This window comes from Sorangiineae bacterium MSr12523 (genome assembly GCA_037157775.1).
GTDB classification, from domain to species: Bacteria; Myxococcota_A; Polyangia; order Polyangiales; family Polyangiaceae; genus Pendulispora; species Pendulispora brunnea.
Genome location: CP089982.1, coordinates 4,670,000 through 4,900,685 on the forward strand (window position 1 = coordinate 4,670,000; position 230,686 = coordinate 4,900,685).

A 230,686-nucleotide genomic window follows, 5' to 3' on the forward strand; every position below is an offset into this window, starting at 1 on the left:
GGGCGCTCTTAGTCTATCCGCCGGGCCTTGACTTTATCGCGGGTTTTCTCGGTTGTCTCTACGCGGGCGTCGTCGCGGTGCCTTGCTATCCGCCGGATCCCGCGCGCCTAGAACGATCACTCGCTCGCTTGCGTGCGATTGCGTCCGATAGTCAATCAAAGTTTCTGCTAGCAACGACCGAGATAGTGGCGATGCGGGAAGTGATCGCACCACAAATGCCGGATCTCGTAAATATGGAATGGATCGGCACGAATGACGCAGTCACCCAGGCTCCAACTCCGGATTGGACGCCGCCGCAGGTGAGCCCTGATAGTCTCGCGTTTCTCCAGTATACCTCAGGCTCTACCGGCGTGCCGAAGGGCGTAATGATCACTCATCGGAACGTGGTCGAAAACGAGGAGCTAATCGCGCGCGCATTTGGGCTCGATGAGTCGTCAAGTGTCGTCGGGTGGCTACCTATGTTCCATGATATGGGCTTGATTGGCAATGTTCTTCAACCGCTATTTCGTGGTGTGACATGTACGCTCATGTCCCCGGTGGCTTTCTTACAGCGCCCATTGCGGTGGCTTGAAGCGATTTCCCACTTTCGAGCAACTACGAGCGGCGCGCCGAACTTCGCATACGACCTAGCTGTTCGAAAATCCACGGAGGACGAACGCGCTAGACTGGACCTGCGATCGTGGACGACGGCCTTCAACGGAGCCGAGCCAGTGCGATGGGACACGCTTAAACGTTTCTCAAATGCCTTTGCGGTATCCGGATTTCGTCGTGAGGCGCTGTACCCGTGCTATGGCTTGGCGGAAGCGACACTGTTCGTAAGCGGCGGACGGAAGGGGCTTCCTCCGGTAGTTCGAGAGATTAGCTCAGTCGCACTGCGGGAAGGTCGAATCGATGCGCCGGTGCAGGAAGGTCCAAAGAACGTTCTGGTGTCGGTGGGACAGACGGGCTTCGAGGAACTGTGCATTGTGGATCCAGAGACCAGCGACGTGGTGCCACCAGGTGTTGTGGGGGAGATTTGGCTGAAGGGGCCGAGTGTCGCGCCGGGCTATTGGAATCGTGCCGAGGATACGTCGGTGACGTTCCAAGCGACGCTGCAGGGGCGAGAGGGCACATACCTCCGCACGGGAGACCTGGGGTTTGTTGCAGGGGGAGAATTGTTTGTGACTGGTCGTCTCAAAGACGTCATCATTATTCGTGGGCGTAATCATTACCCGCAGGACATCGAAGCAACTGTAGAGATGGCACACGCTTCGGTGCGGCCTGGTTGCTCCGCAGCATTCTCGATCGAGAGGGAAGGGCGGGAAGCCGTAGTTGTTGTTGCTGAGGTAGATGGGAGCGGCGGAACTACGTCTGAAGACGTTTGCAGCACGATTCGGCGAAAAGTTGTCGAGGAACACGAGGTACAGGTTGACGTCATCTTAATTGCTGCGAGGACGATCCCGAAGACGTCGAGCGGGAAAATACAGCGGTCCGCGTGCCGGGAGTCGTTCTTAGAGAACCGCTTCGACGTCATTCACCAAGCGACCGATCGCAGCGCCAGGGCCTACCCTGTTGCGCAGCGAAAGGCGAAGGTGACCTTGGGCGCGGCCAGCGGTGTACGACGATTCAATAAGGTCCGCGTGGCGCGTGCGCTGCAGGCCATTGACGCCGAAAGGGTTCGCGAAACGTGGATGGATTGGCTGGCAGCGGCGCTGAGAAGGGTAGGTTGTGACCCCGCGCCCGCTCCGCCTCTCGACGAGCAAGCTTCGATAGTCTCACTGGGGCTGGACTCGCTAGGGCTTGTAGACCTCCAGGTGGAGATTGGGCAGGCCCTTGGTGGGGAAGAGTTGCCGTCCGCATTTATTTGGCAGCACCCGAAGGTCAAGGACATCGTCGACTTTCTAGTTGCGCGCTCTGCTGGCGCACGTCCCTTGAGGCAAGTGATGGCGAGTGGCGAGAGCACTCCATTTCCGGGGCAAGCTTCGTCCGCGCTCTCTTGTGGAGAACAGGCACTCTGGTTTCTTCACCAGCTCGCGCCAGATGGGGCCGCGTACAATATTCATTTCGGTATTAGGATTACCGGCGCGCTTGACCATAATGCGATGTTTCAAAGTATACAGGATGTGGTCGCGCGACACCCTGCTTTGCAGACCATCTATCGCGAGGTCGAAGGCGGCACAACATGCGCCGTCCTGGATGCGACGACGGTCCCGGTCACGCATATTGATCTAACAGGTGCTCATGTTTCCGAGCGAGCAGCCGAGCTTCGCAAGGTATCGCTTCGTATTGGTCGCGAGCCGTTCGATCTCTCTCGGGGACCGCTAATTCGGTGCGCACTTGTAGTGCTTGCACCGGAGGAGCATGTGCTCCTCGTGACGCAGCACCACATTACAACCGATGGATGGTCGGCGGGAATTCTGGTGCGAGACCTCGTCGCTCTGTATAGATCGCGCAGGACGGGGGAGCCCGCGCGGTTGACTCCGCTCGCGCTGACATATCGTGACCACGCTCGCTTGGAAGCGAATCGCAGCTATTCGCGTGAGAGCGCGTATTGGCTGGCGCGTCTAAAGGACTTGCCACGACTGTCTCTGCCGTATTATCGGAGACGTGCTTCGCACACGACGGATGCGGGAGCCAGCGTTGTATCGGTTATCCCGCGCGATGTGACGGAAGAATTGAAGAGGTTTGCGGCATCGGCGGGATGCACACTGTTTACTGCCTTGTTTGCTGTATACGGGATTTTGCTTCATAGATACAGCGGTCAAATTGATTTTGGTGTTGGAACGATTGTGTCAGGTCGAGACCGTCCCGCATTTCGGGATGTTATTGGCTATTTTGTGAATCAGGTTGTGATTCGTTTTCAAGTCGAATCGGCTTGGACATATCGAGAAGTGTTGGGCTGCGTTCGTGACTCCATTAGTGAGGCTTTTACGTACGGAGACATTCCCTTCGACAAGGTAGCCGTCGCGGCCGGCGCGAGCGGAGATGTACGATCTTTTGTTCAGGCAAATTTTGTCTTAGAGAATCTGCGGCCGGTCGAACTGAGTGTTCCTGGTATGGAATGGCAGCCGTTGCTCGATGCGCAGAATGGGAGTTTGCCCGGCACCACCCGTTGGGACTTATGCCTTGTTATCACGGAAACGGCGCACGGTCTTGCCGTAACTCTTGAGTATGATCTCTCGCTAATTAATGGCGCGGTTGCGCAGGCGATGCTGGACGGATTCACGCAACTCGTTCGCACGGCTGTGCTGAAACCAAACGTGTCGGTCGGAGAATTACCGATGCTGGACGTGGGTAGGAGGGATTTGCTGCTCAAGCGTCCGACGTATGTGGATTGTAGTACTGACGATACGATTCATCGTCGCTTCGAGGAGCGTGCGCGGCGTACTCCCGATGCGATCGCAGTGGTATTTGACGGCCATACATTGAGCTATCGCGAACTCGATGAGCGGGCAAATCGGATGGCGCATCGACTACGGTTCGTAGGCGTGGGACCGGAAGTGCGGGTGGCGCTGTGCATGAATCGCTCGTTTGAAATGATCGTGTCGCTGCTAGCAGTGCTGAAGGCTGGTGGGGCATACGTACCGATCGAGCCGTCATATCCGCGAGAGCGGATTGCCTTTGTAATGGCGGACAGTGGTGCACGCGTATTGATTACAGAGCGTGCCTCAATAAACGAAATTCCGAGTGACAGTGCGGTTACACGCATATGCATCGACGCGCCCGATGAGGCCGCACGTATTGCCGGGGAAAGCACGGTGCCGCCGCAGATGGCAGTGCGAGCGGAAAACCTCGCCTATGTGATCTACACGTCGGGCTCTACCGGGATGCCGAAGGGGGTTCTCCAAACGCATTTGAACGTGTTGCGCTTGTTTGACGCCACGCAAGCCTGGTTCCAGTTCGGCGAACGTGATGTGTGGACGATGTTTCATTCATATGCGTTCGATATGTCAGTCTGGGAGATCTGGGGGGCGCTCATTGGCGGTGGGGAGCTCGTTGTCGTTCCGCAGGCCGTTTGCCGTTCACCCGACGCATTCCTCGCGCTGTTAGTCGAAAGGCGCGTAACGGTATTGACTCAGACGCCATCGGCTTTCCGGCAGTTGGTTGAGTGCGATGATGCTGCGGGGGCATATCTGGGCCATCGGTTGCGTTTTGTCGTCCTGGGCGGGGAGGCGCTAGAGCTCGCAAGTCTGAAGCCGTGGATGAGAAAGTATGGCGATTCGGCTCCGGTGATCGTCAACATGTACGGAATCACCGAGACGACGGTGCACACGACATACCGCGTGATCGAGCGTGAGGAAGTCGAGTCGAGCTCGGTGAGTGTTGTCGGGTGCGCAATTCCCGATATGAGCGTGTATGTCCTAGATCAGCGTGGGGAACCATCGCCGCTTGGTGTGTGCGGCGAAATCTATGTGGGGGCCGCCGGTCTTGCCCGGGGCTACCTGGGGCGGCCGGCGTTGACGGCCGAGCGTTTTGTGCCAGATCCGTTCTCCCGAGAGCCTGGGCAGCGTCTCTATCGTGCGGGGGACTTGGCTCGATGGCAGGGAAAGGATGACATCGAGTACGTCGGGCGAATCGATCAGCAGGTCAAGATTCGCGGGTTCCGGATAGAGTTGGGCGAGGTCGAATCGTGTATCATGGGGCACCCGGCGGTCAAACGCTGCGTCACCGTCGTTCGCGAGGACGTGCCCGGAGACAAGCGACTTGTTGCGTACGTGCTTGTGCGAAGTAGGGCGGTAGTGAATGACGAGGACTTGCACGCTTACGTACGGCAATTCTTGCCGCCGTATGCTGTTCCATCGGCGTTCGTAGTGGTGGACTCGCTGCCATTGACGCAGAATGGCAAGCTAGACAGGCGCGCGCTGCCAATCCCGGAAATGATTGGCCGGAAGGGCGCGGCATATGAGGCCCCCGCGACGGCGATTGAGAAAGCGCTTGTCACTCAGTGGCAAGAACTGCTCGGGTGCGATGAGATAGGCCGACAGGACGACTTCTTTGCTCTCGGGGGCCATTCTCTTCTGGCAACACGAGCGGTGTCGCGTGCACGCGTTCTGTTTGGCGTCCCATTGGCCGTGAAGACGTTGTTTGAGCGACGAACTATCGCAAGCTTCGGCAAGGAAGTTGAAGGGGCTCAGCGGTCTCGCTTAAGGCGGTTCGACGGAGGAAAGATTGAGCGGGCATCGCGGGAACGGCCATTGCCCGCCTCGGTCGCGCAACGAGGGCTGTGGTTCTTGCACCAACTTGACCCGAGCAGCTCGGCATACAATGTCGGCGCGGCGTTGCAGTTACGCGGAGCGCTAGACGAGAACGCTTTGCGAGGTGCATTTAATGAAGTCGTTCGACGACACGAGGCGCTTCGCACGTCGTTTCGGCTCGAGTCCGGCGTACCGGTGCAAGTAATTCATACGCCGTCGGTGTTTCGTCTTGCGCTCGAAGATGTATCGGCTCTTGAGCCGGAGGCGCGGGCGCTCGCCGTGCTGCGGCGCAGGGAACAGGAGGCGATGCGGGCGTTCGACCTCGGTCGTGGCCCGCTGCTTCGCGCCACGCTGGTGCGGATCTCGGAGCGGGAACACACGCTGTTGGCAGCAATGCATCACATCGTGGCCGACGGATTGGCCGTTGGCGTTTTCTTGCACGAGCTCAGCGTTCTCTATGGCGCTTTTCGGCGCGGGCAACCGTCGCCACTCAGCGAGCTTGCGATTCAATATGCAGACTTCTCGCAATGGGAGCAGACACGTTCGAACGGCAACCAGGTCGAGGAGCATCTTGCATACTGGGTGCACCGCCTGCATGGGGCGGAGCCGGTCGCAATGCCAACCGACCAGGCGCAAGGCGACGAGAGAGTGCGCCGCGGAGGACACGTTGACTTCGAGCTAACGGAGGAGCGTACGCGTGATCTGAAAAGATTGAGTGGTAGATATGGTGTTACGCTCTTTACCAGCTTGTTTGCGGCATTTTCTGTGTTGATTCATCGCTACAGCAGTCAAGACGATATATGCGTTGCGGTGCCGCTAGCGAGTCGGGATCACGAACAGTTGGAGCCGTTGATTGGCTATTTCATTAACACCGTGGTTTTGCGTACCGATTTGTCAGATAGACCGACATTTAGCGAATTGCTCGCTCGGACTTGGCGGTCGACTCTCGACGCGTATGCTCATCAAGATGCGGCCTTCGAGAAGGTGGTGGCGAGGCTACCGACGTCTAGGGATGGCGATGCCAATGCGTTGCTGCGAGTGTCGTTCTCTTTCGAAGCGTCGGCCCGTCGCGAGCTGAAGCTCGATGGTCTCAATGTAGACGTCTTTCCATTCGCTGTTCAGGACGCGAAATCGGATCTGGGCGTTGAGTTATCGGAAGGTGATTCGCGGCTCCGCGGAACCATTCGCTTCAAGAGCGAACTGTTCACGCGAGCCCGAATTGAGCGTATCTGGCAACATTACGACGCGCTACTTGACGCCATGGTCCGGGATCCCGATCGGCGCATCGACGAGATCCCGATCGTTACCGAAGCAGAGCGCCTACACCTTTTGAGGGAGAACCAGAAAGCGTATGTCGAGGACAAGTACGAGAGCGTGATCGACCGCTTTAGGTCGTGCGTGGCTCTTTGGCCAGACTCCCCGGCGCTCGCATTCCGTCAAAGCAGCATCAGCTACAGTGAGCTGGATCGAAGGTCGAATCGATTAGCGAACCATCTTCGTGCCCGCGGTGCCACTATCGAGACGCGGGTGGGGGTGTTCCTGGAACGCTCGCTCGAGGCCGTTGTCGCGATGCTTGCAGCTTTTAAATGCGGCGCCACGTACGTGCCGCTTGATACGGGTACCCCGGAAGCACGGATTTCGATGATCGTCGAAGATGCGCGTATAAGTATCGTCGTCACAAATGCACGCAGCGCGGACGAGTGGCCTACGACGGGAATTGTATTTGTCTGCGTTGATAGTGACCGTGAAATGGTTGCGCGCTGCTCCGACGTGGCGCCAAACGTGACAGTCCATTCAGATAATATTGCGTACAATATTTATACATCGGGGTCGACTGGGCGCCCAAAAGGTGTCGCCGTTACCCATGGTGCACTAGGCAATCTGCATCGGGCGCAGGCCGAGGAGTTTGGGGTTCTCTGCACGGATCGCGTCTCACAAGCCGCATCGTTGGGCTTCGACGCGCACGTGTTCGAAGCCACCCTTGCGCTCTGCCATGGCGCTTGCTTGGTCGTCGTGTCGCAAGAATCCGTCCTTTCGCCAGCGAAGTTGGCAGCAGTTCTCGAAGCGAACAAGGTGACGATTTCAACGCTTACGCCGACGGTACTGTCGACGCTTGATCCAACGCGTCGGTACCCCACAACAATTATTGCGGCGGGTGAAGCTCTAAGTGCTGTGCTCGTACAACGCTGGTCGACGGGTGAGCGGCGCATATTCAACGCGTACGGCCCGACAGAAGCAAGCATTTGGGCCACGCTAAAGCACTGCCCGCAGGGTGATGTCTTCCGAGGGGCTATTGGGCACCCGATTCGAAATACGCAAGTTTATGTAACGAACGGTCACGACCTTACTCCTGTGGGAGTGTCTGGGGAGCTGTATATCGGGGGACCGGGTGTGGCGCGCGGCTACGTCGGGAATCCTGCGCGGACGGCCGAATGCTTCGTCCCCGACCCGTTTGCCGCGGAACCCGGGGCGCGGATGTATCGAACCGGCGACGTAGCGCGATGGTCGGATCTCGGATACCGCGGTCGTAGTGAACTAGTGTTCGTGGGGCGGAAAGACCAAGAGCAAGTCAAGCTCCGCGGAGTTCGCATTGAGCTTGGTGACATCGAAACGACGCTCATGACACACCCGTTCGTGTGCCAGGCTGCGGTTACGATCTGCAACGGTCCTGTCGGCGATCGACTCGTGGCTTTCGTGGTCATTAGGGAGGACGAGAAGCTGGAAAGCCTCGAGAGTTTGTATGCCCATTCGCGTCAGTGGTTGCCCGCGCCTATGGTGCCGTCGGAGATCGTGCCTATTAATGAACTGCCGCTAACTTTGAGCGGCAAGGTCGACCGAAAGGCTCTGTCGCTAAATGCCCGTCAACGGCAAGTCGTCCCGAACTCCTTCATCGCGGCACGGACACAGGTACAGGAGCGGGTCGGCAGTATTTGGTCGGAACTACTCAAGGTGGAACGGGTCGGTCTCGGGGATAGCTTTTTTGCATTGGGTGGTCACTCCCTGCTCGCCACGCAGGTGATCTCACGGATCCGCGAGGAATTTGGGATTGAGCTCGAGCTTCGGTCGCTATTTGAATCATCAACACTGGAAGACTTTGCTGCCCGTGTACAGCGGGGAACGCTGGTTGAAAACGACCGCGAAGGATTTAGGTCAACGCCGCCCATCGGACGTGCTCCGCGGAGCGGACCTCTTCCATTGTCGTACGAACAGCAGCGTCTTTGGTTCGTGCACCAGCTTGAGCCAAATAGTACGGCGTACAACGTTATCGGCGCGTTACGTCTTACGGGCACGCTTAGTGTCGATGCACTACGCCGCGCGTTCGAACACGTAGTGCAAAGGCACGAGGTGCTACGTACAACATTTGTAGGAGAGGAAGGTAATGCGCTACAAATTATAGGCAACGTGGTGGACTGGACGTTGCCGGTCGAGGATATCGCGCACCTCAAGGAAGGCGAGCTCGTTGAAGCAATTAATCGGCGAACGGGCGAGGAACGCGCACATGTATTTGATTTGACCAGCGGCCCACTGCTCCGAACGACGCTGCTCCGTACTGGGAGTGACGAACACGTGTTGCTTGTCACGATGCACCACATTGTCGCGGACGAGTGGTCTATGAGAATTCTAACGGACGAAATCGCCTCGATTTACGGGGCGATCCTCAGAGGAGAAGTTTACTCGTCTGCTGAGCTAAGTATTCAATATGCGGACTATGCAGCCTGGCAACGCACTCATCTCGACGAGTATCGTCTTGAGGAGCATATCGAGTATTGGAAGCAGCGACTGGATGGCGTGACGTCGTTGGAATTGCCAACCGACCGGCCTCGACCAGCGGTGCAGACATATCGCGGCGGACAATTGGACTTCGCGTTGGGTGCCGAGCAGACTCGACGTCTGAAGCGCTTGGGCGAAGAGAACGGCGCCACGCTGTTTATGACCGTACTGGCCGCCTTTCAGGTACTTCTGTCACGGTATTCGGGACAGGATGACATTTGCGTCGGGACTCCGATCGCGAATAGGCAGCGACCAGAGCTCGAGCGCCTCATTGGATTCTTTGTGAATACGCTTGTTATGCGCGTCGACCTTTCCGACGAGCCGACGTTCATGGATCTCCTTGCACGCACGCGTGAGGCGTCGCTGGACGCCTACTCTCATCAGGACGCGCCGTTTGAGAAGGTAGTCGATGCAATAGGGGGACGACGCGATCGAAGCCGGAATCCGGTGTTCCAGGTTTCCATGTCGTTTCAGAATACAGGCGGGCGTGAATTCCGCTTGGAGGGTTTGGAGATGCGGCTCCTGCCTCTCGACGCAGGAGTGGTAAAGTCGGATGTCGGGGTGGAACTATTCGAACAGCAGGAACAGCTGCTCGGGGTGATTCGCTACAACCTGGATCTCTTCGACGCCACGCGTATGGAGCGCATGCGACAGCATTTCTTGACGCTCATCGACGCAGTTTGTCGAGCACCAGAGACCCGGGTTCATGATTTGAATTTTATGACTGAAAGCGAACGTGGAGAGTTATTGGGCTTGGGGTGTTCGGCGTACGTGCCTGATGTCTATGAAGGAGTGGTCGAGCGATTCGAGTACCATGTTGCAACCGCTCCAGACTCGCCTGCAGTCGCGTTTGAGGGCGAGTCGCTTACGTACGGTGAGTTGAATCGCCGCGCGAATCAGCTAGCCCACCATCTCCGCGCATTGGGAGTTGGTCCCGAGGTGCGAGTCGGAGTGTGCACGCGTCGGTCCAGTGAAACGGTAGTCGGAATGCTCGGTGTGCTTAAGAGCGAGGGCGTCTATGTTCCGCTGGATCCAAAGCTCCCGACAGAACGTTTGTCGTTCATTCGGGAGGACGCCGGGGTGATGGTCATCGTCACGGAGGAAAAACTTGCCGAGGAACTCGCGATTCTTGGTGTCGTGTATGTTTGCGTTGACGTTGAGCGCGACGCAATCGCGCATCGCCCAGACACACCACTCGTGCGCTCAACGTCTCCGGACCACCTTGCATATATCATTTATACATCGGGCTCCACGGGGCGTCCCAAAGGGGTCGGGGTTCCGCATCGGGGTTTGAGCAATCTGCACAGGGCGCAGGCGTCGCAATTTGGAGTCGCGGCGAATGATCGAGTGGCGCAGGTTGCGTCGGTCGGCTTCGATGCAGCGATCGCTGATGTCATACTCGCGATCGCACATGGTGCGTGCTTGGTCATGGTGCCGGAGCGGGCTGTCGATTCGCCTGATGAGCTCGCGCAGACCTTGGAGGGGCAGCGGGTGTCGATCGCCACCCTGACGCCAACGATGTTGTCTATGCTGGACCCCTCGCAGCTTCCGCTACGCAAGGTGCTCGCGGCTGGCGAAGCGCTAACCTCGCCGCTGGTCGAGCGGTGGGCAAGAGAGCGAGAGCTCTTCAACCTTTACGGTCCGACCGAAGCGACCATATGGGCAACTGCAAAGTATTGCGCGCCGGGCGCCGCGTTTTACGGTTCAATCGGCGCACCAATTCGGAATATACGCGTATATGTCATCGATCGCCGCGGCGGGCTGAGCCCCCGTGGTGTCCCCGGGGAGCTGTACCTGAGCGGAGTAGGTGTTGCTCGGGGCTACGTGGGGCGGCCTGCGTTGAGTGCAGAGCGGTTTGTCCCTGACCCTTTTGCGGGGGAATTCGGTACACGCATGTATCGCACGGGCGACGTTGCACGATGGAATGCGGCTGGGGAGCTCGAATTTCTCGGCCGCACCGACGAGCAGGTCAAGTTGCGAGGTGTCCGAATCGAGCTTGGCGAGATTGAGAAAAAGCTGCTGGAGCAACCATATGTACGGCAAGCGGCCGTGGTGCTTCGCGACGATGCTTCCGGACGGCGACTCTCTGCGTTTTTGGTGGCAGACACTGTCGGAGAGGACGGCGTGGATGTGGCAAAGGCCTCCAGCTCGTACCTGCGAGGTGCGTTGCCCAGCCAAATGATTCCATCGGAGATTTTAATCCTGGAGGAGCTGCCGGTCACCCCAAACGGCAAAGTAGACAAGAACGCGTTGACGTCGCTCATAGCGTCTGGCGGTTCCGACAACGTTTATATGGCACCGCGCAGTCTGGAGGAGCAGGTGCTTGCTGCACTATGGTCCGACCTATTGGGCGTCGCGAGGGTCGGCATTCACGATGACTTCTTTGGTTTAGGAGGGCACTCGTTGCTTGCGACGCGGATGGTCTCGCAAGTTAGAACGCGTCTGGGAGTGGATGTCGAGCTCCAATGCCTATTCGAGTACCCTAGCTTGTGCGACTTTGCGCAACGAGTCGAATTGGCACGTAGCAGGGAAGGCGACAGCGATAGATCGCGCGATATACGCCCGTCTTCGCGAGACGGCGATCTCCCGCTATCGTACGCGCAACGGCGACTCTGGTTTTTGCAGGAGTTCGAGCCGGAAGGGGTTGTGTACAACATCGGGGAAGCGCTTTGTATACGGGGACATCTTGACGTGGACGTGCTGCGGCGAACGTTTGGTGAGATTGTTAGACGCCACGAGGCGCTGCGCACGACATTTGAGATGTCCGGCGAGGAACCGAGCCAAATCATTCACCCCGCCGCACCGTGGACGTTGCCGGTGCACGACATTTCCGACCTGACGTCGGAGGCCCGGGAGTTGTTGGTGCTTCGCCGGGCTGAGGAGGACACGGCGCGCCCCTTCAACTTATCGAAAGGGCCATTGCTACGAACGACGCTGCTTCGCGTTGGCGATACCGAACACATTCTGCTTATGACGATGCATCACATCGTAGCCGACGGCTGGTCCATGGGGGTACTCACGCGGGAGGTCGGTGCGATCTACGGAGCATTTGTGAACGGTTGCCCGTCTCCAGTGGAGGAGTTGAAGATCCAGTATGCGGACTTTGCCGTGTGGCAGCGCCGATATATGACGGGCGCGCGCCTCGCGGGAGGCTTGGCCTACTGGCGGAAGCGGTTGGAAGGTCTACGGGCATTGGAGCTGCCAACAGATAGACCGCGCCCAGCCGTGCCATCGCATCGAGGATCGCATGTGAAATTTGCAATCATGGATGAGCAGGCGCGTGCACTCAAGAAGTTAAGCGACGAGCATGGAGTAACACTCTTCATGACGTTGATGGCAGCATTTCAGGTACTGCTTCATCGTTTTAGTGGGCAGAACGACGTTTGCGTTGGCACCCCGATTGCGCATCGGGAGCGCGTGGAGACTGAGCCATTAATCGGAATCTTCGTGAACACGCTGGTTATGCGCGGAGACTTCTCGGATGACCCGCCATTCAACGTACTGCTACGACGTACGCGGGAGGACGCCCTGGGGGCATATAGCCACCAGGACGTGCCCTTTGAGAAGGTCGTGGATGCGATTGGTGGTGATCGCGAATTGTCCCGTGGTCAACTGTTCCAGGTCATGCTGAACTTGCAGAACATCTCGATGGGCGATTTGCGGTTGGGCGACGCGCTGCTGAGTAGAATGGAGATACAGCGTCGCGTTGCCAATTTCGATATATCGTTAGATCTGGTCGAAAGCGACGGGCAGCTGGTCGGTTCTTGGGAATATGCGACGGATTTGTTTGACCACGAGACAGCGGAGCGAATGGTAGAAAGTTTTCGAAACGTACTAGCGGCGTGCGTCGAGAGACCGAATCAACGTGTAAGTGAGCTTGGAATGTCCAGTATCATCGAACGGGCGGAGTCTGCCGCTAGGAATGCGGCTACGCGAGACGATTGGGAGTTCATGAACGTAGCGGAGATCTTTGACGGTCGAGTCAAGCAAAGTCCCGATGCGATAGCGGTGGTCGACCGTGGACGGACCGTGACATACGCGGAGCTGGATGCAAAATCCAAGCAATTGGGGCGTCGGCTAAAGGCGATGGGGGCACGCGTAGAATCTAGAATCGGGGTCTATTTGGACCGCTCGATTGAGGCTATTGTTGCCATTGTGGCCATCGTCAGGACGGGGGCCGCGTATGTGCCCCTGGATACGGGGCTTCCGCGTGCTCGCCTCGAACGAATGATCCAGGCGAGCGATATCGACGCAATCGTGACCGAGGCCGCATACCACGCGAGTGTCGGTGAGTTGGGCAGAGCCTTTGCGCTCGCGGATGATGGTGCGTCGGGGGACGAGTTCGATACGGAAGACCCTGTGGTATCGGGCGCGAACCTAGTTTGTATTATGTTCACCTCTGGCTCGACGGGAGTCCCGAAGGGGGTGGGGATTTCCCATCGCTCCTTGGCGCACTATGTGCGGTATGCGCGACAAACCTTCGAATTGAAGCCGAGTGATCGAGTCTTACAGTTTGCTTCGTTGTCTTTCGATGCAAGTAACGAGGAGGTGTGGCCGACACTTTGTTCAGGAGCCACCCTGGTATTGGTTGCGGAGGATAACCGTCTTTCACCCGCCGGGTTGATGGCGCAATGCCAAGCGGATCGGGTCTCCGTGGTGAGCCTTCCGACGGCGTTTTGGCACTCGTGGGTGAATGAGCTGGATAGTGCTAAAATTGCGGATTCGTTGAGGCTAGTAGTGATTGGTGGCGAGGCCGCGCGACGGCCGCATGCGACTCGTTGGGCCCGTCACGTGGGAACGACGGTTCGCCTGTTGAATACGTATGGGCCGACAGAGACCACGATTGCGTGCGTGGCAGCGGAGGTGAGTGGAGCATCGGTTGGGGAGGTTCCAATTGGGCGCCCCATCCCCAACACACAAGCATGGGTGCTCGATCGATACGCTGAATTGACACCTACCGGTTTGCCCGGCGAGCTGTTCATAGGCGGCGAGGGATTGGCGCGCGGGTATGTGAACGACCCAGCGAAGACGGCAGAGCGCTTCGTTCCTGATCCATTTGGAGGAGAGCCGGGCAGCCGCCTGTATCGAACCGGAGACTGGGTTAAGAGTCGAGCCGATGGTGTTCTGGAATACGTGGGCCGAGCCGACGAGCAGGTCAAGATACGAGGTTATCGAGTCGAGCTCGGAGAAGTTGAAGCGTGCTTGCTCTCGAATGAAGAGATCGCTCAATGTGTCGTATCCGTGCAAGAGAGAGAAGGGCATAAGCAGATAGTTGCGTATGTGGTGGCTCGCGAAAGTGTGAGTCTAGACGTCGACGATGTTCGACTCTATTTGAGAGAGCGGTTGCCGGAGTATATGATTCCGGCCGCATATGTGGTGTTGGGCGAGTTGCCATTGACCCGAAATGGGAAGCTCGACAAGAGAGCATTGCCGGCGCCTGAGTTCATAGCGGCGGACGAACGATACGTTGCTCCCCGAAGTGATGCTGAGGTTGCACTGGCGCGCCTTTGGGCTGAGATTCTGCAGACAGCGCGAGTGAGCGCGGATGCGCACTTTTTCGAGCTAGGTGGGGACTCGATACTAGCGATTCAGATGGTAGCGCGCGCAAAGCAAGCAGGGTGGAAGGTGACGGCGAAGCAGCTATTTCGCTATCCGGTATTACAGGAGCTAGCTGGGGTCGTGGAGCGTCTGAGTGGTGCTAGCGAATCAAGCGGCAGCCACGACGAGGAACGTCCCAAGGGCTCCGTTACGCTGAGTCCGATACAGCAAGAGTTCCTTACGAAGAACGAAGTCGCTATTCATCACTATAATAACGCGTTCTTGCTGGTGACCAGAGAGGCGCTTGATACCGAAAAGTTGCGCGCAGCCCTGAAGGGGGTCGTCGAGCACCATGACCTGCTGCGTGCGCGCTTCAAGCGCATCGGTCGGTCGTGGACGCAGTTATATGGGGAAGTTGACGAGGGACGACTCGTAACGAGTTTGGATCTGAGCGGGGTAGAGGACGAGAAGCTAGAGGAAGCCATCGAGGCAGAGGCGAGCAAGCTGCAGGCGAGCTTCAAGTTGGAAGAAGGGGGGTTGTTCCGTGCGGCGTGGCTGGAGTTGGGGAGGGGGAGAGGTGGAAGGCTGTTACTATGGGCCCACCACCTTGTGATCGATGGGGTCTCGTGGCGGATAGTGTTGGGCGATCTCGAGCGAGCTTACAGTCAGGCGATGAAGGGAGAGGTGATTGCTCTCGGTGCGCGGAGCACGTCGTTCCAGCGGTGGGGAGAGAAGTTGCTCGCGTACGCGAGGAGCGAAGAGACGCTGGCGGAGTTGGAGTATTGGAGTCGGGAGAGCGAAGAAGAGGTCCAGTCGTTACCTCGAGATGGGGAGGGAGCCAACACGGTAGGGAGCAGTGACACGGTAAGGGTGGCGCTGACGGAGGAGGAGACAGAAGCACTGTTGCATTGGGTGCCGATGGCATATCGGACGCAGATCAATGACATATTGCTGACGGCATTGGGACGAGCGTTGGTGGAGTGGACGGGAGGGAGCGCGTCGCGGATAGCGGTGGAGGGCCATGGGAGGGAGGAGCTATTCGAGGACGCGGATGTATCGCGGACGGTAGGGTGGTTTACGAGCGTGTACCCCGTGGTGCTGCGCGTGAGCACGGAGATGGGGGTGGGGCAAACGCTGAAAAGCGTGAAAGAGCAACTGCGAGGGGTACCGCACAAGGGAATAGGGTACGGAGTATTGAAGTATCTCGGCCCGAGTGAGGCTGGGAGATCGCTGGAGGGGGTAGCGGAGCCGGAGGTGAGCTTCAACTACTTGGGACAATTCGACCAAGTATTGGAGGCATCGAGCCTATTCGGAGCGGCCAAAGAATCGAGTGGAGCGACGCAGGATGCCAATGCGAAACGCCAATACTTATTGGATGTGAGCGGGCATGTTGTGTTGGGTCGATTGCACCTCGAGTGCACGTATGGGAAGGGAGTACACGAGCGGGCGACGATCGAACGATGGCTGGATCGTGTGAAGGAGTACCTGCAAGAGATTATCGGGCATTGCCGCACGCCTGGGTCAGGAGGGTGGACGCCATCGGACGTGGCACTGGCGAGCATAAGTCAAGAGAGCCTGGACGCGCTGGTGGGGAACGGAGCCGGAGTTCAGGACGTGTATCGGCTATCTCCGATGCAGCAAGGGCTGTTGTTTCATACGCTGCGGGAAGGAGAGAGTGGGACGTACATGGTGCAGCTGCGCTACCGGGTGCGAGGGAAATTCGACACGGAAGCGTTCAAGCGGTCGTGGGGGCGAGTGATCGAGCAGCATGAGATCTTGCGGACATCGTTTCACTGGGAGGGACTCGAAGAGCCAGTTCAGAAAGTGTCTGGCGAGGCGAGTGTAAGGATAGAGGAGGAAGACCTAAGAGGTCTAACGGAGCAGGCGCAAGAAGAGAGGCGAGAGAAGTACGCGGAGTGGGCGAGGCGGACGCCGTTTGATTTGGAGAAGCCGCCATTGATGCGAGGGTGGGTGGGACGCCTTGCGGGGGATGTTTACGAAGTCATATGGACCGAACACCATATCCTGACAGACGGGTGGAGCCAGTCGTTGCTCTTGAAGGACGTATTCACGTGTTACGAGGCGTACCGTCGTGGCGCGGAAGTGCAACTGCCGAGGGCGACGCCGTATCGAGAGTACATCCGGTGGCTGGCGGAGCAATCGACAGCGGAAGGGGAGTCCTACTGGAAGAAGGAGCTGGACGGCTTCAGTGCTCCGACGTGCTTGCCATTCGTTGAATCGAGCAGTGACTCGAGAGACGGGGCTCGCACGTCGAAGGTGCGCATGCAGCTGTCTGAGAGCAGGACGTCTGAGTTGCAGGCATTCGCGCGACGACATGGATTGACGCTTAGCACCCTGGTCCACGGGGCTTGGGCGATACTGTTGTCGCGATACAGTGGTGAGGGCGATGTCGTCTTTGGATCGGTAGTGTCGGGCCGCCCCGCTGAGATCTCAGGCGTTGAGACGATGGTGGGATTGTTCATCAATACGCTGCCGACCCGGGTCCATATTTCGAAGGATACAGTTCTGGTGCGTTGGTTGACGCAACTTCAACGAAAGCAGGTGGAGCAGCGACAGCACGAACACATGTCCCTCGTGCAAGTTCAAGCGCTAAGTGATGTTCGGCGAGGAGAGAAGCTCTTCGATACGATTGTGGTCTTCGAAAACTACCCGGTGCAACACGCACTGAACGCGTTGGAGCAAGAACTGGCCGTACTCGAGGCGCACACGGAGGAAGGTACTGAGTTCACAATAGCGGCGACCGCGCTCCCCGGGCCACGCTTGGAGCTGCACCTTCGATTTGACACGAGCAAAGTCGAAGCTTTGGTGGCCGAGGAACTCCTGGCGCATTGGCGACACGTGCTTGAGCAGATGCCGAAGAATCCTGACGCTCCGATCGGAAGGCTCCTTGTCCTTGACGCCCAAGAGAGGGAGAGACTGCTGGACCAGTGGGTCGGTACCCAGACAGACCATCCGCACCACAGTACTATTCATGACGCATTTTCAGCGCAGGTAGCGCGCTCGCCGGATGCAATGGCCGTAATCGATAGCCATGAAGCGTTAACTTACGCCGAGTTCGATGGTCGAGCCAATCAGTTAGCTCACCACCTACGAGCCTTAGGCGTAGGCCCGGAAATGAAGGTTGGTATTTGTATGGATCGCTCCGTGGGGTTTCTCGTCGGTATGATGGGAATTCTCAAAGCTGGTGGCGCATACGTACCGCTCGATCCGCATCAGCCGTACGAGCGTCTCCTGCTTATGATGGAAGACGCTGAGCTTTGCGCGCTTCTCACAAAGAAGGCGCTGTTCGACGAGTTGCCCTCGCTGCCCGTGATTGCGGTGTCAATTGACGGCGAAGCAGAGGCAATCTCGCGCCGCCCGAAACTGGTGCCGAGGGTGGCGATATCGGCGGACAACCTCGCCTACGTGATGCACACGTCGGGCTCGACGGGCCGTCCAAAGGGAGTGGCGATCACACACGAGAATCTCATTCAATATTCCGTGGGCGCGATGAGGCGCTACCAACTTGAACCAGGATGGCGCTTTGCCCTCGTTTCTACTGTCGCCGCGGATCTTGGCCACACATCAATATTTCCCGCGCTCTGCGGTGGCGGCACGGTCCATGTGATTGACGAAGAGCATGCGGTGTCGGGGCCTTCGCTTGCGAATTATTTTCGTCAAAGTCAGATTGACTGCCTCAAAATTGCTCCTTCTCACATGGAGGCGCTGTTGTTGTCTCCTGAGCCGGATATCGTTCCGCGAAGGTGTTTGGTTCTCGGTGGCGAGACGATCAATTGGACACTCGTGGAGGAGGTGCGACGGCGGCAGCCCGAGTGCGTGATCGTGAATGAATACGGGCCCACCGAAACCACGGTTGGCGTGATGGCTGCTACTCTGGACATATCGGCCCGACAGTCCGGGCCGCCCTCGCTTGGGGAGCCGCTTCCAAACGCGCGGATCTATGTGCTGGACGAGGAGTTCGACCCCGTCCCGGTAGGCGTGCGAGGGGAGATCTATATTGGCGGTAGCGGTGTTGCGCGCGGCTACTTCGGCAAAGCTGCGGTAGCAGCAGGAAGTTTCCTCCCTGACCCATTCAATCCACGACCGGGCGCCCGGATGTACAAATCGGGTGATCTCGCGCGCCAGCGCGGGAACGGCGCGCTGGAGTTTGTTGGACGCGTTGATCAGCAGGTGAAGATTCGCGGTTATCGTATTGAGGTGGGAGAAGTCGAAACGTGCCTTCAAAGTCACCCCGAGGTCGAGCGCGTATTGGTCGTTCTACGTGAGGACGAAGGGAACTCTAAACTTGTCGCCTATGTGGTCGCAAGCGGAGGCGACCGCCTCGACGCGGCCGCGCTACGAATGTATGCGCGGGGAAGGTTACCCGAATATATGGTGCCGGCGGCATTCGTGCAGATGGACGCGTTGCCGCTGACGCGTAACGGGAAGGTCGACAAGAGAGCGCTCCCGAGACCGGGCGTGGAGGAGAGGTCAGAGTATACAGCACCTCGCTCCTGGATTGAAGAGACCATCGCCGAGCAGTGGCGAGAGTTGCTTGGAGTTCGTCAGGTTGATGCGGAGGATAATTTTTTCGAACTCGGAGGACACTCGCTTTTGGCAATAAAAGCACTGGCGCGCGCGCGCAGTGCTTTTGGAACAGAGATGTCGCTGCGGGTATTTTTTGACTCACCGACAGTGCGATTGCTGGCGAAGCGTATGGAAGAAGGGTTGGGGCGCACCCACACGAGAACTACGGCGCGGTTGGTGCGCGTTACACGGGATATGACGCTGCCGTTGTCGTACGCGCAACAGAGGCTATGGTTCTTAGACCAGTTGGAGCCGGATGGTACGGCGTACAATTTGCCTAGTGCGCTGCGAATTCGTGGTGCGCTAGACGTCGAGTCGTTGCGCCGGACATTCGGCGAGGTGGTTCGCCGGCACGAGATTCTACGCACGACGTTTCACGAAAGGCGAGGCGAGGCGGTGCAGGTGATTCAACCTGCGACGGAATGGTCGTTGCCAATCATCGATCTGTCTAACCTGGAGGGGGAGCGCCAAGAACGCGAAGTGAGTAGCTGCGCAGAGGAAGAGGCTTCGCTGCCGTTCGATCTTTCGACGGGGCCTCTATTGCGCACGACGTTGATTCGGATGGATGAGCGGCATCATGTGTTGTTGGTGACGATGCACCATATCGTATCAGACGGATGGTCGATGAGCGTGCTGGTGCGGGAGATCGGCGCAATTTACGGCGCGCTGGCGAGTGGGCACGAATCACCATTGGCTGAGCTGAAAATTCAGTATGCGGACTTTGCCGTGTGGCAGCGGCAGAATCTGGATGACGCGCATCTCGAGGACGATATTTCGTATTGGAAGGAGAACTTAAGAGGTGCCAGCACTCTGGAGCTTCCGACAGATCGGCCGCGCCCGGCGGACCGGTCGTATCGAGGCGCTCGGGTGGGATTCGCTTTAACGGAACACCAGACGACGGCGTTGAAGCGATTGAGCGAAGCGAGCGACGCCACACTGTTCATGATATTGACAGCGGCATTTCATGTCCTGCTGCACACCTACAGTGGACAGGATGATATTTGTATAGGTACACCGATAGCCAATCGTGACCGACGTGAGGTTGAGCCGCTAGTCGGGCTATTCGTAAATACATTGGTGATGCGTGGCGATCTTTCGGGCAATCCTACCTTTAGGGATCTGCTGGGTCGAACGCGAGAAATGGCTCTCGATGCGTATGCGCATCAGGGCGCGCCGTTCGAGCGAGTAGTGGACGCCTTAGGCGTAGAGAGGGATTTGTCGCGGAGCCCATTGTTTCAGGTCATGCTGGCGCTGCAGAACGATTTCGTCGTTGCCCTCGAGTTGCCCGGCCTAACCATGGATCCGGTGGAAACTAATGCACCAAGAATCATGTTCGATCTGATGCTCTCGATGTCCGAGCAAGACGGCGGACTAGTCGGAAGTATGGAATATAGTGAGGATTTGTTCGATGCCGAAACTGCTGAGCAGATGGCGCGACACTATGTGAATTTGCTTGAGAGTATTCTTGCCAATCCAGACGCTCGAATCGAATCGTTGAAGGGCTTGTCGCAACGGGAGAAAGAACGTCTGGTTTTTGAATTCAATGAGACAAACGTGGGATTCTCGCGAGAGGCGACGATCCACGGACTTTTTGAGGAGCAGGTCGGACGAACTCCGACGAGGCCCGCAATCGTCGTCGGGAGTATGTCGATGACATACTCAGAGCTTGACCGACGAGCAAACCGCCTCGCGCATCATTTGCGCTCGCGCGGGGTACGGCAGGAGTCGTGCGTTGGGTTGCTGCTGGAGAGATCGGCGGACCTGTTAGTGGCGGTCCTGGGCATTCTCAAGGCTGGCGGCGCATACGTGCCGCTCGATCCGGGTTTGCCGCGGGGTCGTCTAGAGAAATTGATTGATAGGAGTGGCCTCAGCCTTGTGGTGTCGCAGTCGACCTTGCGCTCGCGCCTGGTGGGGCTCGATGTCGAAGTCGTGTGCGCCGACGACGAGTCGATGGATCACATCGCGGAGGTGCCGCAGAACGGAGCGTCGGGAGGCAACGCTGCCTATGTTATTTATACGTCCGGCTCGACGGGCGAGCCAAAGGGAGTGGTGATCGAACATCGCTCCGTGATCAATCTATGGCAGGCTATCTCGAAGCTGGATGCGGCAACTGCAAATACGACGCACGTGAGTCTTAACGCCCCGCTGACGTTCGATGTGTCCGTATATCAATGGGTACAACTTCTGAGCGGACGCACGGTGGTGATTGTTCCTGAGACAGCCCGGCGCGATCCGGAAGAGATGCTGGAGTGGTTTTGCTCGCAGCGTGTAGACATGGTGGACGTGACACCATCTCAACTACGCGTGTGGCTTGAGACCGGGATGAAAGACAATATGCCGGCCCTCATGCTGGTAGCAGGGGAAGCCATTAATGAAGAGCTTTGGAGGGAGCTCGCCGCTATTCGAGGGACGAGGTTTATCAACGGATATGGACCGACGGAGTGCACGGTATATTCAACAGCATGCACGGTGGATAGAGATGTAGTAAGTGCGATCGGGCGACCGCTATCGAACGTTCAAGCTTACGTGCTGAGCGATGAGCTCGAAGTGGTTCCTGTTGGAGTGGTTGGAGAGCTGTATATCGGTGGGGAGGGCGTGGCGCGAGGATACTTGAGAGATCCAGGTCGCACGGCAGAGCGATTTGTGCCGAATCCGTATGGAAGCCCTGGATCGCGGCTCTACCGGAGTGGGGACCTTGTGCGGCACGCCCGCGACTGGCGACTTCGCTATGTGGGCCGGAGCGACGAGCAAGTGAAAATCCGAGGCTATCGCGTGGAGCTCGGAGAAGTCGAGACGTGCATTAAAGGTCACTCCGACGTAGGTCTATGCGTTGTAACGGTCCGAGAGAACGAAGGGCAGCATAAACAACTGGTCGCGTATGTAGTGCCCCGCGAAGGAAGGCCCCTGGATGCTGGAGCCCTTCGTGCGCACGTAAGAGATCGTTTGCCGGAATACATGGTGCCTGCGGCATTCGTGCAGTTGGATGCGCTCCCACTCACGCGCAATGGGAAGGTGGACAAGAGAGCACTGCCGAAAGTGGCGACGGGCGAGGATGTTGCGCATTATGTGCCGCCGCGAACCGAAGTAGAGATCGTCCTTGGACAGATTTGGTGCGATTTGTTGCGGCTTGATAAAGTGAGTGTAGATGCGAATTTCTTTGAATCCGGAGGTGATTCGATTTTGGCGATCCAGATGGTCGCGCGCGCAAGACAGGTCGGATGGAAGGTCACCCCAAGACTGCTCTTTCGGTATCCAACACTAGCGCAGCTTGCCGCTGTTGCTGAGCACATTGGAGAAGCAAAGTCTGGCGCTGACGGTGAAGAAAGTAAGGTGAGCGGGATCGCTCTCCTGACGCCGATTCAGCGCGCGCTCCTCGCAGCGGAGTATCCGGCCGTGCACCATTACAATCAGTCTGTACTCCTAGCGGTCACCGGAGGGCTGGATGCCACCAGCTTGCAAGTAGCCGTCAAAGCGGTCGTGGAACAGCACGATGCCTTGCGATTGCGTTTCGAGCAAGTGGGTCGGTCGTGGACGCAGTTATATGGGGAAGTTGACGAGGGACGACTCGTAACGAGTTTGGATCTGAGCGGGGTAGAGGACGAGAAGCTAGAGGAAGCCATCGAGGCAGAGGCGAGCAAGCTGCAGGCGAGCTTCAAGTTGGAAGAAGGGGGGTTGTTCCGTGCGGCGTGGCTGGAGTTGGGGAGGGGGAGAGGTGGAAGGCTGTTACTATGGGCCCACCACCTTGTGATCGATGGGGTCTCGTGGCGGATAGTGTTGGGCGATCTCGAGCGAGCTTACAGTCAGGCGATGAAGGGAGAGGTGATTGCTCTCGGTGCGCGGAGCACGTCGTTCCAGCGGTGGGGAGAGAAGTTGCTCGCGTACGCGAGGAGCGAAGAGACGCTGGCGGAGTTGGAGTATTGGAGTCGGGAGAGCGAAGAAGAGGTCCAGTCGTTACCTCGAGATGGGGAGGGAGCCAACACGGTAGGGAGCAGTGACACGGTAAGGGTGGCGCTGACGGAGGAGGAGACAGAAGCACTGTTGCATCGGGTGCCGATGGCATATCGGACGCAGATCAATGACATATTGCTGACGGCATTGGGACGAGCGTTGGTGGAGTGGACGGGAGGGAGCGCGTCGCGGATAGCGGTGGAGGGCCATGGGAGGGAGGAGCTATTCGAGGACGCGGATGTATCGCGGACGGTAGGGTGGTTTACGAGCGTGTACCCCGTGGTGCTGCGCGTGAGCACGGAGATGGGGGTGGGGCAAACGCTGAAAAGCGTGAAAGAGCAACTGCGAGGGGTACCGCACAAGGGAATAGGGTACGGAGTATTGAAGTATCTCGGCCCGAGTGAGGCTGGGAGATCGCTGGAGGGGGTAGCGGAGCCGGAGGTGAGCTTCAACTACTTGGGACAATTCGACCAAGTATTGGAGGCATCGAGCCTATTCGGAGCGGCCAAAGAATCGAGTGGAGCGACGCAGGATGCCAATGCGAAACGCCAATACTTATTGGATGTGAGCGGGCATGTTGTGTTGGGTCGATTGCACCTCGAGTGCACGTATGGGAAGGGAGTACACGAGCGGGCGACGATCGAACGATGGCTGGATCGTGTGAAGGAGTACCTGCAAGAGATTATCGGGCATTGCCGCACGCCTGGGTCAGGAGGGTGGACGCCATCGGACGTGGCACTGGCGAGCATAAGTCAAGAGAGCCTGGACGCGCTGGTGGGGAACGGAGCCGGAGTTCAGGACGTGTATCGGCTATCTCCGATGCAGCAAGGGCTGTTGTTTCATACGCTGCGGGAAGGAGAGAGTGGGACGTACATGGTGCAGCTGCGCTACCGGGTGCGAGGGAAATTCGACACGGAAGCGTTCAATCGGTCGTGGGGGCAAGTGATCGAGCAGCACGAGATCTTGCGGACATCGTTTCACTGGGAGGGACTCGAAGAGCCAGTTCAGAAAGTGTCTGGCGAGGCGAGTGTAAGGATAGAGGAGGAAGACCTAAGAGGTCTAACGGAGCAGGCGCAAGAGGAGAGGCGAGAGAAGTACGCGGAGTGGGCGAGGCGGACGCCGTTTGATTTGGAGAAGCCGCCATTGATGCGAGGGTGGGTGGGACGCCTTGCGGGGGATGTTTACGAAGTCATATGGACGGGGCACCATATCCTGACAGACGGGTGGAGTCTGTCATTGCTCTTGAAGGACGTATTCACATGCTACGAGGCGTACCGTCGTGGCGCGGAAGTGCAACTGCCGAGGGCGACGCCGTATCGAGAGTACATCCGGTGGCTGGCGGAGCAATCGACAGCGGAAGGGGAGTCCTACTGGAAGAAGGAGCTGGACGGCTTCAGCGCGCCCACACCAGTGCCGCTGTCCGGGCTGACCCGTGGTGGTGCCACGGGTGAGCGACTCTTATTGCGATCACAATTGTCCGAGGAGGTGACGATTGGATTACAGGCATTCGCGAGAGCGTATGGCGTGACGCTCAGTACGCTAGTGCATGGAGCGTGGGCGCTGCTGCTGTCCCGATATAGCGGCGACCGCGATGTCCTTTTCGGATCTGTAGTCTCGGGACGTCCGGCCGAGGTCTCTGGCATCGAGTCAATGGTGGGCCTGTTTATTAATACCCTACCAACGCGCGTGTTGATTCCCCATGACGCTAGGTTGGTCGATTGGCTGCAACAGCTCCAACGAGTACAAGTAGAGCAAAGACAGTATGAGTTCATGTCGCTGTTGCAATTGCACGGGCTCAGCGAGATACGTCGCGGTCAAAAGCTGTTCGATACGATCGTAGTGTTCGAGAACTATCCCGTGCAACACGTGATGAGCACGTTAGGTAGCGAGCTCCAAATGCTCGACGCGCACACTGAAGAGCAAACTGAATTTTCAGTGACTGCGACTGCACTCCCCGGCCGATCGATGGAACTGCAGATCCGCTACGACTCAAGCAAGCAGGATGCGACGGCCGCGGAGCAGTTGTTGTTCCACTGGCAACGTTTGCTCGAGCAAATGCCCCAGCGTACCGATGCACTCGTTGGACAACTGACGTTGCTGGACGAGGAAGCGGGTAGCGGAGCGTTTGCCGACGACAACCAGGTGCGTAGGAGATGCGATGTAGTGGAAGGCGTCCACCGACGCGTAACGGATCAGGCACGGCGACAGCCGGAGGCCCGCGCGGTGGTGTTTAAAGGAAAATGGATGAGTTATGCTGATCTGGAGAAGCGCGCCAATCAGCTCGCCAATCGGCTGCGCAGGTCTGGTATTGGTCCAGAGTCACTGGTGGCGTTGTGTGTCGACCGCTCGATGGAGATGATCGTTGCATTTCTCGCAATATTGAAGGCGGGCGGAGCGTGCGTACCCATTGAGTCGTCGCACTCGTCTGACCGTATAGCGTTGCTCCTAGCGGAGTGCGGCGCGAAGTTCATCATCGCTGACCGCGCATCGGTCGCTTCGCTACCAGCGGAAAGTGCTTCGGAAATCCGATTATGCGTGGACGATCCGGACGAGGCTGAACGTATACGGCACGAGAGCGCAGAAGAGCCACTTGTGAATTTGGGACCGGAGCATCTGGCATACGTGATGTATGCATCGGAGCCTACGGATTGCCCAAAGCCGTTAATGATAACGCATGGGAATCTCTCGTATCTTTTAGATGTCATGCGTGAACGATTCGAACTGGAAGGGCAAGACGTATTTGCTGTGCTGCACTCATGCGGCTCGGACTTGCTGCTATGGGAGATATGGGGGGCTTTGCTGTCTGGGGGCACGTTGGCTATCGTGCCTGACGATGTGAAAGGCAATTTGGATGCGCTTCTTGAATTTGTGCGTAGTAATGGCATTACGATCCTTGCTCAGACGTCGACCGAGTTTCGGCGGCTTGCGATAGCAAATGAGAAGTCACGTATTCATGAGGAGCATTCTCTTAGGCTGCTGCTCTTCGTGGAAGAAACGCCTGACATTCAGAGCGTGCGCGCATGGCGGGATATGTATGGCGACGGGTCTCTGCAGGTGGTGTATACGTATGGCACAACGGAGGCGATTGCCCATGATGCGTATCGCCCAATTGAGCGAAGAGAATTGCATCGGGATCTGCATGGCCGAATCGGCCGCCCGGCAGACGACGGGACGATATGTATTCTGGACGAATCGGGGGACCTAACACCCATAGGTGTTCCCGGAGAGGTCTACCTGAGGGGAGAAGGTTTGGCTCGGGGCTATCTAGGACGACCGAGCCTGACCGCGAAACGTTTCGTCCCGGACCCACATTCCGGAGGGAGTGGACAACGATTGCGTCGTTCGGGAGACCTAGCCAGACGACTGCTGGACGGGCGCATCGAGCATTTGGGGCGTGTCGAGCAGCAGGTGCGGATACGAGGATATCGAGTCTATCTGGTGGAAATAGAGTCGGCGCTTCGCAGTCATGAGCAGGTGGCAGATGTCGTCGTCTTGGCGCGAACGGATTCGGGAACAAAGGATCCGCTACTCGCCGCGTACGTCGTGCTACGAGGAGGCAAGCTGGAGCCTTCGCTACTGCGTGCACATGTAAGAGAAAAGTTGCCGGAGTACATGGTGCCAGCCGCGTTCCTGCAAATGGATGCGTTCCCGCGGACGCGCTACGAGACAGTGGACATCAGAGCACTGCCGAAGCCGCCTCCTGACGAGAAGCCGGGGTACATTGCACCTCGCACACAGCTAGAAGAGGTACTGGCTCGTATCTGGAGTGAACTTCTGCACGTTGCTCGCGTGAGCGTTCAATCCGACTTCTTTGAGTTGGGCGGAGATTCAATTCTGGCAATCCAGATGGTCACGCGCGTAAAGCGTGCGGGGTGGAAGGTGACGCCGAAGCAGCTGTTTCAACACACGACATTGGAGCGCCTCGCGAATGCGATAGAGCACGCCGGTGGCAACGCGGACGTTAGCCGTGACGACGATCGAGTGAAAGGTGAAGCGATCTTGACCCCCATCCAGCAGGACTTTCTCAAACGGACGCGCGTTGCAACTCACCACTATAACCAGGCCACGCTGTTGGTTGTGACGGGAGGACTGGATGTCACGAGCTTGCGAGTGGCCGTCAAAGCGGTCGTGGAACAGCATGATGCTCTGCGGTCGCGTTTCGAGCGAGTAGGACGGCTATGGACGCAGTTATATGGGGAAGTTGACGAGGGACGACTCGTAACGAGTTTGGATCTGAGCGGGGTAGAGGACGAGAAGCTGGAGGAAGCCATCGAGGCAGAGGCGAGCAAGCTGCAGGCGAGCTTCAAGTTGGAAGAAGGGGGGTTGTTCCGTGCGGCGTGGCTGGAGTTGGGGAGGGGGAGAGGTGGAAGGCTGTTACTGTGGGCACACCACCTTGTGATCGATGGGGTCTCGTGGCGGATCGTGCTGGAGGACCTCGAACGAGCTTACAGTCAGGCGATGAAGGGAGAGGTGATTGCTCTCGGTGCGCGGAGCACGTCGTTCCAGCGGTGGGGAGAGAAGTTGCTCGCGTACGCGAGGAGTAAGGAGACGCTGGCGGAGTTGGAGTATTGGAGTCGGGAGAGCGAAGAAGAGGTCCAGTCGCTACCTCGAGATGGGGAGGGAGCCAACACGGTAGGGAGCAGTGACACGGTAAGGGTGGCGCTGACGGAGGAGGAGACAGAAGCACTGTTGCATCGGGTGCCGATGGCATATCGGACGCAGATCAATGACGTATTGCTGACGGCATTGGGACGAGCGTTGGTGGAGTGGACGGGAGGGAGCGCGTCGCGGATAGCGGTGGAGGGCCATGGGAGGGAGGAGCTATTCGAGGACGCGGATGTATCGCGGACGGTAGGGTGGTTTACGAGCGTGTACCCCGTGGTGCTGCGCGTGAGCACGGAGATGGGGGTGGGGCAAACGCTGAAAAGCGTGAAAGAGCAACTGCGAGGGGTACCGCACAAGGGAATAGGGTACGGAGTATTGAAGTATCTCGGCCCGAGTGAGGCTGGGAGATCGCTGGAGGGGGTAGCGGAGCCGGAGGTGAGCTTCAACTACTTGGGACAATTCGACCAAGTATTGGAGGCATCGAGCCTATTCGGAGCGGCCAAAGAATCGAGTGGAGCGACGCAGGATGCCAATGCGAAACGCCAATACTTATTGGATGTGAGCGGGCATGTTGTGTTGGGTCGATTGCACCTCGAGTGCACGTATGGGAAGGGAGTACACGAGCGGGCGACGATCGAACGATGGCTGGATCGTGTGAAGGAGTACCTGCAAGAGATTATCGGGCATTGCCGCACGCCTGGGTCAGGAGGGTGGACGCCATCGGACGTGGCACTGGCGAGCATAAGTCAAGAGAGCCTGGACGCGCTGGTGGGGAACGGAGCCGGAGTTCAGGACGTGTATCGGCTATCTCCGATGCAGCAAGGGCTGTTGTTTCATACGCTGCGGGAAGGAGAGAGTGGGACGTACATGGTGCAGCTGCGCTACCGGGTGCGAGGGAAATTCGACACGGAAGCGTTCAATCGGTCGTGGGGGCAAGTGATCGAGCAGCACGAGATCTTGCGGACATCGTTTCACTGGGAGGGACTCGAAGAGCCAGTTCAGAAAGTGTCTGGCGAGGCGAGTGTAAGGATAGAGGAGGAAGACCTAAGAGGTCTAACGGAGCAGGCGCAAGAGGAGAGGCGAGAGAAGTACGCGGAGTGGGCGAGGCGGACGCCGTTTGATTTGGAGAAGCCGCCATTGATGCGAGGGTGGGTGGGACGCCTTGCGGGGGATGTTTACGAAGTCATATGGACGGGGCACCATATCCTGACAGACGGGTGGAGTCTGTCATCGGTGTTGGAGGATGTGTTCACATGCTACGAGGCGTATCGTCGTGGCGCGGAAGTGCAGCTGCGGAGGGCGACGCCGTATCGAGAGTACATCCGGTGGCTGGCGGAACAGTCGACAGCGGAGGGAGAGTTGTATTGGAAGAGGGAGCTGGAGGGCTTTGGTGTGCCCACGCCGATCCCCCTCCTCGAACCGAGCAGTGATTCCGGGCACAAGGACCGCACGTCGAAGGTGCGGATGCACTTGTCCGAGAGTATGACGTCTGAATTGCAGGTATTCGCGCGACGACACGGATTGACGCTTAGTACCCTCGTTCACGGTGCCTGGGCGATACTATTGTCGCAATACAGTGGCGAGAGCGACGTCGCCTTTGGGTCGGTCGTGTCGGGCCGCCCTGCCGAAATTCCCGGAATCGAGACAATGGTGGGGGTCCTTATCAATACGTTGCCGACCCGCGTTCAGGTCCCCGCGGACGCAAAACTGGTCAGCTGGCTTCAGGAATTGCAGCGAAGGCACGTCGAACGACGGCAGTATGAATACGTTTCTTTGGCGAAGTTGCAGCAGGTTTGGAGCGACTCTCGTCGCGGTGTGAAGCTGTTTGATACGATCGTTGTTGTTGAGAACTATCCCGTTGACCAGAGCGTGTCGGCGCTTAGTCGCGAACTTGAAGTTATTGATGTTGAGGTGGAGCAGGGAACGGAGTTCGCCATCGCGGCGATGGCGCTCCCCGGCCGTGAGCTCGAACTGACACTTCGTTTTCGACGACACGTAGATAGGTCAACTGCGGAGAGGCTCCTTGCGTATTGGTGTCAGGTGCTCGAGCAAATGCCGAAGTCGCCCGACGCGCCGCTCGACGACGTTCACGTTCCTGAGGACGCCGAACCAAGCGGCTTTCGTACAGAGAGCAATGATGCGACCGAAAGCTATTCAGTAGAGGAGACAATTCACGGGGTATTTGAGAAGCAGGCGAGGCGTACTCCAGACGCTCCCGCTGTGGTGTATGAGTCGACAATACTGACGTTTTCCGAGCTCGACACGTTGTCGAGTCGACTGGCAAAAAGGCTACGGGCGGAAGGCGTGGGGGTGGAGTCGCGTGTTGGCTTATTGCTGGAGCGATCGGTTGACTTGCTGGTCGGCGTGCTCGGGATCCTTAAGTCGGGGGCGGCCTACGTGCCGCTGGACACGGGCCTGCCGCGCGCGCGACTCGAACAGTTGGTTCATGGTAGCGGGTTAGGGGTGGTCGTCACCCAGTCGAGGTTCCGGTCGCTGTTGGAGGGCATTGGTGTGAGGGGGGCATGCATCGACGATCCCGTGTCGACGGAGCAAACTGATGAACGACGCGAGGTTAATGTATCCTGCAACAACGCCGCATATGTAATCTACACATCCGGATCGACGGGCGCACCCAAAGGAGTGGTTGTCGAACACCGTTCGGTGCTCAATCTTTGGCGCGCGCTTGCGAAGGTATATGATGTGGAGGGGAAGGCCGCCTTACGAGTGGGCCTGAACGCGCCATTGACATTCGATGCCTCAGTGAAGCAATGGATTCAGCTTTTAGGCGGGCATGCCGTACTCGTAATTCCTGAGGCTGTGCGCCGCGACGCTGCGCGGACAGTGGCTTGGATAGGTGCTCAGCGCCTAGACGTCTTGGATGTGACGCCGTCCCAACTTCGTATGTTACTTGAGGCCGGACTGGAACAAACAGCGACTCCCCGCGTACTGGTGGGTGGTGAAGCCATAGACGAAGCTCTATGGGAACAGTTGGGGGCGTGCAAACAAACGCAGTTTGTCAATGTGTACGGTCCGACAGAATGCACCGTGGATGCAACTGCATGCGTTGTAGAAGCTGGTGCCGCGAGCACGATCGGCAGGCCCTTATCGAACGTAATGGTGTACGTGCTAAATGGGCGGCTTCGACCCGTGCCGCTAGGTGCCATTGGAGAGCTATGCATTGCGGGCGAAGGGGTAGCGCGAGGATATTTGAATGATCCTGCTCGTACGGCAGATCGGTTTATCCCGAACCCTTACGGAGCACCAGGGTCGCGTATGTATCGCAGCGGCGATTTGGTGCGTTATGTCCTAGGCGGGCGCTTGGGTTATCTCGGGCGAGCCGACGAGCAGGTAAAAGTACGTGGCTACCGCATCGAACTCGAGGAAATCGAGTCCGTGCTGCGTGAGCGGCCTGAGGTCGTAACTTGTGCCGTACTCGCACGGGAGACTCACTTGGGCGACAAGCAGCTTGTCGCCTACATCGCTACTGCGCCAGGTGCTCCGCTCGATGCGGACACCCTGCGCGAACATGTCGGGCACAAACTGCCAGAGTACATGGTCCCCGTTGCATTTGTGCACATGGAGACTTTCCCGCTGACGCGCAATGGGAAGATAGACAAAAAGGCGTTGCCCAGGCCCAAGGTTGTGGAGAAGCTTGCGTACATACCACCTCGGTCCTGGATTGAGGAGATAGTCGCCAGCCAATGGCAAGAGTTGCTGGGGGTCGCTAGAGTTGGCGTCGATGATGACTTTTTTGAACTCGGAGGGCATTCTCTCTTGGTGATGCGGGCACTGTCGAGAGTGCGAAGTGCCCTTGGCATTGAGCTTGATTGGCGGGTGTTCTTTGACGCACCGACGGTAGCGGCATTGTCGACGCACATCGAAGAAGCATTGCGCGCTGTGCGGGCTGAATTGTCTGTAGGGCCCGTGCGCGTAGCACGAGACAGAGCGTTGCCGCTTTCGTACGCTCAGCAGCGTTTGTGGTTTCTAGACCAGTTGGAGCCGAATAGTACAGCTTACAATATTCCCGGCGCGTTAAGAATCCGAGGAAAGCTGGACGCCGATGCGTTACGACGAACATTTGGCGAGGTGGTTCGCCGCCATGAAATCTTGCGGACGACATTCGCTATGCGGGACGGCGAGGCGGTGCAGGAGATTCGACCGGCACCGACATGGGTACTGCCGATAATCGACTTGTCGAGCTTGGACGACGCCGCGCGGGAGAGAGCGACAAGAAGACAGGCGGAGGCCGAAGGCGCGGAACCCTTCGATCTTTCCAATGGGCCTCTGCTGCGCACAACATTGCTTCGGATGGCTGAGCAAGACCACGTGTTGCTCGTGACGATGCATCACATCGTCTCCGACGGGTGGTCAACAGGAGTACTGTTGCGAGAGATAGGAGCCATTTATGACGCATTCGTGAATGGTCGCGAAGCACCGCTCGAGGAATTAAGGATCCAGTATGCAGACTTCGCCGTATGGCAACGTGGCTATATGATCGGTGAGAAGTTGGACACGCATCTATCGTATTGGAAGGAGCAGTTGCTGGGCACTGCAGCGTTGGAACTACCCACGGACCGACCTCGGCCAGCCGAGCCGTCACACGTTGGCCGGCAGGTCGAGTTCGTGGTGACGGAGGACCAAGCTCAGCGGCTAAGACAATTGAGCGAGGAACATGGCGCCACATTGTTTATGACTTTGTTGGCGGCGTTTCAGGTGTTGCTATTTCGTTACAGCGGTCAAGATGATGTCTGCGTCGGAACACCGATAGCAAATCGAGACCGCGTGGAAGCCGAGTCGCTCATCGGATTCTTTGTGAATACGCTAGTGATGCGGGGGGACTTGTCCGGTAATCCGAGCTTTCTCGAGCACTTGGAGCGAACGCGAAAGGTGGCGTTAGAAGCTTATGCGCATCAAGAGGCGCCGTTTGAAAAAGTCGTTGACGCGTTGGGCGCCGAAAGGGACTTGTCGCAGAGCCCACTGTTCCAAGTGATGCTTGTGCTTCAGAATGCAACGACGAGAACTTTGGAGCTGCCAGGTCTAAGTATGGAGCCGGTGGAAACGGCGACAGCAAGGGTGAAGTTTGATTTGACGATGTCGTTGACGCAAGATGGTGAGCGGCTTGTCGGTAGCTTGGAATACAGTCAGGATCTGTTCGATCACGAAACCATCGAGGTGATGGTACAAAGTTTCGTTAATTTGCTGAATGCAATTGTGTCCGAGCCGGAGAAGGGAATTGCTTCTCTTGATTGGACGGTGTCCCGGGATGAGCGATACAGGCTTACTGCGCGGTGCAACGAGTCTGAAAGCACAATTCACGGCTTGTTTGAAGCACAAGTGCGGCGTACTCCCGAGCAGCCCGCGGTAATATGTGATTCAACGACGATGACCTTTGCGCAGCTCGATGCATTGTCGAGCCAGTTGGCGCAGCGACTGTACGCTAGCGGGGTCGCTGCTGAATCGTGCGTTGGGCTTTTCCTGGTGCGATCCGTAGAGCTTTTGGTCGGGTTGTTGGGCATTCTAAAGGCCGGGGGGGCGTATGTGCCGCTGGATCCAGAATTGCCGCGCGCACGTCTCCAGCAGCTGGTACGTGAGAGTGGCTTGCGCACAGTCGTGGCACATTCGAGCTTGCGTGCTCGGTTGGAGGGGCTGGATGTCGAAGTGATATGCCTCGACACTCCTTGGGAAGGGGGGCCAGTTGCTGTTCGGGCACCGAACGGCGTGGGGGGAGCCAATTCCGCATATGTAGTCTACACCTCAGGATCGACTGGGGTACCTAAGGGCGTCGTGGTGGAGCACCGCTCTGTGATTAACTTGTGGCGAGCCCTATCGTCTCTGTTGGGTAGTGACAGTACGGCCCGTTTGCGGGTGAGTCTTAACGCGCCGTTGACGTTCGACGCTTCCGTCCAGCAATGGGTCCAGCTCTTGAGTGGGCACACAGTGGTGGTGGTTCCAGAGACCTCGCGACTGGACGCAGGACAAATGGTTGAATGGATTCAGAGGAATCGTGTCGACGTCGTCGATGTGACACCGTCGCAGTTGCGCGTATGGCTCGAAGCAGGGATGAGCGACGTAGCTCCCAAATGTGTGCTGGTGGGGGGGGAGGCTATCGACGAGGTGCTTTGGAAGCGACTTTCGACTCTGACGCGCACACAGTTCATTAACGTGTACGGTCCCACGGAGTGCACCGTCGATGCGACGGCGTGCGTCGTCGAACCTGGTGGCGCGAGCGCTATTGGACGAGCTCTTTCGAATGTACAACTGTACGTACTCGATAACGAGCAGCGGCCGGTCCCGCCGGGAGCAACCGGGGAGCTCTATATTGATGGAGAGGGAGTAGCTCGGGGGTACTTGAACGACCCTCGGCGTACCGCCGAGCGCTTCCTACCAAATCCTCATGGGAAACCCGGATCGAGAATGTATCGGACTGGGGATCTCGTACGTCATGCGCATGATGGTCGCCTGCGATACATCGGTCGGACGGACGAGCAGGTCAAGATCCGAGGGTATCGCATCGAGCTCGGAGAGGTGGAGGCCTGCATTAAGTCGCATCCCGACGTCACGCAGTGCGTGGCGATGGTACGAGAGGATAAGGGTACACATCGAAGATTAATCGCATATGTCGTGCAGCGCGAAGGTGCGAATCTGCAAGGCAAAGCGTTGGGTGCGCACGTACGAGAACGACTGCCCGAGTACATGGTGCCGGCCGCGTTTGCGATGCTGGCTGCGTTGCCGCTGACCCGCAATGGTAAGATCAACAAAAAGGCCTTACCGAAGCCAGAGGTGGAGGAGCAGGTCGAGGAGTACGTAGCGCCGCGTAGTGAAGTTGAAGTTGCCCTAGCGCGCATTTGGGGTGAGCTGTTGCACATGGAGCAAGTGAGCGCGGCAGCGCACTTTTTCCAGTCGGGTGGAGATTCAATCCTGGCCATCCAGATGGTGACACGGGCCAAGGCCGCAGGATGGAAGATAACGCCGAAGCAGTTGTTTCGATACCCGACATTGGCGCACCTTGCGCGGGTTGCCGAGCGACTCGCGACTGGGACCCCTGTCCAGGCGACGGAGGGCGACGTGAACGGGCCCGTCGTCCTGACGCCGATTCAGCGAGAGTTCTTTGAGAATAACGCGACAGCGCCTCAGCACTACAATCAGGCTGTGTTGTTGGCCAGCAGGGAGCCGCTCGATATCGGCAAGCTGCGTGCTGCGATGGAAGCCGTCGTGGAACACCATCACGCTTTGCGGCTGCGCTTTGAGCAGACGGACGAGGGCTGGACGCAAACCTACGGAACTGTTGACCGCGATGAACTCGTTACGTGCTTGGATCTGACAGATACGGACGACGCGGAGCTTGGTGCCAAGATTGATGAGCGAGCGAGCGGGCTGCAGGCGAGCTTCAAATTGGAGCAGGGACGGTTGTTCCGTGCCACATGGATGGAATTGGGGCGGGGACGCGGTGAACGACTTCTATTGTGGGCGCACCACCTGGTGATTGATGGAGTTTCGTGGCGCCTCGTATTGGAGGATCTGGAGCGGGCGTATCTACAGGCTATCAACGGCGAAGTCATCGAGCTTGGACCCCGAGCTACGTCATTCCAGCGCTGGGGGAAGAAGCTGCTCGAGTATGCGAAGAGCGACGAAGCGCTTGCGGAGGTTGAGTACTGGAACACTGCGAATCAGCACGAGGGTGAAGGGGGGACGCGTCTGCTGCCTCGAGACGGCGAGGGAGCCAATACGGTAGCGGGCGGCGACACCGTGACGGCACTATTGACGAGAGAGGAAACGGAAGCGCTCTTGAAGCGAGTGCCGGAGGCGTATCGAACACAGATCAATGATGTGCTGTTGACCGCGTTAGGTAGGGCGCTGGTCGAATGGACCGGGGCGAGTGCAGCACGAATTGCACTGGAAGGTCATGGACGCGAGGAGCTATTCGAGGACGTGGACGTTACTCGGACGGTGGGATGGTTCACCAGCGTCTATCCGGTAGTGCTACGGGTAGATGCGCAGATGGGCCTCGGCGATACACTGAAGAGTGTTAAGGAACAACTGAGAGCAGTGCCGCGTCGTGGGATTGGGTACGGAATACTGAAGTATCTAGGATCGCGCGAGGTGGGTCAGCTACTCGAACGCTCGCCGAAGCCCGAGGTGATCTTCAATTACCTAGGTCAGTTCGACCAAGTGCTCGAGGTGTCGCGCATATTCCGAGCAGCGGAAGAGTCTAGCGGGGCTGCTCGAAAGCTGGAGTCCACGCGAGAGTATCTGCTGGATGTGAGCGGGTACATATTGGATGGGCGACTGCATCTAGGCTGCGCGTACGGAACCGAAGTGCATCAGCGCGCCACCATCGAACGATTGATGGGCCGCGTGGCTATGCACTTGCGAGAGCTTATCGCTCACTGCACGTCGTCGGAGTCGGGGGGGTGGACCCCATCAGATGTGGTGCTCGCGAAGATCGGCCAGCAGAACTTGGACAAGTTAGTAGGTAACGGGAAAGGTGTCCAAGATGTGTATCGGCTGTCCCCAACCCAGCAGGGGATCTTATTTCACACGCTGCGCGACACGGAGAGTGGCGTCTACAAGGTACATATGCGGTATCGCATCCACGGTCCCTTCGACGCGCCAGCGTTCAAACGAGCGTGGCAGCGGGCTGTGGCACGGCATGAGATCCTGCGAACGTCTTTCCACTGGGAGGGGCTTGAGGAGCCGGTACAGAGGGTCGAGAAGCATGCGACGATGCAGATCGACGAGGAAGACTTGCGAGGTCATTCCGAGTCCGAGAAACAAGATAAGGTGGAGGAGTATGTAGAGTGGGCACGACGAACACCGTTCGACTTAGATACGGCGCCACTTATGCGAGGGTGGATAGCCCGCTTTGGGGACGATCTTCATGAAATTGTATGGACTAAGCACCATATTTTGTCGGACGGATGGAGCCTATCGCTGCTGCTAAAGGATGTATTCGCGTTCTATGACGCGGGCCTTCGTGGGGAGGAGGTGCAGTTGCCCGAAGTCGTGCCATATCGTGAGTATATTGGCTGGCTGGCTGAGCAATCGGTGGCCGATGGGGAAGCGTATTGGCGAAAGGAACTGGCAGGTTTTGCCGTCCCAACACCATTGCCGTTGACTGGACTAAAGCCCAGCCAGGCGAATGTTGAATGGAAGGTGGTTCGCTCGCATTTGTCTGAGCAAGTGACGTTGCAATTGCAAGCCTTCGCGAGAAGCAACGGGTTGACGCTTAGTACGTTGGTGCACGGAGCGTGGGCACTGCTGTTGTCTCAATATAGTGCCGAGCGGGACGTGGTTTTTGGTACAGTGGTATCGGGACGCCCCGCCGAGATCGCTGGCGTAGAGTCAATGGTTGGCTTGTTCATCAATACATTGCCGACGCGGGTCGCGGTCACGAATGACGACCAACTCGTGAGGTGGTTGGAACAACTGCAGCGAAAGCAGGTGGAGCATCGCCAGTACGAGTATATGCCGTTGGTGCAATTGCAGGCTCTAAGCGAGATTCGGCGCGGCGAGAAACTATTCGATACGATTGTCGTCTTCGAGAATTACCCGGTTCAGCGTTCACTTGACAGTTTGCAACGCGAAATCCAGGTGCTCGACGCGCACTCTGAGGAAGGTACGGAATTCGCAATTGCGGCGATCGCTTTACCTGGACAAACCCTGGACTTGCACCTCCGCTTCGACGCGAACAAGCTCGACGCGGAGTTGGCCGAGCAACTCTTAGCGCATTGGCGACGCCTGCTCGAACAAATGCTGGAGCATCCTGATGGTACTCTCGGGCGATTGAAGGGCATTGACGATCGGGAGCGAAGGCGTCTACTGGAGCAATGGAGCGGCGCTGAAACTCAGTATCCACGCGACGCGAGCATTCATGGCCTATTCGAGGCGCAGGCTGCACGTACGCCAAATGCGCTGGCTGTCATCGATGACCGAACGACGCTGACATACGCCCAGCTGGATCACCGAGCCAATAAATTGGCTCGCCACCTGCGAGCGCTGGGCGTCGGCCCTGAAGTAAGAGTGGGATTGTGCGTGGAACGTTCGGCAGACCTCGTGCTATCGGCGCTAGCAATCCTCAAAGCTGGAGGAGCGTACGTGCCGCTTGATGCCAGGTATCCGCAGGAGCGGCTGACGTTCATGCTTGAGGACGTTGGGGTGACCGTGTTGCTCACACAGGAAGCTCTAGCAAATGAGCTTCCAATGCTTTCCGCCGTGCGCGTAGTCAACATAGATGCCGATTCGGCGGCAATCAGGCAGCAGTCGGAGACCGCTCCACGCGTTGCCGTTCGTGCTGAGAACGCGGCGTACGTGCTTTACACGTCCGGTTCGACTGGACTCCCGAAGGGGGTCTGCGTACCACACCGGGCCGTAGTGCGTCTGTCGTGCGGACGAAGCTACGTCGACTTGAACGACCAGGATGCAGTGCTGCACTACGCACCGATCTCGTTTGATGCCTCCACATTTGAACTGTGGAGTACCTTACTCAATGGCGCGCGTTTGGTAGTGGCCCCTCCAGCACATCTATCGATGGAGGCGTTAGGTAAGTTGCTGCGAGAGCGTCACGTGACAACGCTGTGGCTAACGGCCTCACTGTTTCATCAAATAGTTGACGAACGGCTCGAGGATTTGTCGGGGATCAAAACCCTCTTGGCAGGAGGTGAAAGCCTATCGCCCATACATGTGGGTAGAGTAAAGAAAATGCTGCCCGGGCTGCGTTTGATCAACGGTTATGGTCCGACCGAAAACACGACGTTCACTTGCTGCGGCGAGGTCGACGCTGACGATGCCGCCAGGGCGATCGCACCGATTGGGCGGCCCATCGACGATACTCGCGTGTATCTGCTGGACTCGGAGCTTTCACCGGTGCCCGTAGGAGGGCTAGGCGAAGTGTACACCGGGGGGGACGGCCTGGCCCGCGGATACGAGGCACGTGCCGGCATCACAGCCGAGCGATTTGTGCCAAATCCATTCTCCGTTGGAGAACGTCTTTACCGAACCGGTGACCTTGCTCGATGGCTTCTGGATGGGCGACTAGAGTTCATGGGGCGCATTGATACTCAAGTGAAAGTTCGTGGGCACCGAATCGAACTTGGTGAGGTGGAGGCTGCCCTCTCGTCTCACGTATCCGTACGGTCATGCGTGGCCAGCGTGCGAGAGGACAGGGCAGGCGACAAGCGCCTCGTAGCCTATGTCGTTGCAGGGCCCGAAATGGATGTCGATGTCCTGTACGCGTACATACGATCGAAGCTTCCGAACTATATGATCCCATCAACGATCGTCCCCTTGGACGCTCTGCCTTTGACGAGCAACGGGAAGGTTGACAAGAGGGCGCTACCAAAACCAGTAGAAAGGAGTGCGCAAACCGATTACGTTGCAGTCCGGTCGGAGGTCGAACGAGTTCTCGGGGAGCATTGGATCGAACTACTGGGGGTGGGGCGAGTCAGTGCCGGCGACAACTTCTTCGAGCTCGGCGGGCATTCACTCTTGGCGATGCGAGCCGTCTCCCGAATTCGAAGCGCATTTGCGGTGGAGCTGCCGCTGAGCGTATTCTTTGAAGCGTCGACTCTGCGTGATCTGGCGGCCCGGGTAGACGAAATGCTGGCATGTCAGTCGAACGTGCCGATATCCAATATTGTTCGTATTGCGCGCGATGGTGGCTTGCCCCTGTCATATGCTCAGCAGCGTCTCTGGTTTCTGGACCAACTCGAGCCTAACGGAGTAGCGTACAACATTCTGCAAGTTCTCAGAATACGTGGCGCTCTAGATGTGGATGCGCTAGCTCGGACATTCTCCGAGATCGTCCGCCGCCACGAAGTGCTGCGTACCGCGTTCGTGCAGCGCGATGGCGAGCCAGTCCAGATAATTCACCCGGCCATGCCATGGTCATTGCAGATAGAGGATTTGTCGGGATTGCGGCCCGACGATAGAGAGTTCGCTTTAAGGCGTCGGGCGCAGGAGGAGAGGTCGCAACCGTTCGATCTTTCGACGGGACCCTTGCTGCGCACGACTCTGCTCCGGATGGAAGACGAGTATGTTTTGCTGCTGACAATGCACCATATAGTGTCGGATGCATGGTCGTTCGGCGTGCTAGTGCGAGAAGTCGGCGTGATCTATGGCGCTCTGGTCGCTGGGCAAGAATCACCGCTGGCGGAGTTGCAAGTACAGTATGCGGACTTCGCAGCTTGGCAACGAAAGCGTCTGGACGGCGGAAGACTCGAGAAAGAGCTATTGTACTGGAAGGAGCGGTTGAGCGGGGCAAGCCCATTGGAATTGCCGGCGGACCGACCACGTCCAACGAAGCCAACCTACCGCGGGGGCCGAGTTGACTTTGAGCTTAGCGAGGAGCTTACGCAAGATCTGAGACGTATCAGCGAGGAGCAGGACGCAACGCTGTTCATGACGCTGATGGCGGCGTTCCAGGTTTTCCTGCACCGATACAGCGGGCAAGACGACATCTGCGTCGGAACGCCGATCGCAAATCGAGAGCAGGTCGATGTCGAACCGCTAATAGGTTTTTTCGTAAATACACTCGTGATGCGAGAGAATCTTTCGGACGACCCGACGTTCGTCGCGCATCTGAAGCGCACGCGGGCCGCCGCGCTCGCGGCATACACCCATCAGGATGTGCCTTTCGAAAGGATCGTCGACGCTGTCGGAAGCGGGAGAGAACTATCCCGAAGTCCTCTTTTTCAGGTGATGTTGGTTCTCCAGAACGCACCAATGGAGGCTTTCAACTTGCCGGGCCTTAGCGTGTCACCGGTAGAGACGAGCGCGGCAAGTACACAGTTCGATCTCACGATTTCTTTCGTGGAGCATGGGGCGCGGCTCACTGGCGCTTTGCAGTATAGCCAGGACCTTTTCGAGACGGCGACAGCAGAGCGAATCGTTCGACAATTTACAGAGCTGCTTGCTTCAATCGTCGCGATGCCGATGAGTCGCATAAGATCACTGCGATGGCTCGCTCCGAAGGAGCGCAAGGAGCTGTTGACGGATTTTAATCACGTGTGCCGAGAGTACGGCCCGGTGGAATGCATACATCATCGCGTGGAAGTACAAGCCCAACGCAGGCCGGAGGCACTTGCCGTGGTGTGCGAAGGAAGCTCCCTGAGCTACAGAGAGCTGGACGAGCGCGCGAATCGCCTTGCGAACCGATTGTGCAAACTCGGTGCCCGTGAGGAGTCGCGAATCGCGCTATGCATGGAACGATCGCTGGACATGATCGTCGCATTGCTCGCTGTATTGAAATCCGGCGGGGCATACGTACCCATAGAGCCGTCCAATCCGCGTGAGCGCATCGCACTGATGTTGGAAGACTGCGGAGCGGAGATTATCATCACGGATCAGGCGTCGCTCGGCGCGATCCCAGAAGGCGGAGCTGTGCAGCACTACGTCTGCATCGACAATTCGCAGGAGGCGAAGCGCATAAGTCAAGAGAGTGGCAATCCGCCGGCTGTAAATGTGAGCGCTGACCATCTGGCGTACGTCATCTACACATCTGGTTCGACTGGCAAGCCAAAGGGGGTGTTGATCCCGCATCGAAATGCGTCTCGTCTATTCGACGCGACGCAGAGGTGGTTCACGTTCGGAGAGCGGGACGTGTGGTCGATGTTCCACTCGTATGCATTCGACTTGACCGTATGGGAGATATGGGGAGCTCTAATGTACGGGGGGACACTGGTCGTCGTGCCTTACGAGGTCAGTCGCACGCCCGACGCAATGTTGCGACTAGTATGCGAGTCGAAGGTGACAATCCTGACGCAGACACCGTCAGCATTCCGACTGCTGGTGGCCGCGGATGGATCTTTGGGACGGCGGGTGGACTACGCGTTGAGGCTGGTGGTTTTCGGAGGCGAGGTCCTCGAGTTTCAAGCGTTGAAAGCGTGGGTCGACAAGTACGGCGACGACGAGCCCCAGCTGGTGAACATGTACGGAATAACCGAAACGACGGTTCATACGACATATAGGCGGATTCGCTGCGGGGATGTTCAAGGAGCCACACGGAGCATGATCGGTGAACCAATACCCGATATGGCCGTGTACATTCTCGATGGCGAGGGGGAGCCCACTCCAATTGGCGTGCCTGGAGAGATCTTCGTAGGCGCTGAGGGATTGGCGCGCGGATACCTAGGGCGGCCCGGCTTGACGGCGGAACGATTTGTTCCTGACCCATATGGTGCTGAGAGCGGTCGGCGGTTGTATCGTTCAGGTGACCTGGCCAGACGAGTCGCCAATGGGGACGTGGAGTCTTTGGGGCGGATGGATCAACAGGTGAAGGTGCGCGGATTTCGGATCGAGCTCGGCGAGATCGAGTCCGTGTTGTTGCGCCATCCTAAGGTGACGGAGGTGATTGTAGTTGCACGACTGCAGGAAGGTGAGGGCGATAGGCGGCTGGTAGCCTACGTCGTCGGGCGGAGTGGAGAAGATCTCGACCTGACAGCCCTGCGGGCACATGCTCGTGCAACATTACCCGAGTATATGATACCAACCTTCTTCGTGACGATGGACGCGCTGCCGCTAACGCGGAACGGCAAGATCGACAAAAGGGCTTTGCCAAAGCCGGCGCTCGACAAGAAGAATTATGTGGCTCCGCAAACCGCCGTGGAGCAGGTGTTGGCGGCGCAATGGCGGGAGTTGCTGCATCGCGAGCGAGTTGGGAGCGGAGACGACTTCTTTGCACTCGGAGGGCACTCGCTTCTGGCGACGCAGGCGATCTCGCGCGTTCAGTCGGCGTTTGGCGTAAAATTACCCTTGCGGACGTTGTTCGAGTCGCCGACGCTGTCTGGCTTTGCGACGTGCATCGAAAGTGCGCAACACCAGTTACAGGAAATCGAGGACAGGTTTCCGATTGAGCCGGTTGCGCGAAACGCGCCGCTACCGTTGTCCTTTGCGCAGCAGCGATTATGGTTCCTAGATCAATTCGAGTCAAACGGTGCGGCGTATAACGTGTTCGGAGCATTGCGAATACGCGGTGCACTAGATGGGGATGCGCTACAACGCACCTTTGCTGAGGTGGTTCGTCGGCATGAATCGCTGCGTACAACATTCGTTGCACGGGCTGGCGAGGCCCATCAGGTCATTCATACTGCGACGGATCCATGGCCACTACCAGTCGACGACTTGTCGAGTCTCAATGAGGAGGTTCGAGCTCGCGCCGTAGTGGGGCGCGCGGAGGCGGAAGCGGCGCGTTCATTCGACCTGTCGAAGGGACCTTTATTTCGCACGACCTTGCTTCGCCTCGGCGCGGAAGAGCACGTTCTTCTTCTCACGATGCATCACATCGTGTCGGATGGCTGGTCGCTGGGCATTATCGGCAGAGAAATCGCTGCAATCTATCAAGCCTTCGCGAAAGGTGCGGCGTCTCCGTTGGAAGAACTGAGAATTCAATATGCGGACTTCAGCGCGTGGCAGAGACAGCGGATGACAGGGGGCAAACTGCTCGAGGGGCTCTCATATTGGAGAAAGCATCTGAACCGCGTAAGCTCGCTGGAGCTGCCGACGGATCGCCCACGACCGGCGACGCGATCCTATCGCGGAGGCCAGGTGGCCTTTACTCTTACGGCACAGCAGACGCTCGGTTTGAAGAGACTGAGTGAGGTGCATGGCGTTACATTGTTCATGACGTTTATGGCGGCCTTTCAAGTCTTGCTTTATCGCTATAGCGGACAAGATGATATTTGTGTGGGGACGCCCATTGCAAATCGCGAACGGGCGGAGTTGGAACCGTTGGTGGGCTTCTTCGTGAACACGCTGGCAATCCGTGGTGACCTGTCCGCAAATCCCACCTTCGTGGATCTGTTGAAGCGTACCCGCAAAGTGGCCCTCGATGCGTATGCACACCAGGATGTCCCATTCGAAAAGATCGTGGACACTCTGGGGGTCGTGAGGGACACATCTAGGAACCCGATCTTCCAAGTGCTATTGGTACTTCAGAACACTCCGCGGGCAGCGGTCGAGTTCCCTGAACTGAGCATTGAACCGCTCGAAACGGACGTGACGAGCGCAAATTTCGACCTCACCCTGGCAATGGCTGAACGAGGGGAAGAGGTCGCCGGAAGATTGCAGTACAGTGAGGAGCTCTTCGAGCGCTCGACGATAGAGCGTATGGTAAAACGTTTCCAGCAACTGCTGAGCTCTATCGTCAGTAATCCACAGCATCGAATCGGGATGCTTCCTTGGCTGGCGGATGAAGATCGAACGCAGATTCTCTTCGAGCAACAAAATAGCGCGTTAATGGAATACCCGCAGGATTCCACCCTTCATGAGCTATTTGAAGCGCAAGTGCGTCGTAGTCCGGAGGTGACTGCAGTTGTAGCCAGCGATCGTACGATGTCATATCGCGAACTCGATTGCCGGGCAAATGAGCTGGCTTGTCGTCTGCAGGCCGCCGGCATAGGAGCCGAAGCAAAGGTTGGCCTTTGTCTGGCAGGGGCGGCCGATGCGATCGTTGGAATACTTGGAATTCTTAAGGCCGGCGGAGTATACGTGCCATTCGCCCACCAGCAACCTCGCGAGCGACTGGCGTCCATGGTGGAGGACGCTGGCATCGTCGCGGTGGTAACGCAGCGCTCGCTATTCGACACGTCGTCTTCTTTTCCACGGACGGTGCTTTTCGTTGACGTTGGGGAGGAGGAAACGGCCTTAGGCACTTGCGTTGCTCCGGAAATCAAGGTGTCGGCAGATAACCTTGCATACGTCACGTACATATCTGAGTCGACAGGAAGGCCGAAGGGGGTGGCCGTCACTCATCGAAATATTATTCAGTATGTATTTGGCGCGTCGGAGCGCTATAAGGTCGAAGCCGGGTGGCAGTTCGCGATCGTGTCAACGTGGGCCGCGGACTTGGGGCACACTTCGATCTTTCCCGCGCTCTGCCTTGGAGGAACGGTGCATGTCATTGCGGACGAGGTGGCGAGCGCCGCGGGCAATCTTGCGAGCTATTTCGGGAAGGTTGGGGTCGACTGCCTTAGGATAGCTCCGTCCTACATGGCGTCACTATTGGCCTCAGGTGGCTCTGGAGTTATTCCGCGAAGGTGCTTGATCCTAGGCGCTGAGGCGCTCGATCGGACACTCGTGCACGAGGTACGGCGCCGGTCGCCCCAGTGCGTCGTCGTTAGCGAGTACGGACCAACGGAAACTACCGTCGGTGTTATGGCCTCTGGTCTGGAAGATTGGAAGGGGGCCTCTTCTGCGCCGCCTCTGGGGGAGCCGCTTCGGAATGCACGCTTCTATGTACTGGACCGAGAGCTCGAACCCGTTCCTGTCGGAGTGTGCGGCGAAATTTATATAGGCGGCGACGGTGTCGCGCGCGGGTACGTTCAAGAGCCGGGTGGGTCGGCCGGGCAGTTTTTGCCGGATCCCTTTGAGTCGCGACTGGGCGCTCGCATGTATAGGACGGGAGATCGCGCGCGGCGGCTTTTCAACGACGAAGTCGTCCTTCTTGGACGTGTCAATCAGCAGGTTAAGATTGGTGGCCACCGAATTGATCTGGCCGACATTGAGCTGTGCCTCCAGGATCATCCAGACGTCGAACGTGCACTGGTCCTCCTGCGCGCGAGTGGAGAAGGGGCTCACCTGGTGGCGTACGTTGTAGGCCGCGCGGGAGTGCAACTTGATCCAGAGGCGCTGCGGTCTTGTATACAAGAGAGACTACCCGCCTATATGGTTCCCTCCTTCATCATGCCGCTAGAAGCATTGCCATTGACTCGCAATGGGAATGTTGACAGAGGAGCCCTACCAGCAGCGCCGAAGGAAGACGGTCAAAAAGCAACTTACGTTGCTCCACGAAGTGACGTTGAAGCGGTGCTATCGCGAGTTTGGGGAGACCTACTGCACATCGACCGCGTCAGCGTCAACGCGCATTTTTTTGAACTAGGTGGGGACTCCATCCTTGCCATTCAAATGACAGCGCGCGTGAAGCAGGCGGGGTGGAAAATTATGCCCAATCAGTTGTTTCAGCGACCAATTCTTGCGGACCTTGCAAGTGTGGCGGAGTTGATCGAGCTGGGTGCCAACGAAGCGGCTAGTCGTGAAAAGGAGCAAGCCCGCGCGGTGGGGCAGGAAAGCGCGCCACGTACCAATCATCTAACACCTATTCAGCGGCAATTCTTCGAATTTACGAATGTAGCGACGCATCACTACAATCAATCGATCCTTGTGTCGCTACCCGATACGGTACATTTTTCGCACTTGCGAGAGGCTGCCTTCGCGGTTGTCGCGCATCATGATGCATTGCGATTGCAGTTCCGTCGTGTGGGGGGCGAGTGGCTTCAGAGGATCGGGAGTATCGACGAGAGTCTCGTGGTAACCCAAGTCGATCTGAGTCAAATAGCGGATGGGGATCTCTCGTCCGCGCTGGAAGAGCATGCGAGCCGGCTCCAGTCGGCGTTCGACCTTGAGCAAGGCCAACTTTTTCGTCTTGCGTGGATTGATCTCGGAGCAGGACGAGGTGCTAGGGTCCTGCTATGGGCACATCATCTCGTTGTCGACGGAGTGTCCTGGCGTATCATAGTTGAGGACCTGGAGCGCGCGTACTTCAAGAGCTTTGCCGGTAAGCCGCTGACGCTAGGGGCTAAGACGACGCCGTTTCTAACATGGGCGGCCAAGCTGAAATCGTATGCGGCGAGCGATGCGGCCGCTCGGGAATTGAACTTTTGGCGAGCAAGGCCATGGCGGGATGTTTGCCAAGTGCCCCGCGATGCCGTGGGCGAGAACACTTCGCGTGAAACGGCACATTTCGAAGTGGCTCTCGACGAGGGCGAAACTAGGGCGATCTTGCAGCTTGTGCCCCGGGTCTACGGGACACAGATTGATGATGTCCTCATCACGGCGCTAAGCCAAGCGCTGATTGCTTGGACCGGTGCCGGTGCAGCGCTGATCGCGATGGAGGGGCATGGCCGCGAACACCTGTTTGACGATGTGGACCTATCTCGGACCGTTGGGTGGTTTACGAGTGTCTACCCGGTAGTCGTCAGTGTTGGCGCGCAGGACGAACCGGTTCGGGCCATCGAACGCGTCAAGGAGCAGTTACGCGAAATTCCGCACAGAGGTGTTGGTTTCGGCATTCTGAGGTACTTGGCGTCGCCCGATGTGGTGTCGCTCCTTGGCGAGCTACCTGAACCGGAGGTCAGCCTCAATTACCTTGGCCAACTCGACCAAGTCTTCGACTCCTCGGCTCTCGTCCGGCCGGCGTCCGAGTCCTCCGGTCGCTCGGAAGATCCTGGCAGGCCCAGGCCGTACGCCATCGATGTTGTTGGGAGAGTTCTCGACGCCAGGATGACCTTCAGTTTCGTCTATGCGAGCACCGTACATTACCCTACGACGATCGAGCGGTTCGCTTGGGACTTCTTGCGAAGATTGCGTGAGGTCGTGGCTCTCGCGAAGGTGCGGCAAGAGCGAAATCATTACCCGCAGCGAACGCCTAGCCACGGTACGGTCCTTGAAGCTTCTGTTTCGGCAGTGAGCGCGCCGCTCGTCAAACTTGCTAGTGGTGGTAGCGAAGCCCCTTTGTTCCTTGTTCACGGCATCGGAGGCTCCGCACTAGCTTTCCAAAGACTCGCCGCCCACATCAAAGGGCGTTCTGTCTATGCCTTTCAGGCGGATGGCGTTGTCCGTGGCGAGCCTTGCGATGATCTTGAGGAGATGGCCAGCCGCTATGTTGCCGCTTTGCGATCAGTCGCTCCGTATGGCCCGTACCAGCTCGGCGGCTGGTCTATGGGAGGAGTCATTGCGTACGAAATGGCCTGCCAACTGGCGCGGGTCGGTGAAGCGGTTTCACCGCTTGTGATTATCGATGTCGCCGCGCAGTATAGTGAGCAATGGCGGACCGTAAACATCGATATCGACGCGTTGGTGCGCTTCGCTGCTATTGCCGGAGTTAAGCTTTCCTTCGAAGAGCTCCTTTCTTTTAGCGCTTCCGAACGCGTCGACCTCGTTGCAAGGCGTCTTGATGCCAGTCCGGAGTACGTTGCTCGTGTGGTGGCTCTCTACAGCGCGCACGAGAGGGCACTGCGGAAATACCGGCCAAAGAGACACCTCGAGAGCCCGATAACTCTCATTCGGTCTTCGGAAACTGCCGAAGGCGAGTCCGCCGTTCTCGACCCTACCCTGGGGTGGGGGGCGACGGGCAGGGGCGCGATTGACGTTATGACAATTCCCGGAGATCATTTTAGTCTCGTACGCGAACCCCATGTTGCCCTTTTGGCAGCGGCATTGCAGAGCGTCGTCTCGTGAGCGTTGGCGTACTGCACTCGGAGGAGCCCCGGGATCCTGGTCTACTACGAACGTTTATAATCATCGCGATTGGCCAGCTCATCTCGATTGTGGGCTCGAGTATTACTGGGTTCTGTCTTGGCCTATGGTTCTATCAGCACACGGGCTCCGTGACTCAGTATGCTGCGGTTAGGACGGCAACGCTTTTGCCGAGCGTTCTCGCGTTGCCGCTCGCGGGCATCTTCGTTGATCGCTACGATCGACAGAAACTGCTAATCGCTACCGAATTGTGTGCTGGAGTATGCTCGCTAATACTCGCGGCTCTATTTGTCGGACGCGTATTTACTGTGTGGACAGTGCTCCCGACGCTTGCCCTCGCATCAGTATGCGGGACATTTCAGTCAACCGCGCTCTCAGCAATACTCGTTGTACTAGTCGCACCGCAGCAACGGACACGTGCGAATGCCTTGCTCCAGTTGGGGCTTGCCGTGAGCGAAATCGTTGCGCCATTGGCAGCATCAGCGTTGAGCTCGATGGTTACGCTTGCGTCGATTCTCGCGTTCGATGTTGCGTCATTCGCCTGCGCCGCAGTTGTGATTGTGTTTGTAAGAATTCCAAAGTCACCGCGCAGTGGCAGCCGGCACCTGACGGCTGCGTTCATGTGGCACGAATTTGGTCGTGCCTGTAACCTCATTCGGCGGGCACCTGGTCTGATTGGCCTACTGGGCTTGGGCGCGGTCGTAAACTTAAATATAGGATTTGTGACGACACTCGTCGTGCCACTAATTATGTCCGTGTCGGACGAAATGGCGCTCGGACGAACTTCGTCGGCGGCGGCGGTCGGTTTTCTTGTGGGAAGTGTTACGATGACTCTCTGGGGCGGCCCTAAACGAGCGATCTGGGGGATTCTTGCAGCTACAGCGCTTCAAGGGGGCTTCATGTTTTGCGCGTCACTGTATGTATCTTCGACAACCATTGCCGCGGCTGCTTTTGGTATCTATTTTACCATCCCGTTCGTGAGCGCCGGTAGTCAGGCTATCTGGCAGCAACGGATACCGATAGAAGCTCAAGGTCGCATCTTTTCCATTCGCTCGACAGCAGCAGTTGTCATACTCGCATTGGCGTCAGTGATTGCGGGGCCGCTGGCGGACCGCGTGTTTGAACCGTCAATGAGAGCAGGAAGCGGAACGCTCGCCAGCGTGTTCGGGCCATACATCGGAATAGGGCCTGGGCGTGGCATTGCCTTGATGGTAGCGTTGCTCGCCATTTTTACGGTGTTCATAGCGGTTGTTGCTTGGATCAGTCCAAGCGTGCGACAAGTCGGAAACGAATGTTCTGTGCGTGACGCTTGAGTGGACGTTGTCATCCGTTTGGGTGACATGACCTTGCAGGTGATTGTGATAAAGAGATAATAGGAGGTTTTTATGGACCAGGAAGAAGATAAAACCATCTATCATGCGGTTATGAATCATGAAGAGCAATACTCTATTTGGCCGGCCCATAAGCCGATGCCCGCCGGTTGGCGGGAGGCCGGGAAGACCGGCCTGAAAAGCGAATGTCTGGCGTTTATCGAGGAAGTTTGGACTGATATGCGACCGCTCAGCCTGCGACGAAAGATGGAGCAAGACGCTAAGGTCAGCCAGGTTGAGGGATGACTCAACACCGAGCAGTCCAGCGTGCATCGCGGGTGGCATCGGAGCAAGTATGCGACGGCCGATGTGTGGACGGCAGCGGGATCGTAGTTGGTTTGGACATTAGGCTGACGGTGGTTCGAAGCGATATGGCATGTGCGGGACGGCATAAAGGTAGGCTGGAGAAGGCGTGCCCCGTGCGAGATGTCACGTATTGTGGTCGCAAGGGCGTAGTAGGGGTGTGTGTCGCTTTGTAGCCATCCCGAAACGGGTGTTTGGGCGAGCATAGAAGTTCGGCGCATGGTGCGGCCGCACCATGCGCATGATATAAGTTGGAAGCGAGGCCGGTGGCGCGATAAAACCGGCCAGGGCTAACGGTCTGTTCGAGCGTGCGCGTCCGGAAGCGGACGTCTGGGCGGGCATAGAAATCGGACGCATCGTGCAACCGCGCGATACGCATATGCGTTGCACGCGTATCCTTCCTGCGATGCACGTCGTGACCGAGTCGAAGGGTGGCCTTTCATGTAGCGTAGACACTGGAGATAGGTCGCTGTTGGTCTTGTATTTTGTGTCTATTTGTGATCACATTTTGACGGACTTGCGTAGCTGACTGACGAATGGTGCTTTTTTGCGGAATCGATGTAATCACCGAACGGCGGATCGCCATGTCGGGTAGATGCTAAGGTCGAGTAGATCGCCTTTGAGTGTTGCGAAGAAGCGCCCGGCAACGGCGTTGTCCAAGCCAGTTCCCTTGGCGGCTCATGTTCGCGATCACGCGGTTTGCGACGATGGCGTCGCGGTAGTCGTCGCTCGCGTAGGTGCTTCCACGGGTAACCGACTAGGCTACGTGTATTAAACGCTCCGGTGCACATCCAATGCCGTGCAGATCGCATATGGTGCCTTTCTTCGCGTGCATGAACGTCAATTTCATGTCGACGTCTTCGTAAGGAGGGAGGAAGGGCGGTTCTCTAGAATGTCGCGCCATCTCGAGGTGTTCTCCTTTCCGCCGAAGCTCTGTGAGCTCGTTGCTCTGCCGTGCGCGGTTCTCTTTCGCGCTCTGTATCCGGCATCGGACTTCGCGGGTTTGAACCGAGGCGTGCAGGGCCGTTTTCCGTCAGGTCCAGATCCGCGGGCCTGCCGCTCGTGAGATCTCCTACGTGACACGGGCGGACCGCCGTGACCGAAATTGCGTTGTAAGCACTCTTCGCTTTCTCTCCGGCATCGTCAGTCCTCGCGTATCGTGGTGCCCACAAGAGCGGGCGAGGTTTAGCTCTTTTTTGGACGCACAACGAAAGTCATGTTTTGGCCGAACGTGCTGGTATGACTGCGATCCAGAGGAAGTGGGAGGCGAGGGTGGCCGCTTGGAAAGCGAGCGGCCAAACGTATGACGAGTTCGCCGAAGGACGCGGATTTGCGGGGGCGTCCCTTCGGCGATGGGTCTTGCAACTTGAGAAGGAGGACCGAGAGGCCAAAACAGAGGAGTTGGCACCCATCGCGCGGCAAGAATCGCCGATGGCCCCGGTGCGAAGGGAGATGTCCCGCGAGTACATAAGGCATTTCATGGAAGTACCTCCGGGCCGCACGCATGGGACGGAGGCACGCCGCGCGCGCGCGATTGAGCTGCACAAGCAGGGAGTGAACGGTGCGCAAATCGGGCGTGAGCTTGGTGTAACGCGCGAGGCCGTGCGCCAATGGATAGCTGCGTACCGCGAGAGCGGGCTAGCTGGCCTGATAGCGAAGCCGCGCCTCGGTGCGCAGCCGAAACTGTCGCACGCACGGCTCGCGGCGTTGGGCGCACTTCTCGCCGAGAGCGCCACCGCTCACGGTTTCGACTCTGATGGCTGGACGGCAACACGCGTGGCCGCGCTCATCTTGCGGTACTTCGGCGTGCGGTATCACCCGGACCATGTCGGACGATTGCTACGCCGTCATATTCTTGACTGGCAGACCCGACGAGGCGCCAGCCGAGACTCGGATGGGCGTACGCGGCGTCCCCGCACGGCACCTCGAGTATTCCTCCTTTGGGGCATGCGTCCCCACGGAGGCGCGCGTCGCTCGCTCGCGCTATGAGCCGGTACGCCCTGCGCGAGCCCCGTTCTTTTCTGATCCCGTCCTGAGGGCGCGCTCGCTGGCGTTGTTCTCCATGCGCAGCCGACCATCGTCGAGAAATCGCCCGAGAGCCTCCCGATGACGGAGGGCATAACCCAAGGCTGTGCGCAGCAGCCCGCGCTGATCTTTGACGACTGCATATTTCATGCAGCGCGTACTCTAGGTCGCCGGTTGCCGCCGGTCACGACGCGCTTCGCAGGACGGGTATCCCTTCTGCGAACCGCGTCGTGACGATGGCGACTTCGATCCGCAGACTCCACGTGCAATGCGGAAGCGAGCAAAGAGGCCTGAATGGGAAAAGCGAATCGCGGGCTGGAAGGCGAGCGAGGAGGACGCTGCCGATTATGCGAAGAAGCACGGCTGGAATCCGCGAACGTTGGTCTGGTGGGACAGGCGGATCACGGCGGAAAGCAAGGCTGCTGAAGCCGCGAAGGGCTTCGTCGAGATAATTCCGTCGGAGGAGACCTTCGCGGCCAAAATGCCCGTTGAAAAGGTGGTCGCGATGCTGAGCAGCTCTACACCGTATCGGGACGTCGAGGTGATCCTCCGTTCGGGGCGCGTTCTTCGCGTCCAGACGGGAGGTAGCGCTGCCGCACTTCGCGACCTACTCGGCGTGCTGGAGGAAAGTTGATGTTCTCCGCGCACGTCCGCATTTTCGTGAGTGTCGAGCGGGTGGACCTGCGCGTCAGTTTCGACCGGCTCGCAGGAATTGTGCGAGAGCGTTTCGGCGAGGATCCGCGTGGCGGATCCCTCTTCGTTTTCCTCAACAAGGGAACGAATCGATGCAAAGTTTTATTCTACGACCGCAGCGGATACGCAATCCTTTATAAACGTTTGGACTCGGGGGTATTCGTCCCACCACCCCGTAACGAGGGTGCATCTCGTGTTGAGATGAGCCCCGAAGCGTTTGCTCGATTCCTCGAAGGTCTCGCCGTCGAGAATAAAAAGAAGAGCAATATCCACTGATATTATATTCGCTCGATCCGACATCGTGCTATACATGCATCGTCGATGCATCGAGCTGCGACGCTCATCGCACCCCAGGATAGAGGCTTCGCTGCCAGCCTTGTCATCGCGCTGGCCCAGGGCGCCTCCTCGGACACGATCGCCACCATCGTTGCCGAGAATCGTGACCTTCGCGACAAGAACGCGAAGCTCCTGATCGAAAATGAATCTCAGCGTACGCGTATTGCCTCGCTCCAAGAGCAGGTTGCGCCTCTATCCACTCTGCTCTTCGGAGTAAAGCGTGAGCGTCTGCCCGCAAGTGCGCTGCAGCTGCTCCTCGATGCCATCGTACTTTCGGCCGATGGGGCAACCTCGCCTCCCACCGAACCGCCCGCCGCCCATTCGCAGGACGCGACCGCGAGCCCGATGGCCCCTGACACGGAGCCAGCACCCGAGCGCACTGATTGGGAGCCAGGCGGCGCTCAGGCCCCATCGGAAGTGGCTTCCGTCCCACCACCGCCGCCCAGCGGCGTCCGCAAGCACCGCACGCCGCATGGCCGTAGGTTGCTTCCCGAGCACCTGCCCATCGAAACGGTCAAGCTCCCGCCCGACGAAATTCCCGAGGGAACACGCTGCATCGGACAAGAGGTTTCGTATCGTCTTGCCTATCGCAAGGCAGGGTATATACGCCTTCGTGTGGTCCGAGAGAAATTCGCCGAAGACAACGACGACGCCTCCACGATGGTGCACATCGCATCTGTGCCCGACGAGATGATCCCACGCGGGTTGCCCGACCCCGCCATGCTCGCTCACGCGATCCACTCGAAATGGGCGGACCACATTCCGTACACGCGCCTGTCGAAGATGATCGCCCGGCACGGTTTGGAGGCCTCTGTTTCCACTCTGAGTGCGTGGGAAAAACTCGCCGAGCCAACGGCGCGGATTGTCGTCGATGCAGCCTGGGAGCAGGCCATCACGAAGTGCCAGGTGATGGGCATCGACGCCACGGGAGTGCGCGTTATGGACACTCCGCACGATCGAAGAGCTCATGTTTGGGTGCTGCTTGCCGATCGTGCGCAAGTCTTTTTCCGCTATTCGGCTCTTCACACCAGCGATATGCCAAAAAGTTGGCTCGAAGGTTTTCAAGGCTTCGCGGTGGCGGACGCTTCGAGCGTCTACGATGACCTCTTTCGCACGCCATTCGGTCCGACGGAGGCAGGATGTTTTGCCCATGCAAGGCGCAAGTATTTCTTCGCCATGCCGACCGATATGCGCGCGCGGCCCTTTCTCGAACTCGCGGACGCGCTCTTCGCGATTGAGCGGGACGCCGCTCGTCTTTCTCCTCAAGGTCGCCTTGCTGCCCGAAAAGAGCGATCCGTCCCCGTCATCGAGCACTTTGCCCGCGAACGCGATCGGCTCCTCGCCGATTCCACCGTGGATCCGCGTGGCCCATTGTCGCGCGCCCTTCGGTATAGCCTCAATCATTGGGCCGCTCTGACACGATTCTTGAGCAACGGAAGAATTCCGCTCTCCAACAATGATGTCGAGCGCGAAATCCGTCATGTCGCGATTGGCAGGAGAAACTGGATGCACCTCGGCTCGGACGACGCCGCCGAAGTGGCCTGCACATGGCTGTCGCTCATCGCCTCCGCGCGTCATGCCGGACTCGATTCCGAGCAATACTTGCGTGACCTCTGTCGTGTTGGGATCGCACCGGATACTGTTTGATGTACAAGCGCCTGGAACGTGGCGTTTTTCGGTTTCCGAGCGCGATTCGTCCGGGCGATCCGAGCATCGAGATCGATGCTGCGGAGTTCACGAAGATCCTTGCAGGACTCGATCTCCCAGCGGCTAAGGGCACCATCGGAACCCGTCACCGGGCACGCGCGTCGGAAATTTCGCCGCCGGTACCGTAACCCCGCTTTCCATCGGAGTGGCGATGGATTAAGACATTGGCTCGTGAACGAGCGTACGCGCCTCGATGAGCTCGAATCGAAGCTCGCCGATTTCAGTGCGGCGCTCGATCGGGAGCGCGAAAAGCTCGCGGACTTCAGCGCGGCGCTCGGTCGCGAACGCGCGGAGCGGGAGCGCGCCGCTCGCGAACGTGACGAGTACAAGAAGCTCTGTGAGCTCGTGATGCTCGAGCTCGAGCGCGTCAAACGACACCTCAGGGCGCAGAACAAGCCCGAGCGGGTCGACGCGACCCAGGTGCAACTTGCCTTTGCAGAAGTGGCGAAACTGATTGTGCCACCCGAGCTCGCGCACGCCATCGCCGATGAGGAGAACGGTAAGCAGCCCCTGGAACACCCGGGGCGCGATTTGAAGTCCAATGCGCGACATGGGCGCAAAAGGCCCCCCGAGCACTTGCCCTTCGAGCGCATCGAATGGGAGCCGTCCGACGATTTGCGTCGATGCCCGTGCTGCGGGAAGGCAAAGGTCAAGATTGGTGAGGAGACGAGCGAACATTACGACTGGCGCCCGGCGTCGCTGGTGCGCGTGCAGACTGCACGAATCAAATATGCTCCCGACTGCGCGTGCGAAGGCGGTCAGATCGTGATAGGGTCGCCTACGGCGACCGCGACACCGATCAAGAAGGGGCTTGCTGGCCCCGGTCTTCTCGCGCACGTGGTGGTCAGCAAATATGCGGATCACATGCCGTTGAATCGACTCGAAGAAGGTTTCGAGCGACAGGGCGTGCACATTGCACGCTCGACGATGTGTGATTGGATCGAACAAGCCGCTGATCTGCTCCGGCCCATCACGGACGCGATGGCCAAAGCGGCCCTCGGTGCGCACCGAATCCATACCGACGACACTGGAATTCCCGTGCAAGCCAAAGGCTCTACGCACAAGGGTCATGTCTGGGTATACGTGGCCGACGACGAATTCGTCGTCTTCCGCTACACGTCGCGCCGGAAGAGCGACGGGCCTCGCGAATTCCTCAAAGGATATACGGGGTATATCCAGGCGGATGCCGCCAATCTCTACGATCGCCTCTTCGGGGATGATACCGAAGGGGCGGCAGCAAAGGAAGTGGGATGCTGGGCGCACTCCCGGCGTCGCTTCTTCGAAGCGCAAGCCACCCGATCGAGATCGGGCTCTGATCGGATTGGGCTTCATCAAAAAGCTGTACGAGGCCGACCGCGCGGCCATGAAACTGGCGCCAAGTCGGCGGACCGCTGAGCGCGCGCGGCTCTGCATGCCGGTACTCGAAGCTTTCAAGGTGTGGCTCGATGCCGAAGCCCTTGTCGTGCTTCCGAAGGCGCCTATCGCCGACGCCATCGGCTACGCCCGCAACCAATGGTCTGCGCTCAGGCGCTTCGTCGAGGACGCGCGACTTCGACTCGACAACAACGTCGCCGAGAGACAACTCCGCCGGGTCGCGGTCGGCCGCAAGAACTGGCTCTTTGCCGGCAGTGAGGACGGAGCCGAGCGGGGATGCGTGCTGTACTCCTTGCTCGCCACCTGCAAGCTGCACGGCGTCAACCCCTTCAATTACTTGCGCGACGTGCTCGTCCGCATCGACTCGCACGCCGCCCACGACGTCCTCGCGCTCAGTCCCAAAACCTGGAAAGAGAAGCTGCAGAACCTCAACGCTCCGTGAAGCGCGCCCACGCCTGTCAGACGACTGGGGTCTCGCTCGAACTCCTGCCACGCACGTGATCCTGCCGCCATTCGCCTCGCTCCGCGAGGACGCGGATTACCGAACGGCTACGGCGTTTCTATGGGGACTGGCTGAGCGGAGGCGGGATGGTGATCTTTCCCAAGGGCGCCTCGAGCTCTTTGGGCAGGAGTCGAGCGCGGGTCGCGAGCCAGTTCATGGGAGCCAGTTCGATCACGCGGTTTCTGGGCCAGTTGGGCAGGACTCGGGACAGGTCGCGCTAGGTACTCCTCGGAGTCGAGGCCGGCGTGACGAGCTCGCCTTCCAGCCCGCGATCCGCTTTTCCCATTCTGGTTTCTTTGCTCGCTTCCGCATGCACACGGAGTTTGCGGATAGTCTGCTATGGAGTCACGACATGGTCTGCTGCATGGATACGCTTCTTTCGAGTAAGACGCGAGCCAGTAGCTTCCACCGATGGCCAACATTGCCCCTTCACTCCCCCCTTTTTGGATACCTTACTCCCTCCGAGAGACTGATGGGAACATCTGGCCCGGCTCGCCTCAGCTCGAATTGTTCTTCTCGGGCTCCTGCTTCTTGATCCGGAGCTCTTTTTCCAGACCGGATATCACCTCGACGAGCAGTCCATCGGAGAGCCCGAGCTTCACCGTGCGCCGCTCGAAATGATTCGGCTCGATCTCGACTTCGACAAAGGTCTGCCCCTGCTCGAAACGCACAGCGCCTTCGTTGATGGCGAGCACTTGCTCGTGGCGCTCAAGAATGATTTCGGCATTGGCACTGTAGTTTGCACGCAACACGATACTCGCCTTGTTCGTTACTGAAGTACGGATCGCGAACTCCATGGTCCCGTCCTTTTCTTTACCTTTGGGCGAGATGTATTCGACGTTGCCACTGAGGGTCTCGTTTCCCACCGCGCCGACCGAGATCGTGACCGGCATACCCACTTCGACTTTGCCGACCTCCGACTCATCGACGTGACCCTCGAAAATGAGATCCTTCATGTCGGCGACTACGGCGATAGTCGTCCCCTCGTTGAAGGTATTGGCCTCGATCACACTGCTTCCTTCCTTGACGGGGATGTCGAGCACCGTACCCGAAACCGTGGAAGTTACCAGATTGCCGACCTTTCCGGCGCTGCGCGTAGCACCCGCCTCGACGAGCTGTAAGTTGTTGCGAGCGGCTGCGACCTCCTGTGCTTTCAAGTCGAGCGTGAGCTTTCGCTGGCTGAGATCCCGGTCGGAAGCGACGCTCTGTTCCGCGAGCGCCCGGAATCGTTCGAACTCGCGGGCGGCGTTCGCGAGATTGAGCTCGGCTTCCGCTACGCGCGATTCCGCAGCGTTTAGATTCACCATGTTGGGGATGACGAGAATCTTGGCGACGAGCGCGCGTGCGTCGACCTCGCGCCCCGGCTCGACGTAGAGTTTTTTGACGATTCCGGATATTCGGGGTTTGAGCACGACCTCACGGCGCGGCACGATGGCTCCAGGTGCGACGACCGTCTTAACAATGGTTGTGATCTGCGGTTTGACGATCTGGTATGGTGAAGGTTTCGGCTGCGACTTTCGATAGAGGAAGGCGAGCGTTCCGCCGAAGGCGACGAACACGCCAAGTACCAAGGTAAGCGGGATGATTCTGCGCATCATTCGGCCCTCAATGCTTCGATTGGGTGAATACGGGCGGCATAGCTTGCGGGGATCAGGGCGGCAAGCAATCCGCTGAGCAACAGGATGGCCGCTGCTCCAAGCACGACTTCGAGATCGACCTCAGGGGCGGAGAGAGGGGCTTGCGGCATTTTGGACGTTACCCGGCTCGCCATTTCCAACAGCCCGACCCCAAAGACGACTCCGGCATAGCCGGCGAGCAACGTCACTACCAAGGATTCGGCGATGACCATGTTCAGGATCGAAGAGGGCGTCGCCCCGAGGGCTTTGCGAATTCCGAGCTCCTGCATGCGCTCTTTGACGGTAATGAGCAAAATATTACCAACACCGAGAGCGCCCGCCAAAAGCGTCGCGATACTGACGAACCAGACGAAAAGGCGGATGCCCGAGAAGAGGCCTGTGATGCGCCGATATTCCGCAGCCAAGTTGAACGAGCGAATGCCCTGCGGGTCGTCCGGATGCACGTGATGGCGCTTACGCAAACGCGTCACGCTCTCTTTTTGCACGTCGGCCGGCGAGGCATCGGGCGCTAGTGCGACAGCAACCCACGTCACCATGCGGTGTTGGTTGAAGGCGCGCTGCGCCGTCGACAAGGGTACAAAGATCGAATTGTCCGTGCGGTCGGCGCGCTGGCCCGTCCGCAAGCTGCGCACCTCGCCCACGATTCGGAAGAAGACCCCGCGAAAGGAGAGATACCGACCGACCGGGCTCTCCTCCCCGTAGAGTATGTGCGCAACCTTTTGTCCGATGACAGCGACCTTGCGTTCGTCCGTTTGATCCCAGGTATCGAGATGGCGGCCATAGAGCAGCTCGAGGGGCTCGAGGAGCGGGTAGTCCGGGGTCGTGCCTCCGACCATAGCATGGGCAGTCTTCGCACCGGCGGTGACGTTTTGCCCGTCGCCCCAGTTTCCGAGATTCAATCGCGGAGCCACGAGCTGCACCCCATGGATGCTTCGCACCGCATCAATATCCTCATTGAACAATTTGATCTGCCGCCCCGGGCCCTGCCCCTCGTACGCGAGCAGCGTCTTGTCCGCATTGATGAAGATGATGTAGTGCGCGAGCCCCATGAAATCTCGATTTACGCCGTTCTGCAGGCCGGTGCCGAAGCCGAGCAAAAGCGTAAGCATCAGCGTTCCCCAGAATACGCCCCACGCGGTTAAGAACACGCGCAACTTGTTGCGACGCAAGGTCGACCACACCTCTTCCCAGGTGTCTAGGTCCAAAAGGCGTGCGCTGCGATTCCTGGGCATCGCTCTACTCGTTCCGGAGTGCGGTGATAGGACGCATTTGCACGGCGCGCCGCGCCGGAAAGAGCCCAGCGAGTGTGCCGGCAGCCACGATGAGCACAGTGGCGCCGAATGCTACCTCAAAGCTCACCGCAGGGTCGCGCAGCCCCTCGATATGAGGAAGAAATTCGTTTGCTAATCCTAGCACGCCAATCCCGGCGGCGAGGCCCAGATAACCAGCGAGGGCGGTGATGGTCAAGCTTTCGCCCACGATCATGCGCACGATGGCTGACGGGGACGCCCCGACCGCTCTGCGAATTCCGATTTCCTGCGTACGCTCCTTCACTGAAATCAGCATGATGTTCGATACGCCGACGATACCGGCGAGGAGCGTACCAATTCCCACCATCCAGATGAATACACGGAGCCAAACGAATATGCGCGTTACCTTGGAGTAGTGCTCGATGTTGTTGAAAGAGCGCACCGCCCGCGCGTCCTCCTTGGCGAAGTGGTGGTGCCCGGCAAGGAGCTCCTGGGTCGTTGTGAGCAGTGCTTGGACCGCCTGCGCGTCAGAGTAGGAGACGGTTATCCCCAGAGTGCCCAGCTCGGACGACGTGCCGTTCAGCAGTTGGACGGTGCTGAGCGGCACGAGAATGGCGCGCTGATCGTCCTCGTTTCCGTAAGCGTCTTCGTACACGCCGACCACGCGGAAGTTAGAACCGCGGATCCAAATATGCTCCCCGACAGGCGGCTGTTTGCCGAATAAAATGTCGAGTACCGGAGCACCGATCACCGCCACTTTGCGACGCTCGATCAAGTCTCTGTCGTTGAGCTGGCGCCCTTCGCGCACGTGTATGTTCTCCAAAAAGCGTACGTCGGGCACGGCGCCACGCACGCGGAAGCTCGAGTGCCTGGCTCCATGGCGAATCGTGAAGTTACCCGACAACTCCAGCTCGGCGTCGACGAATTCGACCCCAGGACGCAGTGCGAGGAGTGCAAGGTAGTCTGCATTGTCAAGTTTGATTCTTCGACCAGGTTTCTGTCCGGCAAAGGGCAGTGCCGTGATACCCGATTGGATCCATATGCTATTCGCCGCGTCACCCCGGAATCCATCGGTCGATCCATTTTCGAGGCCGCGGCCCGCGCCGAGCAAAACGATGAGCATGAACACGCCCCAGCCGACGCTGAAGGCCGTAAGTAAGGTACGGAGCTTGTGACGGGTCAAAGTCGACCAAATCTCTGCGAGGGCATCGGAGTCGAACATGTCACGTAGCCGCGATGCGGCCGTCCTTCACATGGATAGTGCGATCCGTGAGATCGGCCACATCACGTTCGTGCGTCACCAGGATGATGGTCAACCCCTCTTCGTTGATGCTGCGCAAGAGTGTCATGAGCTCGTCGGAGGTCCGGCTGTCCAAAGCGCCGGTCGGCTCGTCGGCGAGGAGAAGCTGCGGTCTGGTGATGAGGGCTCGGGCAACAGCGACGCGCTGCCTTTCACCGCCAGAAAGCTGGGAAGGATGGTGGCCGGCGCGGGCGGCGAGACCGACGCGCGTGAGATAATCGGCGGCGATCTTGTTGCGCGTTTTGCGCGGTACGCCTTGGTAATAAAGCGGTAGGGCGACATTTTCGAGCGCAGTCTTGAAACTGAGAAGATGAAACGATTGGAAGACAAAACCAATGAGACGACTTCGATATCGGGCGGCCTCGCTCTCGGACAGATTTCGAATGAGCTCCTCACCAAAGTAGTACGCGCCAGACTCGTAGCCATCCAGGATACCGAGGATGTTGAGTAAGGTGCTCTTACCCGAGCCGGACGGCCCCATGATGCTCAGAAACTCCCCCTTTTCGACGCGAAGGCTCACGTCGCGAAGGATGTGCACCTCCTCTTCCCCGCTCCGATAGTGCTTATTGATTCTCTCAAGCCGAATCAATGTCCGCTCAATGTGACACGACCGCGTGGCAGAATCAGACGAGAGAATGGATCCGCCACCGCTTGAGTCGCATATTCCTATGTCAGCGTCCACTCGGCATCCCCCTCACCGGAAATGCTACCCATGGGATCGTATTCGCCACAGCGCGTAGAAACGATGAGGACGCGCGCGCGGAGTCCGTGCTTGGGCGGTTCATGCTGTCATAGGTTCTTGTCGACCAGTTCCCACGTGCGGTTCTCAGAATTTTGAGAGCCGTTTTCCGAATCTCGTGTCCATACCGAACTCGGCTGAATTCCACCCAGGGCGGTCTCCTGCTTCGCACGATATTTAAGGCAACTATTACGGATCTTGGCCGAGGGAGAAAGCATCGTCGTGTGAGACGGGGCACGACGACCAGATCGCCGGCTGTACTGCGCCTCCGCCACTGCCGGCCCGGAGATTGAAAGCCAGTTGCCTCAAAAAAAGGCATCAAACACGCCACACACACCATCGCGCGTTTGACGTGTTTACGAAAGCGGGAAAAGTTCATACTCTCCATCACGATTTGGACGCGACACGGCAACGGCTCTCATTCAGCAGCATCGACGCAATATGATACAACGCACGCCAGATATTTATCCAATCAATACACTACCTTGAATACGCGAAGTCACTGGCGTGGGTTCAGGCAGACGCGGACCGAAGAAACACTCACCCCAAATAACTCTGTGCTCCGCGAAATCGACAAAGAAGGTGTGTTCTGGTTATACGCCCGAGATCACTTCTCCGGAAACCACTGCAAAGTCGATTATCGTCTTTCTCCTCCACATGGAGCATGTCTCGCAGTCTCCGCTAAGGACGCAAAAGGTAAACTGTACCCTCGCGCCGCGCCGTCAGGCCACCCGCGTCGGATGCGCACTGGCCTCGCCGTCGCGCGCTTCGGTGGCCTCAATTCGCCGGCACCACATCGGATTATAGATTGTGTCCACGTATGCCGCACCGCGGTCACATGCGATAAATGCGACGACGGGCGGCGTCCCCGCGCCGCGTAGCCGTGGCAGATGCCGCAGTATGGCAGCATACACGCTGCCGGTCGAGCCGCCCACGAAGAGCCCGTGGCGCTCGAGGAGTTCGCGACACGCCGTGACGGTCGACGCCTCACTGATGTGCATCACTTCGTCAATCCGTGCGCTCTCCACAAGCGGTGGGCGAATGCTCGACCCGATTCCCGGTATGTGCCGAGCGGCGGGCGCGCCACCGAAGATGACCGAGCCGACAACGTCCACCGCCACTACGCGCACGTCAGGAAAGTGTTCCTTAAGCCGTTGCGAAACCCCGGCGATTGTTCCACCCGAGCTCACCCCAAGGAACACATAATCCAGCCGGGGCAATTGCTCGCAAAAGCCGGCCGCCGTCAGCGTGTAGTGGCCCATGATGTTGTCGGGGTTTCCGTATTGGTTCGTCCAGAAGGTATCGCCGCGCTCGCGTTGGAAGCGCTCGACTGCAGCCAATCTCGTCTTGAGGAATCCCCCGGTGTCGTCTCGTTCGGTAACCTTAATTACTTCATCACAAAGGGCTCTGATGGCTGCTTCATAGCCGGCAGTGATGTTCGGGTCGATCACCGGGACGAATCGCAACCCGAGGAAGCGGCAGTAGGTGGCGAGCGCAAGCGCGAAGTTTCCAGATGAAGATTCTGTCACAGTTGTGAAAGGCGTGACCTCTCCGCGCTCGACGGCGCGTTGCAGGATAAAGAGAGCTGGGATGTCCTTGATGCTGCCGATGGGATTGAACAGATCCATCTTGACGTACAGCTGGATCCCGGAGCATTCGAGCTTCACAAAGGGGACCGGTCGAAGCGCCGCGCGCAGCGGTGCCAACTTTTCGAGAAGCCTAAGGGAAGGATTGGCCTGGATCATATTTCACGAGTACCGAGGGATCGGTGAGATGTCGGGGACAAGCTTTTCACGCTCCCGGTTGCGTCACGAAAGTTGTTTGCGAAAGAATATGCCAAGAAGATTAACGAGACGTTCTGGGAGCTGTCAAACCTGGGAACCGCAAGCGCCGAGATTTTACCCACGAGATCCACGTCAAGTTTACATTGCCGCACGCCCGGAGGCGGGTGCGGTCGGCAAGCTTGCAATGTCGGTGGCGGACCGGCTGCGTGGTCCCCACCGGTCCTTGCTCACCATCCCCGGATTTCTCGATGTCTGAGCTGAACAGGGATCATGGCGCCGCCTCGGTCCTGGACGTGTAAGTTCTCAATGGTAGTTTACGGCGCGTCGGAGAACCCAATGCCGATTGCCCGAGACATATCAATGCTCGTTGACGTTGCGCACCTGCGTGCGCGCGATGATGCCACGAGGATAACCTATACGTTCTATTCGCCCAACTCAGGCGAAACATGCATCACGCGTGGAACGCTAGAGACCAGTGCGCCGGCAATCGCGAGCGGGCCGCAGACGCGGCTGACGCCGGGAACGGTGCCTTGTTCGTCCGCCCGCCGGAACTTGACTTCGTACCCGCTTTCTTCGGGTGTCTATGCGGGAGTTGTCGCGGCGCCCGTAGTGCCGCCAACACCGGGGAAGTCGCTCGGGCCAATCGAGAAGATGGTGAGCAATAGCGGCGCGAAGGTGGATGTGACAGTGGTTCCGCTCGCCGAGATCGGCCCCTCGCTGCCCACCGTCTCCGGTGCCCTATGCCCACTTGGGTGGTGGAGCACCGAAGCATCCGCCTTAGGAAATGACAACAACTGGACGTCACCACCGTACAGTCCGGAGGACGTCGCATTCCTCCAGTACCCGTCCGGCTCGACGTATGCGTCGTCGCATGACGTGAGGGTCACGCACCGAAATTCTGATCGCGCAGCAGCAGGTCATTACCGAAAGCTTCGTGCACGCCTCAGGCTGCGACATCGTTGGATGGGTGCCGCAGTTTATTACAACATGGGCCTCATCCAAAACGCGATTCAGCAGCTCTTCGTCGTCGATGCTTGCTCCTTCTCCGACCGTTCGACTTGTTTCCCCCACTGCTCGAGCGGCTGCGTCTCATCTCAAAGCGCCGGGCGACAACATCCGGTGGCCCGAACTTCGGACGCGAGCTGTGCATCCGACGTCACCGGCCCGAGCGCCAAGGGGCTGGATTTGAGCTCGTGGCGCCTGGACTTCACCGACGCCGAACACCTCCGATACGACACCGTCGAGCGCTTCGCTCGTTTATTCGAGCCTGTCGCTTGCGGACTCAGACCTTCGCATCGGCGTACGGGCTCACTGAGTCGACCTCGTGGTAACGCGCGGCCTCTCGACTGCGACGTGGTTCGACCGCGGGGCGTTAGATGCGGGTTGTCCCATGCCCGCGTTCGCCGAGACAGGAGCCCCACGTCGGATCGTGAGCTGCGGGCGCAGCTACCTGGGTGAGCGCATCGACCTCGCCGACCCAAAGACATACCTGCGAATGGAGGACGGCGGAGCGGGCCAAGGCCGGGGCGCGGGCTATTGCGTGTGTGAAGCTACAGGGCACTCGGAGAGGACAGCGCGCGTCTTTTTCGACCCCGGCTCGAGGGTGATGGACAGCATCGCTACCTGCGTACCGACGACCCGGGCCTCGATGCAGCATTCGACGTGCGGCTCGAGTTCATCGCCGTCGATTGGACCCTTGCGGGGCTGGGAGCACTATCAAGGTGCAGCTCCTCTCGCGGCTCGAGTCTCTCGGTGGTGAAGAGGCCCGCACGCCGCTCGGCGGTGGCCGATTGTCACTCCGGTTCCTGACGATTCCCTCCCTATCGATCCACGAGGCCTCTTTCCTATGAACGACCGACAGTCCCTCTCCAAGCACGGAGCGCAGCTCACGCCGGAGCAGCGCACTTTCGTGGAGCAACGCCTCCGCGGCGACCACGCAAGCCCGAATGTGGCAGCGCCCATTCCGCGGCGCTCCGATCCAGCTCGCGCCCCCCTCTCGTTCTCGCAGCAGCGCCTCTGGTTCCTCGATCAGTCGGCCCCCGGCAACATCGCATACAACGAAAGTACCGTACTGCACCTGCGCGGGCACCTCGACGCGGACACGCTGGAGGAGAGCATTCAGGACATCGTGGATCGACACGAGATTCTGCGCACAACGTTCGCCGTACTCGACGGTCACCCGAGTCAGATTATCGCCACTTCGCTGCGGATCCGCGTCGCGCGAATAGACTTAAAGGACCTCGATCCCGCAACCCGTGAGGCCGAGGCTCGCCGCCTCGCACACGAGGACGCGCGCGCGCCGTTCGATCTCGAGCGCGGCCCACTCCTGCGTGCCACGGTTGTCGCGCTCGACCCGCGAGAGCATCTTCTACTCCTCTCGAACCACCAGATCGTGTTCGATGCCTGGTCCCGTACCATTCTCGTCCGCGAGCTAGGGTTGATTTACACGGCGCTTCGTCGTGGCGAGCCACCCTCGCTTCCGCCGCTCGCCGTCCAGTACGGGGACTACGCCGCCTGGCAGCGCGCACACTTCGCCTCCGGCGCACTCGATCGCCAGCTCGCGTATTGGAAGGAGCACCAAAAGGTGCCCGTCGAGACCCTTGAGCTGCCCTCCAATCGTCCTCGCCCCGCCGAGCAGTCGCTGCGAGGCGCGACGATCGATGTACGCCTCTCTCCTGTCCTTTCGGAGCGGCTCGCGACCGGCCTCCCCACCTCGAACACCAACCCGTACATGAATCTTCTCGCCGGTTTTGCGGCATGTCTTCACCACCACTCCGGCCAGAGCGAGGTCGTCATCGGCTTCCCAGTCGCGGGCCGCGACCGCGTGGAGTTCGAGCCGATGATCGGCTTCTTCGCCAACAGCCTCGTCGTTACGGTAAGTTTCGACGGCGACCCGACGTTCTGCGAGCTTGTCGAGTACGTCCGGACCTCGTCCGTAGCGGCGTACGCCAGCGCTGCCGTGCCGTTCGAGAGGCTCCTGGAGGAACTCCATCCGTCGCGCGACCCCTCGCGTTCGCCACTGTTTCAGGTGGAGCTCGCGCTGCGGACAATCCCCGCGATCCGCTTCGATCTCCCCGACCTCTCGCTCGAAGTCTCGCAGACTCATGCCGGTACGACACGCCTCGACCTAATCCTAGACCTGATTAGTGAGGCCGCGCGCCTCAACGGAAAGCTCGCGTTCTCGACAGACTTACTCGACCGTGACACAGTGGGACGCTTCATCGCGAGACTCGACGAGTTTCTGGACGACGCGCTCGCGCGGCCGAACGCCCGGATTTCTGAGCTCAATGTGTTACCGCCGACGGAGGAGGACGCTCTTCTCACCACCTTCAACAACACGGCACGTGTTTATGATGTGGAAACGCCGTTCGCCGAGGCGTTCGGGAAGGCGGTGGCGCGGACGCCCGATGCCGTTGCAGTGGTCGCGGGCGACACTCAGTGGACGTATCGCGAGCTGGATGCGCGCGCAAAAGCGGTCGCTGGATACTTGGTTGAGGCGCGATTAGAGCAGGAAGCCGTAGTCGCTGTGCTTGCCGCGCGCGACGCGAATTTTCTCGCGACCATGATTGGCATCTGGAAGGCGGGCGCCGCGTACCTTCCCCTGGACCCGCGCCACCCGGCCGAGCGCATCGCTCGGATCGTAAGAGATAGCGGCGCGGTCGTGGTGGTAGTCGACGCAGCGTCCCAGGCGCTCGCTGAGGAGGCGCTGACCAAGTTGGAGACAAAGCCGGCGCTCGCACCGATGGGCGCGCTCACGCCTAGTGGACATCTCGCAATGACGCGGATGGAGATCCATTCCCGCTCGCTCGCGTATGTGATCTATACGTCTGGCACGACCGGCGCGCCCAAGGGAGCGATGCTCGAGCACCGCGGAATGATGAACCACCTCCGTGCGAAGATCGAGGAGCTCGGCATAGGGCCGTACGACACCGTGGCGCAGACAGCGTCGGCCTGCTTCGACATCTCGATCTGGCAGTTTCTTTCGGCATTGCTCGTGGGCGCTCGCGTCTGGATCGCCTCCGACGAGATCGCACTCGACTCGTACCTGCTCGCCCGCGAAGCCGCAAACAACGCTGTCACCGTGCTGGAGACGGTACCGTCACTGCTCGACGTGCTCCTCGACGAGCTCGAGCAAAGTGGAGCACCGAAGCTCTCGCTGCGTTGGATGATACCGACCGGTGAGGCCCTCCCACCGGCGCTCGTAAAGCGGTGGTTCGCTCGCTTCCCGGAAGTCCCGCTGGTCAACGCCTATGGACCTACGGAATGCTCGGATGACGTGACTCACCATGTCCTATGCGGACCGATGCCGGAAGGAGCCGCCCACACGCCGATCGGGCGCCCCATCGGCAACACTCAAGTTTACATTCTCGACAGCGCGCATCGGCCGGTCCCGCTCGGCGTGCCAGGCGAGATCTATGTGGGGGGCGCGGGGGTCGGACGCGGCTACCTCGGGAGACCTGACCTCACGGCCGCTGCGTTCGTCCCAGATCCGTTCCGTTGCGCCACGACCTCCACAGGCCGCCTGTACCGAACCGGAGACCTAGGGCGATTCCTTCCCGACGGCACACTGGTCTTCCTCGGGCGCATCGACCACCAGGTGAAGATCCGCGGCTACCGGATAGAACTCGGTGAAATTGAGGCTGTACTTTGCGCGCATGAAGCCGTGGACCGCGCTGTGGTGCTCGCGCGCCAGGGGCGCGACGGGGGCCGTTTGGCCGCGTACGTCGTCGCGTCGCGCTCAGATACCGAGGCAGCGTCGCTCACCGCCGCGTTGGCAGCGCGCCTGCGCTGCGAGCTCCCGGAATACATGATCCCGGCCATCACGCTCCTGCCGGCACTACCCGTCACGCCAAATGGCAAGATCGATCGTGCCGCGCTCCTCGCGCGATAAGGGTACGCGCTGCGTGAACCAGTATCCGTAGCCGTTCGGTAATCCGCGTCCTCGCGGAGCGAGGCGAATGGCGGCAGGATCACGTGCGTGGCAGGAGTTCGAGCGAGACCCCAGTCGTCTGACAGGCGTGGGCGCGCTTCACGGAGCGTTGAGGTTCTGCAGCTTCTCTTTCCAGGTTTTGGGACTGAGCGCGAGGACGTCGTGGGCGGCGTGCGAGTCGATGCGGACGAGCACGTCGCGCAAGTAATTGAAGGGGTTGACGCCGTGCAGCTTGCAGGTGGCGAGCAAGGAGTACAGCACGCATCCCCGCTCGGCTCCGTCCTCACTGCCGGCAAAGAGCCAGTTCTTGCGGCCGACCGCGACCCGGCGGAGTTGTCTCTCGGCGACGTTGTTGTCGAGTCGAAGTCGCGCGTCCTCGACGAAGCGCCTGAGCGCAGACCATTGGTTGCGGGCGTAGCCGATGGCGTCGGCGATAGGCGCCTTCGGAAGCACGACAAGGGCTTCGGCATCGAGCCACACCTTGAAAGCTTCGAGTACCGGCATGCAGAGCCGCGCGCGCTCAGCGGTCCGCCGACTTGGCGCCAGTTTCATGGCCGCGCGGTCGGCCTCGTACAGCTTTTTGATGAAGCCCAATCCGATCAGAGCCCGATCTCGATCGGGTGGCTTGCGCTTCGAAGAAGCGACGCCGGGAGTGCGCCCAGCATCCCACTTCCTTTGCTGCCGCCCCTTCGGTATCATCCCGAAGAGGCGAGCGTAGAGATTGGCGGCATCCGCCTGGATATACCCCGTATATCCTTTGAGGAATTCGCGAGGCCCGTCGCTCTTCCGGCGCGACGTGTAGCGGAAGACGACGAATTCGTCGTCGGCCACGTATACCCAGACATGACCCTTGTGCGTAGAGCCTTTGGCTTGCACGGGAATTCCAGTGTCGTCGGTATGGATTCGGTGCGCACCGAGGGCCGCTTTGGCCATCGCGTCCGTGATGGGCCGGAGCAGATCAGCGGCTTGTTCGATCCAATCACACATCGTCGAGAGTGCAATGTGCACGCCCTGTCGCTCGAAACCTTCTTCGAGTCGATTCAACGGCATGTGATCCGCATATTTGCTGACCACCACGTGCGCGAGAAGACCGGGGCCGGCAAGCCCCTTCTTGATCGGTGTCGCGGTCGCCGTAGGCGACCCTATCACGATCTGACCGCCCTCGCACGTGCAGTCGGGAGCATATTTGATTCGTGCAGTCTGCACGCGCACCAGCGACGCCGGGCGCCAGTCGTAATGTTCGCTCGTCTCCTCACCAATCTTGACCTTTGCCTTCCCGCAGCACGGGCATCGACGCAAATCGTCGACGGCTCCCATTCGATGCGCTCGAAGGGCAAGTGCTCGGGGGGCCTTTTGCGCCCATGTCGCGCATTGGACTTCAAATCGCGCCCCGGGTGTTCCAGGGGCTGCTCACCGTTCTCCTCATCGGCGATGGCGTGCGCGAGCTCGGGTGGCACAATCAGTTTCGCCACTTCTGCAAAGGCAAGTTGCACCTGGGTCGCGTCGACCCGCTCGGGCTTGTTCTGCGCCCTGAGGTATCGTTTGACGCGCTCGAGCTCGAGCATCACGAGCTCACAGACGCAAGCGCGCCACGTCTTTCAAGCGTCCGGCATCACAGAATCAAGACGATGCCAGCATGCCTGCCGCCGTCAAGTGCGCGTCGGATCAGTGCAGACGCCGGACCAGGCGAATGTTTTCAAGAACGCCCAAGAGCTCTCGTGCTTCGGATCCATTCAAACCCGGGGATTGCCGAAGAAGGGTCGGTAGGTCAAACGCGGTTCCGGAGGCGAGACCATTGATCCATTCGCAAGCCGCAATGAACTCGATGCTGAGTTCGATGTGGGTGAGCTTTTTCTCTCGATATGTGTGGGTCGTGATGACCACTCGTGCGGTCTCCGCATGCGAGTCTACGGATTCGATGCCAAACGATACCTGTCCGCACCGGGCGAACCGCGCGCTGCCGTCGAAATCACCTTTGGGTACGGGTAGATGAACGAGATCGCTGGCCTCGATACGCGACACGGCGTCCCGTAGTGCGGTGCATGCGGCGGCGGCTTGCTCGATGGCAGGAGGCTCTCCTGCACTGAGATCATAGGCTGGTTCCCGCCAGTAGGGATCGCGCAAGAGCTCGTTTTTCAACGCGCTCATGAGAACATCGATACGCGTGGTGGACAAGACCGTCATGTGAAGCGACAGCGAGTCTTCCTCCGAAGTCGTCTCGTGCCAGTAACCACGAGGCAGATAGAGCACGGAACCAGTTTCCAGAACATGTGATGTCGCATTACGCGGCATTTCTGTCGGCGGTAATCCTGGTGCATAGAGGCGCAACTCCGGCGTTACACGATCACCTGCTCCCCAGCACAAAGAGGGATTCGGAGCGAAGTCATTCGGGGCGATGCGCCATGTCTTTCGACCACTGAGCTGCAGGATGAGCAGATCGCTGCGATCGAAGTGCGCAAGAGTGGTAGCTTTTGCGGGGTTGCAAAATACGGAGCACTCCACGCTGCTCGCGGGGATGCGCAAACTATCCGCCACCTCGCGTTCGAACATTTCACATTCGCGGATTCTTCGGACGTAAATCGCTAGACCACCATCATGTACACGCTTCGCGCTGGAAGTCGGAATGGGTGCTGCCGCGTGGCGCCCATTCCGCATCGGAAACCATGCGTAGGCTTTTGCACCGCGAAGGGTGAATACGTCGTCGAGAGACCTGATGCCGAGCGCTTTCAGTGCACGGTTCGCCAACTCCGTGCGCGGCTCAGCGAGGTACGGCGTCTGTCCAAGAATCGTTCGGCGGAATTCGGCCACACCGAGGGGGGCCAACCATCGTTCGAATCCCAATGAGCGATCGCTCATTCCTCGCTCTCTTCTTCAGAGTCCGATTCACCGGGGCCTTCAGGATCGTTTGCATCTTCGTCGGCTGGCCCCTCGTCCCCTCGAGTGATGATGCCTTGGGCAGGACTAGGACCCGACCCCATCGTTTCTACATGCGTGACCCGGAGTATTTTCTTTTTTCGATCAGCGAACTCGAGAGGTTCTTCGTTGTCCTCGCGTCGTGACGCGTCCTGCGCATTCCTACTGTGATCTGACTCGCAATGAGAGTGGTCTTGTCCACTCACGATAACCTTCGGCGTGCGATTCACGACGCCGGAGCGCGAAAGCTGCTCGGTATTCACTTGTTTGCTCCTTTAAGTGCATTGGGAGGTAACGCCCCAGTCACGCCGGGGCAGCCGAGGCGAAGAGCGGATTCGCGTACGGCTCGTGCGGTCGTACTGCGCGGCTCGTGCCCCCAGCGCTCCAGAACATAAGCGTATTGCTCGCACGCCTCGCGAGAACGCCCACCCTTGGAGAGTGCATCGCCGTACCACGCGTGAGCGTGCACGCCGAATAGCGCCTTCGCGAATAAGCAAGATTTGGTGCCACGACTAAGTGCTAGGAGTGCTTTGTCGAGCTCTCCCACAAGAAGATACATCCGACCGATGTCGGCATCCGTGCTCACGTCCACGTTTTCGGCCTCGAGAACGGCGGCTTCGGCCGGCCGGTGAGCGATCGCCACCTGTGCGTCCTCGATATCACGAATCATTTGAACGTATGTTTCGGTCCATCGTATTTCGGGTGAATAGTATCCACTTCGTTCAACGAGCCGCGCTTCATTTTGAGCTTGCTGCCGTCGGAATTCGGCTCGGTCAATTTGCCCCGTCAGGTAGAGAACTCGTGTCCTCTCCGTCGGCATGTCCCAGCTCTCGCTCGGTAGCCATGCTTGCGATGCGTCTACGAAGGCGCGTGCCGCAGCTTTTGCCGAGTCGATCTTTCCCAGTTCCAGGTCGAGGTCGATTCTGTAGATGAAAGGGAGAGTTCGAAGGGCAGCATCGACGCTCGTGACGGCCGCCTTGTCGTAAGCGTCGAGGACCTCGTATGCCTTGTCGAACTGTCCGTCCTGAACGGCAAGGTTATACTCGTCCCGTCGACGTTCCGTTTCGTCTTGCGGGTAGACGAGGCGCGACCACCTCTCTTCGAGAATGGCGCGCACGGCGGACGTACGGTGGCTGCGCCCAAACTCCGCGCGTGCCAAGTATCGGTAGCCTTCCGGCGATGCATGATCGATGCCTATGAGGCGTCGCGCGGCGCTAGCGGAATTGTCGCAGCGGCCCTCGTTCGCTTCGACCTGCGCGAGTCGTACGAGACAGTCGATGCCGCTTTGGGGCTTGGCTGACGCGCATGCCTGGAGCGACTTGCGTGCACCGTCAACATCTCCGCGGAGGATTAGGGCTCGCGCGCGATACGAGTGAGAAATGGTGCCGGGAATGCGATCGACGAAGGAGAGAAGATTCGATGCCTCCTTCGTACGAAGGGCATGCGCGCCACGCGCGAACCACGCAATCTCGTCGTTCGAAAATTTTGTGGTCAGTGCTTCAAGCCGCGTCGTTACGGCTCTGAGATCGGGTGGGTCCTGCACGACGGGCTCTAACGCTTCAAGCAAGCCCAGCTGAACGGGGGTCAATCTGCGACGCAGAGATTGAGCTTCGACGAAATGGGTCCGTACATCCGGCGTCACCCATTCCGAGACCGCGGCGAAGTACAAATGAGCGGCTGCCAGGCCCGAGTCGTGTTGTGCAGCCTCCGCGAATTTCGCACGCGCCGCCTCTGTAGAGGCATCCCTCCAAAGTTGAAGGCCTGCTTCGAGCGCAGCCTGGGCGGAAGGGTTCGTCGAGGCGACGGCGCCGCCAATCGAAGCGGTGAGCCCTGTCCCATCGCCGACGCCTCCGCACTTGCGCATGGCGCCTGCGCCCGTTAGGCCGGCGAGTCCGATCAGCACCACCCAGGTCGCGGCGGTGGCAAGCCAACCCCGACGGCGGCCGACGACGGCGTCCTCTGCGCTCAATGGTTCAACGCGTGGAGAGACGATGCCTCGGTTCGAGCGACCGGAGCCCGTGTCGTGGACCACGGGATGCACTTCGCCGTCGGCGGCGTGGGCGCCCGAACCGCTATCGCCCGTATCGAGCGTCGCGTCGTTCACGACATTTCTTCGCCCCGATCCCACCTCGCGCGCTCGCGGATCCGAGCCCTCGAGGGCCGTGGCGCCCACGGAATCGGGGGCTAGCTCCGGGGAAGGCCCGCCGTGTGGCGTCCGCGGCGTCTCGGCGCGTGGCGTCCGCGGCGTTTCGGCGCGTGGGGTGCGCCGGGCGGGGCCCGAGCGCAGCTCCGGGACGGGCTCCATTTCCGTCACTTCGCCGCTCGCGGCTTCGGCGGCGGCTTTGGTGGCGAATTCGGCGACGATGGTCTCGCGCACGCGGGCGGCGATGGTGTCGCACTTTTCGCCGAGGGCCTCCTCCAGGGCGAGGCACAAGGCTTCGCGCATGCACAATGCCGAGGGCCATCGATCCAATGCTTCGAATTGCAGCGCCTTGTCGATGAATTGCACCATCGACGGGTGCAAATCGGGGAGCACCTTCGCAATGGACCGCGCGTGTTGCGTGGCGGCGGCGGCCAGTTGCGCGCCGCTGTGTTCTGCGAGGTGGACGGTTTCGCCCGAGAGCAAGGCGAACATGGTGGCGCCGACGGCCCACAAGTCGCTGTGGGGGCCAATGGCGGCGCGGTTGCCCAAGGCTTGCTCGGGCGGCATGAAGGCCGGGGTGCCGATGAAGCGCCCCGTCATGGTCAGCGTGGATTCGGTGCCGGCGCGGCGTGCGATTCCGAAGTCGAGCACACGCACCTGGGCCGCCGTGTTGACGAACAGGTTCTCTGGCTTGATGTCGCGATGAACGACACCTTTGGCGTGTGCGGTTGCGAGCACGTCGAGGAGGTCTGCAATGAGCACGCCGGCCTCGGCCAGGGGCAACTTTTTGCTGCAACGCTCCCAGCGCGCCCGCAATGTCTCGCCCTCGATGAGCGGCATGATGAGGAAGACGCACCCGTCGATATCTTCGTCATCGTCCAAAACTTGGACGGCACCGGGGTGGCCTACGCGATTGGCGACGTACGCCTCGCGGCTGAAGAGGTGATACATGTCCGAATCGTCCAGCAAGTGATCAAGAAGGAACTTGATCGCCACGCGATGGCCATTTCGGTGCGTCGCTGCATAGACCGCGGCCGTGCCGCCGATGCCTAGCAGCCGGTCAATACGGTACTTCCCCTGGACGGTGGTCCCGACACGCGCCAACGCACGTTCGGAAACGGACTGGCGCGTAAACGGCGCTGGCATTTGCTTTTCTTCCCCGCAAGGATTCTGGGCCAGCACGCATCATGGGGGGCTCGTTTTTGCCCTGTCAAGGATCTAGTTTCCCTCCTTCGTGAAATATTCTTCCCTTGGTACATAGCGGTGGATCGCGACCGCACGGCTCGGGCGCGCGCAAAGGGGAACGATGGATGTCCGTTCGCGATCGGACGCCGGGCGGGGCAGGGCGATGCGCGTTGCACGGTGCAACGATGACGTCGCGTGTTGCGACACACTGCGACGTCGCAAGCGGCTAGCAGGTGGGCCGCAACTCGCGCCTCGTGCAGGCCGAACGGATCTGGGCAAGAACATGAACGCCCAAATTGCTTCCACTCGCACGGGCTCGGGCCAGCCGGTCGCCGGCCGAGAACGCATCGAAGACATCGACGTCATCCGCGGGTTCGCGCTGTTCGGCGTACTCATGATGAATCTCGCGTTCTCCCTGCGCGTGCACCACGCGGCCCCTTGGGAGAACCACCCGCCTTGGCTGCCCGATCACATCGTTCTCCGGGCCGAATCCGTGCTGCTGGCCAACAAGGCTATGACCTTGTTTTCTACGCTTTTCGGCGTCGGTTTGGCCATCTTCCTCGAGCGGGCGAGCGCCTCACGCGGCGACTCTGCAGCGTGGCGCCTACTGGTGCGCCGGCTCCTCGCCCTGCTCGCCTTCGGCGTCGCCCACGCCATCCTGATTTGGAATGGCGACATTCTCGTCCCGTACGCCGTCACGGGCCTCCTGGCGCTTCCGTTGATGCGGTGCCGCACCTCGGTGCTCGCGGCGCTCATCGGCTTGGGCTACGTCCTGCCGCCCCTCGTCCTTTTGTGGCCTCCCGCGGGCGACTTTTGGAACGCGGCGGATCCGGTGCCCTTCAGCGAGACCATGCGCATCTACACGGGCCCCAGCTACCTCCGCATCGTCCAATTGCGCGCCCACGAGATGGTTTGGAGCTGGACTCATCATTACACGGTGTACCTGCCGCGTTGCCTAGGCAACATGTTGATCGGGGTATTGCTGTGGCGCTCGGGCATCTTTCGCGCGGATCTCTCCGAGCGGATGCGCCGCATGCTGCGTTGGGTCGCCACGGGCGGTATTGCCATCGGCGCGGGATACGCCCTTTACCGGGTCATCCTTTTCGATGTCTTTCATGCGCCCACACCGACCCGAGGCACCCCATTGCGCCTCTTCTTGCAGGTGGTGACCGTCATGCCCTTTGCACTGGGCTACGGCGCCATCCTCCTCTTGTTGCTCCGTGGCCGTTTTCGACCTTGGCTTTTGCACTTGGCGCCGCTCGGACGCATGGCATTTACCAATTACCTTACCGAATCCATCTTCTTTACCGCGGTGTTCTACGGGTATGGGCTAAACCTGCTCGGTAAGGTCGGATATGCGGCGGCCGCGCTCATGGGCATCATTTTCTTCGCGGCGCAGGGAATTCTGAGCGCGATTTGGCTGCGGCACTTCCGATTCGGTCCCTTCGAATGGGCATGGCGCACGATGACCTACGGTGCCTGGCAGCCATTTCGGAAGCGTCCGAGCGACGGGATGAACTTTTCGCCCGTGGCGGTGAAATTTCGAGACCCCTCCTGACGAAGGGCCCAAAGCATGAACCGCGATGCCGCGATGGAAACCGGCGCCGAGCCCATTGCACGGCAGGCGCGCATCGAGGACATCGATGTGATCCGCGGCCTGGCGTTGTTCGGCGTGTTGATGATGAACCTCGTGACGGCCTTCCGCGTGCCGTTCTGGAACAGCTCATCACCGCCGGGGCAGGGGCTCGATTATGTGGTGCATCGTCTTCTCGTCGTGCTGCTCGCGAACAAGGCGATGACGCTTTTTTCGATTTTGTTCGGGGCGGGACTCGCCATCTTTCTCGAGCGGGCGAGCGCGCGCGAAGCGCACCCGATGCGGCTCTTGTGTCGCCGTCTCTTCTTCCTGCTCGCGTTCGGCCTCGCCCATTTGTTCCTGGTGTGGGACGGCGACATCCTCATTTCGTACGCCCTGTTCGGCATGGTGGCGCTCCTCTTCATCCGCCGGAGCACGACCGTGATCCTGGTCGCCATTGCGGCGTGCTTGGCGATTCCCTCATTGGAGGTGCTCTCGCCATGGGTCGTCAGCGTGATGAACCCTCCCGCTTCGGCGCCGAACGACGAGGCCCTTCGCATCTACCAAGGAATCAGCTATCTCGACATCTTTCATTACCGCGCCCATGAAGCGGTAACGCATATTTGGCGCGGCTACGTGACGTATTGGCCGCACGAACTGAAGAACATGCTCATCGGCATTCTCGTGTGGCGCTCCGGTATTTTGCGCGCGCCCCTGGAACGCCTTCGCCTGCTGCGGTGGACCGCGCTGGTCGGAATCGTCGCGGGCAGCACGTTTCCCATTTATCGCATCGTGGTGTTCGAGCTGTACCATCCGCCGCCCGGGCCTCCGGCACCGGGACGCCTGCTTGCGCATTGGTTCACCGTCACGATTTTTGCACTCGGGTACGGGGCCGGCATTCTCTTGCTGCTGCGGCGAACCCGCCTCGGCAAATGGGTCGCCGCCGCTGCGCCGTTGGGCCGGATGGCCTTTACCAATTATCTGACGCAATCCCTCGTGTTCTCGACGTTGTTTTACGGCTACGGCTTCGGCCTGATTGGCAAGTTGGGTACGGCCAAGACGGCGGCCATTGGAATTGTATTTTACATCCTTCAGGGCATCTTCAGTACGATCTGGCTCCGGCATTTTCGGTTCGGGCCCTTCGAGTGGGCTTGGCGCTCGCTCACTTATGGAAAGTGGCAGCCCTTCCGTCGCCACCACCCCACCGTCATCTTGGAGGCTTAGAATTGACCACGACCCCCGTGGACGAGAATTGGACGATGGAATCGAGCCCGGCGCGTGGGACGCGCGCCACCCCGGTGACGAAGGCCTCGCGCATCGAGGACATGGACATCATCCGCGGCATGGCCCTGTTCGGCGTGCTGACGATGAACCTGGCCATGGCGTTCCGCGTGCCATTCATGGGCAATCCATGGGAAATGCCCAAGGAGCTCCTCGAGCGCACCGTGTTCCGATTGGAGCTCATCGTGCTCGCGGGCAGGGCCATGACGCTTTTCTCGATTCTGTTCGGCATAGGCTTGGCCATCTTTCTCGAGCGGGCGAGCGCCCGAGGGCCGGGCGCCATGTGGCTACTCGCCCGGCGTCTCCTCTTTCTGACGGCCTTTGGCCTGGTGCACGTGTTCCTCATCTGGAACGGCGACATTTTGACCTCGTATTCCTTGGCCGGGCTCATCGCACTTCTCTTCATCCGGCAGCCAACGTGGGTTGTCCTCCTGGCGGCCGGCGGCTTCTTTCTGTGGCACGTCATTGGCCATTTTTGGCCTTGGGCCCTCGCAGTCACGGACCATAACGTCCCCGGTCACTACGAAGAGTCACTCCGCGTTTACGGGACCAGTGGCTATTGGGATATCGTCCGTTTTCGGGCTCCCGAGTTCCTTCGGATGGAGATGCCGGGATTCCTATTCCTGCTGCCCGACGAGCTGACCAAGATGCTCCTGGGCGTGGCCATCTGGAGATCGGGCATATTGCGGCTCGAGGTCCGCGAGAAATATCGGAAAACGCTGCGCTGGACGGCCGTCCTCGGCATCGTCTACGGCATTGCGTATCCCATGTATCGCTGGGTCCATTTCGAAATTTACCATTCGCCCCGCGTTCCGCCGGGCACGTGGCAGAAGCTTCTTCTCAATTGGCATGCGATGAACATCGCGTGCGCGCTCGGGTACGGGGCGGCGTTGCTGCTGCTCCTGCGTCATACGACGTGGCGAAGGCGTCTCGGCATCTTCGCGCCATTGGGACGCATGGCCTTTACGAATTACCTGACGCAATCCATCGTCTTCACGACGCTCTTCTATGGATATGGGTTCGGCCTGCTGGGGAAGTTCGGGCTGGCCTTCACGGCACTCATCGGTATCGCGTTTTACATTTTCCAGGGCATCGTGAGCGCGGTGTGGCTGCGCCATTTCCGATTCGGCCCGTTCGAATGGGTGTGGCGTAGCCTCACCTATGGGCAACTGCAGCCGCTGCGCCGCGCGGCGGTGGAGGTTTGATCATGGAATCATCGCCTCTCGAGCTTTCCGTTCCTGCAACCGTCGCCCGCGCCGACGGAGATACACGCGCGGCGCCGGTCGCAAAAGGATCGCGCATCGCCGACATGGACATCATTCGCGGCATGGCGCTGTTCGGCGTGTTGATGATGAACCTCGCCGAGGTCTTCCGCATCCCTTATTTCGGCCACGGCGGCCCGGAGGTCGATGCCTCGCTGCTCGAGCGGATCGTCGTGCGGGTCGAGCTGATGGTCCTCGCCGGGAAGGCGATGACCCTGTTCTCCATTCTATTTGGCGCGGGGCTCGCCATTTTCTGGGAGCGCGCCAGTGCGCGTGGTCCCGGCGCGACGTGGCTCCTGAGCCGGCGGCTGTTCTTTCTCGCGCTCTTCGGCCTCGCGCACGGGTTCCTCATCTGGAACGGCGATATTCTCTTTCTGTACGCGCTATCGGGGCTCGTTGCCTTGCTCTTCCTGCGCGCGCCCACCTGGGTCCTTCTCGCAGTGGCCTTCGTATCGTGGGGATGGTCCACCGTCGTAGGCCCCAATTTGCCGGCGGTGTGGGCGTTCGCCATAAGGAATCCCGGCCCTAGCCATTACGACGAGGCGCTTCGTGTCTATGGGACAGGGACGTACCTCGAGATCCTGCGCTTTCGCGCGTCCGAGCTCGTTCGTTTCGAGCCGTTCACGTACATCCTGAACTTGCCCGACGTGCTGACGAAGATGCTTTTGGGCATCGCCATCTGGCGTTCGAAGGTTCTCGACCTGACCGTGCGCGAGACCCACCTGCGCAAGCTGCGCTGGATCGCGTTCACCGGCATCACCTTGACCTTCGGCTACATGCTCTTTCGGTGGATCCAGTTCGAGATATACCACCCGCCCCCGGTACGCAGTCCGTGGAAGAGGGTGCTCTTTCTCCTGTGCATCCTAAGCTGCGCGCTCGGTTACGGCGCGGGCTTGCTCCTGCTTCTTCGCCGTGCGAATTGGCGGCGATGGCTTGGCGTCTTCGCTCCGCTGGGGCGGATGGCGTTCACCAATTACCTCACGCAGTCCATCGTCTTCTCGACGGTGTTCTACAGCTACGGCCTCGCGCTGATTGGAAAGGTCAGCAACGCGCAGGCGGCGCTCATGGGCATCGTGTTCTACACGCTGCAGGGCTTCGCGAGCGCGATCTGGCTGCGCCATTTCCGATTTGGCCCCTTCGAATGGGCCTGGCGCAGCCTCACGTACGGACGCCTCCAGCCCATGCGGCGGGCGCTGGAGGCGAACGATGTGTAATTGCGATTAGACGGACTGCGCGTCTTCGATGGCGTCGGCGCGGCGGGGGCGCAAGTTCACCTTGAGGATCTGCTTGCGCACGCGCACGGCGTCGGGGGTGACCTCCACCAGCTCGTCCGCGTCGATCCACTCCATGGCGGTCTCGATTTGGAGCACGCGCGGCGGGGCGAGAAGGACGTTGTCGTCTTTACCGTGGTTGCGCACGTTGGAGAGCTTCTTCTCCTTGATGGCGTTCACGTCGGTGTCGTTCGGCCGATTGTGCTCACCGATGATCATGCCCTCGTAAACCTCGACGCCCGGGGTGACGAAGAACGTCCCGCGCGGCTGCAGGTGGAAGAGGGCGTACGGCGTGGAGACGCCCGCGCGATCGGCCACGATGGCGCCGGACTTGCGCTTCATCATCGCGCCGCCCCAGGGCTCCCAGCCGTCGAACACCGTGTTGAGAAGCCCCGTACCGCGCGTGGCGGTGAGGAACTCGCCGCGGAATCCGATGAGGCCGCGGCTGGGGATGCGGTACTCGAGGCGCGCGCGCCCGTAACCGTGGTTGGCCATCTTGACCATGCGGCCACGGCGCTCGCCGAGCCGCTCGGTGACCACGCCGATGAAGCTATCCGGCACGTCGATGACCACGAGCTCCATCGGCTCGCAGGGCTGGCCGTCGATTTCCTGGGTCACGACCTCGGGGTTGCCCAGCTGCATCTCGTAGCCTTCGCGGCGCATCGTCTCGACCAAAATGGCCAATTGAAGCTCACCGCGGCCGAGCACGAGGAACGTGTCCGGCGACTCCGTCTCCTCGAGGCGGATGGCCAAGTTGCGCCGCGTTTCGCGCGTCAATCGCTCGCGCAGGTGGCGGCTGGTGAGGAACTTGGAAGCCTTGCACTTGCCCGCGAACGGCGACGTGTTGACGCCGATGCGCATCTTGATGGTCGGCTGCTCGACCAGAATGCGCGGCAATGCGCGCTGCTCGAAGCCGGGTGACACGTCGACGATGGTGTCGCCGACGAAGACGTCTTCCAGACCCGCGATGGACACGAGCTCGCCGGCGCTGGCCTCGGGGGAGGCAACGCGCTTGAGGCCTTCGAACGTGGAGAGCACCTTGATGCTCCCCTTGCTGATCATGCCGCCCTCCTTGAGGACTGCAATCGGCTGGTTCGCCTTCACCGTGCCCGCGACCACACGCCCGATGGCCAAACGGCCCGTGTACTCGTCGTGGTCCAGGTTGTTCACCAGGATCTGCAGCGGCGCCTCGGGATCACCCGGTGCCGGCGGAACCTTCTGCAGAATGAGCGAGAAGAGCGGCGAGAGATCCTTCGACTCGTCGTCCAGGTGGCGCTTGGCGATGCCCAGCTTGCCGATGGCGTAGACCACCGGGAAATCGAGCTGCGCCTCGGTGGCGTCCAGATCGCAGAAGAGATCGAACACCTCGCTCAGCACCTCGTTGGGACGGGCGTCGGAGCGGTCGATCTTGTTGATGACCACGATGATGGGGAAGCCCAGCGAGAGACACTTGCGCAGAACGAAGCGCGTTTGCGGCAGCGGGCCCTCGGCCGCGTCGACCAACAGGATCGCCGCGTCGGCCATGAGCAAGGTGCGCTCGACCTCACCGCCGAAGTCGGCGTGGCCGGGGGTGTCGACGACGTTGATCTTCGTCAGGACCGTGTCGCCGGGCTCTTTCCAGCGCACGCTCGTGTTCTTCGCCAGAATCGTGATGCCACGTTCGCGCTCGAGGTCATTGTTGTCCATGACCCGGTCCACCACGGCTTCGTTCTCACGGAACGTGCCAGCCTGGCGGAGCATATGGTCAACGAGCGTGGTCTTGCCGTGGTCGACGTGGGCGACGATGGCGATGTTGCGGAGCGATTGTGCCATTTTTGAAAAGAATCCCTGCGGAAAGCGGGGGCCTTCTTTGACGCGAGAAGGCGTTTTGACGCGATGGGGGCGCGCATCTTTACGCTGCCGTCGCTTTTTCAGCAAGCGAGGTGATGAGCTTTGCGTCTCCTCCGTCTCCTTCTCGATGCCGGGAAGTGATGAGGGCTGCTCCGGCATTTGTGATTTTGCCGTATGACGGCAGGCGCGGGGGAGCTGCTCGCCCCGCTACAAGGGGTTCTTTTCTCAATGAAATTCAATGGTTTCTTTATCTCGGGCCGCTTTTCGCCGCTCGCCCTCGTCGTGCTCGTGCTGCTGGCGAGCTGTTTTCCCGGTGCCAAGGCGCCGTCGGTGAATCCGGCCCGCACGCTGGACCTGGAGGGGGACGCCGCCGAGACGAAGAACCCCAAGGCCTTTGGTGTGGTGTTCGCCGGGCCCAAAGGGGAGGTGGAGGCCCCGAGCGAAATCACCGTGGTGTTCAACCGCCCCATGCGCCCCCTGGAGCTGGCTGAGGGTGCCACGGTCGCGGATGGGGTCGTAACCCTTGAAATCGAGGGCCGCCCGGCGGCCTCCAAGTTGAAGGGGACGTGGCGCTGGCTGGGCACGAGCACCTTGCTCTTTGCGCCCGAGGAGCCTCTGCCTCGGGCAACTTCGTTCAAGGTCACCGTGGCCCCGGGAACGCGTGCCCTCGATGGCTCGGTGCTGGCGAAAGCGTACTCCTTCTCCTTTTCCACGCCGCGCCCCGAGCTGGTGCGCGCGCTGCCCGGCGAGGGCTTCGAGGGCTTGGCATCCAAGCCGAAGATCGAGCTTCGCTTCAACCAGCCCATCGACCCGAAGGAGGTGGAGCGTGCCGCCAAGTTCTCGCTGAAGGTCGGCAAGGGCGAAAAGGGAAAGGCCGTGGCGCTTCGTGCGACGCGGCCCAAGGCGGATGCGCCCGCGCTTCTCGAGGTGACGCCGGTGGCGAATCTGCCGCTGGACACGGCACTTGCGCTCACGCTGGACAAGAGCCTGCGCGGCCTGGAGGGTGTGCGCCCGCTGGGCGAGGACCGCGCCATCGCGATGCGCACGTACGGGCCGCTGCGGGTGCGCGGGCTCGATTGCTACCGCGAAACGCCGAACAAGAAGTGCGCGGCACGCAGCTCGGTGCGCCTCGATCTGAACAACCGCGTTGCCTACAACGAGTGGAAGGCGCACGTGCGCATCGATCCCATCGGAGGAGGCGCCGCCCCGAAGATCGAGTGGCGGGCCCTCGAGGCCGAGACGAGCCGCTCGCAAAGCGAGACGCTCTGGGCGCGGCTTCGTGCGGCGACCCGCTACCAGGTGACCGTCACCGCCGGCATGAAGGACGAGTACGGGCAGACCTTGAAGCAAGACGTGGTGCTGCCATTCGAGACCGACGACGAATGGCCCGAGGTCGAGGTGGGCGTCTCGGGGGACGTGTTCGAGGCGGGGAAGGGCAAGAGCGTCCCCATCGGTGCCGTGAATGTGCCCTCGTACGAGCTGTTCACCGCGGCGCCGGACGAAACGGAGCTGGCGCGCCTTCTGGCCACGGAGCCCTCCGCGCGCGAGCGTGATCCATTCGACCGCGCCAAGCAGCAGATCCCCAGCGGCAAGGTGGAGTCGGTGCGCGCGACGGCCGCATCGAACATCCAATGGGTCAAGCGCCTCGACCTGGAGAGCGTCATCAAGCGCACGCTGCGTGGAAAGTCGGCCGCCGCAAGCGGCGGACCTCCGGCATCAAGCCGCGGCCCCGTGGTCTTCAGCGTGCGCGCCCCCAACGTGCGGCGCGGAGGCGATCCGCGGCTGCACGTGCTCTCGGTGACGGACCTGGGCATCACCGCCAAAATGAGCCGCTTTGGCAGCCTGGCCTGGGTCACGCGGCTCTCCGACGGCAAGGCCGTGCCCGGAGCCATCGTCTCCGTGCGTGGCCGCAACGGTGCGGAGATTTTCGCCACGAAGACGGATGCGGGCGGCGTGGCGGTGATCCCGAGCGAGCGCTATTCGCCCGTGATGGCCGAGGGCCGCATCGACGAAGGATCCATCGTGGTGGCGCGCCTCGGAGACGACTGGTCCTACCGCCGCGTGTCCGAGATGCTCGATACGTGGCGTTACCAGCCGTCGAGCGATCCCTCCGGCACGCTGGTGCCGATGGGCATGCTCTTCACCGACCGCGGCATCTACAAGGCCGGAGAAACCGTGCGCGCCAAGGGCCTTTTCCGCGTCCCGACGGCGCGGGGCACGGAGACGCCGGTCGGGCGCGAGGTGACCTTGCTGGCCTTCGACGTGAACGACGAGAAGGTCTTCGAGCACCGGGCCAAGCTGGGAAGCTTCGGCGACTTCGCGGTGGACGTGCCCATTCCGCCGGCCGCCCACCTCGGGTCGTTGCAGCTGCGCGCCGAACTCGATGCGCCGGCCAATGCGACGACGCGTGATTCGTTCCGCGAGGGGACGGCGAGCGCGGTGGTGCAGGTGTCGGCGTACCGGCCGGCGGAGTTCAAGGTCTCCGTGGAGCCGGGCAAGGCGGAGTACGTGCGCGGTGAGACCGCGGGCTTCGTGATGCGTGGGGATTACCTGTTCGGGGCGCCCATGAGCGCGGGCGATGTTCGCTACACGGTCACGCGGGGACCGGCGTCATTCCTGCTGCCCGGGGCCGATGGCTTCGTGTACGACGATGGGCCTTACGAGCGCGACCGCCTCGAAGCGAACCCGCGCGCCAGCGAGATTGCGCAGGCCACCGGGAAACTGGGATCGCGCGGCGATCTCGCCGCATCGGCGGCGCTTTCCATGCCGAACCAAAGTGGCACGGAGCTGGTGACCTTCGAGGCGGAAATCGAGGACGTGAGCCGTCAGACCATCGCGGGCCGCGCGAGCACGCTGGTGCACCCGGGCGACTTCTATGTCGCCATGAAGCCGCCGGGCGCGATGTTCCAGGCCAAGGGAAGCTCCCTCAAGGTGGAGCTCGCAGCCATCGAGCCATCGGGGCGCCGGCGCGCGGGCGTGCCCATCACCGTCGAGTTGGTGAAGCGCACCTGGCACTCCGTGGCCGCCGAATCGGGCGAGATGGGCATGCACTACGACAGCCGCGCCGTCGACAAAGTCATGGCCACGTGCACCGCCACGACAGCGGCGCAGGGCCTTTCGGCGTGCAACGTGCCGCTCACCGAGGCGGGCTACTACATCGTGCACGCATCCGCGGCCGATGGACGCAAGAACCCGGTGCGTGCCAGCACGAGCATCTACGTGCTCACCGCGAACGACGGGGACGCACTCGACGTGGGCTGGTCCATGGACGATACGTCGAAGCTCGACATCGTGGCCGACAAGAAGTCGTACGAGGTCGGTGATACCGCGACGTTGCTCGTGAAGAACCCGTTCCGTGAGGCGGAGGCGCTCATCACCGTGGAGCGCGCGGGCGTGTACCGGCGCGAACGGCGCGTGCTCTCGGGCAGCATGCCGACGTTGAAGATCCCCATCACGGAGGACATGCGCCCCAACGCGTACGTCTCGGTGCACCTCGTGCGCGGCCGCACCAAAGAGGCGCCGGCAAAAACGTCGAAACGCGCCCGTGCCGACGTGGGGGCGCCCGCGTTTCGGCTCGGGTACCACGAGTTGGTCATCAACCCCGAGGCACGCCGCCTCAAGGTGAGCCTCACGCCCTCGCGCCGCGAATTTCACCCGGGTGAGTCGGTCGACGTCGATGTTTCCGTGACGGATCGCGAAGGAAAGCCGGTGCGCAGCGACGTCACGTTCTACGCCGTCGATGAGGGCGTTCTCATGCTGACCGGCTACAAGACGCCCGATCCGCTGCCGACCTTCACGGCGCCGCGGCCGCTGTCCGTCTTCTCGTTGGAGACGCGGGATGCGCTGGCCAAGGTGTTCTTGGCGGCGGCCGGCAACGGCTCGGTCGACAAGGGCGATGAAGGTGGCGGCGGCGGGGAGCTTCGCCAAGACTTCCGCGCGACCGCCGCGTTCATGCCGCAGGTGCTCGCGGCCGCGGGCAAGGCCCACGTGAGCTTCAAGCTGCCCGACAGCGTCACCACGTACCGCCTCATGGCGGTGGTGGCCTCCGAGAGCGACCGATTCGGCTGGAGTGAGGCGCAGATCGTCTCGAGCCGCCGGCTCATGGCGCGGCCCGCGCTCCCGCGTTTCCTTCGCGCAGGCGATTCGCTGGAAGCTGGCGTGGTGCTGTCGTCGAAAGGCCTGCCGCAGACCAACGTCGAGGTCACGGCCAAGGTCGAGGGTGGCCTTTCCCTTTCGGGCGAGGCGAAGCGCACGGTGACGCTGCCCGCGAACGGCAACGTCGAGGTTCGCTGGCCCATGGTTGCGTCGCGCGCGGGCAAGGCCAAGTGGACCTTCGTCGCGAAGGGCGCCGGGGAGACCGATGCCGTGGAGATCGCACGGGATGTCACGGTGCCGCTTTCGATGGAGTCCGTCGCCCTGGCCGGCGAGACGACAGCCGCTGCAGGTGAGCGCTTGGGCGACTTGCGTGCGATGCGCGATGACGTGGGCGGTCTCGATGTGCGCCTCGCCTCGACGGCGTTGGTGGGGCTCGCCGGTGGCGTGGAGCAGCTCCTCGAGTACCCCTACGGCTGCACCGAGCAGCTGGTGAGCCGGCTCGTCCCGCTGGTGTCGGTGCGAGGGATGGCGCAGGACTACGGGCTGCCTCTCCCGAAAAACGTGGACGGCGTCGCGGGGGAAACGATCCAGAAGATCGTGCGCAACCAGCAGGGGGACGGGAGCTTCGGCTATTGGAACGACTCCCCTGCGGGAAGCACGTGGGTTACGGCCTATGCGCTCTGGGGTCTTACGCAAGCGAAGAAGCACGGCCAACGCGTTCCCGAGGCCGTGCTCACCGAAGCGGCACGCAGCGTGCGCGCGACGGTGAACGGCGACCTGTCCAAGGGCGGGCTGCGAGGAGCCGAGGCGGCGTTCGTGGCCGATGTTCTCGCCGAGAGCGGGCAGGCCGATCCGGGCCTTACGAGCCTGCTCTATGAAAGCCGCGCCAAGCTTCCGCTCTTCGGGCGAGCGCTTTTGGCCCACGCGATGATCGTCGCCAAGATGGACTCGAAGTCGATCTCCGAGTTGCTTCGCGATCTGGACAACCATCTGCGGGTCACGACGACCGGTGCCACGGTCGTGGACAACGTCGGTGATGCGTACGCGGTGCTTCTCGATTCGGAGGCGCGCACCACCGCGATGGTGCTGCGCGCGCTGGTCGCCAAGGAGAAGGGCAACGCACTGGCCGCGCGTCTCGCGCGCGGGCTGCTCGGAATGCGGCACGGCGGCACCTGGCGCACGACGCAGGAGACGGCGTGGTCGTTGGTTGCTCTGGACGAATATCGCCGCCAGGAAGAGGCGGCGGTGCCCAACTTCGATGCCCGGGCCTTCCTCGGCGACAACGAGATTTTCTCCGCCGAGTTCCGCGGGCGCTCGGTGCGTGAGAAGAGCACGAGCCTTCCCGCAGACAAATTGTTCAAGGGCGGGGCAGGGGGCTCGGTGCTGGCCTTCCAAGCGCAGGGTTCGGGCAAGCTCTTCTACGAGGCGCGCCTTCGCTACGCCAAGCGCGAGCTGCCGCGTGAGGGACTCGATCGCGGCTTCTTCGTGCGCAAATGGATCCGAAAGGTGGACCCGGCGCAAATCCAGGATGCGCTCAAGGTGCTTCCCAACGAGACCACCGGTGCGGTGCCGGCGAGCTCGTTGGTGCTGGTCGATCTGGTCGTGGTCACGCCCGATCCGCGCGAGAACGTGGTCATCGACGATCCGCTGCCGGCGGGCCTCGAGCCGGTACAGAGCGATCTGGCCACCACGGCGCAGTCGCTCACGCTTCCCGAGCCGGCCGACGACGGAGACGGAGGCGATGGAGACGGCGAGCGGCCGGCGAACAGTTCGCACTACTACCATCGCGAGTACCACGACGACCGCGTGCTCACCTTCGTGGAGCACATGCCCGCGGGCCTTGCGCACTACCGCTACTTGGCGCGGGCAACGACGTTCGGCCGCTTCGTGGTGCCGCCAACCCGTGCAGAATGCATGTACGAGCCGGAGGTCTTCGGCCGCACGGGGGCTGCATCCTTCGAGGTGAAGGCGCGATGAATCGCAAGAACATCGCTTGGCTCCTGGCCATTCCGATGGCCCCCATCTGGCTTCTGGCCATCGTGGTGGCCTTCACCCGGCGGCCCGCGGAGCTCGTGAATCCAGCGGGCAGCTATTCGCAATCGGTGCGCTACGTCGATCGCGAAGGTGGTCTTCTTCGCGAGGTGCGCGCCGACGACGCGTCCCGCGCGCGCTGGATTCCGCTGGAGGAGATGGGCACGTACGCGCGCATGAGCGTGCTCGCGGCCGAGGATCGGCGCTTTTACCTCCACGCCGGCGTGGATCCCTTGGCGGTCGTCCGTGCCTTCGGGTCGGATCTCTGGCAGCGCCGCATCGTCTCGGGCGCGTCGACATTGACGATGCAGCTGGCGCGCTTGGTGAGGCCCCACCCGCGCAACCTCTGGGGCAAGGTGACGGAGGCCGCCTTCGCCCTGCGCATCGAGCGTGCGCTCTCCAAGGATCGCATCCTCGAGGAGTACATGAACCGCGCCCCGTTCGGCCCCAATCTGCGCGGCCTCGATGCGGCGAGCCGCTATTACTTCGACAAGCCACCGCGCGCGCTTTCGCTCGCCGAGGCGGCCACGCTCGCGGCCATCCCGCGAGGCCCATCGCTCTATGCGCCGACCCGCGACGATGGGCGCGTGCTGCGCCGTCGCAACCGCATCTTGGACCGGATGCTTACCGCCGGGGTCATCACCGAGGAGCAACACCGCCGAGCGAGCGACGAGCCCCTGGTCGTTCGGAAGGCGAAAGGGACCTTCGGCGCGCCCCACCTGGTGCAAGCGCTCATGTCGGGACGGCTTCCCGGCGGTGCGCCGCCCAAGGACGGCTCGCCCATCGTGACCACCATCGATCGCGATTTGCAGTCCGAGGCGGAGACGGAAGCGCTGCGGGCCATCGGATCGCTGCAGAAGAAGCACGTGACGGCGGCGAGCGTTCTCGTGCTCGACAACGCCACCGGCGACGTCCTGGCGTACGTCGGCTCGCACGGTTTCGGTGATGCGGAGCACGGCGGGCAGAATGATGGCGTGCTGGCGCGACGGCAGCCTGGCTCGACGCTCAAGCCATTCGTCTACGGGCTCGGCATGGAGGAGCGCGATCTCACGAGTGCGTCCCTGCTGCCCGATTTGGAAATGCGCATCGAGCTGCCCGATGGTGTCTATGCGCCGAAGAACTACGACGAGCGCTTTCACGGGCCGGTGCGATTGCGCGAGGCGCTGGCCAATTCGTACAACGTTCCCGCTGTGTGGGTGGGGCAGCAGGTGGGGCCCGGGCGATTGCTCGACCGACTGCACGCGCTCGGCTTCGGCTCACTCGATCAAGCCTCGGACTACTACGGCCCCGCACTGGCCTTGGGCGACGGTGAGGTCACCTTGCTCGAGCTGACCAACGCCTACGCCGCGATCGCACGGGGCGGGGTGATGAAGCCGGTTCGCTTCGTACGGACGCTGCCGTCCGCCTCCGGCGCGCGCGTCATGCCCGCCGAAATGACCGCCGTGCTCACCGACATTCTCCGCGACAAGAACGCGCGCATTGCCTCGTTCGGCGAGCGCTCCGTGCTCGATTTGCCGTTCGACGTGGCCGTGAAAACGGGGACGTCGAAGGGCTTTCGCGACAATTGGACGGTGGGCTTCACCCGCGAGGTGACCGTCGGCGTATGGGCCGGCAACTTCGACGGCAGCGCCATGAGCGGCATCAGTGGCATCACCGGGGCCGGCCCGCTCTTTCGCTCCGTCATGGAGGCCGCCATGCGCGGCCGCCCCAAGGGATCCCTCGCGCCCGATCCCGACGAGTCTCTCGCGCTTCGCACCGTGGAGATCTGCCCTCTCTCGGGCGGAGCCCCGACGCAGGCGTGCCCCCACGCCATCCGCGACTACATCCCACGCGATCGGACCCTCGATCCGTGCACCATGCATGAATCCGTCGCGGGCCGCGTGGTCGAGCGCTACCCCGCGGCCTTCACGGCGTGGGCCCATGCTGCCGGGCGCGAAGGCGCGCGCGGGGAGGGAAGGCTGCACCTCACGTATCCCCACGATGGTGCCCGCTTCGCCATCGATCCGGAGCGTCCGCGCGGCTTGCAGTCGATTACCGTTCGCATCGAAGCGCCGCCGGGCGTGCAGCAGGCGGCCTTGCGCATCGACGGCCAGCTGGTCGCCCGCATCGGTTCACCCTTCGTCGTGCGTTGGCCGCTCGAGCAAGGGACCCACACCTTCGTCGCCGAGGCGAACGGCACCTCGAGCTCCCCCGTGCGCGTCGAGGTCGACTAGAGTTACTTCATCCCGGAGCGCGCCCGTGCTTCGGCGTAGCCATCGCTCACGCTGTAGCCGATGATCTCGCGCGCCTGCGGCGTCTTGGAGATCCAGTCGGCGCGTTCGTCGGGATCGCTCGGCACCGACGAGAGGCCCAAAGTCCACGCAATGGCCTCGAGTGCCGCGTTGGGATCGCCCACGGCGAGCAACCCCGTGCGATCCGCCCAGGACACCACCGCGGGGCCGAGCACCGCAGCCTGCGTTCCCACGGAGCCGGCCACCTCGAGCGCCATGAGCCCCACGTCCTGATCGAGCTTTCGCGGCAGCGCGGCTTGCAGCCGCCGTGCAGCCTCCGCGAGTGCCGTCGGGTTGATCCCCTGCGGCTTCCAGCTCGGATTGAAGACGTGAAGCCACGCGGCCACGAGCACCGGCAGATCCTTCGCCACGATGCGCAGCAGCGCCGATGCGCGCGCTTGCACGAGCTTCAACGCGCGCATCAGAAGGAAGGTGCGCGCTAGTTCGTTCGTCGAGGGCAACAGGAGCGCCTCGCCCAAAATGATCACCGGCGGCGTCGAGCTCACCGGCACGCACGTGAGGCCGACCTGCGGCGAGACCAGCACCTGGCAGCCCGCAATGCCCATGCCCGTGGCCAGCGTCGTTGCCAGCGTTTGCACGTGCGCGGCCGACGGCGGAAGCGGCGCCGCGCGCACCGAGCGCGGATCCAGCGGAACGATGGCGTCGAGCGCATCACCGGTGCGCGCCAAAAGCGCGCGCAGGGCAGGGATCACCACGTCGGGCGCAAGCACCTCGTCGAGCCGCGCATCGCCCGCGCGGGCTGCAGCGCCCTGGATGTTCGCAGGCTTGCCGCTGAAGGCCGCGAGGCTCGCGCTGACCACGTTGGCCGCGTCCTTCTTGCCGCGCAGCTCGTAGACCGTGGCCATCGTTTCGAACGACGTGGGGGCAAACCGCCCTGCGGCAAAGGCGCGACGTGCATCCGCAGCGGCCCGGTCGAGCAGAATGTGCACCGCGGGAAGCTGGCGGTGACGCATGTAAAACTCGGCCAGCGCACGCAGCACCACCACGTCCGTGGGGAACTCGCGCCGCGCGGCCTCCAAGGTCTGCTCGGCCTTGCGCGGCTCGTTTGCCACTTCCTCGTAGATGGACGCCCGCTCGATGTACCGCTGGCGGCGCTCCAAGGGATCGCGCGTCGAGAGGAAAAGCTGGTTCTGCAGGTCCAGCGCCTTGTCCACGTCGCCGCGGCGTCGGTAGACGTCGACCAGCCGCGAGAGCGTGGTCAGATCGCCTGGCTTGCGCTTGAGCAGCTCTTCGAAGGCCAGCTCGGCGCGTTCCAGATTCACCTCGTGGTTCGCGTACAGATCGCCCAGGCGCTCGTAGATGGCGCACTGCTCTTCGGGCGTGGCCGCCAGGCGCGAGAGCCGCACCCAGGCCTGCTCCGCCGCATTCCAATCGGAAACGCCCGCCGAGACCTCGCCGTACGTCTTGAGTGCCTCCACGTGATCGGGATCCAGCGCCAGCGCCGCCTCGAGCGCCCGCTTGGCCCCCGCGGAATCACCCACGCCCAGCAGCACGCGCCCGCGCTCCACCTCGAGCGCGAGCCGCTCGGCCGGCTCCGTCACGGTCTGCGCGCGCATTTCCAGCAGCGCGCCCAAATCGTTGAACAGGTTGCGCTTCGTGTACAGCGCGCACAAGCGCGTGAACACGTTGCTATCGCTCACGTCGATGCTCGCGGCCTCTTTCAGTGCGAGCATGCCGCGATCGTCGTCGTGCAGATCGTCGAGCCAGATCTGCGCGGCCTTGAGCCAGGCCGCCACGCGATGCGCGGGCACCTGCGAGCCGCGGGCAACCATCTCGTAGGCGCTGGCCGCATCCCGCGTCTCTCCGCACGCGCGTCGCGCCTCGGCGAGCTTTTCCCACGCCACGATGTCCGCCGCGTCTTCCGTGATGGCCCGCTCGAGCAGCTCCTTGCCCTCGGCCGTGCGCCCCAGCATCACCGCCGCTTGGCCGGCGCGCAGCAAGAGCCCGGACACCTCGGCACTGCGCGAAGCGCGTTGCAGCAGCGCCCGCGTGGCCTCCAGCTCCGCGCCCAGATCGCGCCGGGTGCGCGCGTGCGCGTTGTACAAGCGCAGCGCCCAGATCGGCGGATCGCTCTCGGCCTTGCCCAGCGCCGCGAGATCGTACGTCGTGCCCCAGTCACCGCGCCGCATGCGCAAGCGCGCCGCGAGGCCGGCATGCGCCGCCGCTTCGCCGCCGGCGGTGCCGGCGAGCACGCGTGCAATCAAGGTGGCTACCGGCTCCAGCTCGTCGTCGCGGGCCTCGGAAAGAAGCGCATGCTCGACGTGGCGCAGGCTCGGCTTGTGATCCAGCGTCTCCTCGAGGATCGTGCGGTGCCAGAGCAGCGCGCTCGCTGCATCGTGCCGCGCCTTCGCGTCCAGATCGGCCAGCCGCTCGTAGGCTTCGCGCCGCACCACCACGTCTTCCGTCTGCCGCGCCGTGGTGAGCAGCTCCTCCGCGAGGCGAGCCACGTGCCCCGATGCGAGCTCCGCGCGCTCCAGGACGACCCGCTCCAGCGACGGCAATGGATCCTCGTGTGCGGCCGCCGCGGCCGTGGCCGCGCGCAGTGCCCCCTCGCGATCCCCGCGCTGCTCGTAGGCGTGTGCGGCCTCCAGGAGCCAGCGCTGGCGCGTCTCGCCCGTGGCCGTGGCCGCGCGCTCCTCCCGCCACGATGCACCGTCCGTCGGCGCATCGACGGCGATGCGCTCGTACAGATCGCGCAGCGCCACGTCATCGGGCCGCGCGCCCTGCGCCTCGACGAGACGCTCGGTGGCGAAGGCGCGATCCTGATCCGCGACGAGCAACGCCTCGCGCACGGAATCGAGCGCTTTTTCGAGCGAATCACTCGCCCCGTCTTTTCGCTTCTGCACCCACCCGATGACCTTGGCGACATCGCCCTCTTTGCGGGCGATGCGCTCGGCCAAGAACGACGCGAACGGCAACGACGGCGCCGCGCGATGCGCAACTTCGAGCAGCTCCAGTTTCGCCTCGTTGTCGAGCTGCCCCTTACGGGCCACTGCCTCCACGGCGGTGAGTGCCGCCCGCGAGCCGTGTTCGAGCTTCAGCGCCACGGCGCGAAGCTCCGACGCCAGGTCGATCGAGGGATCCAGTTCCACCGCCGCACGCAACGCGACCTCGTTGTCCGCTTCCACCGCGCGCGCTTGGTTGTACGCCGACAGGGCGCGCTCGCGCTCGCCGGCGCGCTCCGCAATGAGCGCCGCGGCCATCCAGCGATCGCCCGGGCGCGAGCCGCCCTCCCACGACGACAGCGTCTCGGCCAGCGATTCCCAGCGAGAACTCCGGAAGGCGACCTCCAGCCGCAACGCCCGCGATTCCTCGGGGGCATCGTCGGCGCGCGCGCGTGCAGCCTCCTCGATGTCCGCCAGCGGGGCGCGCTGGGCGAGGAGACGCCCGAGCACCACGGCGCGCTTTTTCGCGTCCTCGCCGGCCGCCTTCTTGGCCTGAGCCACGTCACCACGCACGAGCGCCGCGGCGGCCGCCGCAAACGGTGCGAGCCCTTCATCGCCTTCGATGCGACGCGCCAGGGGTCGCGTCAGCTCGTCGGACGCTCCGGTGAAGAGGCGCAGCACGAGCTCCTCCTCCGGGGCGAAAATGTCGGGCACGTCGAGGGCGGAGGCGACCACCGCCGTGTCGCCGAGCTCGAGCCCGCGCGCCGCACGCGCACGCACCGCCGCGCGGTCTTCCAGGCCCTTGAGCGCGGCCAGCGACGATGCGCGCGCGTCCGGATCGGTGACCGAAAGCGCCGCCGAGAGCCATGCCGCCGCACCGGACAGCTCCGGCACGTCGGAAAACTCCGCGAGGATGCGTGCGGCGAGCACCGGCTGCCCAATGGTGAGCGCCGTGCGTGCCCGCCGCAGGATCGATGCGGCATCCGGCGAGCGCTTCTTGTCGCCTTTGTCCGCCGCGCCCTTTTCGGCGAGCGCGGGTCGCTCGCCCGTCGCTTCGAGACCCACCTCGACGCCGCGCAGGCGCAGCGCGCTCTCCATCGCTTGCGCAACGCCCGCGAGCTCCGGTGCCTCCGGAAAGCGCAGCGCGCTGCTGGCCATTTGCTCGTTCGAAAGCGCCAGGGCCGCGCGCCCGATGACCACGCGAACGTCGTCCGGCGCGTGCAGCCACGTTTGCTCCCAGCGATCCCAGAGCAGCTCTTCGCCTTCGCCTTGGAGCCGCACCGACTCCACGGCCAACAGCCGTTCGTGCAGCCGGCCTGCTTCCGTCGTCGTGGCCGCTGCGGCCGCATCGATGCGCTGCAACCGCTCGGCATCGTCGGTGGCCAGCGCGCGCGCCTGACGATGCGACAGCGCGAGCTTCGGTGCCGCATCGCGCGCGTCCACCGCGAGCTTCTCTGCCTCGTAGCGTTGCCCCAAGATCGCACGCATCTCGCTCACGGCGAGCAGCGTCCGCGCACGCGCCACGGGATCCTCCAGGGCGCGCGCTTCCTCCTCGAGCCACACGCAGCGAGCTTCCATCGTGCTGCGGGCTTCGTCGCTCAGCCACTCGGAGGCCGGCTTCTGTCCCTCGAACGTGGGAACCGCCGACAGGGGCGGGGGAATCGACGGCGGAACGTCGCTCCGCGAGACGGGGGCTTTCTCGGCCTGTTCTTCTTTCCCCGGCGGTGGCTCGGAGCGAGCAAAGGATGGCGGGATGACCGGCGGCACGGGCGGCGGCAGAAAGGAGCGTCGCAGCGAAGGCGGCGCGCCTTCGGGGCTATGGATCGCGTAAATCGCGGTCTCCATCTCCTCTTCGTCGCCGAACGCGCGGTGTCCGCCATCGCGCACGACGGGCACCGGCCCCGAGGCTGCCGCGCCGGGAAGGGTCGTCGGCCCCTTCGTCCGAAGCCCCGTCGTCTCGATGGGCTCTTCGGCATTGTCCTCGCTGCGGTCGAACTCGAACTCCGGCACCAAGAATTGCGGCTTGTCCTTGGTCTTCGACGTCGCCGACGTGGGCGCGGCCTCCGCCCCGGTGGGGGTGCTCTCGGGCGCGGGTGCGAGCGGGGTGGGCCGCCCCGGCGGCGGCGCCGTCGGGACATCGTTCGTCGTCAGATTGAACGTCTCCGCGAACGGATCGAACATCGCGCCCTCGGCGGCGAGGGGCCCCATGGCCGTCTCGGGCTCTTCCCGATCCATACGCGCCGTCGTTCGCAGCGACTCCAGCGTCTCCGCGCGGTCGTCCTTGTCTTTCTCCGCGCGCGCCGTTTGCTCGAGCTCCTTCGCGCTCGTCACGACGGAGCCGTCGCCCAGCATCGCCGTCGGCTCGAGGTTCCGTCCGAAAAGCTGCCCGAGCCCCGCCTTGGAGCGGCTGAGCGCCCCCGGCGTCTTCGCATTGCGGAGCGACTCGATGGTGGCGACCGACGAGACGCTCGTGGCGATGCCCTCGCGGTCATCGTCGCCACCCGTCAGATCGATGAGCTGCGGCGTCTCCGCCCGCGCTCGGGTGGGGATCTCGATCTCTTCCGCCTCGAGGTTCGCGTCCGGGCCCGGCTTCATCGTCGGCGTGGTGCCCTGCTCGGGCTGCGCCTCCGCCGGTTGTTGCGCCTGTTGTTCCGCGGGCTTCGCCTTCGGATCATCCGCGAAGCTCTTGACCTCCCACTCGTCGAGGGCGGCGTCCCAATCGAAATCGTCGTCGCCGTCGAGGAAACCGCCGGGCGGCTTGCCTTCGCTCATGACAACCCCTCGAGCCCCAGCGCCCGCCGCACCTGCAGGTACGTCGGCGAGAAGGCAAAGCGCAACAGCTCCACCGCGTAATCTTCGCTCTTGAGCACCGCCCGCACCCGTTCCGGAGGCTCACCAATGGCATCGCATACGACGAACGACACGTCCGCCGAGGCGATGAGCGCGCACCGCGCGAGCGTCAAATGGGCCCGCAGGTACCAGGTTCGCGCATCCTGTCCCGACTGCAGCGCCGCCCGGCAAAGCTCGGGCAGCATCTTCTTCGTTCGCCGCGCAATCACTTTGCCGATGCTCTTTTCGATCTCGGGCAGCACGGCGAAGGGCGGCGCCTCGATGGGCAAGTCGGCCAAGCGGCAACCGGCCACGAAAATCGCGGCCACGGACGTGGCGTCCCGGCTTCGCACGATGGTGCTGCCCCGGGCCATCGCATAAAGCTCGCTCGCCACGCGCGCCCGCAACGGAGGCGGCAGCGGCGAGGTGATGCCCGAGCCGATGACCAGCGATGGGATGTCGCCCGGGATGCCGTAAACCCCCAGCGGATCGCGGCCGCCCACGTACAGGTCGAACGAGTCGATCCCGAAGGCGCCCGCCCACGCGGCGATTTCATTGCGCAAGGTCATCCCGCCGCGCGGATCGACCTTGTCGCGCTTGGACAACCCGAGCGCAGTCAGCGACGGTCCTAGTGCCTCGGCCAAGGTGGGGGCCATCACCTGGAAGAAGTCCGCCATCGGCCCCGCATCGCCCGGCGCCACCATGGCTGCGCGCAACCCGGCATCGATGGCCATCTGCGGCACCCGCGCTTTGCGCTGCACGAAGCTCTGCAAGATCGCTTCGTCGTTGCCGTCCGTGCCGATGACCAACTGCGACGTCGACAGCGCGGCATGCTCGATCTCGGTGTCGCCCGCGCCGCGCGCAATCCGTGCGAGCCGCCGGATCGTCGCCGCATCCACGGGGTTTTCCCGAAGGACGCCCACCAATGCTTCCTTTACGCGGGCAAACAGGGCGCGACGCGTCTGCGGTTCGACCTCGATGCGCAACAGCAGATCGATGGCCTCGCCGTCGCCAGGAGCCTCCTCGAGCAACTTGATCACCGCCGGTGCGGCGCCTTGCGGGTTGCCCAGGCGATCGCGGTGAATGGCCATCGCGAGCCGCGCGGCTGCGACCCGGCCCTGCGCGGTTTCGCGCTCGTGCATCAATTCGTGAAGGATGGCCGTCGCCTCGTTCCAGCTTCCCGTGCGGGCCGCGGCGCGCGCCAGCCGCTCGCGGACGGGCAGGGTGGACAGCCCCGAGGCGTGCAATTTGATCAGCACGCCCAGCGCAAGATCGAACCGATCCAGCTTGTTCTCGTAAAGGTCCACCGCCGCGATGCCCGCCGTCACGCGATTCTTGGGCGGTGCCTCCTGCACGGTGGCCAGCTTGGCCAAGCTCTCCGCGGCCTCTTCGTACATGCCGCGCCGGATGAAGATCTCGCCCGTGAGCGCGAGCGCTCCCACGTGCTCCGGCTCGAACATGGTGACGCTTTCCAGCGCCTTGAAGGCGCCGTCGATGTCGCCCTTTTCCCGCAGCACGCGGGCCTGCTCCCAAAAGAGCTTTCCGAGCTCGTTCGGATCCTCGGAGATCTCGACCCGCCGCGAAATCAGCGCGAGAAGCTTGTCCGAATCCTTGCGGGCCCGCACTGCACGGAACACCTTGTCGAAGGCGAATGCGCGCGAAGCATCGCGCTCGAACGCCGCGTCGAACGCGCTTTCGGCAGCTGCCTCGTCGCCGAGCCCCAGCCAGATGCGTCCGGCATTCTCCAGGAGCTCGCCGGCGCGTGTGTTGCTGCCGATGCGCATTCCAAGGCCCACTTCGGCATGCGCGTGCGCCGCGCGATCGCCGAGGGCCTCCGCAGCCGCGCGCAGGCCCTCCCACGCCGCGATGTCGTCCGCGCGGGATGCCGTCGCGGATTCGAACGCGGCGTACGCGCCGGCGGCATCACCCATCGCGAGCAGCGACCAGCCCGAGAGCGACATCGCATCCGCGCCCGCTTCGTCTCCGAGGGCATCGCCCAGGCTTTGCAGCGCCCGCGCGCGCCGTCGCGGATCGGATCCCGGGAGGGCAATCTCCAGGTTGGCGAGCCGCGTTGCAACCGAATTCCCGCCGAGCAGTGGCGTTTCGTCCGCGTGCCCTTGCAAGGCGTCCAGCACCGCCGCGCTCGCGAGCATTGCCTCGCGTTGCTCGCCGCGCATGCTTCGCGCCATGGCGCGGCGCGCTTCCGATTCGCGTGCGGGCGCCCGTCCCGCGATGGCCGCGGTGAGCCACTCGAACGCCGCCGCGAGGCCTCCGCCCGTGTCGAACCAGCGCTGCGCCGCCTCCGTCGCGGCCTCCGGATCGACGCCGCGCACCCGCCGCAGTTGCTCCGCCGCCGCGAGCTGGTTGGCAATCGGCCCTGCCGGTGCGATGCGCGCCAGCGCGATCTCCACGCGCTCGCGTGTGGCCGCGGAGTCCTGCCAAGCGAGCCGCGCCAGCGCCGCGGCCAAGGCCAGATCGCCCTCGCTCGTATCCTCGAGCCGCGTCAGCGCCTTCTGCGCTTCTTCGGTGTCGCCGGCGAACACCTCGGTCGCGAAGTGCTCGAGCTCGAGGATCGCCGCATCTTCGTCCACCGGCTTCGCGAAGCGGATGGCCCGGCGCCTTCGCTCGAGCGATTCGCCCGCCGTTCCGCGCGCCGCCCATGCGAGCACCGCCCGCGCGGCGAGGGGCGCCTTCTGCGCGGCCCGCTCGAACGAATCGAGCGCCGCCTCTTTTTCGCCCGCGCGCCATCGCGACAGCCCCGCCTCGATGTGCATCGCCGCCGCGAGATCGTCGTCGTCCGTGGCCATCGCGCACGCGGTGAGCGCCGAGGCGGCAAGGGCAGGGGAGCCATCCTCCCGTTCGAGCTCGGCCAAGTACGTGGCCACCAGCGGATCGCTGGGATCTTTGCCCGCGAGCCCGCGGAGCCGCACGCGCGCTGCGCTGGAGTCGCCCGCATCGTGCGCGCGCCATGCCGACAGCAGCGCCAGGCCGCGCGACAGCTTGGGCTTGTGCTCCAGATCGGTCAGCTTTTCCAGTGCCGCCCGCTGCGCATCCCGTGCCGCGGCTGGATCGGCTGCCTCGTTGGTCTCGGTTTTCGCCGCCGGAAGGAACGCTTGCAGCATGTGCGCGAGCCACGCGCCTTCGCCGGTGTCGGTCAATTCGGCGATGGCCTTGCGCAGGCCCTCTTCGTCCCCACGCACCAGCCGATTGCGAACGGCACCGAGCCACAAATGCGCCAGCTCCGCGTCGTTGGGCGCTGCGTCGGATTTGCGGTCCCGATCGCGTGCCGGCGCACCGCCGCCGACCATCAGCCTTCGCGTGACGTCGTCGCTCCACTGCGTGTCGCCGCGCACCAGGGCGATCATCCTGCCCACGCGCCAGATGACGTCGTCCGCCGTGCCCAGCATCCGCGCCTCGGCCAACGCCGCCTTCGACGCGGTGGCGTCGTCGGCCTGCACGCCCCACACGTAGGCGGCGAGCACGAACGCCCGCGCCCGCGCCTCATCGCTCGGCAGGCAATCGGCAAAGGCCTCCAGCTGCGAGGCAAACGCCGCCGGATCGCCCGAATCGGCCAACAAATCGAGCTGCAGCGCCCGTGCCGGCAAGCACACAGGATCGTTCGCCACCGCCTTCGAAAGCGCTTCCAGCGCTCCGCGGCGATCGCGCGTGCCCACCGCGCGCTCGGCGAGCCGCATGGCCAGCGAGGCCTTGACGCTTCCATCCTTTTCCTGCGCGAGAAGCTTCAGCGACAACTTCGACGCGAGCTCCATGTCACCCTGCTGCTCGGCCACGCGCATGCGCGCGCTCAGCAGGAGCGAGGAGAGCATGCCTCCCGCGGGAACTTGAACCTTCGTGCGCGGGCCGACCCCCGTGTCGCTCAACGCCGGCGCCTCGTCGACCTCCGTCCACGCGAGCGCTCGGTCCAGCGAGGCCGCGGCACCGGGCAGATCGCCCAGGTGGCGACGCACCTCGCCCGCACGCAGGCACGCATCGACCAAATGCGGAACGGTCCGCACGGCATGCGGCACACCCAGAGCATCGGCCCGTGCGGCCTCGTTCATCCCGGTGACGATCAGCTCCGCCTGCGCATCGAGGGCAGCGGCGTACGCTTCTGCGCGCGTTTTCGCGTCTTCGGCGCTTCCAAGGAGTGACTCGCCCGATTCGCCGCGCGCCAACCGCTCCGCGGCCACGGCGGCCAAGTACGTGGCCCCGGCCTTTTTACCGCGCGCCTCGTCGAGCACGGCCAACGCACCCGCGATGTCGCTTGCCTCCGCGAGCATCTTGGCCAGGTCGATGAGCAACAGCGCCTGCCACGTGGGATCGCTCGGGCGATGCGCCCGCTCGTTCAACGCACGCCGGCGCGCCGCCGGATCGCCGCTCTTTGCGGCGACCAACTCCAGCGCAAGCCATGCCGCGACCGACTCCACGTCCGTCGCCGCAAGCTCGGTCGCCTCGCGCAGGGCATCTTTGGCGCCCTTCAGATCGCCCGCGACATCCTCGAGGAACGCGGCACGCATGATGAGCGCGCGCGTCTTTTCCTCCGGCGTCACCGAGGCGCGCACCAGGGCATCGATCACGCGCCCGAGGTTCTTCAGCGAGCGCCTTCGCTCCATGAGGCGCACCAACGCCTCGAGCGGCTCGCGGAACATCGGGTCCGCGTTGAAGGCGGCGAGGTAATCGCGCGCCGCCCCCGGTTCGTCCCCTGCGCGTTCGAGAAGGTCCCCTATCTCACCGAGGAGCCTTGCCTGCCTCGCGCGATCCTCCGTCGCGGCGACCTCCGCGCGCAGGTATCGGACAATTTCTCCCCCCTTCGGCGACTCCTGAGATCCTGCCGCTGCGGATGCTCCGCGTTCGGGCGGCAGGCTTATCGTGTTGGACATATGCGCCATGCCCTGTTTGGAGCCAAAAGGTAGCGCAGGCTATCCCCCGCACGCGATACAATAATGAAGCCCGCCCCGGACTCGCCCGCGAAGCCGATCAGGGAGCGGCCGATCAGGGAGCCGCTGTTACAGCAGGGCCTTGAGCTTCTCTTGGATCTTCTCTTCGATGGTGCCCTTCATCATCTTGAGCATGAAGGGGAGGTCCACCTCGACGCGGACTTCGCGGTCCGAGACGCCGACCTTGCCCTTGGCACCTTTCGCCGCACCGCCCGGGACGTTGAACTCGATGGCGTCGCCAACCCAGTTCCAGACGATTCCGAGCTTCTCCTGCATGCCTTTTGCAAGCTCCTCGGCTCGTTTCTTGGCTTCTTCCTTGGTGAGCGCATGCGGGCGGGCGATGTCGATGGTGGCCATGAGAATTGCCTCTCCTGTAGCTTTTCTATGTAGCTTTCCTGGCTTTCCTCGTTCGGATGCCAGGGTTCTCTCGGTGTCGGTTGCTAAACGTTACGTCAATCGAGGCGTTTCACGATCCAAAACCCGCGCGGCGTATCGATAGGTTCGCTCGTTTGCCCCGACGGCATCGTGAAAAGCACGTATTCCGGGGCGAGTTCCAACGTCCCCCGCGGGATCCGGCCGAGATCGTCGGCCGATCCGCTGTCGCCATGGCTCACGGCGGCGTGGAAGTCGGTTTTCGCTTCGGCTGCAAGTTTCGCGGCCAATTCCTTGGCCTCGGCCTTCGATCGCGCCTTCGCCGGCGCGCCCTGCGCACCCTCGTAGGTCACCAAGATGACGCCCAGACGCACCGCGCGCGGCGCCGTGTTGGGCAGGGGAGGCACCGGCGTTCCATCCGGAAGCGTGGCCCCGATGCCCGAATCGAGCCGGTCCTCGCGTTCCGTTGGTGCGGAGCCGACACCGTCCAGGCCAAAGGGATCGCCGCCTGCGTCCACCTCGGCGGACGTCGTTCCGGCACCATCCAACGCCGCGTCCGCCACTGCGCCAGCGTCCACCCCTGCGTCGACGGCGGCCGTTTTCGAGCCGCCGCCTTTGAAGGCAAGAACCAACGCAAGGACGGCAACCACGACCCCCAGGCCGATTGCCGCCGTGCGGGCGGACCCCTGCGATTCACTCATTTTTCGTGCTTCGTGCCGCTGGACTCGTCCCCGCCGTTTTCATCGGCGGGCGGAGGCGTCGGGCCGAACTCCTCGGTGCGGAGCGTGGGCGCGGGCGGATCGCCATAGAGCTCGAGCTGTGCGGCGATCCAGTTCTCGCGGGCGGCGAGCTCCCGGCGCTGGGCAGCGGCCGGTGCTTCCACCGTCGATTCGGCAATGAGCTTGTCCAACTGCGCGTCGATTTCGGCCAGCTCTTTGCGGAGCGGCACGGGGTCGAGGCCTTCGCGTTCGCAGAATTCGTCGGTCAGGATGAGAAGCTTCTCCGGGCCGATTTCGGCAAAGCCCGGACCCACCGCGCACTTTTTCTGCTCGCCCGACACGCGGTACGAGACGACGCCGCTTTGCAGTGCCGCCAACAGCGGCAAGTGCCCCGGAAGGACACCGAGCTCGCCGTTGACGCTGGGCGCAGTCACCTCGTCCACCGATGCGGTGAGCGCACGCCCGCGCGGCGTCACGATCTCCAACTCGATCTTATTTTCGGCCATGGTTCGAGTTCTTTCGGAGGCTTACTTCTTCGACTTCGTGAGCTCGGCGGCCTTGGTCTTCATCTCTTCGATGTCGCCCACCATGTAGAAGGCCTGCTCGGGGTACTTGGAGTCATCGTCGAACTTGCCCTCGAGGATCTGCTCGAACGACTCGATGGTCTTGTCGAGCTTCACCAGCTTGCCGGGCGTGCCGGTGAACTGGGCGGCGACGAAGAACGGCTGCGACAAGAAGCGCTGGATCTTGCGGGCGCGCGAGACGACGAGGCGGTCTTCCTCGCTCAACTCGTCCATACCGAGGATGGCGATGATGTCCTGCAGGTCGTTGTACTTCTGCAGGGTCGACTGCACTTTGCGGGCGATGTCGTAGTGCTTCTGTCCGACGACCTGCGGGTCGAGCAGGGTCGACGTGGAGGCGAGCGGATCGACGGCCGGGTAGATGCCGAGCTCCGCGATCTGGCGCGAAAGAACGGTCGTGGCGTCCAAGTGCGCGAAGGTCGTGGCCGGCGCGGGGTCGGTCAAGTCGTCGGCGGGCACGTAGATGGCCTGCACGCTGGTGATGGATCCCTTGGTCGTCGAGGTGATGCGCTCTTGGAGGGCGCCCATTTCCGTCGACAGGGTCGGCTGGTAACCGACGGCGCTGGGGATACGGCCGAGGAGCGCGGACACTTCCGAGCCGGCCTGGGTGAAACGGAAGATGTTGTCGACGAAGAGCATGACGTCCTGACCCTCGTCGTCGCGGAAGTACTCGGCGACCGTGAGGGCGGAGAGGGCGACGCGGGCGCGGGCTCCCGGCGGCTCGTTCATCTGGCCGAACACGAGGGCCGTCTTCGTGATGACGGGCTGGCCCGTCTCGAGCTTCGACTCGCGCATTTCGAGGAACAAGTCGTTGCCTTCGCGGGTGCGCTCGCCGACGCCGGCGAAGCAGGACACACCGCCGTGGGCCTTGGCGACGTTGTTGATGAGCTCGAGAATCAGAACGGTCTTGCCGACGCCGGCGCCGCCGAACAAGCCGATTTTTCCACCCTTACGATAGGGGGCGAGGAGGTCGATGACCTTGATGCCCGTCTCGAAGACCTCGACCTTGGTCGACTGGTCCTGGAAGGTCGGGGGCGCCTTGTGGATGGGGGCGGTCTTCTTGGCGTTGACCGGCCCGGCCTCGTCCACGGGCTCGCCGATGACGTTCAAAATGCGGCCCAGGCACTCCGGACCGACCGGCATCGCGATCGGACCGCCGGTGTCGCGGGCCTCCATGCCACGCACGAGACCGTCGGACGTATCCATCGCGATGGTGCGCACCGTGTTCTCGCCGAGATGCTGGGCGACCTCGAGCGTGAGGTTCTCTTTCGCCTTGGAAATACCAGGGTTCGTAACCTTCAACGCACTCAGAATCTTCGGTAGGTGCCCCTCGGGGAACTCCACGTCAACGACCGGTCCGATGACCTGGACGATCTTGCCTTTGTTTGCGTTGCCGGTGCCAGTGGGGATGGAGGGAGAAGTCATGTTTTTCCGGGGCCGCGCATATCACGGTTGGACCGTTGACGTCCACCCCCGTTTGCGCACGTGTTCAGTACCGCGGCTGGAAATGGCTCTTCTTCCTGTACCCGCAGAAGAATTCCCTTGCGCCCGCAGAAGAGGGAACCGCCAGGACGCCAAAAGAGCCGCCAGGATCGCCCGGGGAAAACTCGAAACACCCTTATTTTCGTGAGTGAAGGTCCATCTGGCGATCCTGGCGAAATTCTGGCGCCCTGGCGGTTTCCTTCTTCTGCGCTATTCAGGCCGTCCGGCCCGTTGACCGGGAGCAAATATCTGCCGATGTAAGTGTGACATCGCGCGAGTTCAGGAACGGTTTTTTCCAGTCAGCACGAGCACTTGACCTGAACGTGTCGCTCTGTCACATGGCTTGAAGCTCGCGAGATTACGAAGGCACGGGGAGTTCGGGACGGTCAGTTGATATCGCCGCAGACCATCGCGCTCGTACGCGAGCGCACGGACATCGTTGCCCTCATTTTGGAGAGCGTGCCGACCCTTAAGCGGCGAGGGCGATCGTTCACCGGCCTCTGCCCGTTCCACAAAGAGAAATCGCCGAGCTTTCACGTCAATCCCGACCGCGGCTTCTTCCACTGTTTCGGCTGCAAGGAAGGCGGCAGCGCGATCGACTTCGTGATGAAGCTCGACGGCCTGTCCTTCCCCGAGGCCGTGCGCGCCCTGGCCGAACGCGCGGGCATCGCCATCGAGGAAGACGTCCGCGAGCGGACCGAAGTCGATCGGCAGCGCAAGCAGCGCGACGACCTGTACTCGGTCAACAACCTCGCCGCGACCTTCTTCGAGCAGCAGCTGCGCGAGCACCCCCACGCCGGTTACGCCCTGGAGGAGCTGGCCCGCCGCGAGCTGGTGCCCACGTGGTGGGCGGCGCATGCGGCGGGGGTCAAATCCTCCGCGGCCATCGACGAAGTCCTTCAGGCCTTCCGCATCGGCTACGCCCCGGCCGCGTGGGACGGCCTCGCGACGTTCCTCAAGCAGCAGGGCATCTCGCCCATGTACGCCGAGCAAGTCGGCTTGCTCGTTCCGCGGTCGTCGGGCGCGGGTCACTACGACCGGTTCCGTCACCGGCTCATGTTCGCCGTCGTCGACCCGCAGGGACGCGTGGTTGCCTTCAGCGGCCGAAGCTTGCGCGCCCTCCCCGAGTCGGAGGACCCCGGGGCGGGCCGGGGCGGCGAGAAGCCTGCAAAGTACATTAATTCGCCCGAGAGCCCGATTTACAGCAAAGGGCAGATGCTTTTCGGCATCTACCAAGCGCGTCATGCGATCCGGGAGGACCAATGCGCGGTCGTCGTCGAGGGCAACTTCGATTGCGTCTCGCTCCAGGCGCGCGGCATCAAGAACGTCGTCGCGCCCCTCGGCACGGCGTTCACCACGGACCAGGCGAAGTTGCTCAAGCGCTATGCCTCCCGCGTCGTGTTGCTCTTCGACGCGGACAACGCAGGGCGCAAAGCCACGCGGGCTTCGCGTGGACCTCTGCGTGACGCGGGGCTCGGGGCCAAGGTCGGGAACTTGCCCGCCGGCGTCGATCCGGACGAATTTCTCCGCACGCGCGGGGTACAGGCGCTCAACGAAGTCTTGGCACATGCGCGGGGCATGCTCGAATACCTGATCGATAGCGCGCTCGATGCGGGCTTCACCGCCGCCGACGCCCACGAGCGTGCCGCGCGCGTCGCGGAAGTGTCACAACTTCTCGCGGAGGAGGACGATCCTCTCATTAAGATGATGGCCAAGACCCACGCCGACCAAGTTGCGGGACGCATCGATTTGCGCCTCGTCGATCGCGTGGCGCGTCATGTTCCCGACGAACCTTTTCGCGCGCTGGTCGAGGCGGTGAAGCGCGCGGTGGCCAAAGCTGGCCCGCCGCCCACGTTGCGCCGCGGCGAAACGCCGGAGCCGCCGAAGCGCGCGCGCCTTCAGACGCGGGCACCCGATGCGCGGGCACGCGCCGCTCTGGTGGGGGCCCTCATCGAGTACCCCGAGCTGCTCCGCGATCCCGAGGTCGAAGGCTGGCTTTCGCTGCTGGAGGGGCCTTCGGCGCGCACGGTGGCCGCATTGGCGCAGTCGTGCAACCTGTCCGGGGATGGGCGACTCGATACGGACCTGTTCCAAACGCGTCTTTCGGGTATCGATCCTGCCATTCGCGCCTTCGCCGCAGAGCGGCTAGCCGCCCCAACACACGACAACGTCGAGACGGCCAAGATGCAAGCGTCCCGAGCGGCGGAGGTTCTTCGCGCGATTCGGTTGGAAGAAACGACGCGCGAGGCCATCGACAACCAGAGAAATGAAGGCGATTTCGAATCCCAAGTGGCGTTGGCGGCCGAGCATGCGCGCCAAGTTTTGGCGACCCGAGGCGATGCCCCAAAAAACCGACCGTACGCTCCGGTAACTGGAGCGACCATCCACCGCCCTGAGCCGGAGGGGTTGAATTCTTCAAAAATCTTTCGTGTAGACCCTGGACCCAAAGCCGAACCCGAGTATTAGGACGGGTCGCTCACAAAGAAATCGACTGATTCGTGCTTCATCCGAAAAGATTTCGACGTAGTCCTTCAGAGACTTTCAGACTTTTCGCCTTCTCCCTTCACTTCACATAGTCCCTTCCTTCACGTGACCTTCCCATGAAACCTCACGAGGTATAAGACGCGATGGCGACGAAGAACCGCGACCGGAAAGAAGTTCAGCAGCTCATCGAGGCTGGCAAAACCAAGGGTTTTCTCACCTACGAAGAGGTGAATGACGCTTTGCCGGCCGATGTCGTTGCCGATCAGATGGACGACGTGATGGGCGTCCTCGGCGACGAGGACATCGAGATCGTCGACGCTGCGACGCAGGTCAAAATCGCCCCCACGCGCATCGCCGCCGAGGAAGCTGCGGAGAAGACCAAACAGGTCCCGCGCTCGGAGAAGGAAGAAGCCGACGACGGAAGCTATTACTCGAAGTCGAACGATCCGGTTCGCATGTACCTGCGCAAGATGGGAAGCGTCTCGCTTCTCACGCGCGAGGGCGAAGTCGAGATCGCGAAGCGCATCGAGACCGGTGAGCACACGATTCTGGGCGCCATTCTGAATAGCCCGGTGGCCGTTCGCGAGATCATCGATCTGGGTGACAAGCTTCGCAAACACAAGATCCGGGTGAAGGACATCATCCGCGACGCGGAGGACGAGGACCGCGAGTTCGACGAGGAGGAGGCGGATCGCCGCATTTTGCGCCTCATCGAAAAAGTGCGTCATCTCGACAAGGCGACGCAGGAGCTGCGCGTGCAGCTTCAGGGCGCGAGCGCCGCGCGCAAGAAGAGCATCGACGCGGAGATCGACGGCAACCGCGCGAAGATGGTCGAGACGCTCGAGGACATGCGTCTCAACAAGAAGACGATCGATCGCGTCGTCATGAAGCTCCGCACCTTGATCCAGAAGATCGAGCGCGCGGAGAGCGGCTCGACGGAGATCGAAAAGCGCACCGGCGTCGACATGGACCAGCTGCGCAAAGAGGCGCGCACGGCCAAGGGCGATGCGAACGGCGAGCGTCGCTTCAAGCGCCGCCACGGCGTGACGCCCGAGGAGGTTCTCTCGAACCACGCCGCAGCGATGAAGAACCTGAAGAAGGTGGAAGAGGAGCTGCAGCTCGACATCAAGTCGCTGCGCGCCACCTACAACGAGATCCGCGAGGGCGAGCGCGTGGCCGAGCGGGCCAAGGCCGAGCTGGTGGAAGCGAACCTGCGCCTCGTCGTGTCCATTGCGAAGAAGTACACGAACCGCGGCTTGCAGTTCCTCGACCTGATTCAGGAAGGGAACATCGGCCTGATGAAGGCCGTCGACAAGTTCGAGTACAAGCGCGGCTACAAATTCTCCACGTACGCCACGTGGTGGATCCGGCAAGCGATTACCCGCGCCATCGCCGACCAGGCGCGCACGATCCGTATCCCGGTCCACATGATCGAGACGATCAACAAGCTTATCCGGACCAGCCGTTACTTGGTCCAGGAGTACGGACGCGAGCCCACGCCGGAAGAAATCGCCGAGAAGATGGAGCTCCCGCTCGACAAGGTGCGCAAGGTTCTGAAGATCGCCAAGGAGCCGATCAGCCTCGAAACGCCCATTGGCGAGGAGGAAGATTCGCATCTCGGAGACTTCATCGAGGACAAGAGCGTCGTGTCGCCGGCCGAAGCGGTCATCAACATGAACCTCGCCGAGCAGACCCGCAAAGTCCTCAAGTCCCTCACGCCGCGCGAGGAGAAGGTCCTGCGCATGCGTTTCGGCATCGGCGAGAAGAGCGACCACACCTTGGAAGAAGTCGGCCAGGACTTCGAGGTCACCCGCGAGCGCATTCGCCAGATCGAGGCGAAGGCCCTGCGCAAGCTGCGTCACCCGTCGCGGTCGAAGCAGCTTAAATCGTTCATCGAGAGCTGAACTTTCGCTCGGTCACCCCTAACGTAAAAGCACCATTGGGGGCGGCACCTGTTCGGGGTGACCGCCCTCTCTCGTTGAAGTCGAGGAGTGCGATGCGAACGGCGGCAGGACTTGGGCTCGTATTCGGGGTGTTGGCTGTGGGGGCGGTTGGCGGGTGCGCCCCGGAGGCTGCGGCGGCACCCACGACGCCGCGGGCTTCGCTGACGGGGCCCATTCGCGTGCAGGTCGATGCGCGCGATGTTCCGCAGATGGTGATCCACGCGAAGCTCACCGTGCCCGCGCGGCCGGGGGCGCTCACGTTGGTGTACCCCAAGTGGATCCCGGGCACCCACGGACCGACGGGGAAGGTGGCGGACATCAGCGGCTTGCGCTTTTCCGCGGAGGGAAAGCCGCTCGCGTGGAAGCGCGATCCCGAGGAGACGTCGGAGTTTGCCCTCAATGTGCCTTCGGGCGCGTCGGCCGTCGAGGTGGAGCTCGACGTGGTCGTGGACAAGCGCTGGGGCGAGACCGCGGACGTGTCCGATCTGAATTGGAACCGCGTCGTGCTTTACCCCAAGGGGGCACGCGCCCGTGACGTGCAGTTCGAGCCCAGTGTGCAGGTCCCCGCAGGCTGGCACTACGCCACGGCCCTGCGGCGGGTCTCGCAAGGCGCCGATGCGGTGAGCTTCCAGCGCGTCTCGCTGGAGACGCTGGTCGACTCGCCCGTGATCATGGGGCGCTACGGGCGCACGATCGATCTGGGCACGGCGTTGGGGGCCCCGCACGCATTGGAAATCGTGAGCGACACGGGCGGTGCCGTCGATGCGAACGAGAAGCAAATTACCGCGTACAAGCGCCTGGTCGCCGAGGCCACGACGCTCTTCGGGGCGCGTCATTACGATGCGTACTCGTTCTTGTACATCTTGAGCAGCGACGGCCGCTCGAGCAGCGGGCTCGAACACCATGCGTCGAGCCAGAACCTGAGCATGCCCGGCCTCTTTGCCAAGGACGACGAATTCCGCGCGGCGAGCAAGTTGCTCCCGCACGAATATACGCACTCCTGGTGCGGCAAGTACCGCCGCCCGAAGGGCCTGGCCACACCGAACTACCAGGAGCCGACCCACAACGAGCTGCTCTGGGTCTACGAGGGCCTCACGGAATACACGGGATGGCTCCTCGCGGGGCGCAGCGGCCTTTCGCAGGCGCAGGACTCCAAGGACCATCTGGCGCTCATCGCCGCCACGCTCGATGCCATCCCGGCCCGAAAATGGCGTTCGCTGGGCGATACGACGTACACGCCGGCCTTCGGGCAGGAGTCGAACCGCCCCTGGTATTCGGCGCAGCGCGCACGGGATTATTACCCGGAGAGCCTCCTCATTTGGCTCGAGGCCGACACGCTCATTCGCCAGAAAACGAGCGGCGCCCGATCGCTGGATGACTTCCTGCGCGCCTTCTTCGGGGGCGCGAGCGGCGGCGCCGAGGTCAAACCGTACGAGCTCGGTGATCTGCTCGCGGCACTGAATCGGGTCGCGGAGCACGATTGGAAAGCCTTCTTCGAGCAGCGCATCACCGAGGTGGCCGCGCACGCGCCGCTCGGGGGCATCGAGGGCGCCGGCTACCGCCTGGCGTATCGCGACAAGCCGAGCGATCTGCAAGGCGTCGTCGAGCGCGTGTCCAAGACGCTGAACGAGCGTTTCACCTTGGGCATGGTGGTCAACGACAAGGCCGTCGTGACGGATCTGCACTTCGACGGCCCCGCGGGGCGTGCCGGTCTGGTGGAGGGCTCCATCCTCGTCGCCGTCAATGGCCGCAAATACACTGCCGAGCTCCTGCGCCGCACCATTGCCGAGAACAAAGGTTCCGCATCGCCCATCGAGCTTCTGACCGAACGCGACGGCTTTTATCGCACGCACCGGGTGGCGTGGAACGAGGGCGGTCGCTATCCCTACTTGGAGCGCGTCGCCTCGAAGCCCGACACATTGGCGACCATGCTCGCGCCCCGAAGTCGCTGAAATTTCGCCTCGGTGGCGCGCGAATACCTGATAGGAGGCGCGACACTAGCCATGCGACTGCTCTCTCGGATCGTTCCGCTCGTTCTTCTGGCCGGGTGCACGCCCCAAGCTTCCGCAGCACCTACCACGCCGCCGCCGCCCGCCGGGCCGATGACGGTGCGAGTCGATGCGCGCGATGCGGCGCAGATGGTGCTGCACGCCAAGGTGCGCGTGCCCGCGCGCCCGGGGCCGCTCACTTTGGTGTATCCGAAATGGATCCCCGGCCATCATGGCCCGGTGGGTCGGGTGGCGGACATCAGCGGGCTGCGTTTCCTGGCCGGCGGACAGCCGCTCGCCTGGCGGCGCGATTCGGTGGAGACGTCCGAGTTCGCCATGACGGTGCCCGCGGGGGCGGCGGCCGTCGACGTGGAGCTCGATGTCGTCGCCGATCCCCGGTGGTTTCCCAGCGATGGATTGTCGTCCATCAGCTGGGAACAAGTGGTGCTCTATCCAAAGGGCGCCCGCGTTCGCGATCTGCGGGTCGAGCCCAGCGCCCAGATGCCCTCGGGTTGGCGCTACGCCTCGTCGCTGCAGGTGGCCGCCGACACCGCCGGCGCGGTGAATTTCAGGCCGACGACCTTGGAAATGCTCGTCGATTCGCCGGTGATCCTCGGTCGGTACGGCCGCTCGTTCGACCTCGGGACGGCGATGGGAACGACGCATTCGCTCGAAGTCGTCGCGGAGAGCAAAGACGCGCTCCAGGCGAGTGATGCCCGGATTGCGACCTACCGAAGGCTCGTGGCGGAGGCCGGAGCGCTGTTCGGCGCCCGGCATTACGATCGATATACCTTCTTATTGATGTTGAGCGGCAGCGCCGGCGCGGACTTCAATGGCACGGAGCATCACGCTTCGAGTCAAAACGTCACCGCCGCGAACTTTTTCACCAGCGACGACGGAGGGCGCTACACCCGCTGGCTTCTGCCGCACGAATTCGCGCACTCCTGGTGCGGGAAATACCGCCGGCCCAAGGGGTTGGCCACGCCCGATTACCAGCAACCGATGCGCAACGATCTCCTCTGGGTCTACGAGGGGCTCACGCACTACCTCGGCTGGCTCCTCAGCGCGCGCAGTGGCGTGGTCTCGACGCAGGACGCCTTGGACGATCTCGCGGCGATGGCGGCGGACCTCGACGCCATTCCCGGGCGCAAGTGGCGCCCGCTTGCGGATACGACGTTTACGGCGGCCTTCGGTGCCGGCTCGAACCGCCCCTGGTATTCGGCGCAACGTGGCTTCGATTATTACCCGGAGAGCCTGCTGGTCTGGCTGGAGGCCGACACCGTCATCCGGCAGAAGACCGACGGAAAGCGCTCGCTCGACGATTTCCTGCGCAGCTTTTTCGGCGGCGCCAACACGGGGGCGGAGGTCAAACCGTACGAGCTCGGCGACGTACTCAAAGCGCTGAGCGATGTCGTTTCGTACGATTGGAAGACGTTTTTCGAGCAGCGCGTCAGCGCCATCACACCGCGGGTGCCGCTCGGGGGCGTCGAGGCCGGCGGCTACAAGCTCGGATACCACGACAAGCCGTCCGACTTTCAAGCCATGTGGGAACGCACGACCCACCAGCTGGACGAGCGCTCCACGCTCGGCGTGGCACTCGACGACAAGGGCGTCGTGTTGGACGTGCACCTCGATGGACCGGCCGGCAAGGCGGGGCTTCCCCTCAAGGCGTCCCTCGTTGCGGTCAACGGCCGCAAGTATTCGCCCGAGGTGCTGCGGCGCGTCCTGGCCGATACCTCCGCCAAGGGCCCCGTGGAGTTGCTGGCCGAGCGGGATGGATTCTTCCGCACGTACCGCGTCGCCTGGGGCGGGGGAGCACGCTATCCGCATCTGGACCGCGATCCGGCCAAGCCGGACGTGCTGGGCGCCATTCTAGCGCCGAGGGTGCCGCCGCCGTCAGTCACGTCAGGTACGCCAGCGCGCTGATATACGCTGGAGACGATGTCGCGCGCCTCCACGTCCGCCCTTCGCAGCCTTACGGGTCTGTTGCTTCTCGTCACGCTCTCGGCGTGCGAGCGTGGATGTTTGTCCACGTGGTTGCGCGGTCACGGTTTGGGTGAAGTCCCAACCGCGCCAACCATCCCCAAAGGAAGCGAGGCCGCTTGCCCCGACGGATTGGCACGGTGCCGTGACGGCGTCGTGGAGGTCTCGCGCGCCTACACGCCGCCGGGCCCGTGCTCGCCCGAGGGGTGTCGCTGCCCGTGGGATCGGCTGGTCACGTGCAAACGCGGCTGCGTCGTCGACGGCATGGAAATGGAGATGCCGCGTGAAAACGCAGAAAAGCAACTTTGTGCGGGGGATATCGGCCCCGCCGTGGCACGCCCCGCGCCGCCAGGTTTCGTGCCGGAGGGCGGCACGACCGATCCCGAGGTGCTCGAAGCCTATTGCGAGGTGGAGCGCTACCACTGCGCCCGCAGCACCATTTACCAATGCGATTCCGGGCAGGCGAAGCCGGTGGTGCAGTGCCAGGCCGGGTGCATCCAAGGTGAAGCCCTCATTGTCGAAGAAATCTCGGTCGAGGCAGCCACGGCCCTGCTTTGCGTGCGCTGAGCGGGATACGCACGCGCGCAAAGTCGGCGCGTGTACGCGTACCTCGCGCGTGCCTTTCGCGCGTCGATATCTACGCAGTCGCGCGCTGATTGGTTATTGAAACGCGCGACTCTGACGGGCCTGTCGTGGTGAGCGCATTGGCATGCGGCTCGAGGCGGGCGGCCGTTCTCGTGTGACTGTCAAGCCGAAAAGGTGACGGACCTACATCGTCTCCATTAGGCTACGAAATCGAGGGATTTCTCGGGCGCGGGAAGATCGCGTCAGGGGATCCGTATGTCCAATCAACGCTGTACCTACACGCGCACCTGCAGGTGACCTGCGTGCGACGAAGACGGGATGGGGGGCCAAGGGAGCAAGTCAACCTTGGCGAGACACTTGCTTATACAGATTAGCGACTTCGCAAAACGCGAAACGATTACTCCGGAGTTCGGCCCCGGAAGATTCGCTGTACCTGCACAAGGCCGAAAGAAATTCACCTCCCACGCGGGGGGTCAAGCAATGCGCCAGATCGGTATTTTCATCGGTGTTTCGATTGCAGCGGTCATCTTCGGTGCCAGCTCACCGGAAGGTGGCGTGGCCACTGCCGCCCCTTCCGAATTGCCGGCTCCACCCAAATCCGTCGGCGCGGACGGGCCGAAGCACGACGGCGTGCCGACGGCCATCCTCGCCCCCGCCACCGCGTCCATTGCGAATGCGGTGAGCGCTACGACCCCTACACCGGGTCCCGGTTCGAACGTCCCCGAGTCGGGCGTTTGCCCGTCGGACATGGTGATGGTCGAAGGCGATTATTGTCCTTGGCTCGAGCAGAAGTGCCTTCGTTGGGTCGACCCCGAGACGAAGATGCGCTGCGCTGAGTTCGCCCCCACCGGCCCGTGCCAATCGGGGACGACGCACAAGAAGTTCTGCATCGACAAGTTCGAATACCCCAACGTCGCGGGGGAACGCCCGGTGGTCATGAAGACCTGGGTGGAAGCGAAGGCGACGTGCGAAGGTCTGGGCAAGCGTCTTTGCGGCGAGACCGAATGGACCTTGGCCTGCGAAGGCGAAGAGCGTTTGCCGTACCCCTACGGCCTGACGCGCGACGCCGAAGCGTGCAACATCGACAAGCCGCACCCCGAGCCAGACGAGAAGCTGATTGCCGATCCGCGCACGCGCGATGCCGAGGTGGCGCGCCTCGATCAACGCGATCCGTCGGGCTTCCGCGAGGCCTGCGTCAGCCCCTACGGCGTGCACGACATGACCGGCAACGTCGACGAGTGGGTCGTGAACGAGAGTGGCCGTCCCTACAAGAGCGGCCTCAAAGGCGGCTACTGGGGTCCGGTGCGCACCCGCTGCCGTCCCATGACGACCGCGCACAACGAGACGTTCATCTTCTACCAAATTGGTTTCCGCTGCTGCGCCGACACCCCCAAGTCCGACGCCACGGCGGCGACCCGCCCTGCCGCCGCCCCCTCCGAAAAAGCTACCCCCGCCGCCGTCCTCGCGCCAAAAGCCGCCCCCGCCGTGGCCGCCGCTACGGTCCTCGCGGGAAGCTGACCTTCGCGCATCGTTCGGCCAACGCCTCGGCGAGCGCCGCGAGAACCGGGTGTGAAATCCCGTCCTCGCGCGCCCGCCGTACGTGCATTTGGGCCAGGTCGGGCAACGCGTTGGCCATGCGCAGGATACGCTCGCGCAAATCGTCCGGGTCGAACTTCAGCTCGGCGCCGAGCTTGTCCCATTGGTATGGGCCAATGGCGGCACGGCGACCGATTCGGCGCCGATACGAAGATCCAATCCGAGGACGCGTATCGCACGAAGGACCAGTCCCAGCTCCGCGCGTGGCTTGCCGCGTTCACATTCGCTGATCCATTGCCGGCTGACCCCCACGCGCTCCGCCAGCGTGCGCTGGTCGAGGTGAAGCTCCCGCCGTCGTTGCCGAATGGCAGCACCGACGTCTTTGGGCGTGCGAAGTTGCATAGGTTCGCAAATGTCGTCGAACGGCGACGTCTCAGTATGTCAGCGATCGACGACATTTCCAAATGTCAGCGAATGGCGACACTTGCGTCTCGCAGTCACCCCGCGGGGACGGTTTCTTCCGCGGAGGTGCTCAGTTCCTTGAGGGCGCCGGGATGGCCCACGAGGAAGATCAGGGCGGCGACCACCGTCCAAACGAGTTGGATCATGTAGAGAAGGAAGACGTAGGCGGCGCCCTGTTCGATGACCACGTTGGTGGGGAAGTACATGGTCATGCCGGCGTAGATGCCGGCCTGGAAGACGCCGAGCAGACCGGGAGGCCCGGGGATGAGGACGGTGACGCCCAGCATGCCCATCAGCGCGCACGCTTCGCCGAACGTGATGGCCGTCCCGTCGCCGTGGACGATGCCGCAGCCCCAGGCCAAAAGCCACATGCCGCCCACGTTGGCGAACCAGTAAATCGTCGTCTCCCAAAGGAAACCGAACGCGTCGCGGGCGCGCCCGAAGGCGTGGAGACCGTCGGCCAGCTTTTCCGCGATGCCGGCCAGCTTCTCGCCCAGCTTCTTCGACACCAACCCGAACACGGCCAGTGTCAGCCGGCGCGCCCACGCGCGCGCGAAGTAGTAAACGCCAATCACGATGAAGGCGATCGTGAAGACGCCCAGCATCACGAAGCCCGAATGCCGCACGGCGGACACCGATACCGGAAGCCCGACGACCGTGGCCGGCAAGGGCACCAAATGCGGCACCAGAATCAGCGCGATGGCCAGAATGATGCTCAAATAGAGCCCGTCCACCACGCGCTCGGCGACGACCGTCCCGGTGGCCGCGGTCATCGACAGCTTGCCTTTTTCGCGAATGAGGAAAGGCCGCACGAACTCACCGAGCCGGAACGGCATCAGCAGAATCGCGGCAAAGCCAATCCACGATACCGCGAGCACCCGCTTGCGCGGCACGGTGGCAATCGACCGCAGCAGAAAACGCCAGCGAACCGCGCGGAAGTACGTCATGACGACGAGCGTCACGAAGTAGGCGCCGAGCGTCCACCAGCGGACATGCGCGAAGTTCCCGCTGTCCGGCAGGAGCTTCAACCCGCCTTTTTGCAAGGTGAAGAGCAGGCTCGCCGTGATGACCGCCGACGCCACCAGCTTCGTGGCGTGGCGCCGGAAGAATCCCTGCGGGGGCTCCAAGGACGTGGAAGACTCGGACGAGCGCGATTCGGAGGGGGAGCGGGATTCGACGGTCACTTCGGCACGCTCCTATAGCGCGGAGTGTACCGCCGTACCACACCCGACGAAGATTCCAGCCATTTACGGCGGCCGTGGCCGCTCTTCGTCGGGTTTCCGCTCCCGGGCGATCATTTCGCGCGTCAAAGACTCCAATAGCGAATCTGACGATCGATCTTTCGCGGATCGAAGGCGCTCTTCACGTCGACGAAGATGCCGCCGGGGCGCACGAACGATTGGATCTTCGCCTGACCCAGCTTCATGTACGCATCGTGGGCGACCGCGAAAACGAGGGCGTCCAAATCGTGGAACTCCTCGAGCGCCGCGAGCTGCAAGCCGTATTCGTGAACACACTCCGGTGCACTCGCCAGCGGATCGTGCAGCAGCGCCTGAATACCGAACTGCCGAAGCTCGGTCAGAATGTCCGGGACCTTGCTGTTGCGCAAATCGCTCACGTTCTCTTTGAAGGTGAGGCCCAAGACGCCAACTTTTGCGTGCTTCACGGGGATGTCCGCATCGATGAGCAGCTTCACCGTGCGCTGCGCCACGAAGGGGCCGACGTTGTTGTTGATGCGGCGCCCTGCGAGGATCACCTGCGGCTGGTAGCCGAGCTGCTCCGCCTTCGTCGTGAGGTAATAAGGATCGACGCCGATGCAGTGGCCGCCGACCAGGCCCGGTTTGAACTTCAGGAAGTTCCACTTCGTGCCCGCCGCTGCCAGCACGTCGCTGGTGCGGATGTTCATGCGGTCGAAGATGATGGCCAGCTCGTTCATCAGCGCGATGTTCAAATCGCGCTGCGTGTTCTCGATGACCTTGGCCGCCTCGGCGACCTTGATGGACGGCGCGCGGTGCACGCCGGCGCTCACCACGGTGCCGTAGACCTCCGCCACCCGTTCCAACGTGGCGCTGTCCTCGCCGGAGACGACCTTCACGATGCGCTCGAGCGTGTGCTCGGTGTCGCCTGGGTTGATGCGCTCGGGGGAGTAGCCCAGCCGAAAGTCCTTACGCTCGAGCCCGGAGACGCGCGCCAGGATGGGCCCGCATACGTCCTCCGTCACGCCGGGGTAGACCGTCGACTCGTAGACGATGCACGCGCCCTTCGAGATGGCCTTGCCGACGGTCTCGCTGGCCCGGATCACCGGGGTGAGGTTGGGCACGTTGTGCTCGTCGACCGGCGTGGGCACGGCCACGACGAAAAACGTAGCATTCTCGAGCTCTTGCGGATCACTTGTCATGCGCAACGTGGAGGCTGTAAGCTCTTCACGTTTATGTTCATGGTTTCGGTCGTAACCACTTTGAAGTTCTTCGACTTTTTTCTTGTCGATATCGAAACCGACCGTGCCGGGGAAATGACGGGCAAAGGCGAGCGCGACGGGCAAGCCGACGTAACCGAGACCGATGACAGCGATTCGCTCTTCCTTCGTAAGCTGGCTCATGGAGATGTCCGTCCCAAGCCGGGCTAGGAGGAAAGGAGGGCGCGGGGTCCTTCGATGAGGAGCCGCGAGCGTTCGGCCCGGCCGACGAGCGCTTCGAGCCTTTCGATGCTCGAAACCACGGCGTCGACGTCCTCGGGCTTGTGCGCATCGGAGCAGGCGATCTCGTAGGCCTCTTCCTCGAGCAGCTCTTCCGCCGCACGCTGTGCGGCCCGGCCGTACTTTCCCACGAGCGAACAAAGGTCGAGCTGCAGGTGCGTGCCCGCATCGAGCAGCGGCGTCAGCGCGCCGATGTTTTTCCAGACGGGCTGGTAGCGTTCTGGGTGCGCGAGGACCGGCGTGAGGCCGGCGCGGCGCAGGTCGAAGAAGCGCGCCTGCAGGTTCCTCGGGAAGGCACTCGAGGGAAGCTCGACGAGGACGGCACGACGGCCAGCCGAGGACCCGCCCGCGGTCTTGATGGGATAGGGCAAGCCTTCGCCGGACACGAGGCGTTGAAAAACGATGTCATCGAAAAAATGCTCGCTGGCAAGATCGACCTGGGGGAGCGGGACGCCGGCTTCTTCCAGGTGCGGTGCCATTGCCTCGTACGCGCGTTGGAGTGCGGGACGGTCGTTGTCGAACATACCCGGGCGCATATGCGGCGTGGCGATCACCGTGGAAAATCCCGCTTGGAACAAGCCCGAAAGCAAGGCGACGCTGGCGGCGGGGCTGCGTGCACCGTCGTCGATGTGGGCGATCCAGTGGCTATGGAGATCGATAAAATCGCGCATTCCTCGAATGGAATTGGACCAATTCGGGCTGGGATTGCTACTACGATTGCGGTTAGCACCCCGATCTGCTGCGAATGGCCTCGCTCAATCCGCTAACTCAGGAGCTCGTTTTCAAGATCGTCTTCTACGGCCCCGGGCTCGGCGGGAAGACGACGACGCTCCAACATATCCATTCAGCCTCCGCGCCCGACAAACGCGGCAAGCTGGTGTCGCTCGCAACACCAACGGATCGGACGCTCTACTTCGATTTTCTGCCGCTGCGTCTCCAGAAGATCCGCAACATGACGGTGCGGCTTCAACTTTTTACGGTGCCGGGCCAGGTCTATTACAGCGCGACTCGGAAGCTCGTGCTCACCGGCGCCGATGGCATCGTGTTCGTGGCGGACTCGCAAACCGCGCGGCTCGATGCGAACCAGGAGTCGCTCGAGGATCTGAACGCGAACCTCGCCGACCACGGGCGCGCGCTCTCGCAGCTGCCGCACACGTTCCAATGGAACAAGCGTGACTTGAGCGAGGTGGTTTCCGAGGACGAGCTGGATCGGCGCTTCAACCTGTTCAGCGCCCCGTCGATTGGGACGAGTGCGACGCGCGGGGATGGCGTCTTCGAGGGGCTCGAGCAGATCACCAAGCTGACGATGGAGACGTACCGCGCGGAGCTGCCGAACCGGCGCGAGATCATCATGCTGCTCGACGAGGAAACCTCGGGCATCGCCGATGCGATCCGCGGGCTCGCCGAATCGCCGCGACCGAAGCCGGTGGAGGCGCCTCCGGCGCGGCGGGAGAAGTCGCCGCTGGTGGCCGCCATGGCCGCGGCTTCCGCGCAACAAGCGCAGCAGGCGCAACAAGCGGGACCAGGGCAGGGCGCGCAGGCGGCGCATGCCTTGGCGCGCGCGCCGGATTCGGCCGGGGGATCGCGTGCGCGGCCCGATGGCTCGCAGAGCGGCTCGTACCTCGTGCCGACGGTGTCGCCGTCCTCGCAGGGTGGGACGTCGTTCAGCATGGCCGAGCTCTGGCCCGAGGTGGATCGCGATGCGGTCCGCAAGTGCGAGCATCTTTTGGCCGCGCACGACACCTTGGGGGCGATCATGGCCTGCGACGTGCTGCTCTCGCGGGTGCTCGCCTTTGCCGCGGGCCTCTGTGGCTCGGCGGATGCGCCGCGCGATCCTGCGCTCGTGTGCCTCTTGCTCGGCCTCGACGGCCGGCGGTACGTGAAGTTCCGCGCCTTGGTGCGCGCGGCGCGCCAGAGCGACGAAGTGATCTTCCGAGAGGCCCTCGAGTGCTTCTCCTTCGTCGTCGAGGCCCGCCGCAACGCCACCGGGCTTGCGGCGAGCGTGCTCTAGGAGCCTGCTAGAAGATCTGCCCGATGCGCTGCACGACGCCTTTGCCCGAGAAGAGCAGGCGGAAGCCGCGCATCAACCAGCCGAGGCTCTTGGCCGAATAGGGGAACCAGAGCGGATCGCGCTCGGGCGGTGAGAATCGGTCGTAGTTCACGTGCCGCGCCTCGGCCATGTCGCGCAGGGCGTCGTCCCCGTGGACGCGGCCGAAGCCCGATTGCTTGATGCCGCCGAACGGCGTGTCGATGGCGCCATAGTTAATGAGCACGTCATTGACCACGACGCTGCCCGCCTCGATGCGCTCGGCGAGGGCGCAGCCGCGGTCGCGGTCCTTGGTGAAGACGTAGGCATTGAGCCCGAGGTGCGAGGCGTTGGCCAGGGACAGGGCCTCTTCCTCCGAGGAGACGCGCGCAAACGGCACGATGGGGCCGAAGATCTCCTGCGTCATGACCGTCATTTCGTGCGTGCAGTTGGCCAGGATGGTCGGCTCGAAAAATTGGCCCGGCCCGGGGCGCTTCTGACCGCCCAGCACGAGCTCCGCACCTTTTTGCAGCGCGTCCTCGATGTGGCGTTCGGCGATCTCGATTTGTTTGGGGAAGATGATCGCGCCCACGTCGACGTAGTCCTTCGACGGATCTCCGATGCGCAGCGACGCGGTGAGCTCCTTCACGCGGTGCAGAAGCTTCGCGTAGATGTCCTTGTGCGCGTACACGCGCTCGACGGAGATGCACGCTTGGCCCGCGTTGGAGAAGCCGCCATAGACGATGGCGTGCGCGGTCCGCTCGAGATCCGCGTCGGCGCACGCGATGAGCGGCGCCTTGCCGCCGAGCTCCATGACGCACGGAACGAGGCGCGCGCCACAGGCCGCGGCCACACGACGCCCGGTCTCGACGCCGCCGGTGAAGACGACCTTGTGCACGCCCGATTCGATGAGCGCCTGGCCCGTGGGGCCGTAGCCGGTGACCACCCCGAAGAGATCCTCGGGAAGGCCGGTGCCGTTGTAGATGGCTTTCGCTTTGAGGATGGTGAGCGGCGTGACCTCGCTGGGCTTCACCACCGCCGCGCTGCCGGTGATGAGCGCGGCCACGACGTCGCCCATGGGGATGGAGAAGGGGTAATTCCAGGGCGAGATGATGCCGATGACCCCGCGGGGTGCATAATGCACGTAACTCTTGCGGTGCTTCAGCAGATGCAGATCGAGCGGGCGTGGTGCGAGCAGCTGCGGGGCGTGGCGGCAGTAGTGCGTGAGAAAATCGGCGATGAGGGTGACCTCGTGGGTCAGTGCCTCGTGGCGGGGCTTGCCGCATTCGCGGGTGATCGTCTCGACGATGTCCTCGGCGTGGTCGACGATGGCGTCGCGCAAGCGCAAAAGGCGCTCGCAGCGCTCGGCCACGGGGAGAACGCCCCACGCGGCCTGCGCTTTGCGCGCGCGTTCGACGACGGCGAGAACCTCGCTCGGAGACATGACGGGCACCTCGCCGAGCAGCTCACCGCTGCCCGGCGCATAACTTCGGATGGTGCCCCCCGCGGCGGGGCCGCCGTTGCCTTGTCCAACCGCACCCTGCTCGTTTGGCTCGCGTTGCTCGAATGCGACTGCGCCCATCGGTCACCTCCGGTTCGTGATCCCCCTCCCGATCCCGATCGTTCTTGTCAGATCCGGGAGCGGGAGCGGGGTTTTTGACCGAGGTTTACGATAGCGCGTCAGCCCCAGCGAACGAGGTTGGTTTCGTAGGGGTGCGTCAAAATCGGATTGTGCGGCATCACCCGCGCCGCGAAGGCGTGCGAACCGCTGTCCTTGGTCGGGATGGAACCGCGGTAGAGATGCCCGTGCTCCGTGCGGGACACCAGCTTCATCGGCACGACATCGCCGCGCGGTAGGTCTTGGCCGGCGGCAACTTGCCCGTGGTACAGCTCGACCACCACGTCGTCGGGGGTGAGGCTGCCGAGGTGGACCAACGCCTCGACGTCGAGGGGCTCGCCCACGTAGAGCTGCTCCTTGGAGCGCACGTTCACCGACTGAATGGCCACGTGCGGCCAGGCGGCGCGCACCTTCTCCTTCCACGTGGTGAGGCGCTCGGCCTCCGCCAGGTTGCCCTCGCGCAGCCGTTTGGACAAGGTGATGGCCGGCACGTAGAAGGTGTCCGTGTACTCGCGCACCATGCGCGCGGTGTTGAACTCCGGGATCAACTTGGAGATGGAGTTCTTCATCCGGCGGATCCAGGCGCGCGGCAGTTGGTCGTGCGGGGTGCGGTCGAAGAAGAGGGGCACCACGTCGCGTTCGAGCAGATCGTAGAGCACCTCGGCCTCGAGCGCATCGCCTGCGCCGTCCTCGTATTCCTCGCCGCGGCCGATGGCCCAGCCCACCTCGCTGCCATGGCGCGCCCATGCCTCGGCCCACCAGCCATCGAGCACGCTGCAATTGAGCGCGCCGTTGGCGGCCGCCTTCATCCCGCTGGTGCCGCTGGCCTCGTGCGGGCGCCGCGGGGTGTTGAGCCACACGTCGACGCCGGCGACCATCGCGCGCGCAATGCGCATGTCGTAGTCCTCGATGAACACGACCCTGCGGGCGAGCTCCGGATCGCGGCTGGCGTGCACGATGGATCGAATGAGCTCCTTGCCGCCTTTGTCCTGCGGGTGCGCCTTGCCGGCGAAGACGAGCTGCACGGGCCGATCGGGATCGCCGAGCAGGCGCTTCACGCGGGCCATGTCGCTGAAGAGCAAGGTGGCGCGCTTGTACGTGGCGAAGCGGCGCGCGAAGCCGATGGTCAGCGCGCGCGGGTCGAGCACCTGCTGGGCGCGCTCGATTTCGTCCGGCGTGAGCTGCCGGCGCTCGGCCGCGACCCGGCGCCAATGCCGGCAGAGTTGCACCAGGCGATGGCGGCGGTGCTCGTGCACCTGCCACAGCTCCGCGTCGGGGATGTTCTGCGCGCGCGCCCAAAAGGCCGGATCGTCCACCTCGTCGGCCCAGCGCGGGCCGAGGTAGCGCGTGTAAAGCTCGCCGTGTTCGGCGCTGATCCACGACGCGATGTGCACGCCGTTGGTCACCGACCCGATGGGCACCTCGTGCTCGGGCAGCTCCGGCCAGAGCGTCTTGTACATCTTGCGCGACACCTCACCGTGCAGCGCGCTCACGCCGTTGTAATGGTCGGCCGAGCGGATCGCGAGCACCGGCATCGAGAAGGGGCTTTTCGCATCGCGCGGATCGGAGCGCCCGAGGCCGAGCAGCTGCTCCTCGCTGATGTTGAGCGCCGCGCGGTACGGCTCGAGGTAACGCCGCACCAGCTCCGGCTGGAAAACGTCGTTGCCCGCGGGAACGGGGGTGTGCGTGGTGAAAATGCTCGCCGCGGAATTCGCCTCGCACGCCACGGCGAAGCTGGCACCGCGTTCGCGCATCAAGCGACCAATGCGCTCGAGGGCGAGGAAGGCGGAGTGGCCCTCGTTCATGTGGCAGGCCGTGGGGCTCATGCCCATGGCCTCGAGGGCATGCACGCCGCCGATGCCGAGCATGATCTCCTGGCGCACGCGGAACTCCTGGTCGCCGCCGTAGAGCGGGCCGGTGATGGCGCGGTCGACCTTGGCGTTCTCCTCGAGGTTCGCGTCGAGCAAGAACAGCGGAACGCGGCCGACCTGCACGCGCCAGAGTTGCGCGAGCACGGTGCGATCGGGGTAGGCGACGCGGATGATGAGGCGCTTGCCGTCGGGGCCATGGACCGGCAAAACGGGAAGGCGCGTCCAATCGTTGATGGGGTAGCGCTCGCCCTGCCAACCGTCGTCGTTGAGCACCTGGCGGAAGTAGCCCTCGGCGTACGCGAGGCCCACGCCGACGAGCGGAAGCCCGAGATCGCTGGCCGTCTTCAGGTGATCGCCGGCGAGCACGCCCAAACCACCCGAGTAGATGGGTAGGCTCTGATGGAGGCCGTACTCCATGGAGAAGTAGGCGATGCGCGCATCCTTCGCGTTGGGGTACGTCTTCTTGAACCATCCCTCGCGCGACATGTACGCGTTGAACGTGGTCCACGCGGCCTCGAGGTGGCTTAGAAACGCATCGTCGGTGGCGAGTTCGTCGAGCTTCTGTTGCGAGGCGCGCGACAAAAGTTCAATCGGATTGCCGTAAACTTCGTCATAAAGATCGGGATCGATTCGTACGAAGAGAGAACGTGCGACGGGCGACCACGACCACCAGAGGTTGTACGCAATGTCGCGCAATCGCTCGAGAGGTGCGGGGAGGCGCGGAAGGACCGTGTATCGACGAAGCGTCGGCATGGCGCCGATATTAAGCACGTCCTGCTTTAACGGAAAACCTTGCAGCAGAAGTGCTTGCGGAATTTGGCGCACAAAGCGAGGTTCTTCCTGTGCGGACCGCTGTGAGAGAAGAAAATTCGATCAGCAGAAATGACAGAAAGAAACGACGTTGGTTGATCTTCGCGGCACTGACGACGCTCGTTACGGCCGCTGTCGCATGCGGGTCCAAGGCACCTCCGCCGCGTGAAACGAGTCGGGCTACGCCGACCAGCGCCAGGCCGACGTGGAACATCTCCGCATCGGAGGCCTACCAAGGCCGCAGCGAGGATGATGCGGGGTGCGCGCAATATGGATACGTCTTCACGGACGAGGCGCCGCATCGCATTTCCGATCACGTGCCCTTCGCCATCGGCAGTGCGGCGGTTCCGGCCGATGCCAAGGCGACGTTGGACAAGATTGCGGTACAGCTCAACGATCCGCATCCGAAGGTCGTGCGTCTGGCCGTCCTCGGCTATTCCACGACCGGCGAAGATCGGGTGTTGGCGCAAGGGCGGGCGAATGCCGTATTGGGTGAGCTTCTCGCCCGCGGCGTGCCGAGCAACCGGATCGAGTCGCACGCGGTGAAGGGCGAGTTGCCCCCGGGCCTGCCGCGCGCCGCGGTGGTGTTCGAGGTGCTCGTCGAATACCGTGGCGGCATCCAGCGTTGGGCCGATGGAGGCCTCGTGGCCTGCGCGCCCAACGATACCTCGCTCGACTGCGCCATCCCGCCCGAGGCGATGCGCACCTGCATTCGAAAGCCGAAATGAATTTCTCTCCGCTCGGGATTCTGCCCAAAGGCGCATTGAAGGTGATCTACGAGGTGGCGCGGCATCTGCTGCGGCGCCCTGTGGTGGGCATCGTCATTGCGGCGCACACACGCGATGGGCGATGGTTGCTCATCCGTCGCGCGGACACGGGAACGTGGGCGATGCCCGGGGGCACGTTGGAGTGGGGCGAGACCTTGAGCAGCACCATGGTGCGCGAGCTGCTCGAGGAGACGGGGGTGCGCGAGCCCGTGTTCGAGCGGCTCGTGGGCGTCTTCTCGCGACCCGATCGCGATATCCGCTTTCACGCCGTGAACGTGCTGGTCCGCTGCGAGATCGAGCCGCCCGAGACCAGCAAGACCAGCCAGACCAGCCAGACCAGCGAAGTGAACCCGCTCGAGATCCGCGAAGTGCGGCTTTTCCGCGAGGACGACGTGCCGCGGCCTCTGGCGATGGGCCTGGATGATCTGTTCGACCTGGCGCGGCAAGCCGGTTCGAAGGACGCCATTCTGGAGTAAAGGCGGGGGAGGGCGATATCCTTCGGCCCGTGCCCCCCACGTCCGGCGCTGCATCCGCCCTGCCTGCCGCGGCTTCCGCGGGTCCCAAAAAAGCCGAACCGATGCGCATCGCCGCCCTCGAGGGCGACAGGCCCCGCGCGTATTACCGGCGCGGGCGGCAGCGGCCTCGTGCCATCGCGTGGTTCGGATTTACGGCGTTCTGGGGCCATCTGCGGCACTTGGTCGCGTCGGCCATCGCGACGGAAAACATCGACTCGCGGCAGTGGATGATCCCCGATGCCCCGCCGCGCCTGGTGGAGCGCGCGGTGGGCGTCCTGTCGGATCGCGGCGCCAAGAATGCACCCACCTTGGTGGACGCCTTGGGGCGGGACCTCTGGATCGATTTCGTCGCCGACACGGGGGACGACGTCTCGGTGAGCGAGGCGGTCGGGCGCCTCGTGTTCGGCACGTACGAGCTGGAAGACGGCACGCAGCTTCCGCGCGGCGATGTGCTCATCCTCGGCGGCGATCTCGCCTATCCCGTGGCGACGGTGCGCGAGGTCTCGCGCCGGCTGGTGGTGCCCTGGAACCACGTGCTCGAGGAAATCGGCGACGAAACGCCGCGCGTTCTCCTGGCCATTCCGGGCAACCACGATTGGTACGACGGGCTCGATGGATTCGCTCGTCTGTGCCAGGCGCCGTGCGCCTTCGAGCAGACTGACTCACCGCTGAGCCAGCGGGCGCTCCACCCGGTGACCAACGAGTTTCCCGTTCTGGCATGGGCGGACGCATTTCGCCGGGGCGTCGCCGTGGAAAAGCCCGACACGATGGCCCTTTTTGGGTATGTGCCCATCCAGCGTGCGAGCTATTTCCGCCTGCCGCTCGCGCCCACGTTGGAGCTTTTTGCCGTCGATCGCCAATTGAGGCACATCGATCCGCGGCAGCAGTCGTACTTTCGCGTGCCTGGCGCGCCCGCGCGCGTCGTCATGATGCCGGATCCCGCGCGGGCGAGCGGTGAAGTGCGTGCGTCGGGTGCCTCGATGCTCAAATCAATTGGCATCGAGGCCTCGCTCGATCCGACGCTGTTCATCGCCGGCGACATCCACCATTACGAGCGCTCCGCCGAAGGACAGAGCCTGCACGTCGTGGCCGGGGGCGGCGGCGCATTCTTGCATGGTGCACGCACCGCGCGCCGGGGCGCGTACACCATCGACGCGGAATTTCCCGGGCCGATCGCCTCGAAGCGCATGCTGCGCGGTTTGCCGTGGCACGTGGCTTGGGGAGGCGCGGGCTGGCTCATCACCAGTGTGTTCGCCATCGGGCACGCCCTGGCCTTGTCGGCGTACATCGACAAAAGCCCCCGCGCCGCGCTGGGCGTGGCCTGCATCATGAGCGCGTGCGTGGCCGTGGGCACGGCGCTCCTCATCGGCTGGCGGCGACACCGCGCCTGGCGCTCCGTGCCCTTCGCCCTGGGCTTCGGCCTGCTCACCGGGCTTTTGCCGGTCGACGTGGCCGTCGTCATCGATCGATTGGGCGTCTACCTCATGGGACCGGGGGCGTTGCCGCGCACGTTTTGGATGGTCCTCGCCTGGATCGTCGCCACCTGGGCGAGCGGCTTTGCCTTCGGCGGCATGCTGTCCATGATTCACCGGCTGGGGCTGAACCACTCGCAGCCGTTCGCGGCGCTGGGAAGCCCAGCCTACCGGCACTTTCTCCGGCTGCGCATCGATGAGACGGGCCACGTCGAGGTGTTCGCGTTGGGCTTGGTCGACCCGCTGTCGGGCGAAAAGCCCGTGCTGATCGACCGATTCAGCTGGAGTGCCGCGCGCGATGCGCAGCAAACTTGAGCAAAGGGCCTGGACGGATATACAGTGAACGCGTGTCACTGCGTTCCAAGTTGAGTCGGTTGTCCGATCTCGCCGGCGAGACGCCCGCGCTCCTCAAGAGCGAAAAGAGCGAACCGGCCACGCCGCTCGCGCCGACGCTCGAGCACCTGCGGGCGAAGATGAACGCCATTCTGGAGCGCAGCGGGATCGAGAAACCTCCTGCACCGCGCCCTGTCGACACCGACGATCTGCCCTTCGCGAGCATCGAGACCGATTTGGGCTTGCTGCACGTGCGCACCTTCCGCCTTTCGCCCGCGCACCGCACGGGCCGGGCGCCGCTGCTTCCTGCGCGGGATGCCAGCACCGAGCTGCTCGCGTTGCTCGCGCTCGATCCGTCGCTCCAAGCTTGCCAGCTGGGCGGCGCACTGTACCTGGACACCGAGACCACGGGCCTCAGCGGCGGAACCGGCACCGTGGCGTTCCTCGTGGGATTGGCCTTTTGGGAAGGCGGCGACCTCGTGGTGGAGCAACTCCTCGTGCGCGAGCTCGGGGAGGAAGCGCCCATGCTCGAACGTGTGGCCATGCGGCTGCGCAAGGCGACCATGATTGTCACCTTCAACGGCAAGGCCTTCGACATGCCGCTCTTGCGCACGCGCTTCGTCATGAACCGCATCGAGGCGCCGGAAGGGCTGCCGCACCTCGATTTGCTGCACGTGGCACGGAGGCTCCACAAGCCACGGGGCATCACCTGCCGATTGACCAACATCGAGCGCGAGATCCTCGGCTTCGAGCGCGACAACGACGTGGACTCGGCCGACGTGAGCGCCTGCTACTTCCATTTCCTCCGCACCGGCGACGGCAGCGCCCTGCGCCGGGTGGTCGAGCACAATTCATGGGACGTCGTCTCGATGGCCGCGCTGGTCGGCCTCTACGGGGAGCCGCTCGAGGGCTCGCAGCTCGATCCGGAGGACCTGATCGGCGTGGCGCGCACCCTCAAGCGTGCGGGGGCCATGGATGGCGCGGCGGCGGCAGCGGAGACGGCGGTACAGCGCGGGGCGGGGCACGAGTCCATCCGCGTGCGGGCGGAGATCGCCAAGGCCCGCGGTGACCGGGCGCGGGCGCTGCGCGATTATGCGGAACTGGCCGAGAAAATCGATTGCGATCGCGTCCGGCTGGAGCTGGCCAAGCTGTACGAGCACTACGTCAAGGAGCCGGCACGGGCGCTCGCCCTGGTCGAGCAAGGTACCGCCGAATCGGAGCCTTCGCGAAGGCACCGCGCCGCGCGCCTCACGCGAAAAGCGAGGGATCAGGGGTTAGGGGTTAGGGATCAGGGAAGAGGGACGGGGAGCCTTTTTCGGGGTCTTCCCTAACCCCCAATCCCTAACCCCTAACCCCTATGATAAATCCACGGGTATGACCGATACGTACGATCCGGCGAGCATCGAGCCCGTGTGGCAGCGCTACTGGGACGAGCACGCCACCTTCCGCGCGGAACGCCACCCCGGAAAACCGAAAATCTATATCCTCGATATGTTCCCTTACCCGTCCGGTGCGGGCCTTCACGTCGGTCATCCCGAGGGCTACACGGCAACGGACATCACGGCCCGCTACAAGCGCATGCAGGGCTTCGATGTCCTTCACCCCATGGGTTGGGACGCGTTCGGCCTGCCCGCCGAACAGCACGCCATTGCCACGGGCACGCACCCGCGCGTGACCACGCTGAAGAACATCCAGACCTTCAAGCGGCAGCTCAAAAGCCTCGGTTTCTCCTTCGACTGGGCGCGCGAAATCGACAGCACCTCGCCCGAGTACGTCCGCTGGACGCAGTGGCTCTTCTTGCAGCTTTTCAAACGCGGTCTGGCGTCCCAGGAGAAGATCCCGGTCAATTGGTGCGCCGCGCTCGGCACCGTGCTGGCGAACGAAGAGGTCATCGACGGCCGCAGCGAACGCGGAAATCACCCTGTCGAGCGCCTGCCTCTGCGCCAGTGGCTCCTGAAGATCACGGCTTACGCCGATCAGTTGGCCGAAGGCCTGGACACCATCGACTGGCCCGAATCGACGAAGGCCAAGCAGCACCATTGGATCGGGCGCAGCGAAGGTGCACTCGCCGATTTCTCGGTCGAAGGTCATGCAAACGCGAAGATCACCATCTTCACCACGCGCGTCGACACGCTCCCGGGTGCGACCTACGTCGTGCTCGCGCCCGAGCATCCGCTGGTGGAGGAGCTGACGGTGCCGGCGCAGCGCGAGGCGGTGAACGCGTACGTGCAGGCCGCCAAGAAGAAGAGCGACATCGAGCGCTCCGACGTCACCAAGAAGAAGACGGGCGTCGCGCTCGGGGCGTATGCCATCAATCCGATCAATGGCGACAAGGTGCCTATTTGGATTGGCGACTACGTCATTGGCACCTACGGCACGGGGGCCATCATGGCCGTCCCGGGCCACGACGAGCGTGATCACGCGTTTGCCTTGGCCTACGGCCTGCCCATCGTGCAGGTGGTGGATCCCGCACCGGGTAGCAAGGACACGGTCGACGTGCAGAAGGCCGCGTACACCGAAGATGGCGTGTCGCATTTGCTTCGCTCGTTCGTGGAAATCCCCAACGGCGTGCCCAGCCCGGAAGTTCGCCGCCGCATCACCGATTGGTTGAAATCGCAAGGCAAGGGCGGCCCGCGCGTGACGTATCGGTTGCGCGACTGGGTGTTCTCGCGCCAGCGTTATTGGGGCGAGCCGATTCCGATTTACTTCCCGGTGGAGACGGATGGCGATCCCCGGCAGAAAGACGCGGTGTACACGATTCGCTACGACCAGCCGATCGCGGTCGACGAAAGCGAGCTACCTCTGCTCCTGCCCGAGCTCGAAGATTATCGACCCGGTGCCGATCCCTTGGGTCCGCTGGCCCGCGTTCCCGAGTGGCGCTTCTTCCAAAAGGAAGGAAAGTGGTACGCCCGCGAGACCAATACGATGCCGCAGTGGGCGGGCTCCTGTTGGTACTACCTGCGCTTCCTCGATCCGACCAACACCGAAAAGCTCTGCAGCGACGAAGCGTACGACGCGTGGATGCCGGTCGACCTCTACGTCGGCGGCGCCGAGCACAGCGTGCTTCACCTGCTGTACGCGCGCTTTTGGCACAAGGCCTTCTACGATCTTGGCATCGTGAAGCATCCGGAGCCGTTCTCGCGGCTGGTGCACCAGGGCATCATTTTGGGCACGTCGTACCGGTACTATCGGAGCACGGCGAACCCCGATCAGATTTACCCGGGCAACGCCACGGTGGTGAAGGACACCGACAAGGGTGAGATTCACCTGGGAGATCTGTCCGGCGAAATCGTCGAGGAGGCCTGGGCCAAGGAAGACGAAGTGCAGGCCGGTCACGCGGCCGGGGCGTACGTGCACAAGGCGCTCGGCATCGAGGTCGTCCTGGTCGCCGAAAAGATGAGCAAGGCGCGCGGCAACGTCGTCAACCCCGACGACATCGTGCGCAACCACGGCGCCGACGCACTGCGGTTGTACGAGATGTTCATGGGGCCGCTCGAGCACATGAAGCCGTGGCAAACCAGCGGCATCGACGGCGTGCGGCGCTTCCTCGAGCGCACCTGGAACGTGGGCCACGACGCCGCGAAGCTTTCGCGCGACCCCGCGGACTACGATTTGGAGACGAAGCGACTCGTCCACAAGACAATCAAGAAGGTGACCCAGGACATCGAGTCGCTCCGCTTCAACACCGCCATCAGCGCGATGATGGTCCTCGTGCGCCACCTGGGCGGCCTGCCGAAGACGCCGCACGAGGCGGTGAAGCAGCTCGTCCTGCTGGTGTCGCCGTTCGCGCCGCACCTGGGCGAGGAGCTTTGGAAGCGACTCGGCGCGACGGAATCGCTGGCCTACGAGCCGTGGCCGTCGTTCGACGAGGAGCTCGTGCGCGACGACGTCGTCGAGATTGGCGTTCAGGTCAACGGCAAGCTGCGCGGCACGGTGCAGTTGGCCGTGGACGCGGACGAGGCAACGGCGCGTGCGGCGGCGCTTTCGGCACCGAAGGTGGCGATGCACCTCGAAGGAAAGACCTTGCGCAAATTGGTCTACGTGCGCGGGAAGATCATCAATCTGATTGTCGGTTGAGAACGTGAAGGCTCTTGCGCTGGCGCTTCTCGTGGGTGGCGCGGTGGCGTGCTCGGTGACCGGTTGCGGTTACCGAGCCCTCTACGCGCAGCCCAGCGAGGTGCGGCTCTCGGTGGTGCTGGTGCGCGCGCGTGTGGCCGATGCCGTGGCCAACGACGAGGTGCTTTCGGGCGTGCGTACCGCCCTGGCGCGCGAGGGGGCGCTCGCTGCCGGAACCGGCTACCCGCGCATGGAGGTGGAAGTGCTGCGCGCCGACGAAGCCAGCGAGGGCATCGCCTCGGCCACGGATGCGACGGGCACGCGTGTTCCGCAGGCGCGTGCGACGCAGATCGGCGTGCTGGCGCGTGCGTGGATCGTGCGCGCCCAAAACGGTTCGCACGAAGCAGACACCGGGGACGTGCGCGCATTCAACGTGGTGGAGAGCTCCGGCGGCACGGGCCTCGTGGCCGAGAGCATGCGTCATGACGATGCCCTTCGCGCGGCCGCACGACGTGTAGGACAACGTCTGGCATTGCGCGTTCTTGGGCACCCGGTCGCACGGGACGAGTCGGCGGAGGAACTGTGGTAGCCTTCGTGCGCGCCCATGGAAAAGACCATCACTCTGGGGTGCGCGGGCTTTCCGGTGCCGGCGACGCGGTACTTCAAGGAGTTCCTCTTCGTCGAAATCCAAGAGGTGCACGTCGTATCGCCCGGCACGGGCACCATTCGCCGCTGGCGCCGTGAGGCCCCGGAGGGCTTCGACTTCAGCGTCGTCGCGCCGCGCGACATCGGGCAAGAGGGGTTTCGCAGCGGCAAAGTCCTCGAAAGCGCGTTGAAGTCGCTCCGTGACGTGAGCAAAGAGCTGGTCGCCAGCACCGCCGTCTTCGTCGCCCCGCCCGATTTTTCGTCGAGCCGCGCGAACAAGACGATGGTCAAAGAGTTCCTCGGCAGCATCAAGCGCAAGTTCGATCGCATCGTGTGGGAGGCCCCCTCGTCGTGGGATCCCGATGACGCTGCGTCCCTCGCGGAAGACGCAGGCGCGGTCGCCGCGCGCGATCCGCTGACGCAGGGGCTTGGCGAAGGCTCCGTCGCGTATTACCGCCTCCCGGGCCCGGCGGGCCACAAGAGCCGTTACGAAGATCCTGCGATCGAGCGCCTGGCGGATCTTGCGCGCTCGGCCGAGCACGATGACGCGACGTACGTGTTCACCAACGTGGACATGTTCGCCGACGCAAAGCGTCTCAAAAAAGCGCTCAAGCTGACCTAGCCGACTCAGGAGCGACCCGCGAGCGGGTGACGAGCGCTCGTCATCATTGCAGACGAGCCCGAATCGTATTTCGGGATTGTTACGGGCCTGGGAGTCCGTCCCGTTTTATGAGTAATGTACAACGATGACGTCCACGACTTTGTTTTCGAAGGTCGCGCACCCGGAGCCGGCGAGCGCGGAACGGCTGGCGGAAATCCTAGCGAACCCCGGATTTGGCAAGCACTTCACCGATCACATCGTGACGGTTCGATGGACCGCGGAGAAGGGGTGGCACAACGGCCGCGTCGAGCCGTATCGCCCCCTGGAGCTTCAGCCTTCCGCCATGGTTCTCCACTATGGCCAGGCTATTTTCGAAGGCCTCAAGGCGTACCGCCGCCCCGACGGATCGATTTCCACATTCCGGCCCGAGGCGAACGCGGAACGCTTTCGCACCTCGGCGCGCCGTCTGGCCATGCCGGAGCTGCCCGACGAATACTTCATCGGCTCGTTGCGCGAGCTCGTTGCGGTCGACGAGCGTTGGGTTCCCGCCGCCGGCGGTGAGGCCGCGCTCTACTTCCGTCCCTTGATGATCGCGACGGAGGCGAGCTTCGGCGTGCGCCCCGCGAAGGAATACCTCTACGTGCTCATCGCGTCGCCCGCGGGCTCGTACTTCAGCGGCGGCATCAAGCCGGTGAGCGTGTGGCTCTGCACCGAGTTCGTGCGCGCGGCCCCGGGCGGCACCGGCTTCGCCAAGTGCGCGGGCAACTACGCCGCCTCACTGCAGGCGCAGGCGCAGGCCGCGGAAAAAGGTTGCGACCAAGTCGTGTGGCTCGACGCCGTCGAGCATCGCTGGATCGAAGAGATGGGCGGCATGAACCTCTTCTTCGTCTTCGGCTCTGGAAAGAACGCGACCATCGTCACGCCCGAGCTCAACGGAGCACTGCTTCCCGGCGTTACGCGCAAATCACTTTTGCAGCTCGCATCGGATCTCGGTTACCGCATCGAGGAGCGCCGTATCTCCACGGAAGAATGGGAGAAGAAGGCGACCTCGGGCGAACTCACCGAGACGTTCGCGTGCGGCACCGCGGCGGTGATCACGCCCGTCGGCAAAGTGAAGCACGCCCGCGGTGAATTCGAGATCAACGGCGGCAAGGCCGGTGAAATTTCGATGCATTTGCGTGAGCAACTCACCAGCATCCAGCGCGGCACGCTCCCTGATCCGCATGGGTGGATGCATCGTTTGAAGTAAATCGCGCCGGCGTGTCACCTCGACGACATCGCTTTATAAATTGGGATCGTGGCGTCGGTCGTGCAAAATTTCCCGCGACCGACGTTCGAGTACCGGGCGATACGGGGGAGGTGTCGATGAGCGTTCCGACGTTCGAGGAGATCATCCGAGAAGCGCACCGGCTTCTCGGCGAGACCGAGGAAGTGTTGCGACGAGCGTGGCGCGGGGAGGGCCCCACGGAGACACAGATCGAGACGTTGGATGACGTGCGCGGGCAGATTGCGGTGACCAAGATTGCCCTCGCGCGCATGGCGCGTGCCGCGACGCAGGACTTGCGGGAGTTCCACGATGCGCCGCCGGACTCGCTCCAGCGCCCCATCGCACCTATCGCGCCCATCTCACCCCTCGCACCCATCGCAGGCGCGCCCGATACGCGTGAAACGGTACGTCCGCCGGCGCGACGCGCGCGAAGGCGGGCTTCGCGCTAGTCTCGCTTCCGCATGACGGACGCGGACGTGTTGGTCGTGGGCGGAGGGCTCGTCGGACTCTCGGCGGCGCTCTTTCTGGTCGAGCAAGGTGTGCGTGTGCTCGTCGTCGAGAAGCATGCAGGCACATCGATTCATCCGCGCGCGCGTGGTTTCAACGAGCGGACGCTCGAGCACGATCGGGCCACGCGCGCAGGGGCGGTCATCGAGCGCGAGGATTCAGGACGCGGCCAACTTGGCCTGGAAGCTCGCGTGGGTTCTCCAGGGCCGCGCAAACCCGGCGCTTCTCGACAGCTACGACATGGAGCGACGGCCTGTGGCCATGGCGACCGCCGAGCAGGCGACCATTCTCGCGTACCGCATGGCGGCGCAAGGCGGACGACCCGCGCATCCGCTTGCCGCGCAGGAGCCCGTGGACTCCGACTGCGTGGTGTTCGGCTATCGCTACGGCGTTTCGGATTCTCCGCTGCCGCGGGCCCTCGTCTTGGACGGCACACCCGGGAGCCGCGCGCCGCACGTGTGGCTCGACGTCGACGGCGTGCGCACGTCGACGATCGATCTCTTCGGCCGCAGCTTCGTCTTGCTTGCCGGCGACACCGTTGGAAAAACGCTGCCGATGCACTCGGGGCGCCGCTGCGCGCCCACGTGCTTTCCGGCTGGCAATCGGCCTACGGCGTGAACGAGGGCGGTGCCGTGCTGGTTCGTCCCGACGGCATGGTCGCCGCGCGCTTCACGCACATGGAAAACGATGTCGAACGCGCGCTCGCTCGCGCGTTCGACATGTTTCGAGCGTCAGCCTAGAGACCGCACTCGGTGCGGCACCGGTTCGTCGTGCAGCTCGACAGCGCCTCGGAGTCGTTCTTGCCCTGCGGACGCGCCAAGCCGCAATCGTCGACGCATTGGAAAGGATCCGTCACCGTGGCACTCGCGCACGCGTTGGTGCATGCCGAATACGCTTCGCATTCGGAGCCCGGCGAGCAGCGGGTCTTTTCCGTCCTGCAATTCGCCGTGGTGCAATCGAAGCAGGTCTGCGGGGCAGGCGGAGGCGGGGGGGTGGTACCCGCATCGACGGTGGGCGCCGGCGCGTTGCAATAGTCCGCCGTGTCGTTGCACAGGGATTTGCAGGTGTTCGCGCAGGAGTAGTACTGGTTGCACACCGCCAGGTTGCGGTAGTTCGTCTTGCCCGCCGGATACTGGTCGTAGCAGCTCTGGGTGCACTGGTTGTATTGGGTCGGGTCGTTGAACTTGTCGCAAGCGAGGGAGCAGGTGTAGATGTTGTGGCAGTTGGTGTCGTCTTGGCACACGGCCCACTGCTGGCGGCACCAGTCGAATGCGCAGCCCTCGCAGGTCGCGCGGAAGTTGCCGTTGCCGGCGTCGCGGCCATCCCAGGGCTCCCAGTCGCCGCCGTCAATCGGGTCGTTGCTCGTGGTGACCGTACAGCCCTGGGTGGAGAACACGGCGATTCCTCCGAAAAGGATCGCGCTCAGAGCCAGCTTCCATCGATAAGTGCGAGACATGGGTAACCTCTTTGACGGCGACGGTGGGGTCGTCATTCAGGTGCGGTACGACAAAGTCAGTTCAACGCGGAAAAGAGTAGTCGCAGCCGACCAGGCTGTCACGTTGCCTGCAGGTTGCGTTTGCGAAAGGCTGCGTACGCCACGGCCAAGGACAGAAGATACCAGGGGATATCCCCGATGACTTCGTACACGGTCCGTCCGCGCATCCAGCGCACACTCGCCTGAAGGGCTTCGATGCGGAACGTCCCCGTGTGGGCGATGACCCGCCCGACCGGATCGATCACCGCGCTCACGCCGCTGTTGGTGCTGCGGACGAGGTAGCGGTGGTGTTCGATGGCACGGAACTGCGCAAGGCCGAGGTGCTCCCAAGGCTCGCTGGTGTCGCCGAACCACGCGTCGTTGGTGATGTTCACCAGGAGCTCCGGATCCGCATGGTTCACCGCCTTGTTGGTGAAGCTCGGAAGGATGTCCTCGTAGCAGATGAGCGTCGTGACCTTGTGCTCTCCGCTGGCGGTGCGCACCAGCAGCGGGTCGAGCTTGTCGCCCGGGCTGAACTTTCCGCTGTTCGGCGACCATTGGTAAAGGATGGGGAACGTGTCGCCGAAGGGCAGGTACTCGCCGAACGCGAGGAGGAATTCCTTGTCGTAGCGCGCGGTGATCTTGCCCTGCGCATCCGTCGAAAGCGCCGTGTTGAACCAACGCTCGCGGTCCGCATCGACGCGGAACAACACCGCACCGAAGATGGCCGGCATCCCGAGCTGCGAGCTCACGTTGTTGAACATGAAGCGATCGGCCTTGGCCTCGGGCACGGCGAAGGTGACCGACGACTCGCTCCAGACGACCATGTCGGTGCCGCGTTCCTTGAGCTCACGCGTGAGCTTCTGATGGCGGCGCAGGCCCTCGGCGGGGTCCGTGCGCTTTTGCATCAGCCCCATATTTCCCTGGACGAGGCCGACGTTGAACGCTTCGCTCGCCGCGGCCTGGGCGTCGACCATGCGAATGCGCACGTAGCCATAGATCAACGTGGCGGCCAAGGTGCCCGCACCAATTTGAACCAAGCGGCGGTCCAGCGGTCGCTTCTCCAGGCGCGCGAGGATCGGCTCTGCGATGGCCAAGTTCGCGAGCAGCAGCACGACACCTACGAGGATGGGCCCACCCAGATCGGCCACCTGGGTGAGCGCGGGCTGGCCGTGCACGGTGGCCGCGTAATACCAGGGGAAAAGAAGAGGGAACAGGAGCTCGCTCGCCACGAAGGCCGCCACGAAGACGAGGGCCGCGGGCCAACCCCGCACCGAAGCGCGCGCGTAGAGCCATCCCATGAGCCCCAAGCGGCCGCCCTGGTACATGCAAATGATCAGCACGAAGAGCGCGCACAGCACCGTCGGAAAGCCGCTGAACGTCTTCAGCATCGTGAGCAGCCAGTAAAAGCCGAACACGTTCATCGTCGCCCCGGTCACGAGGCCCAGCCACAGCGCCAAGCGCGGGCGTTGACCACGGATGGCGATCCACAGCGGCACGAACGCCACGAAGGCGAGCGGCCAGATGTCGATCCCGGCGAACGCGAGAAAATACAGAAAGCCGGAGAGCGCGGCCATGCCGAGAGCAGGCCACGGGGGCAGGGGAGGCTCGATAGGGAGGCGTAGCTTCATGCGTTGAGGATGCGGCCCACCTTTTCGATGACGTCGCGCACGCTGAACGGCTTGGAAATGTAATGCCGTGCGCCCGCGCTGATGCCCAAAACGACGTCCTTCGCCGATGCGCGCGCGGTGAGAAACACGATGGGAACGGTGTTCCAGCGTCTATCGGCTTTGAGCAAGCGGCTCAAGGCATATCCGTTCATCTTGGGCATCATCACGTCCGTGATGATCAAGGATAGCGGTGCGGGGGCCCGAGAGCTCTGCAGCAGGTCGAGCGCTTGTTGGCCATCGCAAGCGGTAAGGACCTCGTATTGCACCCCGAGCGCACGAGCCAGCAGCGTACGCACCGCCTCGTCGTCTTCGACCACCAGGATGGTTTTGCGTCGTACGCCACCTGTTGCGGTCACAGCATGAGATTACATCACTTGATCTCGAGCAGCTCGACCTCGAAAACGAGGGTGGAGCGCGGCGGGATCGCCGGGGGCATGCCACGTTCCCCGTAGGCCAGATCGTAAGGAATGGTGAGCTTGCGCTTGCCGCCAACCTTCATGCCGGCCACGCCCTGATCCCAGCCCTTGATGACCATGCCTTGCCCGAGCTGGAACTCGAACGGCTTGCCGTGGTCGCGCGACGCGTCGAACTTCTTCCCGTCGGTGAGGGTGCCCAGGTAGTGCACCGAAACGCGGTCGCCGGCCTTCGCCTCCTTGCCCTTGCCCACGGTGAGATCTTTGATCTCGAGTTTTCCGGGCGGGGCGGGGGGCTGCGCGTTCGCGGACGCGGAAGCCGATGGCGGCGGGGCCTGTTCTCGGATCGAAGCCGTTGGACGGGCCTGGGCGGCCGTCGTGGTGGTGTCGGTCGAGATCGGTTCGGGGCTCGGCGGCTCCGTCAACTTGGAGCACGCCGGTAATAGACAGAGGAAGAAAGCGAGCGAGGCTGGTAGGATGCTCAGGGCTTTCAGCTCAACGAGACCTTGGGAGAGGCAAGACGGCTTCATGCGCGGCGAAAACCTAGTCGGGCTACACTGGAAGTAAAGAGTTATGCCGCGTGTCCTCCATATCGAAGACGATCCGCGAAACCGCCTTTTGGTCCGCAAACTGCTGACCGCCGACGGTCTCGAGGTGATCGACGCTCCCGATGGCCTCGAAGGCGTGCGTTTGGCGCTGGCTCAGCGACCCGACCTCGTTCTCGTGGACATAAACATTCCCGGTCTCGACGGATACGAGGTGACGCTGCGCTTGCGCAACGAAGCGGGTCTCCGCGGCGTGCCCATCGTGGCCATCACCGCCGAAGGCGAACGGGAAACGAGTTTTGCCGTCGGATGCGACGGCTTTCTGCAGAAGCCCATCGATGCGCGAAGTTTCGCCCGCCAGATCCGGGATTACCTCGAGGGACGGCGCGAGCTGCCGGCGGGGCTTTCCGATACCGGGGAACGATTGCGCATGCAGAGCGGGCGTATCGTCGCGCACCTCGAGACGAAGGTGGCCGAGCTATCCGCCGCCAATGAGCGCCTGCGCGACATGGATCGGCTGCGGACGGCGTTTTACCGCAACGTCTCGCACGAGCTGGCAACCCCGCTGACGCCCATCGTCGGCTACTTGCGCATGCTCATCGATGGAGAGCTCGGCGAGGTGGCCACGCCGCAGAAGAAGGCGCTGCGCGCGATGGATGACTGCGTGCGGCGGCTTCGCGCGAGCCTCGACAACCTGGTCGACGTGACCGGTCTCGAGACCGGCAAGATGCGGTTTTTCAACCGCGAGTACGACTTCCTCGACACCGTGCGCAGGGCCATCGCGCAGCAGGCCGATGCCATGGCCGAGCGGCGCCTTGCGCTCATCGAGGAGCTTCCCCACGGGCCCATTCCGGCGTACGGCGATTCGGACCGGCTCCAGCGCGCGATTCTGCAGCTGCTCGACAACGCCGTGAAGTTCAGCCCGGAGGGCGGCACCATCGGCATCGCCGTATGGGAAACGGAATCGACGTGCGAGGTGCTCGTGGCCGACACCGGTCCCGGCGTGCCGCAAGATCGCACCGAGCGCATCTTCGAGCCATTTTTCCAGGTCGACGGCTCGCCGACGCGCGCGCATGGCGGCGTCGGCGTTGGCCTCGCCATCGTGCGCCGGGTCGCACGCGGACTCGGCGGCGACGTGCGCATCCAGGCCGGTGCCCAGCTCGGTCACACCGTCTTTCAGGGCGCGGTGTTCGTGCTCTCGGTGGCCCGACACGCACCGACTGTGGTAGCTGACGCGCGAATTTGATGAACCGCGTTTATCTGGATTGGAACGCGACCACGCCGCCGCTGCCCGAGGTCGTCGAAGCAATGGGCGCGGCGCTGCGCGGTGCATGGGCGAACCCGTCGAGCATCCACGCCGAAGGGCGCGGGGCACGCGCCTACGTGGAGAATGCGCGGGCCGCGGTGGCCGAGCTCGCGGGGATCGATCCGCGCGACATCGTGCTCACGTCCGGCGGGACGGAGGCGAACAACTTGGCGCTGCGTTCGGCCTTCGCGCGTGCGCCGGGGACGCTGGTGACGAGCCGCCTGGAGCACCCGTCGATCACGCGGGTCGCGGAGGCGCTCGAGGCCGAGGGCAAGGCGCGCGTGCGATGGTTGCGCGTGGGCGCGTCGGGTCGCATCGACCTCGACGATTTGGAGCGCGCGTTGGGCGAAGACGACGTGCGCATCGTGGCGCTGCAGGCGGTGAACCACGAGACGGGGGTCGTGCAGCCGACGGCGGAGGCCATCGGCATGGCCTCGGCGCGTGGCGTTTGGGTGCACGTGGATGCGGTGCAGGCCTTCGGTCGCATCGACGTGGCCGGGATCAACCCGGCATGCGGCGACGGTATCAAAGTGACGCGGAGCCTCGCGGCCCATAAAATGCGCGGGCCCAAGGGCATTGGGGCGCTGGTCACGCGCGCGGATATTCTGCTGGAACCGCTGCTGCGCGGCGGCGCACAAGAGCGCGGGATTCGGCCGGGGACACTCGATCCGGTGGCCGCGGCAGGCTTTGCGGTGGCGGCGAAGCACGCGCGCTCGGGCCCGGAGCGCTACGCCGGCGTGGCCGCCTTGCGGGATCGTCTCGAGGCGGGGCTCGTGCGCCTCGATCCGGGCTGCGAGGTGAATGGCGCGAAGGAGACGCGTGCACCGCACGTCACCAACGTGGCGTTCTCCACGTGGAACGGGCCGGAGCTCGTGGCGGCGCTCGATTTGGAAGGGGTAAGCATCTCCAGCGGCAGCGCGTGCAGTGCAGGGACCATCGAGCCCTCGCCGGTCATCACGGCCATGCACGACGAGGCGCGCGCACGACGGTCCGCACGCTTTTCGCTGGGAGAAGCGACGACCGAGGAGGCCATCGACATGGCGCTCGAGGCCATTGGTCGCGTGTTCGCGCGCGCGAGTGCTCGGTGATCGCGGCCATCATTTTCGCCTTCACCTACGTGGCCTTCTCCGTGGGCCGCGTACCCGGACTGCGCTCGGATCGGGTGGCCGCCTCCATCATTGGCGCGGTGCTTCTCGTTGCGTTCCGCGTGCTGTCGGTCTCCGAAGCGCAGGCCTCCGTCGACGGTGCGACCCTCGGGCTCTTGTTCGGCATGATGGTCCTCTCGGCAGCGCTGGAGGTCTCGGGCGCCTTTTCGATGATTGGCTTCTGGGTCACGCGGCGCGCGCGCAACCCGCTGGCCTTGCTCATCGCGGTGTCGGTGTCGTCGGCGTTGCTGTCGGCGTTCCTGATCAACGACGTGGTGTGCATCGCCTTCACGCCGCTGGTGCTGCAGATCGCCGACGCGCTCGAGCGCGATCCGCGGCCATATTTGCTGGCGCTGGCCACGTCATCGAACATTGGCAGCGTGGCCACCATCACGGGCAACCCGCAGAACATCCTCATTGGGTCCCTGTCGCAGATTTCCTATGGCCGCTTCGCGTTCTTCCTGGCGCCGGTGGCGGTGCTCGCGCTGATCGTGAACGGCGTGATCATTTGGCTGCTGTACCGGCGCGAGCTCGGGGGCGCCTTCACTGCGCGCTCGGCGACGAACAAGCCCCATGTGTACCGTCGCTGGATCCGCAAGAGCAGCATCGTGACGGCGGGTGTCCTGCTGGCCTTCGTGCTCGGGATCCCGCCCGCCGTGGTGGCGCTGCTCGGTGCGTCGGCCATGCTCCTCACGCGCGCGGTCAATCCGAAGCGCCTTTACGTGCGCATCGATTGGACGTTGCTCGCGCTCTTCACGGGATTGTTCGTCGTGGTGGCGGGCGTCGAAAAGGCGGGGCTCGCCGAGCGGCTGCTCGATGCGCTGCAGCCGCTTCACCCGCAAAGCGTGTGGGGCCTCACGTTGATTTCGGCCATTCTCTCCAACGTGGTCAGCAACGTGCCCGCCGTCATGGTGCTCAAATCCCTCGTTCCGCACCTGCCCAACGCGGAGTCGGCGTGGCTAACCTTGGCGATGGCGTCGACGTTGGCGGGCAATCTGACGCTTCCGGGCTCGCTCGCGACGATCATCGTGGTGGAGCGCGCCAAGAACCGCGCGGACATCTCCTTCCTCGATTTTCTGAAGGTGGGCATCCCTTCGGGCGTGGCGAGCTTGCTCATCGGCGCGGCGTGGCTCGCCTGGCACGCGTGAGAGCCTAGGCCGGAACGCGCTGCCGTTGCCCCGTCGAGGATGCGGAGGCAATCGTGTCGAGCAAGCGGTGGCGGGCCAGGGCATCGCGGAAGCTCGGGGCGAGCGATGTGCCCTCGGCGATATCGCGCGCGAGTGCGTCGTACACCTGGGCAAGCGCGTACGAGGAGCCGCGAAGGTCCGAGCCATGCGGGCCGAAATAGCGGTCGGGTACGGTGTACTTCTCGAGGGATGTGGCCTCGCCGCGCGCGCCGAAGAGCACGAGATCGCGCGGATCGAGGTGCGCGGGTTCGCTGCGGAGCTCGAGAACGCCTTCGGTGCCCGTGATGCGCAGCAGCAGGTCGGTGCCGCCGCGCTCTTTGCCGGCCTCGAAGTGCGCGGCGAGAACGGCGTTGCCGTCGAACGTACCGCTCACCAGCACTTGGTGCGGGGCGGTGACCGGGAGAACGGCGCCCGTTTCGATGACGGTGGTCGTGTCGAACTGCCTCGTCACGACGGCGGACAGCTCGCGGATGTCGCCCAGCGCGAAGCTCACCACGTCGAGGAAGTGGCCTCCCATGATGCTGAGGAGGGTGGCCCCGTTGGCGGCGTCCGAGACGTACGCGTTGAACGCGGGCGTCTTCGCGCCCATGTGCGGCACGGGGTAGCTGATGTTGCACGAGCGAAGCCGGCCAATGGCGCCCTCGCGCACGAGATCGCGCACATAGCGAACGGTGGGCCAGAAGCGGCGCTGCAGCCCGATGGCCGTGCGAACGCCTTTGGCCTCGGCGCGTGCCGTCAATTCTTCCGCCTCGGCGGTGCTCGTGCCGAGGGGCCACTCGCAGAAGACGTGCTTGCCGGCATCGATGGCCGCGCGCACGGCGGGCCCGTGACCGGGCGTCTTCACGGCCACCGTCACCACGTCGACTTCCGGATGCGCGGCGAGCGCCTCCGCGCTGTCGAAGGCATGCGCCGCACCGAACTGGCGGGCGGCCTCTTCCGCGCTTTGCCGCCGCGTCGTGCTGACCGCCGTGATCTCGAACTGCGGGAGCGCTTTCAACGCCGGTACGTGCGCGACCTTTGCCCAGCCGCGCTCCGGATTGGCTCCAATGATGCCTACACGGATCTTCTTCACGCGATGACCTCCAAGGTTATCTCGACGTCGAGATAATTTGAGTCAGTTTATCTCGACGTCAAGATATATAAAGAATGGCGCCATGACGAAGGCGAAGCGGGACTTGGTGGGGGCACTGGCCGCGACCTGCGGGGAACGGTTTCCCGAGTGGGACACCGAGGCGTTGATTCTCTCGATGCGCCTGGGCCACATCGCGCGGCAGCAGCAGGCGCGGTGCGAGGAGATCTCCGATCGCCACGGTATGGGCCCCGCCGGCTTTCTCACCATGGCTCTTCTGGCCACGGCGCCGGAGGGGGAAGGGCTGACGCCGGGGGATCTCATGGACTGCATGGACTGCCCGAGCGGCACCGTCACGCACCGTCTCAACTTGCTGGAGCGCGCAGGGCTCCTACGCCGTCAGGTGGATCCGGCGGATCGTCGCAGCTTTCGTCTTCACATCACGCCGCTCGGTTTGGAAAAACTGGAAGCCTCGGCCGGCGAGTACTTTGCCGCCTTGCGCGAGCCGTTCGGCAAGCTCACGCGCGCCGAACGGCAGACGCTGGAGGCGCTCTTGCGTAAGGCGGGCGGCGGGTTGAAGTGTCAGCCGACGTAGCGGCCGAACCAGTCGAGTACTTTGCTCCAGGCTTGGGTGGCCGCGGCGGAGTTGTAGCGTGGCCCGGTGTCGTTGAAGAAGGCGTGGTCCGCGCCCGGATACGTCACGATTTCGTGGGTGAGCCCCGCTTTCTCCAGGGCCGCTTTGGCCGCGGGCTGCGAGGCGTTGACGCGGCCGTCGAGCTCCGCGTACACGCCGAGAACGGCGGTCTTCGCGCCGGTGAAGTCGGCGCCCTCGGGGAGGGGACCGTAGAACGGTGCGGCGGCCGCGAGCCTCGGATCCTTCGTCCCGACGAGGCGCCAAGTCATGCCGCCGCCGAAGCAAAAGCCGATGGCCCCGAGTTTGACTCCGGGGGTGCGCTTTGCCAGCTCGTCGAGGCCCGCCTTCATGTCGGCGACGAAGCGTTCCGGCGGCGTCTTGGAGAGCGCCGCCGTTGCATTGGCCGGCTCGCCGAGTGCGGCGGTGCCGCCTTCTTCCGAGAGGAGGTCGACGGCCAGCGCCGAGTACCCCGCCATGGCGAATCGTTGGGCGACGACGCGAAAGTGCTCCAGTAGCCCCTTGTTCTCGTGAATGACGAGGACTCCACCGCGCGGTGAATCCGCCCGCGCCCATGCCCCTCGCAACGTGCGACCTTCGGGGCCCGCAAAGGTGACGCTCTCGGCACCGCCGCCTGCGGCGTGGGTGCTCGCGGATGCGGGTACGTTGGGTTCTTTGGTGTCGCCACACCCGGCGAGAAGGTTCGATGCAGCCGCCGCCGTCAGCCCCATCAAACCGAGACGCCGCAGCGCCTCCCGCCTCGAGATGATTCCGTCCGCGCAATCCAGAACGACTTCGTCTTGGAGGTAACGTTGGATCTCGTTCATCGGCCGACTTTACGCCAGGCCGGGCGGGGGAGGCGCCCAATGTTCCGAGAGCGCCTCCTGCGGATCAGGTCCCGTTGATGAGACGCATCGCGAGATCGGGGCTGAAGGTGCCCGCGGGCGTGTTCGGTGCGGTGCCGCACGGGCCGTCGGAATCGCCCGGCACCTTGATCCACAGTACCGCGTCGGTGTTGCCGCTTCCAAACTTCGAGACGGCGCCCAGTTTGCGGCCGGCGGGATTGCACCATTCGCCGTTTTTCGAGCCGTTGCCGTTGCGGCTGGTGTCGATGACGAATTTCTTCGTGTAACCGTACTTGCTCGACAGGGCCGAATCGACGTCGTTGCCGTAGGTCGTGGATTCGGCCGTCGTGTAGAAGTTCGACACGTTGATGGCGAACCCGCGCACGTTGCGCAGGCCGGCGGAATTGAGCCGCTGGGCCATCGTGCCGGCGGCGACCCACTTGGCGTTGCCGCCGTCGACGTAGGCGCGGGCCTTGGGGGCCTTGTCGCGGAATTGCTCGGTGGCGTACTTGATCAAGTCGAGGCGCGTCTTTCGCTCGCCGTCGTTCGGGAGGCAATCGATCTGGGCCAACGCGTCGGGCTCGATGATGACGATGGCCTCACGGTTGCCGATGGCGCCGGCGAACTTGGAAATCCACGTGCGAAACGCGGCCGGGCTTCCTGCGCCGCCGCTGGATGCACCGCCGCAATCGCGCCCCGGAATGTTGTAGGCCACTAGGATCGGCCATTTTTTGGCCGTGGCCGCCGCGCCCACGAAATTGGAAACGTCTTTCGCAATGTCGTTGTTCCAATTGCCGAACCAGCGTGCGCCGGCCTTGCTCGACAATTTCGACTTGATGGTCGCTGCGCGGGAATCGCCGCCGTTGTTCTTTACCCAATTGGCCGCATTGGAGTTGGGGTCCACGTAAAAGCCATTGGCCGCACTCAGCTCCAATTCGGCGTTGGAACCGTCCTCGGCTTGATCTTCCGCCGCGTCACGCGTGATCTCATCGTTCTCGCTGCCGGCGACGTCGGCATCCGTGCCGCTGCAACCCACGCCGAACATGGTGAACAATATTGCGACCATGGATAATCTTTGTATGCGCATTATCGCTCCTTCTTGCGACGATTTTCGTATCCATGGTTGCATGTGCAGGTTTCAGGCCCGCGCGCGATATCCAAATAGCGCGAAATGCGAGTTCACACTCTCAAGTGCCATTGATCAATCGACTTGCGAGATCCGGGCTGAAGGTGCCCGCGGGCGTGTTGGGGGCGCTGCCGCAGGGGCCGTCGGAATCGCCGGGTACCTTGACCCACAAGAGGGCATCGGTGTTGCCGTTCGCGAACTTCGAAGCCTCACCCAGCTTGCGGCCGGCCGGGTTGCACCATTCGCCATTTGCGGAGCCGTTGCCATTTCGGCTGGTGTCGATGGCGAACTTCGTCGTGTATCCGAATTGGCTCGACAGGGCCGCGTTCACGTCGTTCCCGTAGGTGGTCGATTCGGCCGTGGTGTAGAAGTTCGATACGTTGATGGCGAATCCTCGAACGCTGCGCACGCCGGCCGAATCGAGCCGCTGGGCCATGGTCGAAGGCGCAATCCATTTGGCATTGCCGCCGTCGACGTAGGCGCGGGCCTTGGGGGCCTTGTCGCGGAATTGGTCGGTCGCGTATTTCATCAAATCGAGGCGTGTTTGCCTCTCGCCGTCGTTCGGAAGGCAATCGAGCTGGGCCAATGCATCGGGCTCGATGACCACGATGGCTTCGCGGTTGCCCACCGCCTGCGCGAAGGACGCAATCCACGTGCGAAACGCCGCCGCGCTGCCTGCGCCGCCGCTGGATGCACCGCCGCAATCGCGGCCCGGAATGTTGTACGCGACCAGGATGGGCCACTTCTTGGCCGCGGCTGCCGCGCCCACGAAACTGGAAACGTCTTTTCCGATGTCCTTGTTCCAATTGCCAAACCAGCGCGCGCCCGGCTTGCTTGCAATATTCGATTGAATCGCCGCCGCCCGGGAGTCGCCGCCATTGTTCTTTACCCAATTGGCAGAATTGGAATTCGGGTCGACGTAAAAGCCATTGGGCGCCGCCGTTCCCGCATCGGTCGCGGTGCCACCATCCGCCGTCGTGCCGGGTTCGCCCGCACCTGGACCGGGCTCCGTTCCAGGCGAATCACCCGTGATCCCGTCGTTCCCATGGTCCTCGGGACGCCCGGCACCTGGCGAGTCCGTGCTGCTACAAGCCACAGCTTGCGCGGCAAACAACACCGCCACCAGCGGCAATATATGTAGACGCATGATCGCTCCTTCTTTATGCGACGATTGTGGGATTGCTATTTGGATAGCAGCCTTCCCAACAATCGTCGCGTGAAGGGCGTCAGAAATTCACGCGCGCGGGCTGGCCGGCGACCGTATTGGCGTCGGGGCCGGCGACCTGGATGGGGATCCAGAAGGCGCGAATGCGGGCAAAACTGCCCGATCGCTGATAGCCGGCGAGGCCGAAAAGGATGTTCCAGAAATATCCGGTCGGATCTTCTCCATAAGAAAAGATCGGCAGGAGGTGGAATTGCCAATCGGTTCCGCCCACCGCCCGCTTTTGCATGTACAGGGTATTGCCGGCAACCTGAAGGACCGAGTCGTCCGATGTGTCGGCAAAGCGCCAAAAGAGCGGGAATCCGATGGTCGTTCGGCCCTTGGGGCTGGCGAAGTCCCAGAAGAACGGTGCCACGACGGAGTGCGTGGAGCGATCGTTGCGTCCGAAATACAGAATAGGGTGAAGATCGGCTTCCCACCCGTGCTGATCGGTCGATACCGTGATGGTGGGGAATGCCCACCAGGTGCGCGACTGGCCGTAGGTCTCGAATTTACCGAACAGCGGCGTGAGGAAGTCGTGCCCACGCGGTGAATCCGATTGATAGTAGAACGGCGCCATGGCCCACGCGTGAAGGCCGATGTCCTTGTCGCGGTAATCGTAAAAGAGCGGAAGGATCGGCCCCGCCGCGGTGAACCGCGTCGCATTGTTGCGCGTGGTCGCCTGGCTGAAGAACGGCGTGAGCATCGTGTCGCTGGTGAGCGTCACGCGGCGCAGGTAACCGGGGATGACGAAGAGCGATTCCGTCTCGCTCCGGCCATAGTGGAAGAGCGGCAAGAGCGTGGTGTGGTGCTCGCGGATGCCGCCGGTCTCCGGCTTGCCCTGAATGTGAAAAAAGAGCGGCGCAATGTCGAAGACACTGCGCTTGGGATCCGACGCCAGAATGAGCGGGCCGGCCACGGTGAAGGAGCTATTCTCGACTTCACGATAGCGATGGTAAAAGAGCAGCGGCGGAATCAACGTGTACGTCTTGCGCGTGCCGTCGATGGATCCATTGTCGCCGTGGAAGAAGAAGGGGACCAGGCCCATGTCCACGTCGAGCTTCGTGCGGTCGCGGAAGAAGGGGCCCACCAAGGTGAAGGCGCCGTCTTCGTTGTAGTGCGACGTGGTGAGCAGCAGCGGCGCGTGGAAGTAGCCGGCCTTGGGGCGTGAACCCTCGAAGAAGAGCGGCGCGAGCCAGTTGTCGTGCTCTCCCGGCGCCTCGCGGTGGGCGATGGGGCCGAAGACGTAAACCCTATTTTGATTTTCGCGCACCCGCCAAGCCAACGGGAAGAGCACGTCGGCATCGATGCGCGGCGAACGGCGCTGGTAATAGAGCAAGCCAATCAGCGACTCGCGATCGACCTTGCTTTCGCCGGTCGCAGGTTGAGCCCCAGGCCCCGCTTTGGGGGCCGCTCCTGAGGGATCGGGAAGGCCGCGCGTGTGCTCGAGGTAGAGTGGCGGCAAAAGGCGAAATCGGTAATCGCCTTTTCGCTCTTCGTAATACGGGAAATACTTGCGATGCATTTCCCCCGTTGCCACGGGCGGCTCGCGATCCGAATCCGTCCCGATGCGCTCGCGGACCTCCGGGCTCATGGCCAGCGGATCGGCCGGCGCCTGCACCTGCGGTTCGTTGCGCGCGGGGGCTACCTGCTGCTGCTGTTGGTCATCGTCGCCCTTGCTCGGGGGCTTCTGGTCGTCCTTCGAGGCGTCGCCCGACGAGGGCGAGGGCGGCTGGGCACCACCCACCGGCACGGACGGATTGCCGCCGCGGGACTGCGCCTGCGCGGAAAGCGAAAGCAAGGTCGGGAAAAGCGTAAATAAGGCAAAAGTACGGAAATTCCTCACCGGCTCCTCGACTTCAATCGATCGGCCACGATGCGAACGACGTCGCTCAAGGCGATGGAGTCTTGCGTGTGGCCCAACAGGTCTTTGACCTGCGCGGTCCCCGCCGCGATTTCATTCTCGCCGAGGATGATCGCCACGCTGCAGCCCAGGGCATTGGCCCTCCGCAGTTGGCTTTTCAGCGAGCCCCCACGCGTATCCACCTCGGTCGCAATCCCGTGCTGCCGCAGATCGCGCCCCAGGATCATGGCGCGTTCGATGGCGCCGGCGCCCAGCGGCGAGACGTAAGCATCGATGCGCGAAGGCTCGATGGTCGCCTCGCTGGCGATGACGAGTCGTTCGACGCCCGCCGCGAAGCCAATGGCCGGGACACTCGGGCCACCGAGCTCTTCAATCATATTGTCGTAACGCCCGCCGCCCGCGAGCGTGTCGCCGGCGCCCAGCTTGGCGCTGCCGCCTTTGACCTCGAACAAGGTGCGCGTGTAATAGTCGAGCCCGCGAACCAGCAGGGGATCGACCGTGAAGGGGACCCCAAGTGCGGTAAGTGCCCGCTGCAGGCCATCGAAGTGGGCCTTGTCGTCGTCCGAGAGGAATTCGGCGAGGTTCGGAGCCTCGGCCATGATGGCCTTGTCACGTTCGTCCTTCGAATCGAGGATGCGCAGTGGGTTGGTGCCCAGACGGCGCTGCGAGTCGGCACTCAGCCCGTCGCGCCGCGGTTCGAGGAAGGCCACCAATCCCTCGCGGTAACGGACGCGGGTCTCGGGGCCGCCGATGGAGTTCACCAGCACGCGGACGTCGGGGATCTGCAACTTGGCCATGAAGCCAACGACGAGGTCGATCAATTCCGCATCGCAGCCCGGGCCAGGATCTCCATAGATTTCGCAATCGAGCTGCGAAAATTGGCGGTAGCGCCCGCGCTGCGGCCGCTCGGCGCGGAACATGGGGCCGCAGGAGAACCACTTCGTGACGGGCTCACGCGTGTGGATGCGGTGCTCCACGTAGGCACGCGCCAGGCCCGCGGTGCTTTCGGGCCGCAGGGTGAGGGCCTCGTCGTGGTGGGTGAAAGAGTACATCTCTTTCTCCACGACATCGGTCGCCTCACCGATGGTGCGTACGAACAGACCGGTGGGCTCCACGAACGGCGTGCGCACCTCCGAAAAGCCGTAGCAGCGCGCGGTTTCCGCAAACAGGCGCTCGAGATGCTGCCAGCGGGCAATTTCGTCCGGCAGGACATCGTTCATGCCTTTAACAGCGCGAAGTTGCGTGGTCCGTGAGGGCGGGGGGGTCATCCAGCGCGGGGACCTTACACTGTCCTTGTCCAGGCTGTGCGTTGAAAGTAGACGTTCTGACGTGGAACCTTCAGGACGCGGGGGCAAAGGCGGCAAAGTGCGCAAACGGGTCTGTGCCCTCGATCTGGGCGCTGCACGCGTGGGCGTGGCCATCGACGACGAGCTCGGCCTCTACGCCCATGCGCGCGGGGTGCTCGATGGCCGCGATACCAAAGCGCTTTTGCGCCATCTGGCCGACATGGTGGAAGAGGACGGGGTGGGCCGATTCCTCGTGGGCCTGCCGCTCGACATGAAGGGCGGGGAGGGGGATGCCGCCCGCAAGGCACGCTTGCTCGCGCAACGCATTGCCGATGCAACGGGCGTCGAGGTGGAGTTGATCGACGAGCGTCTCAGCACCGTGCAGGCGCGGCGTGCGCTCGCCGCCAGTGAAGTGCACGGGAAAAAGGCCCGGGCGCGCATCGACGAAGTTTCCGCGGCGACCCTGCTGCAAGCGTGGCTCGACGCGAGGCGCGAATGACGGAAAAGAAAAAGCCGCCGCCGAAGCCGCCGAGAAAGCGAACGTCGCGCCGGCCGCCGGCGCCTTCCGGGTCGAGAAAAAAAGCGCAAACGACGCGCACCATCACGGTGACCAAGTGGCTGGCCGTGGCCATGCTCGTCGCGGCGGCGGCGCTCTTCAGCGCCCTCGTCGTGCTCTACCCGGCGCGGCGTGGCCCGGGCTCGGGACGCGAGGTCGATCTGGTGCTGATGGGCGACGAGTCGCCCGAGGCCCTCGCAGGAAAGCTCGCGGGCGCAGGTCTCGTGGCCGACGCGCGGTTTTTCGCTTGGTACATTCGCGCGAGCGGGGCCAGCGGCAAGGTGGCCAAGGGCTCGCACTTTCTCACCGACGATCTCTCGCCCAACGAGTTGCTCACCCGCGTGGAAAAGCGCGGTGCCGCGGCCAAGGTCAAAGTGACCATCCCGGAGGGCTTTACCTCCTTCGACGTGGCCAAGCGGCTTCACGCGCAGCGCGTCTGCTCCAAAACGGCATTCCTCGAGGCCACGCGCGACCGGCGCCTTCTCGCCGAGCTCCGCATCGACGGCGACTCCGCGGAGGGCTTCCTCTTTCCCCTGACCTACGAGTTGCCGCAGGACAGCCTGGCCGAGGACGTCGTGCGGCGCATGAAAACGGAGTTCGAGCGCCGGTACGCCACATTGGAAGAGCGGCACGCCTCCAGCGTCCTCGATCTGGGCCAGACGCTGCATTGGAGTACGCGCCAAATCGTCACTTTGGCGTCGATGATCGAGAAAGAAGCGGTGGTCGACGACGAGCGCCCCATCATCGCCAGCGTCTTTCTCAACCGGCTGCGCGATCCGAAATTCACGCCGAAGCTCCTGCAGTGCGATCCCACGGCCGGCTACGGTTGCCTGCTCGACCCCACGCGCTCGCCGGCATGTGCCGCGTACGCCGGGAAGATCACGCACGACATCGTGGCCGACCCGACGAACCCCTACAATACGTACAAACGCGAGGGCCTACCGCCCGGCCCCATCTCCAATCCGGGGACGAAGTCGCTCGAGGCGGTCATGAACGCGAGCAGCACCCATTACTTCTACTTCGTTGCCAAGGGCGGAGGCCGGCACCACTTCTCCGAAACCTACGCGAGCCATTCCGCCGCGACCAACAGGGAATCCCTAAACCCTAAACCCTAGCTCCTAAACCCTAGACCTGATACATCCGTGCCGTGATTCTCGCGGCCGATGTTGGGGGAACGAATGCAAGGCTGGCGATCTACACCGCGGACGGGGAGCAGCTCGTCCGTCGGGAAAGGTTTGCCAGTACCGAATACAAAAGCTTCGAAGATGTCGCGCGCGCATTTCTAAAGCCCGACGAGAAGCCGCTGGCCGCATGCATAGGCGTGGCCGGCCCGGTCGTCGACGGGCGCGTGGTCGCGACGAATCTTCCTTGGGTGCTCGACGAGCGCATCATCGCGCAGTCGTTGGGCATTCCGCGTGTGGCGCTGATCAACGATCTGGTTGCCCTCTCCATGGGCGCGTTGCACGCTCGCGCGGAAGACCTGGTGCTCCTTCACGGCGGCGCCTTGCCGCGAACGAAGGGCGCCAATCTGGCCGTCCTCGCGGCAGGCACGGGGCTCGGCGAGGCCGTGCTCGTGTGGGACGGTGAGAAACACGCCGTATGCGCCACCGAAGGCGGCCACGTCGACTACGCCCCGCGCAACGAGATCGAGATCGAGCTCTTGCGGTACCTGATTTCGCGGGTCAAGGGCCGGGTGAGCTACGAGCGCATCCTTTCCGGGCCGGGCATCGGCAACCTGTACGACTTTTTCCGCGAGGCCAAGAACATCCCCGAGGACGATGCCATCGCGCAGGCCATCGCTTCGGCAGAAGATCGCAACTCGGCCATTACGAAGTTCGGCACCACGGGCGAGAGCACGGCGGCCGCCCGCGCCATGAAGCTGTTCATCAGCCTGTACGGCGCCGAGGCGGGCAACCTCGTTCTCAAGTCGCTGGCCTTGGGCGGCATCTTCGTCATGGGCAAAATCGCGGTGACCCTCACGCCGCAGCTCGTGTCCAAGGGCTTCGTCGAGTCCTTCCTCGACAAGGGCCGCATGCGATCGCTTCTCGAAAAGGTGCCCATCGCATTGGTCACCGACTCCACGATCGGTCTCTCGGGCAGTGCCCGTTACGCCGCACTTCTCTACGGCAAGCCCCCCACCCTATAGGAAGAACATGCCCCGCGATTACGATCCCAAGGCCGCCCTCCTTTCGATCAACACCATCAAGACGTTGGCGATGGACGCCGTGCAGAAGGCGAACAGCGGCCACCCCGGGACCCCCATGGGGCTCGCGGAGATCGCGTTCGAGATCTGGACCGGCTACCTCCGCTACGATCCGAAGGATCCGCATTGGATCGGACGTGACCGTTTCGTCCTTTCGAACGGTCATGCGTCGATGCTCCTCTACTCGATGCTGCACCTCGCGGGTTTCGACCTGCCGCTGAAGGAGCTCGAGAACTTCCGTCAGTGGGACTCGAAGACGCCGGGTCACCCGGAGAGCCACCTCACGGTGGGGGTCGAGACGACGACCGGTCCGTTGGGGCAGGGCGTGGGCAATGCGGTGGGCTTCGCGCTCGCGGCCAAGCTGCACCAGGCGCGCTTCGGCGAGCCGTTCAACGATGTGCGGGTCTACGCCATCGCCGGCGACGGCGACCTGATGGAGGGCGTGAGCGGCGAAGCCTCAAGCATCGCCGGGCACCTCGGGCTGGACAATTTGATCCTCTTCTACGACGACAACAAGATCACCATCGAGGGTGAGACGTCGCTTGCGTATTCGGAAGACGCCGGCAAGCGCTACGAGGCGTACGGTTGGTTCGTGCAGCACATCGACGGTCACGATCGCGCGCAGATCCGTGCGGCCATCGACCGGGCGCGTGCGGAGAAGGGGCGTCCGTCGTTCATCGTGGCGCGCACGCACATCGCGAACGGTGCGCCCAATGCACACGACACCGCGGAGGCTCACGGCGCGCCGCTGGGCGAGGAAGAGATTGCGGCCACGAAGAAGGGCCTCGGCTGGGACTACCCGAAGTTCACCGTGCCCGAAGAAGTGCGCGCCCTTTTCGCGCAGCGCGCGACCGACAACACGGCCGAGCACCAAGCGTGGAACACGCGCTACGACGCGTGGCGCAAGGCGAACGATGCGCTGGCCAAGCAGCTCGATGCATTCCTCGCCAAGGAAGTGCCCGCGGATCTTTACGAGCAGCTCTTGAAGGCGCTGCCCGAGAAAGAGGACGCGACGCGCAACATCTCCAACGCGATTCAGCAGACGGTGGCCAAGCTGGTGCCTTCGCTGATCGGCGGCTCGGCGGACCTCGCGCCGTCGACGAAGACGCTCATCAAGGGCAGCGCCGGCGTCGCCAAGGGGCAGTTCGAAGGGCGCAACATGCACTTCGGCATCCGTGAGCACGGCATGGGCTCGGTGTGCAACGGTATGGCGCTCTTCGGCGGCATCATTCCGTACGGCGCGACGTTCCTCATCTTCAGCGATTACATGCGCCCGAGCGTGCGTCTGTCGGCGCTCATGGAGCAGCAGGCGCTCTGGATCTACACGCACGACTCAGTGATGTTGGGCGAGGACGGGCCGACCCATCAGCCCATCGAGCAAAACTTCGCGCTGCGTCTCATTCCGAATCTGTTCTTCGTGCGTCCCGCCGACGCGCTGGAGACGGCGGCCGCGTGGACGCTGGCCCTGCAGCGTCGCCACGGTCCGACGGCGTTTGCGCTCAGCCGGCAGAAGCTGCCGAAGATCGCGCGCGACGCGAACTTCGACCCGAAGAACGTGCTGCGCGGTCTGTACACGGCGCAGGAGGCCTCGGGCGGCAAGCCGGATCTCATTCTCGTGGCCAGCGGCAGCGAGTTGCACCTCGCGACGGGCGCCCGCGAGCGCCTCGAGAAGGCGGGCCGCAAGGTGCGCGTGGTGAGCGCGTTCTGCCTCGAGCAGTTCCACGCGCAGGATGCGGCCTACCGCGAGGCCCTGCTGCCCCGCGGCGTGAAGAAGGTCTCCATCGAGGCCGGTCGCAGCGAACCGTGGCGCGCGATCCTCGGCGACGACAGCCTCAATCTGGGCATCGACCGCTTCGGCGCGAGCGCCCCGGACAAGGTGCTCGCGGAGAAGTTCGGCCTCACCGTCGATGCCGTGACGAAGTCCGTCGAAGGCTGGTTGAAGTAAATGGCGATGGTGCGCCGGGTCGAAGCCCGGCGCACCTTTGCGTTCAACCCAATCCGCTGGCGGCTTTGTCGATGAGCCAGATCACCGAGCGCACCTCGCGGAGGTAACGCGCAGGGGTGACATGGACGTCGCCGCTGGCGGCCCAAACGCGCTCCAGCGGCTCCTGTTTGTTCTTGCCGACCGCAAGAACCAGCGCGACGCGCATCTGCTCGATCACGGGCGCGGTGAGGGTCAGCCGAGCTTCCCGGTTGCCGGCGGCGGGCACGTCGACCACGAGGCGATCGGTCTTGTCGACGGTGGGCTCGCCCGGAAAGAGCGACGCGGTATGGCCGTCGTCACCGATGCCGAAGACGCCGACGTCGAACTCGGCCATGCCGCTCTCGCTCCAGCGGAGGCGCGAGCGGATCTCCAGATCGTATTCGCGTGCGGCGGCGGCCAAATCGAGCGCCTCGCCTTGCATCCGGTGAATCCGCTCCGCGGGGATGGGGACGCGGTCGAAGAGCGCCTCCTTCACCATGCGGTAATTGCTGCGCGGGCTGTCCGGCGGCACCGCGCGCTCGTCGACGAAGAAGAACTCCACCTTCGCCCAGTCGATGCGCGAATTTTCGGCCAAGGCCGCGTACGCCGGGCCGGGCGTGCTTCCACCCGACAGAGCCACCGTGGCGTAACCATGCGTGTCGATCGCGTTGCGAATGCAATTGCCGAGTCGATTCGCCGCCTCGCGGGCGACGGCCTCCCCATCCGGTAGCGCGACCAGGCTTCCCGGTACGACTTTGGTCGTCATGTGCAACTCAGTCCTTCCTCTTCGATTTTTTCGGAAAAATGCGCCGACTCGTCCAACGTGAGATCCACGGCGGGCCGCTGCAGCGTGCGCTCGAGCACACGTGCCCCGCGGTTCGTGCTGAGGCGCACCGTCTGCTCCGTGGCGCTGGGCAGATCCACGTCGAGCTTCCACGTGAGCACGTCCGCGTCGGGCGTCGCGCCTTCGAGGCCGCTCCGCAGGGTGCGCTCGATCGAGCCCGCGGCCACGAAGCCGCCGGATTCCGCCTCGAAGGCCATGCCCGCGAGGGCCGCCGGGGCCACGCCCTCGGGACGCGGCACCGCGTTCAACTTGACGACCACTTGCTCGCCGTCTTCGCGGACGAAGCGCGAATGACCGCCTACGCGTTGCACCTTCCACCCGAGGCGCGTGGCCAGCCACCCCAAAATGAGCGCACCCTCCGACCCGAGCCGCGCCCCCGCCTCGGAGGCTTGCGAAATGGTCACGGTGGTGATGCGCTTCGCGTGGCCGCGTAGCTTCGGCTCGTCGAAAAAGCGCGCGAACATCTCCTGCCACGGCGCCACGCGCGTCCAGGCCATGTCCGCGACGGACGGCCGACCCGGCTTCTCCCGCGCCCAGCGTGCCAGGGCGAGAAGGCTCGTCAGCGACGTGTACTCCGTGTCGAGCACCACGCGATCGGCCTCGCGGGTCATCGACAGGAACACGGGATCTTCCACGTGCACCCGCCCGAGCCAGACCAGCACGGTGGGGATCTCCGGCACGAGCAGCGCTTCCACGGCGCTTCCCGCGCGCGAGGCCAGTGCGCCCGCCGCGGTCAGCCGAAGCCGCTCGGAGCACACGATTTGCGCCCCCTCGGTCACCGTGCAGACGGCCGTGACGTCGCCATCGAGCCCGCTCGGTGCCTCCGGATCGATGGTCACCACGATGGCACGCGCCGGAATGCCGCGCGTCACCTCGTCCACGATGTGCGTGTACTTCTCCGCCAGCTTGTGCGAGCCCGCCACGACGATGAGGTTCATCGCGCACACGCGCGACTTCACCGGCTCGCCCGGCTGCGGCACCCAGAGATCGCGCAGCTCGCGCTCGAGCCGCGAGAGCACCTCGCTCGGTCGCGGGTGCTGAGCCTCCTGTTGCGTCTCTTGTGTCATGGCTTCCTCCAGCGCCGCCCGTCGCGCGCGAGCAAATCGTCGGCCTGTTCCGGGCCCCACGAGCCCGATGGATAGACCGGCGGCGGCGCCGCACCCGCGTTCCACGCATCGAAGACGGGGTCGATGAAGGCCCACTGGTGCTCCACCTCGTCCGATCGCGTGAACAGCGTGGCGTCACCGCGGATGGCATCGAGCAAGAGCCGCTCGTACGCCTCCGGCGTGTTCGAGCCGAACGCCGTGCCGTAGCGGAAGTCCATGGCCACGTCGCGCAGCACCGTGGCCTGCCCGGGCTCCTTGCTGATGAACCGAATCGCAATGCCCTCGTCCGGCTGGATGCGAAGCGAGAGCACGTTGGGCGTGATCCCGCCGTCTTGCGGCCGGAAAAGGCTATGGGGCACCTTCTTGAACTGCAGCGCAATCTCGGTCACACGGCGCAGCATGCGCTTGCCGGCGCGCACGTAGAAGGGGACACCGCCCCAGCGCCAATTGTCCACGAAGACGCGGGCGGCCACGTAGGTCTCCACCGCGCTGTCCGCCGCGACGTCCGGCTCTTCGCGGTAGGCGGGCACCTCTTCGGCGCGCACGTGCCCGCGTCCGTATTGCCCGCGCACCACGTTCTCCGTCACGAGAGAATGCTCGATGGGCCGCAGCGAGCGCAGCACCTTCACCTTTTCATCGCGCACCGCATCGGCCTCGAGCGAAATCGGCGGCTCCATCGCGGTGAGGCAAAGCAGCTGCATCAAATGGTTTTCCACGATGTCGCGGGTCACACCCGTCTTCTCGTAGAACTTGCCGCGCCCCTCGACACCGATCTCCTCCGCCACCGTGATCTGCACGTGGTCGACGTGCTCGCGCGTCCACACTGGCTCGAAGAGGCTGTTGGCAAAGCGGAAGACCAGCAGATTCTGCACCGTCTCCTTGCCGAGGTAGTGGTCGATGCGGAAGACCTGTTCTTCTTCGAACACCTTGGAAATCGTCGCGTTGAGCGCGCGTGCACTCGCCAGGTCGTGCCCGAAGGGTTTCTCGATGACCACGCGCGTCCACGGTGCGCTGCGATCGCCATTCGGCGGCGGCGCCACCAGGCCCGCCTCCTTCAAGCCACGCGCGATGGTGCCGAAGTCCGCCGGCGGCACTGCCAGGTAGAACAACCGGTTCTTCCGCGTGCCGCGCTCCTGATCGAGCTGCTCCAAGTGTGCGCGCAATTTCTCGTACGTGGCCTTGTCCTCGAAGGTGCCGGCCACATAGCTGACGCCCTTCTCGAAGTCGCTCCACACCGCACTGTCGACGGGCTTGCGGCGCGAGAACTTGCCGACGCCTTCTTTCATCTCCTCGCGGAACTGCTCGTTCGTCTTCGGGCGCCGGGCCACGCCCACCACGGCGAACGAGCCCGTGAGGTAACGGCCCAGCGCAAGGTTGTAGAGTGCAGGCATCAGCTTACGCCGCGTCAGGTCCCCCGAGGCGCCGAAGATGACCACGGCGCACGCATCGGCGTGGCGCTCGAACATGGTGGTGTCGCGAAGCGGGTTCGTCATGTTTCGTGCTCTCGCTTAGTAGGGGAGGTGGGACCGCGTGGACCTGCGCATGACAAGGAGAAAGGAACGTAACGTTATTACGCCTTCTTGACCGCGTGGCCGCCGAACTCGTTACGGAGAGCCGCCAGCACACGCAGAGCGAAAGATTCGTCCTGGCGCGATGCGAATCGCGCGAACAGCGATGCTGCAATTGTCGGCACGGGCACGGCACGCGCCACGGCTTCGTTCACCGTCCAGCGCCCTTCACCCGAGTCTTCGACGTAAGCCTTGAGCCCCGAAAGATCCGGATCCTTCTTGAAGGCGTTTGCGGCTAGCTCCAGAAGCCACGACCGCACCACGCTGCCTTGGTTCCACACGTTCGACAGGTCCGCGAGGTTGTAGCCGAACTCGCTCGCGCGCAGGAGCTCGAAGCCCTCCGCGTAGGCTTGCATCATGGCGTACTCGATCCCGTTGTGAACCATTTTGGCGAAGTGACCCGCGCCCGCCTTTCCGAAATAGGCGACGCCATCTTTGGGAGCCAACGTGATGAGCGCCGGCTCGACGTGTTGGTATGCGGTAGGGTCTCCGCCGACCATCAGACAATAGCCGTTTTCCAATCCCCACACGCCGCCCGAGGTGCCGGAGTCGAGAAAGCGCAGCTTCTTGTCCGCGAGCGCATTCGCGCGGCGGACCGAATCGTGGAAATTCGAATTTCCGCCGTCGATGATGATGTCGTTGGGCGAGAGAAGCTTCGCCACGTCCTCGATGGTCTTCTCCGTGGGCGCGCCCGACGGCACCATCACCCAGACCGCGCGCGGCGCATTCAGTTTCGCGACGAGATCTTCGAGCGACTTTGCACCGGTGGCGCCTTCACTGGCCAAGCGGTCGACCGCAGCGGTATCGCGATCGTAGGCAACGACCTGATGACCGCCGCGCAAGAGCCGCCTGACCATGTTTCCGCCCATCTTGCCCAGGCCAATGATTGCAATCTGCATCGTCGTCCTCCGTGCTCTTTCGAGCATCTCGTCCGCTGCACTCATTCCGCACGCCTCCTGCTGTAAATTCCGGGACGAGCCAGGCGCGAGCGCATCCGTGAAGCCGCACGAGTGTACAGGATTGCGCATCGGATGCGCGCGACGTCTGCACAGCAAAACCGCCGCGTTGCGCTGGCCCACTCGATGCTTAGGTTCCCTTGCATTCGAGGTCGATGCAGCAGGGTGCGGGGACTAGGGAGCTAGCGATGAAGGAAATAGGACAAGGCGCAAAGTTGATCGGGTTCGTCCAGGTCCACGTAGGCGCTCGTATTTTCGCTCTGCCCGTCCAAGCGGTGAAGTTCGACCGCGACCGTTCGTCGATTCCGCCGGGCGGCTTCTTCAGTGACGAGGCGGGGCAATACGGCATCCTCGTCGACGGAGACGCCTCACCATCGGATGTTCAGGCCCAGATCGCAGCCGCTTCTGCGGAGGCCGTTCGATACATCTCGGCTCGCTTTCTGAACTAGGTTTCAGACCGCAGCGTCAGAGCAGCGTTCGCGTTCGTCAGCGTTTCGCGTCGCCGTTCGCATCATTCGAGTCGAGCGCACGCGCGAGCAACTCCAAGGCGTCCGTCACACGTTGTCGATCGGCCCTCGGGAGCTGGTCGAGAACGGCAGTAAAGGACGTGCTCGATCCCGCAGCTACGGACTCCGCCACACGCTTGCCGCGTGGTGTAAGTCGCACATCGGTTTGGCGTGCGTCATCCGTGCCCTTTTTGCGCGAAATGAGGCCGCTTCGCTCCAGACCGGACAGGTTGCGGCTGGCCGTCGAAGGGTCGATACCGAGCTGCTCGGCCAGCGACGACGTCGAGACGGCGCCGCGCTCGAAAATCAGCTGCAACGTCTCGGCCTGCTGGGGGGTGACATCCACCGCCCGCGCGCGCTCCCTGCTGATACGGCCGAGAGCGCGGGCAACGATATGAACGGCGTGCACGAACCTCTCCTGGTCGGCCATGGGGGGGACCTGCATCCTACAAGTTTGGTGGCGACGTCAAGCGGCGCGAGGGCAACCATCATGCGCTCTTCGGAAATCCTTCGGGAAAATTCGTAGCCCCCCTCGACGGATTTGTGCGCGAATGGACGCTCGCGACCGGGCGTTCGAAGTGAACGGGAGTGCACGGAGGCCTTGGACCTGCGAGTGAATCGGACAGCTGCTTGGCTCGTCACGCTGACAGGTCCGCTGGCGCCGACTAAGGTGCGTCGGAGCGGGCGGCCGACGTTCAACGCAGGTGACGAGGGAGTGACGATGAAGAGCAAGACGTGGTTCGGGCTGGCGATGGCCGGCATGCTGGGGGCGCTGGCGTGGGGTGCGATGCCATCGTCGGTGGCGGCGGCGGATCAAGCCGCCCCCGCGTGCGGGAGCAAAGACAACCCGTGCCCGATGCAAAAGTGGATGAAGGCCAACTTGGGTGCCGCCCTCGCGGGCAACGATCTGCAGGCGCTGGCGAAGTCGCTGGACAAGTCCGCAACGTTTTCGCCCGACCCGTCATGGGAGTGGGCCGCCATCGCCAAGGCCGGGGCCGACGCCGCACGCAAGGGGGACGTCGCAGGGGCCAAGGCTTCTTGCAAGACCTGCCACGACAAGTACAAGGACTCGTACAAGTCGAAGTTCCGCACCAAAGCCGTGAACTAGTTTGCGCACGTGAAAGACGGGGGCCCACCCGAGAAAAAACGACCGGCCGAAGCCGGGCGCGGGGCTTTTTTCGGCTTGCCGCGGGCCTTATGGTTCTCTAGCGTAGCGACAAATCCCATGGCTTCGTGCGTCGAGGTCCTCTCCAAATGAATGTCGTGAAGCCTAACTTGAGCCGTCCTCAGACGACGCGGATGTTCGAGAGTGACTTTCTCGAATGGTTCTCGCGCATCCACCCCGCCACGCCCTTCATCGCGTGGATCCCGGTGTCGGCGTTCGTCGTGTATCGGAGCGTCTCCCGCCACGATCTGCCCGTTTCGGGCGTTGTCGGCCTGTTTTTCCTTGGTGTCTTCGCCTGGACGTTCGTCGAGTACATCCTGCACCGGTACGTCTTTCACTGGACGAAGGACACGCCCCTCGGGCGTCGCATCCACTTCCTGATGCACGGCGTCCACCACGACTTTCCGAACGACAAGGATCGTCTGGTGATGCCGCTCGGCGTGAGCGTCCCGCTCGCCGTGCTCTTTTACTCGCTCTACTACTTCACGATGGGGCAGCGCATTGGCGAGCCGTTCTTCGCAGGCTTCGTCATCGGCTACCTCGCGTACGACGGTACGCACTACGCCGTGCACCACTTCAAGCAGACCACGCGCATCGGCAAGTGGCTGCGGCGCCATCACATGCTGCACCACCACGCGGATCACTCCGGCGGCTTTGGCGTCTCATCGCCTCTTTGGGACATCGTCTTCAACACGATGCCAAAGGCAAAGCGCGAGCGCGCTTAAGCTCCTCTGAACCCGTACACGTTCCCGTTCCCGTACACGTTCCCGATCTCTCGATTCGGGAGTTCGGGAAGGGGAAGGGGAACGGGAACGCGTACGGGAAGAGAGCGGTTTACTTCTGCGCGACCGGTTGCATGGCTTGCACGGGGACTTTGGCCACGGACACCGACTTCGTGTGGTGTTCCAGGCTCGTCGCCAGCCGTGCGCCGACCGAAAAAGCGACTGCGGAAGCCATGATTCCAAAAGCCCCAATCGCGAATGACCTGGCAAGTGATCTGCCGAGCGACCTGCGCAACTTCGATTCGGACATTCGAATGCCTCCCTGGTTTCGACTGCGTCCGGCGACCTTTCAGATGAGGGCGTGGGACGCGCCGTCAGAATTCGCGGGAATGCCGCGCGTCAAAAAGCAAACGAAGCAGGATCACCTTACCGGGGTGGTCAGCGAATTCAACAAGGACCGCGCAAATTTGTCGCAGTCCTTGGGGACTGGGCCTACCTTGGCCGCCGTTCCAGCAGGTTTTGCTGTTTTTTGCCTGCGAGACTGGAAGCTTTCTTCGTATGGATCGTTGGGGAGGAAACGAGCGCGCGCTCGTGGGGGGTACCAACGTGGACTTGGCCGATGCCACCCGCCTCTTTTTTTTGTCTCACTTTTGCGCGTCGATTTGATGTTCCGGACCGACGCGAGAACTTAAGATAAGCTCGCACCATGTCGCAGGGCGACAAACCCGCATCAATTCCTCCTGAGTCTGGGACTCTACTCGCGCAGCGGTACGAGGTAATTCGCGAACTCGGTCGCGGCGGGATGGGGGTCGTCTACCTCTGTCGCGATCTCGTGAGCGGAGAACGCGTCGCGCTCAAACGGCTTCGCACGCCGGATGAAGCCAAAGGGCAAACACGCCCCGAGGAGACCTGGTGGTTCCACCAGGAAGCGCGCGCCGTCGCCGCACTCGAGCACCCCACGCTCGTGCGCGCGCGCGACTTCGGCACCTTGGCCGACGGCTCGCCGTACCTCGTGATGGAGGCACTGCCCGGTCGCAGCGTCCACGAGTGGATGCACACGACCACGCTGCCGTGGCCGGTCATCTGGGCGCTGGTCGATCAGGTTCTCGCGGGGCTCGCGCACGCGCACGCACGCGGCGTCATCCACGGCGATTTGAAGCCGTCCAACGTGATGCTCGATCTTGCGACCTCGGGTCGCGGACCGCGCGCGTACATCTTGGACTTGGGGCTCGCGTGGCTGCGTCAGCAGCGCCACGATCCGCGCCTCGATGGTGCTCCGCAGCCCGAGCTGGCCACGCACGCGGGCGCAGGCACCGTGGGCTGGGTTGCACCGGAGCAGATTCGCAAAGCGGCCACGTTGGTGGGGCCGCCGACGGATCTCTACGCGCTCGGATGCATCCTGTACCGCATCCTCGTCGGCAAAGAAGTCTTCGAGGGCACCGCTCAAGAAGTGTTGCGCGCGCACAAGCGCACGCCGGTGCCGCCGCTCACGCTCGCCGCGGGCGTGCCCTCGGGCGTGAGCCCGTACGTGCAAAAGCTCCTCGCGAAGCGCCCGTGGCACCGCTACGAGTACGCGGCGGATGCGCGCCGCGCGTGGGCCCGCTTCAAGCCGAACGAATCGGCCACGTTGGAAGAAGTGGTGGCCGCAGGGCCTGCTCCGCCGGTGGCACCTTCGTCGCGTCCTGCGCTGGGGCGCGCGGTGGCGGCGGCTCGTTCGCTGGCGCCCGGCCTTCTCGGCTTGCGTCCGTCGCCGCTGGTTGCGCGCGAAGACGAGCGGCGTCTGCTTTGGGATCTCGTCGAGCAAATGGCCGCCCCGCAGGGCCCGACGCGAGCCCTCGTGGCGTTGCTCGGTGAAGCCGGCGTCGGCAAGAGCCGCCTGGCCTCGTGGCTCTGCGAAACGGTGCACGAGCACGGCATGATGGTGCCGCTGCGTGCGCGTTACGGCCGCATTCCCACGCCGCTCGACGGTGTCACGGGCGCGGTGAACGCGCACTTCGGCCTGGAAGGGGCCGATCGCGCGTTGGTGGAGCAGACGCTCATCAATCGATGGGAGGTCGCCGCCGACAACGACGAAGAGCTCACCTGGGTCGCGGCCACCGCCGAGTGGCTTCGCCCCACGCCGCCGGGCACGGTCACGCCGCTCGGCCCCTCGGGCAAGCGCTTCGTGCTGGATACGCCCGAGTTGCGCTGGGTGGTGATCCGCAAAGTGTTCGAACGCATCGGGCGCGATCGCCCGATCCTCCTCTGGTCGGACGACCTGCACCAGGCCTCGCCCAACACGTTCGAGGTGCTGCGGCGCATGCACCAGTCCATCGGGCGCCCCGGCGGTCGCGAGGTGAAGCTGATGGCCATCGCCACCGCGCGAAGCGAAACGCTCGCGAGCGATCTCGATGCGGCCCTTCGCATGGAGTCCGCGCGCGCGGAGTGGAATGGGCGGGTCATCGAATTGAAGCCGCTGGCCAGCGACGAGACCGACGCGCTGCTTCGCTCCACCTTGCCGCTGGACGACTCCGCGGTGGAACGGGCGCGCCAACAGAGCCGCGGCAACCCGCTGTTCGCGCTGCAGTTGCTTCATGCGTGGGCGGGTGGCGGCTACCTCAAATTGGAGAAGGGCAAGTACCGCGTGCCGGACAGCGCGCTGCTTGGCCGCGCCATCACGACGGCGGAGCTGTGGGACGAGCGCCTGCGCGCCGTGCCGACGGAGTTGCGCCTTTCGGCCTACGCCGCCGCGGCGCTGGGCGAGGACATCCGGGGCGAGGTGTTGAAGACGCTGGTCGCATCGCTGGGCATGGATCCGCGCGATGCCTTGGTGGGCCTCACGCGCGCGCAGATCCTGCTGGCGTCGGGCAACGACCAATTCCGCTGGCCCCATGCTTTGTTGCTCGAGCACCTTTTGGTGCGCCTGCACGAGCGCAAGGATGCGCCGGCCATCTTCCGCTTGGCCGCGAACGCGCTGGCGAAGCATCCTGCCGTGGGATCGCGCCGCATCATGAAGCACCGCGTGGCGAACTTGCTCAAGGCGGGCGACGACGACGTCGCGGCCAACTTGATGTTCAAGTTCATCCAGGGGTCGTGGCGCCGCGGCCGCGACACGGCGGCGACGTTGCGCGATCTCGAGCTGCTCGCGGGCCACGTGAGCGGGGCCACGGCCGCCGAGTATGCCTACTGGCGCGCCGAGGCATTGCGGCACACGGGCAAGCTGGACGAGGCGCGCGAGCAAGCCGAAGCCGCGCGCAAAGCCTTTGCCGAGGCGGGGGATCTCGGTCGCGAGGCGCACACCTTGCGGCTGCTCGGGCACATCGCTTCGGACTTGGGGCACCCGGCGCACGGGCGGCTGCAGGTCGTGCAGGCGCTCTCGCACTTCGAGAAAGAAGGGGACGAGGCAGGGTACGCGCAGGCGCAGGTCGTTCTCGGCGAGATCGACTACCTGCTCGGCGAGCACGCCCGCGCACGCGATGTGCTCAATCAAGCGAGCGTGCGCTGCAGCGCCGTGGGCGACGCCCTCGGCCGCGCGCAGTGCCTGATTCTCATGGCCATGATCTCCACGGCCGTGGGCGGCTACGATCTTTCGCGCGAGCTCCTCATCGAGGCGCGCGCCGAGTTCGACGCCATGGGCTATCGCCTCGGCCTGGCCCAGTGCGACGTGGTCCTCGGCCATGCCGATCACCGCGCCTTCGACTTCGAGCGGGCCCGCACCCGCGCGCTCTCCGCACGCTCGTCGTTCCGCGAGCTGCAAAACCCGCGCGGCGAGGCGGCGTGCGAGCGCCTGCTCGCCATGATTGCCATCGACACCGAGGACTACAACGCGGCGGCGTCCCACGCGAAGGTCGCCGGTCGCCTCTATGACACGCTCAAGGATCCCTGGGGCGAGGTGGAGGCCAAGCTGCTGCTCGCGCAGGTTGCCCTGGCGCGCGGCGATGCCGGCGACAAGGGCGCGCCTGCGCTCTTGGCGGCGTGCGATGCCATCGTGCTCGACGAGGCGGAGCCGCGGCAGCACCGCCACCTGACGCGCGCATGGCTCTTCCAAAAGGAGGCCCGCTGGGAAGAGGCCGCTCAAGAGCTGGAGCTGGCCCGCACCGCCTATGGCGAGCGCACCCGCACCGGCGACCACGCGCCGCAGCTTCTGGCGCGCTTCGCCCGCCTCAAATGGGAAGAACCGGCCCGCACCACGGTGGACACCTGGCTCGATTCCATGACCCGCGAAAGCCGCTTGGGCTCCGAATCGGCGACGTGGTCGACCTGGGCCCGGTAGCAGTGCTATAGGGCAGCGCCATGTCTACCCCGCAAGATTCTCCCCGTCGTAGGAAGCAGAAGGCCCGTCGTACGAAGCAGCTCGCCGAGTGGCGCGCCAAGAAGGCCGCCCAGGCCCCCGCCGAGAAGCCCGCTTCCTGATTTTCCGCCCGTACACGTTCCCGTTCCCGTACCCGTTCCCGAACTCTTCCGCCGAGAAGGGGAGATCGTGTACGGGAACGGGAACGGGAACGTGTACGGGAAGAGAGCTAGGTTGTCGTCCTCGAGCTCCACTGCTCCACTTTTTCGAGCAGCGTGTCGAGCGCGAGCGGCTTGTAGATGAACGCCTTCGCGTTCAACGCAGCGCTCTGCTCCTTGGCCTGGCCCGAGGCCGTGACGATGACGACGGGAATGTTGGCCAGCCGCGGATCCTGCCGCTGGCGGTTGCAAAATTCCACTCCGTCCATCACGGGCATCATTAGATCGAGCAGAATCAGATTGGGCGCCCGGTGTTCGCGCAAATAGTCGAGGGCTTCTCGCCCATTCGAAGCGCACGCAACCGTGTAGCCTTCATCCTCGAGGATCATGCTGATCGTCTCGCGGATGTCGACGTCGTCGTCCACGACCAGAACCGCTGCGCCCAACTCTAAGCAAGGAGCCGCTGGATCGCTCATGCGCGCCTTACTTTACAGTGAAGCGATTCGGGGAAGAGTCGTCTATTTGCATGCGGTACGGCTGGGTACGGCCCCCGGTCCTGCTCGGCGTGCTGTAATGTGGGCGTCTTCACGTCCGTCTAGAGGAGAACCATGAAAAACGCCAAACGTCGTCCCTGGCTCACGCCCGTTCTCGTTGTGCTCTGTCTTGTCGCGCTCGTCGCAAATGCATTTGCCCTCGAGCGTCTGCCGAACGGCTACTACCACACGGGCGATGGCGTTCGGCAGAAGAAGATCCTGTTCGCCAGCGTCGATGTCTATGCCATCGGCCACGAGATGAAGGAGCTGCCGCCGGCGAAGTCGAAGCAGGCCGTCATCGATGCGGACATCAGCAAACGGTTCATCTGGAAGATGAAGCGTGATGTCGACAGCGAGAAAATTCAGAATGCGCTGTCCGAGGCGTACGCCATGAACGGCTACACCGACAAAGCCAAGATCGGAAAATTCCTCGCCGTCTTCAGCAAAGAGCTGAAGGAAAATCAGATTGTCACCATCACCTACGACGCCGACAAGAAGACCACCACGCTGCAAGTGCAAGGTGGCGCCAGCGCCACGGCCGATGGCGTCGATTTCATGAAGGCAACTTGGCGTATCTGGTTCGGCAAGATCGACCAGCCGTCCCTCGGCGATGCCCTGATCAGCCGTCTTCCCTGAAGGATAGGGTAGGGGTTGGGGTTTGGCGTTTAGGAAGAGACGGCAGCCCCGATGTCGGTGGTGCGCGCTCGCGCTGCGACCCCTGACCCCTAATCCCTAACACCTAACCCCTCGGACGAGAGACAAACGCCCGTCGCTAGAGTTAGCATCATGGAGTTCGCACCCCGCGCGCTCCGGAGGTCTCTCTTGGACAAGCCCACGACGAAAAATGATCTCAACGCCGCCGTTCCGAAATTCTGTCTTGCGGTGGAAGAACATCGCCGAACGCCCGAGGGGCGAGTCCGTACGAGCCAGGAGTTTCTGAATCACTTTTTCCCGTACGACGACGCGAAAGCCAAGGATCAGCTCTTTCGCTACATCCCCAACGATGTGCGCGGACCGATCCTCGCGCACTGGGGCATCCGCGGCCTGAAAGCCGCCGTGCGTGACACCGACGACAAGGTCGAAGCGGTGGTGCACGACGCACTGGTTGCAGGCGACGTCGATCATGCGGCCTTCGAATTGGGCCTTCCGCCCGACGTGGTCGTGCGCTGGGTGCCGCTTTCGTCGTGGTGGACGTTCTGGCGTGGCGGCAAGCTGTCGAAAAAGGCCATCCACAAGGCCCTCGAGGAGGCGTACGACCTCGGGCTGTTCGATGCGCGATGGTTTCTCGACACCGTCGAGGGCCGCGGCGGCAAGCTTCGCGGGACCGACGTCATCGCCGAAGGCCTCACCAAGGCGGATTTGACCGAGTGGATCAAGAAGATCCACCAATCGGGCGACGGCTCGCCGCGGGGCATTTTGGCGGCGGTAGGCTGGGACAAGCTCGTGTCGCAGACGCCGAATGACGTGCTCATTGGCGCGCTCGATGCCCTCGCCCTCAAGGTCGGCCTGGTGCAGATCGCCGAGTCGGAAATCGAGAAAAGCCTCTCGGGTCTCTCGCTGGAGCCCTTGAGTGGCGGCGGCGGCGTGGATGGCGAGGCGAAGACCTCGACCACGGGCCGCGTGCCTCGCGAGACCGACGCTCCCGAGGTTTCCGTGGGCGAGACCGAGGTGGCCGCGCTCAACGACGACGGGATGGTCGTCATCATCGACGACGATCCCGCATCGGACGAAGAGCCATCGGCCCCTGGCATCTCGGCGCCCGCAGGAACATTGGCCTCGGGCGGCGCCCTTTCGAGCCCTCCGTTGCCCAGCATCGGCAACCCCTTCGGCAAAGAAGTGCGAAAGCTGAACGAGGAAGAGGAAGATCAAACCGCCGTCTTCACGATGGTGGAGAAATCGCCTCCCACCAGCAGCCGCGGAGGCGGCGGTTTCCGGCGATAGATCCCCGGGTTCCCGAGAAGAGGATTGAACAGGGAGGCGGGGAGGCGGGGAGATTTTCAGGGTTTCCAGTCGCTCAATGAGCCGATCGGAAACCTAGAAACTCCCCGTCTCCCCGTCTCCCTGTGAGTCTTCGGGAGCCGCAAATTGGGCCCGCTACGGACGCAGGAGGTAATGTGCGTCCGTGGAGGTCCAAAGCATGGACGGTCTCTTGGTGCCGGTGCGTGAGCGGAAGACTCCGAGGCATGCAGTGCGGCTCGAGTGCCAGGTGGTGCGTGAGCGCGATTTCAAGCTGCTGAGCGAGCAGGCGGTGGACCTGTCCGCCGAGGGCATGCTGGTGCTGACCGATGAAACCGTGCTGACGGGCGAAGAGGTGCTCGTCAGCTTCCGCGTGCCGACGTTGCGCGCGTGGTTCGATGCCGAGGCTACCGTGGCGCGCGTGGTTCATGGCCGCAGGCCGAGCGATCGCGGACGCGGTTTGGGGCTCCAGTTCTCGCGCTTGGGACGCGTCAGCGCGAGCTACGTCAAGGCTGGGTTGTACCGCTATCCACCGACCTTGCCGGGTCGCGAGCCGCGCATCGATTATGCGGAATCGGTCGCGCGCATCATGATGGGGACGGCCTAATGCGTCCCGCCATGCCGATGGTGCTGCTCCAGCAACGTTCCGTCATGCGGCACGCTGTGGAAGTGTCGTGTCAGATCGTGCGCGAGCAAGATATGAAATTGATCGGCCGCCGGTCGCTCGACCTATCGACCGAAGGTTTGCTCATGCCGTCCGAGGCCGAAGTGAACATCGGCGATGAGCTCATGGTGTCCTTTCGCGCGACCGACTTCGGGCTTCTCTTTGCGACGTCGGGCCGTGTGGCGCGCATTCTCGAGGGCCGCCGTGCGAACGATCGCGGGCGATGCATCGGGGTGTCGTTTCGACTCGGTGCGATTGCACGCCACATTCTGCGTGGTGGCCTGCGTCGCGTACCGCCGCCGTTGCCGCGGCGCGCCCGTGAAAAGCGTGTCGACTACGCGAAGACCGTTTACGAGATCGCATACGGCATCGACCGATTCTATTTCGATTCGTGAAAACGAGTTTCCTTGACGGTGATGGGCGCGCGGGGTGAAAACCGCAGGGCGAGCCCACATCGAGAAAGGTGACTCTCATGCATCGAGGACGGCTTCGAATCGTTCCGCTCGTAGCACTGGGCATTTTGTTGGCGGGCGCCGGTTGTTCGTCGGCGGGTGATACCGGTGAACCGAGCGACGAAGGCGCGGTAAGCGCCAATCTGCGCACCAAGAATCTCCCCAATTGGGCCACGGAGGAGGAGCTTGCGATTCAGAGTCGCGTGGCACCTCCGTCGCCCGAGGCCATCGCCAACGAAGTCGACGCAGCTCCTGGCGCCGGCTACCGCGTGCCCGCCGAGTACGAGCCCGTGAGCACCGTGGTCATGACGTGGACCGCGCACACGGACGTGCTTCGCAACATCTCCGTGGCCGCGGCAGGCGCCGGGGCGAACGTGTGGATGGTGGGCGGCCCCTCGTCGATTTCCGGCGTGCCATCGTCGAAATACCGCGCGCTCAATATCGACTACGACAGCATTTGGTCGCGCGATTATGGACCCGTGGGGATCTACGAACCGACGAAGGCCCTGGGCATCGTCGATACGAAGTATCGCCATTACGCCTCGCGCGTCGACGACGACGCGATGTCGTGCAAGATCGCGACGCAGCTGAACGCCCAATGCCACACCACGAGCCTCATCCTCGACGGTGGCAACTACATGACCGACGGCAAGGGCAACGCCTTCCTGAGCAGCCGCGTCTACAATTGGAATTCGTCGCTGTCGCGGGCGCAGGTCGATTCGCTGCTCAAGAGCTACCTCGGTGCGACCACGATCCACATTTTGGATTACGCCGCGACCTCCGGCGGCGCACCGGCCGATGGCACGGGCCACATCGACATGTTCGCGAAGCTGGTCGGCGATTGTAAGGTCGTCGTAGCGCAGAGCACCAACGAGCCGTACAAGTCCGCCACCGACAAGGCCGCGAACTACTTCGCCAACCTATCGTGCGGTTCCGGCCGCTACCAGGTCACCCGCGTCAAAGGCTGGTCCAGCGGCGGAACTTGGTACACGTATACGAACTCGCTCATCGTCAACAAGACGGTGATCATTCCCTTCTACAACTCGAACACCGAGAACCAGGCCGCGGTGCAAGCCTACAAATCCGCGCTGCCCGACTACAACGTCGTCGGGGTCAACAGTGAGGCGACCATCGTGGAGGGCGGCTCGATCCACTGCATCACCAAGGAAATTCCGTCGACGGGCGCCCAGTGAGCGCTCGGTAAAAAGACCGCGCGGGGCGCCGGCCCGATTGATTGTCGTCCGGTTTTCTGGCACGCCGTTGCCGTGCCAAGGGTAGGACTACAGGCAATTTGGAAGGAGCATCGCGCTGCGGCCGTCGTGGTCGCGTTGTCGTTTCTGTATCGGCTGCCGCCGTTGTTGAATGCGGGCGATACGAATTCGGACGCGGCCATCGTCGGCCTGCAGGCGATGCACATCCTGCGGGGGGAGTTTTCCTGGCATCTGTTCGGGAGCACGTACCAGACCTCGGTCGACTCGGCGGTGGCGGCGCTCTGGTTTCTCGTATTGGGGGCAACGCCGTTTGCGCTCATGCTCTCCGCGCTCGTCGGGCATGTGGCGTTGACGTTGCTCTCGTACGCGGTGCTGGCGCGCCACGTCGCGAAAACGGTGGCGGCCGTGTTGGTGCTGGCGCTCGTGTTCTGTTCGGCGCCCGTGCACGGGAACGTGCTCTACCCGCCGCGGCAGGCCGCGCTCACGTTGGTCTTCTTGGCGATGTACTTCGTGGAGAGCATCGATAAGTCGCGGGGGGAGCTTCGGGCCGGGGCAGGGGGCCTGGTGGCGCTGCTCGCGTGCTTTGCGGATCCGTATGCGCTGCTGTTTTTGCCGCTGGTAGGGCTGCATTTGTTGCTGGCCGCGAGGGATCCCTCCAAAGCGCGCTGGTTGAAGCGCATCGGGGCCGGCGTGGCCGGGATGGCCATCGGGGTCGTGCCGTTGATGCTGCTCCTGGCGAGCCCGGAGTCGCGGCACGGTGAGACGAAGATGTCGCTCGATGTGGTGACGCACAATTGGGCGGTGTTGCGCGAGGCGTGTCTGCCGTGGGTGCTCGGCACCAAGGTGTATGCGCCGCTGCACGAGATGGACTACGTGCCTTGGGCCGCGCCGCCGGCCATTGCGGCGATTCAATGGCTGGGGCTCGCCTCGCTCGTGGGGATGCTTCTCGGGTCGGCGTTCGTCGTGGTGGCGCCGGGAACCCCGTGGGGCGTGCGGCGCATCGGGGCCGTGGGGCTCCTCTCGGTGCCGCTCACCGTGAGCGCGTTTCTGGTCTCGCCCATGGTCATGGACCAGTTTTCGGCGCGCTACCTCGTGGCCATGTTGCTCTTCTTGCCCTGGGCCTTCGCGCCCTTGGCGCATCGCGCGACGGGGTGGCGTTTTGCGATGTACGCCGCGCCGTATCTGGCCTCGGCCGCCATTGGCGGGTGGGTAGCCTACGCGCCCGCCGTTTCGGGCCTGGCGGTTCGCACGGGCCTCTCGAATGACGATGAAGCCATGGGCGCCAAGCTGCGCGCCCTCGGCGTGCACGTGGCCATGGCCGACTATTGGGTCGCGTACCGCGAGACGTTTCTCTTTCGCGAGAGCCCCATCGTGGTGCCGTCGCACCTCGCGCAGGATCGCTACCGTCCCTATCGGGACATCTTCGCGCGCGAGCGGGAGTACGCCTACCTGATCGACCGGTGGCGCTCCGAGGAGCCGGAGGCCACGGTGGCGGAGCGGCTATCGCTCTCTGGAGCCCGCTACGACCGCATCGAGGTGGGAGATCTCGTCGCCTTCGTCGTACACGCACCCCCTGACAAAACACCGGGGCTGGCCTCGCGTTAGGCTGGGGCGGGGTGGCGCCCAGGTAATTCCGTTCACGACGTTTGACAGCGTTGTCGTAAGGCCCGTACCTTGAGGACCCATGGGTCGGGCGGAAAAAGTGGCAAAGCTCGAGGCATTGCTCGAGCGCGTACAGCAGCGCGCATCGCTCCCGCGTGCGCATGAATCGGGGCAGGTGACGACGCGGAGGCGCGCGCCGGTGGTGGAGCTTGCGCCCCAGCGGAGCTCCTCGGGTATTACGGCGAGCACCCTGCCAACGCGCCCTGCGCCCGCGATCGTCCCGAGCGTTCCCGCCTCCTCGTCACGTCGCACGCCGATTGCTTCGCCGGTCGCGCCGCCGGTCTCGCCCCGCGCGTTTCCCACGGCGACGGTCCCCGATGTCGTCGAGCCGCTGGCTGCCGCCACGGCCACCATTCCCGAGCCGCCGCCAGTGAACACGGTGGGCGCAACCGCAGCCCTGCCGAGCTTCGGTGTGCCGCGCGAGGCGTTCCCGACGCCCGCGGCCACGGTCATTGCGCCGCAAGCCGCCTCGGAAAAGCCGATGCTTCGCGTGAGCCCGGAGATGACCGCGCCGGTTTCGGCGGAGGAAGTCGCCGCGGCCGCTGCGCGCATGAACAAGGTTCCGACCTTCCCCGACGCGTTCCCCATCGACGCACGCCAGGCCGCGAACCTCGCGGCAAGCGCCACGAGTGCGGCGGTGGCCAAGTCGACGTCGAATGTCTCGGCCGAGGAGTCGGTGGAGGTCGAGGCGGTGTTCCCGCAGTCGGGGCCCAAGTTCGAGCCCCAGTTCGACCTCGCGCCGCCCGCGAAGGACGTCTACACGGAGGACGGTGAGGAGCCGACCAAACCCCTCATGCATCCGCCGCGCACCGCACCGCCGAAGGCCGCGCAGCAACTCTCCGAGCCCGTGACGGCGCCCGTACCGGCGACGGACGTGGCCAAGCCGCGCCCCGCGACCATCCCCTTCGATGCGTACCCCGCTTCCCGTGCGGACGTGCCGCCGCTTTCCGATCCGGCGAGCCCGCGCGCCATGGTCGTGCCGCGCGAGGTGGAGAACCAGCCCGCCTTCCTGAGCAACCTGCGCCAGACCAAAGAGGGTGGCGGCGGCGGCGTCCTCAAGTGGGTCGTGCTCCTCGTCGTTCTCGTGGCCGCCGCCTACGGTGCGTATGCCCTCGGCTTCTTGAAGCCTCTCCTGGGAGAGGCTCCGCCGAAGTAGCTTTAGAGCTCCACCGAGTAGACCAAGCTGGCCTTGGGCTCGCGCAGCACGCGCGCGATGATCAGATCGATGGGAACGACCTTCCCATCGACGTACTTCTTGGTCAGCGCCAGCGCTGCGTCCTTGTTGCCCGTGGCTTTGATGCTGCCCACCGTTTTCGCCATCTTCTCGATCGCGGGGACCATCTTTTCCGGATGGACCGTGAAGGCGCCTTGGTCCTTCCCATTCGCGGCGCGCCCGTTCGGATCGAAGGTGACCGCGCCCTCGTCCATGAGGATGCCGAGCTGGATGGCCGCCAGCTGACTGTACGGCTTGCGCTCCCCCGTGGAGGTGTACATGCCGCGCGAGATTTGGCCGAAGGTCCAGCCGAGGGTGCTCACGTACGTGTGCATCGCCACGTCCGGGGAGATGATGTTCTTCTTCTTCAGGAAGTCCGTGAAGTAGAGCGCACCCGTCTGCGCCTTGAGCTCTTCCATCATGGAGGCGATGCTGCCGCCGAAGGACTGCGGGCCCGTCTTGCCCTTGTAGACGTAGTCGGCGTGCGGCCCGAGGTTGTGCGTGGCCTCGTGCAAAATCGTCGAGAGCAGGCTCGCTTTGGGGTCGTCGTCGTACAGCGCCATCGTCTCCTTGGTGAGCAGCGACTCGGACGCGCGGCGGCGGAAGCGCAGGCTGTCCGGATCGGCGAACAGATTGCTCATCACCATCGTGCGGCCTCGGCCTTCGTTCGCCACCGGGCCCCAGTTGGGCAGGCTCTGGCCGGCGGTCCCGCCGATGGGCTGCCGATCGTCGCCCGCGTTGATGATGATGTCGATGAAGTCCGGCAGATGGAACGTGACCTTGCGCGCCTTGTACGGGGCCCCGATGCGCGCAGCGAGGTTCTGCTCCATCTCTTGCTGCACCGGCGTGAGCTTGTCCTGCCAGATCAGCGAGTCGCGGTTGATGAGCGCGAACGCGACATGGAAGCCCGCCTTGTGCGAACACGGCTCCCAGTACGTCTCGTCGGGCGCGATGCGCAGGTAAAACTTCGAATTTTGCGCATTCATCTTGGACCACGCCTCGTCCGCCGGGAGCCAATTGTCGTCCGTGAACGCCTGCGCGGCGGCGGTGACGTACGTCTTGAGCGCCGACTCTTTCGGATCGGTCAACGCACCGGCGGCGGCGCGAAGCTCATTTGCAATCGCCGAGGTCAGCTCTTTGTACGCTTGCCCGTAAGGCACGGGCTCGAGCTTTCCACCGATCTCGCGCACCGCGCTGAACGGCTCGAGCAGCTTCTTCGCGTTGGGCGCCTTCTCGATGGTTTCGCAGAACTTGGCCTGGGCCTGCAACGGACGCGGGTACACGTCGACGGGCACCTTGGTTATGCCCGGAAGCGGCGTGCACGCCGGGTTTTTCTCCGTCTTGGCGCCCGCACATCGGGGCCCGCGGTTGCGGAAGAAGAGCGCCGCGCTCGCCGGATCGTCCGCGGGCAGGTTCTTCTCCAAGCCGAGCACACCCTTCTGCGTCAGGTACAGCGTATCGACGAGATCGGCCGCGGCGAAGATGTGCTTCACGAACGACTTTTCGTCGGCCGACAGGGTGGTGAGATCGGTGCGCACCAAGGTGGGGAAGCCTTGATCCAGATCTTGCGCAACGAGCTTGCGACGTTCTCCCTCCGCCGGCGCAAGGTCTGCCTTCGGGGCGGGCTCGCCTTGAAGGACCTTGGAGAACGCATCCTCGAAGGCGGGTGTGAACTTGCCATTCTCGACCCAGCGAGGCACGTTGCGTGTGCCGTTACCGCCATAAAATAAGAGCGATACCACTTCATCGGGATCGACGGTCTTGTTGCCGTTCTTGTCCGCGACCCAATAGAGAGGCAGGTTGTGGTGCAACGCCCGCCGATTCACCTCGTCACGCTCGAGTGCGGCGTAGTCGATGGCCGGCTTCGGTGGCGGGGATGGCGCGGTTGCGACGGGCGCAGGGGGAGCCGGTGTGGCCGGCGGGGGCGTGACGCCCGTTTCTTCACCGCCTCCGCAGGCGGATGCGAACATGGCGACGACACAAAGAGAGACACGTGACAAATTCATGCGCGGCGACATTGCCGCCGACGTAAGCAGGCGACAAGCATCATTTTGGGATTCCTATTGACTCGGCATGCTCGTTGGAGCACCTAGCAGGAACAACGAACTTGGACGAAAATCACATCGGCCAACCCGGCCAGCCTGACCAGGCGAATCAGCCGCCCAACCAGCCGCCTAGCCTGCCAAGTGTGCCAAGATTAAGCCAGCGTGCGAGCGGCGTTCTTCTACACCCGACGAGCCTCCCGGGGCCGTACGGCGTGGGCGATCTCGGTGCCGCAGCGCGGCACTTCATCGACTTCCTCGCCGCGGCCCAGCAGCGATGGTGGCAGATGCTGCCCATCGGCCCGGTGGGTTATGGCAACTCGCCGTACAGCGCGCTGTCGGCGTTCGCGGGCAATCCGTTGCTCATCTGCCTCGACCGGCTTGCGGAGGAGGGGCTCCTATCGCGCAGTGCGCTGGGCGGTCCGACGGACCTTCCCCACGAGCGCGTCGATTACGAGCGCGCCGCCCGTTACCGCATGGAGCATTTGCGCACTGCGTTTGCCGCGTTTCGCGCAAACGCGGAGGGCCCGGAGCGGCGAAGCTACGAAGCGTTCTGCGCGCGCGAACGGCACTGGCTCGACGACTTCACCCTGTACGCGGCCATCAAATCCGCACACCGCGAAACGGCATGGGCCGTATGGCCGGAGGGCCTGCGCCTGCGCGATCCCGCGGCACTCGAGGGCGCCCGGCGCGAGCTCGATGAGAATGTCGAGTTCCACCGATTTTTGCAGTACCAATTCAACAAAGAATGGGAGCAGCTTCGGGCCTACGCGCACGGGCGCGGTGTCGGCCTGATTGGCGATTTGCCCATCTTCGTTTCGCACGACAGTGCGGATGTTTGGCAAAAGCGCCACCTCTTCTCTTTGGACGAAGGGGGAATGCCCAAGGTCATCTCCGGCGTTCCACCGGACTACTTCAGCGCCACGGGTCAGCGTTGGGGCAATCCGCTGTACTTGTGGCATTCGCGCCGGCGCGAGGTCTACGCGTGGTGGACCGAGCGATTCCGCACCACCCTGGCGCGGTTCGATGCCGTGCGGCTCGATCACTTCATCGGGTTTCAGCGCTATTGGGAAATCCCGGCGCACGAGCCCACTGCCGTGCGCGGCCGCTGGATGAAGGGGCCGGGCGCGCGCTTTTTCAAGTATGTGAAAAAGGGCCTGGGCGTTCGCGGCACCTTGCCGCTCATCGCCGAGGATCTGGGCTGCGTCACCCCGGCCGTTACCGCACTTCGCGAGCGCTTCCGCCTTCCGGGCATCCGCCTTCTGCAATTCGCCTTTGGGACGGATCCGCAGGCGCCCACCTTCCTTCCGCATGCGTATCCGCGGCGCGCCGTCGTGTACACCGGTACGCACGACAACGACACCACGGTGGGCTGGTTCAACGAGGCCGGCGGCGACCAGAGCACGCGCACCACGGAGGACACCGAGAAAGAGCGGCGCGCCGCGCTCGCTTATCTCGGCGCTTCCGACGGGAAAAGCATCCACTGGGACATGATCCGCACGGTGCAAGCCTCCGTGGCCAATACCGCCATCGTGCCCATGCAGGACCTGCTTGGCCTCGGCTCCGAGGCACGAATGAATCGCCCAGGCCTTGCAACGGGCAACTGGGAATGGCGATTCCGCAAGTCCGACCTCACGCACGAGCTCGCCGACCGATTGGGCAGCCTGACGCGCATCTACGGCAGGAACGGTTCCCAGAGCGGAACCTCCGGTGGGCGCAGCCACTAGTTCTGTATTTTCGTTCAAAATTCACACGAGCAATTTTGCTTCGGGAGTCGTGCGCATGAGCGCGAAGATCAAGCCGAGAAACGGCGCCCATCGTCCAGAAGGGGCGGGCGACGCCGATCCATCCGATCAGTTATGGTACAAAGATGCCGTCATTTACGAGGTGCGCACGCGCTCGTTTTACGACAGCAACGGCGACGGCATCGGTGACCTCGCCGGGCTCACGGAAAAACTGGATTACCTCCAGGACCTGGGCGTCACCTGTCTCTGGCTTCTCCCGCTCTGCCCGTCGCCGGGCCGCGACGACGGATACGACATTGCCGATTACATGGATGTGCACCCCGACGTGGGCACCCTGGCGGACTTCCAGAATTTCGTCCAGGAAGCCCACCGTCGCGATCTGAAGATCATCACCGAGCTGGTTCTGAACCACACCTCGGACCAGCACCCGTGGTTCCAGCGGGCCCGCCGAGCGCCGCCCGGCTCCGTGGAGCGCGATTTCTACGTGTGGAGCGAGACGCCGCACCGCTACACGGATGCGCGCATCATCTTCAAAGACTTCGAGCCTTCGAACTGGACGTGGGATCCGGTGGCCAAATCGTATTTTTGGCACCGCTTTTTCGCGCACCAGCCGGACCTCAACTTCGAAAACCCCGCCGTTCACGAAGCGCTCTACGAAGTCGTCGATTTCTGGTTGGGCATGGGCGTCGATGGCGTGCGGCTCGATGCGGTGCCGTACCTGTTCGAGGCCGAGGGCACGAACTGCGAGAACCTGCCGCAGACGCACGATTTCCTGAAGAAGCTGCGCCGTCACATCGATTCGAAGTTCGCTGCGCGCATGATCCTCGCGGAGGCCAACCAGTGGCCCGAGGACGCCGCCCTGTACTTCGGCGATGGCGACGAGTGCCATATGAACTTCCACTTTCCGATCATGCCGCGGTTATTCATGTCGATTCACATGGAGGATCGATTCCCCATCATCGACATTCTCGCGCAGACGCCGCAGCTCCATCCCACGTGCCAGTGGGCCATGTTTTTGCGCAACCACGACGAGCTGACCTTGGAAATGGTCACCGACGAGGAGCGCGATTACATGTATCGCGCCTATGCGCACGACACGGCGATGCGCATCAATTTAGGCATTCGCCGCAGGCTCGCGCCGCTGGTCGGCAACGATCGGCGCAAGATGGAGCTGCTCAATGGGCTGCTCTTTTCCATGCCGGGGACGCCCGTTCTTTATTACGGCGACGAAATCGGCATGGGGGACAACATTTACCTGGGCGATCGCAACGGCGTGCGCACGCCGATGCAGTGGAGCATGGATCGCAATGCAGGCTTCTCGCGGGCCAATCCGCAGAAGCTCATTTTGCCGATCATCATCGATCCGGATTACCACTACGAATCGCTCAACGTCGAAAACCAGCAGAATAACCCCAATTCGCTGCTCTGGTGGACGAAGCGCATCATCGCACTGCGAAAGCGCTTCACGGCGTTCGGGCGCGGCACCATCGACTTTTTGAGCCCCTCCAATCCGCGCGTACTCGCCTTCTTCCGGGAGTACGGCGACGAGACCATCTTGGTGGTGGCCAACCTGTCGCGCTTCGTGCAGTACGTGGAGCTCGATCTGTCGCGCTACCGCGGCATGGTGCCGGTGGAGCTCTTCGGGCGCACGAAGTTCCCGACGGTGGCCGATGGCCCGTACATGCTGAGCCTCGGCGGCTACGCCTTCTATTGGTTCTCGCTCGAGCGCGCCAAGACCGACGTGCACGAAGTGCGCATGTCGCTCTACGAGATCCCGCAGCTCGAGAGCGTGACGCTCGAGGAGATGTTCGAGCGCGAGATCGAAGGCCTCGAAGAGGTGCTTCTCGGCTTCCTCGAAACGCGGCGCTGGTACGAGGGGCGCGGTCGCGTCATGTCATCGTGCCGCATCACCGAGCGCGTGGTGCTGCAGGGCGGGCGCGTGGGCATCGTCTTCGTCAAAATCGAATACGCCGAGGGCGATCCCGATACGTACGTCCTGCCCCTCTCGGTCTGGACCGAGGTGCTCACCAGCGATGCGACGCGGGTGCCGCACAATGCGATCATCGCGACCTTGCGCGCATCGGCCACGGAGAGTTCGCGCACGCTCCTGGTCGATGCCCTGGAGCTGCCGGTGCCGGCGCAGGCGCTCGCGGAGGCCATCGTCCGCAGCGAGCGAAAGCGCGGGCGGCTCGGCGAGCTGGTGACGTCGTTCTCCGAGCAGGGGACCGACGCGGGCGAGCCGCGCCCGGTGAGCGTCGACAGCCCGAATGCCACGTGGCGTTTCGACGATCGCTTCGTGCTCAAGTTCTTCCGCCGCCTCGAGGAGGGTGTGAGCCCCGAGATCGAGGTGGGGCGCTTCGTCGGTGCGCACACGACCGAGCTTGTGCCGCGCGTCGCGGGCGATCTCGAGTACCGCACCGGCCGGAGCGATCGCACCACACTGGCCGTGCTGCAATATTTCGTGCAGCACGAAGGCACGATGTGGTCTCACGCGCGCGAGGAGCTGCGCCGCTTTTACGAGCGCGCGCTCACCCTCGGGCGCGAGATCGACACCCTCGAGGCGCCCACGCGCCCGCTGCTCGAGATTGCGTTCGAGAGCATGCCGCAGAACGTCGGTGAGCTCATTGGTGCCTACAAAGATGTCGGTGCGCACCTCGGCAAGCGCACGGCGGAGTTGCATCTCGCGCTCGCGTCGTCGCCCGACGATCCGGCGTTCGCACCGGAGCCGTTTTCGTCCTTCGATCGGCGCTCGGTTTACCAGAGCTTGCGCAACCTCTCGGGCACGGTTCTGCGCACGATGCGGGCGGAGCTCTCGCACCTCACGCCATACCAAGCGCAGACCGCCGCCGCCATTTTGGCGCGCGAAAGCGATTTGCTAAAGCGCTTCGAGCCGGTGCTTTCGCGCAAGCTCACCAGCCTGCGGATCCGATGCCATGGCGACTACCACCTTGCCCAAGTGCTCAACACCGGCAAGGACGTTGTCATTGTGGATTTCGAGGGCGACCGATCGCGCGCGCTGTCCGAGCGACGCCGCAAGCGCACACCTCTGCGCGATGTGGCGAGCATGGTTCACTCGTTCCACCACGCCGCATTCACTACATTGCATGACACGAGTGTCGTGCGCGAAGCCGATCGCGGGACCGTCTTTCCGTGGGCCATTCAATGGTACACGTGGGTCTCCGCCGCGTTCATGCGCGCGTATCTCGAGAACACGGCCGCAGCGTCGTTCTTGCGCGCCGATATTGCGGAGGTCGCGCTCCTACTGGATGTTTTCATGCTGAGCAAAGCGCTGCATGAATTCGACGCGGAACTGAAGAGACCCGAGAGGCGCCTGGATATCGTGCTTCACGAGCTCGCGCAGTTGCTTGGCGTCGCGGTTTCGTAGTCTCCGATCACCCACGCGATAACGTATTCCGATTCCTGCTGCGTCCTACATTGGGGACGCAGCATCGGACGGAGGAGTGGGTTGCACTCGTTCAGCGAGCCAACCCATTCGTTACGCGCAAAGGCGCGGTTGTGAACAGGGGGCGAGGGGCCCGGCGAAGGCCACATAAGGAGCCAGCGGAGCGGCGCGAGATCGCGTCCTTTCGGGGCGGGGGAATAAAATGGCAGAGAGCGCGGAGAAGGGGAAAATCGCGATCGTCGCCATGCTCGCGGCAGGGGGCATCGTCGCCTCCTGTGGGTCATCCGGGGATGACTCGTCGGGCAATGGTCCGACTGGCCCGGGTGGTCCTGGCGTGACGCAGGACAGCGGCGGAGGCGGAGGGATGAACCCAGGCGGAGGTTGGAACGGCGGCGGTGGCGATGGAGGCGGAGGATACGACTCCGGCTTCACCGCATGCGCAGCCGACACCCAACGAGCCAAACCCGTTCCACTTAGCATGGCCGTTATGCTCGATTCGTCGGGGTCCATGTGGCTTCGCACCCAGGCGGGCGAATTCAAATGGGATGCGGCGAAAAGGGCACTTGGAGCCTTCGTCGGCGACGCCAAGTCGGTCGGCATGAGCATCGGGCTCCAATATTTCCCGCTTTTCCTGCAGGACACGCCCAATCGATGTACCGATAGCGCTCAGTGCGGTGCGCAGGGACCCTGCGTTCTCAAAGCATGCAACGACGCCAAGGGCGACTATTGCACGAGCGATGCGGATTGTCCCCAAGGGGTCACCTGCAGCGTTCCGCTCGGGCAATGCCACGAAGAAGGCGAATTCAAATGCAAGACGGATGCGGATTGCAAAACCGCCACATACGATTACGGCGCCTGCGATCCCATGGTGGCAAGTTATTGCTACCGCTCGGAAGATAGCTGCAACGTTCCGGACTATACGAAACCCGCGATTGATTTCGCGGAATTGCCCGGGGCAGCGGCGGCGGTTCAACAATCGCTGAGCGGGCGTTTCCCGAATGGATACACGCCCACGTCGGCGGCGCTCCAAGGCCTGGAGAACATGGCCAAGGCGCAGCACGAAGCGCATCCGGAGCACAAGATCGTGTCGGTCTTCGTGACGGACGGTCTACCGACGCGGTGCGATCAGAATATGACCAATATCTCGGCGATTGCTGCGGCGGCGCTCGAGGGGGGCATCAAGACGTACGTCATCGGTGTGTTCGCCCAAAGCGAGGAAGCGCAGGCGAAACCGAATCTCGACCTGATTGCCAAAGCAGGCGGGTCGGACACGGCATTCATCATCAATACCGATCAATCGAATGCATCGCAGGCTCTGCTCCAAGCGTTGAGTACGATTCGCGGTAATTCGCTTCCGTGCGAATTCGTCTTGCCGACACCGGAGGCGGGCGTCGCCGACTACAGCAAGGTGAACGTGAAATCGACGTCTGGCGCGGGGACCGAACAAATCGTGCCCAACGTGCCCAATGAAGCGGCATGCGCGACGGCGCCCGGCTGGTTCTACGACGCCGATCCCAATGCCGGTCAGACGCCGAGCAAGGTGAAGTTGTGTCCGGCGACCTGCGATTCGATCAAGACCGATACGGGGGCAGTGATCGACATCTTGCAGGGCTGCAAGGACATCGTCGTGAAGTGAACTCTCGCAATGCATCGAACATGGGAGAACGCAAGAGCCGCTGGGTGATCGTCACACCGACTGGAGACCAATTGGTTTTCAGTTCCTTGTCCGAGCTGCAGGAAGCGCTCATGGGCAACGAGCAGGGCGAGGATGACCAAGAGCACATGCGTGTCTCGACCTGCGACCTCGAGCCGAGCCAGGCGTTCGCCGCCGCGCAAAGGCACGTGGTCGCAGGCCGCGCGGGCGTGGCGATGGGCGTGGGCGTCGCTGGGAGGGGGACGCCTTCGCCGTATCAAAATACGCTGGCGGGGATTCCGCTTCCGCAGCATGTGATGGCCGCGGCCGGTGTGCGGACGACGAACCTGGGCGGCTTTTCGCCCGCCGGTCAGGGTGCGCACGAGATGAGGGCGAAATCGGTGGCGGCGAGCGGGGATGCTCCGAGCGGCGCGGCGCTGCTGCGCAATACGCCGGTCCCGTCTTCGGGGCCGCGCGGGCGCGTGCGGCTACGGCGAACGACGCCGGCGGGGCTTTTTGCACCGCCGGCGAATCCGCAGCTGCCGGCTCCGAGGGCCGCGAACGATCTCGATGCCGATTGGCCGCACGGCGGGCGGGGGCCTTCGGGGACGAAACCGGGGCTGGTTGCGCCTGCAGCACCGGCTCCGCAGCTTCCCAGCCGGACGTACGGATACAATGAGATGAAGCCGCGTTGGTCGCCTCCTCCTCATGGTGAGGGGGCGCCGGGGAGCCATGAGCCGCCGCCCACGCGTCGACTGCCCCGCTTTGCGTCGGCGTCGCCGACGTGTCCAGGGCTCTATCCGCTGACCAAGACGCGAACCTCACCGGGACTTCACCCGGGAAGGGCCGCGAACGCGGCGCCGGCGCGGCTCGAGCCGCTGCCGCCCGTTCCGGTGGCGGCGCCCATGCGCCCGCGCGCGACGCCGTCGCCGTCGGGCGAGCCGAGCCTCGACTCGGTCGATGCGATCTGGGCGGCGATGCTTCAGTCGACATCGAAGTTCGTACCGTTCCCCATGCCACCGCGCGGCGCGTCGCCGCAGCCCGTGGACATGGCCGCGCAGCAAGAAGCGCAGAACGTGGACGACGGCTGGGCGAGCGTGGCGGATATGCCTGCGCTGCCCCCGCGGCAAACGCCGCAGCAGATGCCGCCGCGCCAAACGCCGCAGCAGATGCCGCCGATGCAGCAAATGCCCGTGCAGCAAATGCCCATACAGCAGCTGCAGCCGATGGTACCGGTGGCGCTGAACGAGCCGGTGAATCCCTTCATGAAGGGCAGCGAGAAGGCGCTGCTCGAGGCGTATCCCGCGAACCAAACGCCACCGCACGCGGCCGCGGCGCATGCCGCACGGATCGCGCAAGGCTGGGCGCCTCCGCCCATGCCCGTGCCGCCGCCACTTCCGCCGGGCTACGCGTACGAAGGGCAGGGGGGGGTTCGCGATCAGGGCGGCTTCCGGCCGCAAGGCTGGCAAGAACAAGGTGGCGGAGCCTGGCAGGAAGAACCCGGGGCCTACCCGGACCAAGCCAGCTATCCGGAGCCGAGTGGCAACTTTGGTGACTACCGCAATGTCGTGGGGCAGTCGGATCTGGACTTGAACGCGCTGCCGATGCCGCCGCCGAGTCTCCCGGTGCGTTCGCGATCGCAGAGTGATGGGCCGGATCTTTCGGAGGCCATGCGCTCGCAGATCCCGTCCGACGAAGCGCCGCGCTACTCGGTACCGTCGCTCGACGATCGCGATTCCTCGAGCTCCGCGAGCATGCCCTTGATGCACGAGCAGGAGCGCCGCTTTCCGCGGTGGTGGTTCCCGCTGATTGCGGCCGCGGGCTTCGGGGTCGGTGTGCTTCTCGTCGTTGGACGCGAGGGGCCGCCTTCGCGCGCTGCCGCCGTGGATGCACCGGCGAAGGCGTCCGCGAGTCAGGTGCAGGAGACGAAACCGGCCGCGCCGCCGCCGCAGGTCGTTGCTACGGCAACGAGTGAGCCTGCGCCCGTGGCACCGGCGCCTGCGCCGACGCCCATTGCGCCGACGCCCGTGGCGGTGAACGATCGACCCGCGGAGCCGCCGTCGGTGGGGACGAGCGCAGTCGATCGCCGGCCGGAGCCCGTGGCGGCGACGCCGGCGAAGGTCATCGAGTTGGGGCCGTCCAAGACCGACAAGGTCGTCGAGAAGACGGAGAAAACCGAGAAGACGACCGAGAAGACGGAGAAGCCAGCGGAGGCGAGTGCCGAAGCCGCCGGAGAGCCGGGGGCGACGCCGGTCAAGTTGGAGGGCAAGTCGAACTACGACAAGGCCGTCAACGCGCAGCGCGCGGGAGACTATGCGCGGGCGCGTACGCTCTATCGCCAGGTCGCCGAAAAGGATCCGCACAACTTCGAAGCGCAAACCGGGCTCGGTGACGTGGCGCGCGCCATGGGCGAAAAGCAGGAGGCCATCCTCGCGTACCGGCGTGCGCTGGCGGAAAATCCGTCGTTCTATCCGGCGCTGTTGGGGCTAGCGGACGTTCTCTGGGAGACCGGCGACAAGACGGCTGCAACGGAACGTTACGCGGAGATCGCCAAGCGCTTCTCGCCCTCGATGTATCCGAACCGTGTCCGCGAACGGGTGTCCGGAGGCGAGACTCCGTAGTAAACTCCGGGTGTGCAACGACCGGTGCATCTCTTCGTCGTCATGCTGGTGGCGAGCCTGCTGGGCATCGGCGTCGTCGCTGCTGGTATGGGCGGCTGCAGCGACGACGCGCTGAAGGCGCCGCGCAGCGACACGCAGTACGATGACCCGGACGATCCGGGCACGGGCGGCGTCCCCGGTGCAGTGGATGCAACCACGCGCGATGCAACCGGCAGCAGCGACGCGGGCGCCGACGCGCAGGATGCGGGCGACGCAAAGGCTGCCGAAGATGCGAGCGAGGGCGGCGGTTAGGCGACCAGCAGCTCGTCGATTTTGTCGATGAGCATCTCGCGCTCGACCGGCTTGAGCAAAAAGCCATTGGCCCCTGCCTGCTCGGCCATCCGAATGGGGCCCTGGTAGGCGTGCGCGGTCAGGATGAGGATTGGGATGTGGAGCGTTCGGGCGTGGTGTTTGAGACGACGTGTCGCTTCGAAGCCATCGGTGATCGGCATCACCAGGTCCATCAAGATGAGTGCCGGGGAAAGCTCGAGGGCTCTCTCGACCCCTTGCACACCTGTGCGTGCGGCGGCGACGCGAAAGCCGGCCCGACGCAGGTAGCTCGCGTAGAGCATGTTCGTGTCACGGTCGTCGTCGACGTGAAGGATGAGGCGACCTCTTCCGAGATCTTGCGGTGCTCCCTCCATCCAAAATCCGATGCGAGCCCAGCGCGCTTGGTTTCTGCGCGCCATTTGCTATGCATCCGCCCCAGTATGGCGAAGAGGCCACCGAGACGGGCGAGCGTGCGATTTTCCGTTGGAGTTGCTGCGGCAACATCCGTCGCCTGTGCAGGCTTGTTGCTCGCATGCGCGCAAAAGTCTGCACCGAGCGCCGTGGAGACGAGCGCGGAGGCGAGTGCGGAGTCCGCGCCTGCGGTGGTGGACGCCGGCTTGTCGGCCGAGCAGCGCGAGAAGATCCGCGAGGGCGCACACGCGGCGTGGGCTGCGGGCACCTACGACGGACCGCGCATCGGCGCGATGAACATGGTCACCTCGGTGCTGAGCGGGCCGGCATGGCCCGACTCGGATGGGGGCGCACCGCGCGGGGAGAAGCCGAGCGTTCGCATTGGGTATTTGCGGCACGGGGCCAAGGTGCCCGTGCTCACCCTGCCGCCGGTCATGAACGAGGGCTGCAGCGAAGGCTGGTACGAACTGGTGCAGGGCGGCTACGTCTGCGGCCGCGCGGCGACGCTCGATTTGAAGAATCCGCGCGTGCGGCTTGCCCCGAATGGCCCCGATCTGAGCTCGGGCCTTCCATACCGGTACGGGTACAACCTGACCAATGGAACTCCGCTCTACCGGCGCGTGCTTTCGCTGGAGGATCGCAAGAAGTACGAGCCCTGGCTCGTGCCCGCGCCTGCGGCACCCGCGGCCGACGAGTCGAGTGGCTCGAGCGGGGACTCCACGGCCTCGGAGGAGACGGAGGAGTCGTCTGCACCGCCGCCGCCCCCACCCCCGCCGTCGCGCAACAAGCGAGCGGCGGCCGCCGCCTCGGCATCCGCTACGCCGTGGTTCATGAAGGAGACGGACGGCGGAAAGCCGCAGGTTGCACTCGGCGAGCTGCGCGGGCGCGGTGTGCTCGTGCGGCGGATGGTGCGAGGTTTCTACCTGGCGCTGGACAAGGATTTCAAAGCCGCGAATGCGCATTGGTGGCGGACCACCGGCGGGCTCGCGGTGCCGTTCGATCGCATCATGTTGCAGCAGCCCATGACGGATTTTCATGGGACATGGTTCGGGTCGACGCCCGAGCCGGGTGGGGCCGCCGATGCAGGTGCGCCGGCCCCCGCGGCCGCGCAGGTTGGCGATGCGGGCGCAGAAGGCTCCAAGTACAGCGTGGGGTTCGTTCGCTTCGACGGCGCGCACAAGTACGTCATCGACCAGGAGAAAAAGAAGGTGACGTGGGGCGAGGCGCTTCCGCGGCGGCGTGCGACCGGCCTCACGGGCGCCACCTTCGTGAACGGCGGCGTGACGTTCCGCGAGACCACCGAAGGCTTCTGGGTTCGCGGCGGCGACGTGACCGAGGTGAAACCGTCCCCGCGTCCGGCGGAGGTCGGGCCGACCGAGAAATGGATCGACGTGAACCTGACGAGCCAGATCTTGGTGGCGCTGGAGGGCGACGTGCCGGTCTTCGCAACGTACGTCTCGTCGGGGCGCCACAACGCGTACGACAAAGAGCACGACTACGCGACGCCTTCGGGAAGCTTCCGCATCCGCGAAAAGCACGTGACCGCGACGATGGACGGCGACGTGGCGGGCGTGGGGCCCTACTCGATCGAGGACGTGCCGTGGGTCATGTACTACCAGGGAAGCTATGCCCTCCACGGCGCCTTCTGGCACGGGCAATTCGGGCATCAGCATAGCCACGGCTGCATCAACCTCGCACCGGTGGATGCGCGCACGCTGTTCTTTTGGGTCGAGCCGAAATTGCCCGAAGGCTGGCACGGCGTCTTCTCGGCGGGCGACCGCGAGGGGACGCTCGTGGTGCTGCACGAGTAAGGCTTCCGCGAACTACGGCTGGATCGTCGTGAAGACGTAGTTGAACGCCACCGAGGTGGAGGCGAACGGCGTGATCGTGACGTTCTGAAAGCGCTGTGTGATGCAGTTGCCCACGGGGGTACCGGCGTACGGGGGGCTCAAGGTGACGTGAAGGATGGTGCCATCCGTGTCGAAGCGGGCGCGGATGCTTCCCGGACCGCGGGGGCCTCCCGGCACGGCGCACGTTGGAAGATCGGCGGCGACGTCGTCGAAGGCGCGGGTAGCTTCCTCGCGGGAGAAGCTTTCGCGCTTGCGCGCGGGGCGCGGGGCCGCCGGCGCAGAAGACGTGGACGCCGCGGAAGACGTGGACGACGCGTCGGGTTTCGCCACGGCAGCACCGGCGTCGACGGTGGCTTCGATGACCGGGGCCGCGCTCAACGCGGGGGGCGCGGGCACCTCGGCCGAGGGCACCGTCGAGGCCAGCGCCGTGGCGGTGGCGGCGGCCGCGGCTCGGGGACGCGGCGGATTCGCCCGCCAGAAGAGAACGGCGCCCCAGAGAAGCGCAGACGCGGCAAGGGCAGCACCGGCGATCGCGGGCAAAAGCCAGAGGCGGCGCTCGGGTAGGGGGGCCTGCCCCAATGCCGTCGACATCCCCGACGGCGTCGATACGGGAGCTCGCGAGATGGCCGGATCCGTATCGTCGAGCGTGGACCTCACCGGCACCCGCGCGGCTGGCAGGCTCCGGCGCGACGATTGCGGCGGCCGACTAACCTTGCCCGACTTTCCCGACGCGCGCCCGCTGCTCATCCCACTCAACGACGCCGCACGCGGACGGATCTTGATGCTCGAGTCCTCGCGCGCCGCGCCGCGGAGATCGCGCCAGAACTCGCCCACGTTGCCGTGCCGCACCGCCGGTTCGAGCGCGAGTGCCCGCGTGAGCACGGCCTCGACGTGGCTCGAAATCGGCACATCGAGGCTCTTTGCCGTCGGCCGATGTCCCGGCTGGAACGAGTTCAGCACGTCGGCCACCGGCGTATTGGGCGGCACCACGGGCGAGCCCGAGAGCGCTTCGTAGATCACCAACGCCATCGCATACACATCGGTGGCCGCCCCCGGTGTGCCGAACCGCCGATCGAGCTGCTCGGGGGCCGAGTAATTCGGAAACATGACCCGCAGCCCGCTCGTCCCCGAGGTCATCGTCGAAACCGAAGAAACGGAGTGCTCGTTCAGAAGCTTGGCCACGCCGAAGTCGAGCACTTTGACGATGCGCCCTTCGACCGTCGGCACCACGAACAGGTTTCGCGGGTTGATCGAATGGTGAACGACGCCTTGGTGGTGCGCGTACGCCAGGGCCTCCGCCGCGGAATCGAGCAGCTGGATGACCTCGCGTATGGAGCGCGGACGCAGCCCTTCCTTCGCGCGTTCCGCGAAGTCCGTCGCAAGCGAACACCCTTCGAGCCACTCGCGCACCAGGTACGGGACCGACTGCCCGGTGCGCGGGGCCATCGTCGTACCGAAGGCGATACTCCGGGCAATATGCAAGTTGCCCAACGCAAGTCGGTAATGCAGACGCGCCCCGTCCCGAAAGCTCTCCAGAAACGGCTCCAGCAGCGCGACGTCGAGGGTCGGCGGGACGTTCAGGCACTTGATGGCAACCGGAGCGTCCACTCCGAGGTGGTGGCCTTTGTAGACCACCGTGAAATCGCCCTCGCCCGCGAATCGATCGACGCGAAACTGGCCGTCGAGCACATCCCCAACCAAGTCAAAGGGATCCTCGAAGTCCGGGCCTTGCATGTCTTGCGTCCGATTCGCTCGTCCGGTTGCCGTGTGGCGACTGGGACGCCCATTAGACCACTTCTTTCGCACGACCCCAAGCCGCTCCCCGTTTCTAACGATGCAGGAACGACGTAGGCCGCACCCGCGAATGAGGCCGTCTTTTTTGCCGAGGCGAAGTATAGGGGCTTAACCGCGGACTCAACCTGTGCTACGAGCCCTACGGTTCAGTATGGGCCCAATGCGCTTTGCGCCCACCAAGCGCGTTAGGGCGGCCCGTCCGGGTGCTCCGGACGAAGCCTTCGTGAAACAGCCGAAAGGTGCGTAGCGGCCAAATGGGCCGCTCGAGCGAACGTGTGCGCGCGTGGAGCGCTCACACATACGACTACTTTGGAGGGGATGGACTATGCGTTCCTACTTGACCCGAATTGGTGCGCTGGCTGCTACGGGCGCGATGCTCTTTGCGTTTCCGATGTGCGCGAAAGACACGTCGTCGACGGGCTCTATTCCTGATCCGGCAGGAAATCCGGGTGATGAAGACGCCGCACGTGCGGCATTGGCGAATGCGCCGCTCGGCCATGTGGTGACCCGCGATGCACTGGGGCGGGCGCGCTTCGTGATGGGCGAATCCGCGGGGCAGTCCCCCGCATCGGGCCTCAGCGCGGCCACCGCGTCACGAGTGCACCTTTACCGCCATGCCGCGGTTCTTGGTTTGAACGATGCCGCGGTGCGCGATGCGGTGCTCACAGCAACCCAGGAGCTCCCGGGCGGTGCCACCCTGGTTCAGTACACGCAGCAGGTGGACGGCGTGCCCGTGTTTCATGCGCGCGCGAGCGTGCTTCTTGGTGCGGGGAAAAATCTCGTGTCGCTGACATCGAACCTGCACCCCGGGGCTGCGGGAAAGAAGGCGGTGGCGTTCCCGACGACGGCCGAATCGGCGCTGGCCAATGTGTACGCGGCGCACTTCGGGCGCTCGCTTCCGTCGAGCGCGGTGCGCGAACTCGGGGCGAGCAGCTATGCGGTGACGACGGCGGCGGACGCGCCGCGGTTGCTCGACGTGACGGCAAAGCGCGTGCTCTTCCCGGATGCGAACGCGCTCGTGCCGGCGTACCACGTCGAGTTCATCGGACGCGCGGCCGGCTCCTCGGAGGATGACGGCTACGAGTACGTGGTCGATGCCGTGGGCGGAAAGCTCCTCTACAAGGCTTCGATCACGGCCAACGAGAAGTTCAAGTACAAGGTGTGGGCCGACGCGACCGGGAGTCACACGCCCGCGGATGGACCGTACGTGCGCTCCGTGCCCTACAAGGGCGCGCCGGTGCCCAGCAATGCGGAACCGGAGTTCGCGACGCCGGTGGACATCGAGATCGACGGCTTCAACAAGCACGCCGATCCGTGGCTGCCGACGGGGGCGACGGTCACCCACGGCAACAACGTGCACGCCTACAGCGATCGCAACGATCAGCACAAGACGGGTGACGCCGGCACGAGCATCGGCGACGGGTTCGATCCGGGCGTGGACATCGAGGGTACGGCCACGGGCAACGCGTTCAGCGACGTGTACGATATTCACGCCGAGCCAGAGGTGAACGATCGTCAGATCAAGGCGGCGGTCACGCAGCTCTTTTACGTGAACAACTGGCTGCACGATTACTGGTACGACTCGGGCTTCGACGAGGCGGCCGGCAATGCGCAGACGGACAACCTCGGACGCGGTGGCGTGGGGAACGATCCGGTCCGCGCCGAGGCGCAGGACGGTGCGCTCTTCGGGCAGGCTAACAACGCCAACATGTCGACGCCGTCCGATGGGCGCTCGCCGCGCATGCAGATGTTCGTGTGGGCGCCGGCCATCAAGCGCAAGCTGGAGACCAACCCCGCGGTGACCTTCGAGGACGGGTGGGGTGCGGCGACCACGTACGCAGCGCAGACCTTCGACCTGCCGGCGGGCAAAGAGATCGTGCTGTCCAACGATGGTTCGGCCACGCCGACCTACGCGTGCGCTCAGCCGACCAACGTCGCCGGCAAGATCGCCATCGTGGATCGCGGCGGTCCGGCGGCGTGCACCATCCCGCTGAAAATGCAGAACGCGAAGAAGGGTGGGGCCATCGGCGTCATCTTCGTGAACAATGCGGTGGGTGCGCCGGGCCTGGGTGGCGCGGTGGCCGACGACATCAAGAACGACGTGAAGGATCTGCCCATCCTCACGGTGAGCAAGCGCAATGGCGACGCGCTGAAGGCGAAGCTCGGCTCGGGGCCGGTGACCGCGACGGTGATGTCGCGCGGCACGGAGGCACCGAAACACGATGGTACCATCGACAACTCCGTGGTGGCGCACGAGTGGGGCCACTACATCCACCACCGCTTGGTGAATTGCGGCTCCGCGTCGTGCGGCGGCATGAGCGAAGGGTGGGGCGACTTCAACGCGCTCTTCATGGCGGTGCGCGAGAACGACGACGTGCACGATACCGTCTGGCCGGCCGCGCAGTATGCGAGCGCGGGCATCGCGCCCGAGGGATCGGTCTATTACGGCATCCGTCGCGCGCCGTATTCCACGAGCCTGACGGTGAATCCGTTCACCTTCCAGCACGTGCGCCGGAGCGCCACCTTGCCGACGACGGCGCCGCTGGCGGTGGCCTCGGTCGACCCGAGCGAGGTGCACAACGTGGGCGAGATCTGGGCGCAGACGCTCTTCGAGGCCTACGTGAACGTGCTGAAGAACGAAGGGACCTTTGCGGAGAAGAAGCGCCGCTTTGCCACGTACCTCGTGGCGGGCATGCGCGGTGCGCCCGTGGAGCCGACATTCACCGAGCAGCGCGACTCGATCCTGGCCGCGGTGCTGGCCACGGGCAACCAGGCCGATTTCGAGGCGATCGCAAAAGGCTTCCAGAAGCGCGGCCTCGGCGCAGGGGCGGTGGCGCCTCCCACGTCGTCGGAGTCGCTGGACGAGATGACCGAGGACTTCAGCTTCGTGGGCAACGTGGCCCTGCAGACGACGAAGCTCGAGGAGACCGAGTCGTGCGACCACGACGGGCACCTCGATGCGGGCGAGAAGGGCACGTTCACCGTGACGGTGAAGAATGTCGGGTGGCTTACCCTCGCCGGCTCGAAGGTGTCGGTGAAGTCGTCCGATCCGAACATCACGTTCGACCGCAATTCGGAGACGATTGCCTCGATTGCGCCGCTGCTCGACACGGCCACGGTGAAGTTCACCGTGTCGGTGGGCCCCAATGCCCCGGCGCGCGGGACGTTGCCCATCACCGTGACGGTGGCGAACGACGCGTCGTTCGTGAAGACGAAAGATACGGCTTTCGAGACGCGATACAATTACGACGATGCGCCCAACACGTCGGCCACGGACGACGTGGAGAGCGAAAAGGTGGCGTGGACGTTCGGCCACGATGGCGGCGACTACCACGCGTGGTCGCGCGAAGGCACGGCGACGCAGCACGCGTGGCACGGGCAGGACATCGGCACCACCACGGACGAGCGGCTCGTTTCGCCGGATTTGGTCGTCGCGGCCAGCGGTGAATTCAAGATCGATTTCAAACACCGTTATTCGTTCGAATATGCACCGCAGTCCGGCACGACCGCGCCCGTGTATTACGACGGCGGCGTGCTCGAGCTATCGGACGATGGTGGCGCGACGTGGAAGGACATTTCGACCCTGGTCGATCCGGCGTACGGCGGGGCGCTGACCTCGGGCAATCCGCTGGTGGGGCAAAAGGCCTGGGTTGCGGAGTCGGCCGGATATCCGAGTTACGTGCCCGTGTCGCTCAATCTGGGAAGCTCATTGGCCGGCAAGACGGTGAAGGTGCGCTTCCGTACGGTGACCGATCCGGGGGTTGGCGCGCCGGGGTGGGATATCGACGATATTGCCTTTAGCGGCATTACGAACAAGCCGTTTGCGACCGTCGTCGACGACACCACCAAGGTATGCGGCGGCACCGACGCGGGAACGGATTCGGGGACCGACGCGGGCACCGCGGATGCTGCGCCCGGGACCGATGCTGGTTCCGGAACCGATGCCGGAAATGACGCCGGCACGCCGCCGCGCCACACGAACGACGATTCGTCGTGCGCGGTGGGGGCGGTGGGCACGGGCAGCGCAGGCAAGACAGGCGGGGCCATCGGCGGGGGATTGTTCGCAGGTTTGCTGATGCTCGTACGCCGCCGTCGGCGTACGGGTGCGATGTAACGACGGATTGAACCCTTCGAGTTACCCGGAGAAAAACGAAACATGCGGTCCTATCTGACGCGAGCAGGCTTGTTAACCGCGGCGGGAGCCTTGCTGATTGCTCTCCCCATGTGTGCCAGCATCAACGATTCGCCTGCGCCGCAGGCGGCGCCCACCACGGTTGGCACGGGCGAGGAAGGGGCGCGTGATGCGCTCAAGAATACCCCCCTGGGTACCGTCGTTTCGCGGGATGGGACGGGGCGTGCGCGCATGGTGATGGGGGCTGCACCAAGCGCGCCGCTGAAGCTCGAAGTGAACGCGGAAACGGCCGCGCGGGTTCATCTGTCGCGGCACGCTTCGCTGTTCGGTCTGCACGAGGCTGCCGTGCGCGATGCGGCGGTGAGCGTGTCGCGGCAGTTGCCCGGCGGCGGCGCCTTGGTGCAGTTCACGCAGTCGGTGAACGGCATCGAGGTGTTCCGCTCGCGTGCGACCGTGGTGGTCGATGCGGCGAAAAACCTGGTCTCGGCGTCGTCCACGCTGCACCGCGAGGGCGGGGCGACGCACGCGGTCAAGGCGATGAAGTTCTCCATCTCGCCGGAGCAGACGCTGGCCAACGTGTACGCAGGGCACTTTGGCCAGCCGCTGGCGGGCTCGGTGCGCGATCTCGGATCGCGCGATGGCGGTGAGCTGCGCGGGTACGAGGTGGCCACGGGCGTGAATGCGCCGCGCATTCTGCAGGCGACGGCCAAGCGGGTGCTCGTGCCCGAAGGCGATGTGCTCACGCCGGCGTATTACGTGGAGTTCCTCTCGCGATCGGCGGATTCGCGGGTCAACGAGGGCTTCGGGTACGCGGTCGCCGCGAACGATGGGCGCGTGCTCTACAAGACGTCGCTGACGGCCCACGAGGCGTTCAAGTACCGCGTCTGGGCGGAGACGGATCAGAACAACATTCCGATGGACGGCCCGTACCAGGATTACTCGCCGCATCCGTCGGGAACGCCGGACAAGAAGCTGCCCGCGTTCCGGGCACCGAACGACATTTCGATGGAAGGGTTCAACAAGAACCCGCAGGGCAAGCCGGATCCGTGGCTGGCGGCGGACGCCACGACGACATTCGGAAACAACGTGCGCGCGTACAGCGATCGAAGCGACACGCACGAGCTCGATGCCGGCCGGCCCACGGGCAAAGGCGATGGATACGATCCGGACAAGGACATCGCACCCGATGTGACGGCGCCGCACGAGTTTTTGCGCACGTACGATGTGACGAAGAAGCCGAACGAGAACGACGATCAGATCAAAGCTGCGGTCACCGATCTGTTCTACGTGAACAACTGGCTGCACGATTACTGGTACGACTCGGGCTTCGACGAGGCGGCCGGCAATGCGCAGCTGTCCAACTTCGGCCGCGGCGGCAAGGAAGGCGATCCGATTCGCGCCGAAGGGCAGGACGGTGCCGATTACGGGCAATCGAACAACGCGAACATGACGACGTTCGCCGAGGGAACGTCGCCGCGGATGCAGATGTTCGTGTGGTCGGGCATTCCCAATCGTCGGTTGGACGCGAGCCCCACCACGGCGTTTACGGACGGTTATGGGGCGCCTGCTTACGGGCCGCAGGTCTATACGCTGCCGGCTGCGGGCTCCGCGGAAGTCGCGTTCGTGATTGCCAACGATGGCACGGCGCCCACGAGTGATGGCTGCCAGGCGATCACCAACACCGCCGAGGTGAAGGACAAGATCGTCGTGATGGAGCGCAGCGCCGCGTGCACGTTCTATGTGCGCACACAGAACGCGCAAGCGGCGGGAGCCATTGGAGCCGTCATCATCAATAACGGTGCCATTGGTGCGCACGAAGTCGTGAGTCCGTCGACACCCGACGGCGGTGCGGCGGACATCAAGATTCCCATGCTCACCCTGAGCGCGGAGGACGGCAAGCTCCTCACCGACAAGCTCCGGGCCTCCCCGGGCTCGGTGACCGGTCGAATGAACCGCGGCGAGGAGATCCTGCACGACGGCACCATCGACAACACGGTGATTGCGCACGAGTGGGGCCATTACCTGCACCACCGACTCGTCAGCTGCGGGTCGACTTCCTGCGGTGGTATGAGCGAAGGCTGGGCGGACTTCAATGCGCTCATGATGGTCATTCGAGAAGGGGACACCTTGGAGGGCAAGGCTTTCCCGATGGCGCAATATGCGGGGGCAGGCCTGGGGGCGAATACCGGCTACTTCGGTATCCGCCGTGCGCCGTATTCGACGCTCTTCGAGCAGAATCCGTTCACGTTCAAGCATGTCGCGAAGAATTCGCAGCTTCCGACGGGCGCGCCGCTCGGCAGCGGTGGCGTGGATATGAACGAGGTTCACAACGTCGGCGAGATTTGGGCGCAGGCGTTGTTCGAGGGGTATGTGAACCTGCATGCGGCCGGAAAGGTCGCGGGGCGCTCCTTCCAGGAGACGAAGCGCCGCATGGCCGATTACATCGTGTCCGGCATGGAGATCACGCCCGTCGAGCCGACGTTCATCGAGCAGCGTGATGCGATCCTGTCGGCGGTGGCGGCGACGGGACGGAAAGACGATTTGGAAGCGATTGCGCGCGGCTTTGCCAAGCGCGGATTCGGTGTGGGGGCAGTGGCCCCGCCGGTGACCTCGACGACGCTCAACGAGGTCAAGCAGAGTACGGAGATGGGCGGCGATCTCGGGTTCCTCGGCGCGACGCTCGATGACTCGGGCACGTCGTGCGACCACGACGGCATCCTCGACTCGGGCGAGAGCGGCTCGATCAAGGTGACGGTGCGCAACACCGGCTTCTCGGCGCTGGCGGGAACCAAGGTGAGTGTGACCACGACCGCCGAAGGCATCACCATCGGCGACGAGGGAACCGTCGAGTCCATCGACGCGCTGGGCGATGCGACGTTGTCGATCCCCATCCGCGCCGCGGCGGGCCAGACGGCGCGGGGGCACATTCCGCTCAGCATCACGCTGAAGAACGATGCCGCCGTGGTGAACAAGACGGTCACCGGTACGGTGGACCTCAATTACAACTACGACGACGTGGAGAAATCGTCGACGACGGACGACGCCGAGAGCACCAAGGTGGCTTGGTCGACGGCCGACGATACGCCAAAGGTCACGTCGTGGTCGCGCCAGGGGGCCCAATTCACGCACGTGTGGCATGGCGACGACTTGGGCACGCCGACCGACGAGCGTTTGGTGTCACCGGACTTGGTCGTCGGACAAGACGACTTGGTGCTGACATTCAATCACCGCTACAAGTTCGAAGAGGATGCGGAACCGACGTTCTACGACGGCGGCGTTCTCGAGGTGTCGAAGGACGGCGGCGCAACCTGGGAAGACGTCACGCACTTCGTCGATCCGGGCTACCCGCAGACGATCCTGGACAACCCGGAGTTCGGCAATGCGCTTCGTGGTCGCAAGGCATGGGCTGGGACCTCGCCGGGGTATCCGAATTACGAGACGAAGACGCTGAACTTCGGCAAGCTGCTCGCGGGCAAGACGATCAAGATTCGTTTCCGAATCGGGACGGACGGCGCGGCAGGGGCCGAGGGCTGGGACATCGACGACATCAAGGTGACCGGGATTACGAATCTGCCGTTCCCATCGGTGACGGACAACAAGGGTGTGTGCGGCGGCGGCACCGATGGCGGCACCGATTCCGGGATGGGCGATTCCGGGACGGGCGAGGGCGGGGTCGATCCCGGCCATGACGCGGGGACCGATGCGGGGCTCGACTCGGGCACGACCGAGGATGCCGGGACGGACGCCGGGGGGAGTGCGGATTCCGGTCCGCAGGGAGTGCCGCCTCGGTATACGAACAGCGATAGTTCGTGCGCCGTATCGCCCGGCGGCCAAGGAGCGTTGCCGCGAGGCGCAGGTGTAGGCCTTTTCGCGGGGCTCATGATGCTCCTCGGCCTGCGCCGGCGCGCGAAACTGTAAATAGTCTAGGATTGCACAAAGAGTGGCCTTTTGGAAAAGGCCACTCTTTGGTCATAAAATAGAGAACGTGTCGTCACTTAACCCCGACGCGAAGATGCGATACCGTTTGGCATTTCGCCTGAGGTCTCATTTTCAAAGGGAGCACGATGCGACACTACTTGACCCGATTTGGCGCTCTTACCGCGGCCGGCGCTTTGCTGACCGCCCTTCCCATGTGCGCGAAGGAGTCGCCGAGCGAATCCTCGGTGACTCCGGCCGGTGCCGCCGATGAAGAAGGCGCCCGTGCGGCATTGGCGGGAACTCCTCTGGGCCAGATCGTTTCACGCAATGCGCAAGGCAATGCGCGGGTGATCCTGGGGGGTCTCGGTGAGGACCGCCCAACGCTAAGCGTCAATGCCGAGACGGCCGCTCGCGTCCATTTGCTGCGTCACGCCGAGGCCCTCGGCTTGAACGAGGACGCCGTGCGCGGTGCCGCCGTAACGGCGTCGCATGCGGTTGCCGGCGGTGCGAGCATCGTGCAGTTCGAGCAGCGTATCGACGGCATCGAGGTCTTTCGCTCCCGCGCCACGGTGCTGGTCGACGCCACGAAGCACCTCGTTTCACTCGGCTCCAATTTGAGCAGGGCCGGCTCGGCGACCAACGCGGCCAAATGGGATTTCACGCTCCCGGCCGAAGCCGTGATGGGGAGTCTCTACGGCGAGCATTTCGGCCTGCCATTGGCTGGCGGATCGGTGCGCGATACGGGGCCGGTGAACGGCAGCGAATTGCGCGGCCTGGCCGTGGCCAGCCCGAAGGGCACGCCCCGCGTTTCCGATGCGACGGCAAGGCGGGTGTTGTTCCCCGACGCTTACGGTCTCACGCCCGCGTACTACGTGGAGTTTTTCGCCCGCGGTCCGAAGTCCCAGGAAAATGAAGCATTCGGCTACGTGTTGAGCGCGAAAGACGGGCGCGTTCTGTACAAGACGTCGCTCACGCAGAACGAGAAGTTCAAGTACCGCGTGTGGGCGGAGACCGATCAGGGCAACATTCCCACGGACGGTCCGTACAAGGACTTCTCGCCGAACCCCGCGGGTGTGCCGCAGAAGAACGTGCGGCCCGAGTTCAACAAGACGCCGCCGCTCATCGAGATCGATGGCTTCAATGCCAGCAAGGATCCGTGGCTTGCAGCGGACGCCACCACGACGTCGGGAAACAACGTCGATGCCTACAGCGACCGGACGGACACCCACGCGGAGGACGCCGACGGGAACCCGACCGGCGAGGGCGATGGCTTCGGCACGGGCGACCTGCGGGCGGATGTTACGGCGGCGCGGACGTTCGACCGCCTCTACAACACGGGCGCAGCTCCGAATGCGAGCCCGGATCAGATCAAGGCCGCCGTCACGCAGCTGTTCTACGTGAACAACTGGATGCACGACTACTGGTACGACTCGGGGTTCAACGAGGCGTCCGGCAACGCGCAGCGCGACAACTTGGGCCGCGGAGGCGTGGGCAACGATCCGCTGCTCGCCGAAGCGCAGGACGGCGCCGATTTCGGACAGGCGAACAACGCGAACATGTCCACACCGGCCGACGGAAAGTCGCCGAAGATGCAGATGTACGTGTGGAACGGCGTGGCCGATCGAAAGGTGACCACGACCCCGGCGATCGTGTTCGACGATGCCTTCGGTGCTGCGCAATTCGGCATGCAGTCGTTCAATGTCACGGGCGCTGCGGTGTTGGCCAACGACGGTGTGGTCGGCGATCCCGGTGGCTCGACGAGCGACGGCTGCGAGCCGTTGACCGGGCTCGCCGGAAAGATCGTGGTCGTGGACCGCGGCTTCTGCTCCTTCGTCATCAAAGTGAAGAATGCGCAGACGGCGGGGGCTGCAGGTGTGCTCGTGGTCAACAATGCGCCCGGCCACCAAATCATCAATCCGGCCGGAACGGACGCCACGATCACGATTCCCGTGCTTTCGGCGAGCCTGGAGGATGGGACCAAGGTCAAAGATGCGCTGAAGGCTGGCGCGGTGAACGCGACGCTTTACCGCGGGGGGGAGGTGCTTCACGACGGCACCATCGACAACACCGTCGTGGCGCACGAGTGGGGTCATTATTTGCACCACCGCCTGATCACGTGTGGAAACAAAGCGTGTGGCGGCATGAGCGAGGGGTGGGCCGACTTCAACGCGCTGCTCATGGTTGTTCGCGAGGGCGACACCATCGAGGGCTCGGCGTACCCGATGGCGCAGTATGCGACGGCCACGGATACGTACTCGGCGTATTTCGGTATTCGGCGAGCTCCTTATTCCACGGACTTGGGCAAGAATCCGTTTACGTTCAAGCATATCCAGGGAAGCTCGACCCCGCCCGATACGGCCCCGATCCTCGCCGGTGGGGATATGAGCGAGGTTCACAACGTCGGCGAGATTTGGGCCCAGACCCTCTTCGAGGGATATGCCAATTTGCAAAAAGGCGCGGGCACCTTCCAGGAGAAGAAGCGCCGAATGGCCAATTACCTCGTGGCAGGTATGAAGGCCACGGTGGTCGAGCCGAGCTTTACCGAGCAGCGCGACGGGATCCTCGCGGCGACCTGGGCCATGGGGAACAAGGACGATTTTGCGGCCTTGGCCAAGGGATTCGCCAAGCGCGGTATGGGCGTGGGCGCAGTCTCCCCGGTCACCCCGGCGGATCCGAACACGGATACGCTCGAAGGGGTCACCGAGAGCTTCGAGGCCGAGAAGGGCGATCTGGTCGTCTCCGATGCCACGGTTCAAGAGACGGACAGCGGCTCGTGCGATCACGACGGCGTTCTCGATGCCGGCGAAACGGGCACGGTCACCATCAAGGTGCGCAACATTGGCTGGGTCAACCTCAAGGACACCAAGGTGAAGGTGTCCTCGGACAATGCGAGCATCACGTTCGGCAACGGCGGGGAGGGGACGGTGGCGTCGCTGGATCCGTACGAGGATGCGACCGTTACCATTCCGGTCTCGATTGCCAAGGATGCAACGGTCAAAGGGCAAGTTGCCCTGCAGCTGACCTTGACGAATGCGGCGGCCATCAAGGCGAGCGTGCTTGGCACGCTGAACGCGGTGGTCAACTTCGACGATGCGCCGAAGTCCTCGGCCACCGACAACGTCGAAAGTGCGGCGCCGTCGGTGTGGACGATGACGCATGGGACGACGGACTTGAAGGCGTGGTCGCGTCGCTCCGACGGGGCCAACCACGTATGGCACGGCAACGACACCGGCTCGTCGGGCGACGAGAGCCTCGTGTCGCCCGATTTGGTCGTGGGCACGGACGACTTCACGATTTCGTTCAAGCATCGCCACGCCTTCGAGTACACGCCGGCTCCGGCAGGTGGAGCGGTCAAGTACTGGGATGGCGGTGTGCTCGAGGTGTCCGAAGACGGCGGTACCACGTGGAAGGACGTGAGCACGTACGTCGATCCGAAGTACCCGGCGACGATCCTCAAATCGACGAGCAACGTCCTTTCGCTACAAAAGGCGTGGGGCGCCATGTCCGAAGGCTATCCGGCGTACCAGCCCGTCTCTCTGAACCTGGCGAAGGCGCTGAGCGGAAAGACCATCAAGGTGCGATTCCGCATTGGCACCGACGCGGGGGCCGGCGCAGGCGGCTGGGACATCGACGATATCGCGTTCACGGGGCTCACGAACAAGCCTTTCTCGACGCAGGCAGACGACCAAGCGGTATGCACCGTGGCGCCGCCCGACGCGGGCGCGCCCGACAGCGGCGCGCCGGGTGCCGATGCCGGTCCGCAGGGCGTTCCCGCGCGCTATACCAACTCGGATAGCTCGTGCTCCGTCGGTGCGGTGGGGGATACGAGTCGAAATCTGTCGGGGGTCGGCCTGTTCGCAGGGCTCATGATGCTGCTGCGCCGGCGTCGCAATCGCCCGTGAAACCAGCGGGAAACTAGCTAAGAATAGCAGAAATATCCCCGAAACGTGAAAAGGCGCGGCGCTCCTGCCAAAGGAGCTGCCGCGCTTTCTCTTTTCGAAACACGAAGTGCAGCAGAAGCCTTACACCGTTCTCATAATTACGCAGGGCCGCCGTCACTTAACCGCGAAGCGAAGATGTGATACCAATTGGCATTTCGTCACACGTCTCATTTTCGAGGGGAATACGATGCGACATTACCTGACCCGATTTGGCGCTCTTACCGCGGCCGGCGCCTTGCTTATGGCCCTACCCATGTGCGCGAAGGAGTCGCCGACCGATTCGTCGGCGGCTCCCTCCGGCGATGCCGACGAGGAAAGCGCACGTGCAGCGCTGGCGGCCACTCCCCTGGGTCAGGTCATTTCGCGCAATGCGAATGGCAACGCCCGCGTCATTCAGGGTGGCCTCAGTGACGATCGCCCAACGCTAAGCGTCAATGCCGAGACGGCGGCGCGCGTTCACCTGCTGCGTCATGCCGAGCCTCTCGGCTTGAACGAGAATGCCGTGCGCGGGGCCGCGGTGACGGCGTCGCATCCCATCGGGGGCGGCGCCAGCATCGTGCAATTCGAGCAGCGCATCGACGGCCTCGAGGTCTTCCGCGCGCGCGCGACGGTCGTCGTCGATGCGACGAAGAACCTCGTCACCCTCGGTTCGAATTTGAGCATCGCCGGCTCGGCGACCAACGCGACGAAGTGGAACTTCCGCGTCTCGCCGGAAGTGGCCATGGCCCGCCTGTACAACGAGCACTTCGGGCAGCAGCTCGCCGACGGTGCCGTGAAAGATACCGGGCCCGTTCACGGTGGGGAATTGCGTGGCTTGAAAGTGGCCACGGTCAAAGACGCACCGAACGTGCTCCAGGCGACGAGCAAGCGCATTCTGTTCCCCGACAAGTACGGGCTAACACCTGCATACTACATGGAGTTCTTCGCCCGCGCTCCCCAGTCGAACGAGAACGAGGCCTTCGGCTACGCGGTTAGCGCAAAAGACGGGCACGTGCTCTACAAGACGTCCCTGACGCAATACGAGAAATTCAAATACCGTGTTTGGGCCGAGACGGATCAGGACAACATCCCCAAGGATGGCCCGTACAAAGACTTCACGCCGCACCCGGCCGGTGCCCCGCGCGCGACGCCGCTGGAGTTCGATACGGCGCCGAACCTGATCGAGATCGATGGGTTCAACAAGAACCGTGACCCGTGGCTGACCGCGGACAAGGTGGAGACGAATGGCAACAACGTCGACGCGTACAGCGACCGAACGGACACGCACAAAGCCGATGACGCGGGCAACATCGTAGGCGACGGCTTTGGGCCGGGCGATCTTCGCGCCAACACCACCGCCGACAAGACCTTCGACCGCACGTACAACACGGCGCAGGAGCCCGGCATCACCCCGGATCAGATCAAAGCGGCGGTGACGCAGATCTTCTACGACGTCAACTGGATGCACGACTACTGGTACGACTCCGGTTTCGACGAGGTCTCCAAGGTTGCGCAGGCGAGCAACTACGGCCGCGGCGGCATGGAAGGCGATGTGCTCCATGCGGAGGCGCAGGACGGCGCCGATCATGGCCAGGGCAACAATGCGAACATGTCGACGCCCGCGGACGGTACGTCGCCGCGCATGCAGATGTTTTTGTGGTCGCCGTTGCCGAACAATCGCAGCATCACGACCACGCCGCCGGTGACCTTTACGGACTGGATCGGCAGCGCGGTCTTCGGTCCGCAGACGTTCGACGTGACGGGCCCCGTGACCTTTGCCAATCCCGCCGATGGTTGCACGGCGCTTCCGGTGATGACCGGTCGAATTGCGGTCATCAATCGCGGTACGTGCAACTTCACGGTAAAGGCAAAGAATGCGCAGGATGCCGGCGCAACGGCGGTCATCCTCATCAACAATGCGGCCGGAAATGCCGCGCCGAACCCCGGTGTTCCGGATCCGAGCATCACGATTCCATTGCTCGGATTGAGCCTCGAAGACGGGGCCAAATTCAGGGCAGCGAATCCCACGACGGTGACATTGCACAAGGGAACCGAGGTTCCGAAGCACGATGGAACCATCGACAACACCGTCGTGGCGCACGAGTGGGGCCATTACTTGCACCATCGCCTCGTCGATTGCGGGTCCAAATCCTGTGGCGGTATGAGCGAAGGTTGGGCGGATTTCAATGCGCTCTTCATGGTGGTGCGCGAGTCCGATCTTCCGCTGGATGACAAAGCGTTTCCGCTCTCCCAATATGCGGGGGCCGGTTTGCTTCAGCGTTCACCGTACTTTGGAATTCGCCGTGCGCCGTATTCGACGGACAAGTTGAAGAATCCATTTACGTTCCAACACGTTCAGCAGAGCGCCAAGTTGCCGACGGGGGTTCCGCTCGCCCCTGGCTCGGCGGATATGAGCGAAGTGCACAACGTTGGTGAGATTTGGGCGAATACCCTTTTCGAGGGGTACGTCAACATGCAGAACGTTGGCAAGACGGCCGGGCGCAGCTTCAAGGACATCAAGCGCCGGATGGCCGATTACATCGTGGCCGGTATGAAGGCGACGCCCGTGGAGCCGACCTTCCTGGAACAACGGGATGCCCTTCTGGGTGCGGTTTGGGCCATGCAGGATCGGCGGGATGACTTCAACGCGCTCGCGCAGGGCTTCGCGAAGCGGGGCATGGGCGTTGGAGCGATCTCGCCCGGCATCGCGGCGGACACGAACGAGGATGGGCTCGAGGGCGTGGTGGAGAGCTTCGCGTCCGACAAGGGCGAAATCGTGGTGACGGAGGCGCAGGTCGAAGAGGTGGATGCGACTTCGTGCGACCACGACGGCGTTCTCGATGCCGGCGAGACCGGGCAGGTGACCATCAAGCTGCGCAACATCGGCTGGGTGGAGCTCAAAGACACGACCGTGAAGGTGACCTCGAGCAACTCGAGCATCACCTTCGGCGACGGGGGTCAGGGAACCGTGGCGTCGCTGAATCCGTATGGCGTCGCGACCATCAAGATTCCGGTGACCATCGCCAAAGAGGCGACGTTCCGGGGCCTTCAGCCGATTCAATTGACCTTGAGCAGCGCGGCGGCCGTTCATCCGAGCATGGCGCAGACGATTCAGACGACCGTCAACTTCGACGACGCACCGAAGACGGCGATGGCCGACGACGTGGAGAGCAACGGCGCGCCGGCATGGACGATGACGCACGGCACGACCGATTTGAAGGCGTGGTCGCGCCGAGCCGATGGTCCGAACCACGTGTGGCACGGCAACGACACGGGCACCTCTGGCGACGAGAGCCTGGTCTCGCCGGACCTCACGGTGGGCAACGACGATTTCACGATTTCGTTCAAGCACCGCTACGTCTTCGAATACGGCTTCGATGATGACAACGCGCCCGTCTTCTTCGACGGCGCGGTGTTGGAGGTCTCCGAGGACAACGGCACCACGTGGAAGGACGTTACGACCTACGGCGTGGATCCGAAGTACCTCGCGCCCATCGCCGCCTCGGACGTCAACCCGCTGTCACTTCGCCCGGCGTGGGTGGCCCGCGACACCTATCCCAACTACGACGCGGTGTCGCTGAACTTCGGAAAGAAGCTCGCCGGCAAGACCGTCAAAGTGCGATTCCGCATCGGCACGGATCCGGGCGCCGGTGCCGGCGGCTGGGACCTCGACGACATTGCCTTTACCGGTCTCACGAACAAGCCGTTCTCTTCGATGGGGGCCAACTCCGGTGAATGCAAAGCCGCGGGCGGGGGCGGCGATGGTGGCCTGCAGGGTGTCCCCACGCGCTTCACGAACCCGGACGAGTCCTGCTCCGTCACCGGCGTCGGCAGCACCACGCGCAACCTCTCGGGCGTGGGCCTTTTCGCGGGCCTCATGCTGCTGCTGCGCCGCCGCCGCAATCGCTGAGAATCATCACGCACACACACGAATGCGCGGCTGCCCCATCGGGCGGCCGCGCCGCATTTTGTCGGGTTTGTTGCGTCGAATCCGTGAAACGGCTACGCCAACCGCGGAGGTTGATGCTCATGGCCATTGGTAGGTTCGATTTCAAAGTAACCGGACCCACGACGGCATATCTGCGACTGCCGACCTATCCCGATACCGCCGTCGGCGCGAGCGCTCGGACCGTGACGTTGCCGGATCTCATGGGGGCTTACCAAGGGCCGTACGTCGTTTTCGACTTCGACAAAGACGGTGTTCTCATCGGCATCGAAATCGTTGGTGACGATGTCGAGGCGGAGCAGGACCGACCCGGAGAAGTACCCGCCGATGGAATCCAAAGAAGACCAAATCGTTCTCGGGCCTGAAGCCCAGCGTCTATCGCGGAGCTAAGCCGGATGTGGCTCCGCCCATGGGCGGGACCAAGCTCGCGCTGTTGAAGAACAACATCACCGCGCGCTGCGCCCGTTGGTTACATCATCGGACACCTTGGGGGGGACGAAGATGCGGACCTATTTGAGGCGTGTCGGCGTGCTGGCGGCGACTGGGACTTTATTGTTGGGGCTAACGCGGTGTGCGCATGAGAAGCGGACGGCGCCGGCCTCATCGAAGCCGGCGGCCCCCAATGATGAAGGCGCTATAAAGGCGGCGCTGGGCAACGTTCCACTTGGGCAAGTGGTGTCGTGGGATGCGGCGACGCGGAAGGCGCGGTTCATTCGGGCGGGGTCGCAGGTCGATCGGTTGCGGCCTGCGATTCAGGCGGATTGGGGTACGGCGGCGCGGGTTCATCTGTTGCGTCATTCGGCATTGCTCGGGGTGAGTGAGGCGGAGTTGCGCCAGGTCCCCGTGAGCACGGTACATACGATGGCGGACGGGGCCAGTGTGGTGCAGTTCGAGCAGAACGTCGACGGCATCCCCGTGTTTCGCTCACGTGCAAGTGTGGTGCTCGACGCGAAGAAGAACCTCGTGTCCATCGGCTCGACGTTGCACGCGACGATGGTGCCGGACGCACTGTCCACGCGCGCGCTTCGGGTGAAGACGTTCGACCTGAGCCCCGAGAAGGCCATGTCCAAGGCCTACGCCGACAAGTACCGGCGGGAGCCGAAGGCGGTGCGCGACAATGGAGCTCGCAGCGGCTCGATGCGCGGCTACAGCGTCATCACGCCCTCTGGCGATGCCCGCGTCTCCGAGGCCACGGCCAAGCGCGTGTGGTTCCCCGAGGGGCCGGCGCTTTTACCTGCGTATTACATCGAGTTTCTCGCACGCGAGCAGGGCGACAAGGAGAACAAAGCTTATGGGTACGTCGTGGGCGCGGCCGATGGGAGGGTGCTCCATCGGCAATCGCTCACGCAAAACGAGGCGTTTCAGTACAGGGTTTGGGCAGAAGCCGATGGAAATCACATTCCGATGGATGGGCCGATGGTCGACTACTCCCCGCATCCAACGGGGGCGCCGGACAAGTCCGTCCCGGGTTATCGGCCGCCGAATCTCGTTTCCATGGAAGGGTTCAACAAGAACCCCGACGGACGAGCCGACCCGTGGCTCGCCGCCATCGACACGGTGACCTTCGGGAACAACGTGCGGGCCTATTCGGACCGCAACGATACCCACGAGCAGGACGCGGATGGCAGGACCATCGGCGACGGCTATGACGACGGCGTCGACCTTCGCGGTGAGATCACCGGGCCGATGACCTTCGATCGAACCTACGACATCGAGCAAGAGCCGAACTCGAACCCCGAGCAGATCAAGGCCGCGGTGACGCAGATGTTCTACGTCACCAATTGGCTGCACGACTACTGGTACGACTCCGGCTTCAACGAGGCCGCCGGAAATGCGCAGCTCTCCAACTACGGCCGCGGCGGTGTGGAAGGCGATCCCTTCCTCGCGCAGGCGCAGGACGGCGCGGACAACGGCTACATGAACAATGCCAACATGGCCACGTTTGCCGAGGGAACGTCGCCGCGTATGCAAATGTTCGTCTGGTCGGGGGTGCCCAATCGCAAGGTGGAGACCACGCCCGCGCTGACCTTCGACGACGGGTACGGTGCGGCCGTCTACGGTCCGCAGGAATTCGATAAATCGGGAACGATTGTGCTCTCGGACGACGGCGTCAATACGCCGAGCGACGGCTGCCAGAAGCCGACGAACGTGGCGGGAAAGATTGCGATCATCGACCGCGGAACCTGCGACTTCATTTCCAAAGGAAAGAATGCGCAGGCGGGCGGTGCGATCGGCATCATCTTGCTCAACAACGTCGAGGGGCACGTTCCCCCCAACCCGGGGCTGGATGACCCGACCATCAAAATTCCGCTCGTCTCGCTCAGCAAAGAAGATGGGCAGAAGCTCAAGGATGCGCTCGCGCAAGGGGCGGTGCAGGGCAGTATCTTCCGCGGGCCCGAGGTGCTGCACGATGGGACGATCGACAACACGATCATCGCCCACGAGTGGGGCCACTACCTGCACCATCGCCTGGTCGTGTGCGGTTCGCTTTCCTGCGGCGGCATGAGCGAGGGTTGGGCCGACTTCAATGCGCTGATGATGTCGATTCGCCCGGGTGACTCGTTCGACGGGCGCGTGTTTCCGCTCGCGCAGTATGCGGCGGCGGGGCTTTTCCCCAATGCCAGCTACTTCGGTATCCGCCGTGCGCCGTATTCGACGGACATGGCGAAGAATCCGTTTACGTTCCAGCACATTCGCTGGCGATCGGAGCTTCCCACGACGGCACCGCTGCAGCCGGCCTCACCGGACATGAGCGAGGTGCACAACGTCGGCGAGATTTGGGCGCAAACGCTGTTCGACGCCTATGCCAATTTGCAAAAGGCGGGGCAAGCGGCGACTCCGCCGCGGACATTCGAAGAGAGCAAGCGGCGCATGGCCGATTACCTCGTGGCCGGCATGAAGGCGACGCCGGTCGAGCCGACGTTCGCCGAGCAGCGCGATGCGATCCTCGGCGCCGTTTGGGCGACCGGCCGGCGCGAGGACTTCGACGCCCTCGCGCAGGGCTTCGCCAAGCGCGGGCTCGGCGTGGGTGCGGTGGCGCCGCCCACGGATTCGTACACCTTGGACGAGGCGGTGGAGAGCTTCTCGACCGGCGGCGACTTCGCCTTCGTGGACGCCACGATGGATGACTCGGGCAGCTCCTGCGATCGCGATGGCGTTCTCGACTCGGGCGAGACGGGCAAGCTCGTGGTCCGGGTGCGCAACTCCGGGTGGGCTGCGCTCACGGGGACGACGATTTCCGTGAGCTCCACGGAGCCGAGCATTTTCTTCGGCTCACCGGGCGAGCCCGCGACGGCGACCATCGCGTCGATGGGGCCGTTCGAGGTGATGGAGGCGACCATCAACGTGACCGCGGACCGAACGCGGCTCGCGCGCACGTCGGTTCCGATTCAGATCACGCTGACGAACGATGCGGCGGCGTCGAAGACGTTGGAGGCCACCGCGAACGTGCTCTACAACTTCGACGACGTGCCGAAGTCGTCGGTGAGCGACAACGCGGAGAGCGCGACCACCGCGTGGACATTCCTGCACGGGCCGAAGCCGATCGAGTCGTGGTTCCGCACGGGGGGCACGCAGAACCACGTGTGGCACGGCTCCGACGTCGGCGTGGCGTCGGACGAGAGCCTCGTGTCACCGGATCTGGTGGTGGGCAGCGGCGACTTCTCCGTGACCTTCGACCACCGCTTCTATTTCGAGAGCGGGGCCGCGGTGCCGGGTGGTCCGGAGGTGTTCTTCGACGGAGCCGTTTTCGAGCTGTCCGAAGACGGTGGCACCACCTGGAAGGACGTTTCGGAGTACATCGATCCGAAGTACCCCTTGACGGTCTACGAGTCCGCGGAGGGCAAGAACGTGCTCAGTGGGCGCAAGGCGTGGGCAGGGCAATCGGCGAAATATCCCGAGTACGTTCCCGTGGTACTGAAGTTCGGAAAGGTGCTCGCGGGCAAGACCATCCGGGTGCGCTTCCGCGTCGGATGCGACGTTTCGGTGGGCGCGCCCGGTTGGGATATCGACAACCTCACCTTCAGCGGAATTACCAATTTGCCATTCCCGACCGTGGTCGACGATCGGCGCGCCTGCGTTGTCACGACGCCGCCCGACGCCGGCACCGACGCCGGTAAAGGCGGAGCGGCCGATGGCGGGGGCGGTGGGAACCCGGGCGGTGGTGGCGGCGGTGGCGGTGGTGGGCCGACCTTCCCCGAATCCGACGCGGGCTCGCCGACCAACCCCACCGATCCGGGCGGGGGAGGCGACGATGACGGCGGATGCGCCACGTCGCCCGTGAGGGCGCCGGGAACGCAGGGACTCGCGCTCTTGCTGGGCGGCGGTTTGCTGATGTTCCTGCGCCGGGTTACATCGCGCCGTCGTCGTTGAGGGCGCACGCCCCTGCCTTGCACACGCCGCGCTTGTTTCGGCAGGGGTCGACGAAGCACTGCACCTGATTGCGCGTGCACTTCGGTGCCGTCACGCCCTTCGCGAGCGGGCGGCAGGTGCAGTCGCCGCACGTGTCGGACCACGCGCGGCAATCGGAGTCGCTGGTGCATTCTGCGCGTCCGGCGGCTCCGCCGTCGCGCCCATGGCCCGGGGCGAGCGCCGAGGCTCCGGAGCCCGCAGGCGCCCCCGTGCGCGCACCCGAGGCCGACGGAGAAGCCGCCGAAGCCGAGGCGGTGGGCGCGGCGGCCGACGGTGCAGCGGACGCCGATGGCGCTTGCGTCGGCGCACCCTGCTCGGAGGGCGGCAAGGGCGCGCGTTGCGGGGCCGCCGACGAAGGCGGAGCCGGATCGGGCCGTGCCTCGTTCGACGAGCGGCACGCCGTCGTGCCAAGCGAAGCGAGACCGAGTCCTAGCAAGAGCAGCGAGAGCGGAGCGATGCGCATGCGCGCAGCATACTCGAGTCGGCTATTCGAGAACGAGGAAGTCGAACGCCGTCACATTGGAGGTGGCGAGCCGGGTCACGAACGTCGGGTTGGTGGTCGCATCCTTGAAAATGGCGATGCCATCCCGATCCAAGACGAACAGGTGCCCGTCCTTGGTGAGCCATGATTTGTCCGCGCCGTTTTGCGTGGGATGAAGGGAGGCCTCGTGGACGGTGGCATCGGGCTGGCGCTCGGCCGAGAGGGTGCTCGCGCCCTTGTAGAGGCAAAGATGGGATGTCCACTGCCCATTTTCCATCATCACGCTCGTCGTGATCAACGTGTCGTTGGCAACGGCCAGGGCCTTGATGTCACCTTGGCCGCCGCACATCGAATGCAAGATGACGTCCGGCTCGCGCGACGCGCTGATCGTGGAAAGATCGTTCCAAATGGCGATGTCTGCCCCCGATGTGTTCGGCGCCCATAGATTCGAATAAAGGCGTCCCCCCGAAACGACCAATTGCCGTGGCCTGTATTGCGTGAACTGATCGTCGACATTGCGAATCGTGCCCGTTTTGGAAGCGGCCTGTTTCCACAACGGCGACTGCACCATTTCCAAGTTGCTCCCGAGCAACTTGTCGTGCGCCTCGTCGTAAGCGGCATATTGAAGCAAATTCCCGAAGTGCGCGGTCGGGGCGGTGGCGCTGGCGGGCACGAAGTGAACGCTCCCACTGTCGATTTCGCTCCGCACCCAGAAATTGTGCCGGCCATCGGCCTGGATGTTCACCACACGGCCGTTCTCGAAGAAGCCTCCATGGTAGTCGCCGGTGAATCCTGCGCCGGGCACGCTCCTCGACGGCTGCGCGTCGTCTTTCAATTGGGAAGCATGATCGAAGAGATGAAGGCCCGATAAAAGCGTGTCGCTGCCGAATCCCGTGGCCACGGCCAAGGTGTCGCCATCGAGGCCGAGCCCCACGGCGTTGCTGTACTTTGCAAAGTGGACGCTGGATGGAACGTTGGAGGTGATGGACGCCGCGTTGTCCCAAATATGAACGCCGTCCGTCGCCGCCACGATCAAACGAGGGTAGGTGGCCGGCTTCTGACCGCCGGGGCCTCCCAGGTCGATGTCATCGTTGCTGCAGCCAGAACTCAAGAGCAAACACGCGGCCCAGGCGAGGGAACCGAAGCAAGTGCGTAAAGTCATCACGTCCTCCTATTTGCCGCTTAATGGGACCTCCCATCCAAGTTGATCACGACGGCGATACGAAAAGTGAAAGGCTACATCGACCTACGTGTGCTTCATTAAAGATGAAGCACTACCGAAATATTCGCTCGTCAGATGGCGCGCTTTCGACAGTATCCTGCGCGTCCAGCCATACGAAGCCAGGGGGCTGGAACGGGGGTGCCATGTCGAATCGAACGTGGGCAATCGGTATTGCCAAGTTTGCCACGGCTGCCTTTTCTTTGGCCGCGTGCAGCCAAAGCAGCGATGAGGGATATCGCGTTTCGGTCGAGGAGGAATCGTTCGAGGCCGAGAGCCAAAGCGATATTTACCTCAATGCCATGCCACCCGGCGCGAATGGCAATTCCGCGGGCGGCTTGCGCGGTACCAGCCTTTACCCGCCCAACTTCACCGATTCGTTGGCGCTGTATGGTGATTTGGCCTACGCGAAACGCGGCCTGACCGCGACGCCCTGTACCCCGCCGCGCGATGCGTCGGAGCATGTTGCCTCGTCCGATCTTGCGTGCAACTACTTCAAAAACGAGGGCCTCGAGCCGGACGTGGTCAAGTCCACCAAGTGGCTTTGGACCCCCGGGGGCAAGTGGGTGAGCATCAAGCGGGATGGCTGGGGCGTTCCCTTCATCGATGCACCGGATCGCGCCTCGGCGATGTACGCGTTCGGTTATGCCTCGGCCGAGGACCGGCTGTGGCTTCACGACGTGCTTCGCCACATCGGCCGCGGACGGCTTTCGCAGTACCTCGGGCCGGCGCAGTACTTTTACGAATTCGATTCCAACTTTGCCTCGATTGCCGGTTACAGCGAGGACGAGCTGACCGCGATGGTGGAAAATACGCGGCAGAAAGCTGGTTCGCTGGGCGAGCTGGTGGTGCAGGATCTGGATGGGATGGTGTCCGGCATCAATGCGTACATCACCTCGCTGGCCGGGCCCAATTTGCTGAAGATCCCGCCGGAGTACACGTTTTTGCGGCCGCTGGGCTTCCCCCCGGCGAAGTGGACGCGCAACGACATCGTGGCCTCGGCCATTCTGATTCAATCGCTGTTTGCCACGGGCGGGGGCGGGGAGCACCTGAACGAGTTGTTGCTCCAGCAACTGGATGGCGCGTTGAAGCCGGGCGCCGGAAGCGTGGCCCAGGGCGCGTGCGATCTCTGGCGCGACCTGCGGCATGCCGTCGATCCCGATACGCCGCGCACCGTGCTCGAGACGTTTGCCACGCAGTCGCCGCCCCAGGTCAGCGAGGCCTGCCCGGCGGCGTTGCCTCCTGGGGCGGCCATTTGGGACCCCGGGAGCTTTCAAACGCGGCAGATTTTCCAGACCAACCTTGGGATCGTGCTCGGCGTGAATGCGCAAAAGAAGCCCGCGGCCCCGGCGGGGGCAACGGATACGCTGCCGCGCGGCCGCGATCTTCGGCATTTGAATGCGCCGCTGGATCCGTTTCAGGGCAGCAAAGATGCGTTGCGGCGCGCGGGATTTCCGCTGCCCAACACCATGTCGAACTTCATCGGCGTGACGGCCAACCAGACCAAGGCGGGGCATCCCATCGCGGTGATGGGGCCGCAGTCATCGTATTTCCTGCCGCAACTCCTCTGGGAGGTGGCCATCCGCTCGCATGGCGGGACACCGCAGGACTTCGAGGGACGCGGCGTCGTTTTTGGCGATTTGCCGTACATCAACATTGGGCGCGGCATCGACTTCGCGTGGAGTGCCACCTCGGGCGGGTCCGACCAAGTCGATATTCGCGTTTCCAAGTTGTGCAATCTGTCCGGCTCGGCGCCATCCCGCGAGGATCGGAACCATGACGGCTTTCCCGACGCCGACGGTTACCTCTTCGACGAAGGCGATGGGCGCGGGCCGGTCTGCCGTGCCTTCTACAAGCGGACGGACCGCTGGAACGTGCTGCCCACCCCGGCGAGCCTCTCGCTCAATGGGCTGAATGGCCCCGTTCCGCAGCTGCCGCAGGTGGCGTCGCGCTACGTGTTGCGCACGCACTACGGGCCGGTCTTCGCGACGGCGATGGTCGGCGGCGAGCCGGTGGCGGTGTCCATCCAGCGCTCGACGTTCTTCGGAGAGCTGGATACGGCGGCGCCGTTTGCGCTCACCTCGACGCGCGTGGTGAAGGACGCCGCGAGCTTCCAGCGCCTGTTCAACGGCATCACCGGTACGTTCAATTGGCTCTATGTCGACAAGAACGATATTGGCTATATCCATAGTGGCCTTTACCCGCAGCGCGACATCGGGCAACACCCCGAGCTGCCCGTGTGGGGCGATGGCCGCTTCGAATGGGGCAGCATGCGCGCGCTGCCGGAGGGGTATTTCTCTCGATTCGGCGGGAACAAGGTGTTCGTCACCAACACGTCCACGCCGATTGCCCAGGGCGATCCGCTGGAGGGCGCCTTCGAGTGGAAGGACTTCTTGCCGCTTTCTGCGCACCCCACGGCCATCAACCCGGCGCGCGGAACGATTTCGAGCTGGAACAACAGCCCCGCCGCCGGCTGGTGGGCGGCCGACGGCAACGGCAGCTACGGCCCGACGCACCGGGCGGACATGCTTCAACGGCGGCTCGACGCGTTCCAAGCCTCGGGAAAGAAGCACGATATTGCGAGCATGATCGAAGTCATGGGTGATGCGGCCTACACCGATCTGCGAGGCCAGGAGCTTTTACCGCTCCTCTTGCCGCTGCTTCGCTCGGGTCCTTTGAGCGACGACCAACGGATCTTGGTCGATCTGCTGCAGGCGTGGGCGGACGATGGCTCGCCGCGGCGCGATCGCGATCACGATGGCGTCTATGATTATCGCGCCCAGGTGGTCCTGATGGATGCGTGGTACCCGCACCTGATGGAGAAACTGCTCCCGCAGCTCGATGCGCTGGACAAGGCCCACGTGCCGGTGCTCCAGGAGCGCTACGATGCGCCGCGTGCGCAAGGATCGGCGTACCAGCAAGGCTGGTTCCAGCACATGAAGCGCGTGCTGCAGATGGCCCGAAATACACCGGGGCATCACGACTACCGGCAATTGAAGTGCGCCGGCGATGGGACGGCCACCGGCTGCCGCCAGGCGGCGCTCGATGCGCTGGCGGCGGCGGTGGGCGATCTGGGCGGGTTCTCGAACCGCGCCAGCTGGGACGGGAGCACCCTCGCGAATGCGAAGGGGAAGTCGGGCGCGGTGGTCGAGGATTACGATTCGGTGGAGCACACGGCGATAAGCTTCCTCACCGTGGCCCCGATTCACTGGACGAACCGGCCGACGTTTCAGCAGGTCGTCCAGATCTTCAATGCACGTCGCTGATGCAGCGACCGCTGTTCGTATCGCAACGGAGGGGGGCGCAGCAGTCCGCGTCGGACGTGCACCCCCCGCACTGTCCGCCCTTGCAGGCGTCCTGGCAGTCGTTGCACGAGTTGCAGGTTTGCCCCGGCGGCCGGCACCCTTGGAGGTCGAGCACGGCCTCGTCGTAGTGAACGGTGAAGAAGCCGGGGAATTCGAGCTTGTTGCCGTAGATCGAACCGGACATTTCGAAGCCGGCTTGCGGCGCCGAAATGGTGGCATTCGGCGCGTAGAAGTTGCCACCGACGTCGGAGCGCCCGGTGAGGGTGAAGGAGGTGCCCCCGATGTAGATGCGCACCTTCGACGGGAACTTGGGTGAGCCGAACTGCGTTCCGCCGGCCATGGAGAAGTTGCCCTTCACGAAGATGTCGATCTCGGTGCCGGGGTCGAGATTGACATTGAAGGCGCCGGCGACGTTCAGGTTGCCCTCGACGAACAGGGCGACGCGGCCCTTGATGTTCAAGGTGATCCCCGGACCGCCGATCGCCGAGAGGTAGTAACGGCCGCACGGGAGATCGACCGTGACGGGGGCGGCGCCGTTGGCCAAGGCGTCCGGCGACAATTTGATGGCGGCGTTGTCGTTGCTCGTCTTCATCTTCGAGACGATGCTGCCGACATCGAGCTTGTTCGCGCAGTCGCACGGGAGCGGGACGGCAACGGGGCCTTCGACGACGCCACCGCTCGAGACGCCGCCGCTCACGTTGCTCTTCTGCGGGACGTAGACCTTGCCCGTGACTTTGACGCCGATGCTGCCCACCTTGCCGGTGGCGCGCACGTCGCGACCGATGGTGGTCGTGCCCGAGTCGATGATGTTGATGTTTCCGCGCGACCAGAGATCCGTCGAGATGGTGCTGCCGCTCGAGGAGGTGAAGTCCACGGTGTTGGCATCCGAGGCCACACCCTCGCCGCCGGAATACGCGGAGCCGCCAATCTTGTACGCGCCGGTGCTGGTCAATTTCCCATTGGCACCGATGGAGCCGCCGTTGCGCGCGGCGCCGCCGTCGACGTTCGAGTTGAAGGAATCCGTGGTCAGTGTGCCGCTGAACGTGGTGGTCGTGCACGAACAGGCCGCGAACTTGAAGAGCTTGCGCCCGAGATCGCCGGTGCAAATGTCGCCGCCGGGAACGGGGATCGCGGCGCCGGTGCCTTTGCAGAAATCTCCGCCGCCACCACCTCCACCGCCATCGCCGCGGGAGCCGTCGCCAAAGCCACCATCGCCGAAGCCGCCACCGTTTCCGGCATCGGTGCCAAAGCCGCCACCTGGGCCACCGCCGGGGCCGTCGATGGCATCGGCATCGGAACTGCCACAGCCGGCGCCCCAAAGGGCGGTGAGAAAGAAGGTCGCGACGATTCCGGCGATGGGCGACATACGCATGGGGAGGACTCCTTTTTAGTGGGTAGTCGCCTCCCGGATCGCAAACGGCTCACGCATTCGGATCTTTGGAGATCCACTTCAGAGATCCACTTCCAATGCGGTCGTGATGGCGACACTCGGGCGCAATGCGGAGCCGACTGCCTCCGAGGCAAAACGAACGACCGGGCGCGGAAATCCAACGAGGATGCGCGCATCGAGCGCGATGCGTGCGGTGCGGGAAAGCGCGATGGCGCCACCGACGGATGCCGATGTGAGAAGAGCCCAGGCACTACCGCGCGCGTCGCGATAAGGCTCGCGCGCATCGCCCTCGGCGGCGAGATGATACCCACCGAGACCAATGGCCGCGCGCGGGTGAATCCATTTTGGAAACGACGGGTGATAGCCGAGTTCCACGAGGGCAAGTTCTTGCCGCACGTGGGCAACACCTTGGTCGCCGCGCACGACGGCACCGAAGGCCGGGGCCATGGCGAGCACACCCACTTTGATGGGGCCGGTGACACGGTACGAGAGTGCGAGGGTGGGCGCGATGGCCAGACCGACGTCGCCCCAAAGCACCGATGCGCCCACGTCGAGGGTGACGTTTTTATCTTTGGGCGGCGCCGGCGGACGCTCCTCGACGAACCGGGTCACGGGTTCGGAGGGCGGGGGAGGCGGCTCGATTTTCGAGGGGACGGCGAAGGGTTCGATCAGGCTGGCGCGCATCAATTCGAGGACCAGCATCGCCAGGGTGGCGGGGTCGTCGTGGGGATCGATTTTGCGCAGCACCGTCTTGTGCGTGACGTGATCGGCGATCCAGATGTCGGCCATGACGCCCATGCGGCGGACGAGGATGGTCGCGACGGCATCGTCGTCGGCTTCGACTTCCGCGCGCGGGCTGTCGTCCTTTCGTGCGGGGCGCTCGCGCACGTCGAAGCCGATGCTGCGCAGCTCGGAGGCGACGCGCAAATAGGCCTCGGAGAGGAACGCGTCATCCTTTTTCGAGAGTTCGCGACGCTCATGCACGATGAGCACGCGTGACGGTTCGCGCGCGAACGCGGGGTGTGCCGTGAGCGCGAAGCCCGCAAGCACCGCCGCACTCCAGGCGCGGCGGCTATGCGATTGGATCATCGAGTGAGATCGAGCGCGGGCTTCTCGTAAGGGCCATGTGGATAGAGCTTTAAATACTCCAAGGCGAGCGGGCGTGCTGCCTGCCGTCCGGACCGGCGCGCCACGAGTACCATGGTTCGGCCTCGTGCGTCGCCGGCGAAGGGACCCGTGCCCGCTTCGCGCAGGTACGTCGCGTACCAGGCAATCGCGTCATCGGGGCGATTCGCATGCTCCTCGCAAAGCCGGCCCAGCACGAACGCCGAGACATGCGCATCGTCCGTGCCGGGAAAGCGATCGCGGATGGATTCGTAGACGGCCCGCGCCTGCAGGTCCTCGTCGCCCGAGTAGCGAACGGCATCGCCCAGTGCGCGCAGATCCGTCGCGGGCCGCGTTCGCAGCACATGACCAAAGCCGGCGGCCTTGGCCTCGCGCAGGACGCGTTGGAATTCTCCGCGCGCGACCAGTTCGCGCCACGTCGGAGCCGGTGTCGGCGGCACCACCGCGCGGGTCGCCGGCTTTTCCTGCGGTTCGAGCTCGATGATCTCGGGCTCGAGCAGTGGCGCAAGTTCGGGGGCAGGCACGGGAGCGGGCGGCGCATCGCTCGGCGCTGGGACCGGCATCGGTGCTGCCGTCGTCGAAGGCGCGGGCGTGGGCGACCAGTGACGCGTTGCTGCGGCGGCCACCAAGGCCATCGTGATGGCGGCGCCGGCTGCGGCCAGCGCATAGAAGCGCGCCCTCGCCGGTTTGCGCATCTTCTCCACGGACGCAATCAGGCGCGCTCGGCCCTCGAGGTGCTCCTGCCGCGTGACCGGCGGCGTGGCGTTTCGCAGAAGTTCTCCCAGCCGATGGCTCATGGCAAGCTTTCCCCTTTGTCTTGCCTGGACACGTACGACTGCAACAGTGGCTCTTCGAGCGCGCGACGGGTCACGTGTTCGTCGGCGCGGGCGATGCAGCGCTTCGTCGTCGCGAGGGAGCAGCCGAGCGCGCTCGAAATTTCGGTCAGCTCGTAGCCCTCCGCGTGGCGCAGCACGAAGGCGAGGCGATCGCGATCGGACAGCTCTTCGAGCACGGCGTACAAGCGAAACAACGCCGCGCGCGACGAGGGATCGTGCGCGCTCGAGGCAACGTCGGGCACCTGGCCGCTGTCGCTCAGATGAAACCAGCGTCGCACGCGCTTCTTGCGCAGTGCCGTGCGGGCCACCCGCAGGCCGATGCCGAAGAGAAAGGAGCGCACGGCCGAAGGATCGCGCAGGCTCGCGATGTTGCGAAAGAAGCCGACGAACACCTCCTGCACGAGATCATCGACGTCCCAGCCCGGACCGAGTGTGCGAAACAGCAGCGCCCGCACCGCCGGTGCATAGCGATCCCACAGCCCTGCGGCCGCCCGCGGATCGCGGGCTTGCGCGAGGAGCACGAGCTCGGCGTCACTCCGCTCGGGCACGTCCTGGTCGCTGCTCTTGCGTGTGCGCAACGGGCGCACCGAAGAAGGTCGCATACCCCCCCATAGTAGCTTCGCCCCTCCGCGACGGCTCAGCGAAGCTCGACGAGAGGGACTACGGAATCGCGCAGGCGAGGGCGCGCGCCCGCTTGCGCGCTTCTTCGGCGCTCTTCGACGCGGGTTTTGCCGCGCCCCATCGCTGCAGAACGAAGCGGTAGGCCTCGCAGGCCCCGGCTTTGTCGCCGGTGCGTTCCTTGGCTTCACCTAGCCAAAGGTGAGCGTGTGTGTTGACGAAGGGTTGCTCGAAGCTGAGGCAGCTCTTCGAGGCCGGGTCCAGAATTTCCACCGCCCGCGCGTACTCGCCCACGGCCAGCGCCAGGCGCCCGCGTTGGATCTCGGCCGTGCGCAGGTCGAACGTGTTGAACCCGATGAACGTGGGCATGCGCTCGGTCATGTTCGGCGCCTGGCTCCATCCCTCGACGGCGAGCTCCCGCACGTCGGCGACGGGACCCCAGATGAAGCCCCACGAATCGAGTTTGCCCAGTCGCGTCCCCACGCGCTCCTGCCAAAGGTGCGTGCGCGTGCGCCACTCGTCGGACGAGAGGCGGCCGTTTCGCAGAAGCACGGCCAGCATCTGCGGCTCGTAGGACATGAGCTCCGGTGTGGGATCGCCCACGGTCCACACCGCGTGGAGCCGCATGAAGGGCTCCGCGATGGCGCTGGCCTTCGCCAGATGCCCGGTCTCCTCGGCGGTGGACACCAGGAGCGACGCGGGCCGCACATGCCAGGGCAGCGCGGGATCGGTCGTGGTCAGCTTGGCGAGCTGCGTGGCGAGTCGCTCGGCCTTGGCGAAGTCTCCGCGGTAGACGGCGAGGCGGGCCATGGCGTGCAACCACCTGGCCTCTTGGTGCTCTTCCGGCTGATGCGCGAGTTGCTGGCGGACGGCTTCCTCGATGGTCTCGTCGGGCGCCCCTTCTTCGGCGAGCGCCAAGGCCAATTGCCAATACGCCGAGCTGCTCGTCGGCGAGCGCGCGATCCAACGGCGCGCCTCGGAGGCGATTTCCGAGCAGTGACCGCGCCATCGCTGGATGAGCACGCGATCGTGCATGCAATCGGACGCGCCGGGCGAGGTGCGCAGGCACGCGTCGAGCGCAGAGAGCTCGTCATCGAGGCGCCCAAGGCGCGCGAGCACGCGGCCTTGGAACTGCCACCCGTCGGCGTACTTCGGATCGATGTCCGTCGCGCGCGTTGCCAGTTCCAACGCACGCTCGAGCGCGGGCACGTCGAGGGGCAAATTCATGCGCACGGTGGCCGCCCACAGGAGAAGCTCGGCATCGCGCGGGAAGCGTGTGAGCCCCGCATCGACCACGCGCCCCGACACCTCGCGATCCGGTGGATCCAAGATGACCAACGGCAACAGCGAATCGAACAGCACGCGATCGCGTTCGCTCAAGGCGTCGCGCAGCTCGGCGGCCCGGCGGAATTGCTCGCGCTGTTTGACGATGGGCTCGTACCACGTGCCGGTCATCACCCGCCGCAGTTGCGCCTCGGGGCACGAAGGATCGGCCTGCACCGCTTGGGTGAACGCGGTGTAAGCCAGCTCCCAGTTGGCCTCGCGCAAGGCGGAAAGGCCGTCGCGGTAATGCGCCGTCGCCGCAGCGGTGCACTTCGGCGATGCCGGAAGGGCCACGATGGCGGTCCCCTCCGTCGCCGGCGTGTGCGCCAATGCGCGGGATGATGCGGCGGCGGCGGGGTCTTTGCTGCGCCAGACAGCCCGGCCGCCGAAGACGGTGGCGATCATCAACGTGAACAGGACCGCGACGAGGATGGTGGAGCGCCGGCCCGAAAGCCACGAGCGCGATTCCGGTGCCACCTCGTCACCGTCCTCGCTGGTATCCGTCTTCGTGTCCGGCAGCAGCGGGCTGATGTCGCGTGAAGAGTCCGACGAGGCAATGACCAGTTTGGCTACGCTGATGCGTGCGGCCGGGATGTTCACCGAAATGTCCGGCGACGCGCCCAGTGCGGAGACGACGTCGCGCATCGAGGGGTAGCGATCGCCGGCGGCCTTCGAGAGGGTGCGATGGATGACTTGGGCCACGCGCGCGGGCACTGCGCTGCCCAGTGGCTTCGCCTGCTCGGAAAGGGCGGCCGCCGCGATGCTCAAGCCGCCGCGCTTCAGGGGCCAGGGAAGGCTGCCGCTGACGACCTCGAACGCGACCACGCCCCAGGAAAATTGGTCCGCCCGGCCGTCGATGCGATCGCCGCGCGTTTGCTCCGGCGCCATGTAGCCCGGCGTGCCCACCACGCGCGTGTTCGTCGCGGCGACGGACAAGTCGCCCGATTCCAACTCGGTGCCATCGAGGGGCCGCGATTGAATATCGGGCAGTCCCTCTTTGTAACGGGCAATGCCGAAGTCCAGCACCTTCACCGTGCCGTCTTCGCGGATCATCACGTTGTCCGGTTTGATGTCGCGATGGACGAGACCCTTTTCGTGCGCCGCCGCCAGCGCGCGCGCCACGTCGATCATCCAGCCGAGTCGCGTCTCGAAGGGCGGGTAGGTGGAACCGACGAAGGCGCGCAGGGATTGGCCCTCGACGTATTCCATGGCGATGAACGGCACGCCCTCGTGCTCGCCCACGTCGTGGATGGCCACCACATTGGCGTGGCTGAGCGCCGCCGCGGCCCGTGCTTCACGCAGGATGCGCGCGGACGACTCCGTGGGCGCGTGCAGCGCGCGATCGCGGTGCAAGACCTTCAGCGCGACGGTGCGCCGCAGCCGCGTATCGAAGGCGCGAAAGAGCTCGCCCATGCCTCCGACGCCCACGCGGGCCTCGAGCAAGTAGCGGCCCGCGAAGGTCATGCCCGAGTGCAGACCGCGGTCCGAATCGTACGCGGGCCGCGATGGCACGGTCATCTCGGGGCTTGCTTCCTCGGGGCGCCTGACCTCCTCGCGGCTCCTTCCTTCCTCCGCCATCGCGGGCGACGGCGCGACCGGGGGCCCTTTCTCGTCGACATCGGTGAAGGCGTCGCCGTGGAAGCGGGTGCGCAGGTTGCGCGGCAGCATGCTCGGCGCCGACGAAAGCGTCTTCGGCAACGACACACCGAGCTCCGACTCATGATCGCCGTTCTTCGAGACGGTGGCGAGGATCTGCGCCAGCGTCTCGCGCATCTCGGCGGCTGTGCCGGGGCGATCGGCGTCGTTCTTCGTCAGCAGCGCGTCGAGCAACTCTTCCAGCTCCAGCGGCGCATCCGGGCAGAACGCGCGCAGCCAACGAGGCTCCCGCGTCCGCGGTGTGAGCGGAGCCTCCGTGGTGAGCGACTGCAAAATGACGGTGCCGAGGGAAACCAAGTCGGCGCCGATGTCCAGCTCCAGCCCGCGCTCGGACGATCCCGCCCGCGCGAAAGGATGGGGTAGGCCGAAGTCGATGAGCTTCGCCAGGCGTGCACCCGTACCGTCGGTGGTGCGGGGCAGAAAGACGTTGGACGGCTTCAGGTCGCCGTGGACGACACCCGCGGCATGCAAGGCCGCGAGGCCATCGGCGATGCGATGGCCCAGCGCCAGTGCGCTCACCACCGAGAGCGGCTCGCGCGCGAGGCGGGCGGCGAGGGTCTCGCCATCGACCCACTCCGTGACGAGGAAGCGCTCGTCGTCGATGGTGATGCCGTGCGAAAGGTAGGCGATGATCGCCGGGTGGCGGATCGCCGCGAGCACACTCAGTTCCGAGACGAACCGCCCGATTTCGGGGGCGCGATGCGGGTGGAGCACCTTGAGCGCCACGCGCGCCGACGTGATGCGATCGGTCGCGCGATAGACAACACCCATGTTGCCGACACCCGCTTCGTGCTCGATGGCGAATCTGTCGGCAAATAGCTGGGCCGCCCCGAGCGCGCGCACACGGACAGTGTACTCGGAAGATCTCATTTAGGAGAGGGTGGTCCTCCAGGATTCTTGGGCGGCGGTCCGGAAACTTTGTGGGCGACGGTTCCGGCGGGGTGGCGGTACCAGCCGGGATCGGCGTCGTAGTTGGTTAAACCCTCTCGGATCTTGATGATGGTGAACATTCCACCCATCTCGACGGGTCCGAACGGACCTTCCCCCGCCATCATGGGGAGCGTGTTCTTTGGACGGCCCATCTCCATCATGTTGCCCATGCCCTTTTCCCCCATGGCCATGTAGCCGGGGAGGATCTTGCGGACCCGCTGTTCGACGCTCCCTTGCTTGACGCCGATCAAATTGGGCACGTCGTGGCTCATCGCGTTCATGGTGTGGTGCGTTTTGTGGCAGTGAAAGGCCCAATCGCCCGGATTGTCGGCGGTGAACTCGATGTCCCGGGTGGTGCCCACGGGGACGTCCACCGTGGTCTCCGGCCAGCGTGCGCTCTCCCGGATGCGGCCGCCGTCGGTCCCCGTCACTTCGAAATTGTGGCCGTGGATGTGAATCGGGTGGTTATCCATGCTGAGATTTCCCAGTCGGATGCGCACACGGTCGTTTTTCTTCACGATCAACGGGGCGGTGCCGGGCCACACGCGGCTGTTGAAGGTGAAGATGTTGAAATCCGTCATGATCACCGGGTTCGGCCGCGCCGTACCGGGTGGTATGGCCCATTCCATGAGCATAATGGCAAAATCTCGGTCGATTCGCTCGCGCACGCGGGGGTGGACGATGAAAAAGCCCATCATGCCGAGGGCCATCTGCACCATCTCGTCGGAGTGCGGGTGGTACATGAACGTCCCCGGCTTGCGCACGGTGAACTCGTAGACGTAGGTCTCGCCCGGCTCGATGTGCGGCTGCACGAGTCCAGCGACGCCATCCATTCCGCAGGGCAAAATGATGCCGTGCCAGTGCACACTCGTGCGCTCGGGCAACTTGTTGGTGACATAGAAGCGGACGCGATCGCCTTCGACCATCTCGATGGTCGGTCCCGGGGTTTGCCCGTTGTAGCCCCAGCAATTGACCACCATGCCGGGTGCGAACTCGCGCTTCACTTCTTCGGCCACGAGTTGGAACACCTTCACGTTCCCGTCCATGGTCCAGGGGAGGGTGGACCCATTTGGTGTCACCACGCTGGTGTAAGAAGGCGAAGATGGCGGCGTCGGAGTCGGCGCCGATTGCGCGTTGGCGTCTTTGGCGTCCGCCGTGGCTTCGAGGAGAGCGGCGCCGCCGAGCAGAGCAGCGCGGGAGAGCATGTCGCGTCGGGTGATCATGAGGCACCGTGGTGATGTTGATGGGAGGGCTGAGAAGGCTGAGAAGGTTGCGAAGGCTGAGGAGGTTGCGCGGGTTGCGGCTTGGCCGGTGACGTGGGGGCTGCAGGAAGGCGACCCCCGACGGCGCGTTCCAGATCCGCGCGGGCGACCCAATAGGCGCGCACCGCCTCGATGAAGGCGCTGTAGGCGTTGATCTCGTTTTGCTTCGCTTGCAAAAGCTGGAAAACGCCAATGAGCATGGCGTCGTACTGCTCCTGCGCGAGCGTGACGATGCGCTCGTTCAAGGGAACGAGGGTGGTTCGGTAGCGTTCGACGACGTTGCGATTCAACGTGAGACGGGCCCGTACGGCGCGCACCTCGGAGCGAATGTCCACGGCGATCTCGCTCACGTGGAATCGACTCTGCTTGTACTCGGCCTCGAGCCGCGCGATGACCGCCTGCCGCTGATCGAAGATGGGCAGCTCGATGGCGCCGCCCGGCTCGAAGTCCCAACCTCCGCCCTCGCCACCATGGCGGTCCGCCGTGAGTCCGCCCTCGATGCCGCCGAGAAAGCGAAAGTCCTTGGCCAAGGTCAGCGCCTTCTCGAGCGCGGAGCTCTCGGACTTCGCCGCCTTGAGGTCCAGCCGCTGGTCGATGGCCACCGTCTCGAGATCGTCGAGCGGCGGCTCGGCGGTCGGGATCTCCGCCATGCGACCCGAGATGCGCCAACTGATTTGGCGCCCCCACAGGCCCAGCACGCGATTGAGCTCCTCGCGCGCCTCGATGGCCTCGGTTTCGGCGCGCGTGAGCTCCAGGCGCACCGCCTCGTATTGTCCCTCTTGGTTGGCCAGATCGAGATCGTTGAGGTTGCCCGCCTGGTGCTGGGCGCGCGCGAGCTCGATGCTGGCCTCGGCGGCGTCGGCGATGGTGCGCCGCATGGCCACCATCTGCTCCGCGGACTGCGCGTGCACGTACGCCACTCGGGCCATGCGTGCGGTTTCCAGCACAGCATCACCCACGCGCGCCTTGGCCGCGTCCAATTTGCGGTTCGCGATCTTCTTGCGCAGCGGCATGGTGAGCAGTCCGAGGAAGTCCTGCGTGATCCCCAGGGTCTCGGTGGGAAGGGGACCCTGGCGATCGCCGAGCCTCACGCTGCCGCTGATGACGGGGTTCTGGAGCAGGCCAGCCTGCACGACGTCGGCCTGGGCGATGCCCAACTCCTCGTACACGCCCAGGAGCTTTCGATTGTTGAGCAGCGCAATCTGCACGGCCGCATCCTCGGTCAGCTCGTGCTCGAGCATGCGTCCGATGGCCTTGGCGACCTGGCCATCCTCGACGGTGCCATTGTTCCAATGGAGCCGCCGCCCGCCGGTGCGCTGTTCGATGACCGACGATACTTCGTTGAAGGCGGGCTTCGCCGAAGTCGATGCGCAGGCAACGAGATTCGGAAATAGGGCAAGATAGGCCCACGTCCTTGGTGAGAGCCGAAACATGGAAAACCTCTAGCGTAAAAACCTAAAATGGATTCGGGCGACGACTGCAAAGGCAGCGGCGCGCGCGATCAGATCAGGTAAACGCTGAGGAACGAGGGCGTGGGCGGGCGTGGCGATGGGCCCGCACGGGCCACGGCCGAAGCGCCAAGAAGCGCATTTCCGGCGGGTTCGCAAGGCACGACGGGGGCGGGCGGCACGATGCCGAGAAGCGGCGCCGTTTCGATATGGGGCGCCGGGGCGGCGTTCACCATGCGCAACCCTTCGCCGGCGAGCGGCTCGCAACAGCTGAGGGCTTTGGATTTGCACTGTGCGTACTGTGAGTGGCGCGGCGACTCGCTCTTGGCTTTCTTGGCGCCGGACCCGCAGCACGCGTGCTCGGCGACGGTACCCATCCGCATGCAGGCGAAATACGTTTCGCCGGCGCGGACCATCGCGAGCACGAGGGCGCAGGCGAGCAACATCGCCAATGCATGCATACCTCGCTTCACGATGACCACGCCTGCACTGTAGTGAGCAGGTTCGCTTCGCGCAACGTGCTAGATCTTCGCACATGTCTGAAGTCGACAATTCGGACGAACGTCTTCGCGTTTTGCTCCAGGAGCGGGCGCGCCTTCTCGCGTTCGTCGAACGGCGGGTAGGTTCGCGGGAGATGGCCGAGGAGATCCTCCAAGAGGCGTTCGTGCGCGGCGTCGAAAAGATCGCGGCCGTGCGCGATGACGAGTCCGTGGTCGCATGGTTCTATCGGCTGCTTCGCAATGCCATCATCGATCGACACCGGCGGCATGCGGCCACCGAGCGCGTTCAATCGGAGCTTTCACGCGAGTGGCAAGTGCTCGCGGAGGCGAACGAACCCGACGAGCGCGAGCGCGGCGAAATATGTACTTGCATGTCCGGCCTCGTGCAGACGCTGAAACCGGAATACGAAAGCGCCATTCGCACGGTTGACCTCGGCGGGGGGACGGTCGCCGACCTGGCGCACGCCGATGGAATAAGCGCGGGAAACGCCGCCGTTCGCCTCCATCGTGCCCGGCAGGCCTTGGGCCAGCGGCTGCGCGTCACCTGCGGGGCGTGCGCGGAGCACGGCTGCCTCGACTGCAGCTGCCACAAGACAGAAAAAAAGACTGTAAGAGCTGGGACCTGACTGCGTCTGCAGGGGCATGACCATGGATCACTCCGAGCCCATCAAGAAGCCGTGCTGCCACGGCAAGGCGGCCCACGCCGCGCCCGTCGCGATCCCCGCGAAGCCGGCCACCCCGGCCGCGTCCGCCGGATCCGATGTAGAATACACGTGCCCCATGCATCCCGAGGTGGTGCAGATCGGGCCGGGCTCGTGCCCGAAGTGCGGAATGGCCCTGGAGCCGAAGATCGTCCAGGCGACCACGGTCGAGGACGACTCGGAGCTGCGCGACATGCGGCGTCGGTTCGTCGTCGCCGCGGCGCTTTCGGTGCCGGTGCTGGTCCTCGGCATGGCCGAGACGCTTCCGTGGGTGCAGCTCGCGCTGGCGACGCCGGTGGTGCTCTGGGGAGGCTGGCCCTTCTTCCAGCGCGCGTGGGCCTCGGTGGTTCATCGCAGCCCGAACATGTTCACCTTGATCGGGCTGGGGACGGGCACGGCGTTCGTCTATAGCGTGCTCGCGATGCTCGTACCGGGCGCCTTTCCCGAGTCGATTCGCATGCACGGCATGGTGCCCGTCTATTTCGAGGCCGCGTCGGTCATCGTGGCGCTGGTGCTGCTCGGCCAGGTGCTGGAGCTTCGCGCCCGCAGCCGCACCGGCCAAGCCATCCGAGCCTTGCTCGATCTGGCGCCGAAAACCGCCCGAAAGATCACGGCGCATGGTGAGCACGACGTGCCGCTGGAGCACGTGCACGTGGGCGACCGGCTCAGGGTCAGGCCGGGGGAGAAGATCCCCGTCGATGGCAAGTGCCTCGAGGGGAGCAGCAACGTCGATGAATCGATGGTCACCGGCGAGCCGGTCCCCGTCGAAAAGCGGCCAGGCGATCGGGTCGTGGGCGGTACCGTGAACACCACGGGGAGCTTGGTCATCGAGGCCGAGCACGTGGGGCGCGACACATTGCTCGCCCGCATCGTGCAGATGGTGGGCGAGGCCCAGCGCACCCGCACGAAGATTCAGCTCGTGGCCGATGTGACCGCGGCGTACTTCGTGCCGGCGGTCATCGTGGCAGCGGCGCTGGCCTTCGCCGTGTGGATGTTCGTGGGGCCCGAGCCTCGGTTTTCGCATGCGCTGCTCGCGGCCGTGGCGGTGCTGATCATTGCGTGCCCGTGCGCCCTCGGGTTGGCGACGCCGATGTCCATCATGGTGGGCACTGGCCGCGGCGCCCATGCCGGGATCCTGTTCAAGAATGCGGAGGCGCTGGAGTTGCTCAGCAAGGTCGACACCGTCGTGGTGGACAAGACGGGCACGTTGACGGAGGGCAAACCGCGCGTGACCCGTGTCGTGGCCCTTTCGAGCGATGAGGCGTCGGTGCTCGCGGCGGCGGCGGCGCTGGAGACCGCGAGCGAGCATCCGCTGGCCGACGCCATCGTGCGCGAGGCCCGCGAGCGTGGCCTCGCGATCCCCAAGGTGACGGGCTTTCAATCGAAGACCGGGCGCGGCGTCGTCGGTACCGTGGACGGTCGCGAGGTGGCGGTGGGCAACCGCGCGCTGTTGGCCGCGCTGGGCATCGATGTCGACGCCAAGGAGATCGCGGGCGAGACGACGGTGTTCGTGGCCATCGGCAAGGAGCTCGCGGGATTCGTGGCCATCGCCGATCCCATCAAGGAGTCCGCGCGCGAGGCCGTGCGCGCGCTGCGCGAGGAAGGCCTCACCGTGGTCATGCTGACGGGCGACACCAAGACGGCCGCCGAGGCGGTGGCCCGCGCCGTGGGCATCGATCGCGTCGAGGCCGAGGTGCTTCCGGAGCAAAAAGAAGCCGTGGTGCGCCGCTTTCAGGAAGGCGGTCGCACCGTGGGCATGGCGGGTGACGGCATCAACGACGCCCCCGCACTGGCACGCGCCAACGTCGGCATCGCCATGGGAACGGGCACGGACGTGGCCATGGAGAGCGCAGGCATCACCTTGGTGCGTGGCGATCTGCGCGGCATCGTCCAAGCGCGGCGCCTCAGCGAAGCGACCATGCGCAACATCCGACAGAACCTCTTCTTCGCCTTCCTCTACAACGTGCTCGGCATTCCCATCGCCGCGGGTGTGCTGTATCCGGCCTTCGGCCTCTTGCTCTCACCGATGCTCGCGAGCCTCGCCATGACCCTCAGCTCCGTTTCGGTCATCGCCAACGCCCTGCGTTTGCGCCAGGCGCGTATCTAACGACCGATTCGCGCTTGCTCACGAATCTCCAATTCGTGGCGCTCTCGGCGTCTTGGCGGTTCGACCTCTGATTGCATATGACGTCGACGTACTCCTCGAGAAGATGTGCGCGGTCTGGCGCGTATCGGACGGAAGGACATCGAAGACGGCACGTCATAAATGTGCTCGTCGGCCATGTATGATGGGCGCGTCAGCGCGAGCCCACGCCCTCGACGAGCACGTGAGACATGGCAGGCGAAATCGAGAATTGTCCGGCTACCGAAGCATCTCCCAGCGGTGATCCTTTTCATTGGGTTGGCCACGTCCTGGAGGGGCGTTATGCCGTGGAAGCCTTGGTGGGCGAGGGAGGCTTTGCCGTCGTCTACCGCGGGCGCCACACCGGGCTCGATGAAGCGGTCGCCATCAAGTGCCTCAAGATCCCGCGCAAGATGGCCGGCGAAGATCGCGACCGCTTCTTGCGCTCCTTCGTCGACGAAGGAAAGCTGCTCTATCGGCTGTCGCGCGGCAACGCGAGCATCGTTCGATCGCTCGACGTCGGCGTGGCCACCTCGCCCAATGGCACGTGGACGCCGTACCTCGTGCTCGAATGGCTCGAGGGGCGCACCCTGGAAGATGACTTGAACCTGCAGCGCCGCAAAGGCCTTGCGCGCACCTTCGCGGAAGCGTGTGCGCTGCTCGAGCCCGCGGCGCGTGCGCTGGGCACGGCGCACGCGCAAGGTGTCGCGCACCGCGACATCAAGCCGGCGAATCTGTTTCTCTGCACGGTGGATGGCAAGCGCACCCTCAAGGTGCTCGATTTCGGCATCGCCAAGGTCATCGCCGAATCGACCGATCTGCGGCGCGCCCACGAGGCGACGGGGGCCTCGCTGCAGGCCTTCACACCGCGCTACGGCGCGCCGGAGCAGTTCGATCGCCGCTTCGGTGCGACGGGTACCTGGACGGACGTGTTCGCGCTGGCGCTCATCCTCGTCGAGGTGGTGCTCGGCAAGCCCGCGATGCAAGGGGAAGGGGTGGAGCTCTTTCTCATGGCGAGCAACCTGCACGAGCGCCCCACGCTTCGCGCCTTCGGCATCGACGAAGGCGACGCCGTCGAGCGCGTGCTGGCGCGCGCCCTGGCGGTGCATCCCACGGATCGGTATGCGCACGCGAACGCGTTCTGGGACGCACTCACCGCGGCGCTGAACGACGGTGAAGCGGCGACCGCCTCGCCGCGGCCGCCGGTGGATCCGTTGGCCCAAACGGTCCCGTCGGCGCGCGATGTTCTCACCGAGGGGCCCATCTCGCCGGTGCCGAGTGGCCGCACGCCCGTGGCCATGGCGCGCACGTCGTCGCAGCGCGGGCGCTCGGGTCGCGGCTCGCTTCCGAGCTGGTCGGGGCAGGGGCAGATGGGGCAGAGGACGGGCCTCGAGCGTCCGGTGCCCACCGTGCAAGCGATCCCGAGCTCCGTGCCGGAGGAAGAAGCGCCCGCACCGTCCTCCTCGTCCGCGCGGACCATGCTGCCGTGGATCGGGGTTGCGGCCGTGGTGGCCCTGGGCAGCGCGTGGGGCTATTCCGAATGGACGCGCGAGGAGAGCCACTACCGCGGCCTCTCGTTCCGCGGTTCCGGCCGGGGAGCGCATGGATCGCCACTGGCCCTCGGGTCCACCGGCGCCATGACCTGTCCCAGCGGCCTGGTTCCTTATTCGGACGACGCCATCGAGGGCGCGCTCTGCATTCCCAGCGAGCTGCAGAACGCTCCCCTCGTCGACGGATCGATGCGCCAGGGCGACATCGAGTTGAAGCTCCACGGCGGCACCTTGCGTCCTCCCGAGGTGACCCTCGATACCGTGTTCGCCCGGGCCACCGCGGAAGACACCAAGGGCGGCCGCTCGGTGCAGCCCACGTCGATCGAGAAGAGCCCCGATTCGTTCTCCTTTTCAGGCACCGTGCGCGGAAAAGCCTTTTTCGAGCGCACGGTGAGCGAGAGCGATCGCTTCGTGGGATTCCAGCTCGTTTACCCCGAGTCGGCGCGCAAGGTGCTCGAGCCCAAGTTGGGATTCATGATCCCATCGTTCGCGCGCCGCCGCTGAATTCAATACGCGCGGTACACGAGATCGTGCGGCTCGAGCGGCGTCACCTTGGGCGCGAGTTCCGCGAAGCGCCGGCAGGCCATCGCCGCAAGCAAATCGACGCGTTCTTGCATGGTCGCGACCAGATTCTCGGAATCCACATCGAGCGAGACGGCGCCGGGCAGTTGCCCCTCACGCGCGAGATCCAGCCAGGCAACCTGTTGCTGAATCACATCATCGATTCGGTCTCCCTCGTAACTCACCAGCATGAGATCCAGGTGAATGACCGGAAATGCACTTTTTTCGACGACGGTGTATTCGCGGTACGTCAGCTCGTAGCGCGCATTTTGATGCGAGCCCAAATGAATGGGAAATGCGTCCTGCAAGAGTTGCTCGAGTCCACCCTCGCGCTCGTGGGCCGGGACGTCGAACTGGAAAAAATCGCGGTGCAGCCGGCGAAGCCATTCCT

At 63.6% G+C, this 230,686-nt stretch carries 113 protein-coding genes and 7 pseudogenes (2 of these 120 cut by a window edge); 68 read left to right on the plus strand and 52 right to left on the minus strand.

Going from position 1 to position 230,686, the window contains the following annotated elements; all coding sequences use genetic code 11:
* From LZC95_18435 to LZC95_18445, 3 genes are all read left to right on the plus strand, one after another.
* A protein-coding gene (locus LZC95_18435) for a non-ribosomal peptide synthase/polyketide synthase (GenBank protein ID WXA98795.1) crosses the window boundary here: on the plus strand, positions 1 to 47,852 show its 3' portion. The gene continues 205 nt to the left of window position 1, outside the view; only the last 47,852 of its 48,057 coding nucleotides appear in the window; its start codon lies beyond the left edge, outside the window; it ends in the stop codon at positions 47,850 to 47,852.
* Between the two features lie 89 nt (positions 47,853 to 47,941).
* Complete coding sequence (locus LZC95_18440; GenBank protein ID WXB00353.1) at positions 47,942 to 49,183, plus strand: MFS transporter; 1,242 nt, start codon at positions 47,942 to 47,944, stop codon at positions 49,181 to 49,183.
* A gap of 72 nt (positions 49,184 to 49,255) precedes the next feature.
* Positions 49,256 to 49,486 (plus strand): MbtH family NRPS accessory protein, encoded by a 231-nt coding sequence (locus LZC95_18445; protein WXA98796.1) that lies wholly within the window; start codon positions 49,256 to 49,258, stop codon positions 49,484 to 49,486.
* A gap of 2,088 nt (positions 49,487 to 51,574) precedes the next feature.
* On the opposite strand, the pseudogene LZC95_18450 reads toward LZC95_18445, so the two are convergent.
* Positions 51,575 to 51,673, minus strand: a pseudogene (locus tag LZC95_18450) (transposase).
* Positions 51,674 to 51,836: 163 nt separating this feature from the next.
* Between LZC95_18450 and LZC95_18455 the strand changes: the two are divergent.
* The 5 genes and pseudogenes from LZC95_18455 to LZC95_18475 all read left to right on the plus strand — a co-directional run bounded on the left by LZC95_18455 (position 51,837) and on the right by LZC95_18475 (position 56,120).
* Entirely contained in the window at positions 51,837 to 52,202 is a 366-nt protein-coding gene (locus LZC95_18455) for a hypothetical protein (GenBank protein WXA98797.1), read from the plus strand.
* Positions 52,202 to 52,537 carry an IS66 family insertion sequence element accessory protein TnpB gene (tnpB, locus tag LZC95_18460; protein WXA98798.1) on the plus strand — a complete coding sequence of 112 codons (336 nt, stop codon included), beginning with the start codon at positions 52,202 to 52,204 and terminating at the stop codon, positions 52,535 to 52,537. The genes LZC95_18455 and tnpB overlap by 1 nt, the downstream gene beginning before the upstream one ends.
* Positions 52,538 to 52,582: 45 nt before the next feature.
* A complete protein-coding gene (locus LZC95_18465) occupies positions 52,583 to 54,244 on the plus strand; it encodes an IS66 family transposase (protein WXA98799.1) in 1,662 nt (553 codons plus the stop codon).
* A 408-nt stretch (positions 54,245 to 54,652) separates the two neighbouring features.
* Positions 54,653 to 55,889 (plus strand): annotated as a pseudogene (locus LZC95_18470) (IS66 family transposase).
* Between the two features lie 69 nt (positions 55,890 to 55,958).
* Positions 55,959 to 56,120, plus strand: coding sequence for a transposase domain-containing protein (locus LZC95_18475; protein ID WXB00354.1), 162 nt, complete (start codon positions 55,959 to 55,961; stop codon positions 56,118 to 56,120).
* Positions 56,121 to 56,677: 557 nt separating this feature from the next.
* On the opposite strand, the gene LZC95_18480 is transcribed toward LZC95_18475, so the two are convergent.
* The 5 genes from LZC95_18480 to sbnA all read right to left on the minus strand — a co-directional run bounded on the left by LZC95_18480 (position 56,678) and on the right by sbnA (position 62,851).
* On the minus strand, positions 56,678 to 57,778 hold the full coding sequence (locus LZC95_18480) for an efflux RND transporter periplasmic adaptor subunit (protein ID WXA98800.1): 1,101 nt from the start codon (positions 57,776 to 57,778) through the stop codon (positions 56,678 to 56,680).
* Positions 57,775 to 59,049 carry an ABC transporter permease gene (locus LZC95_18485; GenBank protein ID WXA98801.1) on the minus strand — a complete coding sequence of 425 codons (1,275 nt, stop codon included), beginning with the start codon at positions 59,047 to 59,049 and terminating at the stop codon, positions 57,775 to 57,777. The genes LZC95_18480 and LZC95_18485 overlap by 4 nt, the downstream gene beginning before the upstream one ends.
* Positions 59,050 to 59,053: 4 nt before the next feature.
* Positions 59,054 to 60,289: an ABC transporter permease gene (locus tag LZC95_18490; protein ID WXA98802.1), complete on the minus strand. Its 1,236-nt coding sequence runs from the start codon at positions 60,287 to 60,289 to the stop codon at positions 59,054 to 59,056.
* Between the two features lies 1 nt (position 60,290).
* Positions 60,291 to 60,905: an ABC transporter ATP-binding protein gene (locus tag LZC95_18495; protein ID WXA98803.1), complete on the minus strand. Its 615-nt coding sequence runs from the start codon at positions 60,903 to 60,905 to the stop codon at positions 60,291 to 60,293.
* A 923-nt stretch (positions 60,906 to 61,828) separates the two neighbouring features.
* Positions 61,829 to 62,851 (minus strand): 2,3-diaminopropionate biosynthesis protein SbnA, encoded by a 1,023-nt coding sequence (gene sbnA, locus LZC95_18500; GenBank protein ID WXA98804.1) that lies wholly within the window; start codon positions 62,849 to 62,851, stop codon positions 61,829 to 61,831.
* A 1,885-nt stretch (positions 62,852 to 64,736) separates the two neighbouring features.
* On the opposite strand from sbnA, the gene LZC95_18505 reads away from it, so the two are divergent.
* Positions 64,737 to 67,781, plus strand: coding sequence for an amino acid adenylation domain-containing protein (locus LZC95_18505; protein ID WXA98805.1), 3,045 nt, complete (start codon positions 64,737 to 64,739; stop codon positions 67,779 to 67,781).
* A gap of 138 nt (positions 67,782 to 67,919) precedes the next feature.
* Here LZC95_18505 and LZC95_18510 read toward each other — a convergent pair whose 3' ends face one another.
* From LZC95_18510 to LZC95_18520, 3 genes are all read right to left on the minus strand, one after another.
* Positions 67,920 to 69,137, minus strand: coding sequence for an IS66 family transposase (locus LZC95_18510; GenBank protein ID WXA98806.1), 1,218 nt, complete (start codon positions 69,135 to 69,137; stop codon positions 67,920 to 67,922).
* A 348-nt stretch (positions 69,138 to 69,485) separates the two neighbouring features.
* Positions 69,486 to 70,628, minus strand: a complete 1,143-nt coding sequence (locus tag LZC95_18515; GenBank protein ID WXA98807.1) for a cupin domain-containing protein — start codon at positions 70,626 to 70,628, stop codon at positions 69,486 to 69,488.
* A gap of 364 nt (positions 70,629 to 70,992) precedes the next feature.
* Complete coding sequence (locus tag LZC95_18520) at positions 70,993 to 74,022, minus strand: serine/threonine protein kinase (protein ID WXA98808.1); 3,030 nt, start codon at positions 74,020 to 74,022, stop codon at positions 70,993 to 70,995.
* A 322-nt stretch (positions 74,023 to 74,344) separates the two neighbouring features.
* Here LZC95_18520 and LZC95_18525 point away from each other — a divergent pair, with 322 nt between their 5' ends.
* From LZC95_18525 to LZC95_18540, 4 genes are read left to right on the plus strand one after another with little or no spacing between them, the layout of a single operon-like run.
* The gene (locus LZC95_18525) at positions 74,345 to 75,619 is read left to right on the plus strand and encodes a DUF418 domain-containing protein (protein ID WXA98809.1); all 1,275 of its coding nucleotides are present in this window, start codon (positions 74,345 to 74,347) and stop codon (positions 75,617 to 75,619) included.
* Positions 75,620 to 75,634: 15 nt separating this feature from the next.
* Positions 75,635 to 76,858 carry a DUF418 domain-containing protein gene (locus LZC95_18530; protein ID WXA98810.1) on the plus strand — a complete coding sequence of 408 codons (1,224 nt, stop codon included), beginning with the start codon at positions 75,635 to 75,637 and terminating at the stop codon, positions 76,856 to 76,858.
* A 2-nt stretch (positions 76,859 to 76,860) separates the two neighbouring features.
* Positions 76,861 to 78,120, plus strand: coding sequence for a DUF418 domain-containing protein (locus tag LZC95_18535; GenBank protein ID WXA98811.1), 1,260 nt, complete (start codon positions 76,861 to 76,863; stop codon positions 78,118 to 78,120).
* Positions 78,121 to 78,122: 2 nt separating this feature from the next.
* Positions 78,123 to 79,391, plus strand: a complete 1,269-nt coding sequence (locus tag LZC95_18540) for a DUF418 domain-containing protein (GenBank protein WXA98812.1) — start codon at positions 78,123 to 78,125, stop codon at positions 79,389 to 79,391.
* A 6-nt stretch (positions 79,392 to 79,397) separates the two neighbouring features.
* Here the strand turns inward: LZC95_18540 and typA are convergent, their stop codons facing one another.
* Entirely contained in the window at positions 79,398 to 81,260 is a 1,863-nt protein-coding gene (typA, locus tag LZC95_18545; protein WXA98813.1) for a translational GTPase TypA, read from the minus strand.
* A gap of 246 nt (positions 81,261 to 81,506) precedes the next feature.
* Here typA and LZC95_18550 point away from each other — a divergent pair, with 246 nt between their 5' ends.
* On the plus strand, positions 81,507 to 87,350 hold the full coding sequence (locus tag LZC95_18550) for an Ig-like domain-containing protein (protein WXA98814.1): 5,844 nt from the start codon (positions 81,507 to 81,509) through the stop codon (positions 87,348 to 87,350).
* Entirely contained in the window at positions 87,347 to 89,617 is a 2,271-nt protein-coding gene (pbpC, locus tag LZC95_18555; protein WXA98815.1) for a penicillin-binding protein 1C, read from the plus strand. Before LZC95_18550 ends, pbpC begins: the two co-directional genes overlap by 4 nt.
* 2 nt (positions 89,618 to 89,619) lie before the next feature.
* Here the strand turns inward: pbpC and LZC95_18560 are convergent, their stop codons facing one another.
* The 6 genes from LZC95_18560 to atpD form a co-directional block, all read right to left on the minus strand.
* Positions 89,620 to 95,352, minus strand: coding sequence for a hypothetical protein (locus LZC95_18560; protein WXA98816.1), 5,733 nt, complete (start codon positions 95,350 to 95,352; stop codon positions 89,620 to 89,622).
* A complete protein-coding gene (locus tag LZC95_18565; GenBank protein ID WXA98817.1) occupies positions 95,349 to 100,298 on the minus strand; it encodes a hypothetical protein in 4,950 nt (1,649 codons plus the stop codon). Before LZC95_18565 ends, LZC95_18560 begins: the two co-directional genes overlap by 4 nt.
* 117 nt (positions 100,299 to 100,415) lie before the next feature.
* A complete protein-coding gene (locus LZC95_18570; GenBank protein ID WXA98818.1) occupies positions 100,416 to 100,703 on the minus strand; it encodes a polyhydroxyalkanoic acid system family protein in 288 nt (95 codons plus the stop codon).
* Between the two features lie 95 nt (positions 100,704 to 100,798).
* On the minus strand, positions 100,799 to 101,419 hold the full coding sequence (locus LZC95_18575; GenBank protein WXA98819.1) for a peptidyl-prolyl cis-trans isomerase: 621 nt from the start codon (positions 101,417 to 101,419) through the stop codon (positions 100,799 to 100,801).
* Complete coding sequence (atpC, locus tag LZC95_18580) at positions 101,416 to 101,943, minus strand: ATP synthase F1 subunit epsilon (protein WXA98820.1); 528 nt, start codon at positions 101,941 to 101,943, stop codon at positions 101,416 to 101,418. Before atpC ends, LZC95_18575 begins: the two co-directional genes overlap by 4 nt.
* A gap of 21 nt (positions 101,944 to 101,964) precedes the next feature.
* Positions 101,965 to 103,443, minus strand: coding sequence for a F0F1 ATP synthase subunit beta (gene atpD, locus LZC95_18585; protein WXA98821.1), 1,479 nt, complete (start codon positions 103,441 to 103,443; stop codon positions 101,965 to 101,967).
* Between the two features lie 447 nt (positions 103,444 to 103,890).
* Here atpD and dnaG point away from each other — a divergent pair, with 447 nt between their 5' ends.
* The 6 genes and pseudogenes from dnaG (at position 103,891) to LZC95_18615 (ending at position 114,001) form a co-directional block, all read left to right on the plus strand.
* Positions 103,891 to 105,966: a DNA primase gene (gene dnaG, locus LZC95_18590; GenBank protein ID WXA98822.1), complete on the plus strand. Its 2,076-nt coding sequence runs from the start codon at positions 103,891 to 103,893 to the stop codon at positions 105,964 to 105,966.
* 179 nt (positions 105,967 to 106,145) lie between these two features.
* Positions 106,146 to 107,888: pseudogene (gene rpoD / locus LZC95_18595) on the plus strand (RNA polymerase sigma factor RpoD).
* A gap of 92 nt (positions 107,889 to 107,980) precedes the next feature.
* Positions 107,981 to 109,879: a M61 family peptidase gene (locus tag LZC95_18600; protein ID WXA98823.1), complete on the plus strand. Its 1,899-nt coding sequence runs from the start codon at positions 107,981 to 107,983 to the stop codon at positions 109,877 to 109,879.
* 51 nt (positions 109,880 to 109,930) lie between these two features.
* Positions 109,931 to 111,841, plus strand: coding sequence for a M61 family peptidase (locus LZC95_18605; GenBank protein WXA98824.1), 1,911 nt, complete (start codon positions 109,931 to 109,933; stop codon positions 111,839 to 111,841).
* A gap of 15 nt (positions 111,842 to 111,856) precedes the next feature.
* Positions 111,857 to 112,465: a hypothetical protein gene (locus LZC95_18610; protein ID WXA98825.1), complete on the plus strand. Its 609-nt coding sequence runs from the start codon at positions 111,857 to 111,859 to the stop codon at positions 112,463 to 112,465.
* A gap of 498 nt (positions 112,466 to 112,963) precedes the next feature.
* Complete coding sequence (locus LZC95_18615; GenBank protein WXA98826.1) at positions 112,964 to 114,001, plus strand: formylglycine-generating enzyme family protein; 1,038 nt, start codon at positions 112,964 to 112,966, stop codon at positions 113,999 to 114,001.
* Between the two features lie 156 nt (positions 114,002 to 114,157).
* Here LZC95_18615 and LZC95_18620 read toward each other — a convergent pair whose 3' ends face one another.
* From LZC95_18620 to LZC95_18635, 4 genes are all read right to left on the minus strand, one after another.
* Entirely contained in the window at positions 114,158 to 114,421 is a 264-nt protein-coding gene (locus tag LZC95_18620; GenBank protein WXA98827.1) for a helix-turn-helix domain-containing protein, read from the minus strand.
* Between the two features lie 95 nt (positions 114,422 to 114,516).
* Complete coding sequence (locus tag LZC95_18625; protein WXA98828.1) at positions 114,517 to 115,665, minus strand: flippase-like domain-containing protein; 1,149 nt, start codon at positions 115,663 to 115,665, stop codon at positions 114,517 to 114,519.
* Between the two features lie 122 nt (positions 115,666 to 115,787).
* Entirely contained in the window at positions 115,788 to 117,080 is a 1,293-nt protein-coding gene (locus tag LZC95_18630) for a nucleotide sugar dehydrogenase (GenBank protein WXA98829.1), read from the minus strand.
* 23 nt (positions 117,081 to 117,103) lie between these two features.
* On the minus strand, positions 117,104 to 117,847 hold the full coding sequence (locus LZC95_18635) for a protein tyrosine phosphatase (GenBank protein WXA98830.1): 744 nt from the start codon (positions 117,845 to 117,847) through the stop codon (positions 117,104 to 117,106).
* Positions 117,848 to 117,921: 74 nt separating this feature from the next.
* Between LZC95_18635 and LZC95_18640 the strand changes: the two genes are divergently transcribed.
* On the plus strand, positions 117,922 to 119,187 hold the full coding sequence (locus tag LZC95_18640; GenBank protein WXA98831.1) for a GTPase domain-containing protein: 1,266 nt from the start codon (positions 117,922 to 117,924) through the stop codon (positions 119,185 to 119,187).
* 7 nt (positions 119,188 to 119,194) lie between these two features.
* Here LZC95_18640 and LZC95_18645 read toward each other — a convergent pair whose 3' ends face one another.
* Together LZC95_18645 and glgP are read right to left on the minus strand one after the other, a co-directional pair.
* Positions 119,195 to 120,784: an aldehyde dehydrogenase family protein gene (locus tag LZC95_18645; GenBank protein WXA98832.1), complete on the minus strand. Its 1,590-nt coding sequence runs from the start codon at positions 120,782 to 120,784 to the stop codon at positions 119,195 to 119,197.
* A gap of 98 nt (positions 120,785 to 120,882) precedes the next feature.
* Entirely contained in the window at positions 120,883 to 123,444 is a 2,562-nt protein-coding gene (gene glgP / locus LZC95_18650) for an alpha-glucan family phosphorylase (GenBank protein ID WXA98833.1), read from the minus strand.
* A 152-nt stretch (positions 123,445 to 123,596) separates the two neighbouring features.
* Here glgP and LZC95_18655 point away from each other — a divergent pair, with 152 nt between their 5' ends.
* The 10 genes and pseudogenes from LZC95_18655 to LZC95_18700 all read left to right on the plus strand — a co-directional run bounded on the left by LZC95_18655 (position 123,597) and on the right by LZC95_18700 (position 133,919).
* Positions 123,597 to 124,229: a hypothetical protein gene (locus LZC95_18655; GenBank protein WXA98834.1), complete on the plus strand. Its 633-nt coding sequence runs from the start codon at positions 123,597 to 123,599 to the stop codon at positions 124,227 to 124,229.
* A complete protein-coding gene (locus tag LZC95_18660; protein WXA98835.1) occupies positions 124,226 to 124,744 on the plus strand; it encodes an NUDIX hydrolase in 519 nt (172 codons plus the stop codon). Before LZC95_18655 ends, LZC95_18660 begins: the two co-directional genes overlap by 4 nt.
* Positions 124,745 to 124,773: 29 nt before the next feature.
* Positions 124,774 to 126,570 carry a hypothetical protein gene (locus LZC95_18665; GenBank protein ID WXA98836.1) on the plus strand — a complete coding sequence of 599 codons (1,797 nt, stop codon included), beginning with the start codon at positions 124,774 to 124,776 and terminating at the stop codon, positions 126,568 to 126,570.
* A gap of 32 nt (positions 126,571 to 126,602) precedes the next feature.
* The gene (locus LZC95_18670) at positions 126,603 to 127,919 is read left to right on the plus strand and encodes a ribonuclease H-like domain-containing protein (GenBank protein ID WXA98837.1); all 1,317 of its coding nucleotides are present in this window, start codon (positions 126,603 to 126,605) and stop codon (positions 127,917 to 127,919) included.
* 43 nt (positions 127,920 to 127,962) lie between these two features.
* The gene (leuS, locus tag LZC95_18675; GenBank protein WXA98838.1) at positions 127,963 to 130,665 is read left to right on the plus strand and encodes a leucine--tRNA ligase; all 2,703 of its coding nucleotides are present in this window, start codon (positions 127,963 to 127,965) and stop codon (positions 130,663 to 130,665) included.
* 4 nt (positions 130,666 to 130,669) lie between these two features.
* Positions 130,670 to 131,233: a hypothetical protein gene (locus LZC95_18680; GenBank protein ID WXA98839.1), complete on the plus strand. Its 564-nt coding sequence runs from the start codon at positions 130,670 to 130,672 to the stop codon at positions 131,231 to 131,233.
* Positions 131,234 to 131,248: 15 nt separating this feature from the next.
* Positions 131,249 to 131,911 (plus strand): DUF72 domain-containing protein, encoded by a 663-nt coding sequence (locus LZC95_18685; protein WXA98840.1) that lies wholly within the window; start codon positions 131,249 to 131,251, stop codon positions 131,909 to 131,911.
* Positions 131,912 to 132,035: 124 nt separating this feature from the next.
* Positions 132,036 to 133,139, plus strand: coding sequence for a branched-chain amino acid aminotransferase (locus tag LZC95_18690; GenBank protein ID WXA98841.1), 1,104 nt, complete (start codon positions 132,036 to 132,038; stop codon positions 133,137 to 133,139).
* A gap of 116 nt (positions 133,140 to 133,255) precedes the next feature.
* Positions 133,256 to 133,606, plus strand: coding sequence for a hypothetical protein (locus LZC95_18695; protein WXA98842.1), 351 nt, complete (start codon positions 133,256 to 133,258; stop codon positions 133,604 to 133,606).
* A gap of 208 nt (positions 133,607 to 133,814) precedes the next feature.
* A pseudogene (locus LZC95_18700) lies at positions 133,815 to 133,919 on the plus strand (FAD-dependent monooxygenase).
* Positions 133,920 to 134,400: 481 nt separating this feature from the next.
* On the opposite strand, the gene LZC95_18705 reads toward LZC95_18700, so the two are convergent.
* The 4 genes from LZC95_18705 to LZC95_18720 all read right to left on the minus strand — a co-directional run bounded on the left by LZC95_18705 (position 134,401) and on the right by LZC95_18720 (position 137,490).
* Positions 134,401 to 135,120: a hypothetical protein gene (locus tag LZC95_18705; GenBank protein ID WXA98843.1), complete on the minus strand. Its 720-nt coding sequence runs from the start codon at positions 135,118 to 135,120 to the stop codon at positions 134,401 to 134,403.
* Positions 135,121 to 135,218: 98 nt separating this feature from the next.
* Positions 135,219 to 136,769, minus strand: coding sequence for an apolipoprotein N-acyltransferase (gene lnt / locus LZC95_18710; GenBank protein ID WXA98844.1), 1,551 nt, complete (start codon positions 136,767 to 136,769; stop codon positions 135,219 to 135,221).
* On the minus strand, positions 136,766 to 137,164 hold the full coding sequence (locus tag LZC95_18715; protein ID WXA98845.1) for a response regulator: 399 nt from the start codon (positions 137,162 to 137,164) through the stop codon (positions 136,766 to 136,768). Before LZC95_18715 ends, lnt begins: the two co-directional genes overlap by 4 nt.
* A gap of 14 nt (positions 137,165 to 137,178) precedes the next feature.
* On the minus strand, positions 137,179 to 137,490 hold the full coding sequence (locus LZC95_18720; protein WXB00355.1) for an FKBP-type peptidyl-prolyl cis-trans isomerase: 312 nt from the start codon (positions 137,488 to 137,490) through the stop codon (positions 137,179 to 137,181).
* A 304-nt stretch (positions 137,491 to 137,794) separates the two neighbouring features.
* On the opposite strand from LZC95_18720, the gene LZC95_18725 reads away from it, so the two are divergent.
* The 3 genes from LZC95_18725 to LZC95_18735 are packed head-to-tail and all read left to right on the plus strand — an operon-like array spanning position 137,795 to position 141,365.
* On the plus strand, positions 137,795 to 139,012 hold the full coding sequence (locus LZC95_18725) for a hybrid sensor histidine kinase/response regulator (GenBank protein WXA98846.1): 1,218 nt from the start codon (positions 137,795 to 137,797) through the stop codon (positions 139,010 to 139,012).
* A complete protein-coding gene (locus tag LZC95_18730; GenBank protein WXA98847.1) occupies positions 139,012 to 140,160 on the plus strand; it encodes a cysteine desulfurase in 1,149 nt (382 codons plus the stop codon). The genes LZC95_18725 and LZC95_18730 overlap by 1 nt, the downstream gene beginning before the upstream one ends.
* A complete protein-coding gene (locus tag LZC95_18735; protein ID WXA98848.1) occupies positions 140,157 to 141,365 on the plus strand; it encodes an anion transporter in 1,209 nt (402 codons plus the stop codon). The genes LZC95_18730 and LZC95_18735 overlap by 4 nt, the downstream gene beginning before the upstream one ends.
* Positions 141,366 to 141,369: 4 nt before the next feature.
* Here LZC95_18735 and LZC95_18740 read toward each other — a convergent pair whose 3' ends face one another.
* Positions 141,370 to 142,476: a Gfo/Idh/MocA family oxidoreductase gene (locus LZC95_18740; GenBank protein WXA98849.1), complete on the minus strand. Its 1,107-nt coding sequence runs from the start codon at positions 142,474 to 142,476 to the stop codon at positions 141,370 to 141,372.
* A gap of 82 nt (positions 142,477 to 142,558) precedes the next feature.
* On the opposite strand from LZC95_18740, the gene LZC95_18745 reads away from it, so the two are divergent.
* Entirely contained in the window at positions 142,559 to 143,068 is a 510-nt protein-coding gene (locus LZC95_18745; protein ID WXA98850.1) for a MarR family transcriptional regulator, read from the plus strand.
* Here LZC95_18745 and LZC95_18750 read toward each other — a convergent pair.
* The 5 genes and pseudogenes from LZC95_18750 to hisS form a co-directional block, all read right to left on the minus strand.
* Positions 143,056 to 143,931: a dienelactone hydrolase family protein gene (locus LZC95_18750; protein WXA98851.1), complete on the minus strand. Its 876-nt coding sequence runs from the start codon at positions 143,929 to 143,931 to the stop codon at positions 143,056 to 143,058. The genes LZC95_18745 and LZC95_18750 overlap by 13 nt on opposite strands.
* A gap of 64 nt (positions 143,932 to 143,995) precedes the next feature.
* Positions 143,996 to 144,877 (minus strand): annotated as a pseudogene (locus LZC95_18755) (glycoside hydrolase family 6 protein).
* Between the two features lie 259 nt (positions 144,878 to 145,136).
* Positions 145,137 to 146,006, minus strand: a pseudogene (locus tag LZC95_18760) (glycoside hydrolase family 6 protein).
* A gap of 295 nt (positions 146,007 to 146,301) precedes the next feature.
* Positions 146,302 to 148,077: a hypothetical protein gene (locus LZC95_18765; protein WXA98852.1), complete on the minus strand. Its 1,776-nt coding sequence runs from the start codon at positions 148,075 to 148,077 to the stop codon at positions 146,302 to 146,304.
* Between the two features lie 41 nt (positions 148,078 to 148,118).
* Positions 148,119 to 149,360, minus strand: coding sequence for a histidine--tRNA ligase (gene hisS / locus LZC95_18770; GenBank protein WXA98853.1), 1,242 nt, complete (start codon positions 149,358 to 149,360; stop codon positions 148,119 to 148,121).
* A 109-nt stretch (positions 149,361 to 149,469) separates the two neighbouring features.
* Here hisS and ruvX point away from each other — a divergent pair, with 109 nt between their 5' ends.
* Genes ruvX through tkt form a run of 4 tightly spaced genes read left to right on the plus strand, consistent with a single transcriptional unit; the run spans position 149,470 to position 154,130 of the window.
* Positions 149,470 to 149,925 (plus strand): Holliday junction resolvase RuvX, encoded by a 456-nt coding sequence (ruvX, locus tag LZC95_18775; GenBank protein ID WXA98854.1) that lies wholly within the window; start codon positions 149,470 to 149,472, stop codon positions 149,923 to 149,925.
* Positions 149,922 to 151,097 carry an endolytic transglycosylase MltG gene (gene mltG, locus LZC95_18780; protein ID WXA98855.1) on the plus strand — a complete coding sequence of 392 codons (1,176 nt, stop codon included), beginning with the start codon at positions 149,922 to 149,924 and terminating at the stop codon, positions 151,095 to 151,097. Before ruvX ends, mltG begins: the two co-directional genes overlap by 4 nt.
* A 32-nt stretch (positions 151,098 to 151,129) precedes the next feature.
* A complete protein-coding gene (glk, locus tag LZC95_18785; protein ID WXA98856.1) occupies positions 151,130 to 152,128 on the plus strand; it encodes a glucokinase in 999 nt (332 codons plus the stop codon).
* A 7-nt stretch (positions 152,129 to 152,135) separates the two neighbouring features.
* On the plus strand, positions 152,136 to 154,130 hold the full coding sequence (tkt, locus tag LZC95_18790; protein WXA98857.1) for a transketolase: 1,995 nt from the start codon (positions 152,136 to 152,138) through the stop codon (positions 154,128 to 154,130).
* A 43-nt stretch (positions 154,131 to 154,173) separates the two neighbouring features.
* Here the strand turns inward: tkt and pgl are convergent, their stop codons facing one another.
* From pgl to gnd, 4 genes are all read right to left on the minus strand, one after another.
* Positions 154,174 to 154,914, minus strand: a complete 741-nt coding sequence (pgl, locus tag LZC95_18795; GenBank protein WXA98858.1) for a 6-phosphogluconolactonase — start codon at positions 154,912 to 154,914, stop codon at positions 154,174 to 154,176.
* On the minus strand, positions 154,911 to 156,059 hold the full coding sequence (locus tag LZC95_18800) for a glucose-6-phosphate dehydrogenase assembly protein OpcA (GenBank protein ID WXA98859.1): 1,149 nt from the start codon (positions 156,057 to 156,059) through the stop codon (positions 154,911 to 154,913). The genes pgl and LZC95_18800 overlap by 4 nt, the downstream gene beginning before the upstream one ends.
* On the minus strand, positions 156,056 to 157,591 hold the full coding sequence (zwf, locus tag LZC95_18805; GenBank protein ID WXA98860.1) for a glucose-6-phosphate dehydrogenase: 1,536 nt from the start codon (positions 157,589 to 157,591) through the stop codon (positions 156,056 to 156,058). Before zwf ends, LZC95_18800 begins: the two co-directional genes overlap by 4 nt.
* A 77-nt stretch (positions 157,592 to 157,668) precedes the next feature.
* Positions 157,669 to 158,565 carry a decarboxylating 6-phosphogluconate dehydrogenase gene (gene gnd, locus LZC95_18810; GenBank protein WXA98861.1) on the minus strand — a complete coding sequence of 299 codons (897 nt, stop codon included), beginning with the start codon at positions 158,563 to 158,565 and terminating at the stop codon, positions 157,669 to 157,671.
* 245 nt (positions 158,566 to 158,810) lie between these two features.
* Here gnd and LZC95_18815 point away from each other — a divergent pair, with 245 nt between their 5' ends.
* On the plus strand, positions 158,811 to 159,071 hold the full coding sequence (locus LZC95_18815; GenBank protein WXA98862.1) for a hypothetical protein: 261 nt from the start codon (positions 158,811 to 158,813) through the stop codon (positions 159,069 to 159,071).
* Between the two features lie 37 nt (positions 159,072 to 159,108).
* Here LZC95_18815 and LZC95_18820 read toward each other — a convergent pair whose 3' ends face one another.
* Positions 159,109 to 159,558, minus strand: a complete 450-nt coding sequence (locus tag LZC95_18820; protein WXA98863.1) for a MarR family transcriptional regulator — start codon at positions 159,556 to 159,558, stop codon at positions 159,109 to 159,111.
* 291 nt (positions 159,559 to 159,849) lie between these two features.
* Here LZC95_18820 and LZC95_18825 point away from each other — a divergent pair, with 291 nt between their 5' ends.
* From LZC95_18825 to LZC95_18835, 3 genes are all read left to right on the plus strand, one after another.
* Positions 159,850 to 160,236: a hypothetical protein gene (locus LZC95_18825; GenBank protein WXA98864.1), complete on the plus strand. Its 387-nt coding sequence runs from the start codon at positions 159,850 to 159,852 to the stop codon at positions 160,234 to 160,236.
* A gap of 167 nt (positions 160,237 to 160,403) precedes the next feature.
* Positions 160,404 to 161,018 (plus strand): sterol desaturase family protein, encoded by a 615-nt coding sequence (locus LZC95_18830; GenBank protein WXA98865.1) that lies wholly within the window; start codon positions 160,404 to 160,406, stop codon positions 161,016 to 161,018.
* A gap of 799 nt (positions 161,019 to 161,817) precedes the next feature.
* The gene (locus tag LZC95_18835) at positions 161,818 to 165,267 is read left to right on the plus strand and encodes a protein kinase (GenBank protein ID WXA98866.1); all 3,450 of its coding nucleotides are present in this window, start codon (positions 161,818 to 161,820) and stop codon (positions 165,265 to 165,267) included.
* Positions 165,268 to 165,514: 247 nt separating this feature from the next.
* On the opposite strand, the gene LZC95_18840 is transcribed toward LZC95_18835, so the two are convergent.
* Positions 165,515 to 165,919 (minus strand): response regulator, encoded by a 405-nt coding sequence (locus LZC95_18840; GenBank protein WXA98867.1) that lies wholly within the window; start codon positions 165,917 to 165,919, stop codon positions 165,515 to 165,517.
* Between the two features lie 132 nt (positions 165,920 to 166,051).
* Between LZC95_18840 and LZC95_18845 the strand changes: the two genes are divergently transcribed.
* The 7 genes from LZC95_18845 to LZC95_18875 all read left to right on the plus strand — a co-directional run bounded on the left by LZC95_18845 (position 166,052) and on the right by LZC95_18875 (position 173,077).
* Complete coding sequence (locus LZC95_18845; protein ID WXA98868.1) at positions 166,052 to 166,612, plus strand: chalcone isomerase family protein; 561 nt, start codon at positions 166,052 to 166,054, stop codon at positions 166,610 to 166,612.
* 150 nt (positions 166,613 to 166,762) lie between these two features.
* Positions 166,763 to 167,917, plus strand: coding sequence for a hypothetical protein (locus tag LZC95_18850; protein ID WXA98869.1), 1,155 nt, complete (start codon positions 166,763 to 166,765; stop codon positions 167,915 to 167,917).
* 196 nt (positions 167,918 to 168,113) lie between these two features.
* The gene (locus tag LZC95_18855) at positions 168,114 to 168,539 is read left to right on the plus strand and encodes a PilZ domain-containing protein (protein ID WXA98870.1); all 426 of its coding nucleotides are present in this window, start codon (positions 168,114 to 168,116) and stop codon (positions 168,537 to 168,539) included.
* Positions 168,539 to 168,991, plus strand: coding sequence for a PilZ domain-containing protein (locus LZC95_18860; GenBank protein WXA98871.1), 453 nt, complete (start codon positions 168,539 to 168,541; stop codon positions 168,989 to 168,991). Before LZC95_18855 ends, LZC95_18860 begins: the two co-directional genes overlap by 1 nt.
* A 77-nt stretch (positions 168,992 to 169,068) precedes the next feature.
* Positions 169,069 to 170,241, plus strand: coding sequence for an agmatine deiminase family protein (locus LZC95_18865; protein ID WXA98872.1), 1,173 nt, complete (start codon positions 169,069 to 169,071; stop codon positions 170,239 to 170,241).
* A 126-nt stretch (positions 170,242 to 170,367) separates the two neighbouring features.
* The gene (locus LZC95_18870; GenBank protein WXA98873.1) at positions 170,368 to 171,864 is read left to right on the plus strand and encodes a hypothetical protein; all 1,497 of its coding nucleotides are present in this window, start codon (positions 170,368 to 170,370) and stop codon (positions 171,862 to 171,864) included.
* A gap of 79 nt (positions 171,865 to 171,943) precedes the next feature.
* Complete coding sequence (locus LZC95_18875; protein WXA98874.1) at positions 171,944 to 173,077, plus strand: hypothetical protein; 1,134 nt, start codon at positions 171,944 to 171,946, stop codon at positions 173,075 to 173,077.
* A gap of 2 nt (positions 173,078 to 173,079) precedes the next feature.
* Here LZC95_18875 and LZC95_18880 read toward each other — a convergent pair whose 3' ends face one another.
* Positions 173,080 to 175,104, minus strand: a complete 2,025-nt coding sequence (locus LZC95_18880; protein ID WXA98875.1) for a hypothetical protein — start codon at positions 175,102 to 175,104, stop codon at positions 173,080 to 173,082.
* 137 nt (positions 175,105 to 175,241) lie between these two features.
* Between LZC95_18880 and malQ the strand changes: the two genes are divergently transcribed.
* From malQ to LZC95_18910, 6 genes and pseudogenes are all read left to right on the plus strand, one after another.
* A complete protein-coding gene (gene malQ / locus LZC95_18885) occupies positions 175,242 to 176,903 on the plus strand; it encodes a 4-alpha-glucanotransferase (GenBank protein ID WXA98876.1) in 1,662 nt (553 codons plus the stop codon).
* A 151-nt stretch (positions 176,904 to 177,054) separates the two neighbouring features.
* A pseudogene (gene treS, locus LZC95_18890) lies at positions 177,055 to 178,650 on the plus strand (maltose alpha-D-glucosyltransferase).
* Positions 178,651 to 178,812: 162 nt separating this feature from the next.
* Positions 178,813 to 180,306, plus strand: a complete 1,494-nt coding sequence (locus LZC95_18895; protein ID WXB00356.1) for a hypothetical protein — start codon at positions 178,813 to 178,815, stop codon at positions 180,304 to 180,306.
* Positions 180,307 to 180,526: 220 nt separating this feature from the next.
* On the plus strand, positions 180,527 to 181,960 hold the full coding sequence (locus LZC95_18900) for a VWA domain-containing protein (GenBank protein ID WXA98877.1): 1,434 nt from the start codon (positions 180,527 to 180,529) through the stop codon (positions 181,958 to 181,960).
* 20 nt (positions 181,961 to 181,980) lie between these two features.
* Positions 181,981 to 184,578 carry a tetratricopeptide repeat protein gene (locus tag LZC95_18905; protein WXA98878.1) on the plus strand — a complete coding sequence of 866 codons (2,598 nt, stop codon included), beginning with the start codon at positions 181,981 to 181,983 and terminating at the stop codon, positions 184,576 to 184,578.
* A gap of 12 nt (positions 184,579 to 184,590) precedes the next feature.
* Positions 184,591 to 184,869, plus strand: a complete 279-nt coding sequence (locus tag LZC95_18910) for a hypothetical protein (protein WXA98879.1) — start codon at positions 184,591 to 184,593, stop codon at positions 184,867 to 184,869.
* On the opposite strand, the gene LZC95_18915 is transcribed toward LZC95_18910, so the two are convergent.
* Entirely contained in the window at positions 184,866 to 185,306 is a 441-nt protein-coding gene (locus LZC95_18915; protein WXA98880.1) for a response regulator, read from the minus strand. The two genes, LZC95_18910 and LZC95_18915, sit on opposite strands and share 4 nt — an antisense overlap.
* A 51-nt stretch (positions 185,307 to 185,357) precedes the next feature.
* Between LZC95_18915 and LZC95_18920 the strand changes: the two genes are divergently transcribed.
* Positions 185,358 to 187,109, plus strand: coding sequence for a L,D-transpeptidase (locus LZC95_18920; protein ID WXA98881.1), 1,752 nt, complete (start codon positions 185,358 to 185,360; stop codon positions 187,107 to 187,109).
* A 12-nt stretch (positions 187,110 to 187,121) separates the two neighbouring features.
* Here LZC95_18920 and LZC95_18925 read toward each other — a convergent pair whose 3' ends face one another.
* Entirely contained in the window at positions 187,122 to 188,882 is a 1,761-nt protein-coding gene (locus LZC95_18925) for a serine/threonine protein kinase (GenBank protein ID WXA98882.1), read from the minus strand.
* Between the two features lie 385 nt (positions 188,883 to 189,267).
* On the opposite strand from LZC95_18925, the gene LZC95_18930 reads away from it, so the two are divergent.
* The 6 genes from LZC95_18930 to LZC95_18955 all read left to right on the plus strand — a co-directional run bounded on the left by LZC95_18930 (position 189,268) and on the right by LZC95_18955 (position 209,229).
* Positions 189,268 to 193,056 carry a M36 family metallopeptidase gene (locus LZC95_18930; protein WXA98883.1) on the plus strand — a complete coding sequence of 1,263 codons (3,789 nt, stop codon included), beginning with the start codon at positions 189,268 to 189,270 and terminating at the stop codon, positions 193,054 to 193,056.
* A 108-nt stretch (positions 193,057 to 193,164) separates the two neighbouring features.
* The gene (locus tag LZC95_18935; protein ID WXA98884.1) at positions 193,165 to 196,992 is read left to right on the plus strand and encodes a M36 family metallopeptidase; all 3,828 of its coding nucleotides are present in this window, start codon (positions 193,165 to 193,167) and stop codon (positions 196,990 to 196,992) included.
* A gap of 146 nt (positions 196,993 to 197,138) precedes the next feature.
* Positions 197,139 to 200,894, plus strand: coding sequence for a M36 family metallopeptidase (locus LZC95_18940; protein WXA98885.1), 3,756 nt, complete (start codon positions 197,139 to 197,141; stop codon positions 200,892 to 200,894).
* A gap of 292 nt (positions 200,895 to 201,186) precedes the next feature.
* A complete protein-coding gene (locus tag LZC95_18945) occupies positions 201,187 to 204,822 on the plus strand; it encodes a M36 family metallopeptidase (protein ID WXA98886.1) in 3,636 nt (1,211 codons plus the stop codon).
* A 119-nt stretch (positions 204,823 to 204,941) separates the two neighbouring features.
* Positions 204,942 to 205,223, plus strand: coding sequence for a DUF2283 domain-containing protein (locus tag LZC95_18950; GenBank protein WXA98887.1), 282 nt, complete (start codon positions 204,942 to 204,944; stop codon positions 205,221 to 205,223).
* Between the two features lie 307 nt (positions 205,224 to 205,530).
* Positions 205,531 to 209,229 (plus strand): M36 family metallopeptidase, encoded by a 3,699-nt coding sequence (locus tag LZC95_18955; GenBank protein WXA98888.1) that lies wholly within the window; start codon positions 205,531 to 205,533, stop codon positions 209,227 to 209,229.
* On the opposite strand, the gene LZC95_18960 is transcribed toward LZC95_18955, so the two are convergent.
* Positions 209,207 to 209,731 (minus strand): hypothetical protein, encoded by a 525-nt coding sequence (locus tag LZC95_18960; protein WXA98889.1) that lies wholly within the window; start codon positions 209,729 to 209,731, stop codon positions 209,207 to 209,209. The two genes, LZC95_18955 and LZC95_18960, sit on opposite strands and share 23 nt — an antisense overlap.
* 22 nt (positions 209,732 to 209,753) lie before the next feature.
* Entirely contained in the window at positions 209,754 to 210,911 is a 1,158-nt protein-coding gene (locus tag LZC95_18965; GenBank protein WXA98890.1) for a hypothetical protein, read from the minus strand.
* A 203-nt stretch (positions 210,912 to 211,114) separates the two neighbouring features.
* On the opposite strand from LZC95_18965, the gene LZC95_18970 reads away from it, so the two are divergent.
* Positions 211,115 to 214,234, plus strand: a complete 3,120-nt coding sequence (locus LZC95_18970; protein ID WXA98891.1) for a penicillin acylase family protein — start codon at positions 211,115 to 211,117, stop codon at positions 214,232 to 214,234.
* Here LZC95_18970 and LZC95_18975 read toward each other — a convergent pair.
* The 8 genes from LZC95_18975 to LZC95_19010 form a co-directional block, all read right to left on the minus strand.
* The gene (locus LZC95_18975; GenBank protein ID WXA98892.1) at positions 214,218 to 215,645 is read right to left on the minus strand and encodes a hypothetical protein; all 1,428 of its coding nucleotides are present in this window, start codon (positions 215,643 to 215,645) and stop codon (positions 214,218 to 214,220) included. The two genes, LZC95_18970 and LZC95_18975, sit on opposite strands and share 17 nt — an antisense overlap.
* 78 nt (positions 215,646 to 215,723) lie before the next feature.
* Positions 215,724 to 216,752, minus strand: a complete 1,029-nt coding sequence (locus LZC95_18980; GenBank protein ID WXA98893.1) for a hypothetical protein — start codon at positions 216,750 to 216,752, stop codon at positions 215,724 to 215,726.
* A complete protein-coding gene (locus LZC95_18985; protein ID WXA98894.1) occupies positions 216,749 to 217,585 on the minus strand; it encodes a hypothetical protein in 837 nt (278 codons plus the stop codon). The genes LZC95_18980 and LZC95_18985 overlap by 4 nt, the downstream gene beginning before the upstream one ends.
* The gene (locus tag LZC95_18990; protein ID WXA98895.1) at positions 217,582 to 218,226 is read right to left on the minus strand and encodes an RNA polymerase sigma factor; all 645 of its coding nucleotides are present in this window, start codon (positions 218,224 to 218,226) and stop codon (positions 217,582 to 217,584) included. Before LZC95_18990 ends, LZC95_18985 begins: the two co-directional genes overlap by 4 nt.
* A 58-nt stretch (positions 218,227 to 218,284) precedes the next feature.
* The gene (locus LZC95_18995) at positions 218,285 to 222,091 is read right to left on the minus strand and encodes a protein kinase (GenBank protein ID WXA98896.1); all 3,807 of its coding nucleotides are present in this window, start codon (positions 222,089 to 222,091) and stop codon (positions 218,285 to 218,287) included.
* Positions 222,088 to 223,374: a copper oxidase gene (locus LZC95_19000; GenBank protein ID WXA98897.1), complete on the minus strand. Its 1,287-nt coding sequence runs from the start codon at positions 223,372 to 223,374 to the stop codon at positions 222,088 to 222,090. The genes LZC95_18995 and LZC95_19000 overlap by 4 nt, the downstream gene beginning before the upstream one ends.
* Positions 223,371 to 224,846 (minus strand): TolC family protein, encoded by a 1,476-nt coding sequence (locus LZC95_19005; protein ID WXA98898.1) that lies wholly within the window; start codon positions 224,844 to 224,846, stop codon positions 223,371 to 223,373. The genes LZC95_19000 and LZC95_19005 overlap by 4 nt, the downstream gene beginning before the upstream one ends.
* A 68-nt stretch (positions 224,847 to 224,914) precedes the next feature.
* Entirely contained in the window at positions 224,915 to 225,334 is a 420-nt protein-coding gene (locus LZC95_19010) for a hypothetical protein (GenBank protein WXA98899.1), read from the minus strand.
* Between the two features lie 62 nt (positions 225,335 to 225,396).
* On the opposite strand from LZC95_19010, the gene LZC95_19015 reads away from it, so the two are divergent.
* The 3 genes from LZC95_19015 to LZC95_19025 all read left to right on the plus strand — a co-directional run bounded on the left by LZC95_19015 (position 225,397) and on the right by LZC95_19025 (position 230,238).
* Positions 225,397 to 225,987 (plus strand): sigma-70 family RNA polymerase sigma factor, encoded by a 591-nt coding sequence (locus LZC95_19015; protein ID WXA98900.1) that lies wholly within the window; start codon positions 225,397 to 225,399, stop codon positions 225,985 to 225,987.
* Between the two features lie 22 nt (positions 225,988 to 226,009).
* A complete protein-coding gene (cadA, locus tag LZC95_19020; protein WXA98901.1) occupies positions 226,010 to 228,169 on the plus strand; it encodes a cadmium-translocating P-type ATPase in 2,160 nt (719 codons plus the stop codon).
* 227 nt (positions 228,170 to 228,396) lie between these two features.
* A complete protein-coding gene (locus tag LZC95_19025; GenBank protein WXA98902.1) occupies positions 228,397 to 230,238 on the plus strand; it encodes a protein kinase in 1,842 nt (613 codons plus the stop codon).
* Positions 230,239 to 230,240: 2 nt separating this feature from the next.
* Here LZC95_19025 and LZC95_19030 read toward each other — a convergent pair whose 3' ends face one another.
* Positions 230,241 to 230,686, minus strand: the 3' portion of a protein-coding gene (locus LZC95_19030) for a hypothetical protein (protein WXA98903.1). It continues 976 nt past the right edge of the window; only the last 446 of its 1,422 coding nucleotides appear in the window; its start codon lies off the right edge, out of view; the stop codon is at positions 230,241 to 230,243.

Bases quoted from the DNA above. Each gene is read 5' to 3' on its own strand.
- LZC95_18445 (WXA98796.1), top strand. From the start codon at position 49,256: ATGGACCAGGAAGAAGATAAAACCATCTATCATGCGGTTATGAATCAT.
- LZC95_18455 (WXA98797.1), top strand. From the start codon at position 51,837: ATGCGGAAGCGAGCAAAGAGGCCTGAATGGGAAAAGCGAATCGCGGGC.
- tnpB (WXA98798.1), top strand. From the start codon at position 52,202: ATGTTCTCCGCGCACGTCCGCATTTTCGTGAGTGTCGAGCGGGTGGAC.
- LZC95_18465 (WXA98799.1), top strand. From the start codon at position 52,583: ATGCATCGAGCTGCGACGCTCATCGCACCCCAGGATAGAGGCTTCGCT.
- LZC95_18480 (WXA98800.1), bottom strand. From the start codon at position 57,778: ATGATGCGCAGAATCATCCCGCTTACCTTGGTACTTGGCGTGTTCGTC.
- LZC95_18485 (WXA98801.1), bottom strand. From the start codon at position 59,049: ATGCCCAGGAATCGCAGCGCACGCCTTTTGGACCTAGACACCTGGGAA.
- LZC95_18490 (WXA98802.1), bottom strand. From the start codon at position 60,289: ATGTTCGACTCCGATGCCCTCGCAGAGATTTGGTCGACTTTGACCCGT.
- sbnA (WXA98804.1), bottom strand. From the start codon at position 62,851: ATGATCCAGGCCAATCCTTCCCTTAGGCTTCTCGAAAAGTTGGCACCG.
- LZC95_18505 (WXA98805.1), top strand. From the start codon at position 64,737: ATGAACGACCGACAGTCCCTCTCCAAGCACGGAGCGCAGCTCACGCCG.
- LZC95_18510 (WXA98806.1), bottom strand. From the start codon at position 69,137: ATGGGAGCCGTCGACGATTTGCGTCGATGCCCGTGCTGCGGGAAGGCA.
- LZC95_18520 (WXA98808.1), bottom strand. From the start codon at position 74,022: ATGCCAGCGCCGTTTACGCGCCAGTCCGTTTCCGAACGTGCGTTGGCG.
- LZC95_18525 (WXA98809.1), top strand. From the start codon at position 74,345: ATGAACGCCCAAATTGCTTCCACTCGCACGGGCTCGGGCCAGCCGGTC.
- LZC95_18530 (WXA98810.1), top strand. From the start codon at position 75,635: ATGAACCGCGATGCCGCGATGGAAACCGGCGCCGAGCCCATTGCACGG.
- LZC95_18540 (WXA98812.1), top strand. From the start codon at position 78,123: ATGGAATCATCGCCTCTCGAGCTTTCCGTTCCTGCAACCGTCGCCCGC.
- typA (WXA98813.1), bottom strand. From the start codon at position 81,260: ATGGCACAATCGCTCCGCAACATCGCCATCGTCGCCCACGTCGACCAC.
- LZC95_18550 (WXA98814.1), top strand. From the start codon at position 81,507: ATGAAATTCAATGGTTTCTTTATCTCGGGCCGCTTTTCGCCGCTCGCC.
- pbpC (WXA98815.1), top strand. From the start codon at position 87,347: ATGAATCGCAAGAACATCGCTTGGCTCCTGGCCATTCCGATGGCCCCC.
- LZC95_18560 (WXA98816.1), bottom strand. From the start codon at position 95,352: ATGAGCGAAGGCAAGCCGCCCGGCGGTTTCCTCGACGGCGACGACGAT.
- LZC95_18565 (WXA98817.1), bottom strand. From the start codon at position 100,298: ATGGCGCATATGTCCAACACGATAAGCCTGCCGCCCGAACGCGGAGCA.
- LZC95_18570 (WXA98818.1), bottom strand. From the start codon at position 100,703: ATGGCCACCATCGACATCGCCCGCCCGCATGCGCTCACCAAGGAAGAA.
- LZC95_18575 (WXA98819.1), bottom strand. From the start codon at position 101,419: ATGAGTGAATCGCAGGGGTCCGCCCGCACGGCGGCAATCGGCCTGGGG.
- atpC (WXA98820.1), bottom strand. From the start codon at position 101,943: ATGGCCGAAAATAAGATCGAGTTGGAGATCGTGACGCCGCGCGGGCGT.
- atpD (WXA98821.1), bottom strand. From the start codon at position 103,443: ATGACTTCTCCCTCCATCCCCACTGGCACCGGCAACGCAAACAAAGGC.
- LZC95_18600 (WXA98823.1), top strand. From the start codon at position 107,981: ATGCGAACGGCGGCAGGACTTGGGCTCGTATTCGGGGTGTTGGCTGTG.
- LZC95_18605 (WXA98824.1), top strand. From the start codon at position 109,931: ATGCGACTGCTCTCTCGGATCGTTCCGCTCGTTCTTCTGGCCGGGTGC.
- LZC95_18610 (WXA98825.1), top strand. From the start codon at position 111,857: ATGTCGCGCGCCTCCACGTCCGCCCTTCGCAGCCTTACGGGTCTGTTG.
- LZC95_18615 (WXA98826.1), top strand. From the start codon at position 112,964: ATGCGCCAGATCGGTATTTTCATCGGTGTTTCGATTGCAGCGGTCATC.
- LZC95_18620 (WXA98827.1), bottom strand. From the start codon at position 114,421: ATGCAACTTCGCACGCCCAAAGACGTCGGTGCTGCCATTCGGCAACGA.
- LZC95_18630 (WXA98829.1), bottom strand. From the start codon at position 117,080: ATGAGCCAGCTTACGAAGGAAGAGCGAATCGCTGTCATCGGTCTCGGT.
- LZC95_18635 (WXA98830.1), bottom strand. From the start codon at position 117,847: ATGCGCGATTTTATCGATCTCCATAGCCACTGGATCGCCCACATCGAC.
- LZC95_18640 (WXA98831.1), top strand. From the start codon at position 117,922: ATGGCCTCGCTCAATCCGCTAACTCAGGAGCTCGTTTTCAAGATCGTC.
- LZC95_18645 (WXA98832.1), bottom strand. From the start codon at position 120,784: ATGGGCGCAGTCGCATTCGAGCAACGCGAGCCAAACGAGCAGGGTGCG.
- glgP (WXA98833.1), bottom strand. From the start codon at position 123,444: ATGCCGACGCTTCGTCGATACACGGTCCTTCCGCGCCTCCCCGCACCT.
- LZC95_18660 (WXA98835.1), top strand. From the start codon at position 124,226: ATGAATTTCTCTCCGCTCGGGATTCTGCCCAAAGGCGCATTGAAGGTG.
- leuS (WXA98838.1), top strand. From the start codon at position 127,963: ATGACCGATACGTACGATCCGGCGAGCATCGAGCCCGTGTGGCAGCGC.
- LZC95_18685 (WXA98840.1), top strand. From the start codon at position 131,249: ATGGAAAAGACCATCACTCTGGGGTGCGCGGGCTTTCCGGTGCCGGCG.
- LZC95_18690 (WXA98841.1), top strand. From the start codon at position 132,036: ATGACGTCCACGACTTTGTTTTCGAAGGTCGCGCACCCGGAGCCGGCG.
- LZC95_18695 (WXA98842.1), top strand. From the start codon at position 133,256: ATGAGCGTTCCGACGTTCGAGGAGATCATCCGAGAAGCGCACCGGCTT.
- LZC95_18705 (WXA98843.1), bottom strand. From the start codon at position 135,120: ATGTCTCGCACTTATCGATGGAAGCTGGCTCTGAGCGCGATCCTTTTC.
- lnt (WXA98844.1), bottom strand. From the start codon at position 136,769: ATGAAGCTACGCCTCCCTATCGAGCCTCCCCTGCCCCCGTGGCCTGCT.
- LZC95_18725 (WXA98846.1), top strand. From the start codon at position 137,795: ATGCCGCGTGTCCTCCATATCGAAGACGATCCGCGAAACCGCCTTTTG.
- LZC95_18730 (WXA98847.1), top strand. From the start codon at position 139,012: ATGAACCGCGTTTATCTGGATTGGAACGCGACCACGCCGCCGCTGCCC.
- LZC95_18745 (WXA98850.1), top strand. From the start codon at position 142,559: ATGACGAAGGCGAAGCGGGACTTGGTGGGGGCACTGGCCGCGACCTGC.
- LZC95_18750 (WXA98851.1), bottom strand. From the start codon at position 143,931: ATGAACGAGATCCAACGTTACCTCCAAGACGAAGTCGTTCTGGATTGC.
- hisS (WXA98853.1), bottom strand. From the start codon at position 149,360: ATGAACGATGTCCTGCCGGACGAAATTGCCCGCTGGCAGCATCTCGAG.
- mltG (WXA98855.1), top strand. From the start codon at position 149,922: ATGACGGAAAAGAAAAAGCCGCCGCCGAAGCCGCCGAGAAAGCGAACG.
- tkt (WXA98857.1), top strand. From the start codon at position 152,136: ATGCCCCGCGATTACGATCCCAAGGCCGCCCTCCTTTCGATCAACACC.
- pgl (WXA98858.1), bottom strand. From the start codon at position 154,914: ATGACGACCAAAGTCGTACCGGGAAGCCTGGTCGCGCTACCGGATGGG.
- LZC95_18800 (WXA98859.1), bottom strand. From the start codon at position 156,059: ATGACACAAGAGACGCAACAGGAGGCTCAGCACCCGCGACCGAGCGAG.
- zwf (WXA98860.1), bottom strand. From the start codon at position 157,591: ATGACGAACCCGCTTCGCGACACCACCATGTTCGAGCGCCACGCCGAT.
- gnd (WXA98861.1), bottom strand. From the start codon at position 158,565: ATGCAGATTGCAATCATTGGCCTGGGCAAGATGGGCGGAAACATGGTC.
- LZC95_18815 (WXA98862.1), top strand. From the start codon at position 158,811: ATGAAGGAAATAGGACAAGGCGCAAAGTTGATCGGGTTCGTCCAGGTC.
- LZC95_18820 (WXA98863.1), bottom strand. From the start codon at position 159,558: ATGGCCGACCAGGAGAGGTTCGTGCACGCCGTTCATATCGTTGCCCGC.
- LZC95_18825 (WXA98864.1), top strand. From the start codon at position 159,850: ATGAAGAGCAAGACGTGGTTCGGGCTGGCGATGGCCGGCATGCTGGGG.
- LZC95_18835 (WXA98866.1), top strand. From the start codon at position 161,818: ATGGGGGTCGTCTACCTCTGTCGCGATCTCGTGAGCGGAGAACGCGTC.
- LZC95_18840 (WXA98867.1), bottom strand. From the start codon at position 165,919: ATGAGCGATCCAGCGGCTCCTTGCTTAGAGTTGGGCGCAGCGGTTCTG.
- LZC95_18845 (WXA98868.1), top strand. From the start codon at position 166,052: ATGAAAAACGCCAAACGTCGTCCCTGGCTCACGCCCGTTCTCGTTGTG.
- LZC95_18850 (WXA98869.1), top strand. From the start codon at position 166,763: ATGGAGTTCGCACCCCGCGCGCTCCGGAGGTCTCTCTTGGACAAGCCC.
- LZC95_18855 (WXA98870.1), top strand. From the start codon at position 168,114: ATGGACGGTCTCTTGGTGCCGGTGCGTGAGCGGAAGACTCCGAGGCAT.
- LZC95_18860 (WXA98871.1), top strand. From the start codon at position 168,539: ATGCGTCCCGCCATGCCGATGGTGCTGCTCCAGCAACGTTCCGTCATG.
- LZC95_18865 (WXA98872.1), top strand. From the start codon at position 169,069: ATGCATCGAGGACGGCTTCGAATCGTTCCGCTCGTAGCACTGGGCATT.
- LZC95_18875 (WXA98874.1), top strand. From the start codon at position 171,944: ATGGGTCGGGCGGAAAAAGTGGCAAAGCTCGAGGCATTGCTCGAGCGC.
- LZC95_18880 (WXA98875.1), bottom strand. From the start codon at position 175,104: ATGTTCGCATCCGCCTGCGGAGGCGGTGAAGAAACGGGCGTCACGCCC.
- LZC95_18895 (WXB00356.1), top strand. From the start codon at position 178,813: ATGTCATCGTGCCGCATCACCGAGCGCGTGGTGCTGCAGGGCGGGCGC.
- LZC95_18900 (WXA98877.1), top strand. From the start codon at position 180,527: ATGGCAGAGAGCGCGGAGAAGGGGAAAATCGCGATCGTCGCCATGCTC.
- LZC95_18905 (WXA98878.1), top strand. From the start codon at position 181,981: ATGGGAGAACGCAAGAGCCGCTGGGTGATCGTCACACCGACTGGAGAC.
- LZC95_18915 (WXA98880.1), bottom strand. From the start codon at position 185,306: ATGGCGCGCAGAAACCAAGCGCGCTGGGCTCGCATCGGATTTTGGATG.
- LZC95_18925 (WXA98882.1), bottom strand. From the start codon at position 188,882: ATGCAAGGCCCGGACTTCGAGGATCCCTTTGACTTGGTTGGGGATGTG.
- LZC95_18930 (WXA98883.1), top strand. From the start codon at position 189,268: ATGCGTTCCTACTTGACCCGAATTGGTGCGCTGGCTGCTACGGGCGCG.
- LZC95_18935 (WXA98884.1), top strand. From the start codon at position 193,165: ATGTGTGCCAGCATCAACGATTCGCCTGCGCCGCAGGCGGCGCCCACC.
- LZC95_18940 (WXA98885.1), top strand. From the start codon at position 197,139: ATGCGACACTACTTGACCCGATTTGGCGCTCTTACCGCGGCCGGCGCT.
- LZC95_18945 (WXA98886.1), top strand. From the start codon at position 201,187: ATGTGCGCGAAGGAGTCGCCGACCGATTCGTCGGCGGCTCCCTCCGGC.
- LZC95_18950 (WXA98887.1), top strand. From the start codon at position 204,942: ATGGCCATTGGTAGGTTCGATTTCAAAGTAACCGGACCCACGACGGCA.
- LZC95_18960 (WXA98889.1), bottom strand. From the start codon at position 209,731: ATGCGCATCGCTCCGCTCTCGCTGCTCTTGCTAGGACTCGGTCTCGCT.
- LZC95_18965 (WXA98890.1), bottom strand. From the start codon at position 210,911: ATGACTTTACGCACTTGCTTCGGTTCCCTCGCCTGGGCCGCGTGTTTG.
- LZC95_18970 (WXA98891.1), top strand. From the start codon at position 211,115: ATGTCGAATCGAACGTGGGCAATCGGTATTGCCAAGTTTGCCACGGCT.
- LZC95_18975 (WXA98892.1), bottom strand. From the start codon at position 215,645: ATGCGTATGTCGCCCATCGCCGGAATCGTCGCGACCTTCTTTCTCACC.
- LZC95_18980 (WXA98893.1), bottom strand. From the start codon at position 216,752: ATGATCCAATCGCATAGCCGCCGCGCCTGGAGTGCGGCGGTGCTTGCG.
- LZC95_18985 (WXA98894.1), bottom strand. From the start codon at position 217,585: ATGAGCCATCGGCTGGGAGAACTTCTGCGAAACGCCACGCCGCCGGTC.
- LZC95_18990 (WXA98895.1), bottom strand. From the start codon at position 218,226: ATGCGACCTTCTTCGGTGCGCCCGTTGCGCACACGCAAGAGCAGCGAC.
- LZC95_18995 (WXA98896.1), bottom strand. From the start codon at position 222,091: ATGAGATCTTCCGAGTACACTGTCCGTGTGCGCGCGCTCGGGGCGGCC.
- LZC95_19000 (WXA98897.1), bottom strand. From the start codon at position 223,374: ATGATCACCCGACGCGACATGCTCTCCCGCGCTGCTCTGCTCGGCGGC.
- LZC95_19005 (WXA98898.1), bottom strand. From the start codon at position 224,846: ATGTTTCGGCTCTCACCAAGGACGTGGGCCTATCTTGCCCTATTTCCG.
- LZC95_19015 (WXA98900.1), top strand. From the start codon at position 225,397: ATGTCTGAAGTCGACAATTCGGACGAACGTCTTCGCGTTTTGCTCCAG.
- cadA (WXA98901.1), top strand. From the start codon at position 226,010: ATGGATCACTCCGAGCCCATCAAGAAGCCGTGCTGCCACGGCAAGGCG.
- LZC95_19025 (WXA98902.1), top strand. From the start codon at position 228,397: ATGGCAGGCGAAATCGAGAATTGTCCGGCTACCGAAGCATCTCCCAGC.